Source organism: Rhodococcoides kyotonense, from assembly GCF_900188125.1.
GTDB lineage: Bacteria > Actinomycetota > Actinomycetes > Mycobacteriales > Mycobacteriaceae > Rhodococcoides > Rhodococcoides kyotonense.
Map to the genome: position 1 here is coordinate 260,053 of NZ_FZOW01000001.1, position 230,686 is coordinate 490,738.

Here is a 230,686-nt window from a genome sequence, read left to right on the forward strand (position 1 = left end):
GGGTAGATGACGCTCTGCAGGACCGGAATGTCGAAGTACCGACCGATCCCGGTCAGACCCGAGGCGACCAGCACGATCACGAGACGGTCCGGGCGTTCGATCCAGCCACCGTCGGCAGACAGTCCACTGGCCTCCGCACGGGCCTTCGCGTACGAGATGACCTGTGACGTCACCAGACACACCAGCGTGGCGATCAGCAGAACCTTGTCGTCCTCGCTGTACACCGCCCACCAGGCGAGACCGGCGAAGATGGCCCCGTCCGCGACGCGATCACACGTCGCATCGAGGACTGCACCGTACCTCGTGCCACCGCCCCGTGCGCGCGCCATGGCACCGTCGAGCATGTCGAACAGCACGAACAACGTGATGACCATCGTGCCCCAGAACAGATACCCGGCCGGGAACATCGTCACCGCCGCAGCGACGGTCACGACCGTGCCGATCAGGGTCACCGAGTTGGGAGTCAGACCGGTGGCGTTGAGCGCACGACCCAGCGGCGCCGTCACCTTGGACATCGGCGCTCGACCGAAGATACTCAGCACCACGCACCCCCCTGCAGGATCGTAATCATTCGGTCCAGGCCGACGCCAGCAACGCCCGTGTGTCTCGAAGCAGCTGGGGCATCACCTTCGCACCGCCGACGACGGTGATGAAGTTCGCGTCGCCGCCCCACCTGGGAACGATGTGCTGGTGCAGGTGCTCGGCGAGCGATCCACCCGCTGCAGCACCGAGGTTGAGGCCGACGTTGAATCCGTGTGGCCTCGACACCTTCTTGATGACGCGAATCGCGTGCTGCGTGAACGCCATCAGCTCGTCGCTCTCGGCTCGCGTCAGATCTTCGAGAGCTGCCACACGCCGGTACGGCACGATCATCGTGTGCCCCGGGTTGTACGGGTACAGATTGAGCACCGCGTAGACCTGCTCACCGCGCGCGACGACCAACCCGTCCTCGTCGGCCATCTTCGGGATGTCCGTGAACGGTTCGTTGGAATTGTTCTTCGACTCGGGAGCCTCGGTGATGTACGACATTCGGTGTGGCGTCCACAGTCGCTGCAGCCGATCGGGATCACCGAGTCCGGTGTCGACGATCGCGCCGTCCTGTTCGGGCATGGTCAGCTCACTCCTGAGGTGTCGGGAAGAAAGAGCGCGGCCGTCGGAGATGCGTTGTTACGGACGGAGATCCAGTCGGCGATCAGATCGACGGCACGAGCCGCCTCGACGCCGTTGACCTGGGTGCCGTCGCGGAACCGGAAGCTGACGGCTCCTGCCTCGACGTCGCGTTCGCCTGCGAGCAGCATGAACGGGACCTTCTGGGCCGTCTGGTTGAAGATCTTCTTCTGCATCCGGTCGTCGCTGGCGTCGACCTCGGCGCGAATGCCGCGCTTCTTCAACTCGGCGACGACGGCGAACAGGTGATCCTGATGCACCTCGGCCACCGGAATTCCGACGACCTGAACCGGCGACAGCCACGCCGGGAACGCGCCTGCGTAGTGCTCGGTCAGCACGCCGAAGAACCGTTCGATCGACCCGAACAGTGCACGGTGGATCATCACCGGGCGTTCCTTGACGCCTCCCGAGCCGGTGTATTCGAGCTCGAATCGCTCGGGCAGGTTGAAGTCCAATTGGATGGTCGACATCTGCCAGGTACGTCCGAGCGCGTCCTTGGCCTGCACCGAGATCTTCGGTCCGTAGAACGCGGCACCGCCCGGGTCGGGGACGAGGTCGAGACCGGAGGCCGCGGCGACCTCGGCGAGAGTGTTGGTCGCTTCCTCCCACACCTCGTCGCTGCCGACGGACTTCTCCGGGTTGCGGGTGGAGAGCTCCAGGTAGAAGTCGTCGAGCCCGTAGTCCTTGAGCAGGCCGAGCACGAACTCCAACGTGCTGGTGAGCTCGCCGCGCATCTGTTCACGAGTGCAGAAGATGTGCGCGTCGTCCTGGGTCATGCCGCGCACACGGGTCAGACCGTGGATGACGCCGGACTTCTCGTAGCGGTAGACCGAGCCGAACTCGAACAGCCGCAGCGGCAGTTCACGGTACGACCGTCCACGCGAACGGAAGATCAGGTTGTGCATCGGGCAGTTCATCGGCTTGAGGTAGTAGTCCTGGCCGGGCTTGCGCACCTCGCCGTCCTCGTCGAGTTCGGCGTCGAGGTGCATCGCCGGGAACATCCCGTCCCGGTACCAATCGAGGTGACCGGACACCTCGTACAGGTGCCCCTTGGTGATGTGCGGGGTGTTGACGAACTCGTAGCCCTCTTCGATGTGGCGCTGCCGCGAGTAGTTCTCCAGCTCGTTGCGGATCACGCCGCCCTTGGGGTGGAAGACGGGAAGACCCGAGCCGAGCTCGTCGGGGAAGCTGAACAGGTCCAGCTCGGATCCGAGCTTGCGATGATCGCGACGCTCTGCCTCGGCAAGCAGCTCCAGGTGCTTCTCCAGCGCCTCCGACGACTCCCATGCGGTGCCGTAGATGCGCTGCAGCCCCGCGTTCTCCTGATTGCCACGCCAGTACGCGGCCGAGCTGCGAGTCAGCTTGAACGCAGGTACGTACTTGGTCGTCGGGATGTGCGGGCCGCGGCACAAATCGCCCCAGATCCGCTCTCCGGTACGGGGATTGAGGTTGTCGTACGCCGTCAGCTCGCCGCCGCCGACCTCCATGATCTCTGGATCGTCGATGTCGGACTTGTCGTCGACCAACTCGAGCTTGTACGGCTCGTTCGCCAGCTCCTCGCGGGCCTGCTCGATCGACTCGTACACACGCCGCGAAAAGCGCTGGCCTGCCTTGACGATCTGCTTCATCTTCTTCTCGAGCTTGGCCAGATCCTCCGGCGTGAACGGTTCCTTCACGTCGAAGTCGTAGTAGAAGCCGTCCTTGATGAACGGGCCGATGCCGAGCTTCGCGTCGGGAAAGAGCTCTTGGACCGCCTGCGCGAGAACGTGCGCCGCGGAGTGCCGGATGACGTTGCGGCCGTCGTCGGTGTTCGCCGGGACCGGATCCACTTCGGCATCGGTTTCGGGCGCCCAGGAAAGATCGCGAAGCTTCCCGTCCGCGTCGCGCACCACCACGATCGCGTCGGGACCCTTGTTGGGAAGCCCGGTGTCACGGAGCGCCGTGCCGGCGGTCGTTCCTGCCGGCACCATGATGCGGGCGGGCAAGACGGCGGTTACGGGCATGCTCACAGCGATGTGCTCCTCGTTCGTTCTTCGCGGCCGGTAAGACCGATGACAGCCTATCGGCTACGGACCCCGGACTCCCCGTCACATCGCGCGGCGTGGCTACAGCGGACTGGACAGCCAGTTCCAGTCGAGTCCGAACCATCCACCGACGAGTGAGAACGTGCCGAGCAACCACAGGGTCGCCACTACGACGACCGTCGTCAACAGCACTCCCGCACCCTTGACGACGATGGACTGACGCGAGAACCAGTCCATGAATCGGTCGTAGTGCTTCCGCACGAACTTCAACAACCGTTTCGCCCACGCGAACTCGGACGCGAGAATCCCGAGGCCGGCGAACACGATCAACCAGCCAGGGCCTGGATACGGAATGGCGACGATTCCGAGAGCGAGCACCACGAGCCCGACAACCGCGATCGCGATGCGGTACGTGAGATCGACCGTCGGGTTCGATGCGATCTTCGCCCGGAACCGACGACGTCGATCGGCGACCTTGTCGAAGACACCCTCGTGTTCGTCGGAGCGTGCTTCATCGGTGCGGGCGTCGTCTGCTGTCACGACTACAGGCTACCGACGCCGAAAACGACGAAAGCCCCGCACAAGCTTGTGCGGGGCTTTCGCTTCTCCTGTGGTCCCGGCTGGGATCGAACCAGCGACCTTCCGCGTGTGAAGCGGACGCTCTTCCACTGAGCCACGGGACCGTGGACTCGTCGAACGAGGCAAAACATTAACACGCGCCCCACGGATTACCCGAATCGCCTCGCACCCCGTCCTCTCACGCACATGCATCTGCGTGGCAGGTGGTCCGTTCGGCGGCTTTGACAAGGCGATTTGTGAGTTCGTCAGAAGTTGGTCTAGTGTTTTCACCGCACCACGGAGAGGGCAACCGCCTCCGGGGAGCGAATGCGGATGTGGCGCAGTGGTAGCGCATCACCTTGCCAAGGTGAGGGTCGCGGGTTCGAATCCCGTCATCCGCTCGAGGCTGGATTGATCATGATTTCTTGTGATCGGGGCAATCGAAAGAACGCCTGGCCCATGGTGGAGTGGCCGAGTGGTGAGGCAACGGCCTGCAAAGCCGTGCACACGGGTTCGATTCCCGTCTCCACCTCGTAACACGACGAAGGCTGGATACTCCAGAAGGATTCCAGTCTTCTACGGCAGTACCTGCGCGATTAGCTCAGCGGGAGAGCGCTTCCCTGACACGGAAGAGGTCACTGGTTCAATCCCAGTATCGCGCACCACGCGAAGAACCCCGGTCACTTGTACCGGGGTTCTTTTCGTCAAGGAAGAACACAGCATCACGGGATGGGCAACCGTCTCCGTGATGCGAATGCGGATGTGGCGCAGTGGTAGCGCATCACCTTGCCAAGGTGAGGGTCGCGGGTTCGAATCCCGTCATCCGCTCAAAGACAGAGGCTCGTGTGAGCCTCGACTACAACTTCACAGCTCGCGCGATTAGCTCAGCGGGAGAGCGCTTCCCTGACACGGAAGAGGTCACTGGTTCAATCCCAGTATCGCGCACCACCTGAAAACCCCCCGGTACCTCGTGCCGGGGGGTTTCTGCATCGCTGTGCGATCGCAGGATTCGGTGGTGCTTCCGCGCGTTGCGGTGCACCCTGTAGGAGAAGCAGCCCCCGAACGGAAGGAGGCCCACCGTGGCCGACGAGAAGCAGACGGGAAGCGACAGCACCGAGACCCGGGCCCCCGATCCCCACGTCGACGACGAGACCCGTCGCCGCGCCGAAGATCAGGTCGCCGGACTCGACGACAGATACGCACCTGGAGCACGGCCCACGGTCGTCGTACCGGGGACTCGTGGAATGGTCTCCGGAACAGCGTTCGCCGACGTCGTTCCCGACGACGCGGAAGACACGAGCGCCTCCGCCGATGAGTGATGCGACGGACGTCGTCGAACTCGCGGACGACGACGTACACGGCTTTCTGCATACACCGACCGGTAGTCCGGTCGGAGCACTGGCACTGACTCACGGTGCAGGCGGCAACTGCACCTCGACGCTGCTGGTCGACGTCGCACACGGCTGGTCGACCGCCGGCTTCGTCGTTCTCCGTTTCGACATGGCCTTCCGCCGCGCCAAACCGAAAGGGCCACCCCATCCGTCGAAATCGGCCGACGACCGTGCGAGCATCGTCGCGGCGACCGAACGCATCCCTTACGTCGACGGGCCGCTGATCGTCGCAGGCCATTCCTACGGTGGTCGCCAGGTATCGATGATCGCGGCCGAGCGCCCGTGGCCGGTCCAGGGACTGATGCTGCTGTCCTATCCCCTGCACCCACCCGGTAAGCCGGAGAAAGCGCGCACGGCGCATCTGCCCGACGTGTCGACGCCGACGCTCTTCGTCTCGGGCACCAAGGATCCGTTCGGAACTCCCGAAGAACTACGGAATGCGATCGCATCGATACCCGCCCGCACCGAGTTCCTCGAAGTGACAGGTGCTGGCCATGACCTCTCTCCGGCGAAGTACCGCACGGCAGAGAACACACTCGACGCGGCGTCACGATTCTTCGAACTGAACACGCGGGACCGGACGGCGTCACCGAAATAGTCGAATGTTCTACTTGACGCTATGCCCACCTGGGGATGGTTCATCGTCGCTCTCGTTCTCGTCGACGCGGCGGTTCTCGCAGCCTGGCTGCTGGCCCGAAGGTCGTCGGGAAGGAATCTCGCGACGACGACGCAGATGATGCTGGCGGGCCTGGACGACCATGCGCGCGACGAGATCTACCGCCTCGTCGGACAGAAGAAGCAGATTCACGCGATCAAACTGTTCCGTGAGCGAACCGGTGCCGGGCTGAAGGAAGCGAAGGACATCGTCGAGTCCGTCGGGCGTGGCGAACCGCTCCCGACCCCCGGCGCGTATGCGCAGACGACCGGACTGGACACGGGCGCCTGGGAGGACATCATTCCCAAACTGCGTACGCTCAAGTCCGAAGGCAGGACCATCGCAGCCATCAAACTTCTCCGGGCCCGCACCGGGCTGTCGCTGCGCGAGGCCAAGGAAGCGGTGGATCGGTTGTGACAGTCACGGTAGGTACCGCAGGATTGTGGGAGGCGGAGCAACTCGCCGACGTCGCGGCAGTGACGTTCCCGTTGGCCTGCCCGCCCGGATCGACGCGTGAATCGATCGATGCGTTCGTCGCCGAGGTTCTCTCCCACGAGCGTTTCGGCGAGTACCTCAGCGATCCCGGACGCACCATTCTTGCTGCCCGAGAAGATGATTCGGTCGTCGGGTACGCGATGCTGATCCACGGCGACCCAGCCGACCAGGCGATCGCGGCGGCTGTCACGCACTCCCCCACGATGGAACTGTCGAAACTGTACGTACTTCCCGGGCACCACGGCGGTCACGTCGCCCGTGAGCTCATGGCTGCGGTCCTCGACCACGCGTCGACGACGGGATGCGCTGGTGTCTGGCTCGGAGTCAACCAGGAGAACGTCCGGGCGCAACGGTTCTACGCCAAGAACGGCTTCGAGGTCGTCGGGACCAAGACCTTCACCGTCGGCACCGAGGTGCACGACGACTTCGTGATGGAACGCGCGGTCTGACCGACTGCCGCGCTCAGCCGACCGCGGCGAAGCGCGACAGTGCCAGCAGGCGTGACGTCGCGCGCAGGTACTTCTTGCGGTATCCGCCCGCGAGCATCTCCTCGGTGAAGATCTCGTCGAGCTTCGCACCCGACGACGTGACGGGGATGCTGGCGTCGTAGAGACGGTCGGCGAGCACGACGAGCCGCAGCGCGACGGACTGGTCCGCGGCCGGGTGCACGTTCTTCAGGAAAACCGCAGTGACGCCGTCGAGCAACTTGCCGTACCGCGACGGATGCAGAGTGCTGAGGTGTGCAAGGAGCTCGTCGAAGTCGTCGAGGGTCGCGCCGTCGACGTGCGATGCGCGCTCGACCAACTCGGCCTCGGACGTCGGCTCGGGTGCAGGCGGAAGGTCGCGGTGACGGTAGTCCGGGCCGTCGACGCGGATCGTCTCGAAGATCGACCCGAGCTTCTTGATCTCACGAAGGAAGTCGGCGGCGGCGAATCGTCCCTCGCCCAGCTGGCCGGGCAGAGTGTTCGACGTAGCGACGATCGAGACTCCGCGTGCGGACAGTTCGGACAGCAGACGTGAGACGAGCATGGTGTCGCCCGGATCGTCGAGCTCGAACTCGTCGATGCACAGCACGCTGTGGCTGGACAGCTCTTCGAGTGCCTTGTTGAAGCCGAGCGCGCCGACGACGTGCGTCAGCTCGACGAACGTACCGAACGCCTTGGGCTCGGGGACGCTGTGGAAGATCGACGCGAGAAGGTGGGTTTTACCGACACCGAATCCGCCGTCGAGATACAGGCCCGCGCCGGTAGCAGGCGTCTTCTTGCCGAACAGTCCGCGCTTGCCGCCCTTACCGCGAATCTTGACGACCTTCTGCGCGAACGCCTCGGCCTTGGAGACGGCTTCGGCCTGGCTCGGCTCGTTCGGGTCAGGGATGTACGAGGAGAAACTGACGTCGTCGAACATGGCCGGTGGCACCATTTGAGCGATCAACTGATCCGACGGCACCACTGGGTTGCGGTCGACAAGACGTGCAGGCATTGGGTGAGCCTAACGACGTGGTCTCATCTACTTTGTGCGGCTATTGGATTTTGCGACCTACTTCACACCTGACGACACGCCGTCGGACCTCCTCGGTACCGAGTTGGACGACGAGGGCCTGCGGCGAGCGTATGCCTACCCGACGGCTCTGACCAGGCCGTGGGTCCGCGTCAACTTCGTGTCGAGCATCGACGGAGCGGTCACCGCCGACGGTGTCTCGGCGGGGCTGGGAACGCCGTCGGACACGCGTGTGTTCGGTGTACTACGCGCTCTCGCCGACGTCGTGGTGGTCGGAGCAGGCACGGTGCGCAGCGAGGACTACGGCGGAGTTCGACTCTCCGCCGACGACCAGGCACGCCGCAGTGCCGCCGGGCAACCGCCGGTCCCCCGCATCGTCGTCGTGACCGCGTCGGCGTCGCTCGATCCGACCTCGCGTCTGTTCACCGATACTGCCGTTCCGCCGACGGTCGTCACGTCCGCCTCCGCACCCCTCGATGCCCGACGACGCCTCGAGACGGCGGGCGCCCACGTGGTTGCCGTCGACGGCGACGTGAGCACCGCCGCCGTAGTGGCGGAACTGCATCGGGCGGGGGAACATCGTGTGCTGCTCGAAGGTGGGCCGGGATTGTTCGGAACGTTCCTGGGTGACGACGCGGTCGACGAGATCTGTCTGACGGTCTCGCCCGTCGCCGTCGCGGGATCCGCGGGAAGAATCTCGCACTCACCTGCGGCATCGATCCGTGCGATGTCGCGCGCGCACGTCCTCGCCGAGGACGACGGCACGCTGCTGACTCGGTGGGTCAGAACGCCGGAGAAGCACACCGGGCAGAATGAAATGTCGTGACGCAGAAACGAACGTTGCTCGCTGTCGGTGTCGCTGTTCTGATGTTCGGATCGGCCTGTGCCGGTGGTCCGTCCTCGCGGCCCGACGTCGCCGTCGAGCAGAACTCCCCCGGCACCCCCGACGAGACGACGACCGATTCGGCGCAGGACATCCCGGAGCTGCAGACGCCGGTCGACGACCTGGCATGGGCGGACTGCACGCAGAGCACCCTGGACGCGTACGGGCTGACGCCGGGTACTCCCGGTCTGGTGTTCGACTGCGCCGACTTCGAATCGCCCGTCGATGCGTCCGGTGAGATGTTCGGATCGTTCTCGGTCGGTGTGATGCGAGCCCGGCTCGGCAGTACACCGTCCGAAGCGCCGCCGCTCGTGCTGACGTCGGGAGCCGACCGGTCGTCGATCGCGACCTTGGCCGACATCGCCGCAGGACCGAGCGGAACACTGTTGGGCGCCAATCCCGTCGTCGCGATCGACCGGCGAGGCATCGGCCGCTCGACGGCCGTCGACTGCGTCAAACCGGACACCAGGGAAACGCTGAGGGGCCTCGGCCAGTTCGCCTCGTCCGGCAACGACGTCGTCGACCGCGCTGTCGACGTCGGCCGCGATGCCACCATCGAGTGCACCGACCTTCTGCAGCCGCAGGAACTGGCGTTCGCGACGAGCTATGCGGCCGACGACCTGAACCAGCTGCGGATGGCCTGGGGCGTCGACGCACTCGGTGTCATCGGTACCGGCAACGGGGCCTCGACGGCATTGGCATACGCCGCGCGGTACCCCGAGCACCTCGCTCGCCTCGTCCTGGACTCCCCGACCGGCATCGGCGTCGACCAGATGACACTGGCCGAGCAGAAAACTCAGGGACGCGAAGCAGCGTTCGCAGCGTTCGTGCTGCGATGCCGCGCGCTGCGCTGCTCACTCGGCGACGCGCCCCAGGATGCCGTCGCGGATCTGATGGGACGAGCTACTGCGGGCACCCTCGCACCGCTGTCCTCACACGAAGTCGTCGACGCCATCGCCTACGCCCTCTCCTCGTCGGCAGGCGATGCCTCGCGGCGCGCGCTGGATCTGTCCGACACGCTGTCCTCTGCTCGATCCGGCGACGTCTCGGAACTTCGGCAGTTGGCATCTCGTGCCGCGGCCGCATACGGGACGGACGGGCAGTTCGTCGCCAGATGCACCGACGGCCAGCAGTGGCCGTCACCCCAATCGGTGCGCGACGCGGGTGCCACCTGGGCGGAGCGGTACCCGATTTTCGGTACCGACGCGGCGATGACGGCACTGACATGCGCGTCGTGGCCCACCGCACCCGCTGCACCGCTGCCGTCGTCGTTGTCGATCCCTGTTCTGTCGCTCAGTGGATCCGGTGATCCGATGGTCGGGAACGGCGGCTTCGCCGCAGTGACCGGACTCGTCGCATCGACGGGTACCCGGTCTGCCGCGATGACGTGGCAGGGATCCGGTCACCCCGTCGTCGGGGGCTCTGTGTGTGCACAGACCGCCGTGGCCGCGTACGCCGTCGACGCGGCGTTACCGCCCGACGGGAGTGCCTGCCCGGCCTGACACGGATGCGGGGTGTCCACGGCAACCGAGGCGCCCGGTCAAGGTACCGTTCTGCGCGTGTCACTTAGCTTTCTCGAGCCTCGCAACGGCCGGACCACCGCAGATGTACTCAAGTTCGCACTGTGGCCGTTCGCCGTGATGATGGTGCTCAACCGCGTCCTCGTGCGCGCGGTGAACGGTGACATCACCGATGACTTCACTCCGGTGTACAAAGCTGCCCTTGCGTTCTTGAATCGGCAACCGGTGTACACCGCCAACTTCGATTCGGTGGATCCGCACTACCTGTACCCACCCGGTGCGACGATGCTGCTGTCGCCTCTCGCCGTCATCGACCCGGAACGTTCGCGCTGGCTGTTCATCCTCGCCAGCACGATCGCGATCATCGCAGCGCTGTACATCCTGCTTCGGATCTTCGGCTTCGGGCTGAGTTCGGTCGCAGCGCCTGCACTGCTACTGGCGGCCTTTTCGAGCGAGACCGTCACGAGCACACTGGTGTTCACGAACTTCAACGGATTCGTCCTCCTCGGCGAGGTCGCATTCGTCTACTTCCTGCTGAAACGCAAGGATCTGTGGGCAGGAGTCGCGATCGGACTGACGATCGTCGTCAAGCCGATACTGGCGCCGCTGCTGATCATCCCGTTGATGACCAAGCAGTGGAAGGTGTTCGTCACAGCGATCTCGATCCCGCTCGTGCTGACCGCGATCGCATGGCCGCTGTCCGTCGACGCGATGGACTTCGTCCGTCGGACCACCCCGTACCTGCTCGAATCACGCGACTACTTCAACAGCGCCATCGTCGGCAACGGACGGTACTACGGCCTCCCCGAGTGGATGATCTTCGGACTGCGCGCGGTCCTCGGCATCATGGTCCTCGTTTCGCTGTGGATCCTGTACCGGTACTGCCGCGAGGACCGCTTGTTCTTCATCGCCACCACGTCGGGCCTGGTTCTGACCGCACACTGGCTGCTCGGTTCGCTCGGCCAGATGTACTACTCGATGCTGCTGTTCCCACTGCTGATGACGGTGGTACTGAAGAACTCCGTGCTCAGAAACTGGCCCGCCTGGCTCGCCATCTACGGTTTCATGAGTTACGACCGCTGGCTGTCCGGTCGCTTCTACACGGCTGGTCGCGCATTCGACTACATGCGAACGACGTTCGGGTGGAGCCTGCTCATCATCGTGATCTTCGGTGTTCTCGTCGGCCGGTACTGCGCAGCACGACGCGACGGCCGGCTCGACAGCGGCATCGAACCGCTGTGGATCGAGGCGGGCGACACCGGCACCGAACAACCGGATGCCGCGTCGAACGGCGCGCGACCAGCGAAGACCACGAAGGCCGCAGAATCGTATTAGCGTGAAGGCATGAGTTCAGCGACCGACAACAATTCCGCGCCCGCCGTCCAGCACACCGATGCGGAATGGCGCGACAAACTCACGCCCGAGGAGTACGCGGTGCTGCGGCAGGCAGGCACCGAGCGCCCCTTCGTCGGTGAATACACCGACACCACGACCGAGGGCGTGTACAACTGCAGGGCCTGCGGAACCGAACTGTTCCGCAGCACCGAGAAATTCGAATCCCACTGCGGGTGGCCGTCGTTCTACGACCCGGCCGACAGCGACGCCGTCATCCTGAAGGAAGACGACTCGCTCGGCATGCGCCGCGTCGAGGTGATCTGCAAGAACTGCCACAGCCACCTCGGTCACGTCTTCGAGGGCGAGGGGTACCCGACGCCGACGGACCAGCGCTACTGCATCAACTCGATATCTCTCGTTCTACAGCCGTCCAGCAAGTAGGACCTGGAGTTACGCCGAGGCACGTCGATCCGATGTGCCTCGGCGCTTCTGTATTCAGGTCACACCCCGCCCCGGCAGACCATGCAGTATGTTTTCGCTATGACCGTAGCGATCAAGACCTTCTGGTGGCGCCAACTGAAGCTCACCGGAATTCGTCCCAACTTCGGCGACGAGTTGACGCCGGGACTGGTGAAATCGCTTTTCGGCCAGAAGTGTTCGTGGAGGCGCCCGAAGAACAGCGACATGACCGGCGCCGGGTCGACGCTGGAAATGGTCCAGCTCATGAACGCACCGGACACCCTGAAGATCTGGGGTTCTGGTTTCATGTTGAGGGACCCGCTCAACGGGAGAAACTTCGACTTCCCTCGCTTCGACGTCCACGCCGTGCGCGGGCATCTCTCACGTGAGCGCATCGAATCCGACCGCGAGGTGGCCGTCGGAGATCCCGGACTCCTGGCGAGCAGGGTGTATCCCCGCTCCGAGCGAGTGGACGGTCGCGTCGGCCTCGTCTACCACTGGATGCACAAGACAGATCCCGTCGTGCTCTCGCTCGCGCGCGAGGGAAAGATAACGTTGATCGATCCGTCGCGAAAGCCTGCCAAGGTCATCGCGGATATCACCGCCTGCGACTTCGTGTTGTCGACGAGCCTTCACGGACTCATCGTGGCGGACTCGTACGGCGTTCCGAATGCGTGGATCGAGTTGGACCAGGAAATCGGCGGCGCCGGATACAAATTCGAGGATTACTATTCCGTGTTCGACGGCAAAGCCGTTCAGCATTCGTCCGATCTCGCGAGGGACGAGGACACGATCGCATCGCTTCGGGACGAATACCGGCCGATTCCCAACCTGACGGAAATCCAGGACAACCTGATTGCGGCCTTTCCGTACGCATCGTGAGCCGAGCCGTCGGACGACCGACTCGCCCTCGTGCGGCCGATGCTGCAAATGCATAATGTGACGATGCGCACCTTCACGTCACCAGAGCAGTTGAAGTCGGCCGTCGGCGAGGATCTCGGATCCAGCGACTGGTTTCAGATCACCCAGGAACGTGTGAACACGTTCGCCGACGCGACCGGCGATCATCAGTGGATTCACGTCGATGTCGAACGGGCACAGAAGGAAAGCCCGTTCGGCGCACCGGTCGCACACGGCTACCTCAGCCTGTCCCTGCTTCCCCTGCTGAACACGGAGATCTACTCGATCGAGAACGTGAAGCTCGGAATCAACTACGGTTCCAACAAGGTTCGGTTCATCAACCCGGTGAAGGTCGGGTCGCACGTGCGGCTGCAGTCCACTCTCACGTCGGTCGACGACGTCTCGGGTGGCGCCGTGCAGATCGTGACGACGCAGACGCTCGAGATCGAGGGCGTCGACAAACCCGCTCTCGTCGCCGAGACCATCACTCGGATCGTGTTCCAGTAACCAACGTCGGCGGATCGAACGCTGTGATCGGTGGTAATTCGCCGTCGTAGCGTTCGATCTGCACCAGCACGTGCTGCCCGGTGCACCCCTGCGAAAGCGACGATGCGCCGACGTCGGCAGTCAGCACGTTGGGGTTGCCGTGTTTGCACATCGAGCCGACGTCCGACGGATCCTCGGGGTCGTACCAGGCACCCGTCGACAGCTGGACGACACGATCGAGCATCCCGTCGTCGAGGACGGCCCCCGCGAGACACGAGCCGCGATCGTTGAACACGCGTACGACGTCGCCGTCGGCGATTCCTCGTGCCGTCGCCGCCGTCGGATGCAGCCTGATCGGTTCGCGCCCTTGAATTTTCGACGCCTGGCTCGTGGCACCGTGGTCGAGTTGGCTGTGCAGTCTGGTGCGTGGCTGGTTGGCGATCAGATGTAGTGGAAAGGTCTCGGCTCGCGCCCCGCGCAGCCATTCTTCCGGTTCGTACCATGTCGGATGGCCTGCGCAATCGTCGTATCCGTAGCCGTCGACGACGTCGGAGAAGATCTCGATACGGCCGCTCGGGGTGCGCAGGGGCGCGGCGACCGGATCCCGACGGTAGTCCTCGAGGAGCGTCAAGCCGTCCTCGGTCGCCATCCGGAACGACCCGTCGTGCCAGAAGTCGTCGAACGCCGGTGTCGCGACGGAAGAGGATTCGAGGAAGCCCTGCCACTGCCGATACAGGTGACGAAGCCACTCGTCCGAGGTACGCCCTTCGGTGAATTCCTGTGCGATACCGAGCTTCTCGGCAACGGCAGCGAACGTGTCGTAGTCGTCGCGCGAGTTCGCGAACCGGGGCACAGCCGGGTGCATCGCCACGAGGAGCGGATCGTTGCGAGTGCAGCTGATGTCGCTGCGTTCGAGCGACGTGGTGGACGGCACGACGATGTCCGCGTGTTTGGCCATCGGGGTCCAGTAGGGGTCGTGCACGACGACGGTGTCGGGGCGCGCGAACGCCCGCCGCAGCCGTCCAAGATCTTGGTGATGGTGGAACGGATTGCCGCCTGCCCAGTGAACGAGCCGGATGTCCGGGTAGACCATCCGGTCACCGTTGTAGTCGAACTCCGCGCCCGGGTTCAGCAGCATGTCGGAGATGGCAGCCACGGGGATGAACGTTGTCACTGGATTGTGCCCCTGCGGCAACGTCGGCAGCGGATACGGCACCGGCGCGAGACCGGGTTCGTTCATCGACCCGTATCCGTGCCCGAATCCCCCTCCGGGGATGCCGATCTGGCCGAGCATCGAGGCGAGCGTCAGTCCCATCCACGGCGCTTGCTCGCCGCTCTTGACTCGCTGCAGCGACCACGTGACGGTCACCAACGTACGACGCGACGCCATCTCGCGGGCGAGCTCGGCGATCGTGTCTTCGGCGAGGCCTGACATCTGCGCGGCCCACGCGGCCGTCTTCGGCGTTCCGTCGGTGTGCCCCAACAGGTATCGCTCGAACGTGTCGTAGCCGGTGCAGTACTTGTCGAGAAACGCTGTGTCGTGCAGGTTCTCGGTGACGAGCACGTGCGCGAGGCCGAGCATGACGGCGACGTCGCTGCCTGGAATCGGTGCGATCCACGTTGCCTCTCCCGTCATGTCGTCCCGCAGTGGGCTGATCGTGACGATCCTGCCGCCGCGGGCGCGCAGCGCGGCCAACGCACCCTCGGTCGGATGGTTCGACGTCCCACCATGGTTGATCGAGGTGTTCTTCACCGGCACACCACCGAAAGCGACCAGCAGATCGGTGTTCTCGGCGATGACGTCCCAGGATGTGGAGCGCGAGAACAACTTCCAGTGCGCGCCGACGACGTGCGGCATGACGACGCTCGTCGCACCGGTCGAGTAGCTGTTCACCGACCGCGTGTATCCGCCGAGGCAGTTCAGGAAACGATGAACTTGACTCTGCGCGTGGTGAAATCGACCCGCGCTTGCCCAGCCGTACGAACCGCCGTAGATCGCCTCGTTTCCGTACCGGTCGACGACGCGTCGCAACTCGGTCGCCAGCAACGACGTGAGTTCGTCCCACGACACCGCGACGAACTCGTCGCTGCCGCGCCGATCGCTCGGTCCCGGCCCGTTCTCGAGCCAGCCCCGCCGCACTGCGGGTCCCGCGATCCGGGAGCGATGCCGCACCGAGCCCGGGACGTTGCCGAGAACCTGTGACGGGTTCTCGTCACCGGCGTCGGGGTGTACCTCGGTGACATCACCGCCGGACACCGAGGCACGGAACATGCCCCAGTGCGCCATGTGCTGTGCGGCCCGCACATCGGAACCCACCGTGCGCCCTCAGAGACCGTGTCGCGCCAGGGCGTCGCGCAGAGCTGTCGGCCGATCGGCCGTCGGCAACGGTTCGACGAGCGCGAACGAACACCCGATGGCGGTCGCTGCTCCGTCGGCCTCCTCGCTGTCTCCGACCATCAGAGTCCGAGACGGATCGATTCCCAACTTCTGCGTGGCATGCAGGAAGATCTCCGGATTCGGCTTGACGACCCCGATCTCGTAGCTGAGTACGAATTCCGTGACGAAGCGATCGATTCCCAATGCCTCGAACGCGGGCCTGATGTCGAACGCGATGTTGCTCAGCACCGCGACAGGAACCGATGCGCTGGCAAGAGATTTCAGCACGTCGGCGGTGTCGGGGTACGGCGTCCAGCACGACGGATCGACGACCCGGCCGTAGACCGACTCCGCTTGCCCGACGCCAATCACTCCGGACTGGTGCAGCACGTGCAAGTACGCCTGTCGATGCAGCGCCGGATCCAAGTCACGGTTCTGCCATGCGTGCCGCGTGACGTCGTCGAACTCGACGACCTCACCGACGGGCGCCGTCATGCGCCGCATCAACTCGGCGACGTGGTGGCCGTCCAACGGCGAGCCGTCGTCACGCGTCACGCCGTCGAACCACGAGTCGTCCTCGTCGAGCCGAAAAAGTGTGCCGGAGAAGTCGAAGATCACTGCGTCCGTCACGGCAGCGACGCCACGAGCGACTCGATGTCGACGCGCGGTCCGGTGAAGAACGGGGTCTCCTCGCGCACGTGACGACGGGCTTCGGTGGCGCGTAGATCACGCATCAGATCGACGATCCGGTCCAGTTCGGGCGCCTCGAACGCAAGGATCCACTCGTAGTCGCCGAGGGCGAACGACGGAACCGTGTTCGCGCGCACGTCCGCGTAGCCGCGTGCAGCCTTGCCGTGGTCGGCGAGCATGGTCCTGCGCTCCTCGTCGGGAAGCAGGTACCAGTCGATGGACCGGACGAACGGGTAGACGCAGATGTAGGCACCCGGCTCTTCGCCGGCGACGAACGCCGGCACGTGGCTCTTGTTGAACTCGGCAGGGCGGTGCAGCGACGAGTTGCTCCAGACGGGTGTGCTCGCGCGCCCGAGGGCGGTGGTACGACGGAAGTCGGAGTAGGTCGCCTGCAGGTCCTCGATGCGCTCGGCGTGTGTCCACACCATGAAGTCGGAATCGGCACGCATTCCCGCGATGTCGTAGACACCGCGTACGACGACGTCCTCTCCCCGATTCTCGAAGAACGCGCGAGCCTCTTTCGCGGCATCGTCGCGGTCGTCGCCCAGAACACCGGGTGTCACCTTGAACACCGAGAACATCGAGTAGCGGAGAGTCGAATTGAGCGCTGCATAGTCGAGGCGTGCCATGCCCCCTATCGTGCCACCTCGCAGACGGCAGCGGCCGCCCTGGTGGCCGACGAGACACACGCAGGCACTCCGACGCCTTGGCTCCATGCGCCCGCAACAGCAAGACCGTCGACGTCCGCCACAGCCGCGGAGATCGCCGCGACCCGATCGAGATGCCCGGGCGCGTACTGCGGCAGTCCCCCACGCCAGCGCTGCACGACGCTCGCCGACGGGTCGACGTCGATGCCGCTCACGCGTCGTAGATCCTGGCGCGCGACGTCGATCAACGTCTCGTCGGTCCAGTCGAGTGCTCGGGTGTCTCCGAACCGACCGAGCGATGCGCGCACGAGCGAGACCGAGCGTTCGGCGAGGTGAGTCCATTTCCGACTGGACAACGTGAACGCCTTGGTCTCGAGGCCCGCGTCGGTTGCGACGAGGACACCGGAGTTGTCGGGGAGTGCGACGTCGTGCGGCAGTGCCATCGCGACGACGACCGCCGACGCGAGCTCGATTTCGGCCGCTGCTGCAGCGGCGGCGGGTACTGCATCGGACAGGATTCTCGCGAGGGCCGGTGCCGGAACTGCGAGTACGACGGCGTCGACGCTCCCGATCGGGTCGACGTGCCAGCCGCTCGACTCGCGGCGGATCGAGGTCACGGACGTCCCGAGCATCGTGTGTGCTCTCGTGGCGGAGACCAATTTCTCGATCAGCACGCCGTATCCCCCGCGCAGCGCCCCGAACACCGGACCCGAACTCGGTGGCGGCAGCGCAGCAGAGATCGCCGCGGTCAGGCTCGTCGCCGAATCATCCAGTGCGGCAGCGAGAGTCGGCAATGCCGCACGCACACCGATCGATCCGGACAGCCCCGAGTAGACACCGCCGAGCAGCGGATCGACAGATCGGTGCAGAACCTGTTCGCCGAATCGACCGCCCACCAGATCCGCGACGCTCATGTCCTGGCCGGGCTCCCAACGCAACGGGCTGTCGGGCTCGGCTTCGATCGTGCGCCGGGTCGCGTCGTCGACGAGCCCGACGACCGACGACGCCGACGACGGAATTCCCATCAGCGTGCCGGCGGGCAGTGGGTGCAGTGCGTTGCCCGAGTAGATCAGTGGCCGTTTTCCGGCGGGATGCACGAGCTGGTCGGCGATCCCCAGTTCCGCCATCAGCGCGGGAATCTCGGGTCGACGCCCGATGAATGCCTCGGCGCCGACGTCGAGCGGGCCGTCGCCGAGGCGGACCGTCCGCAACGTGCCGCCGAGCCTGTCCGACGCTTCGACGACGACGACGTCCACATCCGGCCCGAGGGCCGTGCGCAGCCGATACGCTGCGGTGAGCCCGGTGATTCCGCCCCCGACGACTGCTACTCGACGCACCGACGTCACAGCGAGTGCACCAGCTCCACCACCCGGGTCAGGACATCCGGATCGGTGTCGGGCAGAACGCCGTGCCCGAGGTTGAACACGTGTCCCGTCGCACCGGCATCGACCGCACGGTCTGCTTCGCCGACGATGCGACGCACCTCGGACTCGACGGCATCCCATCCGGCGAAGAGCACTGCCGGATCCAGGTTGCCCTGCAACGCCTTTCCAGCGCCGACGCGTCGTGCGGCGTCATCGAGCGGGATCCGCCAGTCGACTCCGACGACGTCCGCTCCGGCCTCCCCCATCGCGCCCAGCAGTTCTCCGGTGCCGACGCCGAAGTGGATCTTGGGAATTCCGGCTGCGCTGACGGCGCTCAGCACCTTGGTCGAGTGCGGCAGCACGAACTCGCGATAGTCGGCGAGCGACAACGCACCTGCCCACGAATCGAACAGCTGCACGGCGTCGACACCTGCGTCGATCTGCGCCCGCAGGAACGTGATCGTGGTGTCGGCCAATGCGTCGAGCAGCGCGTGCCATGTCGCGGGGTCGGAGCGCATGAGCGCCTTCGTCTTCTCGTGGTTACGGCTCGGGCCGCCCTCGACGAGGTACGACGCCAGCGTGAACGGCGCGCCGGCGAATCCGATCAGCGCCGTCTGCCCCAGTTCCTTCGTGAGCAGCCCGACGGCCTTCGACACCGCGTCGACCTGTTCGACGTGCAGAACCGGCAAGGCAGCGACGTCGGCTGCCGAGCGCACGGGATTCGCGATCACCGGACCGGTTCCCGCGACGATGTCGAGGTCGATTCCCGCGGCCTTCAGCGGAACGACGATGTCGGAGAACAGAATCGCGGCGTCGACGTCGTGCCGACGGACCGGCTGCAGCGTGATCTCAGCGACGAGCTCGGGGTCGAAGCACGAGTCGAGCATGCCGATTCCCGCGCGGATCTTCCGGTACTCGGGCAGTGAACGACCCGCCTGTCTCATGAACCAGACCGGACGCCGCGACGTGGCCCGCCCGGCGATAGCGGCCAGGAGTGGCGCGTCGGGCAGCTGGCGTCGGGACGAGTGCGTGTCGGTGTTCATCGCCGTCCATGCTGCCACGGGACCGCGGCAGCGACTTCACGCAGGTACGCCACCGTTTCGGTGAGCGCGAACGAACGAGATTGCGCATTTGTTCCGATTCGGCGCGCCTCCGACGCCCGGATACGTGAGAAGTCTAACGTCCGGAGTCGTGACCAAACCCGGACCCTCTGCCGAGCCTGCGCCGTTTCGATCGGCGATCGAGGCAATGCACCGGGCCGTCGTGCACCCGGCGATCGAGATCGGGCCGATCCGGCCTCCGCAGCGTCTCGCTCCGTACAGCTACGCGATCGGCGCCGAGGTACAACAGCCGACACGCGAGGACACGGACGAACAGACCGAGGGTGACGCCTTCGGCCGTCTGATCCTGCTGTACGACCCCGACGGTGACGAGGCCTGGAACGGAACGATGCGTCTGGTCGCCTACATCCAGGCCGACGTCGACGAATCCCTCGCCTCCGACCCGCTTCTGCCCGAGGTCGGGTGGAGCTGGCTCGTCGACGCATTGGAAAGTCGATCGGAGCCCCTGAACGCCCTCGGTGGCACCGTGACGTCGACCAGTTCGGTGCGCTACGGCGACATCGCCGGACCGCCGAAAGCACACCAGCTCGAGTTGCGTGCGTCGTGGACGGCGACGTCGGTGGAGCTGGCGTCGCACGTCGAAGCGTTCTGCGAGGTGCTGGCCTATGCCGCCGGACTTCCACCCGCAGGCATCACCGAACTGAAAGGACGCGACGCGCACCGCACCTAGCGCTGTGTGCAGGTGACGCGGTAGGGCTTAGAGTCCTTTCTCATGTCATCGACCAGTTCCGAGGACCCCTCGGACACACCGAACGACGCGCCCGAAGCGACTCCTCTGCTCGCGCCCGCCGACGGCGTTCCCGCCGTCGTCACCACTGCGGACGGCGTCGTTGCCGCAGCGACACTGCTCGCGGGCGGTCACGGGCCGTTGGCCGTCGATGCCGAGCGTGCGTCGGGCTTCCGCTACTCGCAGCGCGCGTATCTGTTGCAGTTCCGACGCCGCGGCGCGGGCACGGTCCTGCTCGATCCCATTCCGGTAACCGACGCGCTCGGCCCGTTGGCCGATGTCATCAATCCACTCGAGTGGGTTCTGCATTCCGCGGATCAGGATCTACCCGGTCTCGCCGAACTCGGTCTCGTTCCTGCCACCTTGTACGACACCGAGCTCGCCGGCCGACTCGCGGGATTCGAACGCGTCGGACTCGGGGCCATCGTCGAGCGGACCTTGGGGCTGTCGTTGCAGAAGGGTCACGGCGCGGCCGACTGGTCGACGCGGCCTCTCCCCGACACGTGGCTCAACTACGCAGCTCTCGACGTCGAGGTGCTCGTCGAACTGCGCGACGCGATGGCCGCGGAACTGGAGAGTCAGGGCAAGACCGACTGGGCGCGGCAGGAATTCGAGCACATCCTGGCCCTCGGCCCGCCGAAGCCGAAGGGCGACCGGTGGCGCAAGACGTCGGGCATCCATTCGGTGAAGTCGCAGCGTGTACTCGCCGCGGTGCGCGAGCTGTGGCAGACGCGGGACCAGCTGGCGCAGCGGCGTGACATCGCGCCCGGCCGTGTACTGCCGGACTCGGCGATCATCGCTGCCGCGAGCGCCGATCCGAAGTCCGAGGGAGAACTCCGCGCACTGCCTGTGTTCGGGGGCCCGCGTCAGCGACGGTCGACGTCTCTGTGGCTGAGCGCCCTCGAGCGTGCCAGACGCCTCGACACACGCGACCTGCCTCCGAGGACGGTTCCGTTCGACGGTCCGCCGCCACCGAGCCGGTGGGCGCGCCGAGACCCCGACGCCGCCGAACGACTCGCGACGGTGCGCACTGCGATGACGGCGTTGAGCGAGAACGTGTCGGTTCCGGTCGAGAACCTGCTGATGCCGGACCTGCTGCGTCGCGTCGTGTGGGAGTGGCGACCCGGCATCGGAGCGGAGTCGATCGAGACGAGACTCGCCGAAGCAGGCGCCCGGCCGTGGCAGCGTGAGCTGGTCGTACCCGTCCTCGCCGAGGCGCTGACCCCTCCTCAAGTTACCGACCGGTAATACCGGCTACAGTGGAGGCCAGTCCGGCGTCGGCCGGGCAAGAACGTCCGCATAAGTCGGGAGGATCGAAGCGTGTCCACCACCTCACAGCGGAATGTCGTGTTCGTCGACGGCATCCGCACACCGTTCGGCAAAGCAGGCCCGAAGGGCATCTATGCCGACACCCGTGCCGACGACCTCGTCGTCAAGGCGATCCGCGAACTACTCCGCAAGAACCCCAATCTCCCTCCCGAGCGAATCGACGAGGTCGCCATCGCCGCGACCACGCAGACAGGCGATCAAGGTCTGACCATCGGCCGCACCTCGGCACTGCTTGCGGGCTTGCCCCGTAGCGTCCCTGGCTTCGCCATCGACCGCATGTGCGCCGGTGCGATGACCTCGGTCACCACCACCGGCTCCGGCATCGGATTCGGCCAGTACGACGTCGTCATCGCCGGCGGAGTCGAGCACATGGGACGGCACCCGATGGGTGAGGGCGTCGACCCGAACCCCCGCTTCCTCGCCGACAAACTCGTCGACCCGAGTGCGCTCGTCATGGGCAACACGGCCGAGAACCTGCACGACCGCTTCCCGACCATCACCAAGGACCGCACCGACGCATACGCGGTGGCGAGCCAGGACAAGTACGACGCCGCGAAGAAGGCCGGCTACATCGCCGACACGCTCGTGCCCGTCGCCACCAAGTCCGCCGCGGGCTGGGGTCTGGCCACCGAGGACGAGCCTCCTCGCCCGGGAACCACGATCGAGGATCTCGCGAAACTCAAGACGCCGTTCCGTCCCGCCGGTCGCGTGACCGCAGGCAACGCTGCCGGCCTCAACGACGGTGCGACCGCAGCAATCCTCGCCGGCGAGGACACCGCGCACGAACTCGGACTGAACATCGGCATGCGCCTCGTCGGCTTCTCGTTCGCAGGTGTCGACCCGGCTGTCATGGGCATCGGCCCGGTTCCGGCCACCGAAAAGCTGCTTGCCCGAACAGGATTGAGCATCGACGACATCGGTCTGTTCGAGATCAACGAAGCATTCGCGATCCAGGTGCTCGCGTTCCTCGAACACTACGGAATCGCCGACGACGACCCGCGCGTCAACCAGTGGGGCGGCGCCATCGCCTGTGGCCACCCGCTCGCCTCCTCGGGAGTGCGTCTGATGACCCAGCTGAGCCGTCAGTTCGCCCAGAACCCCGACGTGCGCTACGGCCTGACGACCATGTGCATCGGCCTCGGCATGGGCGGATCCGTCATCTGGGAGAACCCGAACCACGCCGATTACTCGGGAGCAGCCAAATGAGCGACATTACCACTGCGTTCACCGACGAGGTCGTCACCAACGCATTCACCAAGATCGTCTCCGTGCCCGGCCTCGACGGGCCGATCGCATTGGTGACGCTCGACAACGGCCACGACCACACCAAGCCGTCGACGTTCGGCCCCGGCGGACTCACGCAGCTCGACGCGGCCCTCGACGAGGCTTTCGCGGCCAACCCCGTCGCGATCGCCGTGACCGGCAAACCGTTCATCTTCGCGGTCGGTGCCGACCTCAACGGTGTGCCGAACATCGAGACCAAGGACGAGGCGCTCCAGATCGGGCAGCTCGGCCACAAGGTGTTCCGACGCCTGCGCGAGTCCGAGATCCCGACGTTCGCGTTCATCAACGGCGCGGCACTCGGCGGCGGACTCGAGGTCGGTCTGCATTCGCACTACCGCACGGTCGCGGAGAATGCTGCCGCACTGGGCCTTCCGGAGGCATTCCTCGGACTGGTTCCCGGATGGGGCGGAACGCAGTTGCTGCCCAACATCATCGGCGCGTCGAACGCCGTGACGGTGATCATCGAGAACTCGCTCAACCAGAACCGCACACTGAAACCGCAGCAGGCACTCGACCTCGGTATCGCCGACGCGATCTTCGGCGGCGCCGACTTCATCGAGCAGTCGCTCGCGTGGGCAGCTCAGGTCGTCAAGGGCGAGATCACCCCTGCCCGCCCGGAGATCGATCGCGGACAGGCATGGGACGACGCGGTCGCGCGCGCCAAGGGCATCGTCGCGGGCAAGACCGGGAACTTCGCACCGGGACCCGTCGCGGCCGTCGAGTTGCTCGAGCTCGCCAAGTCTACCGACATCACCGACTCCGCTTCCCTCGACAAGGCTTTCGCGGCCGAGGACGAGGCACTGTCGACGTTGCTCGTCAAGGACGAACTGCGTGCGGGTCTCTACGCGTTCGACCTGGTGCAGAAGCGCGCGAAGCGTCCCGCGGGTGCGCCGGACAAGTCGTTGGCGCGCAAGATCTCCGGTGTCGGCATCGTCGGTGCGGGACTCATGGCAAGCCAGCTCGCCTTGCTGTTCGTTCGTCAGTTGAAGGTTCCGGTGATCCTCACCGACATCGATCAGGAGCGCATCGACAAGGGCGTCGGCTACGTGCACGGCGAGATCGACAAGTTGCTCGGCAAGAAGCGCCTGTCCCCCGACGCCGCCAATCGCCTGAAGGCTCTCGTGTCGGGTTCCATCGACAAGGCCGCGTTCGCGAAGACGGATTTCGTCATCGAGGCAGTGTTCGAGAACCTCGACGTGAAGAAGAAGGTGTTCGCCGAGGTCGAGGAATTCGTCTCTCCCGAGACGATTCTCGCGACCAACACGTCCTCGCTGTCGATCACGAAGATGGCGGCCGACCTGAAGCATCCCGAGCGGGTCGTCGGCTTCCACTTCTTCAATCCTGTTGCCGTGCTTCCTCTTCTGGAGGTCGTCAAGGGTGAGAAGACGGACGACGCCACGCTCGCAACGGCGTTCGCCACGGCGAAGACGCTCAAGAAGTCGGCCGTGCTGTCCGCCGACCTCCCGGGCTTCGTGTTCAACCGCCTCGTCACTCGTGCGTCGGGTGAGATCATCGCCGCGATCGACGAAGGAACTCCCTTCGAGGTGGCAGACGGCGCAGTCGGTGAACTCGGCATGCCGATGAGCCCGCTGACGTTGCTCGCGCTCGTCGGGCCTGCCGTCGCCCTGCACACCGCGGAGACCCTCGCCGAGGCGTACCCGGATCGGTTCAAGGATTCCGCAGGCTTCCGCGCGCTCGTCGACGCGAAGAAGCCGGGCGTCTGGACGTACGGTCCCGAAGGACAGATCGTCGACCCCGAGGTCGCCGCGCTGTGGCCGCAGGGAGATTCACCGTCGACCGCCGAGCAGGTTCTCGATCGGACCCGTCGTGCATTCGCCGACGAGATCCGCATCATGCTCGACGAGGGTGTGGTCGCAGCACCCGAGGACATCGACCTGTGCCTGCTCCTCGGCGGCGGCTTCGGTTTCTGGAACGGCGGCATCACCCCGTACCTGGACCGGACCGGCACGTCGGAAGCCGTGACCGGCAAGCGATTCCTGGAACCGGGCGTCGCGAACGTCTGAGCCCGTCACGTCGAGATCGAGGTTGTGCACGTCTTTCGGCTGAAATTCGTGCACAACCTCGATCTCGGCGTCACAATCGCCTGGGCTGCCTCGTCCGAAGTGGTATGACACAGAACATGAGAATCGCAGTCGCAGGGGGCACCGGCGTCGTCGGAAAACACGTCGTCGAGGTGGCGCGAGAGCGCGGGCACGAGGTGGTGGTCCTGACGCGGTCGGCGGGTGTCGATCTGACCACCGGATCCGGGCTTCCCGACGCGTTGGCCGGGGTCGATGTGGTGATCGACGTCTCGTCGAAGCAGACCATGTCGGCGAAGGAGTCGACGACGTTCTTCACCACCGTCACTCGGAACCTGCTTTCGGCCGAGAAGACCGCCGGCGTGAAGCACCACATCGCGCTGTCGATCGTCGGCATCGACTCGGCGCCGCACATGTACTACGCGGGCAAGGTGGCACAGGAGAAGGCAGTGCAGGACGGCGATGTGCCGTGGACGATCCTGCGGGCGACGCAGTTCCACGAATTCGCGACACAGGTCTACGGCCAGATCAAGGTGGGCCCGCTCGTCGTCGTCCCGAAGATGCGGTCCCAACCGATCGCGGCGCGCGAGGTCGCTGAACGACTCGTCGAACTCGCTGAAGGCGTGCCAGCAGGGCGCGTGAAGGATCTCGGCGGTCCAGGGGAGGAACGGGTAGCCGAAATGGTCCGCCGGTACGCCGCAGCCGTGGACGGAACGCCCGCGCACCTCGGCGGGAAGATCGTCGAGGTGCCCATTCCCGGCGCCTACGGAAAAGCCATGCGCGACGGCACGCTTCTCACGGGCATCGACGCCGATCGCGGCACACAGACGTTCGCGGAGTGGCTCGACTGAATCGACGTTCCGCCGACATCGAAGTTGCGTACCGAATTCAGCGAATTCCGCGACACAACCTCGATCTCGGCGGTCGGGTCGGGTAAATCTTCGGCTCGAATCCGCCGATTTTTCCCACGGCATCCCTGGTGCGGGTCCATGATGACCTTCAGACCATCGTCGCCGCTGGTCCCGACCGCGAAAGCAGGATTCGCCATGACGCAATCTGCAGAACGCCACACTGCGAAAGTCATCGGAGTCACCGTCGCCGCCGCGGTCGGCGGCTTCCTGTTCGGTTTCGACAGCTCGGTGGTCAACGGTGCGGTCGACTCGATTCAGGAGAACTTCGGCCTGACGTCGTTCGTCACCGGGTTCGCCGTTGCCATCGCGCTTCTCGGCTGTGCGGTCGGCGCATGGTTCGCGGGGCGACTCGCCGACAGTTGGGGCCGTAAACGCGTCATGCTGCTCGGGTCGGCGCTGTTCACGATCTCTTCGCTCGGTTCGGGTTTCGCGTTCAGCGTCCCCGATCTGATGCTGTGGAGGGTCCTCTGCGGTCTCGGAATCGGCATCGCCTCGGTCATCGCGCCGGCGTACATCTCCGAGATCGCACCTGCTCGATTCCGCGGTGGTCTGGCGTCGCTGCAGCAGCTCGCCATCACGATAGGAATTTTCGCTGCGCTGCTGTCCGATGCGGTGCTGCAGAATGCGGCGGGCGGGCCGTCGAACGATCTGTGGTTCGGCCTCGAAGCATGGCGGTGGATGTTCCTCGTCGGCGTCGTGCCCGCGCTGGTCTATGGCTTCCTCGCGACGCTCATTCCCGAATCACCGCGGTACCTCGTCGGCAAGCATCTCGACGAGGAAGCCGCGCGCATTCTCGGTGAGGTCTCGGGTGAGCTGAATCCCGGCGAGCGTGTCAAGGAGATCCGTCTGACGCTTCGCAAGGAAGCCAAATCGTCGTTCAAGGACATTCGTGGTCCGAAGTTCGGACTGCAGCCGATCGTCTGGGTCGGCATCACGATGGCGATCCTGCAACAGTTCGTCGGTATCAACGCGATCTTCTACTACTCGACGACGCTGTGGAAGTCGGTAGGGTTCAGCGAGAATCAGTCGTTCGTGACGTCCGTGATCACGTCGATCATCAATGTCACCATGACGTTCGTCGCGATCCTGTTCGTCGATCGAATCGGTCGTAAGAAGCTGCTGTCGGTGGGCTCGGTCGGCATGTTCGTCGGACTGGTCCTCGCGGCGGTCGCGTTCTCGCAAGCCGTCGGATCGGGCGACGACCTGACCCTGCCCGACCCCTGGGGTCTGGTCGCGCTGATCGGTGCCAATCTGTTCGTCATCTTCTTCGCCGCCACCTGGGGTCCGATCATGTGGGTGATGCTCGGCGAGATGTTCCCCAACAACATCCGCGCCGTCGCGCTCGGCCTCAGCACGGCAGCGAACTGGGTCGCCAATTTCACCATCACGTTGGCGTTCCCACCGTTGTCCCAGTCCATCGGGCTCGCGTTCATCTATTCGTTCTTCGCTCTGTTCGCGCTCCTGTCGTTCTTCTTCGTCAGGTTCAAGATCCGCGAGACCAAGGGGATGGAACTCGAGGACATGGTCCTGTAGCAATCGTCGACACTCCCGAAAGAGTGAACCGAAATGGCAATGTTCGTCGTCGAGTACTCGTACACACCCGAATCGTCCGCCGGACGCGACGATCACCGCACCGACCATCGTGCGTGGCTCACCGAGCTGGTTCGACGCAAGGTGGTTCGATCCTCCGGACCGTTGGCCGATCACACCGGCGCGATGTTCATCGTGCAGGCATCCGACGAGGATGCCGTCAGGCGACTGTTCTCGCACGATCCGTTCGTGCTCGCCGACCTCGTCGCCGACATCAAGATCTCGGAGTGGACACCCGCGATGGGTGAATTCAGTGGGTGAGATTTCCGATAGACCGACGACGACTGTCCGCGCCACGCGCATTCTGTCGGCATGCCTCGCACACCTTCGTTCCTGACGCATCCACATCAGGCGTTCACGGCCGGGTTCTACCGTAACGACGACTTCGACTTCCAGGTGCGTCTCGCGCTCGGAGCGGCCGCGTTCGGAGCAACCGACGCCGGGGAAGTCCTGTCCACGATCGCGCCTGTCCGCGACAACGACCACGACGCGTGGTTCGAGGCGTGGATCGAGCTCGGCACTCGCGTGCGATCCCTCGCCGACGCGTCGGCCGAGAAAGGACACGATGTCAGCGCGGCGCAGGCCTACCTGCGTGCAGCAACCTATTTCGCGATCGCGGTCGACTCGGTCGCCGGACTGGACAGCGACGACCAGTTGCTGCCGACCTTCCGCCTGCACCGCTCGGCATGGGATCGCTTCGTGGACACGACGTCGCATTCGGTGGAACGGATCGAGATCCCGTACGAGGACGGGCCGATGCCGGGCTACGTCTTCCGCCCGTCGGGCGATGGAGCCCGCCGCCCGACGTTCGTCATGGTCAACGGAAGCGACGGTGCGCTGACGTCACTGTGGTCGTCTGGAGCGGCCGGGGCGTTGGCGCGCGGCTACAACGTCGTCATGTTCGACGGGCCCGGCCAGCAATCGATGTTGTTCGAGCGCAGTATCGGATTTCGACCCGACTGGGAAGCCGTCGTGACACCGGTCGTCGACGTCCTCGTGGCTCGTCCGGACGTCGACACGGACAAGCTCGCGCTGTACGGAATCAGTCAGGGCGGGTTCTGGGTCCCCCGCGCTCTCGCATTCGAGCATCGCTTCGCCGCGGCTGTGCTCGATCCCGGTGTCGTCGACGTCGCGACCAGTTGGACCGGCCACTTTCCGAAGAACATGATCCGAATGCTCGACGACGGCGACCGCAAGACCTTCGATCGCGATATGGCACTGGGCATGAAGGTCTCGAAAGAGACTGCGCGGGAATGGAACTTCCGGGCTCGCCCGTACTGCACGGACGGATATTTCGACACCGTGATGGAAGTACGCAAGTACAACCTGGACGGCCTACTCGGCAAGATAGACACTCCGCTGTTCGTGGCGAATCCCGAGGACGAGCAATTCTGGCCCGGCCAGTCCAAGCAACTAGCCGACGCGGTGTCCGCGGACGCCCACGTGTCCGACTTCACCGCCGCCGAGGGCGCCAACTACCACTGCCAGCCGATGGCGCGGACCCTGACGGATCAGCGGATGTTCGATTGGCTCGACGACACACTGGCCGAACGCTAGACCGCTTTGGACCACTCGACGATGCGCTGCGCGACGTCCTCGGACGTGAGCCCGATCTCGCGGTGAATCTGTTCGCGTGAGGCGTGGTCCAGAAAACGTTGCGGCACACCGACGTCGCGGCACACCGTGTCGATACCCGCGGCGCGGATCGAGGCGGACACACTGGATCCGACACCGCCGTTCACGCCGGAATCCTCCAGCGTCACGACGAGCCGATAGTCGTCGGCGAGCGTCACGAGCGCCTGTGGAACGGGCAGCACCCAGCGCGGATCGACGACGGCGACCGAAAGTCCTTGCGCGGTCAGCTTCTTCGCCGCGTCCAGTGCCAACCCCGCAAAGGCGCCGACGGACACGATCAACACGTCACGGTCACCCGACTCGGGCTCTGCGAGCACGTCGACGACACCGTCCAATCGCCGTATCGCCGGAACATCTTCCGTCACAGCACCTTTCGGGAACCGCAACGCGGTCGGACCGTCGTCGACCGCAAGTGCTTCACCGAGTTCCTCGCGGAGCGTCGCGCAGTCGCGGGGCGCCGCGACGCGCATGCCCGGCACGATGTTCAGCAGCGACATGTCCCACATGCCGTTGTGGCTCGCACCGTCGGATCCGGTCACGCCTGCCCGATCCAGGACCAGGGTCACCGGAAGTTTCAACAGCGCGACGTCCATCAACAGTTGGTCGAACGCGCGGTTCAGGAACGTCGAATACACCGCGACGACCGGATGCAGCCCCCCGAGCGCGAGTCCTGCGGCCGACGTCACTGCATGTTGTTCGGCGATACCGACGTCGAACATGCGGTCGGGGTAGGCCTCGCCGAACGCAGCGAGGCCGGTGGGACCTGCCATCGCCGCGGTGATGGCTACGATGTCCGGCCGATCGGCAGCCCGGTCGATGAGTTCCTGCGAGAAGACCGACGTCCAGTCCGGGTCGGACACCGATCGCGCGAGACCGGTGAGCGGATCGATCACACCCGTGGCGTGCATCTGATCGGCGACGTGGTTCTCCGCATGGGCATAACCCATGCCCTTACGCGTGACCGCATGGACTATGACGGGACCGCCGTACGCCTTGGCTCGACGCAGCGCGGACTCGAGCGCAGGTTCGTCGTGGCCGTCGACGGGACCGAGGTATTTGATCCCGAGATCGGTGAACATGACCTGAGGGCTGATCGCGTCCTTCACACCGGCTTTCATGCCGTGCAGCATCGCGTACGCCGTCTTGCCGACGAACGGAATCTTGCGCACGATCCGGCGACCGTTGTCGAGAGCACGTTCGTATCCGGGCTGCAACCGAAGGGCGGCGAGGTGCTCGGCGAGCCCGCCGATCGTCGGCGCATAGGAGCGTCCGTTGTCGTTGACGACGATGACGAGCGAGCGGTCCTTGCCTGCGGCGATGTTGTTGAGTGCCTCCCAACACATACCGCCGGTGAGCGCACCGTCACCGACGACAGCGACCACGTGGCGATCGGTCTGCCCGGTCAGCTGGAATGCCTTGGCGAGACCGTCTGCGTAGGACAACGAGGCCGACGCGTGCGACGACTCGACCCAGTCGTGTTCGCTCTCGCCGCGCGCCGGGTAGCCGGACAGACCGCCCTGCTTGCGGAGCGAATCGAACGCCCCTGCCCTGCCGGTGATGATCTTGTGCACGTAAGCCTGGTGCCCGGTGTCGAAGATGATCGGGTCGTCGGGCGAGGAGAAGATGCGATGCACTGCGAGCGTCAACTCGACGACACCCAGGTTGGGTCCGAGGTGCCCGCCGGTCGCGGACACCTTCTCGACGAGGAAATCACGGATTTCGCCGGCCAGATCGGCTACCTCGGACGGGGCCAGAAGGCGCAGGTCCTCGGGCGTCTGAACACGAGCTAGGACACCCAACGAGATCGCTCCCTTCGGCCGGTGAAATTTCGGTTTCGATCAGCACAGTCTACGTAGACCACCGAGGCCACGAGCCCCGACAACACGTTCCAATCGACAATACTGTGGTCTGCTCCGTCCGCCCAACCACACCCGCGCGTCCATGGTCACATCGAAACCGGAAGCCGCAGCATAGGGTTGCCTCATGACGACGGTGGTCGACGACATTCTCCAACGCGTCTTCGACGCGTGCCGCGGCGAGAGCTCGGGGGCGGTGGCCGACTACATCCCGGAACTCGCCGAGGTCTCCCCCGACGGTTTCGGGATCTCCCTGGCGACGAGCGACGGGTACCTGTACGAAATCGGCGATACACGCACCCCGTTCACCATCCAGTCGATCTCGAAGCCGTTCACGTACGGACTCGCGCTCGCCGACAACGGTGAAGACGCGGTCGCACGGAAGATCGACATCGAACCGTCCGGTGAGCCGTTCAACGAGATCAGCCTCGATCCCGTCACCGAGCGTCCTCGCAATCCGATGATCAACGCGGGAGCCATCACCTCGGCATCACTGATCCACGGGCAGACCGCCGAGGAGCGGTTCGAACGGATTCGGCAGTCGTACTCGCTCTACGCGGGCAGGCAGCTGGAGTTCAACGACGCGGTGTACCGCTCGGAAGCGAAGACGGGCAACCGAAATCGTGCGATCGGATACATGCTGCGGTCGTTCGACATCGTCGAGAACGATCCCGACGCCGCCGTCGACCTGTACTTCCGTCAATGCTCCATCGACGTCACTGCGGCCGACCTCGCCATGATGGCCGCGACCATGGCGAACAACGGCGTGAACCCACGAACGGGGCTGCGCGCGTTGTCGCCGGTTCTCGTCGAGCGAGTGCTCAGCGTCATGACGACGTGCGGTATGTACGACGGCGCAGGCGACTGGGTCGCGAAGGTCGGGCTGCCCGCGAAAAGCGGCGTCGGCGGCGGAGTGCTGGCCGTGTTGCCGGGTCAGATGGGCATCGCCGTCTACTCACCGAGGCTCGATTCACACGGAAACAGTGTGCGCGGTGTGGCGGCCTGCCGCCGGCTCTCGCGCAAGTTGGAACTGCACTTCCTGCACGTTCCGCGCGCATCGGCGTCTGCGGTACGCGGCCGATACACGGTCGCCGAGGCCCCGTCGCGCAAGCGCCGCAGCGAGATCGAACAGGATGCGTTGGCACGATTCGGTCATCGTGCCCGGGTCTACGAGCTGCACGGCGACCTGCTCTTCTCCGGCGCCGAGACGGCCGTGCGGGAGATCGGCACGCTGGACGAGGACCTCGATGCGCTCGTGCTGGACGTGCGCGGCGTCGACGACGTCAGCGACATCGCCCGCAGCATGTTCGACGACCTGAGCACACAACTCGGGAAAAAGGGCTGCCACGCCGCGTTCGTCGACCCTCGCGGTGTCCTCGGGCATGCCACGTCCAGTATCGACCCGAACGATCCCGGCGGACGTGTGTTCGCCGACCTGGGCTCGGGGGTCAGGTGGGCAGAAGAGCGAGTGCTGGACCGATATTGCGTCGGTCCACGCCAGCCCATGGCGATCTCCGCGGGTGAGCATCCGGTGTTCGCCGGCCTGACGCCCGAGCAGTACGCACGAGCGTCGGCAGTGACGGAAATCCGGCACTACGCCCGCGGCGAGACCATCGTTCACGCCGGCGACCACGCAGCAGGATTGTTCCTGGTCCTGATCGGCGAGGTCAGTTCGACCTACGAGGCACCAGGCGGATTTCGGCACCGAATCTCGACGCTGTCCCCGGGCATGAGCTTCGGCGAGATGCCGTTGCTGGCGGGCACGACGTTCCTGCTGGACTTCTGCGCGGACACCGACTTGACCGTCGCCGTCATCTCCGTGGCCGATTTCGAATCGCTCACGGTCGATGCACCGGAAGTGAAGCTCGGACTGCTGAGCAACCTGGCGTCGGGGGCCTACATGCAGATGAACATAGCGATCAAGTCGCTGGGGCAGTTCGGCATCGGGCGCTGACCTTCCTACGCGAACGCATATGCGTTCGCGTAGGAAGGGTGACCGCTACGCCGTCAACGTCACCATCGTCAGCACGTCGGTGGGTTGCGGCGAACCGCCTGCGGGCTCGAGCGAGAACGCGAAGTTGGTCGACGTTCCCATCCCGTCGATTACGGTCTCGTCGCCGTTCGCCAGCTGATCGGAGGTCACCAGACCGACCGATCGAGGCGTCCCGTCGACGAACCACATCTGGTAGTCCTTGCCTGCCTCGGGTGCCGGAACACCGTCGAGCGTGACGACGACCGAATCGGAGTCACGCGAGTACGACACAGTTGCCGTTCCGCCACCGGGGAATTCGGCAACGGCCTGACGCGCGTCGGGCGCTGCGACGATCTGCTCGGCTTGCGTCGGACTCGGATCGTTGCCCAGCACCTGCGTCGCCACGACCGCACCACCCACCGCTACGACGACGGCAGCAGCGGCCGCCATCAACGTGGTCCGCCACTTGGCGTTTCGCCGACCACGATGGCGTGCCATGCTGGTCACGTTCGAGCCCTCGCCTGGCGTCGGCGCGGACTGCACGTGATTCGGAATTTCTTCCAGCACACGCATTCTCAGTTCGGCTGGTGGTTCGACTGCATCGAGCACCGATACCAACGCCAGCGTCTCCTGGATCTCGCTGACGAGGATGTTGAACTGGACGCGCGCAGTGTCGTCCACCGACCGAAGGTCGCTCTCGATCTCGGCATGCTCTGCTTCGCTGACCGCGTGGAGTGCGTACACCTCCGCGGCGTCGAGCAGTCGTTGTCGTGATGCCTCACTCACGAGGGTGTCACCCCCAGACATGTCTTCAACTTGATCAATCCGTCCCGTATTCGCGATTTGATGGTCGGCACGGCTACATCGAGCCGCTCGGCCACCTCGCGGTAAGTCCAACCGCTGTAGTAAGCCATTCGTACCGATTCACGCTGTGTATCGGTGAGTGTGTCGAGGCACGCAATCACTGCGTCCGACTCGAGTCGCTGCGTGACCGCTTCGAGCACCTCGTCGTGCTCCGGCGAGTGGCTGATCGCGCCGTAAGCGGCCTCGCGATCGGTACCGGATTGCTCGGACCGAACGCGGTCGACAGCACGGCGGTGCGCCAACGTCATGATCCAGGCGAGCGGGCTCCCCTGGTTCGGGTCGTAGTTGGGTGCCGACCGCCAGACCTGCAGGAACACTTCCTGCGTCGTCTCCTCGCTGTACCCCGGGTCACGAAGAACCCGCAGCACCATGCCGTAGACGCGCGCCGACGTGGCGTCGTACAACTCGCCGAACGCACGTTGGTCACCTCCGGCGACCGCGAGCATCAAGCGCCGAAGGCGCTCGGCCTCGTCCGCGCGCAAGTTGCGCAACTGCGCACTCGGAACGGCACATGCCGGTCCATCGGCGTCGTCCTGCATCGACGGGGTGTCTTCTGGCCCGGACGTTCCCTGGTGGGACGAACCCGGACTCGGGCTACTGCTCACCGGAACGAGGTCCCAACTGCTTCGACTCTGATCGCGTTCATTGATCAAGAGAGTAGTGCTCATATCGCTTTCACACCGAAACCTCCGCGTTTTCCCGCCGCACAACACATTCGGTACATGTCACGAATTGGATGGCCGAGCAGGAAAAACATTTGCGGAACGGGGCCGAGTCGGACAATCTTGGACGAATGGGACAGCAACCGGCTATCGAGACCTCAGGCTTGATCAAACGGTTCGGCGACACGGCCGCCGTGGACGGAATCGACCTCTCGGTGCCGACGGGCGGCGTGTACGGGGTCCTCGGCCCCAACGGGGCAGGGAAGACGACGACCATACGCATGCTCGCGACGTTGTTACCGATCGACGGCGGGGCCGCTCGGGTGCTCGGTCACGACGTCGCCAACGAAGCCGACGCGGTGCGCAGCAAGGTCTCCCTCACCGGTCAGTTCGCGTCGCTCGACGAGGACCTCACCGGCACCGAGAACCTGGTCCTGCTGGCGCGGCTCTACGGCTATTCGAGGCCTGCGGCACGAACACGCGCCGAGGAGCTGCTGACCGCCTTCGGAATCGCCGACGCGGGAAGCCGTCAGGTGAAGACGTACTCCGGCGGCATGCGTCGACGCATCGACATCGCGGCCAGCATCATCGTCACACCGGAACTCATCTTCCTCGACGAACCGACCACCGGCCTCGACCCTCGCAGTCGAAATCAGGTGTGGGACATCGTCCGCGCGCTCGTCGCCGGAGGCACGACCGTCCTGCTCACGACCCAATATCTCGACGAGGCGGATCACCTTGCCGGCCGTATCGCCGTGATCGACCGCGGACGAGTCATCGCAGAAGGAACGACGAGCGAACTGAAGGCATCGGTCGGCGCAGGATCACTGGAAGTCCGAGTGCTCGACCCGGCGCAGCGCAATGCCGCAGCCCAGATTCTGCGGACGATTCTGCGCGAGCAGATCATCGAGGAAGCCGACCCCGCCGCTCTCGCCGCCCGCCTGGACTCCACGTCGTCCGTGGCGGCTGCGCTACCCGCCTTCGAGGAGGCGGGAATCGGGATCGCGTCGTTCGCCATCGGCCAACCGAGCCTCGACGAGGTCTTCCTCGCATTGACCGGACACACCACCGACGACGAGAGCGGCGACAACCACACGATCGGGGAACCTGCGTCATGACCGTTTCCACCACCAAGCCCACGGACTCCACCGACGCGGTGTCCGACGTCCTACGCGCAGCAGGCCCTCGGCCTGCCCGCCCGTCGGCGCTGTCGACGTCGCTGTCGTTCGGGTGGCGTGCGCTGCTGAAGATCAAGCACGTCCCGGAACAGTTGTTCGACGTGACGATGTTCCCGATCATGTTCACCCTGCTGTTCACCTACCTCTTCGGTGGGGCACTCGCGGGGTCGACCAACGCGTACATCCAGTTTCTTCTGCCCGGCATCCTGGTGCAGACGGTCGTCATGATCACGATGTACACGGGCGTGACGATCAACAAGGACATCGAGAAGGGCGTCTTCGACCGGTTCCGGTCGCTCCCGATCTGGCGGCCGTCTCCGCTCGTCGGCGCCTTGTTCGGTGACGTCGTTCGTTACTCGTTGGCGTCGGTGATCGTGTTGATCCTCGGCTTGATCATCGGATTCCGCCCCGAAGGCGGACTCGTCGGCGTCGTCGCGTCGGTACTGCTGCTGCTCGTGTTCTCGTTCTGTCTGTCGTGGGTCTGGACCATGATCGCGATGATCGTGCGCACCGAGGCCGCCGTGATGGGCGTCTCGATGTTCATCCTGTTCCCACTGACTTTCGCCAGCAACATCTTCGTGGATCCTCAGACCATGCCGGGGTGGCTACGTGCCTTCGTCGAGGTCAACCCGGTCAGCTTTCTCGTCACGTCGATTCGGTCACTGATGGCCGGTGACCCCGACACGACCAAGTTGATGGTCACCGCCGCGATGTGCGCCGGATTCCTGGTGATCTTCGGGCCGCTGACGATGCGTCTGTACAACCGCAAGACCTAGGGCTCGGTTCACGCTCGCGACGCGGCTCGGGCACGATGCCGCCGAACCGCGTCGCGATTGGAACATGCGGTGCCGCAATACCGTTGACGGCCCGTGCGGGAGACGTCTGCGAAGACGAGCGAACAGCCTTCTGCCGCACAGCGACCGAGACGCGTCATCCCCCTGGTGGTCAGGTGCAGCGCGGTTCCTACGCTGACCAGCGCCCTGATCACCGCTCCGAGTGGAATGTTCGGATCACGGTAGTGCATGTGCCATCCGTCACCGGCGTGGTTCGTCAAGCGCGGGTACGCCGACGCGCGAGCCAGCATCCCGTTCAGAAGCTGGGCACGCGACTCGTCGCAATCTGCGTCGACCACGGTTGCCCACTCCTCGAGAAACGCGAGCGCGTCGGCCAGGTCCGCGTCGGTGGGCGTTGTGTCGACGACGAGTCCGCCGTCGACACAACGCCTGCCGAGTTCGTCCGCCGACGTCGGAGGTGTGTTGTACAGATCGACACCCAGCTGCACCGCATATGTTCCGTAAGGGTTGATATGCATAAGACCATTACAGCACAGTGGACGACATGACCACACACGAACATGCATGGACCACCACGAGCCGGCACGACACGAGCGAAGGCCGCGTCACCTACCAGCACTGCACATGCGGCGCGCAGCAGATCCTCGCCAGCCACTTCCCCGAGCGCGGCCGACTCGCGGTGATCGCGCCCTGACCTCTAGCCTCGAAGCCGCTCGGCGAGTAGAGGAACCACCGCATCCAGTGCGTACTCGGTCGACAGAATCGAGTTGGTCGAGTAGGACTTGGCGACGACCGGATCCTCGAAGACGATCGAACGACCGTCCTGCACGGCGGGAATGTTCTGGAACAGCGGGTTGCCGGTGACGTCGGACGCCGACGTCTGGATCGGGAAGATCACGACAAGGTCGGCCTCGAGCAGACTCAGTTCCTCGTCCGAGATCGGGACCGAGAAGCCCTTCGGCGGGAGCGCGTCGATCGTCGGGTTCGAGACGAAGCCGAGTTTCTTCATGAACAGCAAGCGGCTGTTGTCGGCAATGTATGCACCGTAGCCGCTTCCGCTGAACGCGCCGACGGTGATCGTCTTGCCTTCGAACTCCGGATTCTCGGCCGCTGCGGCAGCGAAGTCGGCGTCGATACCGTCGAGCAGTTCGGCGCCCTTCGCGGACTCGCCGAGTGCAGCCGATACCATCGTCACCTGCTGCTCGAGCGAAGTCAGGTAGTTGTCGGCTCCCTCGGGCAGCGCGATCGTCGGTGCGATCTGCGACAACCGGTCGTATCGATCCTGATCTCCCGAGCTCTTCGTATCGAGGATGACATCGGGTTCCAGTGCGGCGACGGCCTCGTAGGACGGCTCCTGAGTCCCGATGATCTCGGGCGACGTCTGGTACAGCCCTTCCGCCCACGGCCCGACGCCGTCACCGCCGAAGGCAAGCCAATCGCTCGCGCCGACGGGTTGCACACCGAGCGCGAGAGCCGTTTCGGCGTCGGCCCATCCCAGCGCAACGACCCGCTGAGGCTTGGAGTCGACGGTGACATCGCCGAACTTGGTGTCGATCGTCACCGGGAATGCACCCTCCGACGATTCCGTGGTCGGGTCGGGTGTGTCACCCGCGTCCGACGAGCACGAGACCAGCGCGCCGACGGCGAGCACCGCGGCGGCGAGGGAGGACAAGGACGATGTTCGCATTCTGGACAGCACCCGGTCACGCTACTGCACGCCGTCGGCGCTCGGGGCGGTGCCGTTTCGTCAGCGCACGAACAGTCCGATGCATTCGACGTGGTGGCTGAGTGGGAAGGCATCGAACGCACGGACCTCCGCGAATTCGAAGCCCGCGGCACGATACAACGCCGTGTCACGGGCGAACGATGCTGGATCACAACCGATGTGGACGACACGACGAGCGTCGGTCGCCTCGATCGCGGATACGACCTCCTTGTCCGCGCCGGAACGCGGCGGATCGAGCACCACCACGGATGGAGACGGAAGAGTCGCGATCACACGCTCGACTCGGCCGGGAACGAATTCGACCTGCGCCGAGTCCTCGAGCGCCGCCGCACCGTCGGACGCGGCACGTCGCGAGAACTCGACGCTCACGACCCGGCCCGACGACCCGACACCGCCGGCCACGCTCGCCGCGAACACGCCCACTCCCCCGTAGAGATCCCACGCGACGGCCCCTGGCTCGACGTCGGACCACTCCGCGACCACGTCGCTGTACCGCTGCGCCGCATGCCGATGGGCCTGCCAGAAGCCGGTCGCGTCGAGTTCCCATTGCCGTTCCGACACGTATTCGTGCGGGCGCCCAGTGCCGTCGACGATCTTCTCCGGGCGGGGCCGTGATGCAGCTGCTCGACGCGCCGCAGCCCCGCGACGTCCGGGCGAGCGACGACCGGTCCGCGACACCGCTGCGGGTGCGATCTCGACGACGTGGCGCACGTCGTCGCCGTCGACGGCGACTGCGAGTTCGCTTCCCGGACGCCACCGTTCGGCGTCGAGGCCGGTGAAGGCACCTGGAATCACCTGCGGGCAGCTCAGGTCGGTGACGAGCGTCGAACTGCGGAATCGGTGGAATCCGGCCCGGCCTGCCCCGTCGACCCCCAGCCGTACGCGGGTGCGCCAGCCGGTTCCGTCGTCGTTACCGGGCAGCGCTTCGACGGTGATGTCGCGTTCGACACCGGCGATGCGTCGCAGTTGCTCGGCGACGACCGATGCCTTCATCGCGCGTCCGGCGGCGACGGTCGCGTGCGAGTAGTCGCAGCATCCCGATCCGCCCGGGCCGGAGATCGGGCAGACCTGCGGGATCCGGTCGGCCGATGCCGAGACGATCTCGACCGCGTCGGCGCGGCAGAACGATCCACCGCGATCCTCGGTGACCTTCGCGCGCACGACTTCTCCGGGAAGACCGTGCCGCACGAACATGACGCGGCCGTCGTGTCGGGCGACGCAGAAGCCACCGTGACCGGGCGGTCCCAGAGTGACCTCGACAGTGCGGCCGAACCAGTTCTCCGTCATCGAATCCTGTCCTGTCACGGCGTGTTCGGGGGTTCGTAACCGCGGCGGGACGCACCCGGCGCGTTCTCGACCGACTCCCGTTTCGCCTTCTCCGACGAATGCAGCTGCCACGGCACGCTCGTGACCATGACTCCCGGCTGGAACAGCAGCCGGCTCTTGAGCCTCAGCGCACTCTGGTTGTGCAGGATCTGCTCCCACCAGTGCCCGACGACGTACTCCGGAATGAACACGGTCACGACGTCGCGGGGCGAATCGCGTCGGACACGCTTGACGTAGTCGAGAACAGGCTTGGTGATCTCGCGATACGGGGACTCGACGACCTTCAGCGGAACGGTGACATCGCTGTCCTCCCATTCCCTGACCAGAGTGCGTGTGTCGGCTTCGTCGACGTTGACCGTGACGGCCTCCAGCGTGTCCGGCCGAGTAGCCCGCGCGTACGCCAACGCCCGCAGCGTCGGCATGTGCAGCTTGCTCACCAGCACGATCGAGTGCGTACGGCTTGGGAGCACCCCGTCCCACTCCTCGTTCTCGAGCTCACGGGCGACGGTGTCGTAGTGCCGGCGGATCATCCGCATCAGCACGAAGATCGCGATCATGGCGACGATGGCGATCCACGCGCCTGCTGCGAACTTCGTGATAAGGACGATCACCAACACTGCACCCGTCATCGCGAGACCGACGCTGTTGACGATCCGCGAGCGGTACATGTGCCGTCGGGAATCCGGGTCCTGCTCGGTACGGAGCAACCGTGTCCAATGTCGGATCATGCCGGTCTGGCTCAGTGTGAACGAGACGAACACTCCGACGATGTACAGCTGGATCAGCTTGGTCACCTCGGCGCCGAACACGACGACGAACGCGATCGCGGCACCGGACAGGAACAGGATTCCGTTGCTGAACGCGAGACGGTCGCCTCGGGTGTGAAGTTGGCGGGGCAGGTAGCGGTCCTGCGCGAGCACCGAACCGAGGACCGGAAAGCCGTTGAACGCGGTATTGGCGGCGAGCACGAGGATCAATGCCGTGACGATGGTGATGAAGAAGAATCCGATCGGGAAGCCTTGGAAGACCGTCTCGGCGAGCTGTGCGATGAGCGTCTTCTGGTGGTAATCCGCCGGCGCCCCGATCAGCTGCTCTCGCGGGTCGAGCGCGTACTTGATGCCGATCTTCTGGGCAAGCACGATGATGCCCATCAGCAGGGTGATGCCGATGACGCCGAGCAGGAGCAGCGTCGTCGCCGCGTTGCGCGACTTCGGCTTCCGGAATGCGGGGACACCGTTGCTGATCGCTTCGACTCCGGTGAGCGCAGCGCATCCCGACGAGAACGCGCGGGCGATCAGGAACGCGAACGCGATGCCGTACAGATGGGAGTCCTCGGCCTTCAGCTCGAACCCTGCCGACTCCGCGTGCAGGTCTTCACCGAACACGTAGACCCGGATCAGGCCCCACGCCAACATCAGGACCATCCCGATCATGAAGGCGTAGGTCGGAATCGCGAACGCGGCACCGGACTCACGAATGCCGCGCAAGTTGATCGCGGTGATGAGCACGATCGCGACGACGGCGAACAGAACCTTGTGCTGGGCGACGAACGGAACAGCGGAACCGATGTTCGACGCGGCCGCCGAGATCGAGACGGCCACGGTCAGGACGTAGTCGACGAGCAGCGCACTTCCCACCGTCAGGCCTGCGGTCGGACCGAGGTTCGTGGTGGCGACCTCGTAGTCGCCGCCGCCCGACGGGTAGGCGTGGACGTTCTGTCGATAGCTGGCGACCACGACGGCCATCACGACACAGACGGCGAGGCCGATCCACGGAGTGAACGCGTATGCCGAGATACCCGCGACGGACAGAACGAGGAATATCTCCTCGGGTGCATAGGCGACGGACGACATGGCGTCCGAGGCGAACACGGGTAGAGCGATGCGCTTCGGGAGCAGAGTGTGGCCGAGCTTGTCGCTGCGGAACGGCCTGCCGAGCACTAGCCGCTTGGCGGCTGTCGAAAGCTTGGGCACGGTGAGAGCCTAGGCGCACTCGTCGCCGATGCGGTCATCAGGAGCGTGGAAACGATCGACTCGGGACACCTCCGCTCGATTCAGCTCACGCGGACCGATACGTTGGTGCTGGCCGGTGGAGACTTCTCGATCCGGCGACGAACTGATCCGAGGGGAGCTACAGCGGTGTACGTAGTGGTGATGGGGTGTGGCCGCGTCGGCGCATCGCTGGCCGGCGCACTCCAGCGGATCGGCCACGACGTGGCGATCATCGACCGCGACGAGAACGCGTTCCTGCGATTGGATCCGACGTTCGACGGCCTGCGCATCGTGGGTATGGGGTTCGACCGTGACGTTCTCGTGAAAGCAGGCATCGAGAGGGCGGAGGCCTTCGCGGCCGTCTCGTCGGGCGATAACTCGAACATCATCGCCGCGCGCGTCGCGCGGGAGACGTTCGGCGTCGACAAGGTCGTCGCCCGGATCTACGACGCCAAGCGCGCCGCGGTCTACGAGCGGCTGGGAATCCCGACGGTCGCGACGGTCCCGTGGGCGACCGACCGGTTCCTGCACAACCTGTTGCGGGACGATCCGACCACGAAGTGGCGTGACCCGTCCGGCAGTGTCGCAGTGGTCCTGCTCGAGATCAACGACGGCTGGGTCGGGAAGAAGCTGACGCTGCTCGAGGAGTCGACGCGATCCCGAGTCGCGTTCATCATCAGATTCGGCACCGGGTTGCTCCCCGACAAGAAGACGGTCATCCAGGCCGACGACGAGATCTACGTCGCTGCGGTGTCCGGAACGGTGGCCGAGGCCATCGCACTGGCGAGCAACCCTCCCCCGTCCGACGACTAGTCACATCCGCCCCTGAAACGAACGGGAAACCATGAGAGTCGCAATCGCCGGCGCCGGCGCCGTCGGCAGATCCATTGCCCGCGAGCTGATTCGCAGCGACCACACGGTCATGCTCCTCGAACGCAAGCTCGACCATCTCGACCCGGACGCCATCCCCGACGCGGAGTGGGTCCTCGCCGACGCATGCGAGCTCCGACTGCTCGAGGAGTCGTCACTCGAGACGTACGACGTGGTGATCGCCGCGACGGGTGACGACAAGGCCAACCTCGTTCTGAGCCTGTTGGCCAAGACCGAGTTCGGTGTGAATCGCGTGGTGGCCCGCGTCAACGACCCACGGAACGAGTGGTTGTTCGATGCGTCCTGGGGCGTCGACGTCGCCGTGTCCACACCGCGAATGCTGGCTTCACTCGTCGAGGAAGCCGTCTCCGTCGGTGATCTGGTGCACCTGATGACATTCCGGAAGGGACAGGCGAACCTCGTCGAGGTGACGCTGCCCGAGAACACCCCACTCGCAGGCAAGCCGGTCAAGAAGCTGTCCCTTCCGCGAGACGCTGCGCTCGTGACGATCCTGCGTGGTGGACGAGTGATCGTTCCCCAGCAGGACGACCCGCTCGAAGGCGGCGACGAACTGCTGTTCGTCGCGTCGGTCGAAGTCGAAGGCGAACTGCGCGCCGCCGTCGGTCTGGTCTAGGCGTTCAAGGCTCGGTCTGCCCGTCGCACGGCCCAGAACGTGACGAGGAGCGCGACGCCGGTCAGAGGCCAGCCCATCGCGATACGTGCGATCGCAAGCCATCCGGTGTGATCGGAATCGTAGAGCTGCGACTGAACCACGTAACGAGCAGCGAAGACGAGTGCCCAGGCGAACGTCGCGATGTCGTACGCGTACACCGAGCGGCGGTTGGTCCGCCAGGTCGTACCGGTGCCGTTCAGATATCCCCAGGCGACGCCGACGAGCGGCCACCGCGCGACGATCGAGAGCACGAACACGGCCCCGTACAACAGGCTCGTGTAGATGCCGAACAGGAAGTATCCCTTGGCATCTCCGGTTCGGTAAGCGATGAAGGCGCAGATGCCGACGCCGAAGAATCCCGAGATCGCCGGTTGGATCGGGGTGCGCTTGACCAATCGCCAGATCATCACGCCGAGCGCGACGGCCAGTGCCGTCCAGATCGCAGCCGTCAGGCTGTCGAAAATACTGTTCACCGGCACGAAGACGATGACCGGCAGCGTCGACGACACGAGGCCCGACAGGCCGCCCATCTGTTCCAGAACGGTTTCTTTTCTGGGGGCGGGCACAGTCTTCTCGGTCTCCGGCGCGTTCTCCGCATCCGGTACCGTTCGTGCTTCCGGGGCTCTGCCGTCGCTGTCAGTCACGACATCGAGGGTGCCATACGCGAGAACTCAGGATTCGTCGCGGAGTTCGTAGTAGGGGTTGTAGACGATCTTACGGCCGTCGCGTACTCCGACGCGGCCCTTGATCATCACTGTCTTGCCGGGCTCGATACCGGCGATCTTGCGGCGGCCGATCCACACCAGCGTGACCGGGTCGGTGCCGTCGAAGAACTCGGCCTCGATGTTGGCGTTGGCTGCCTTCGAACACGTCTCCACGCTGCGAAGTCGCCCGAGCATGGTGACTTCCTCGCCGCGAGAACAGTCACATGCGCGGCGCGCTCCCGACGCTTCCGACGTCTCTGCCATTTCTTCGGCGTCGAGTTGATCGACGTCCTCGGTCAGCTTCCGCGTGAGTCGGCGGAAATATCCTGCGGCAGCGGGTGCCATGGTGCGCTCCTGGAGCATCTGCGACCGGTGCCCGGTCGCGTTGTAGGCCTGTACAACGGCCACTGTAGACCCGCGGGGCTCGCGGGGCCAACCTGCCGGTGCCGCACCGGCGACTTGCTCCGAGCGGGCACAATCGGCGGAATGAAATGGGCCACACATGCCGTCGTTCTTCCCGGTACCGGCTCGGACGCGCACTTCGCGCACGACGCCTTCGCGTCCGCTCTGACCAGTGTCGGAACGACCACGCTTGCAGTCGATCCCGACCCGCGTCGCGTCGTCGCGAGCTACGAGGACGCGCTCGACGACGCGGTCCGCTCACACGGTCCGATCCTCGTCGGCGGCATCTCGATCGGCGCTGCCGTCGCGGTGTCGTGGGCGCGTGAACACCCGGGCGCAGTCGTCGGAGTGCTCGCGGCTCTGCCGCCGTGGCTCGGCGAACCCGCCGACGCACCGGCTGCACTCAGCGCTCGATATACGTCCGCCAGATTGCACGAGCTCGGACTCGCCGAAGTGACCGCAGGCATGACAGCGTCCTCACCTACGTGGTTGTCCGACACGTTGACGCGTTCGTGGGCGTCGCAGTGGCCCGATCTCCCGAGTGCGCTCGACGAGGCAGCGAACTACGTCGCCCCCACGATCGACGAGCTTCGGCGAACTGCAGCACCGACCGCGATCGTCGCAGCGGTCGACGACCCGGTGCACCCGGTCGACGTCGGCCGTACGTGGCACGCGGAGTTGCAGAAGTCGGCGTTGACGACGGTCACTCTCGACGAGATCGGCAGTGACCCAGGTGTTCTCGGACGTCGAACGGTCCACGCTCTGGCATCGCTGCTCCAGAATCGAGCGGACCGTCCCGACTAGCGTCAGCCGAGTTGCTGCATCGCCGAACCCGATGTGCCGCGGCGCGGCCCTTCGGTCGGGGCAACCGGAGCTGCAGGCTGAGCTGCGGCGGGTTGCGCAGGCTGCCCTGCTTGCGGAGCGGCCGTCTGCTGTGCAGCCTGTTGCGCCTGCTGTTGCTGGGCCGCGGCGAGCTGCGCGGTCAGTGCCGCAGGCAGGACGACGGGAAGGGGTGTGCGCACCGGGTGCGGTTCGGTGCCGCGATCGACGATCGTCTGCGACAACACGTTTCGCGCGATCGAGACGAGCTGCGAATCGAGTCCGACTGCGCCCGACGGGCCCGCCAGCACACAGCGGACCATCCAGCGGTACCCGTCGATTCCGATGAATCTGAGGTCGGCATTCGCGGTGACGGCGCGCAGCTCGCGACCCCACGGGCCGGTCTCGACGCTGACCTCGGACTTGTCCGCCCGCAGCGACGCAGCCAGGTCCGCTGCGACCTCGCGCCACTGGCCCGGCGACTTCGGGGCGGCGTAGGCGGCGACGGTGATGCGCCCGTGCTGCGTCACGACGTGGACGGCCTGAGGCGCGCCTGCTCTGTTCATCTCGACCTGCAGTTGCCCGCCCTCGGGCAACGGAACGAGGACCGAACCCAGGTCGAGGCGAGTCTCCACGAGCGTCTCTCGGCTGTCGTCGACCTCGGTCAGGTCGAATGGACCGAGCGCCGGATCGAGGTTCGTCACCTCGTCCGCCTCGTCGCCGATCGACTCAGTGGCGGAGTCGTCGACAGCGTCGTTCACGGGCGCCGCGTCGGCAGCCGCATCCTTCTTGCGCCGTCCGAACATGATCAGTCTTCCTCTCGAGTCAGAGTGCGCGTCGATCCGGCGGCGGCCGAGTCGGTCAGGCTCGCGTGGCCTCCGCTCGATCCATAGCCACCGGAACCGCGCGTGGTGTCGTCGAGAGAATCCACCTCGACGAAGGAGCAGAGTTCGACGCGCTGCACCAGCAGCTGCGCAATTCGGTCACCGCGAACCAGGTGGATGGTCTCGCGCGGATCCAGATTGACGAGGCAGACCTTGATCTCACCGCGGTAGCCGGCATCGATCGTTCCTGGCGCGTTCACGATCGAGAGCCCGGACCGCGCCGCGAGTCCGGACCGCGGATGGACGAGCCCGACAGTGCCGAGCGGCAGTGCGACGGCGATTCCGGTGCCTACGACCAGCCGCTCACCGGGAGCGATACTCGCGTCGGCAGTGATGTGCAGGTCGACACCCGCGTCGCCCTCGTGGGCTCGCGTCGGCAACGGCAGACCGTCGTCGAGGCGCCTCAGTGGAATGGCCGGTGAATCGGACATCACCGGAACGTCGTCACGTCTTGCATCGTCGCTCACGTGGTCCGAGACTACGCGCCGCGGTCGGTGACTCCCAGCACGGCACGCAGCACCTTCGCGACTGGCACGTAGTCTGGAGTGCGTGCCACAGGACTCACGCCCCGATCTCGAACACTCCGCCGATTCTTCCGACGCGACGGACGCGCCGGCCGTCGTGTATTCGGAGAAGTTGTGGGTGCCGCTGTGGTGGTGGCCCGCAGGCCTGGCCGTTGCGGCGTTGCTGGCCGCCGAAGTGCACATGGGCGCCCCTGGTTTACGTGCCTGGCTCCCCTACGTCCTGCTGCTTCCGTTCCCGCTGTGGGCGCTGTACTGGCTGAGCCGCATGCGGGTCGAGGTGATCGAGGACTCTCAGGGCAATCGGGAACTGCGTGTCGGGCGTGCGCACCTACCGCTCGACGTGGTCGATCGCGTGGCCGCCGTGCCCGGAACAGCAAAAAGTGCGGCACTGGGAAGGCAGCTGGATCCCCTTGCCTTCGTTCAGCACCGCACTTGGGTCAAACCGATGGTCTTGATAGTTCTCGATGATCCCGACGACCCCACCCCCTACTGGCTGGTCAGTTCCAAGAGACCTGACGATCTGGTTGCTGCACTGGCCAAGCCCACCCCCGGAGATCGCCAGTAGGCGATCTCGGCTTTCCAGCACGTCGGCCGATCCGTGTGGATCGGTCGCGCAGCCGCTATCGCGAGCAGCTGCTGTATCGAGCAGCCGTTCGTCTAAGCGGCACAGTCACGGCAGACGAGCACGCCGTTCGCATCGCTTGCAAGCCTGCTCCTGTGATGAACCAGGAAGCAGCTCGAGCACGTGAACTCGTCGGCCTGCTTCGGGACGACACGGACGGACAGTTCTTCTCCGGACAGGTCTGCACCCGGAAGTTCGAACGATTCCGCTGTGTCCGACTCGTCCACGTCGACTACCGCGGACTGCGCCTCGTTGCGACGTGCCTTCAGTTCTTCGAGTGAGTCCTCGGAGACATCGTCGGATTCTGTTCTTCTCGGTGCGTCGTAGTCGGTTGCCATTGTTCCTCTAACCCCTCGTCTTCTTTCGTGATCTCCGGTGGTGCTGCTGTCGACGTCCAAGCTCGGTCGCCGGCTGTGAGGAGGCGTTTTGCGTTGCTCCCACCGTCCTTGTTCGTGTTGAACGCACGAGAACCTCGTAAGGTGCCCGAAACCACCGGGTAATGCCCGATAGATCTCGGCCCGAAACACACTTCGGCCCTCAGAGGCGATCCCGCTTTCCACCGATTCGTCTCTGTTCTGAAACCACCGGGGCCGCCAGACAATAGCCGAAGCTACGTCGTTTGACGAAACCGAACCGCCGAAAACGTCGAAATCGGTCGTGCAGGGGCAAGAACAACGACACGGCCCGTGCCATTCCCGCGTAGCCGAACCCCGACATTCGCGGCGCCACGCCGACAGACGCAGCCGGACTTTCACCAGGGAACTAGAGTGAGCGGGCGCGATGGGACACGTTCGCATCGCCGTAACCGAACCGCACGACGGAAAGGCGTATCCACACCGTGGTTTCTCTGATCACCGAAGGTAGTTCGGTCGACGATCGCGGACGCCCGTTCCGTCGTAGGCGCGGCCTCCCCATCCTCATCGTTCTCCTCGTTCTCGCATTGCTCGGCGTCTTCACGTGGATCCGAGTCTTCACCGGAGGCGAGACCGTGACGGCGACGGTCGAATGCAACGCGCCGTCCACGACACCGGCCGCGGACGGCACCGTGCCCGCGGAACTCGGTGAACGCGTGGACCGCTCGACGCTTCTCGACTCGGAGCCCGCGGCGCTGTCCGCGACCCGCGTACGCGTGTTCAACGCGAACGGCGAATCGGGGCAGGCCGCCACCGTCGCCGCGGAGTTGAGCGACTACGGCTTCGCGAGCGCGCCGGACGTACAGGTCGGCAACGATCCGGTCTACACCGACCAGAACATGCAGTGCCAGGGCCAGATTCGCTTCGGCGCCGGCGGAACGGCAGCTGCGAGCGCCGTGTGGCTCGTGGCACCGTGCGCCGAACTCATCCAGGACAGCCGCCAGGACGACACCGTGGATCTGGCTCTCGGAACGTATTTCAAGGATCTGCAGCCGAATTCGGACGCCGAGTCGGTTCTGCAGTCCTTGGCGGGAGTCACTCCCGGAACTCCCGCCGCACCACTCGACATCGATCTGCTCGACGCTGCCCGCCAGGCGAGCTGCTGACGACCGTGGTCGTCAGTCGGACGGAATCGGTGCGAGCGCGCCGATTTCGTCCAGCATCGCGGTGAAGTCCGCGTCGATTCCTCGCGCAGCCGCGACCGTGACGGCACCGTCTGCACTCGACGAACTCGGCGACGGCACACGAACAACCGCGCCCGCCTCCTCCGCGATCAACGAGCCTGCTGCCCAGTCCCACGGACTGAGCCCGTGTTCGAAGTGCGCGTCGACCGCACCCGACGCAACCATGCACAGATCCAATGCCGCCGAGCCGACGCGTCGGATATCCCTGACACGCGGTAGCAACTCACCGATCAGGCGTCCCTGCACGGTCCGGCGACCGGCCGAGTACCCGAACCCGGTGGCCACCAACGCAAGTGAGACGTCGGTGATCGGATTGCAGGTCAAGGTCGTGACCGTGCCGTCGGGTGCCGTCGCGTGTGCACCCGACCCTCGCGCTGCGCTGTAGACGATGTCTCGGGCGACGTCGACGACGACCCCGACGACGCTGACGCCGTCGATCTGCGCGGCGACCGAAATCGCGTATGCGGGAAGCCCGTACAGGAAATTGACGGTCCCGTCGATCGGGTCCAGTACCCATCGGATGCCCGCGACGGAGTCGGTGCGGCCGCCACCTTCCTCGCCGAGGATGGCGTCGTCGCCGCGCCGCTCGGCCAGCAATCCACGCAGAACCTGCTCGGTTTCGGTGTCGACGATCGTGACCGGGTCGGTCGGCGTGCTCTTGGTCTGCACGGACACCTCGTGCCCCGGCGTCGGATCGGCGTCGGGGCCGAAGACCTCGGGACGTCGTACGCGCACGTGAGCGGCTGCGGCCTGCGCCACTTCCACCGCCACGTCCATCAGCGACGACAACAGGGCCGCATCGTATTTCGTCGGGAGTCGGGGTGAGGTAGCTGGGTTGGACACACACCTATCGCATCACACGAGACGCCGCGGGCACCACCCGTGCACGAGACGCGGACGCAACCGAACTCCGAATCCGTCCTCGGCCCACTATTCTCGTCAATGGCATTACACGGCATCTCTCGATTCCCACGACACCAGGAGCATGCGCCACATGACACAGGCAGGTTCGGGATCGCATTCCGCAGGCGACACGCAGCGACACGGATTCGGTGTTGACGTCGGCGGCAGCGGCATCAAAGGGGGCGTCGTCGACCTCGTCACAGGTGAGCTCGTCGGCGACCGGTACAAAATCGAGACACCCCAACCCTCGACGCCGGAAGCCGTCGCCGAGGTGGTCGCCGAAATCGTGAAGTACTTCGATTGGACGGGCCCCGTCGGAGTGACGCTTCCCGCCGTCGTCACGGCCGGTGTGGCGCGTTCGGCAGCGAACATCGACAAGGGCTGGATCGACACCGACGCGAAGGCGCTCTTCGCACGAACGATCGGCAACGACCTGATCACCGTTCTCAACGACGCCGACGCCGCAGGTGTGGCCGAGGACCGCTACGGCGGCGGCAAGGACAAGAGCGGCGTGGTCGTACTGCTCACGTTCGGCACCGGAATAGGCTCCGCCGTGTTGCACGACGGCGTGCTTCTCCCCAACACCGAGCTGGGCCATCTCGAGGTCCACGGCAAGGAAGCCGAGCATCGCGCTGCGTCGTCGGTCAAGGAGAGAAAAGAACTCTCGTACAAGGAATGGGCCAAGGAGGTGTCGAAAGTCCTCGAGACGTTCGAGGCACTCCTGTGGCCGGATCTGTTCATCGCCGGCGGCGGAATCAGTCGCAAGAGCGAGAAGTGGATCCCGCATCTGACGAACAGAACACCCGTGGTGGCGGCCACTTTGTTGAACACTGCCGGCATCGTCGGCGCAGCTCTCGCGGCCGACACAGCCGCCGCAGGAGGCCACGCTCGGTAACAAACTCTTCACGGGTCGTTACAATGGTTGATGCCGGTCTGCACGCCGGCACAATCGACAAGACCTCTCCGCCGGAAACAACTCTGGCGTGACGCCGCACGACACCGTCACGAAAGGGCGTACGTGGCAGCCACCGATATCCGTCAGACCGTGGATTCAGCAACAGAGTCTGCGAGCCCTGCACCTGCTGCGGAGGCACCGAACGGAGCCGTCCCACCGGCGACCAAGGCCGCACCGGCGAAGAAGGCCGCAGCCAAGAAGGCTCCCGCCAAGCGCGCGGCAGCCAAGAAGGCTCCGGCGAAGAAGGCCACTGCCAAGAAGGCTGCGGATGCTTCCGGCACCGATGGCGACGAGGACTCCCCGGGTATCGACGACATCGATATCTCCGAGGGCGACATCGCAGCTGCCGCCAACGACGTCGTCGAGGTCGTGGCGACGGACGACGACAGCGAAGAGGACGGCACGTCCGAGCCCACCGCGGAGGACAAGGCGTCGGGCGACTTCGTCTGGGACGAGGAGGAGTCCGAGGCTCTTCGTCAGGCCCGTAAGGATGCAGAGCTCACCGCGTCGGCCGACTCGGTTCGTGCGTACCTGAAGCAGATCGGCAAGGTCGCTCTCCTCAACGCCGAGGAGGAGGTCGAACTCGCCAAGCGCATCGAAGCAGGCCTGTTCGCCACCGAGAAGATGCGCGAGTTCGCCGAGAAGGGCGAGAAGCTTCCCGTTGCCGCCCGACGCGACTACACGTGGATCTGCCGCGACGGCAACCGCGCGAAGAACCACCTTCTCGAAGCCAACCTTCGCTTGGTCGTCTCTCTCGCCAAGCGGTACACCGGGCGCGGCATGGCGTTCCTGGACCTCATCCAGGAAGGCAACCTCGGCCTGATTCGCGCGGTCGAGAAGTTCGACTACACCAAGGGTTACAAGTTCTCCACGTACGCCACGTGGTGGATCCGTCAGGCGATCACCCGCGCCATGGCCGACCAGGCACGCACCATCCGTATTCCGGTGCACATGGTCGAGGTCATCAACAAGCTCGGCCGTATCCAGCGTGAGCTGCTCCAGGATCTGGGCCGCGAGCCCACTCCGGAGGAGCTCGCCAAGGAAATGGACATCACGCCGGAGAAGGTGCTGGAGATCCAGCAGTACGCGCGTGAGCCGATTTCGTTGGACCAGACCATCGGCGACGAGGGCGACAGCCAGCTCGGCGACTTCATCGAGGATTCCGAGGCCGTCGTCGCTGTCGACGCGGTGTCGTTCACGCTGCTGCAGGATCAGCTGCAGTCGGTGTTGGAAACGCTCTCCGAGCGCGAGGCCGGCGTCGTTCGACTGCGTTTCGGTCTCACCGACGGCCAGCCGCGCACGCTCGACGAGATCGGCCAGGTCTACGGAGTCACGCGCGAGCGCATCCGTCAGATCGAGTCGAAGACCATGTCGAAGCTTCGCCACCCGTCGCGTTCGCAGGTTCTGCGCGACTACCTCGACTGACAGAAGTTCGTACACGAAAACTGCCGTCCCGGATTCACCGGACGGCGGTTTTCGTCTGTCACAGAGCAGGCGGGGCGAACGAACCGTCGCTGTCCGGCAGGTACCCCTGCACAGCGGTCACGGCTGCGGACGGAAGCGGACCGTACAGATGCGGGAACAGCATCGACTCCGGGTCGTCGGCGACACCGGGTTCCCACCGAACCGGCGATGCGAGTAGTTCCGGGTCGAGTACGAGCAGGACGATGTCCCGGCGTCCGGCGAACAGCCGACCGGCCGGTAGGTGAACCTGTTCCGGTGTCGACAGGTGGATGAACCCCGTCTCGTCGTAGTCGGCCGGGCGACGAAACCCGGACGCCTGCGCGGACACCCATTCCTCTGCGCTGCACATGTGCAGCAGAACACCTGATGAATTCGTCACTGACCGATCCTACGAGGACGGCACGACGTCGTGGCCACTCAGCTGTGAGCGAACACGAAAGCGACACCGCACGGCTCGCCAGCAGCAGCAAGACATGTTTCGTGTTAGTGACAACACAAAGAAACGCCCTCGGGAACAACGCATGACGCCCAAACGTCTGACAGAGTGAACAAACCGCGCCATACCGACGCGGCGGACCGGCCCCAGGCAATCGGGTCATACCGAAAGCCAGTACGGAGGAGTCATGCCCGGAACATTGACCAGCCCACAATTGACAGCAGCCGACCGGTGCGACCGGTGCGGTGCAGGGGCTCGTGCACGTGTTGTGCTCTCGACCGGTGGAGAACTCCTGTTCTGCAACCACCACGCCAAGGAGCACGAAGACCGGCTGCGTGAGATGAACGCAACGGTGATGACCGAATCGGACTCTGCGGTGTAACCGGCTCGCCTCGGTAGAAACACCAAGAACGGGTGGCTCCAACTGGAGCCACCCGTTCTTCGTATCCGTACCTCACTACATCTTGCGCAATTGCGCGATGCGTTCACCGAGCTGATCGGCCGTCGCCATGGCGGTGGGCGGCCCACCACAGATGCGTCGTAGATCGCCGTGAATGACTCCGTGCGGCTTTCCCGTGCGGTGGTGGTACACCGCGACCAAACTGTTGAGTTCACGCCGCAGACCGGCAAGCTGGCCCGCCGTGGACACTCGTTCCGTGACCGCCGCAGGCGCAGGCACCGTCGGCTCCACCGTGCTCGGCTTGTTCATCTGCTCCTGCTGACGCTGCCGCAGCAGGTCTCGCATCTGCTTCGCATCCAGTAGCCCTGGCAGCCCTAGATAGTCTGCTTCCTCGTCGCTACCGGAGAACGTCGCCGTTCCGAACGAGGATCCGTCGTAGATGACCTGATCGAGTTCGGCGTCGGCACCGAGAGAGGTGTACGCCTTCTCCTCGTCGCCCGGTTCGTCCTTCTGCTTGTTGGCGTCGGCGAGCAGTTCGTCGTCGAGGCCGTCCTTCTCGCGGTGCGGCTTTCCGAGGATGTGGTCCCGCTGAGCCTCCAGCTGGCTGGCGAGGTCGAGCAGCACCGGCACCGACGGGAGGAAGACGCTCGCCGTCTCTCCCGGCCGCCGCGACCGCACGAAACGACCGATCGCCTGGGCGAAGTACAGAGGGGTCGACGCACTGGTCGCGTAGACGCCGACCGCCAGGCGCGGGACGTCGACGCCCTCCGACACCATGCGCACCGCGACCATCCATTTCTGGGTGCCCTTCGCGAACTCCGCGATCCGTGCAGACGACGTCGGGTCGTCGGACAGCACGATGGTCGGAGTTTCGCCGGTGATCACTTCGATCAACTTCGCGTAGGCACGCGCGACCGTCTGGTCGGTCGCGATGACCAGGCCCCCGGCGTCGGGCATTCCGCCGCTGCGGAGCTGTCCCAGGCGAGTGTTGGCGGCCAACAGGACTGCGGGCATCCAGTCGCCCTGCGGGTCGAGCGCAGTGCGCCATGCCCGCGCGGTCTGTTCCGCGTTGAGTGGCTCACCGAGGCGTGCGGTGTACTCCTCCCCCGCACTGTCTCGCCACCGCGCTTCGCCGGAGTAGGCAAGGAACACGACGGGACGAACGACGCCGTCCGCCAGCGCATCCGAGTACCCGTAGGAATGGTCTGCGCGCGAGCGCATCAGCCCGTCGCTGTCCGGCTCGTACGTCACGAACGGGATCGCGCTGTCGTCGCTGCGGAACGGCGTACCGGTGAGCGCGAGACGGCGGGTCGCGTCGGAGAAGGCTTCCCGGATTCCCTCGCCCCAACTCTTCGCGTCACCGCCGTGGTGGATCTCGTCGAGGATGACCAGAGTCTTCCTCGCCTCGGTGCGGACGCGATGCCGGAACGGGTGCGACGCGATCTGCGCATACGTGACGACGACGCCGTGATAGTCGCTCGACGTCTGGCCTGTCGAATTGGAGAATTTGGAGTCGAGCGCGATCCCCGACCTGGCCGCGGATTCCGCCCACTGATGCTTGAGGTGTTCGGTCGGGGCCACGACGGTGATCTGGTCGACCGTGCGATGCGCCAGCAGTTCCGATGCGACGCGCAACGCGAACGTGGTCTTACCGGCGCCCGGCGTCGCCACGGCGAGAAAATCCTTGGGTGCCGCGACCAAGTACTTGGTCAGCGCACGCCTCTGCCACGCACGTAGCGGCGTGCCCCCTGGTGACGTCCCTGTGCCGGCGGTTGTCTGATCTGTTGTATCGGTCATGTCCGCGCTCACTGGCCCCCGGTTCCTGGCATCGATCGAAGTCCTCGTTTGCAATTGGAATGAGAAGCGGTAGCCCTGCAATGTCCGCGGTGGAGCCTATCGCTCCCCACCGACCGAATCCGAATCGCAGCGAGCAGGATTCGGCGACTCGCCGAGCGACACGGGCGGGGCGGGATGGGCATTCGGGCGCGTCGTCAGGAATGCTGGAGGGACCATGAGCGAATCTGCAGGCGAGAGAGTCCACGACGAGAGGCTGTCCAAGCGACGCCCGTTCCATCTCGTCTGGACTGTGGCTCTGCGCACAGCGAGCAAGGCGTGGGACGACTCGATCTTCAGCAAGGCAGCGACGGCCGCGTTCTGGCAGACGCTGTCGCTCCCCCCGTTGCTGCTGGGTGTTCTCGGCAGTCTCGGATTCGTGGCCGGATGGTTCGGACCGAACACGATCGACATCATCGAATCGAAGATCATCACGTTCAGCAGCAGTGTGTTCAGCGACTCCGTCGTCGACGGCATCATCGAGCCGACGGTCCAGGACATCCTGCAGCAAGGCCGCGGCGAGATCGTCTCGGCGGGATTCCTGCTCTCGTTGTGGGCTGGGTCGTCGGCGATCTCGACGTTCGTGGATTCCATCGTCGAGGCCCACGGCCAACAGGATGCTCGAAATCCGATCTGGCAGCGCATCTTCGCGCTGCTGCTCTACGTCGGCTTCCTCGTCGTCGCGGTGTTCGTGCTGCCCCTGGTCGCGCTCGGACCGACGTTCGTGCAGAGGATTCTGCCGGACTCGTGGTTCGAGATCGGCAGCGAACTGATCGACTTCTTCTACTATCCCGCGGTCGGGCTTCTGCTCATCGCAGGACTGACGACGCTGTACAAGGTTGCGCTGCACAAGTCGTTGCCGTGGCATCGCTTGCTCGGCGGTGCACTTCTCGCGGGCGTCTTCTTCATGATCGCCAGCGCGGTGCTGCGGATCTATCTGACGTACATCACCAGCACGGGCTACACGTACGGCGCCTTGGCCACCCCGATCGCGTTTCTGCTGTTCACGTTCTTCCTCGGATTCGCGGTGGTGCTCGGCGCCGAGTTCAACGCGACGATTCAGGAGTTCTGGCCTGCCCGTGCGACGCGCATCGACCAGATGAAGGAATGGCTCGCAGCGCAAGCTGCGTTCGAGGAGTCGCATCCCGTGACCGTCGTCGCCCGACGCCTCGCGACGGGTCCGATCCGGATAGTCGGCAAGAATCCGTCGGTGCCTCTGTCGGAAGGCCCCGAACAGGGCGCCCCCGAACAGCCCGACCCGCGCGCCGAGACGGACGGCTCACCGACCGACGTTCGCGAGGCACCCAAGGAGAACCAGGGTCGACGAGGTCAGTCGCCCTTCTTCAACCCCTCGTAGATCTTCTTGCAGTCCGGGCACACCGGCGAACCCGGCTTCGCGGACTTGGTGACCGGAAACACTTCTCCGCACAGGGCGACGACGTGCGTGCCCATCACAGCGCTTTCGGCGATCTTGTTCTTCTTGACGTAGTGGAAGAATTTCGGCCGGTCGTCGTCGGTGGTCTCGTCGGGCGCAATGTCGGGACGTTCCTTGGTCTGAGTGCTCATGATTCGATTATTCCGCACGGCGCCGTCCGAATCGAACGGATGCGACAAGTGCAATTCGGCGGCGCGAGTGCAACAGTGGAGACATGACGAGAACACCGGGGTTTTCCGGCTCGGCCGAGAGCGGCTCGGCCCGTAACCCCGTATTGATCACCGAGGCCGAGAGTTCGGTCGAGGAGCAACACCGGGCGCGAGTGCGCAAGTACATGTTCATCATGTCGTTCCGCATTCCCGCGCTGGTGCTCGCTGCCATCTCGTACGGCATCTGGGCGAACCCGTGGATCGCGATGGCGATCGTCGGAGTATCGATTCCCTTGCCGTGGATGGCAGTCCTCATCGCCAACGACCGCCCACCCCGCACCAAGGACGAAGTCAGCAGATTCGACGGCCGTCGCGGCGATCGACGCGAGGTCGAAGCCCGCGCACACCGTGTCATCGACCAGAGCGACGACTGAGTCCGGAGCACCTCGGCTGCCACACGGCCCAGCTGAAAGACTGGGCTCGTGACTACAACGCTGCTCTCGATCTGCCCGGCTCTGCGTACCGCGTTCGAACGCACCCGATACGACGCCGATTCCCTGCTCGAGGCGCTCGGTGACGCTGCGCATGCGGCACTCGGCCGCAGCGAGCCCGTACCGATTCGGCTGGCCAGCCACACCAAGGGTGATCTCGGCGTCCTCATCCGACTGTTCCTCCTCGTCGACGACATCGACGAGAACGACGCCGCGCGAGCGCTCGCGCCGCTGACCGTCGACGCCGCCGTCGAGGCAGGTCTGCTGGATCGCGTCGTCGAGGGAACGGTCCGAGCCCTGCTGGACGTCAGGCCGCTCGACGCAGGCGACGGCACGCGCTGGATCGTCTCCGATCTCGACGGCAGCATGCGACCCGCACCGACGGCGCCCGATCACGTGCTGGGCGTCGGACAGGCGTCGTTGTCGCTGCTGCGCGGAACACCGACGACACACGTACGCGACGTCCTCGACGTCGGCACCGGGTGCGGCGTTCAGGCGGTGCACGCCGCGGGGTACGCCGATTCGGTCACCGGCACCGACATCAGCGAGCGCTCGATGCAGCTGGCCGCCGTGACCGCAGCGTTGAACGACCTGTCGCTCGAGCTGATCTCCGGTTCCTGGTTCGAACCCGTCGCCGGACGCACGTTCGATCGCATCGTCGCCAATCCGCCGTTCGTCGTGGGACTCGGCACCGTCGAGCACAGCTACCGGGACTCGGGCATCGACCTCGACGGCGCGTCGCAGCTGATGATCGGCGAGGCACCGAAGTATCTGAAACCCGGAGGGACGGCAGCAATTCTCGCGTCGTGGCTGCACGTCGACGGCGAGGACTGGCGCGCGCGGGTGGCGTCGTGGCTGCCCGATCACGGCGTCGACGCATGGATCCTGCAACGAGACGTTGCGGATCCTGCCCTGTACGTCGGCACATGGATGCGCGACGGTGGTCTGGATCCGAAAGACCCGGCCAACGCTGCACTCGCGCAATCGTGGCTCGATCACTTCGCCGCCGCGGATGTCTCGGGCATCGGGTTCGGGTTCGTGTACCTGCGCGCGACCGACCTGCCGACCGACGTGCTCGCCGAGGATCTTCGACATGCGTTCGACGATCCGCTGGGCAACGAGGCGATCGCCTACTTCGACCGGTTGACGTGGTTGCGCGAGAACGACGTCGCCGAATCCGTCTTCGAACTCGATCCTGCGACGGCACTGGAGCATGTGTCGCTTCCGGGCGACGACGGGTGGCGGACCGAGGTGATTCGTGTGCACCGAGGCAACGGGCCGAACTGGCAGCACGAGATCGACGACGTCGGCGCCATGTTGCTCGCCGGAATGCGCGCGGGTGGTCTGCCGTTGAACGAACTCGTCACGCTCCTCGCCGCAGCTCATGGGTTGGACGAGGATGCGTTGTCGGAGGCAGCGCTCGAACTGACCGTGGCGCTCGTCAGGCACGGCCTCGTGGTGCCGTCCGGGGTGGTTCCCGCCTGAGTTCCCCTCCGGTGCCTTCTCAGCAACTTCTCAGGACGTGCGAGGGATAGGGCCTGGTCAAGCGGGTATCACGTGGTGGTGCGGTGGGAACTTTTCGAGCTCGCCCGGACGTTGATCCCTATGAGACACCACCGATCAGGAGGCAAGTCATGACAAGCCCCAGCACCACGACCCGCCCACGTCCCACCGATGCCGATCTCGACGCTCAGAGCCCGGCAGCCGACCTTGTTCGCGTCTACTTGAACGGCATCGGCCGCACTGCGCTGTTGACCGCGGACGAGGAAGTGGATCTGGCCAAGCGAATCGAAGCTGGGTTGTACGCCAAGAACGTTCTGGAGAATTCCAAGCGCCTCACGGCGGCGAAGAAGCGCAATCTCGCGATCATCGTCCGCGACGGAAGCGCCGCGCGCAGTCACCTCCTCGAGGCGAACCTCCGTCTCGTCGTGTCGTTGGCCAAGCGCTACACCGGTCGTGGAATGCCGTTGCTGGACCTGATCCAGGAGGGCAACCTCGGGCTGATCCGTGCGATGGAGAAGTTCGACTACGCCAAGGGCTTCAAGTTCTCGACGTATGCCACCTGGTGGATCCGTCAGGCCATCACACGCGGAATGGCAGATCAGAGCCGCACGATCCGTCTGCCCGTCCACCTCGTCGAGCAGGTGAACAAGCTCGCCCGCATCAAGCGTGAGCTGCACCAGCAGTTGGGCCGCGAGGCAACCGACGAGGAACTGTCGAACGAGTCGGGCATCGCGGTCGAGAAGATCGCCGATCTCCTCGACCACAGCCGCGATCCGGTCAGCTTGGACATGCCGGTCGGTAGCGACGAAGAGGCGCCTCTGGGCGACTTCATCGAGGACTCCGAGGCCACGTCGGCCGAGAACGCGGTCATCGCCGGGCTCCTGCACAGCGACGTGCGTACCGTGCTCGCGACGCTGGACGAGCGTGAGCAGCAGGTCATCCGCCTGCGCTACGGCCTGGACGACGGTCAACCCCGCACTCTCGACCAGATCGGCAAGCTGTTCGGCCTGTCGCGCGAGCGTGTGCGTCAGATCGAGCGTGAAGTGATGGTCAAGCTTCGTCAGGGTGATCGCGCCGAGAAGCTTCGGTCCTACGCCAGCTGATTGCCCTCACGGGCACACGAGCAGGTGGCGCCGCGGTGAGGATTCCCGCGCGCTCCACCGCGAGGCGGTGGCCGGTCCGGCTTTCTCTCCCCCTCTTGGGAAAGTCGGCCCGGCCTCCTCTCGGAAATCCGCTACCGCAGTCGTCGCGGACCTAGATCGTTTCGGGTCGGTTCGGGACCGAGACGTAGCCGCGCATCGGTGATCTGAGCACCGTTCGCCGACGCGAGAACGGGCTCGCACGCCAACTCCCTGATCTCCGGAATGTCGTCGGCCATGGCAGACACCCGCTGGACCAGGTCCACCAAGGCACTCTTGTTCACCGGAACCGCGTTGCGGTAGCCGGACAACAGAGGTGCTGCTTTCGGCGCGTCGATCAGTTGAACCGACTCGTCCTCGGTCAACGGCAGTACTCGGTAGGCACGATCGCCCAAGAGATCCGAGATCACGCCGGCCAAGCCGAACGAGATCAGCGACCCGAAGGACGGGTCGTCCTGAACACGAACGACGCAGCCGATCCCCTTGGCTGCCATCTTCTGTACGTGCAGCAGCGGTTCGCCGGAATCGGCGGCAAGAACGCGATACGCGGCTCGGACAGCGTCCCCACTGGTCAGATCGAGGCGAACTCCCCCGAGGTCAGGTCGGTGGCGCCACTGCTCCCCCGTCGCCTTCATCGCGACCGGATAACCCAGATCCTCGGCAGCCTCCACCGCTTCGTTCTCGTCCGTCACCGCTCGGAACTCGACGACGTCGATGCCGTAGCACGACAGCAGTTCGGCGGCTTCGAAATCGGACAGCCACCGATTCTGCCCGGCCAAGCCACGAACGAGGGCCGTCGCACGCTCGGTGTCGATGCCGTTGGGGCGGACGGGTGAGGATGCAGGCCTGCTTCTCCACGCGGCGTAGCGCCACGCCTTCCCCAGCGCCGTGACGGCACGTTCAGGGCTCGAATACGACGGTACGGACCCGCGAATTGGATGGCCCTCGTCACCGCGGACGGCAAGGACGTCCGGAATGCCTTCCGTCGCGAGGAACGTCGTCAGGACCGGCTTGTCGGCTCCGCGCACGGCCGCTCCGAGCGCCTCGGCGAACGGTTCCACCGTCACCGCCACAGGAGGAACGAACACGACGATGACCGAATCCACGTCGTCGGCGGCCAGCGCGTCGGCCACCGCACGTGCGAATTCCTCGGGACCGGCTTGTGGTCCGACGTCGATGGCAGCGCCTGCGTGCAGGCCCTCGGCGCGCGCTGCGTCGACCGCGAGCACACCGAGCGCAGTCGAGTTTCCGACGACCGCGACACGGGGGCCGGTCGGCAACGGCTGGTACCCGAACAACACTGCGCAGTCGAACAACTGCGCAATGGTGTCGACCTGGATGACACCCGCTTGTTCGAACAACGCCTTGACGATGGTGTCGTCGATGTCGGGACCGGTGGCAAGTGCAGGAGGAACCGCACCACGCCCACTCTTGACGGCGACGATCGGTTTGGTGCGCGCGACGCGTCGGGCGATACGCGTGAACTTGCGTGGGTTACCGAAACTTTCGAGGTACAGCAGAACGACGTCGGTGGCCGGATCGGAATCCCAGTACTGCAGGAGATCGTTGCCCGACACGTCGGCCCTGTTTCCCGCCGACACGAAGGTCGACAACCCCAGGCTCCGCTTGGCCGCCTGATCGAGAATCGCGATACCCAACGCTCCCGACTGACAGAAGAATCCGACGCGCCCCGGCATCGGAAGGTGCGGTGCCAATGTCCCGTTGAGCGCGAAGTCGAGGTCGGTATTGGCGACGCCGAGCGCATTGGGGCCGATCAGTCGCATCCCATGAGCTCGCGCAGCACGGACCAGACTTCGTTCCTTCTCCTGACCTGCGACACCGGTCTCACCGAACCCTGACGACACGACGACGAGCGCCTTGACGCCTTTGTCGAGACAGTCGTCGAGGACCTCGTCGATAGCCTCGGCTGGGACCGCAGCGATTGCCAGGTCCACCGAATCGGGGATGTCGTGAACCGTCGGATACGCCCGGACGCCCCGCACCGACCGGTGGTCGGCGTTGACGGGATACACCGGTCCCGTGAACCCGGCCGCGAGCAGATTCGCCAGTACCGCGTTGCCGACTTTGGAACTGTCGGTCGACGCGCCGATCACGGCAACGGAGCTGGGGCTCAACATGTTTCGCACACTGCGCGCCTCGGCAGCACGTTCGCGCGAATTGCGCACCGACAGAAGGGCTTCGCTGGGGTCGATCGCGAATTCCAGTCGTAGAACACCGCCTTCGAAGCTCCGGCTGACCTGATAGCCGGCCTCGCGGAACACGGTGACCATGTTTCGGTTCTCGGCGAGCACCTCGGCGACGAACTTCTCGACGCCGTTCTCGGCCGCCGCTCCGCCCAGATGTTCGAGCAGAATCGGCCCCAACCCTCGACCCTGGTGCGCGTCGGCGACGACGAACGCCACCTCCGCAGAGTTGCCGTCACCCTCCGGAAGTCGCTCGTATCGACCGACGGCGATGATGTCGTCGCCGAGGATGGCCACGAACGCCACCCTCGACCGATGATCGACCGTCGTGAAGTTGAGGACGTCGCGCTGCGGCATCGTGGGGTACGGCCCGAAATACCGCAGGTATCGGGTGCGTTCGGACAGCCGGCTGTGAAACGCGACCAGCGCGTCGGCGTCGGACGGCACGATCGGGCGAAGGTGCACGACGCCACCATCCGATGCCAGGACGTCGGCGACCCAATGTTTCGGGAACGACGTCTCGGCCTTCAGTCGTTCGCGGTCTTTCGCCGTGGGTTCAGTCACGTGGATCTTCCGGGTCGAGGCCGAGCAGCGGGAACGCCGCGCGGCGGGTTGCGAGAATGGCGGAGTCGACGCGCTCGAGAGCACGATCGGGTGCATCGGTCCCGCCCGCGGCCGCACCACCGGGGCCGTCCCATGCGGGATAGTCGACGTCGCCCCCGTCCCCCATCACCTGAGGCAGGTCGATGCTCGGAGCCAAGGACCTGACCTGTTCACGCCATGAGTCCGGCAGAGCGAGCATCGGGTCGACGGGGCGACCCAGTGCCGCGGCGATCAGATGGGTCCACGCGCGAGGCACGACGCGAACCAACCCGTACCCACCACCACCGACAGCGATCCAGCGTCCTTCGGAATGCTCGTCGGCGAGATCGCGCATCGCCAGGAACGCCGCGTTCTGTCCGTCCACCGTGAGCGCCAGGTCCGCCAGCGGATCCTCGCGATGGCTGTCGACGCCGCACTGGCTGACGATGATCTGCGGCTTGAACGCGGCGATGGCACCAGGCACGACGGCGTGGAATGCGCGCAGCCACAACCTGTCTCCCGTACCGGGCAGGAGCGGCACATTGATCGACATGCCTTCGGCAGCGCCCGATCCGACCTCCGTGGACCACCCCGTGTTGGGCCACAGTGTGGCCGGGTGCTGGTGCAGCGACACGGTCAACACTCGCGGGTCGCCGAGGAAAGCATGTTGCACACCATCGCCGTGATGGGCATCGACGTCGACATAGGCGATGCGATCGAAACCGTTGTCCAGCAGCCACGAAATCGCGATCGCCGCGTCGTTGTAGACGCAGAATCCCGACGCCCAATCCGGCATCGCGTGATGCATTCCTCCGCCGATGCTCACCGCTCGTCGTGCTCTGCCCGCCGCGACCTCACGCGCGGCTGCCAGAGTGCCGCCGGTCAGCATCGCGCTGGCTTCGTGCATCTGCCGGAACACGGGATTGTCGTCGGAACCAAGACCGTGCTCCACCGAATCGGGGTGCAGGATCGACAGCCCTTTGTCGGGTGCACGTTTGACTGCCTCGATGTACGCGGGCGTGTGGATGCGCAACAGTTCCGTGTCACTCGCGGCCGTCGGTTCGACGAGTTCGACGCCGTCGAGCACACCGATTCCACGTGCAAGCGCCATCGTCAGGTCGAGTCGCGTCGGGTTCATCGGGTGGTCGTCACTCCACCGATACGACAGGTAGTCGGAACTCCAGACGACGATGTCGTCGGCGACCGCCGCGTGGAAAGGGGGCGGTCCGGCCGCCGGGTCTGCCATGACGGCAACGCTACTTGTCGGCGTGACGCAGTGCGAGCAACGACCCGCATCGGCACGGGGTTACCGACCGGTACTCGGTCGAGGCACGCGGACCCGTCGACCTACGACGCCAATTCAGGCCAGGCGACGGTAGAATCGGCCAGGACGAAGGGGTTGAGTGTGAAGGATCTGGTCGACACCACGGAGATGTACCTCCGGACGATCTACGATTTGGAAGAAGAAGGCGTCGTGCCGCTGCGTGCACGCATCGCCGAGCGCCTCGAACAGAGCGGTCCTACCGTCAGCCAGACAGTTGCGCGTATGGAACGCGACGGGCTGCTCTCGGTTGCGGGCGATCGCCATCTCGAGCTGACGGAGAAGGGCCGCAGTCTCGCCGTGTCGGTGATGCGCAAGCATCGTCTGGCGGAGCGACTTCTGGTCGACGTCATCGGACTTCGGTGGGAAGACGTGCACGCCGAGGCGTGCCGTTGGGAACACGTGATGAGCGAGGAAGTCGAACGCCGTCTCGTCACCGTGCTGAACAATCCCACCACGTCGCCGTACGGCAATCCGATCCCCGGCCTGGAAGAGCTGGGGCTGGGCCAGCCCGTGGCACAGCACGAGGACCTGATCCGATTGACGGATCTACCGCACGGCCAGTCCACGGCCGTCGTGGTGCGCAGGCTTGCCGAGCACGTGCAGTCGGATCCCGAAGTCATCTCGCAGTTGCGTGATGCAGGCGTGGTTCCTGATGCACGGGTTACAGTCGAGGCGAAGGCTGGAACGGTCACGATCACCGTCCCCGGCCACGAAGGCATCGACATTTCCGAAGAAATGGCCCACGCGGTTCAGGTGAAGCAGGTTTAGGAAGACTCTCGTCGGACTCCGACGGCCTGTCCTCACCGACCGGCCGTCGGCCCGACGAGGAGCGGACAGTGAAACTTTTGGTGACCGGCGGCGCCGGCTACGTAGGCAGTGTGTGCGCCGCAGTGTTGGCCGAACGAGGACACGACGTCGTCGTCGTGGACAGTCTCATCACCGGCAATCGCGACGCCGTTCCGCCCCAGTGCACGTTCGTCGAGGCGGATATCAAGGACGTCGCGTCGTCGATCCTCACCGGCGCCGGTTTCGACGGTGTGTTGCACTTCGCGGCACAGTCTCTCGTCGGTGAATCGGTGGTCACGCCCGACAAGTACTGGTCCGGCAATGTCGTCACGACGTTGGCGCTGCTGGACGCCATGCGCGAATCGGGAACTCCCCGCCTCGTGTTCAGCTCGACCGCCGCAACCTACGGCGAACCCGAACAGACCCCGATCACCGAAGCCATGCCGACGGCGCCCACCAACCCGTACGGTGCCACGAAACTCGCGATCGACCATGCGATCACGTCCTACGCCAACGCCTACGGACTCGCCGCGACATCTCTGCGGTACTTCAACGTCGCCGGGGCGTACGCGGGATTCGGCGAGAATCGCGTCGTCGAGACACATCTCATTCCTCTCGTGTTGCAGACCGCGCTCGGCCAGCGCGCCAAGATCTCCGTGTTCGGCAACGACTGGCCGACTCCCGACGGCACTGCCGTGCGCGACTACATCCATGTCGCCGACCTGGCCGAGGCACACATCCTCGCCCTGGAATCGTCGGCGCCCGGATCGCACCGGATCTACAATCTGGGCAGCGGAACCGGATTCTCCGTGAACGAAGTCATCGAGGCATGCAAGAGGGTCACCGGGCTCGACATCCCCGTCGAGCAGGCTCCGCGACGCGCAGGCGATCCGGCCGTGTTGATCGCATCGAGCGAGCGTGCCATCGCGGACCTCGGGTGGACCCCTCGATTCACCGACCTCGACGTGATCGTCTCCGACGCGTGGACGTTCCTCCGCGACCTCGGCGACCGATCACATGCTGCCGCGAAAGCCACCATCTGAGCCGCTCAGGTAGTAGCCAGCGGTAGAGGTAACTCGACGCCACAGAGCTCGGCGGTCGCGTACCCACTGAACGCGACCTCACGAATGAGCTCGGGCCCTGCTCCCGCGGCGAGCGATCGCTCGAGCAACGTGGCGAGCGAATACTCGGCATCCGCCTCCAGCGCGATGTCGAGCGCCACCGTTGCGGTCGCACCGTCGCCCCTGGCGTAAGCGCTGAACGCGAGAAGTGTCGCGGCAGTAGCGCGTTCGGGTGCGGGTAGAACACGTGCGAGCTCCGACCACAGCATCTCGGCGACATAGGCGACGTCGGTCAGTACGAGCGCGAGCACGCTGTCGCGAACCATCACCCGGTTCAACGCGATTCCGATGCGTGCCGCCTCGTCCGGAGTCGGGTTCACTGCCAGTGGCGCATCGGGCGACACCGAGCCCGCCGACTGGATGAACTGCAGAATCTGCGTGAGCTGGGGCGCGTCGGACTCGGGTTGTTCGGCGCGTGCCTGTGGCATGAGCGCCGACACCCGACGGCTGACGTCGTCGTCGACCGGCCGGAGGACCTCGGCGAACGCCGCGCGGGACGGAAGTACCGAGCGCCCCTCCAACGCGTAGGCCAATGTGAGCGGCGAGGTCCGAGGGTCGGGGATCGTGCCCCAGTCGTCGTACCCGTCCAACGACGCCCATTCGGACCCCGCAGCGATCTCCGGTGTGAACAGCACTCGAAGTATGTCGGTGCCGCGCTCGGCGAACTCGTCCATCAAGCACTGTCCCAGAACCTGAAATCTCGTGTCGCACAAGAGACCTGTCTCGGGTACGGCTCGATCGTCGACGACGAAGGCGATCGCGTCGTGCACGTCTTCGTGGTGGCACTGAGCAGCGAAGCGGCCGATCACATCCATCATCCTGTCCGGGACGGCGTACAGAAACCCGCCGTCCACGGCGTGGCGCACGGGAATGTCGAGGTCGTGCCGCATGACGGTTCCGGCGGTGAACGTCCCTCGCGGATCGGTGTCGAGGCACATCACCACCAACGACCGTTGCGGGACGAAGCCGAGCATGGCGGGAAGTGCTGCGATCAACTCGCCGAGCGCGTCGAAGCTGACGGTGACGGGGGGTGTCGGTCGATCGTCGGAGTGTGTGGTCATGAGATCGAGACTGGCCCCGACCGGCAGACCGGAGTCTCCCGTCACCAGGGGCGGAACGGACCCCTGTGGAACGCCACGTCACCTGTGGACAACCCGCCACGGCGGCCCGAAAAACCACGTCGGTGTGTCGGCACCCTGTGGTACTGCGAGTCAGCCTGCTTTGACCTTCTGCACCGCAGCGGTGAACAGCTCGTCGAGCGTGGCCGCGTCGGGTGCGGAGTCGTCGAACGACATGTAGGTCGCAGCAACCCGCGTTCCGTCGATCTGGGCCATCAGCGTCAACATCGACTGGGTGACCGTTTCGGCACCCGAACCCGACGACACCGTCTGCTTGACCGCGAGGGTGTCGTCCGCATCGATGGGCGGCGCCGGAGTGATCGTGGACCGAATGGTGGAGGTGGCACCGGATTTGGTGGCCTCCACCTCGGCGCACGTGGTCAGCTGCTCTTCACGAGCGGACAACGGCTCGTCGACGGCGGTGAGTTCTATCGAGATGGTCGCGCGGTTGGCGTTGTCCGTACCCACGACGAGTGCGGCCGACGTCGGGTCGACCGGCTTACAGCCCGCGGGACTCACCTCGGCTCCGGCCGGAATTCCGGTGAGGTCGGGCAATGCCTGACTGATCGCCTGCGGCGGCAGCACGATCGCGTCGTACGGCGCCGGGAACTGCGACGGGTCGATCAGGAGAGCATTCAGATCGGCGTCACCGGTGTCGGTGTTTCCGGGCACCGCGGACGCGTCGGCGCTGCTCGGCGACGGTGTACCTGCCACGTTCGAGCCGCAGCCTGCGAGCGCCAGCGTTGCGATCGCACCGAAGGCGAGCAGTATCGGTCGAGAGGTCGATACGGAACGGCGCAACACGGAAAGGACCTCCAACGGTCTACGGCGGGTTTGTCCGTTCCACCTTCTCATTCGGGGAGGTTGCCGGGCGGGAGGCACGCGGAGAGGCGGCTGCTCCGCCCCTACGTGCGTAGTCGGCGCCGAGACCGACTACGCACGCAAGGACCGAAGCAGAGCCTGCAGACCGATCCCGTCTGCACAGTGCGCAGCTGTATCAGCTTCCGCGTTTGATCCATTCCTCCAGGTGCGGCGATTCCTCGCCGATGCTGGTGCCGTCGCCGTGGCCGGTGTTGACCTTCGTGTCGGCGGGCAACGCGAACAACCGATCTCGAATCGATCCGATGATCGTCGGGAAGTCGGAGAACGACCGACCTGTCGCACCCGGACCTCCGGAGAACAACGTGTCCCCCGAGAACAACTGGCCCGCTTCGGGTACGTACAGGCACGTCGACCCCGGCGAATGTCCTGGCGTGTGCAACGCGACGATGTCGGTTCCCGCCACCGAGATCCGCTGAGAGTCTTCCAAGATGCCGTGCGATACACCCGGATGGGTCTGCTCCCACAGCACGTCATCCGCGGGATTCAGCAGAATCGGCGCATCAAGCGCACGGGAGAGTTCCGGTGCCACGGTCACGTGATCGTTGTGTCCGTGTGTGCACACGATCGCCTTGACCGTCCTGCCTGCGACGGCGTCGATGATCGGGCGGGCATCATGAGCGGCATCGACGATCACCACCTCGTTGTCGTCACCGATCAACCAGATGTTGTTGTCGACATCCCACTCACCGCCGTCGAGAGCGAACGTCCCCGACGTGACGACCTTGTCGATACGCAGGCTCATAGTTCGACCACCGACCGCAGCACCTCACCCTTGTGCATCTTCTCGAACGCAGCCTCGATGTCCTCGATACCGATCCGCTCGGTCACGAACTTCTCCAGCGGCAACCGCCCCTGCTCGTACAGATCCACCAGCAGCGGGAAGTCACGCTCGGGCAAGCAATCTCCGTACCACGACGACTTCAGCGATCCACCGCGCGAGAAGAAATCGATCAACGGCATCTCCAGCGTCATCTCCGGCGTCGGCACACCCACCAGGACAACCGTGCCCGCCAGATCACGGCCGTAGAACGCCTGCTTCCACGTCTCCGGACGACCCACCGCGTCGATGACGACGTCCGCACCGAACCCGCCGGTCAACTCCTGAATCGCTTCCACCGCATCGAGCGTCGACGCGTCGACGGTGTGCGTCGCACCGAGATCCTTCGCCCACTCGAGCTTGCCGGGATCGCGATCCACAGCGATGATCGTCGTCGCACCTGCGAGACGGGCACCCGCGATCGCCGCATCCCCGACGCCGCCGCACCCGACCACCGCGACCGAGTCACCGCGCGAGACGTTGCCGGTGTTCATCGCCGCACCGAGACCGGCCATGACACCGCAGCCGAGCAGACCGACGACCGCGGGATCGGACTCCGGATTCACCTTCGTGCACTGACCCTCGTGCACCAACGTCTTGTCCGCGAACGCACCGATCCCCAACGCAGGCGAGAGCTCCGTACCGTCCTCGAGCGTCATCTTCTTCGACGCATTGTGCGTGTCGAAGCAGTACCACGGCTTGCCCTTCTTGCAGGCCCGGCACTCACCACACACCGCACGCCAATTCAGCACCACGAAGTCGCCGACCGCGACGTGGGTGACCGCGTCACCGACAGTCTCGACGATGCCCGCGGCCTCGTGACCGAGCAGGAACGGGAACTCGTCGTTGATCCCGCCCTCGCGGTAATGCAGATCGGTATGACAGACCCCGCACGCGGAAATCTTCACCACGACGTCGTTCGGACCTGGATCCGGAATGACGATCGTCTCCAGAGAGACCGGCTCACCCTTCGCCTTCGCGACGACGGCACGCACCTGCTGCGGCATTGCATCCTCCACTTTCGACAGAATTTGTCCTTACATCAAGCCTTCCACAACTCATGCATGCGTAGCGACATACGCACCCGTCAGAGAGCTGTTCACGAGGATGTGACCCGCCCGGCATGCGAACTTTGCGTGAGCGGAGTACCTATGAGCCATGTCTGCAGCGATGGAGTACGACCTCGTCGTCATTGGTTCCGGCCCGGGAGGCCAGAAGGCAGCGATCGCGGCTGCGAAGCTCGGCAAACGCGTCGCCATCGTCGAGAAGGGCAAGATGCTCGGCGGCGTCTGCGTCAACACGGGAACCATCCCGTCCAAGACGCTGCGCGAAGCCGTGCTCTACCTGACCGGAATGAATCAGCGGGAACTGTACGGCGCGAGCTACCGCGTCAAGGCGAACATCACCCCCGCCGATCTCCTGGCACGCACGACCCATGTGATCGGCAAGGAAATCGAGGTCGTCAGATCGCAGTTGCTGCGTAACAGGATCGAACTCATCACCGGGACAGGCAGTTTCCTCGATCCACGCACGGTCGTCGTCGACGATGCGCAGCGCGGCGAGCGCATCACCGTCACGGCAAAGAACGTCGTCATCGCCACCGGAACGTCGCCGGCCCGGCCTGCGGACGTCGAGTTCGACGACTATCGGGTTCTCGACTCCGACGGAATCCTGAACCTCGAATTCATCCCGGCGTCGATGGTCGTCGTCGGTGCAGGTGTCATCGGCATCGAGTACGCGTCGATGTTCGCAGCCTTGGGCACCAAGGTGACGGTCGTCGAGAAGCGCGACACGATGCTGGACTTCTGCGACCGCGAGATCGTCGAATCGCTTCAGTTCCATCTTCGCGATCTGGCGGTCACCTTCCGCTTCGGTGAGGCGGTGACCGCAGTCGACGTCGGGTCGTCGGGCACGATCACCACTCTCGCCAGCGGTAAGCGCATACCGGCCGAGGCGGTCATGTATTCGGCGGGACGCCAGGGCCTGACCGATTCTCTCGACCTCGCGAACGCCGGACTGGAAGCAGACACGAGGGGAAGAATCTTCGTCGACGAGAACTTCCAGACCAAGGTCGATCACATCTACGCCGTCGGGGACGTCATCGGTTTCCCTGCGCTCGCCGCGACGTCGATGGACCAGGGCAGACTGGCCGCGTATCACGCGTTCGGCGAATCGAGCCAGGGGCTGATGGATCTGCAGCCGATCGGCATCTACTCCATTCCCGAGGTCTCGTACGTGGGTGCGACCGAAGTCGAACTGACGAAGAACTCGGTCCCCTACGAGGTCGGCGTGTCGCGATATCGCGAACTCGCGCGCGGACAGATCGCAGGTGACTCGTACGGAATGCTGAAACTCCTCGTGTCGACCGAGGACAGAACGCTGCTCGGCGTTCACATCTTCGGTTCCGGAGCGACGGACCTCATTCATATCGGGCAGGCCGTCATGGGGTGTGGCGGTACGGTCGACTACCTGGTCGACGCCGTGTTCAACTACCCCACTCTGTCGGAGGCGTACAAGGTCGCCGCGCTGGACGTCACGAACAAGATTCGAGCGCTACAGAACTTCGCCCAGCCGGCGCACCGCCAGGAATGACCCTCGTGGGAATGAACGAGGTGTTCCCCGCGTTCCCTTGATCGAATCGAGTCGCGCCCGCGGGTGCGCTTGGCAGGATCCCGCGTGGGTATTCTGACTCGAAGTCGGTTTCGCTTTCGACGCCGCTACGGCGACCGAAGGCGAGTCAGCGAAAGGGGTCCGCGATGGACGAGAAGTCGAGCATGTACGAACTGGAGTTTCCAGCTCCCCAGACCTCCTCCGGCGACGGCGTCGGCCCTGTCCTCGTGCACGGCCTCGAAGGCTTCTCCGACGCGGGCCACGCGGTCCGGCTTGCCACGCAGCACCTGCGCGACACGCTGGAGACGGAACTGGTCGCGTCGTTCGACGTCGACGAGTTGATCGACTACCGCTCGCGTCGCCCGACGATGACGTTCAAGGCCGACCACTTCTCCGACTACGACGCACCCGAGCTGAACCTGTACGCCGTCAAGGACAACGCAGGAGTGCCGTTCCTGCTGCTCGCTGGGATGGAACCCGACCTGCGGTGGGAGAAGTTCACGACAGCCGTGCGCTTGCTCGCGGAGCAACTGGGTGTGCGACGCACTATCTCTCTCGGGTCGATTCCCATGGCCATTCCGCACACTCGTCCACTCGGTGTGACCGCCCACTCGTCGGACAAGTCGCTGGTCTCGTCGGACCAGAGCTGGTCCGGCGAACTCCAGGTCCCCGGTAGCGTCTCGTCGCTGCTCGAGTTCCGACTTGCTCAGCACGGTCACGAGTCGATGGGATTCTCGGTACACGTGCCGCATTACCTGGCGCAGACCGACTACCCCGCCGCTGCCGAGACGTTGCTGGAAAATGTCAGTGAGGCAGGCGATCTGGACCTTCCGCTGGCAGCACTGGGGCAGGCAGCCGCGCGAGTGCGCGAGCAGGTCGACGAGCACATCACCGGCAACGAGGAAGTGCAGTCGGTCGTCCACGCGCTGGAGCGCCAATACGACACCTACGTCGCTGCTCAGGAACAGCAGTCGACGCTGCTCGCGAGCGACGAGCCGCTGCCGAGCGGGGACGAGTTGGGCGCGGAGTTCGAACGATTCCTGGCAGAACAGGGCGGATTCGATCCGGGAACGCACGAGAAGAACACCGACGACTGACATCACGAACCGACGCGTGCGCTCGTGTGTGAACGTTCACACGGGCGCACGCTTTCGTGTATGACCTGCACTGTCGTGGTCGAACCGAAACATACCTGTAACCCCGAATAGCGCTGATATGTCGCCGATTGCGCGTACTCGTGCGAGAGTCGTACTTGTAGTTGTCATTCGAATCGGTACGACCGAGGAACGCGCAAAGGGATCGGCGAGGCCACATGAGCAATCCACGCACGCGCAAGCTACGGCCCGTACCCGACGCCGAACCGCGCTTGGTCTTCAAGACCATCCACGGATACCGCAGGGCGTTTCGCATGGCCGGCGAAGGTCCGGCACTGCTGTTGATTCATGGCATCGGCGACAACTCCGAGACATGGCACGACATCGTCCCGCACCTCGCGCAGAACTACACCGTCATCGCTCCGGATCTTCTGGGGCACGGACAGTCCGACAAGCCGCGTGCCGACTACTCGGTCGCCGCGTACGCGAACGGCATGCGCGATCTGCTGTCGGTCCTGGGCATCGATCGTGTGACCGTCGTCGGACATTCGCTCGGCGGTGGCGTCGCGATGCAGTTCTCGTACCAGTTCCCGCACATGGTCGACCGACTCGTCCTCGTCTCGTCCGGTGGCGTGACCAGAGACGTCCATCCTCTGTTGCGTCTCGCGTCCATTCCCCTTGCCAGCGACGTCGTCAAGCTGCTGAGACTTCCGGGCGCGATGTCGGTGATGAGGCTGGCGGGAGATCTGGTCGGGAAGCTGAACAAGTCACCGCTACGGCCGGGCGCCTTGCTCCACGACACTCCGGATCTGGTTCGGGTACTCAGTGGGCTGCCGGACCCGACGGCCCACGAGGCGTACCTGAGGACGCTACGAGCCGTCGTCGACTGGCGTGGCCAGGTGGTGACGATGCTCGATCGGTGTTATCTGACCGAAAACCTGCCGGTACTGCTGATCTGGGGCGACCGCGACTCGGTGATTCCCATCGAGCACGCGCGTCTCGCTCATTCCGCGATGCCAGGATCGACCCTCGAGGTCTTCCGGCATTCGGGGCACTTCCCGTTCCGTGACGACCCGATTCACTTCCTGCACGTACTCGAACGCTTTCTCGCCTCGACTCCCCCGCTCGACTTCGACGAATCCCGCTGGCGAAATCTTTTGCTCAACGGTGTCGGTGAGGACATGATCACCGGCAGCGCCAGTACTCGCCTCGCCGTGCTCGGTGCCATGGGGTCCGACGAGCGCAGCGCCACCTGACACGGGGCGCCGACGCCTCCACCGGGCGCGACCCATAACCTGTAACAGTGCTTCTCACCGACCTCGTCCCTGAACCCACGACCGGTGAAGCGCAGGACCCGGACACTTTGTTCGACGTGTTCACCACATGGACATCCGATCGCGGCCTGACGCTGTACCCGGCGCAGGAAGAGGCGCTGATCGAATTGGTGTCGGGATCGAACGTCATCCTGGCTACACCCACCGGTTCGGGTAAGTCGATGGTCGCCGTCGGCGCGCACTTCGCGGCCATGGCGTCGGGAATTCGCAGTTTCTACACTGCGCCGATCAAGGCGCTCGTCAGCGAGAAGTTCTTCGCACTGTGTGACATCTTCGGCGCTCAGAACGTCGGAATGATGACAGGCGATGCGTCGGTCAACTCGGGCGCACCGATCATCTGTGCCACCGCCGAGATCGTCGCGAACCTCGCGCTGCGCCAGGGAGCCGACTCCGACATCGGCCAGGTGATCATGGACGAGTTCCACTACTACTCCGAGCCCGACCGCGGGTGGGCGTGGCAGGTCCCGTTGATCGAACTGCCGAACGCGCAGTTCCTCCTGATGTCCGCCACCCTCGGCGACGTCTCGTTCTTCCGCGACGACCTCACGCGCCGCACGGGCCGCGCGACGACGGTGGTCTCCGGCTCGGAACGCCCAGTGCCGCTGATGTTCTCCTACGTGACGACGCCGATCGGCGAGACCATCGAAGAACTCGTCGACACGCATCTGGCTCCCGTCTACGTCGTGCACTTCACGCAGGCCGCAGCCCTCGAACGTGCACAAGCGCTGACGAGCGTCAACGTCGCATCGAAGGAGGAGAAGGCTCGGATAGCCGAGGCGATCGGCCAGTTCAGGTTCACGACGGGCTTCGGCAAGACGCTGTCGAGACTGGTCCGCCACGGCATCGGTGTGCACCACGCGGGCATGCTGCCGAAGTACCGACGGCTGGTGGAGAAGCTGGCGCAGGACGGTCTGCTCAAGGTGATCTGCGGAACCGACACCCTCGGCGTCGGCATCAACGTTCCGATCCGCACCGTACTGTTCGCCGGACTGACCAAGTACGACGGTGTACGTACCCGCCAGTTGCGCGCACGTGAGTTCCATCAGATCGCGGGCCGAGCAGGCCGCGCCGGATACGACACGCTGGGTACCGTCGTCGTCGAGGCGCCCGAGCACGACATCGAGAACGCGCGACTCGTCGCCAAGGCCGGTGACGACCCGAAGAAGCTGAAGCGTGTGCAGCGCAAGAAGGCTCCCGACGGGTTCGTGTCCTGGGGCGAGCCGACGTTCGACAGAATCATCGCGGCCAGCCCGGAACCGTTGCAGTCGAGGTTCACGGTGAGCAACTCGACTTTGCTCAATGTCATTGCGCGCCCGGGCAATTGTTTCGACGCGATGCGTCACCTCCTGGAGGACAATCACGAGAGCAGGCCCGCGCAACGCAGACACATTCTGCGTGCCATCTCGCTGTACCGAGGCCTGGTCGCCGCCGGCATCGTCGAGCAACTCGACGAACCCGATGCCGACGGTCGTCGCGCACGGCTGACGGTCGATCTTCAGCCCGACTTCGCTCTGAACCAGCCGTTGTCGCCCTTCGCCTTGGCGTCGTTCGACTTGCTCGACGCCGAATCTCACACTCACGCACTCGATGTCGTGTCTGTCATCGAGGCGACGCTCGACGACCCTCGGCAGATCCTCATGGCCCAGCAGCATGCCGCGCGCGGCGAGGCGGTCTCGCAGATGAAGGCCGACGGGATCGAGTACGAGGAACGAATGGAACTGCTCGAGGAGGTCACGTGGCCGAAACCACTTGCCGACCTTCTCGTTCCGGCGTTCGAGATCTACCGAGGCGGACACCCGTGGCTGTCGGAGGTCGCTCTGTCACCGAAGACCGTCGTTCGCGACATGATCGAACGGTCGATGACGTTCGCCGAATTGATCAGTCACTACGGCCTCAGTCGATCCGAGGGACTGGTACTGCGCTACCTCGCCGACGCCTACCGCGCTCTGCGCCAGACGGTTCCGCCCGAGGCTCGTACGGAAGAGGTGCAGGACATCACCGAATGGCTCGGTGAGCTCGTTCGGCAGGTCGATTCGAGCCTGCTCGACGAGTGGGAGAACCTCACCGACCCGGGCGAGGAACCGGAGGCGAAACCCGAGGCATACGGCGGTGATTCGCCGAAACCGATCTCGGCCAACCCGCGCGCGTTCCGCGTCATGGTGCGTAACGCGATGTTCAAGCGTGTCGAACTCGCTGCGGCGCGTCGGTGGTCCGCGCTCGACGAACTCGACGACGGCCCGGACTGGGAAACCGAGCTGGCACCGTTCTTCGACGAGTACGGCGAACTCGGGACAGGGCCCTCGGCGCGCGGACCGGCACTGTTCGAGCTGTCCGTCGGCTCGCAGCAGACGACGGTGCGGCAGATCCTCGAGGATCCCGACGGCGACCACGGCTGGTCGCTGAATGCCGTCGTCGACGTCGACGAATCGAATGCGTCCGCCGAGATCGTGTTCGACGAGATCACGATCACCGCAGGCTGACCCCTACGTCCCGAGCCCGGTTCCGACGGCCGAGATCAGCGTCGCGACAGCCGCGTATTCGTCGGCCCGCGCGCTGGATCCTCGGTGTACGAGCCCCATCGTTCGACCAGGCTTGGGATCGGCGAACTCGGCGATCCCCAAGGCGCCCTTGCTCGTTTCGACCGCGACGGCCGACCTCGGCACGAGCGTCACACCCAAACCGCCTGCAACGCACTGCACGACCGTGGCCAACGACGTGGCACGGGTGTCGCCGGCGGCGGGCGCAGCGTCCACGGACCGGCACAGGTCGAGCGTCTGATCACGCAGACAGTGCCCGTCGTCGAGCAGCAGGATCGGTTGGTCGACGAGCGCCGACAACGGCAAATCCTTCCGCCCGTCGAGCTCGTGTCCAGCGGGCACGATCAGGACGAAATCCTCTGTGTAGAGCGGTAATTCGACGACACCGGGCTCCTCGGTGGGCACCGCGACGACAGCGGCCTCGATCGCACCGGCACGCAGGGACGCCAGGAGCCGCTCGGTCTGATCCTCGACGATGAACGGTGCCAGGGATGGATACTCGGCACGCAACGCGGGCAGTAGTGCGGGAAGTACGTACGGGGCGACCGTGGGAATCAGCCCGAGACGAAGCGGTCCGGACAGACCGCCGCCCAATCCCGATGCCTCGGCGACGAATCCGTCCGCCGCCTCCAACGTGGCGCGCGCACGGTCGAGCAACTGCGTCCCGGCCGTCGTCATGAGCACTTTGCGTGTACTGCGCTCGACCAACTGAACACCGAGGCCCTGCTCCAACGATGCAAGGGCCTGAGACAGCGTCGGCTGACTCACCTTCAACCGCGTCGCCGCGGTGCCGAAATGTCGATGCTCGGCGACAGCGACGAACGCGCGCAACTGCGACAGCGTCGGTTGATAGTTCTGATCGACCATGTCCATCAGTGTATTGACACGATTCGGTAGATTCTCTGTCCATGAGCATCGAGGTTGCGGTCGTCCGTGTGTTCACCGACGAGAACGGCCGGCACGGAAACCCGCTGGGCATCGTGCAGAGCCAGGCGGTCGCACCGTCCGATCGACAATCGCTCGCCGCCGAACTCGGCTTCAGCGAAACGATTTTCGTCGATCACGACGGCGGCGCCACCGCCTCGGCAACCATCTACACGCCCGCCGTCGAACTGCCCTTCGCCGGGCACCCCACCGTCGGGCTGTCCTGGTGGCTTCGTGAACAAGGCCACCCCGTGGACACGCTCGTCGTGCCTGCCGGAGACCTGAAGGTCACGTACGTCGACGACGTCACCTCGGTGCGCGCCCGCGCCGACTGGGCTCCGCAGTTCACGCTGCACCGAGTTGCCACGGCCGACGACGTCGACGCAACCGATCCATCGACGTTCACCGAAGGACATCACTACGTGTGGTCCTGGACCGACTCCGATCGCGGCGTCATCCGCTCGCGAATGTTCGCACCCTCCATGGGCGTCGGCGAGGACGAGGCGACGGGCGCTGCAGCCGTCCGCATCACCGAAGCCGTGGGCCGCGGTCTCGTCATCCACCAGGGCCGCGGGTCTCGGCTGACCACCACCTACCCCGGCGACGGATGGATCGAACTCGGTGGACGAACGGTCGCGGATCCCACGATCACCGTGCGCTGACGGTTCCTCCGACGGGAACGTCGACCGCAATCTCGGCGCCGAGGGTCACGCCGTCCGCCAGCGGCAGACGATCTCCGCTCCAGAACTTGCCTGGATCGAACCAGTTGGCTTTCTTGTTCCCCGTGAGCAGGCCCATCGAATCATAGGTCGACGCAACGACTTCCGCGCAATACGCGGTCTCGACTGCCGCGGCGGGAGCCTCCCGCCGGACGAGCGACGGCACCCGCCCTTTGAACCATCGACCCGCAAGCTTCGCCGTCGTCGGAAACGCAGTACCGTCCATGCGCGCGATCGTGCGCATCAGTGCGTCCTCCTGCTCACGCGTGACAGCAGACCCCAATTGACGCAGCCAGCACCGCTGCTCGTACTTGGTGACCCACTGCACCACAGCCGCACGGAGATCGTGCAACTGAACGCCGCGCTGAAAGTTGCCGGTCCACATGTCCTGCAAGGACTTTCCCAATTCGGCGTGCCACATCAGAGGCGGCAGGTCGTCGACGACGACGGCCATACCGACGTGGTTGACCGGACTGTTGGTCAGCGTCTGGATCGCACGATCGGCAGCCGAGTGCCCACGAAAGATCCAGATGTCCCCGGTCCTGGTCGCATTCACCGCGGTGTCCAGGTCGATTCGCGACGCAGTCATGCGCTCCAGACTAAATGGCTCGTTCCTGCAGGCTCCACTCCTAGCCTGATTGGGTCGTTCCTGCAGGCTCCACTCCCGGCCTGATTGGGTCGTTCCTGCAGGCTCCACTCCCGGCCCGAATGCCTGCGCAGTACGGTGAAGCAGTGAAGCTCTGGAAGATCCTGGGACTCGCCGGAGTGGCGGGCGTCGCGGCCACCGGCGCACTCGTCGTGAAGTCGGAACGCGCGCGGCGCGCCTACGCACCCGACGAGGTACGGCAGCAGTTGCACAAACGATTCGAGGAAGCCTCGCCGGTCGCCGACGAGGCCCCGACCCCACCGACGCGGTTGCGCCGGTTGCGCGCCCGGTTCAGCCGAGAGCGCTGAGAATACGTCCGGCGAGCTCCTCGACCTCGGCATCGGTCATCACGAACGACGGCGAGATCTGCATGGCACCTTGGCCCGCGGCCCGCCCGGACACTCCGTGCTCACGCAGCGTCTTGACGAACGGCAATGCCTCGGCCGGGTCGACGAGTTGCACCGCTGCGACGGCACCGAGCCCGCTGCGGATCTCCTGCACGCGCGGGTGGGCCGCGAGCGGTGCGAGATGAGTGTGCAGCGACGCCTCGAGCCTCGCGGATTCCTGCAGCAGATTCTCGCGTTCCATGATGTCGAGGGTCGCCATCGCGGCAGCCGCTGCTCCCGCATGACCGCCGTAGGTGTAGCCGTGCCGCCACCACACTCCCCCGGCGAAGAACGGCTCGGCGATGTGCGGGGCGATGAAGACCGCACCCATCGGCACGTACCCCGACGTCAGCCCCTTGGCCGTCGTCATCAGATCCGGTTGCAGGTCGAACCGCGTGGACGCGAACCACGAGCCACCGATGCGGCCGAAACCCGTGACGACCTCGTCGGCGACGAACAGGACGTCGTTGTCGCGGCAGATCTGTCTCACTTCCTGCAGGTACCCCTCCGGCGGCAGATAGATCCCGCCTGCGCCGATGATGGGCTCGCAGAAGAATGCGGCGATCTTGTCGGCGCCCACTTCCTCGATGAGGGCGAGCAGGCTTTTCGCGTCGTCCCACGCCACCGTACGGGCGTCGGGCATCAGCTCGCCGTAGTTCTCCCGGTTGACGGGAATTCCGGCCAGCGCGGTGCCGGCTACATGCATGCCGTGGTAGGCCTTCTGCCTGCCGACGATCAGCTTCTTGTCCGGCTTGCCTGCTTCGTGCCAGTAGCGTCGTGCGAGCTTCGCAGCAGTGTCGATCGAGTCCGATCCACCCGACGTGAAGAAGATCTTGCTGCCGGCGACCGGGGCGATTTCACCGAGACGCTCTGCGAGCGCGAGTGTCGTCTCCGGAACGAAGTCACCGAAGTTCGAGTAGTGCGCCAGCGACCCGAGCTGCGTGGCCACGGCGTCGGCGATCTCGCGGCGGCCGTGACCGACGTTCGTGAACCACAGCCCCGCCGTCGCATCGAGGTATTTGTTGCCCTCGCGGTCCCAGATGTAGGCGCCGTCGCCTCGCGAGACGACGAACGGGCCGCCCGAGGTCACCGCGCCCATGTCGGCAAACCCGTGCCACAGCGCGGAATGAGTGGATTCGTAGGTCGGCTCGGCCGCAGTAGACATGAGTCAGAGCTTAGTCAGACAGGCTGGGGCTGCTGTGAGCCGTATCTCCACCTGGCACCGAGCCGACCGACGGCGTTCACTGCCAGAGCCATCAACACGAAAGCCACTGTCAAGACGATCAGGCCGATCACCAAGGCGACGTAACCCTGCGTGCGTGGGTCGAGAAACGGATACGGATACCAGTCGACGATCGGGCCGCGCACGAGACTGTAGATGCCGTACACGAGCGGAAAGATCAACCAGGTCAACGCCCGGGCGTCACCGATGCGCCGACGGCTCGGCGAGACGACCCAGTCGATCAGCATCACCACGGGCATGATGCGATGCACGACGTTGTTGGTCCACGCGTCCGCCACGCCCACATCGATGTTCGACAGCAGTACCGCGTAGATGATGCCGGTGATGACCATGTACAGCGTGACGGCGCCGCGAATCAACTGCCACCCGAGCTGCTGCGGGTCGACGATGCCACCGACGAGCAGCACGACGACAGTGAGGACGTTGGACAGCACGGTGAAGTAGCTGAAGTAATTGACGACCGAGAAAGTCGGCACGGCAACGCCGTCGACCAGAATCGATGCAAGCGCGGCGACGGTCAGCGCCGCGAACACAACTCGCAGAACACGAACGAGTGCGCCGGTGTGCTCGGCCGAATCGTTGTCCGTGACGACAGTCATAGCCGATTTTTGCACAGGTTGGATCGGTAACGCGGTCCACCGCGCCGGTGCCGTCACCGCCCACGGCTTATCCTGGACGGAGCATGTCTACTGAAACCGTCTCGCACCGTCGTCGCACACTCGTCGCTCGCCTCGAAGGTGTCACCCTGCGCGACGAACATCGCCTCCGCCGCAGGCTCGATCGTGCCCGGACCCCCGACGCCTTGAACGCGATCGAGAGCGACGTCGCTCGCGCCGAGATGGTCGTGACGAACCGTCGCGCCGCCGTTCCTGCCGTCGAATATCCCGAGGCCCTTCCGGTCAGCCAACGCAAGGACGACATCGCCGCCGCGATCGAGCAACATCAGGTCGTCGTCGTGGCCGGTGAGACCGGATCGGGAAAGACGACGCAGATCCCGAAGATCTGCCTCGAACTCGGCCGCGGTGTTCGAGGATCCATCGGCCACACGCAGCCGAGGCGGCTCGCCGCGCGGACCGTCGCCGAACGCATCGCCGAAGAGGTGGGCCAGAGCATCGGCGAGACCGTCGGGTACAAGGTGAGGTTCACCGACCAGTCCTCCGATTCGACGCTGGTCAAATTGATGACCGACGGCATCCTGCTCGCCGAGATTCAGCGTGACAGACTTCTCCGCCAATACGACACGCTCATCATCGACGAAGCGCACGAGCGCAGCTTGAACATCGACTTCATCCTCGGCTACCTCGCGCAGCTGCTCCCCCGACGGCCCGATCTCAAAGTGATCATCACGTCGGCCACGATCGATCCCGAACGCTTCGCGCAGCACTTCGCGCGCGACGGTGTGCCCGCCCCGATCATCGAGGTGTCCGGGCGAACGTTCCCGGTCGAGATGCGGTACCGGCCGTTGACGGTGGACGCGGGCGACACGACGATCGATCTCGATCCCGTCGACGCGACGTGCGATGCCGTCGAGGAGCTGATCGGCGAGGGCGACGGTGACATTCTCGTCTTCCTCTCCGGCGAACGTGAGATCCGCGATACGGCGGATGCGTTGCGCGACAGAAAGCTTCGCAGCACCGAGATCGTCCCGCTGTACGCGCGCCTGTCGGCGGCCGAGCAGCATCGCGTCTTCACCGCGCACACGGGGCGTCGAGTAGTGTTGTCCACCAACGTCGCCGAGACGTCGTTGACGGTGCCGGGCATCCGTTACGTCGTCGATCCAGGGACAGCACGCATCTCGCGGTACTCGGTCCGCACCAAGGTGCAGAGGCTTCCCATCGAGGAGATCTCGCAGGCCTCCGCGCGGCAACGTGCCGGGCGCTGTGGTCGTGTCGCCGACGGCATCTGCATTCGGCTGTACTCGGAAGAGGATTTCGAGTCGCGACCTCAGTTCACCGAACCCGAAATTCTCCGTACCAACCTCGCCTCGGTCATTCTGCAGATGACGTCACTCGGGCTCGGCAAGATCGAGCAGTTCCCCTTCGTCGAGCCACCGGATCCACGCAGCATCCGCGACGGCATCGGGTTGCTCGAAGAACTCGGAGCTCTGACGTCGTCGACGCAGACCGGTGAGGCCGAGTTGACGCCTATCGGACGGGAACTCGCGCAGCTTCCCGTCGACCCCCGCATGGCTCGCATGCTCGTCGAGGCCAACGCGACGGGCGCTCTAGCGGACGCACTCGTCGTCGTTTCTGCACTGTCCATTCAGGACGTGCGTGAGCGGCCTGCCGAACATCAGCAGGCCGCCGACGAGAAGCACGCCCGTTTCGCGGTCGAGAATTCGGACTTCCTGTCGTACGTCGAGCTGTGGAAGTACCTGCGCGAGCAGCGAGACGAACTGTCGTCCAATCAGTTTCGACGCATGTGCCGTAACGAGTTCCTGCACTACCTGAGAATTCGCGAATGGCAGGACTTGCACGGCCAGCTTCGCCAGATCACTCGGGGCCTCGGCTGGACCGTGCCCGAGAACGAGAGCACGCAGACCGCCCTGCACCAAGCTCTGCTGTCGGGTCTGCTGTCCCACATCGGTGTACGCGAAGGCGACAAACGTGAGTTCCTCGGCGCACGGGGTGCCCACTTCGCGATCTTCCCGGGATCGGGACTGTTCAAGAAGCCTCCCCGCTGGGTGATGGCCGCCGAACTGGTCGAGACCGGCCGATTGTGGGGCCGCATGGCCGCCCGCATCGAGCCGGAATGGGCAGAGAAACTCGCCCCACATCTCGTCAAGCGCACGTACTCGGAACCGCACTGGTCGATCAAACGTCAGTCCGCGATGGCCTATGAACGCGTCACCCTGTACGGCATTCCGCTGGCGGCGGGCCGGCCGGTCAACTATCACCGGATCGACCCCGAGGTCTCACGAGAGTTGTTCATCAGACATGCTCTCGTACAAGGGGAATGGAAGACGCAGCACCCGTTCTTCCACAAGAACCGAGCCTTGCTCGAGGACGTGGGCGAGCTCGAACACCGTGCACGACGACGTGACATCGTCGTCGACGACGACGCGCTCTTCGAGTTCTACGACGCAAGGGTCGGACCCGACGCCGTGTCCGCGCGTCACTTCGACACGTGGTGGAAGAAGGCACGTAAGGCGGCGCCCGAACTGCTGGACTTCACCGCTGCGACCGTCGTCAACCCCGATGCTGCGTCGGTGCTCGGCGGCGACTATCCGGACGCGTGGCGACAGGGCGAGATCCAGTTTCCCCTGACGTATCAATTCGAGCCAGGGTCGGCGGCCGACGGCGTCACTGCACGTATTCCGATCGCACTTCTCGCACAGGTCCAGCCGGTGGGCTTCGACTGGCTCGTTCCCGGCATGCGCGCCGAACTCGTGGCCACGTTGATCAAGCTTCTACCGAAAGCAGTGCGACGCAATGTCGTTCCCGCGCCGGACTTCGCTGCGGCGGCCTTGCGGTCGATGAAGCCACGATCCGAACCGGTCGTCACAGCGTTGGCTCGGGAGCTCTCGAGGCTCGGCAATTGCCGAATCGACCCGACCGACTTCGACGCCTCGTCGCTTCCGGCCCACCTGCGTATGACATTCGTCGCGGTCGATGCCGCAGGCACAGTCCTCGGCTCGGACAAGGATCTCGTCCGGCTTCGAAAGACCTTGTCCCCTCGCGTCGATCGCGAGGTCGCCACTGCCGTCGGTCAAGCCGAGCGCGCGCCGACGTTGGCGTGGACCTCCACATCGCTCGGCACACTCGAGGACACCGTCACGCGGTCCGTGGGTGGACAGACCGTCACGGGCTATCCGGCGCTCGTTCCCGAGAACGGCGGAGTGGCGGTGCGGGTGTTGAGCACACCTGCGCAGCAACGCGCGTCGATGCGCGACGGGACCCGCGCACTCCTGCTCGAATCCGCGCCCCGCGGCACCAAGGCGCTCCTCGCAGGCATTCCGACGAAGGAGCGCATCGCGCTCGGTCAGAACCCGTACGGAACCATCGATGCGCTTCTCGAGGATTGTCGACGAACGGCTGTCGACGAGGCGATGACAGCGCACGGAGGTCCGGTGCGCAGCCCCGAGAAGTTCGTCGCGCTGTCGAAGGCGGTGAACGCCGAGACCAGTGACCGCACGTCGCGGATCGTTGCACTCGTGCGGCCGATACTCACCGCAGCACTGGAACTTCGATCCGTCCTCGAATCCAACAACGGCGACGCGGCCGACGACGTCCGCGAGCAACTCGACGGGCTGGTGTTCGACGGGTTCGTGTTCGAGTTCGGTTCCACACGGCTTGCCGAGATCCCGCGCTACCTGCTCGCGGCAACCACGCGACTGAAGTCTCTGCCGAGCAGCGCGACTCGGGACGACGCCGGCATGAACGTGCTCGACCGTGTCTACGACGCCTACGACCGACTCCTGAAGTCCCTTCCGGAGGCACGTCGTCGGAGCGCGGCGGTGCAGGAGGTCTATTGGTCGATCGAGGAACTACGTGTCGGGCTGTTCGCCCAGGGAATTCGGACCGCATACCCGGTGTCGGAGAAGCGCGTACTCAAAGCAATCGACGCAGCCGGACGCGGCTGACTCAGTCGGAGGTGGCGGACTCGCGGTGCACGCGCAGTTCGAGGATCTCCTTCTCGAAGTCCTCGGCGGAGCTGAAAGACCGGTACACCGAAGCGAAGCGCAGATACGCCACTTCGTCGAGATCACGAAGCGGACCGAGAATCGCGAGTCCGACCTCGTGACTGGGGATCTCGGCGGAGCCGGACGCACGGACCGCGTCCTCGACCTGCTGAGCGAGAAGATTCAACGCGTCGTTGTCGACGTCACGACCTTGGCAGGCGCGTCGAACACCTTTGACGACCTTCTCGCGGCTGAACGGCTCCGTGACACCACTGCGCTTGACGACTGCGAGCACTGCCGTCTCGACCGTCGTGAAGCGACGACCGCATTCCGGGCACGACCGACGGCGGCGAATCGCCTGGCCCTCGTCGGCCTCGCGCGAGTCCACCACGCGCGAATCAGGGTGCCTGCAGAACGGGCAATGCATGTCGGAGCCTCCGTCGTAGCCGATGCACTCTCCGCAGAAACCTGTGGAACGCGTAGGACGCGCGAGAGGTGCAGGCTCCGAGAATACTCGGAGTGCTACAAACGCTGATCGATCACCCACGAGGTGGAGAGATGCCGCAGGCCCCATGGTGCGGTCATTCTCCAGCCGCAGACGGAACTGCATGTTCCACGGACGAGGATGCAGGCGCCGACACGGGCTCGAGCTGTGCTGCACGCATGTTCGCGAGCCCGACCAACGCCAGGATGACAACGGCCGTACCGACGACGCCTGCAACGGCCGCGGGCCACGAGATGTTCTGATCGGCCCCGCGCTCCTCGACGCAGGAATCCGTGGCTGCGGGCCGGGTCGAGTGCACATGCGTCGAGTACACATAGTGGCGACGCGCAGGCGTGACGCGCCGACGAGAGGGACGGGCGGACGGGCGGACCACGCGTGGGCCGGCCTGCCTCGGGGTCTCGGTCGTGATGCTCATCGGAATCTCCACTGCTGTCGACGTGACCGGATGCCGCGATGCCGCTTCATTCGATCAGGCGTTCGATGAACGCTTGTTCGAAGTTCTATCACGCACGTCCGACAAAGTCAGTAGAAATCGCGACACGGATCGAACAGATGTTTGATCGAACAGCGTCGACGAGCTAGATTCGTGTCAGAAACCACACGTCACATGAACACCACACAGGCGACGGCAGCTCACGCAGGAGGACGTACGAATGAAGGACGAGACCTCGTCAGGGTCGACGGCGGTACCCGAATCTGCCGAAACGAAGTCCACGGGATCCAAGTCCGCCGGATCCAAGACGGCCGGAAAGGGCGCTGCCAAGCCTGCTGCGGTCCCTACGGCAAAAGCGTTCGAAGGTGAGGGCACCGACATCAATGCGGGTCTCACCGAGCGTCAACGCAAAGTACTCGAGGTGATCAGGGCGTCCGTCACCGAGCGCGGGTACCCACCGAGCATCCGCGAAATCGGCGACGCAGTGGGGCTGACCTCCACGTCGTCGGTCGCACATCAACTCCGGACGCTCGAGCGCAAGGGTTTCCTTCGTCGCGACGCGAATCGCCCCCGTGCAGTCGATGTTCGTGGACTCGACGAGGTACAGGCCGATCATGCCGCCGCGGTAGCCGACGGTTCGGCGCCCGCCGAGGATCAATTGCCGACACCGACGTTCGTCCCGGTTCTCGGACGTATCGCCGCCGGTGGTCCGATCCTGGCCGAGGAGGCCGTCGAGGATGTCTTCCCGCTACCGCGTGAGCTCGTCGGCCAGGGTTCGCTGTTCCTGCTCAAGGTCGTCGGCGAGTCCATGATCGACGCCGCCATCTGCGACGGTGACTGGGTCGTCGTGCGTCAGCAGAGCGTCGCCGACAACGGAGACATCGTGGCTGCCATGATCGAGGGTGAGGCCACCGTGAAGACGTTCAAGCGGTCGAAGGGCGACATCTGGCTCATGCCGCACAACCCGCTGTTCGAGCCGATCCCGGGCAACGACGCCGCAATCCTGGGCAAAGTCGTCACCGTGATGCGCAAGCTCTGACTGTCCGGATGAACACGAAAGGCTCACAGCCGCTATGCGGCCGTGAGCCTTTCGTGTTTCTGCCGCCCCCAGGACTGAGCGAATGTGACATTCGGTCACTCCAAGTGACCGAATGCCGCCCTCACTCACCCAAGTAACCGAATGTCACCCTCGCTCACCCCATGTGACCGAATGCCACCCTCGCTCACCGCGAAAAACCGGTGCTACAGGTCCAACCCTCGGCCGATGATCTCCTTCATGATCTCGGTGGTGCCGCCGTAGATGGTTTGCACGCGAGAGTCCATGTACGCCTTGGCGATCGGGTATTCCTTCATGTAGCCGTACCCGCCGTGTAGCTGAAGGCACCGGTCGATGAGCTTGACCTGGTTCTCGGTCGTCCACCACTTGGCCATCGCGGCTTCCTGCACGGTGAGGGTGCCGTCGTTCAGCAGTTCGATGTACTTGTCGACCATGATGCGGGTGGCAGTGGTCTCGGTCGCCAGTTCGGCGAGGACGAATCGTGTGTTCTGGAACTTGCCGATGGATTTGCCGAATGCCTTGCGGTCGCGGCAGTACTGGATGGTCATGTCGAGGGCGGACTCCATGGCCGCTGCGGCGACGACGGCGATCGACAGTCGCTCCTGTGGCAGGTTCTGCATCAGGTAGATGAAGCCCATGCCCTCCTCACCGAGGAGGTTCGCGGCCGGAACACGCACGTCGGTGAAGCTCAGTTCCGCGGTGTCCTGTGCCTTCATGCCGATCTTGTCGAGGTTGCGCCCCCGCTCGAAGCCCGCCATGCCGCGTTCGACCACCAGCAGGCTGAACCCTTGCGCACCCTTGTCCGGGTCGGTACAGGCCACGACGATGACGATGTCGGCGTTGATGCCGTTGGTGATGAACGTCTTGGAACCGTTCAGTACCCATTCGTCGCCGTCGCGAACTGCCCTGGTCTTGATGCCCTGGAGGTCGCTGCCGGTGCCGGGCTCGGTCATCGCGATGGCCGAGATCAGTTCACCGGAGCAGAATCCGGGGAGCCAGCGGGCCTTCTGCTCGTCGTTGGACAGCTTGATCAGGTACGGCGCGACGACGTCGTTGTGCAGCGTGAAGCCGATGCCGCTGTACCCGCCGCGGGTCGTTTCTTCGGTGACGATCGCGTTGTAGCGGAAGTCTTCGACTCCCCCGCCGCCGTATTCCTCGGGGACTGCTGTTCCGAGGAAGCCCTGTTTCCCGGCCTCGACCCACACGTCACGGTCGACGATGTTCTGCTCTTCCCACTTCGCGTGATTGGGAGCGACGTGTTGATCGAGGAACTTGCGGTACGACTCGCGAAACAGATCGTGTTCGGACTCGAACAGGGTGCGTGCCACTTCAACTCTCCTTTACGGTGCGACCGAACGGCACAGGACCTCGCCGCCGGCGACTGGCGTAGTTCGAACCCTACGACCGTGCGGAGTGGTCAGTCGATGACCGAGTCGCGCATCATCGGTGACCGAACGAGCGGTAAGTCAGGCGGCGCGTGCGCGAGCCAGCGCGCGCACGATCGGGTAGCCGACGAGAATTCCCACCGACCCCCACGCGATGCCGCCCAGTTCCACGGATCCGACGGTCAGCGTCAGGTCGCCGATTCCCGCAACGAGCGCCGCGGCCACGACCATCAGGTTGACGGGATCGGTGAAGTCGACCTTGTTGTCGAACCAGATACGAACACCCAGCAGGCCGATCAGGCCGTACAGGACCAGCGTCGCGCCGCCGATGACCCCGGACGGGACGGTGAAGACGAGCGCTCCGAACTTCGGCGAGAAGGCCAGGATCACCGCGGTGGCCGCAGCGACCCAGTACGCCGCGGTCGAATAGACCCTGGTGGCTGCCATGACGCCGATATTCTCGGCGTACGTCGTCGTTCCGGATCCACCTGCCGCGCCGGCGAGAGTGGTGGCCAGGCCGTCGGCGATCAGTGCGTCACCGGCGAGGTCGTCGAGCGATTTGCCGGTCATGGCCGACACGGCCTTGACGTGTCCGACGTTCTCCGCGATCAGCACGATGACGACGGGCAGGGCGATGAGTACGACCGAGAGTTCGAATGTCGGTCCGCGGAATTCGGGGACGCCGATCCACGATGCGCCACGCAGGGCATCGAGGCGGGTCTGGTCGATCTCGCCGAGCACAGCTGCGAACACCCACCCGATCACGACGCCGACGAGGATGCCGAGTCTGCCGAGCAACCCAGGCCCGGCGACCGTGACGAGAAGGATCGCAACGAGCGTGACCGCGGCGACGAGAGGTTGCGCCTCGAACGACGACGTCGCCGCCGGGGCGAGGTTGAGTCCGATGAGCACGACGACGGCACCTGTGACGACGGGAGGCATGACTGCCTCGATCACCCGTCCACCGGCGAACTTGACGATGAATCCGACTGCAGCCAGCACGATTCCGACGCTCATGACGGCGCCGAGCTGCGCCGCCGGACCGTCGGCTTGTGCCGCGCTGAGCGGTGCGATGAACGCGAACGACGACCCGAGGTAGCTAGGAATCCGACCGCGGGTGATCACCAGGAACAGTGCGGTACCGATGCCCGAGAACAGCAGTGTCGTGGTCACCGGAAACCCGGTGACCGTCGGAACGAGCAGCGTCGCACCGAACATGGCGATGACGTGCTGCATGCCGATGCCGATCGTGCGCGGCCACGACAGCCTCTCGTCCGGTGCGACGACCGCTCCTGCGCCGACCGTCTTTCCGTTGCCGTGCAGGGTCCATCCGAAGTTTCGACTCACAAGGACAGAATCCTAGAGGGCGATCAGTTCAAGATCGCAGCAACCGCCGCACGAGCGGCAGTCGCGCTGTCTGCACGCACTGCCGCGGCCGCCGCTTCCGTGCACTTGTCGAACGTGACGGTCGAGAGCTTCGCCCCGACGTGCGCGACGGCTGCGGACGCCGCCGACAGCGACGTGATCCCGAGTCCGACGAGCACGCATGCGAGAAGCGGATCAGCCGCTGCCTCACCACACACTCCGACGGGCTTGCCCACGGCGGCACCGGCTTTCGCCGTGTGCGCGACCAATGCGAGCACGGCAGGCTGCCACGGATCGGTCAACGCGGCGAGCTGTGGAGACATCCGGTCGGCGGCCATCGTGTACTGCGCGAGGTCGTTGGTTCCGATCGACAGGAAGTCGACGTGTTCGAGGATGTGCTCGGCCAGCAGGGCTGCGGCGGGAACTTCGATCATGACGCCCGGCTTCAGGCCACGCTCCCGCACGTCGGCTGCGAATTCGGCGGCCTCGGCGGCAGTGGCGATCATCGGTGCCATGACCCACGGGCTCGAGTTCGTCGCTTTCGCGGCGGCTGCGATGCCGTCGAGCTGGCGGTGCAGAATGCCACGATCCTGCTCGGCGATGCGGATTCCTCGGATACCGAGCGCGGGGTTCGCCTCGTCGGCGTGATTCGCGAAGCGCAGCGGCTTGTCCGATCCTGCATCGAGGGTTCGTACGACGACCTTGTGCCCGGCGAACGCGTCGAGCACCTGCCCGTAGATCTCGGCCTGCTCGTCGACGGTCGGTTCGGAATCACGGTCCAGGAAGCACAGTTCGGTCCGGAAGAGTCCGACGCCATCGGCCGCTGACGTGCGGGCCGCTCGGGCGCCTGCGCCGTCCTGGACGTTCGCGAGTATGTCGACGGCATGACCGTCCGCCGTCGTTCCGGGGCCGCTCCACTTCGAGACGAGCTCGAGTTCCGCCTTGGCCGCAGCGACCAGTTTCACGGCCTCGTCCGCATTCGGCTCGAGCACGATGTCACCGGTCTTGCCGTCGACGAGCGCACTGACTCCGGCCGGAACCTCGTCGAGTCCGTGCGCGGCCACGATGCACGGAATCCCCAGCTGCCGAGCGATGATCGCGGTGTGACTGGTAGGCCCGCCGAGTGACGTCGCGAGGCCGACCACCAGGGTGGCGTCGAGACCTGCGGTGTCGGCGGGCGCGAGGTCGTCGGCGAACAGAATCGACGGCACCGTCGGGACGGGTACGCCGGGCTCGTCCAGTCCGAGAATCTCGGCGATCACGCGGTCACGGATGTCGCGAAGGTCGGTGACGCGCTCGGCCATGAGCCCGCCGAGCTTGAGAAACATCGACGCGATCTGTTCGGTTGCGGCCGTGGTCGCAGCCGTCGCTGCACTGCCGTTGGCGATGAGCTTCTCCGCGGCTTTGAGCCATCCACGATCCTGCGCCATCGCCGCGTTGGCCGCCAGGACCTCGGAGGCCGCGCCCGACGCGAGTTCGGCACGCCCCCGAAGTCGGGCCGCCACCGTCGCGGCTGCCTCGCGGAAACGTTCGAGCTCGGTTCCGCGCGCGGCCTCGTCGACGACGGAGGTGTCGGCGGGCCGTTCGGGGCGCTGTCCGGGCCTGATCACCGGGCCGTAGCCCACTCCGGGGACGACGGGAGTACCCCGCAGCACCGTCTCCCGCGAATCGGATCGAAGCGATCCCGTCATGTGTCCTCCTCGTTCCCTGTGTGTGGCTCGGCCCGCGTTTCCGCCGGCGTTGTGATCGAGATTACTCGTTGGTCTTGACATGTCAACAGATACGGGCGTAAAACAACATAAACCAACAGCGATTTGGAAGGAGGCGCAGGTGTACGCAGAAGAACGGCAACAGTCGATTGCAGAGCTCGTCAGCACCCGAGGCCGCATCTCCGTCGCTGATCTGTCTATTGCCTATGGCGTCACGACCGAAACCGTGCGACGCGATCTCGCCGTGCTCGATCGACTCGGCATCGTGCGTCGTGTCCATGGCGGAGCGGTTCCCGCATCGGCGCTGACGGCCACCGAGCCCGGCGTCGGCGAGCGTGAATACACGCGCGCCGAACAGAAGGATGCGATCGCGAGTGCGGCGCTCGACTACCTGCCGCCGACCGGTGGCAGCGCGGTCCTGGACGCCGGGACCACCACCGGGCGGTTGGCAGCGCTCCTCGGGACCGACCGCGAACTGACGCTCGTCACCAACTCCGTGCCGATCGCCGCCCGAGTCGCTCCGCTTACCGGAGTGAATCTGCGGGTACTCGGTGGTCGTGTTCGTGGAACGACGCAGGCGGCCGTCGGACCGGAGGCGCTGCAGGCACTCGAATGGCTGCGCGTCGACGTCGCGTTCATCGGCACCAACGCACTCAGCATCGGCCACGGCCTGTCCACGCCCGACAGCGACGAGGCCGCCGTGAAGCGAGCCATGGTGACGTGCGCCAATCACGTCGTGGTTCTCGCGGATTCGTCCAAGATCGGCCGCGAGCACCTCGTCAGTTTCGCGAGGCTGGACCACATCGACGTTCTCGTCACCGACGGCGACATCGAGGACACCGATCGTAAGAGTTTGACCGACAACGGAATCGAGGTGGTGATCGCATGATCGTCACACTGACAGCGAACCCGAGCATCGACAGAACCGTCGTACTCGACTCGGAACTGGTTCGCGGCGGCGTACATCGCGCGAGCACTACGTCTCAGGACCCGGGAGGCAAGGGCGTCAACGTCGCGCGGGTGCTCACGAGCGCAGGTGTTCAGGCGATGGCCGTGCTGCCCGCATCCACGGGTGACCCTCTGCTCGAGGCGCTCAACTCGGCCGGAGTTCGCTACTGCGCGGTCCCGTCCGACGGTCTCGCTCGCACCAACATCACGGTCAGCGAGCCGGGCGGAACGACGACGAAGATCAACGAGCCCGGATCGCCGCTGAGCGTCACGACACGAGACGCACTGTTCGACACGATCCTCGATCTCGGACGCGATGCAGCGTGGGTAGCTCTGTCCGGATCGTTGCCGCCGGGAATTGCGGGTGGCTGGTACGCGGATCTCGTTCGGGCACTGCGCACTACCTCGTGCAAGGTCGCCGTCGACACGTCCGACGAGCCTCTGTCGTCGCTCGCGACGTCGTTTCCCGAGTCGGCACCTGACCTGATCAAGCCGAATTCCGAGGAGCTCGCGCAACTGACCGGCGTCGACGCCGACGAGTTGGAGCGTGCCGCATCGGCGGGGGACCCGACCGCAGCCGTCGAGGCCGGCCGCATCCTCCTGACACGGGGTGTCGGCAGTGTGCTCGCGACACTCGGCAGCGCAGGCGCAGTCCTCGTCACGTCCGACGGCGCATGGTTCGCCAGTCCCCCACGAATCGATGCCATCAGCACCGTCGGAGCGGGCGATTCCTCTCTCGCGGGCTACATACTCGCCGACATCGAACGCTGCTCGCCCGCGGACCGACTGCGCCGCGCAGTTGCCTTCGGAACCGCAGCCACTGCACTTCCGGGTACGACACTGCCGACCCCGGATCAAGCACGCCCAGAAGCAGTCACCGTGCACGCACTCGACTCGCCCTCCATCAGTAACTCGTCCAGCACCATCCCCTCCAGTTCCTCGACACTCTCCTAGGAGCCGTCATGTCCACACCCACCAACGATCCCGCGATCATCGCGGAGGAGCTCATCCTCCTCGATGCGGACCTCGGCGAGTCCAAAGATGGTGTCATCTCACGACTTTCCGAGACGCTTGCCGCCGCAGGCCGGGCGACCGAGGCCGAGTGGCTGCGCGATGCGGCACTCGCCCGCGAGGCGCAGTCCGCAACAGGACTGCCCGGCGGCATCGCGATCCCGCACTGCCGCGCAGACGTCGTCACCTCCGCGTCGCTCGGTTTCGCGCGCTTGAATCCGAAGGTCGACTTCGGTGCACCCGATGGTCCCGCCGACCTCGTGTTCCTCATCGCCGCTCCCACCGGAGCAGGATCGGCGCACATGAAGTTGCTGTCGAGCTTGGCACGTGCACTCGTCAAGCCCGAGTTCGTCGCGTCGCTGCGCGCTGCCGCGACTCCGGCCGACATCGTCGCGCTCGTCGACGGCGTCATCAACCCGGCACCGAAGGCCGCACCGGCCGCTGCACCTGCCGCGTCTACTGTGCCCGCTTCGGAGACCGCTCCTGCCACACCGGAACCCGCAGCTACGACGGCCGACGCGCCCAAGCACATCGTCGCCGTCACCGCGTGCCCCACCGGAATCGCACACACGTACATGGCCGCCGATTCACTCGTCGCCGCAGGTGAGCGTGCCGGCGTCACGGTGCACGTCGAGACGCAGGGTTCGAGCGGTAGCACTCCGCTCGACCCCTCGGTCATCGCGAGCGCCGAGGCCGTCATCTTCGCCACCGATGTCGGTGTCAAGGGCAAGGAACGTTTCGCGGGTAAGCCCGTCGTCTCGTCCGGCGTCAAGCGCGCCATCAACGAGCCCGACGTCATGGTCACCGAGGCACTGCGCGCGTCGTACGACCCGAACGCGGCTCGCGTCTCCGGTACCGCCGCCTCCACGGACGGAAGCAGCAGCGGCGCAGGTGAACTCGGCTGGGGAACCCGGATCCGGCAGATCCTGCTGACCGGTGTGAGTTACATGATCCCGTTCGTCGCGGCCGGTGGTCTGCTGATCGCGCTCGGATTCCTCCTCGGCGGCTACGAGATCTCCGGCGTAGCCGAGGACATCGTCGTCAACAACTCCATCACGTCGCTGCCCGACGGCGGACTGACCGCCTACCTCGGCGCCGTTCTGTTCCAGATCGGTGCGTTGTCGTTCAGCTTCCTCGTACCGGCGCTGGCCGGCTACATTTCGTACGCCATCGCCGACAGACCGGGTCTTGCACCAGGTTTCACGGCAGGTGCCGTCGCGGTGCTCGTCGGAGCAGGCTTCATCGGCGGCCTCGTCGGTGGTCTGATCGCCGGCTTCGTCGCTCTGTGGATCAGCAAGTGGCGCATCCCGACCGTCCTGCGCGGCCTGATGCCCGTCGTCATCATCCCGCTGTTCGCGACGCTCATCGTCGGCGGAATCATGTTCCTCGTACTCGGCAAGCCGCTCGCCGCGATCACCAGCGGTCTCACCGACTGGCTCAACGGTCTGAGCGGAAGCTCCGTCGTCATCCTGGGCATCATTCTCGGCCTGATGATGTGCTTCGATCTCGGTGGCCCGGTCAACAAGGCTGCCTACGCATTCGCGACCGCAGGACTGTCGGTCACGGACACGGCGTCGCTGCGCATCATGGCCGCCGTCATGGCTGCAGGCATGGTGCCCCCGCTCGCTCTCGCACTGGCGTCGGCACTTCGCCCGAAGATCTTCACCGAAGCCGAGCGCGAGAACGGCAAGGCTGCATGGTTCCTCGGAGCAGCCTTCATCTCCGAAGGCGCCATTCCGTTCGCGGCAGCCGACCCGCTGCGCGTCATCCCCTCGATGATGGCCGGTGGTGCCGTCACCGGTGCACTGATCATGGCGACCGACGTCACACTCAGTGCCCCGCACGGTGGAATCTTCGTCTTCTTCGCCATCGGCAAGCTCGTCTGGTTCCTCGTCGCACTGGCAGCAGGAACCATCGTCTCGGCACTGCTCGTCGTGTTTGCCAAGCAGTTCGTCAAGGGTAAGAACGCTCCGACCGAAGAAGCGCTCGACCCCGACGTCGTCGCTGCCTGACCCGTACATTTCCCAGAACATCAGGAGAATCACATGCCCAGCACCACCGTCACCGTCGGATCCGCCATCGGCCTGCACGCACGTCCCGCAGCGTTGATCGCCGAGGCAGTCGCAGAAGCAGGTGTCGACGTCACTCTCGCGGTCGAGGATCAGGAACCGGTCGACGCCGGATCTGCGCTGATGATCATGACCCTCGGCGCAACGAAAGGCACCGAGGTGATCGTCGAGAGCGACGATCAGGCGACGCTCGACAAGATCGCGGGCCTCGTGGCCTCCGACCTCGACGCCTGAGCTGATCCGTCAGCTACGCCGCCGGGCAAGCCCGAACGCGTAGACCGTCGACACCAAAGCAAGCACACCGGCGGCGGCTATCGCACCGAAGGACCATCGGCCACCCGATGACGTCTCGGTCGATGCCGTCGCCGGTGGCGGCTCCACCGCCGTCGTTGCACCACGCAGTATCTCGATGGGAGGCAGCATTCCGCCCGCTGCCTCCGACGCCACGAGCAGAGCGCCGTCGTCGTCGAACGCGACCGCCTCACCCTGTGGCTGCGACGGAAGTGCGACGACGACGGGATCGGTATCGAGCGCAGCGACGACATCACCGTCAGGCACCGCGAACAGATATACGTCGGTGTAGGTCCGGACCGCCGCGACGTTCCCGTCGGCGCTGACCGCTCCACCCGTCGCGAGAATCGAACCCGTGATGAACGGTGGACCGCCGGGTGTCTCGGTGCGCTCGAATGTGCGCTCCCCCAGCCGTTTCAAAGGCGTCGGACCGGGCGATGCGAGCTGGTCGACGCTCTCGTCGCCTGCCGGAACGTAGATTCCGCTGACCCCCGACACTTCCTTCGTGACGATCACCGGGCGACCGCCTGGTTCGATCAGCAGGGTTTCCGCGTCTTGCGGGCCGTCCGGGTACGTCAGTCGATGGAGTTCGCCCTGCCCGGTCTCCGGGTTCATTCGCGTCAGCGCGACCGTGTCCCGCCTGCGCAGATTGTCGCCGGTGTCGGACAGCCAGAGATTCCCGCCGTACGACGCGAGGTCCTCGACGTCGTACGGATCCACCGGAACGTCGAGCCATCGAGTCACTGCACAGGTGGAATCCAGCACAGCCACACGATGATCGGTTCCACTGTCCCCGATCGCATAGAGCTCGCCGTCGACGGAGGTCAGGCCCGACAGCTCCTCGAGGCCCGGATCCGACGGGACGCACAGTGTGTCGAATTGCCGAGCCTCCGGTTCCGCCTCCGCAGTCGCCGGAACGAGCATCAAAGCCCCGACCATGCCGGCGACGGCGACCGCCCTCATCGAAGTCAGGCGGTGACGGTGTCGTACGCGAACTCGGACAACACGGACGCCAGGGCGTTGGGAACCCGCGCCTCGACGTGAGTGCCGTCGGCCTCGTGCGAGGACGCCTTGATCCGGCCTTCGCTGTGGATACGCGCGACCAGGTCACCGCGCGTATACGGGATCAGCACCTCGATCTCTGCTTCGGGCCACGCCAGAATCTCACCGAGATGCTCACGAAGTTCGGCGATGCCTTCACCAGTGCGCGCCGAGACGAACCGCGCGCCGGGCAGAAGACCACGCAACTGAGTCAGCTGAACCGGGTCCGCCGCGTCGACCTTGTTGACCACGATCAGTTCCGGCGGCATCGGCGCGTCGTTTTCCTTGACGACGTCCATGATGACCTCACGCACGGCCTTGATCTGGTCGACGGGCAACGGATCGGAACCATCGACGACGTGCAGAAGCAGATCGGCGTCGGTCACTTCCTCCAGCGTCGAGCGGAACGCTTCGACGAGCTGAGTCGGGAGGTGCCGCACGAAGCCGACCGTGTCGGTGAGCACGATCGCGCGGCCGTCCTCGAGAGTGGACTTTCTCGACGTCGGGTCCAACGTGGCGAACAGTGCGTTCTGCACCAGAACACCGGATCCGGTGAGCGCGTTGAGAAGGCTGGACTTGCCCGCGTTGGTGTATCCGACGATTGCGATGTTCGGGGTGGTGCTTTCCAGACGACGCTCGCGTTTGGTGTCGCGGGCTTGCTTCATGCCCTTGATCTCGCGGCGGAGCTTCGCCATACGCTCACGAATGCGCCGACGGTCGGTCTCGATCTTCGTCTCACCGGGACCACGCAGACCCACACCGCCGTTGCTGCCCGCCCGACCACCTGCCTGCCGGGACATGGACTCACCCCAACCACGGAGCCGGGGAAGCATGTATTCCATCTGCGCGAACGCGACCTGCGCCTTGCCCTCACGCGACGTCGCATGCTGCGCGAAGATGTCCAGGATCAGCGCGGTCCGGTCGATGACCTTGACCTTGACGACCTTCTCCAGCGCGTTGAGCTGCGCGGGTGTCAGTTCGCCATCGCAGACGACGGTGTCGGCGCCGGTGGCCAGCACCACGTCACGGAGCTCGTTGGCCTTGCCGGAGCCGATGTAGGTGGCGGTGTCCGGCTTGTCCCGTCGCTGTACGAGTGCGTCGAGAACCTCGGAACCGGCGGTTTCGGCGAGCGCGGCCAACTCGGCCATGCTGTTCTCGGCTTGCGTCGCGGTACCGGAGGTCCACACACCGACCAGCACGACGCGCTCGAGGCGCAGCTGGCGGTATTCGACCTCCGTGACGTCGGCGAGCTCGGTCGACAGACCGGCGACGCGTCGTAGCGCGGTGCGTTCTTCGAGTTGCATGTCGCCGGACGACGGAGCGTCCTCGTCGACGGGAAGTGGGGATCGGGCGATGCGCCTGGACCAAGCTTCCGACTCCTCGGCCGTCCACGTGGTGTGGTCGGCGGAGTCCGTGTGCGGGCCCAGGTCGGTTTCTGGACGATGTGTGTCAGTCATGTGAGACCCATGATCCACGAAAAGTGCAGCGCATGCACGTGAGTATTCAGCTGAGTGCCCTCCACCACTGATCGTCGATGTCTCCTTCGGCCAACAACACCGACGGCCCGCGCAGCACCGCACCCGAATCGTCGATCGTCACGGTGACCTCGCCGCCGGGAACACCGACGACGACAGACCCCGAATCGAGACCTTCGTAGGACAGTGCCGCCGCGGCTGCCGCGACCGTTCCGGTTCCGCAGGATCGTGTCTCACCGACTCCTCGTTCGAAGACGCGCATGTCGACGCGCCCGAACTGCAACCTCGTCACGATCTCGACGTTCGCGCCGTTCCGGAAGAAATCGGTGTCCAACGTCGGGGGCGACGACAGGTCCAGTGCTCGCAGCGACGTGATGTCCGCCGAGGCGTCGACGCACGCGAGGTGCGGATTACCGACGTCGATACCGATTCCGTCGAACGTGCGGCCGCCGAGTGTCGTGCTGCTCGCTCCGAGTAGTCGTACATCTCCCATGTCGACGGAGACATCCGCGTCGGTCTCGTCCACCTTGTGGACCGTGACTGGCTTGCCACCTGCCCGTGACCCGACGACGAACCGGTCGTCGTCCACGAGACCGTGGGCCCGTACGTAATGTGCGAACACTCGAACTCCGTTGCCACACATCTCCGCGATGCTTCCGTCGCCGTTGCGGTAGTCCATGAACCAGTCGTCGGCGCCGACTCCGGGAGGCAGTCGATCGAGCACACCCTGCTCACGCAGGACCCCTGCCCGTGCGACGCGCAACACGCCGTCGGCACCGATGCCACGACGCCGGTCGCACAGTGCAGCGACGCGTGAGCGCAGCAGCTCGATTCTCGCGTCGGGATCGAAGAGCACGACGAAGTCGTTCTGCGTTCCGTGGCCCTTGGCAAAATGCATGGTCCGAATTCTACGGCCGGGAGTGGAGCCTGCAGGAACGACCCGGACAAGCCGGGAGTGGAGCCTGCAGGAACGACCCGGATCGGGAGCGTTTCGTCAGCCGGCGAGGGCCGCGAGGGCGTGCTCGGTCAGGTGAGGATCGGCACCGTCCAACCAGTGGACTCGTGGATCCCGGCGGAACCACGACCGCTGCCTGCGTACGTAGCGACGGGTGCCGATGAAGGTCCGCTCGCGTGCGTGATCGAGGTCGCTGCCTCCGGCCAGGTAGTCGAGGACCTGGGCGTAGCCGATAGCGCGGGATGCGGTGACGCCGTCGCGGAGACCTATCTCGACGAGTGAGGCGACCTCGTCGACGAGACCGGAGTCGAACATCAGATCAGTCCGCATGGCGATCCGCTCGTCGAGCTGGGCCGTGTCCCGATCCACCCCGAGGATGAGTGTGCCCCATCGCGGTTCGCCGATCTTCGGTGCCGATGCCGCGAACGGAAGTCCGGTGATCTCGACGACCTCGAGCGCGCGGACCATGCGTCGACCGTCGGTGGCCAGGATCGATGCCGCAGCCTCCGGGTCGGCCTCGATCAACGCGCGGTGGACCGCTTCGGTACCGCCTTCGGCGAGTACCTGCTCCCAGCGCGCTCTGACCTCGGGATCGGTGGCGGGGAATGCCCATTCGTCGAGCAGGGACTGGACGTACATCATCGAACCGCCGACGATGATCGGCACCTTGCCACGTCCTGTGATCTCCTCGACGTCCCGAACTGCCGCTGCCTGGTAGTGGGCGACGGTCGCGACCTCGGTCACGTCCAGTACGTCGAGCTGGTGATGAACGATCCCGCGGCGCTCGTCTTTCGCCAGTTTCGCCGTGCCGATGTCCATGCCGCGGTACTGCTGCATCGCGTCGATGTTGACGATCTCGCCGTCCAGAGCCTCGGCGAGATCCAGGCCGAGGTCGGACTTGCCTGTGGCAGTCGGCCCGATGACAGCGATCGGAGCACGGGTGCTCATGCGGACGGCTCCCAGATCCCGACGAAGTAGCCGACCCCGAGCGGTGCGCCTCGATAGAGCTCCGTCGGTTTCAGGCGCTCGCCCTCGACGACTCCTGCGAGGACCTGCCACGCTGCGGCGCCCCCGACACCCAGCGCGCTGCAGAGACCCCGGTCGATCTCGCCGAGGAATCCGACGTCGGCTGCGGCGAGGGCGTCGTCGATCGTGTCCTGCACGTCGGGGGAACGGTCGTCGAACGAGCCGGGAGCCTTGGGGGTCAACGTGATGGCTCCGTCGGCGACGACGAGCAAGCCCCACTCCTCATCGCTTGCATCCAAGTGGTGCCGCAGTTCTCGGCCGAGGCTCAGGCACGACGACGTATCGGTGTCGGCAGCGATGATTCGGGCCTCGACGACCGCGTCCGGAGCAGTCCGATCACGCAGCCATGCAGCGATCAACGCGGCGAGTGGCATCCGAGGGTCGAACTGCGCGGCATCTCGGGACAAGCGTGCCTCGACGTCGACACCGTATCCCTGGAAGGTTCCGCGCGTGTTCGGCATAACGGTCGACGACGCGTCGCCCACCCCGATAGCCATCCACTTGCTCGCGGCCCGGCCGAGACGTCTCGCCGCATCGAGCGCGGCGTCGCGCACGGCGTCCGTCTCGGGGGCTCCGCCGCCGGTCAACTCCGGAACCAGCAGGGGCGGGGACGGCACCAGGGCCACTGCGCGAAACACGTCGACCACGCTAGTCGGTGTGCGGTCGATCCTCCGACACGGACACCGCAGAGGGCGTACGACATCATGTGTTGCCGTCTCACCTGTTTCAATGGTCGGAACGGGCGACACCGAGTTGAATGGTGTTCATCGGTGACCAACAGCGCGATAGAGGCAGCCGTGACGCGCGGCAGAGACGAGGAACAATGACCGATCCCAGTGGCACGACCAGCAGCAGCTCCCCTACTCCTGCAGGTCCGAAGCCTGGAACCCCCAAGCCCGGCGCTCCGAAACCGGGTGCGCCGAAACCAGGTGGACCGACACCGGGAGCATCGAAGCCGTCCGGCTCTTCGGTGGCCAAACCTCATCCGGTCTCGTCTCACGTCGCGTCCGTGACGCCGACCGTCGCACCGCCGAGCGATCCCAGCAAGTTCGGACGAGTCGACGACGACGGCACGGCCTGGGTCACGACGTCCGACGGGGAACGCCAGATCGGCTCGTGGCAAGCGGGCGACGCCGCCGAGGGACTGGCTCACTTCGGGCGCCGGTACGACGACATGTCCACCGAGGTGGCCCTGCTCGAAGCCCGTCTGACGGCAGGATCCGGTGATGCGAAGAAGACGAAGCACGCCGCCGAGGCACTGCTCGAGTCCGTCCCGACCGCTGCCATCATCGGCGACATCGATGCACTGACGCGTCGGCTCGAGGTCGTCGTCGAGCACTCGGAGGCCGCAGCTGCCGTCGCGAAGCACGAGAAGGAAGTGGAACGCGCTGCACACACCTCCCGCAAGGAGGAGTTGGCCGCGGAAGCCGAGCAGATCGGCAGCGAGTCGACGCAGTGGAAGCACGCGGGTGACCGGCTGCGCGAGATCCTCGACGAGTGGAAGACCATCCGCGGCGTCGATCGCAAAGTCGACGACGCATTGTGGAAGCGCTACTCCAAGGCACGCGAGAACTTCAATCGCCGTCGTGGTGCGCATTTCGCCGACCTCGATCGGGAACGCGGCGCGGCCAAGGCACGCAAGGAGGAGCTCGTCGAGCAGGCGAAGGCATTGTCGTCGTCGACCGAGTGGGGTCCGACGGCCGGGGCTTTCCGCGATCTGCTCGTCGAATGGAAGGCCGCGGGGCGCGCACCACGCGACGCCGACGACGCATTGTGGAAGAACTTCAAGGCCGCACAGGATGTGTTCTTCGAAGCGCGCAACGCCGCAGCATCCGAGCGTGACGCGGAGTTCGAGGCCAATGCCGCCGTGAAGGAAGAGTTGCTCGCCAAGTACACCGCCATCGATCCGAACAAGGATCTGGACGCCGCGCGTGCCTCCCTACGCGACCTACAGGAGAAGTGGGACGCTGCGGGCAAGGTGCCGCGCGATCGGATGCAGGAGCTCGAGGGCAAGCTACGCGCCATCGAGAAGTCGGTACGCGACGCCGCCGACGACCAGTGGCGACGCACGGACCCCGAAGCCCTCGCGCGAGCGGCGCAGTTCCGCGAGCGCGTCGCACAGTTCGAGGAGCAGGCCGCAAAGGCGCAGGCTGCAGGCAAGGACAAGGACGCCAAGCGTGCGCTGGAACAGGCGCAGCAGTGGCGCGAATGGGCCGACGCCGCGGAAGGCGCCGTCGGCGAGCTCTAGGACGTCAGCGCTTGCGGTCGGTCGGTCGCCCGAGAACGGGACCGGCCCACTGCGAGCTCTGATCGGCTTCCGCCGCAGCAACTCGGCGACGCTCCTGAGCCGCGAGCTGCGCATTGGTCTTGTTCCACACAGCCTTGAGCCAGTGGAATGTCAGCACCAGCACGGTGATCCACGCGATGATCAGCCCCAGGCCTGGACCAGCTCCGGGCGAGTCGGCGGGGAGAGTTTGACGCGACCAGATCGACAACATCCCGAACACGCAGGACACCGCACTTCCGCACAGTGCAGCCCACGCGAGTACCCACACCCGTGTCACCAGCGCGAGCACCGAGAACACGATGCCGAACACCAGCACGAACCACACGAATATCCGCGACGGCAGTGCGATCGACTCGTCCACGGCCGACGAGCTACCCGACAGCACGTCGAAGCCGGTCGCACCACCCGCATGCGGCAGCGCGAGTGTGCCCAGAAGCACCAACACCAGAACGGCGACGACCATCGCTCGCGCGCCCGGGTCGATCTCGGCGTCGATCCGGCGCTCGGCCGTGTCGTAATCGGGTCGATCGTTCGAACTCATGCGTTGCATCCTGTCTGGACGGGCAGCGGAGCCGGGGCTCCGATGGTCGGCAGCCCCAGACCGACGCCGATGGGAGCTGTCTTCGGAAGTTCGCCGCGTTCGTAGGCGTCGCCTGCAGCGGTGCGTCGATGTGTCCTGACGCCGGCGTCGGCGATCAGGTGATAGGGCGCGGCGGCCGTGATCGACGTCGTCACCACGTCGCCCGGCCGGATCTGCTCGCCGCGATGATCCTCGGTACTGAAATGGACGAGCCGACCGTCGCGTGCCCGGCCACTCATACGATGCGTCGCCGCGTTCTTTCGACCCTCGTTGGACGCGACGAGCAGTTCGACGTCGGAGCCCACGAGTTCACGGTTGGCATCCAGGACGATCTCCTCTTGCAACGCGATCAACCGCAGGTACCTCTCTTGCACGACCTCCTTGGGCACCTGATCCGCCATGTCGGCTGCGGGCGTCCCCGGCCGCTTGGAGTACTGGAAGGTGTAGGCGTTGGAGAACCGTGCGCGACGCAATACTTCGAGTGTCTGCTCGAAGTCCTCCTCGGTCTCACCGGGGAAGCCGACGATGATGTCGGTGGTGATCGCTGCGTGCGGCATCGCGGCGCGAACCTTGTCGATGATGCCCAGGAACTTGCTCTGCCGGTACGAGCGACGCATCGATTTCAAGATTCGGTCCGACCCGGACTGCAACGGCATGTGCAGGGTCGGGCAGATGTTCGGGGTGCTCGCCATCGCCTCGATGACGTCGTCGGTGAACTCGGCCGGGTGCGGGGACGTGAACCGAACGCGTTCGAGACCGTCGATCTGCCCGCACGCCTTCAGTAGCGACGCGAATGCACCCCGGTCACGCGGCAATTCGGGATCGGCGAACGACGCCCCGTATGCGTTGACGTTCTGACCGAGCAACGTCACCTCGAGTACGCCCTGATCGACGAGGGCCTGCACCTCGGCGAGGATGTCGCCGGGCCGACGGTCGATCTCCTTGCCGCGCAACGCCGGAACGATGCAGAACGTGCATGTGTTGTTGCACCCGACCGAGATGGACACCCAGCCCGCGTAGGGCGATTCGCGCTTGGCAGGCAACGTCGACGGGAACGCATCGAGCGATTCGAGGATCTCGACCTGCGCCTCGTCGTTGTGCCGTGCGCGCTCGAGCAACACCGGCAAGGATCCGATGTTGTGTGTCCCGAAGACGACGTCGACCCACGGGGCCTTGTCGACGACGGTGTCGCGGTCCTTCTGCGCCAGGCAACCGCCGACGGCGATCTGCATGCGCGGGTTCCGGGACTTGGCCGGGCGCAGCATGCCGAGATTTCCATAGAGTTTGTTGTCGGCGTTCTCACGCACCGCACACGTGTTGAAGACCACCAGGTCGGCATCGGAACCTGCATCGGCGGGAACGTAGCCCGCTTCTTCGAGCAAACCGGCGAGTCGCTCCGAGTCGTGCACGTTCATCTGGCATCCGTGCGTGCGTACTTCGTAGCTCCGCACGGCGTCGTCGATGCCTCGCGGGGTCTTCAGGTGACTCGTTTCCACCCCTCCAGGGTACGGCCCGACACGTCGCGTTCACGCCGGGGACTCGAGCCCCTGCGGCGTCGATACCGACCGACAGTAAAGTTTCCATTACATAATTCCCGATGTCGGGTGAAAACCGCTGCCGACAAGCAAACTACGAATAGGGTTCTGCCGTATGACGCATGCTACCGACGCGCCGGCTTCCGGTGCTCTTGCCGAGCGACCTCCGATGATCTCCTTGAAGACGGTGGACAAGCATTTCGGCGATCTGCACGTTCTCAAGGACATCAACCTGGACGTACCGACCGGTCAGGTCGTCATCGTTCTCGGACCGTCGGGCTCGGGTAAGTCGACACTGTGCCGCACCATCAACCGTCTCGAACCCATCGACTCCGGCTCCATCGAGGTCGACGGTGACGTTCTCCCCGCCGAGGGCAAGGCGCTCGCTGCATTGCGCGCAGACGTGGGCATGGTGTTCCAGTCCTTCAATCTGTTCGCGCACAAGACAATTCTCGAGAACGTCATGCTCGCGCCCCTCAAGGTGCGCAAGCTCAAGAAGGACGAGGCGCGGAAGAACGCACTCGCGCTTCTCGAACGCGTCGGCATCGCCAACCAGGCCGACAAGTATCCGGCACAGCTCTCCGGCGGCCAGCAGCAGCGTGTCGCCATCGCGCGATCGCTTGCCATGAACCCCAAAGTGATGCTGTTCGACGAGCCGACGTCCGCCCTCGACCCCGAAATGGTCAACGAGGTTCTCGACGTCATGACCTCGCTTGCCAAGGAAGGCATGACGATGCTCGTCGTCACGCACGAGATGGGCTTCGCCCGCAAGGCCGGAGACCGCGTCATCTTCATGGCCGACGGGGCTGTCGTCGAGGACACCGACCCCGAAACGTTCTTCACCTCCCCGAAGTCCGAACGCGCCAAGGACTTCCTGGGCAAAATCCTCGGACACTGATCCGCACACACAGTCTCACCAGCATTTTCAGCACTGATCGTCAGACCGACATGGAGGAACACCAGTGAGAATCAATCGATCGATCCGTATTGGCGTGGGAATCGCAGCGCTCGCCATCGTCGCTACCGCCTGTGGCGGCGGCGAGGAGGCACGCAGCGTTTCCTCGAGCGCAGAGAACGGCAACCTGATCGTCGGCATCAAATACGATCAGCCAGGCCTAGGACTGCGCAACCCGGACGGAACGTTCAGCGGATTCGACGTCGAGGTCGCCAAGTACGTCGCCGGCCAACTCGGTGTCTCCGAGGAGAACATCGAGTTCAAGGAAGCACCGTCGGCTCAGCGCGAGACGCTGATCCAGAACGGCGAGGTCGACTACGTCGTCGCCACCTACTCGATCACCGATGCGCGCAAGGAGAAGGTCGGCTTCGCCGGACCGTACTTCGTTGCAGGACAGTCGCTTCTGGTCGGCGAGAACAACACCGATATCACCGGCCCGGAATCGCTCACCGGCGGCAAGAAGCTGTGCTCGGTCACCGGCTCCACGCCTGCACAGAAAGTCAAGGACACCTACGCCCAGGACGTTCAGCTGCAGGAGTACGACACGTATTCGGCATGTGTCGAGGCGCTGCGTAACGGTGCCGTCGACGCCGTCACGACCGACGACATCATCCTGGCCGGCTACGCCGCGCAGTACCCGGGTGAGCTCAAGGTCGTCGGTGAACCCTTCACGACCGAGAACTACGGCATCGGCCTCGCCAAGGACGACACCGAAGGTCGCAACCAGATCAACGACGCCATCGAGGAAATGATCTCGAGCGGCGCTTGGGAGACGGCGTTCAACGAGACCGTGGGCGCCTCGGGTTACGAACTGCCTGCCAAGCCGACTGTCGACCGCTACTGACGCTCTGCCATCTGCCCGAGTGCGCGCAGCCGGATCTGCGCGTACTCGGGTCGGGCACGGCCCTTTCGAGCCGATAGGACATTCCCACATTGAATCTATTGAGCAAGTACGGCGACCAGCTCGTCGACGCGTTCATCATGACCATCAAGCTGACGGTTCTGTCCGCGATCGGCGCCCTGATCCTCGGTACCATCATCGCCGCGATGCGTGTGTCACCGATCCCGATCGCGCGCGGCATCGCCGCCACCTACGTCACGATCTTTCGTAACACTCCCCTGACCCTGATCATCCTGTTCACATCGTTCGGGCTGTACCAGACGATGGGTGTCGCACTCGCACCGCAGGATTCGCCGACCTTTCTGGTCGACAACAACTTTCGACTCGCGGTCCTCGGTTTGAGCGTGTACACCGCTTCGTTCGTAGCCGAGTCACTGCGGTCCGGCATCAATACCGTGCCCGTCGGTCAGGCCGAAGCCGGACGATCTCTCGGTATGACGTTCACGCAGAACATCACGATCGTCGTTCTCCCGCAAGCATTTCGGGCCGTCATCGGACCGTTGGGCAGCGTGCTGATCGCCTTGACCAAGAACACGACCATCGCGTCCGTGATCGGCGTCGCCGAGGCGTCGTTGCTGATGAAGACGATGATCGAGAACGAGGCTGCCATCTTCGTCGTCGGTGGCATCTTCGCCCTCGGCTTCGTGATCCTGACGCTCCCGACCGGGCTTCTGTTCGGCTACCTCAGCAAGCGATTGGCGGTGAAGTGATGAGTGACGCCGTAGCCGTTCTCTACGACGTTCCAGGGCCGAAGGCCAGGGCGCGGTACCGCATCCTGTCCGGAGTCGTGCTCCTCGCATCCCTCGGAATCGCGTACCTGATCTATCTGGCGCTCGATTCCAAGGGCCAGTTGACGTCGGACAAGTGGGATCCGTTCCTCGAGTCGACAACGTGGACGACGTACCTGCTTCCCGGCATCCAGGGCACGCTGGTCGCCGCCGCACTGTCGATCGTGTTCGCGTTGATCCTCGGTGCCGTACTCGGCATCGGTCGATTGTCCGATCATCGTTCGGTTCGGATCGTCAGCGGCGTGATCGTCGAATTGTTCCGTGCCGTACCGGTTCTGATCCTGATGATCTTCCTCTACGCGGTCTACGCCGAGTACGAGGTGTTCAAGGTCCGCTACCTGGCACTGGCTGCCGTCGTCACCGGTCTGACACTGTACAACGGGTCGGTCATCGCGGAAATCGTTCGCGCAGGCGTCAATTCGCTGCCCAAGGGACAGACGGAAGCCGCCTCTGCGCTCGGTATGCGCAAGGGCCAGGTCATGCGCATCGTGTTGCTGCCGCAGGCAGTCACTGCGATGCTGCCGGCCATCATCTCGCAGATGGTCGTCGCGTTGAAGGACTCCGCGCTCGGTTATCTCATCGGTTACGTCGAAGTCGTGCGTGCCGGTCAGCAAGTCGGCGCGTTCTACGGCAATTACCTGCCTGCACTGATCATCGTCGCGATCCTCATGATCGTGATCAACTCGCTCCTGACCAAACTCGCCACAGTCGTCGAACGGCGGATGCGGCAGAAGAAGCGGAAGACCGGCGGCGGAGTTGTTCCAGCCGCTGACTTCGGCGGAGGTCCGGCCGGAGCGGCCTGATCGAACACGGTCTATCGAAAACCGGTCTGTCGAACACCAACGAGGCCCGCAACACGGATCGATCGTGTTGCGGGCCTCGTGTTTTCGACGGTGGATGTCTCGGGTGGACGATCACCCGAAACGATCACCGTCGAAGTCTTCGGTGTCGGCGCCGAGCTTGTCGAGCTCCGACTTCACCACGCCGAACGCCATCCCCTGCGAGTAGCCGCGGCGTGCCAACATGCCCACGAGCCTGCGGACTATTTTGTCCCGCTCGGCGCGAGCGTCGGGATCCGACGCACTCGGTAGGGTCAGAGTCCGACACTTCTTGCGCACCAGCTCGGTTGCGCGTTCACGTTCGTCGTCGCTGTCGATCTGGTCCAGAGCGTTCTGCGCATGGACGCCGCTGACACCCTTGTTGCGCAGTTCCAGACCGATCGCGCGCTTTCCCTTGCCCGAGTACGTGTGCCGCGAATGCACCCACTGTTCGGCGAACGCCGCGTCGTCGACGAGCTTGGCGGCCGTGAGCCTGTCGAGAACCGCGGTGGCGACAGCTGGGGTGAAGCCCTTCGCGGCCAACTTGGTCTCGAGTTCGTGCCGGCTCCGAGCCCTGTCGGTCAGTAACCGAAGGCAGACATCCTTTGCCTGCGCTTCGGTACCTCCCTCGTCGCTGTTCGGTTGCACGACCAGCTACCGCCGATCAGAAGTCGACGGGTGCTGCTGCATCGTCGGTTGCCGTGACATCGGCACCGATCTGCAGCTTCTCCATGATCTTCTTCTCGATCTCGTCACGGATGTCCGGGTTCTCCAGCATGAACTTGCGGGCGTTTTCCTTGCCCTGTCCGAGCTGATCACCGTCGTAGGTGAACCACGATCCCGACTTACGAATGAACCCGTGCTCGACACCCATGTCGATCAACGAGCCCTCACGGCTGATGCCCTTGCCGTACAGGATGTCGAACTCGGCCTGCTTGAACGGCGGCGCGACCTTGTTCTTGACGATCTTGACGCGGGTGCGGTTACCGACGGCGTCGGTACCGTCCTTCAGCGTTTCGATACGGCGAACATCGAGGCGAACCGAGGAGTAGAACTTGAGCGCCTTACCACCGGTGGTGGTCTCCGGCGATCCGAACATGACGCCGATCTTCTCGCGCAGCTGGTTGATGAAGATCGCGGTGGTGCCCGAGTTGCTGAGAGCACCGGTCATCTTGCGCAGCGCCTGGCTCATGAGGCGCGCCTGAAGACCGACGTGGCTGTCACCCATCTCGCCCTCGATCTCGGCGCGCGGCACGAGCGCTGCCACCGAGTCGATGACCAGGATGTCGAGTGCGCCGGAACGAATCAGCATGTCGGCGATCTCGAGTGCCTGCTCACCGGTGTCCGGCTGGGACACCAGCAGCGCATCGGTGTCGACACCGAGCTTCTTCGCGTAGTCGGGATCGAGTGCGTGCTCCGCGTCGATGAACGCAGCGATTCCACCGTTGCGTTGAGCATTCGCCACCGCGTGCAATGCAACCGTCGTCTTACCCGAGGATTCCGGGCCGTAGATCTCGACGACACGACCGCGAGGCAGTCCTCCGATGCCGAGTGCGACATCCAGTGCGATCGAGCCGGTGGGGATGACAGCGATCGGCTGGCGGACCTCGTCACCGAGGCGCATCACCGATCCCTTGCCGAAGTTCTTGTCGATCTGCGCAAGTGCAAGATCGAGCGCTTTGTCGCGATCGTAAGCAGGCATCGTGATCTCCTATGGTCTCGTTCAGCGTCATGGTTCGTTCAGCGTCGCTTCGACGTGTTGCCGATTACGGTAGAGCCAGGCACCGACAAGAAACGTTTTCGAACCCCGCTGCGCACCGAATGACACCAGCATAGGGGAACACTTGTTCGATTGCGTGCACCGGCCTACCGACACGCCGACGAATTTCTCACCAACGATTGCGCGGGACGTCGAACTCGCTGCACAGAGCACGCCACACGTCGCGCGGGTCGACCCCGGCCTCGATCGCTTCGGCCCCGGTCTGCCCGTCCAGGCTCTGAATGACATGGTCGACGAGCATGGAATCTCCTCGAACCTGGCCGAACTCTTCTGTCAACAACTCACGAAACTCGGTCAGACGCACGCATCAACCGTAACCGAAAGACGCTCACCCCAGCACGGTGCGGCACACCGTCACAGGGTTCTCGACGTGTCGCGCACCCGCTGCGGCGGACTCGGCCGCGTGCGCGAAGCTGCGGTCCTCCACCACACGCATCACGGCCTCGCCGACGGCCTCCGGACTCGGTGGCCGAACCACGACGGCACTGCCCTGACGCGCGGCCCGATTGGCCAGTTCCCACTGGTCCCCGCCTCCCGGAATCGCGACGACCGGTACACCGTGGATCAGCGACTTCGCGAGCATGCCGTGCCCGCCGCCGCACACGACGACGTCCGCGTGCGTCAACAGTTCGTCCTGACGACCGAGGCCCGCGCGTGCCCAGCTCGGGAGATCCGCCGGGGGCTCGTCGAGCATCGATGCAACGACACGCACACCACGCCCGTCCAAACCCTCGAGCGTCGATTCGAGCATTCCCTGCGCGCCCGTGAACGCCGTCGACGGCGCCACCATGACGACGGGACCCGAGCCGCCGGGCAGCGGTAGCGTCTCGCGCGTCGGCTCCCACAGCAGCGGCCCCACGACGTGCGCTTCCGTCGGCCAGTCCGGCCTCGGCACCTCGAGCGCAGGGATGGTGGCGATCAGGCGAGCTGCGGGACCTGGATCGTGTGCGGGCAGACCCACGCTCTGTCGGGCTACCCCGCGCTGGGCCTTGCCGCGCGCGATCGATCTACCGGTCGCGGCTCGCATCAGCGTGTCGCGCATTCTGCCGCGAACGCCGGTTCCGGGTGCGAGGCCACTTCCGATGGGAGGCAGACCTTTCGACGGCGCGTACAGCGGATGAGGGCAGAGCTCGACCCAGGGGATTCGCAGCCGCTCAGCGGCAATCCCACCACCGGCAGTGAGGACATCGGACACGACGAGGTCGGGCGACACATCTTCCAGATCCGGCAGCAATTCCGTCGAGATGAACGCAGCTCGTGAGTGAATGCGCTGCCCTGCGTCCAGGTCGTCGTCCTCCGGGCGTGGAGCCAAGCCCTTCAGCACCCGAGTGTCGATGCCGGCCCCGCCGCCTGCCTCGACCCATCGGGAACCTGTGAACAGCACGGGACTGTCACCGGCGGCCGCCAGTTCCAGGCACAACGCGATCGCGGGAAACGCATGACCGGGATCGGGGCCGGCGACGACCGCAACTCTCACGCGTGACGCTCCGTCAGGACACGAGTCGCGGCGTCGACAGCGCGTTCGCGATCGGCGTCGACCAGGCCGATTCGGGTCCGTCGGTCGAGCAGATCGGCGACGGTTCGAGCCCCTTCGTACCGCACCGCGAACTCGGTTTCGGCGACCAGCACGTCGATTCCATCGGCAACGGGCAAAGCGCCGCCCGGGACGGACTCCGCAAGTGCGACGACGAGCGAGGCCTCCGAACCGTAACGGCGCACCAACACGTCCGGGGCGGGCGGACCCAGGACTGCCCCTGCGCCGACCAGCGGGATCGACGCAGTTCGACACGGACCTGCACTCGCCCCTGCCGCCGAGACGGCTGCGTCGACCGCGTGCTCGGCCATCCGTCGATACGTCGTCAACTTTCCACCCACTGCGCTGATCGGACCGTCCCCGTCGTCGAGGATGGCGTGCCGCCGCGACACGTCGGCCGTCTCCTTGCCACCGGAGTCGAGCAGTGGTCGTAGCCCAGCGAACGTACCGACGACGTCGAACAGCGTCGGCGCGGGGTCGACGGCCGTACCGAGAACGTCCAGCAGGAACTCGATCTCGGAATCCGTTGCCCGTGGCTCGTCCGGAATCGGTCCGTCGGCGGCGACATCGGTCAAGCCGACATAGACGCGATCGAGCGGGGCGGGCAGCGCGAACACGAAGCGATTGCGCTCCCCCGGAATCGGAATGGTCAGCGAACTCGTCAGGCCACCGAACGTCGATCTCTCGAACACGAGATGCGTTCCTCTGCTCGGCCGCAACGAGATTCGTGGATCGATCTGGCCCGCCCACACACCCGTCGCGTTGACGACGATGCGCGCACGGACCTCGGTCGACGCCCCCGTGTCCTCGTCCGTCAGTGTGGCCGAGGTTCTGTCGACGTTCGACGCGGACACCCCGGTGAGAATGGATGCACCGTGCAGGGCCGCGGTCCGTGCGACCGCGACGACGAGACGGGCGTCGTCGACGAGTTGTCCGTCCCACGCCATCAACCCGCCGCGCAAACCGTGCCGGAGTACGGTGGGCGCCTCGGCCGTGACGACATCTGCGTCCACGGATCGCGAATTGGGCAGAACCGCAGCAGAAGTGCCGGCAGCGCGGCGCAACACGTCGCCTGCCAGGAACCCGGCACGCACGACGGCGGCCTCGGAGCGAGACACTCCGGGCAGGAGCGGAACCACTTGCGCCAGAGGCCTGATCAGGTGGGGCGCCGTGCGGGTCATCAGGATTCCGCGTTCGACGGCGCTTTCGTGGGCGATCGCGACGTTTCCGGAGGCCAGGTAGCGGAGCCCACCATGGACGAGTTTGGAACTCCACCGGCTCGTACCGAAAGCGAGATCATGCTTGTCCACCAACACGACGCGCAGGCCACGCGTCGCGGCATCCAGTGCGATGCCTGCACCGGTGATGCCGCCTCCGACGACGAGTACATCGATCTCGGCTCCATCGAACAACGTCGAGCCGAACAGGGCATCGAGTTCTCGTCGACGGCGTTCGCCGTCGAGACGCGCGCTGGCTGCTGGAATCACTCTGCTCGGGGACGAAGGTAGGCGTCGACTGCATAGGCGAACTCGGCGACCAGAATTTCGCCCGGAATCCTGCCGGACACCATCTCCGCGGACTGGACCGCCGATTGAACCATCAGCAGCAGAACCGTCGCGAGATGCACCGGGACACCGTCGCGGATCGAGCCTTCGCGTTGCCCACCGTCGATGATCGGCACGAGCGCGTCGATGATGAGCGACTGACTCGTTCCGAGCCTGTGCAGGATGTACGTCGCAAGTATGTCGGGGTCGGACCGCAGGATCTTGACGAACAGCGGGTGCAGCCGCACCTTGTCCGCGACGTCGGATACCGCCGAGGCGAGCTGCTCGCGAGCGTTGGATCCGGGGTCGAACGACGGCATCACCGAACCGATTTCGCGCGTCAGGAGGCTCGAGACCACGGCCCGGGTGTCGGACCATCGCCGATAGACCGTCGGTCGGCTGACTTTCGCGCGCCGCGCGATCTCCGCCAAAGTGGTTCGCCGAACCCCGAATTCGAGAATGCACGATCGTGCGGCGTCGAGCACCTGATCGTCGACAGTCGGTGGCTCCACGGATGCGGTGACAGTGTCCTGGACGACGGCAGGCTCGACCACCACTACACCCCGTTCGCAGACGACATTCGAGCGACTCGTTCATGCCCGAGTTACAAAAACCTATGCTGTGTAACACTATAGATCATGCGCGAACAACCCCCAGTGGAGCTGCCCGCCACGCGTGCGCCGATCATGGCATGGGACGCATGGGGTGCGCACGATCAACACGCGCCGTTGTCGGAGAGAACACGCGCCATTCTCCGCACCGCCCTCCACGTCGACGTGCACGAACCGTCGCACCCGAATGCCGACGACGTCCGTCTGACGGCAAGTACCCTCACCGACGAGTCGAGGCGCGGGCTGGCAGATATCGTCGGCGCCGACCACGTCGTCACGAACGACGATGTGCGACTTCGACATCTGGGCGGCAAGAGCACCATCGACCTGTTGAACCGTCGTAGCGCCGACGTCCAGAAAGCACCGGATGCCGTCGTGTTTCCCGCCGATCGGGCCGAGGTCGAGGCACTTCTGAAATTCTGCACCGACACATCCATCGCGGTCGTACCGTTCGGCGGCGGGACGAGCGTCGTCGGTGGACTCGAACCGGTCCGTGACTGGTTCGATGCCGTCGTCGCGGTGAGTACCCGACGCATGTGCGCGCTGACGGCGGTCGACACGGAATCCAGAACCGCGGTGCTCCAAGCAGGCGTCACGGGACCGGAAGCCGAGGACATGCTCGGCCGACATGGGTTGACGCTCGGGCACTTTCCTCAGTCGTTCCGATACGCGTCCATCGGTGGCTTCGCTGCGACGCGATCGTCGGGTCAGGCATCGGCCGGCTATGGACGGTTCGACGACATGGTCGAGGCGCTCACCGTGGTCACGCCCATCGGGGTGGTTCAACCGGGCCGTGCACCCGCGTCTGCCGCGGGACCGGACATGCGTCAGGTGTTCCTCGGCTCCGAAGGCACCCTCGGGATCATCACCGACGTCACCGTCCGAGTCCACGAGATTCCGGAGACGACGGTCTATCGCGCGTGGCGGTTCACGGATTTCGCCGCAGGCGCCGAGGCGTTCCGAATCGTCGCGGGGACGCCCAGCAGGCCGACCGTCATGAGATTGTCGGACGAGGCCGAGACCGGCATCAACGCGGCTCTCTCGGATCACGACGCACCACACGGCGGCTGTCTCGCGATCATGACATTCGACGGAACCGCGACCGACGTCGCCCGACGTGTCGAGGACGTCGACGCGCTGCTTGCGCGGGCCGGTGCGACAGTCGTCGACGAATCCGCCGCGCGCGCCTGGGAACACGGCCGTTTCGACGGGCCCTATCTGCGCGATGCGCTACTGGACGTCGGCGCTCTGGCCGAGACGCTGGAGACGGCTGCCCACTGGTCGTCGCTCGCCGCTGTTCGGACGGCCGTGACGGGTGCGCTGGTCGAGTCGCTCGGCGCCGCAGGGACTCCCCCGGTCGTCATGTGCCACATCTCGCACGTCTATCCGACGGGTGCGTCGTTGTACTTCACTGTGGTCTGCGCCGCCGCGGACGATCCGATCACACAGTGGAGGAACGCGAAAACAGCTGCAACCGATGCGATGACGGCCACGGGCGCCACTGTGACACATCACCACGCCGTCGGCAGCGACCACAGGAATTGGATGCCACACGAAATCGGCGACGTCGGAATCGCTGTGCTGCGTTCCATCAAATCGGCGGTCGATCCCGCAGGAATACTGAATCCTGGCAAGCTGATCCCATGACTCGAACGGTCACGGTCCTGACCAATCCCGCTGCGGGAAACGGCCGTGCGCCTGCCATCACTGCCACTGTCACAGCGCGACTCCGTGAACGAGGACTCGACGTCACCACCATCGAGGGCCGGACCCAGGGAGATGCCCTCGACTCGGTCAAGCGAGTGGTCCGCACCGGAACCGACACGGTTGTCGTCGTGGGCGGCGACGGCATCGTGAATCTCGCGCTGCAGGCCGTCGCGACCACGTCGACCGCACTTGCGGTGGTCCCCGCAGGCACTGGAAACGATCTCGCGCGTTTGCTCGGTGTGCCGCAGGGTGATCCCGTCGCTGCCGCGGACATCGTCGCCCGCGACGACAAACGCACCATGGACCTGGGCCGTGCCGGTGACCGCTGGTTCGGCACTGTCATGTCCAGCGGATTCGACAGTCTGGTCACCGAACGTGCCAACAGAATGCGATGGCCTCGCGGACCACTGCGGTACAACCTGGCGATGGTGTTGGAATTGACGCGGCTGCATCCCATTCCGTATTCGATCGAACTCGACGACGCGACGATCGACCTGGAGGCGACGCTCGTGACCGTCGGAAACGGCCCGACGTACGGCGGAGGTATGGCGATCTGCCCCGACGCCCGCGTCGACGACGGCCTGCTGGATGTCACCGTCGTCAGGGCAAGTTCACGGACCCGGCTCGTCCGACTGTCCCCGACCCTCTACAAGGGAACGCACGTGGACTTGCCGGAGGTCGACACCTATCGGTCGAAGCGAGTGTCGTTGTCGGCTCCGTCGATGGTTGCCTACGCGGACGGCGAGCGGTTCCGACCGCTCCCGATCCGCATCGAGGCCGTACCGCGCGCGCTGACGGTGATCGTCGGCGAGACTTCGCCGTTGCACCGCTGCACTACAGCTTCGTGAGATCGCGATTCTCACCCGACGAGATCGCCTTGACGAGCCAGTAGATCCCGAACACGATCGCGGCGGCCACGGCTACCCAGAACAGACCCTTGACGACCGCACCGAGCACGGCGAACGCGATCCAGACCAGGACGATGATTCCGAGGATTTTCCAGAACATGGTGTTCCCTTCTTCGTGGGTGTCGATATCGACCCTCACACGGCGAAGAGCCGAAAACACCAGGTCGGCAACGAGTTCAGGGAAAGATGGGGGAACACCCTGAGGGGCATCCTAGGAGTGGCGCCGCCGGATCTCGGCCAGTTCGGTCAACGCCGTCGCCCACCCGTCGAGCCGGTCGGTCGCCGACGTCAGCTCTGCTCTACGCAGGTCGACCGCGCTCGACGGCAGCTGAGCTGGGGCCGTCAACCGCGCGGCCGCAGCCACGAGTTCCTCGAACTGGTCGACGCCGGAGTGCAGTTGGTCGGCCGCGTTTCGGATCGTCGGCCCGAGGTGCTCGGCCGCCATCGTGTTCGACGCGGCCGCACGTTCCATCGACACGACGTCGGTGGCCATCGATGCGAGCGCCGTCGCCGCAGCAGCAGCGACCTCTGTGGTCTCCGCGAGTTCTGCGGAGTCGACCGACTCGGATCGAGCAAGTATCCCGGTGAGCTCGTAGAGGCTTCGCTGAGCGCCTGCGAGTCGGTACATCGGCGCGTATGCAGCCGAACCGCTGTCCGGCAACGTCGCTCTGCCCGGCCTCGCGGGCGGGAGCGGCTGAGCCCGCAGTCGGCGGTACCGGCCGAGTGCGAGGACCGCAGGTACAGCGAACAGCATCGCTCCGCCACCGGTGGCGAACATCGTCCACTCGGGAGCCGACGCCGCCGCGAGACCGGCAGTCGAGGCCACCGAGACGCCCGACGCACCGCCGAACCACGACCCGCGCCGACGCGCACGTCGAGTGCGACGAATGTGCTTCTGCCGTGGGTCGTTCCACCGGTTCGCCTTGTCGACCAGCGATTCGCCCATGCGGCGCGCCGAGTCCGCTACGGCGCGAACGCCGTTCACCGACTCCGATACAGGCATGGCCGACCACTTACGTGGCCGACCATGATCGTCATTGTTCATGTTCCGGGGAAACTGTTCACGTCAGTTCTGTGCAGGAGGCTCTGGAGTGGCATTCGGCGACTTGGCGATCGACGGCTTCTGCGCTGCCGAGTTACCCGACGGAAGCGAATCTCCCGCCATCGACGCACGAATCTGTTCGAGCCTGCTGTGCCCTGCCATCTGCACGGACGCCTGCTGCACTTCCATCATCCGACCGGACACCGAATTCTGCGCCAGCTCGGCCGATCCCAGTGCGTCGGCGTAACGACGTTCGATCTTGTCGCGCACCGCGTCGAGGCTCGGCGTGTTGCCGGGTGCGGACAGCGTGCTGTCCATCGAGCGGAGCGACTCGCTGACCTTTTCCTGCATCTTGGCCTGCTCGAGCTGGCTGAGGAGCTTGGTGCGCTCTGCGACCTTGGCCTGCAGCGCCATCGCGTTCTGCTCGACGGCCTTCTTCGCTTGCGACGCAGCCTGCAACGACTGGTCGTGCAGCACCTTCAGATCCTCGACACCCTGTTCCGCGGTGACCAACTGTGCCGCGAACGCCTCGGCTGCGTTGGTGTACTGCGTCGCCTTCTCGGTGTCACCCGCAGATGCCGCCTGGTCGGCCAGTGTGACGGCCTGACGAGCATTGGCGTTGAGCTTCTCGACCTCGTCGAGTTGGCGGCTCAGCTTCATCTCCAGCTGACGCTGGTTGCCGATCACCGAGGCAGCTTGCTGGGACAGCGCCTGGTGTTGACGCTGTGCATCCTCGATGGCCTGCTGAATCTGAACCTTGGGGTCGGCCTTCTCGTCGATCTTGGAGTTGAAGAGGGCCATCATGTATTTCCAGGCCTTGACGAAAGGATTAGCCATGGGTTGATCCTGCCTCCGAATCGAGCGCCGCGTCAGACGCGTGGTGGGTCAATGCTGGTGTCGTGCGAACTGCAGGTTTCACACTAGCGTCCCGGCGAATCAGGCGGCGGCGAGTGCGCGTGCCGGTGCGGGAATGACGACGCGAGTGTCGCCCGCGATGCGCGGCGACTGCTCGACAGCAGGCGTCGCGTGCTGATCGTTCGTCGCCCGGACCGACAGCGATTCGCTGACGTCGCTCAGTACATCGGACAGCGGTACCGCAAGTGCATCGCAGATTGCAGCAAGGAGCTCACTGGAAGCCTCTTTACGTCCACGTTCGACCTCGGACAGGTAGCCGAGGCTCACGCGGGCAGTATTCGAGACCTCACGCAGTGTGCGACTCTGTGCGACGCGAGTGCGCCGCAGACTGTCGCCGAGTGCTTCACGCAATAGCAGCGCCATCTCGCTCCTCCTCGTTGAAACTGTTCGTCATCGGAGTCTTTCGACCGTCTTCAGCTACAACGCCCGACACGGTTCGATTGGTTCCCGACCCTATACGTCCGTACGGCTGAGCACGCGTCGGAGAAGTTCCGACACGGCTTCACGGACTGTATCCCGTCGAACGGTCCAGCGGTCGCCCGACAGTCGGAGTTCGTTCACTCGGGTGTCGTCCGGCCCGGCGATCCCGACGAACACGGTGCCGACCGGATGCCCGTCCTGACTGTCCGGTCCCGCGACGCCCGTGAGTCCCACACCCCAATCCGCGCCGCACACACGCCTGGCCCCGTCGGCAAGCGCTGCTGCCGTGCTCGCCGCAACGGGTCCGTCGGAGTCGAGCACGTCCTGGCCGACACCCGCAAGGGTGGCCTTGAGGTCCGTGGCGTAGACGACGACGCCGCCCCGAAGCACCGCGCTGGCACCCGGTACGCCGGCGACCGTCGCGGACAGCAGTCCCGCGGTCAACGACTCGGCGGTCGCAACGGTCTGCCCGAGCCGTGTCAGCGCGGCGACGAGTCGATCCACCTCCAGACCATCGACGAGCGGATCCGTCACGACGACGTGACCCCACGCCGCAGACGAATCGCCTGCACGACGTAGTCGAGGCCGGTGTAGACGGTCAGAAAGACCGCGAGGCCCATCAGCGTGACCGACGCGAAGCGCACCTCGTCGGGCAACGGGGCCAGATACATTCCGATCGCGAAACTCTGGACGAGGGTCTTGACCTTGCCCCCACGACCGGCCGGAATCACGCCGTGCCGGATCACGGCGAAGCGCACGAGGGTGATGCCCACTTCGCGTATCGCAATCACGACGGTGATCCACCACGGCAGGTCGCCGAGAATCGACAGGCCGATCAACGCGGCGCCGATCAACGCCTTGTCGGCGATGGGGTCTGCCATCTTTCCGAAGTCGGTGACCAGGCCGTATTTACGCGCGAGCTGGCCGTCGATTCGGTCCGTGATCGCCGCGACCGCGAACACGAGCGTCGCACCGATGCGCCAGCGCGTGTCGTGGCCGTCGTCCGCGAACAGGACGACGAGAAATACCGGAACGAGCGCTATTCGGAGAACCGTCAGCACGTTGGCGATGTTGACGACCGGTACGGCGTCGGAACTTCCTGTCGTGGAATTGCCGTGCGGCAATCGTGAGCCTGGAGTGACGGGTTCGGTCATACGTACCCGTCCCCGCGCATACTCGGTCGACAACGATGTCCTCGCCGCATGGGAAGCACTTCGGTAACGGACACACGGAGAGAATATCCGTTGCCGCGTTGACTACTGTTCACCACATGACTTCTGCGCCGAACCGGGCGAGTCGACTCGACGTCGATTCGCCGGAAGAACCAGCATCCGACGACGTCGTCAGGCCACACGGCGGCGACGAACTGGTCGTTCGGCGCGCACGTACGTCCGACATTCCCGAGATCAAGCGGCTGATCGACATCTACGCCGGAAAGATCCTGCTCGAGAAGAATCTCGTGACGCTGTACGAAGCCGTTCAGGAGTTCTGGGTCGCCGAACGGGCGGACACTGTCATCGGGTGTGGTGCACTCCACGTTCTGTGGGCGGACCTGGGTGAGGTCCGCACGGTCGCGGTGGACCCGTCGGCCAAAGGCCACGGCGCCGGGCATCTCATCGTCGACAAGTTGATCAGCGTCGCACGCGAACTGTCGCTCGGCCGCCTGTTCGTGCTGACGTTCGAGGTCGACTTCTTCGCCCGGCACGGCTTCGCCGAGATCGACGGCACTCCCGTCACGGCCGAGGTGTACGCCGAGATGTGCCGGTCGTACGACACCGGCGTCGCCGAGTTCCTCGATCTGAGCTACGTGAAACCCAACACACTCGGCAATACCCGGATGCTGCTGTCGCTCTGACAGGATTCCTGGTGTCCCACGATCAGTCGGCTCGAATCTAAGGAAGTACGTTCCATGGCGTTGTTCTCCGTTGTCTACACGTATTCACCCAGCACCACGGACGGGCGTGACACGCACCGCGCGACGCACCGCGCATGGCTGAAGGATCAGCTGGACCAGAAGGTTCTCGTGTCTTCCGGCCCCTTCGCCGACGGCAGCGGTGCGCTCATCATCGTCGAGGGCACCGACCTCGCGTCCGTCGAGGCACTGTTCGCGCAGGATCCGTTCCAGGTGGAGAACCTCGTCGAGGCATCCGTCATCAGCGAATGGACTCCCGTGATGGGCGCGTTCGCCTAGTGCCGCTGCGCGGCCCGTGAGTGCGTAGTTGGTCCTGATGCCAACTACGCACTCACGGGCGCCGCAGGCGCACTACTCCTCCCCCGGGTCCCCACCCTTGATCGACCACAGCAGACCGTCGAGCTCGTCCGGCTTGACCAGCACCTCGCGGGCCTTCGAGCCCTCGCTCGGCCCTACAACTCCCCGGTTCTCCATGAGATCCATCAGCCGACCTGCCTTGGCGAATCCGACGCGCAACTTGCGTTGCAGCATGGACGTCGAACCGAACTGACTCGTCACGACCAGTTCGACGGCCTGAAGCAGAACATCGAGATCGTCGCCGATGTCCGGGTCGACGTCCTTCTTGTCCGACGCCTTGGCCGCGGTGACGGTCTCGTTGTACTCCGGCTCCGCCTGGTTCTTCGCGAAGTCGACGACGGCGGCGATCTCTTCGTCGGTGATGAATGCACCCTGCAGACGCGTCGGCTTCCCAGCGCCCATGGGCAAGAACAGCGCGTCGCCCATACCGATGAGCTTCTCCGCACCCGGCTGATCGAGAATGACCCGCGAGTCCGTCAGCGACGACGTCGCGAACGCGAGCCGAGACGGCACGTTGGTCTTGATCAGACCGGTGACGACGTCGACCGACGGTCGCTGCGTCGCGAGCACCAGGTGGATTCCGGCCGCACGGGCCTTCTGCGTGATACGGACGATGGCGTCCTCTACGTCGCGAGGCGCCGTCATCATCAGGTCGGCGAGCTCGTCGACGATCGCCAGGATGTACGGGTAGGGCCGGTACACACGTTCGCTGCCGAGAGGCGCGGTGATCTCCCCCGACTTGACCTTCTTGTTGAAGTCGTCGATGTGGCGGACCTTGTTGACCTGCATGTCCTGGTAGCGCTGTTCCATCTCCTCGACCAGCCAGGCGAGCGCTGCCGCTGCCTTCTTCGGCTGCGTGATGATCGGGGTGATGAGGTGGGGAATGCCCTCGTACGGCGTCAGCTCGACCATCTTGGGGTCGATCAGGATCATCCGGACCTCGTCGGGCGTCGCTCGCGCCAGCAGCGAGACGAGCATCGAGTTCACGAAGCTCGACTTACCGGAACCCGTCGAACCGGCCACCAGAAGGTGGGGCATCTTCGCGAGGTTGGCGCTGACGAAGTCGCCTTCGATGTCCTTGCCGAGACCGATCACCAGCGGGTGATGATCCTTGCGCGTCGACGGCGCGGTCAGCACGTCGGCGAGACGCACCATCTCGCGATCGGAGTTGGGCACCTCGATGCCGACCGCGGACTTGCCCGGGATCGGTGCGAGCAGACGAACGTTGTCGGTGGCGACCGCGTACGCGATGTTGCGTGCGAGCGCGGTGATCTTCTCTACCTTGACGCCGGGCCCGAGTTCGACCTCGTAGCGAGTGACGGTCGGGCCGCGGGTGAACCCGGTGACGGCAGCGTCGATCTTGAACTGCTCGAGCACCTCCGAGATGGCCTCGATCATCGCGTCGTTCGCTTGACTGCGCGTCTTGGGCGGGTCTCCGTCGATCAGCAGCGACAGTGACGGCAGCGTGTAGTCCCCGTCGACGACGCGGTCCACGACGATCTTCTCGTCGTCGGCCTGCGGCTTGGGTGCCGTCTCCTTGACGATGGGCTTCGGCTTCGGCTTCGGCGGTGCCACCGCGGCTGCCGGTGCGGGAACGGGCTCGGGCTCCGGCGCGATGACCTCGGTCGGCGCCTCCGGCGGTGGGGTACGACGCGATCGCGTCTTCTTGACCGGGACGTACTCCTCGGTCGGGTAGTTGGAGTACGGATCGCCTCCGTCGACGGGGTAGCCGTCGAGGGCTGCGTCGTCGTAACCGCCGTATCCGTCGTCGAATTCGGAGCCGTAGTCGGCGGGGTCGTAGTCGCCGTACTCGTCGCCCCGACTGTCGGTGCCGAACAGCGATCGCAGCCGGTCGGGTACGTCACGAACAGTCGTGCCGGTCAGGAGCAGAACGCCGAACAGTCCGGCGAGCAGCAGGAGCGGGACAGCCAACCAGACCGTCAGACCGTCGGAGATGGGACCGCCGGCGATGTAGCCGAAGAAGCCGCCACCGGTCGAGCGGCCTGCGGCGTCCGTGGGCGAGCCCGCAGCCAGGTGCCACAGGGCCAGAATCGGGAGGATCACGAGTATCGAACCGAGAACCAGCCGTGGACGGATGTCCGGGTTCGGTTGGGACCGCATCAGCAGCACCGCGCAGGCGACTCCCAGCGCGGGTACGACGTAGCCTGCGTCGCCGACGAGTGCCCGAACCGCGACCTCGATCCATTCACCGACAGGTCCGCCTGCGCTGAACCAGACGGCAGCGGCGACGACGACGCTGACGGCGATGAGTCCGAGAGCGATGCCGTCGCGACGATGGCCGTGCTCGATGTCCTTGGCCTTGCTGACGGTGCGCGTCGTCGCGCCCACGCCTTTCGCTGCCATGGACCACGTGGACGAGATACCGCGGCCGACAGCGGACAGAGCTCCACCGCCGGACTTCTTCTTCGTCGCGGGCCTGCGCGTCGCGGCTGACCGCGTGGTCGCGCCTGCCTTCGACGGGCTGGACTTGCGTGGTGCCGTCGGTTTGCGTGGCGTCGACACGGTCCGTGTCGTTCGTCCTCCGGAAGACTTCCGCGATGCCCCCGAAGCACGCGACGCCGCACCATCTCCGGCACCGCCGGCTCGCGAACTTCGAGTGCTGGTCTTTCCTGCCATGGCCCCTAGGCTAGTCGCAAGGGCACCTTCGAAACCATCCGCAACACGAGTAACAATTCTAGAAGCTGCGATCGAGGTTCTGTACTGCCTGCACGTCGGCGTCGTCACCGTCGGCATCCAGAACCACCTCGGACCGTCCGAACGCGTGCAGCAGCAGTTCCGACGGCGTCCCCGTCAACACCACCGAGCGACCGCGCCCCGTGGTGACGGCGGCGGACCGACCGTCGGTGGTGCGGAGTGTCACGCCGACACCTGCTCCGCGGTACGCCAGCCGTCCGATCATCGACGCCGTCGACCACAACTTGCTCTCCATGGCCGCCGACAGCACGCGCTGATCCCAGCCGGGCACGGCGCGTCGTAGATCCTCGTGATGCACGAACATCTCACCGACGTTGATCACCGGGTCCAGGATCTTGAACGGCGACCAGATCGGCGGACCCGAGGCGATGGCGTCGACCAGCTCGGTGAACGGCCTCTGGGCGACACGATTCTGGACCTGTTCGGTGTAGCCGGCCAAAAACGGCAACAGAATCCCTGGTGCGGCATCGAGACGTCGTTCCCTGACGACGAGGTGCGACGCCAGATCCCGGGCCGTCCAGTCACCGCACAACGTAGGCGCGGACTCCCCCACCGCAGAGAGAGTCGAGACGAGGTCGGCGCGTTCACGCTGTGCGAGGCTCACATCGAACCACCGTACGTGCCCCGTCGACGACGCGCCCCCGCGCGAGCCGTAATCTCGGGTCGGTGCCGATCTCCGAAATTCTGATCATTCTCGTTGCTGGATTCGGTGCCGGAGCGATCAACGCGGTCGTCGGTTCCGGAACGCTGATCACCTTCCCCACCCTCGTAGCCTTCGGATATCCGCCTGTCGTGGCGACGATGTCGAACGCCGTCGGACTCGTGGCGGGAGGCGTATCCGGCACGTGGGGTTACCGTCGAGAACTTCGCGGACAGTGGGATCGGCTGCGGTGGCAGATTCCAGCGTCCTTCTTCGGCGCTCTACTGGGCGCGTGGTTGCTGTTGCACCTCCCCGAGACCGTGTTCGCGGCAGTCGTTCCCGTGCTGCTGATCGGGGCGCTGATCTTGGTCGTCACGCAGCCGCGCATTCAGAAGTGGGCGCGGGGACGGTCGGAAGCCGCGGGCAAGGCCGCCGACCACGTCGGACGAGGGCATCTGGTGATGCTCACCATCGGCACGTTTCTCGTGGGCATCTACGGCGGGTATTTCACTGCGGCACAAGGCATTCTGCTCATCGGCGTGATGGGCGCTCTGCTGCCGGAGTCGATTCAGCGGATGAACGCCGCCAAGAATCTGTTGTCTCTCATCGTGAACATCGTCGCGGCCGTCGCCTATACGATCGTGGCGTTCGATCGAATCAGTTGGGCCGCAGCCGGATTGATCGCTGTCGGCTCGCTCGTCGGTGGATCGATCGGCGCACGATACGGACGACGCCTGTCCCCCACCGCACTTCGCGCGACCATCGTCGCTCTCGGCATCATCGGCCTCTGGCGACTGTTGGCCTGACGGCCGAGCGCGTGCGTAGTCGGCACGGACACCGACTACGCACGCGGCGTGCTACTTCTTTCCGACTTCCATGACCGTGGGAACGATCATCGGCTTGCGGCGGTACTTCTCGGCCACCCACCGGCCGACGACGCGTCGTACCGCTTGCGCGATGCGGTGCGTGTCGGTGACGCCGTCCGATGCCAGGCGTTGCAATTCGGCCTCGACGAGCTGGCCGGCTTCCTTCAATGCCGCCGGGTCGTCGGAGAAACCGCGTCCGGAGACCTCAGGAGCCGTGACGGCGCGCCCGGTGGTCGAGTCGACGGCGACGGTGATCGCGATGAATCCGCCTTCACCGAGGACGAGGCGGTCCGACAGCGTCGAGTCGCCGACGTCACCGACGGACAGGCCGTCGACGTAGACGTGACCGACGGGCACCTGACCGACGATGCGTGCGAGGCCGTCGACCATGTCGACGACGACGCCGTCCTCGGCGAGCACGACACGGTCCTCGGCGACGCCGGTCGCTTTCGCGAGTGCAGCGTTGGCGCGCAGGTGACGCCACTCGCCATGCACGGGCATGGCGTTGGTCGGACGAACCGCGTTGTACAGGTAGAGCAATTCGCCTGCCGACGCGTGACCCGACACGTGCACCTTGGCATTCTGCTGCGTCACGACGGTCGCGCCGCGTTTGGCGAGCCCGTTGACGACGGCGAACACCGAGTTCTCGTTGCCCGGAATGAGCGACGACGCGAGCACGACGAGATCGTTGGCCTTGACGTTGATCTGGCGGTGCTCGCCGCGTGCCATGCGGGACAGTGCCGAGAGGGGCTCGCCCTGGGATCCGGTGGATATGAGTACGAGCCGGTCGTCCGGGAGCGTCGCCGCGGTGTCGACGTTGACCTCGAGACCGTCGGGAACGCGGAGGTATCCGAGATCCTGAGCGATCTGCATGTTGCGCACCATCGACCGACCGACGAACGCAATGCGACGGTTGTACCGCTCGGCAACGTCGATGACCTGCTGGATACGGTGAACGTGGCTGGCGAACGACGCGACGATGACGCGCTGCTTGGCCTTGCCGATGACGGTGTCGAGCACACCGCCGATTTCACGCTCGGGGGTGACGAATCCCGGGACCTCGGCGTTGGTGGAGTCCACCAGGAACAGGTCGACGCCCTCGTCGCCGAGGCGAGAGAAGCCCGCGAGGTCGGTCAGCCTGCCGTCGAGCGGGAGCTGATCGAGCTTGATGTCTCCGGTGTGCAGCGCCAGACCGGCATCGGTGCGAATCGCGATCGCGAGCGCATCCGGGATCGAGTGGTTGACGGCGAAGTATTCACACTCGAACGGCCCGTGGGTCGTCTTCTGCCCTTCGGTGACCTCGATGAGATTCGGCCGCAGCCGGTGCTCACGGCACTTGGCCGCGACGAGCGCCAACGTGAACTTCGAGCCGACGACGGGAACGTCGGGACGGAGACGGAGAAGAAACGGCACAGCGCCGATGTGGTCCTCGTGTCCGTGCGTCAGGACGACGGCTTCGACGTCGGCCATGCGATTTTCGATGTGCCGGAAGTCCGGAAGAATCAGGTCGACGCCGGGCTGCTGGTCCTCGGGAAACAGCACGCCGCAGTCGACGATCAGGAGCTTGCCCTGATGCTCGAACACGGTCATGTTGCGGCCGATTTCGCCGATGCCGCCGAGCGCGACGATACGAAGCCCCTTGAACGGCGCCTTCGGTGGCGTGCCCAGTCGATCGGTCGGGTCTACTTCGCGTCGGGTGTCGGGGCGCTGTGTCCGAGCCGAATTCTGCACGACGGGTCGTGACTGCTGGGCCGGCCGCGACTGCTGTGCGGGACGTTCGGAGGGCGGTCCTGCGCTTCGGGTAGCGCGGCCGCGTGATCGGGGTGGTCTGCTCATACAAGTACTCCTGCTGCTCGCAGATCTGCTGCGAGCAATTCGATGTGTTCGATGCTCGGTGGCACCTGGGGAAGTCGTGGTTCGCCGACGTCGAGTCCGATGAGGCGCAGTCCGGCTTTGGCTGCGCTGACGCCGCCGAGGCGTGCGACGGACCTGATGACGGGAAGAAGGCTGACGTTGATCGCCTGCGCGCGAGCGATGTCGCCCATCATGAATGCCGTGTGCAGTTCACGTAGGCGCGCGGGAACGAGGTGTCCGATGACGCTGACGAATCCGGTGGCACCTACCGACAGCCACGGGAGGTTCAGTGGATCGTCGCCGGAGAAGAACTGCAATCCGGTCGACGCGATCAGTTCCGCACCTGCGTTGAGATCGCCCTTGGCATCCTTCACCGCGAGGATGCGTGGGTGGTCTGCGAGACGACGCAGAGTCTCCGTCTCGATGGGAACGACGGAGCGCGGAGGAATGTCGTACAGCATCACCGGCAGATCGGTAGCGTCGGCTACCGCGGTGAAGTGAGCATAGATGCCGGATTGCGGTGGGCGTGAGTAGTACGGAGTGACGACGAGCAGGCCGTGGGCTCCCGCGCGCGCGGCGTCCCGTGCCAACTCGACACTGTGTGCGGTGTCGTTGCTGCCTGCACCGGCGATGATCCGAGCGCGATGTCCGACGGCGGCGATGACCGCGCGCATGAGGTCGAGCTTCTCGTTCTCGGTGGTTGTCGGCGATTCGCCGGTGGTTCCGGCGAGCACCAGGCCGTCGTGGCCCTGCTCTACGAGGTGGTGAGCAAGACGCACGCCCGCGTCGATGTCCAGCTTTCCGTCGGCGGAGAACGGCGTCACCATTGCGGTGAGCACCGTGCCGAACGGAGGCTGGATGGGCGGGGCGGCATCACCGTATGTCATGGTCGGAAAGGTTACCCGGTGGTCTCGGCTGTTCCGCCTTCAGACCTCGGTGACGAACGGCGAGTGTGCCACTTCCGAACCGTCCGAAAGGGCGGAGATTTCGAAGTCGCCGAACACGTCGGGCGCAACCGCCACCAACTGGCGCAGGCACTCCACTGCGACGCGGCGGATTTCGACGTCGGCGTGCTCGGATGCGCGCATCGAGACGAAGTGACGCCACGCCCGATAGTTGCCTGTGACGACGACGCGGGTCTCGGTCGCGTTCGGCAGAACCGACCTCGCCGCCTGACGCGCCTGCTTGTTCCGTAGCGCGGCGCCGGTGACGCCTTCCAGCTTGCCCTCGAGCGCAGCGAGCAGCTCCGCGTACGCCGCCCGCGACGCGTCGGTCGCCGTGGTGAACAGCGCCTCGAGTTCCGGATCCCCCTCGATCGCCGGGGGCACGATGACGTTGGCGTCACGCTCGTTGACGAACCGCTGCGACAACTGCGAATACGAGAAGTGACGATGGCGGATCAGCTCGTGCGTGCACGAGCGTGAGATTCCGGTGATGTAGAAGCTGACGGACGCATGCTCGAGAACCGACAGATGCCCGACGTCGAGGAGATGCTGCAGGTACGACGCGTTGGTCGCGGTCCGTGGATTCGGCTTCGACCAGCTCTGATAGCAGGCGCGGCCGGCGAACTCGACGAGCGCTTGTCCCCCGTCGGCGTCGGTCTCCCACGGAATGTTCTCGGGTTGGACGAAATCGGTCTTCGCCACCAGTTGCACGTTCAGCGAAACCGTCTTCGACACCGCTTTCCTCCCGCTCGAGCTGCTCATGTTCGAGTCGAACACTAGCGGGACGTCCGAGTGACGCCTTGCGTGACGTCATAAATGACGTCACACTGGCGTCATGGAACTCGACTCGTACACCGCATCACTCCGCGCCGATCTACTCGCTGCCGCAGCACTGGGTGACGATCACACCAGGCGAACCGCCGATGCTCTCGGTGCCGCAGCACAGGCGTCGGCCAGGCTCATGCTGCTCCAGGCCCTCTCCGATTTCGCCGATGAGATCTCCTCCAAGGTCGACGGGCATTCGGTCCACCTGAGACTGTCCGGCAACGAGGCGATCGCCGACGTCACTCGTGACATCGAACCGGCCGACGCCGAAGCTCCGACAGTGGAACCCGAGGACTACCCGACGATGGAAGTCGTCACCGGGGAAATGCGCCGGGTCACTCTCCGCATGGTCGAGCACGTCAAGGAACGCGCCGAAGAGGCCGCGTCGATGAACGGGGTGTCGCTCAATTCGTGGCTGTCACAGGCAGTACAAGGCGCGCTGCGCGATCAGATGCGGAAGGAACGGCCGTACTGATCCGAGTTCAGCGTTTCTCACGCCACGCACGCTCGAACGGCAGCCGCCAGGCGTGCGGTGCGATCAGCTGGTGAATGGCATTGGGCCCCCACGATCCCGGAACGTACTGGCGAACGGGAGGCGGGTCAGCGAGTAGCGGTGCCGACACCTCCCACAGCCTCTCGATGCCTTCGGCCGTCGTGAACAGCGTGTGGTCGCCGTGCATGGCGTCGAGGATCAGGCGCTCGTACGCCTCGAGAACGTCTGCCGCGCGCTCGGTCTCACCGATCGCGAACTGCATGCTCAACTTGTCCAGTCTCATGCCTGGTCCGGGCCGCTTGCCGTAGAACGACAACGACACTTTTGACGCATCGGCAAGATCGAACGTCAGGTGATCGGGCCCCTGGGCGCCCACACCCGAACCCGTCGGAAACATGCTCTTCGGCGGTTCCCTGAACGCGATCGAGATGATGCGTTGCCCCTCGGCCAGCTTCTTGCCGGTCCGCAGATAGAACGGCACTCCGGCCCATCGCCAGTTGTCGATCTCGCACTGCAATGCCACGAACGTGTCGGTCTCCGAATCGGGTGCCACTCCAGGTTCGGAACGGTAGCCGTTGTACTGCCCTCGGACGACCTTGCGCGGATCGAGGGGAACCATCGAGCGGAAGACCTTGTTCTTCTCTTCGCCGATGGCCCCGGGTTCCAGCGCGGTCGGCGGCTCCATCGCCATGAATGCGAGTATCTGGAAGAGGTGCGTCACCACCATGTCCTTGAACGCGCCGGTCGACTCGTAGAAATTGGCGCGCCCGTCCAGCGACAGCGACTCGGGAACGTCGATCTGAACGTGGTCGATGAAGTTCCGATTCCAGATCGGTTCGAACAGACCGTTCGCGAACCGGAACGCAAGGATGTTCTGCGCCGGCTCCTTGCCGAGGAAGTGGTCGATGCGAAAGATCTGCTCTTCGTCGAACGTCTCGTGCACCGTGGCGTTGAGTGCGATGGCACTCTCGAGGTCGGTCCCGAACGGCTTCTCCATGATGATGCGGGAGCGCTTGACCAGGTCGGCGGCACCGAGCATCTCGACGACGGCCAGTGCAGCCTTGGGCGGGACGCTCAGATAGTGCAGTCGACGGGCATCCGGTCCGAGTTCGATCTCGGCACGCGCCACGGCCTCCGCGAGCGCGGCGGGGCCCGCTTTCTGCGAGACGTAGCTGAGCTTGCCCGCGAACTGACGCCACTGTTCTTCGGTCACCTTGCGGGTGGAGAATTCGTCGATGGCTTCGAGTGCCATCTGCCGGAACTCGTCGCTCGTCATCTCCTCCAGCGACGTCCCGACGACGCGTATGCGTGGCGCGAGATCCGACAGTGCGAGATGCATCATGCCGGACAACAGCTTTCGCTTCGCCAGATCTCCTGTGGCTCCGAACAGTACGACGACCTGAGGTGGCAGCTCGCTCGACGGGGCAGTCATGGCAGAAATGGTGTCACAGGATCGCTGTCAGTGCCGGGATGAGATCGCCCCGTTCGCCGACGACGACCGTCTCCAGTTCGAGCCAGTCGGCCATCTCCCGCAGAACAGGCTTCAGGCGGTCCGCGATGACAGACGCGGTGCGGTCTCCTTCGACGAATGCGCCGAGAACCTGAAGCTCGGACCGGGCTCGGTCCCCCTTCAGGTCGATACGCGCGACGAGCTCCCCGTCCACCAGGAACGGGAAGACGTAATAGCCGTGAATGCGCTTGTGCTGAGGGGTGTAGATCTCGATGCGGTAATGGAAGTCGAAGATTCGTTCCACACGGGGACGAAAGAAGATCATCGGATCGAAGGGGCACAACAGAGCAGAGCCCTTGGCGGAGCGAGGAATTCGCGCATCGACGTGAAGGTAGGCAGGCGCGCCCCACCCTTTCACCGCGACAGGTTCCAGCACACCGTCCTCGACCAGATCCGCGATCGCAGCTTTGCTCTGCTTCTGCGAAAGCCGGTAGTAGTCACGGAGATCCGGCTCTGTCCCGATACCCAGAGCAACAGCAGAATTCGTCACCAGTTCCCGCACGGCATCGGCCTCGTCGACTGTGCGCGCGAGAATGTCGGCCGGAACGACACGCTCGGTCAGATCGTAATGCCGAACGAAACCGGCGCGCGTTGCCACGGACACGACGCCTGCGGCGAACAACTGCTCGCACACGACCTTGACGTCACTGCGATCCCACCACGGCCCCTTGCGTCCCGGCCGCTCGACCTCGAGTTCACGTTCGACCTCGCCTGCACTCGACGGCCCGTTGGCGGTGATGACGTCGAGAACGTCCTGTGCCAGGGACGGATTTCGCTCGAGAACGGTCTTGGCGCCACCCCAGCGGCCGTGCTGGTACAGCTCGGTGCGCCAGCGCATCAGCGGCCAATCCTCGACGGGTATCAGCGCGGCCTCGTGCGCCCAGTACTCGACGAGCTTGCGCGGACTGCGGGTGGTATCCGACCACGCAGCCCTGTCGACCACAGTTCGGTCGTACTTCCCGACGCGGCTGAACAGCGGTGCGTAGTGTGCGCGCACGAGTACGGACACCGAGTCGATCTGAAGGAGCCGGTTCCTCTCGATGACCTTGTGCACCGCACGCGCCGATGCACCACGCTCTGTCACCGGATGGGGCGACGCCAACCCTTGGGCGGCCAGAGCCGTCCGCCTCGCCATCGCTGCACTCATCTCGCGCATGGAGTCCACCTTGCCACGGGGGTCCGACATATCTCTAAGGCGTCCACCCGTGCTTCCGCGCGACCCCCTCCATCGTCGCAACCAGTCGAGACACACCAGGCTCCTCGATCGGAAAATGCCCGCAGCCCTCGAGCATCACGAGAGACGTCGGACCGGCAATTCGGTTCAGGAACCGAACACTGACCTCCGGCGGCGTCCACCGGTCCTCCGCTGGATGCACGAGTGTCACCTCGGGCCCGTCATACCCCTCGGGTCGAACGTGCTCGTACGACATGAAGCTCGACAGGAACCCGAGTGGTACCGATACGCCTCCGCCGAGCGGATCCGTCGCGCACAGACGCGACAGTTCCGGGTTCGCGCTCATGTTGTCGATGTCCATCAACCATCGAACCGGTACGCGAACACGACCACCTATCGCGGCACCGACTTTCAGAAGCTGTGGCGCAGGTCTACCCAAGAATCCGAATCGGGCTGCCGCCGAACGCGCTTCGGGGTCGGATGGATCGAGGAGACACGTCACGACTACGTCGGCGACCTCACCTGTTCGAGCAGCGACCTCGTAGGCGAGCATCCCACCCATGCTTGCGCCGAACATCACCAGCGGACGCGAGTCCTGTTGCCGCTCAGCAACAACGAGATCGCACAACATCTCGATCCAGTGCTCGTATCGAACGTCACCAGGCTCCGAGACGACCGTCGTGCCGTACAGCGGCATGTCGGGGAACAACACATCGGCGCCACGCGACGCGGCCAGCGCCGCATACGGCCACAGCGCCCCGGAATGCCCGCCGGCTCCGTGAATCGCAATCACTCGAAGTGGAGCGTCGTCGTTTCGAGCCCGCGCGATACGGATATCGTTCCCTCGCCAGTGCCACATCGTCGACGTCGGCGCGAAGTCGACCCGATACTCCGCTGGCAGAAACTTCGCATAACGGTCGGCCGTCATGCGAGGTGACACTAGCCCATCAGCGTTGCCGCGAGGGTCCCTCCGAGCTCGTAGCAGGCCTCGCGTGCAGCCTTGTCGACCTTCGTGACTTCGAGTACCTCGGCCGCTTGTTCGAGCCCCCAGCCGCTCGCGATCTTCCCGACAGCGGACACCGCCCCGGCGGTGTCGTTGTTGCCGTGCACCCACAGTCCGAACGGGCGCCCGGCGACCGCGTCGAGGCAGGGATAGTAGGTGGTGTCGAAGAAGTGCTTGAGCGCGCCCGACATGTACCCGAAGTTCGCCGATGTCCCGAACAGATACCCGTCGGCCTCCAGAACGTCCGGAACTGTCGCGCCCAACGCAGGGACACTCCGTACCGTCACACCCTCGATGTCGGGATCCGCTGCGCCCGCCAACACTGCCTCCAGCAGTTCACGTGTCGACGGAGACGGTGTGTGATGGACGACGAGCAGCGTGGTCATCGCGACGCAGAGTCCTCGCGTTCGAGCGCGACGGCCCGCTTCATCGTCTCGCGCGCACGGCCACGGTCACCTGCGTAGTCGTACGCCCTCGCGAGGCGGTAGGAGTTGCGCCAGTTGTCGGGGTCCTTCTCCCACTCCCCCTTGATCTGCTGGAACAGCTCGTCGGCGGCCTCGCGCGAAATGCGTCCCGACGGCATCCGCGGCATCTCGGACACGTCGAGCTCGAGATTCTCCTCCCGAATCCTGGAGGCCAGGTGCTGGTGTTCGAACCCGGCTTTCAGTGTCGCCCAGACGATCCACAGTCCGATGATCGGCAGGAGAATCACGCCGACGCCGAGACCGATGTTGACCGCTCCACCGGTCTGGATCAGTGAAAAGCCGCGGCGCCCGAGCAGGTAGAAGTAGAAGCCCAGAATGGCCACCATCACGGCGATGGTGAGAAGGACCTTGGTCGCCTTGTTCATCGCGGTTACAGATCCAGGAACGGATCGAGCCCGACGGTCAGTCCGGGGCGACCGGCTATCTCGCGCACACCGAGCAGAACACCGGGTGCAAACGAGGTGCGGTCGAGCGAGTCGTGACGGATGGTGAGCGTCTCGCCGAGAGTTCCCAGCAGAACCTCTTGGTGCGCGACGAGCCCGGCAAGGCGAATCGAGTGGACACGCACTCCGTCGACCTCGGCTCCGCGGGCGCCGTCGAACTCGGCCGTCGTCGCATCGGGGCTCTTCGCGACCCCGGCCTTCTCCCGTGCCTTGGCAATCAGCTCGGCGGTTCGGTACGCGGTTCCCGACGGCGCGTCGGCCTTGTTCGGGTGATGCAGTTCGATGACCTCGACCGAGTCGAAGAACCGTGCGGCCTGCTCGGCGAAGCGCATGGTCAGCACGGCGCCGATGGCGAAGTTCGGGGCGATCAGCACTCCTGTCTCGGGAGAGGTCTCGAGCCAGGACCGGACGGTGGCCAATCGGTCGTCGTCGAATCCGGTGGTTCCGACTACCGCGTGAATGTTGTTCTCGATCAGGAACTTCAGGTTGTCCATGACGACGTCGGGGTGAGTGAAGTCGACGACGACATCGGTCGATGCATCGGTGAACGTCGACAGCGGGTCGCCTTGGTCGACGGTGGCAACGAGCTCGAGGCCTGCAGCCTCGTCGACGGCAGCGCAGATCGCCTGCCCCACCTTGCCGCGGGCTCCGAGAACGCCGACCCGGATAGGTGTTTGTGCACTCACGACTGCTCCACTCTCTTTCTGCCGCTGACGGCGGTACCCACCGAGCCTACTGACTCCAGTGAATTCCCAGTACGCCGGTAACGGATCGGTGACGAACGGTTTCTCGGTATGGCTTTTGCCGGCTGCGCCCCGATACTGACATCAGTTGCCGGGCAACGACGTTGGGAGGCATGGCATGAGTATCGAATCCTCGACCGCGACGTGGGGTATCGACGGACCCACCTTTCTGCGCTGGTACATCGCGCTGGCGATCGCCGCCGTCGCGGTTCCCGCGCTCGCAACGTGGGCAACCCGCGCGAACAGCACGGTCGCACGCGCTCTGCCACGTCCGTTGACGCCCCCGGAAGCAGGCGCGCTCATCAGTGACCGGGCCGCACTGCACGCGTCGTTGGCCATCCTGCGCACTGCGGGGGTTCTGAAGCCGGGCGGCAGCAGAGCCCGCGCACTCACCGCGGAGGAACGAACCCGAATCGATTGGTTCACCCGAGCCGTCCTGGAGCGAATCGGGTCGGGCATGCGCCCGCCGAACGGACGACGCCTGATGGCGTCGCTGACGGTCGTGTTCGCCCAGCTGCGGAGTCCACTCGTCGACATGGGCTACCTGACGGGGCCACGTGCACGGGCCGCGGCTTCGCTGCGGACCATGTGTGTCACCGTCGTCGTCGCGGTTGGTGTGGTCAGAATCTTCGCAGGGCTGTCGGGCGGTAAACCAGTCCTGTTTCTGGTTTTCGCAGTCCTCGTGCTGGCGGCAACGATTCCTCTTGTTCGACGCGCGCCTCGGCTGACCGCTACAGGGCGCGCCGAAGTGCGGCGATTGACCGCCGACAACGCATATCTGGCGCCTCGAATGCGTCCCTCGTTCACGACGTACGGGCCCTCCAAAGCCGGAATGTCGGCAGCTCTGTTCGGAGGTGCAGCGCTGCTGTGGGTCGATCCCGCACTGGCGGGCGCCATGATCAGCGGGTCCGGGTCGTTCGGATCCTCGGACAGCGGCGGCTTCGACGGCAGTGGATCGTCGAGCAGCTGCGGCAGTAGCGGTAGCAGCAGCAGTTGTGGCGGCGGCGGAGGGTGCGGCGGATGAACGGGCTGCACGGAATCGGTATCGGGTGGCGCCCCGAGATCGCCGGCGTCATCGCAGACCTGCACGGTCTCGCATTCTGCGAAGTGATCGCCGAGTCGATAGGCAGCAGTGTGCCGGACCCACTGTCCGCTCTCGGAGTTCCTGTGGTGCCGCACGGAGTTTCGCTCTCGCTCGGCAGCGACGAACGCGTCGACAGCGCACGGGTGCAACATCTGTCCACCACCGCAACGCTTCTCGACGCGCCACTCGTCAGCGAGCACATCGCGTTCGTGCGATCCGGAGGCATCGAAGCCGGACACTTGTTGCCGATGCCTCGGACGTTCGAGGCTGTCGATGCGCTCGCCCGAAACATCTCGATCACTCAGGCAGAATTGCCGGTGCCGCTGGCCGTGGAAAACATTGCGTCCCTGTTCGATTGGCCGGAGGACGAACTCACCGAGGGCGAATTCCTCGCCGAGTTGATCGACCGGACCGGGGTCACGCTCGTGCTGGATATCGCGAACGTCTACGCCAACGCGTTGAATCGACGAACGGATCCGCTGACCGAACTACGACGACTCCCCCTGGGACACATCGCGTACTGCCACGTTGCAGGCGGCAGCGTTCGGGACGGCATGTACCACGACACGCACACCGACCCTGTGCCCGACCACATCCTGGCACTCCTCGAGTACCTCGCCGATTCCGGACTGTGCCCGCCCGTCATGCTCGAACGCGATGGTAATTTTCCGCCCGCCGCAGAGATCCTCGCCGAGCTCGACGCCATCGCGCACGCCATGACACTGCCGTCGATCGTCTCGAACACATGGAGGTCTCGGTCGTGACGAGCCTCGCCCGACGGCAGGAGGAATTGGTGCGCGCGCTGGTCGCCGGTGGGCCCGTGCCCGCAGGGTTCGACGAACACGCCGTCGAGGTCGCGACGTCGGCTCTGCTCCGAAAGCGCACTGCTGCCGTAGCCCGACGCCTACCTGTCGAGTCGACGCTTCTGGGTGACCGTTTCGGCGCCCTGTTCGCAGAATGGGCATCGTCGCACCCCAGAGACGGTGAGTCGGACGATGCGAGGCGATTCGTCGAACACCTCTACGACACCGCCGAACTCACCCGTCCGCGTCGATGGCGTCTCAGCCTCCGAAAAGGTTCTTGGCCTTGAGCATCAGTTCGTACAACCCGTAGGCGAACGGAACCGCAACCCAGATCCAGGCTCCGATCATGATCGTTCGTTGTCGTGTCTCGTTCATCGAGCGGTCTCCGTTTCGTGGAACTTCGCGTTCACGGGCTTGATCAACTCGTTGGCGACGAAGCCAGCGGCGAGCAGACCGATCATGATGTAGAAGGCCGGAAGGTATCTGCCCGTCGAGCCCGGATCGCCCGCGTCGGCGATCGCATTGACGATCAGTGGACCGAGGACACCTGCCACCGACCAGGCCGTCAACAGACGACCGTGAATCGCACCGACCTGATAGGTACCGAACATGTCTTTCAGGTACGCGGGCATCGTCGCGAACCCTGCGCCGTAGAACGACAGAATGAGCAGCGCCGAGATCAAGAACAGCACTTTGTTCGAATTCGTGAACAGGGCGATGTACAGATACAGCAACGCGCCGACGCCCAGATACAGGCGATAGATGTTCTTGCGCCCCACCAGGTCCGAGACGGACGACCACACGAATCTGCCGATCATGTTCGTCAGCGACAGAAATGCCACGAACCCCGCAGCCGCGGCTGCCAACGATTCGGGTGATGTGGCGTCGGGAAAGAAGTCCTGGTAGATCCCCGACGCCCGTTCGAGAATTCCGATACCTGCAGTCACGTTGAAGCACAACACGATCCACAACAGCCAGAACTGCGGCGTCTTGACGGCATTGGCGGCGGAGACGTTGTGCGTCGACACGAGCGGCGACGACGCGTCGGGATTCCATCCCTTGGGCTTCCAGTCGTCGGAGGGGACGCGGATGAGTACGACGCCGAGCGCCATGAAGATCGCGTACCCGATGGCGAGCACGAAGAAGGTCTTCGCGATGGATGTCTCGGTGAAACCGCCGAAGCCCGAGAGTAATTGCGTCGTGAGCGGCGAGGCGATCAACGCGCCGCCGCCGAAGCCCATGATCGCGATGCCGGTGGCCATGCCGGGTCGATCCGGGAACCATTTGATGAGCGTCGAGACCGGCGAGATGTAGCCGATACCGAGACCGATTCCGCCGACGAACCCGTAACCGAAGATGACGAGCCAGAACTGGCCGAGGCTCATTCCCAACGCGGACAACAACAGTCCGCTGACGAAGAACACGAGCGAGACCGCCATGGCCCACCGTGGGCCGTTCTTTTCGACGCGGGTGCCGAAGATCGCCGCCGACAGACCGAGCATCACGATCGCGAGCTGGAACGGGATTGCCGTGACGGTTCCGCTGAGGTCCGACGCGGTCGGAGCAGAGATCGCGCTCTTGAACACACTCCACGCGTACGCCGAGCCGATGGCCAGATGAATCGCCAGCGCAGCCGGGGGGATCAACCACCGGTTCCACTCCGGCGTCGCGACAACTCGCGCGCGTTCGAGAATCGGCAACGTCATGCATACCCCTAGCTCGTGGTTTCTCGATACTGTGTCCGGTTCTTTGCTGAGTCAAACATCACACCGGCGGGGCTCGTGCACGGGGGTCACCGCCGCGGCGATACCGTCGTCCGGTGACGCGCGAATCAACACCGGTCCTGCAGGCAGACCACGTCGATCTGGTGCGCGGTGGGCGCTACCTGCTGCGCGATGCGTCGGTGCGCGTCGAGCACGGAGAACACTGGGTCCTGCTCGGAGCGAACGGCGCAGGCAAAAGCACACTGCTCAGTCTGCTCGGCGCATTCGTGCACCCCACGCACGGAAGCGTGCATGTTCTCGGCCACCGACTCGGACGAGTGGACATGCGCGAACTTCGCACGCACATCGGCCATGTCGACCCCCGCCTACGCGTCGAACCGTCGTTGACGCTGTTCCAGACGGTGTTGACGGGCATGACCAACACACCGGATCTGATTCCACGCTGGTCACCCACCGACGAACAGGTCACGCGGGCGCACTCGTTGATCGACGCACTCGGCGCCACGCACCGCAGCGACTCGCCGTGGTACACGCTGTCCCAGGGTGAGCGCGGCCGCGCGCTCATTGCCCGCGCATTGCTTCCGGACCCGGCGCTGCTCTTGCTCGACGAACCGGCCACCGGTCTGGATCTGGCTGCGCGAGAACAACTTCTGACGGCGTTGGACGGCTTGCGCGCCGAGCACCCGACGTTGTCCAGCATACTCGTCACACACCACCTCGAGGAGATCCCGTCGTCGACGTCGCACGCGGTCCTGCTGCGCGACGGCCGAATCATGGCCGACGGCCACGTCGACGACGTTCTCACCACCGACAACATCAGCGAGTGCTTCGATCACCCCATCGAGATCGCGCGCCGCAACGGACGATGGGTCGCCACCTCCCGCTAGAAGGTGATGACCTGGCGGATGGCGTTGCCGTCGGCCAATTCGTCCATCCCGCGGTTGATGTCGTCGAGCGAGATGCGTGAACTGATGAGCTTCTCGACGGGAAGTCTTCCCTCACGCCACATCTGCGCGTACTTAGGAATGTCCCGAGCAGGTACGGCCGATCCGAGGTAGCTACCGACGATCGTGCGCGCTTCGGCGACGAGGCCGAGAGGTGAGATCGACGAGCGGGCGTCGGGAGCCGGGAGGCCGACGGTGACCGTCGTGCCGCCGGGTGCGGTCGCCGCGACTGCCGCCTCGAAAGCACGCGCATTGCCTGCCGCCTCGATGACGACGTCGGCCTTGATGTTCTGCTCTTCGCGTTCGGCAGGCGAATATGTCTGTGTCGCACCGAGTTCGCGTGCAGTGGCCAGCTTGTCCGGAACTCCGTCGACGCCGATGACCTGACCCGCGCCGACGGACACGGCCGTCAGAATCGACGCCATCCCGACGCCTCCGAGCCCGATCACCATCACCGACTGCCCTGGCTTCGGACGTCCCGCGTTGAGCACCGCACCGCCGCCCGTGAGGACCGCGCAGCCGAGAACGGCGGCGATGTCCGCCGGGATGTCGTCGTCGACGGCGACGACGGACTTGCGGCTCACGACCGCGTACGACGCGAAACCCGAGACCCCGAGGTGGTGCTTCACCTCGCTGCCGTCGCGGCTCAGTCGATTACTGCCGTCGAGCAGTGTCCCTGCGTTGTTGGCGGCGCTGCCTGGGATGCACGGCATCTGACCGTCGGTGAGGCAGCCCGAGCACTCGCCGCATCGCGGAAGGAACGTCATCACGACGCGCGTGCCGACGGGCAGGTCGTCGACGCCGTCGCCGACCGCCTCCACTCGCCCGGCTGCTTCGTGGCCGAGGAGCATCGGCACGGGACGCACGCGGTTGCCGTCGACCACCGACAGATCCGAATGGCACAGTCCCGCAGCCTCGATCCGCACGAGCAGCTCGCCCTCGCCGGGTGGCGCGAGTTCGAGCTCGGAGATCGAGATCGGCCGGGACTCGGCGAAGGGTCGAGAGCGTCCGATTTCTTCGAGTACTGCGCCGCGGATCTTCATGCCCTCCACTCTATGTGCATTGAAGTACATAGCCCTCTATGTATTTTCGTGCACGTGGGGCGAAGCCCCCTACAAGGGGAGGCGGGGGCGCAACAGATGCGCGACGAGCCCGGTCCACCCGGTCTGATGGGACGCGCCGAGCCCCTCACCGGTGTCGCCGTCGAAGTACTCGTTGAACGTCGGGTGCACGTTCCACAGCGGATCGTCGCTCGATTCGATGCGCTTGCCGTCCGCGGGCCGTTTGCCGTTCACCGGCCGGAACAGCGATGCGAGTCCGTTGTCGATCAGGTCCGCCGCCTCCGTCAGTGTGCGGTGATTCCCCGAGCCTGTCGGGATCTCGATCGTGAACGAGTCGCCGTAATGCCGTCCGTACGCCCGCAGCTTGTCCGCCAACAGCACGTTGACGGGAAACCAGATCGGTCCGCGCCAGTTCGAGTTGCCGCCGAACATTCCGGTGCGCGACTCCCCCGGCTCGTACTCGATCGAGAGGTGTCGACCATCGATATCGTACGACACCCCGTCACGGTACGACGCGGACAACGATCGAATCCCGTACTGCGACAAGAACTCCTCGGAGTCGAACATGCGCGCCAGCACACGCTTCAGTCGTTCCGGTTCGACGAGCGAGAGCAACACTCGCACCTCGTCGCCGTCCTTGCGGGCGAGCAGCGGACTCACCATTTCCGGTCGACGCCGTTGCACCCACCGCAACCGAGCGGTCAGATCCGGCAACTCCTTCTCGACCCACGACGGAATTTCCGTTGCGCCCAGGATCGGAAGCAGCCCGACCATCGACCGCACACGCATCGGCGTCGCATCGCCCTCGGGTGGCACCAGGACGTCGTAGAAGAACCCGTCCTCTTCGTGCCACAGCGAAATGTGCTGTGAACCGAAGGATTTCACTGCTCGGGCGATCGACAGAAAGTGCGCGAAGAACTTGGTCGCGACGTCGTCCCATGCGCTGTCGTGACGTGCGAGTTCCAGCGCGATCTTGAACATCTGCTGGCAGTAGAAGGCCATCCAACTCGTCGCGTCGGACTGTTCGAGCCGGAAGCCGGGAGGCAACGGAGCCGATCGATTGAACAGACCGATGTTGTCCATTCCGAGGAATCCGCCCTCGAAGATGTTGGAGCCCTCGGAGTCCTTGCGATTCACCCACCATGCGAAGTTGAGCAGCAACTTCGTGAACACTCGGATCAGGAATTCCCGATCCCGGTAGCCGTCGATCCGGTACACGTGCCACGCCGCCCAAGCATGGACCGGCGGATTGACGTCGCCGAACTCCCACTCGTACGCCGGCAGTTGGCCATTGGGGTGCATCGACCATTCCCGGCACATGAGCACGAGCTGCTCCTTGGCGAAGTCGGGATCGACGTGCGCCAGCGGGATGGTGTGAAATGCCAGGTCCCACGCGGCGAACCACGGGTACTCCCACTCGTCGGGCATCGAGATGACGTCGGCCAGAGCCAAATGCTGCCAGTGCGTGTTCCTGGCCGTGGATCCGCGCCGCGCGTCCGGGGACGGCTCACCCACCTTGTCGCCCTCGATCCACTGTTCGACGTCGTAGCGGTACAGCTGCTTGGTCCACAGCAGACCCGCATATGCCCGACGCGCAACATGCCGGTCGGCATCGTCCAGTTCGGGCCCGATGACAGCCCGGTAGAACTCGTCGGCGTCGGCGCGACGGTCTGCGACGACGGCATCGAATCCGCGTCCGAACGTCTGCTCGTCGGGCACAGCCGTCGACAGTCGCAGTTTCACCTCGCGAGTCTCACCCGGCTCGACGTCGTCGAGGCTGAACCAGAACGCGGACTTGGTTCCGGTCTGTGCAGGATTGACCGCGCTCTCGTCCCCGTCGACGACGCGTCGGCCGATGCCGTCCTTGCTGTACGCGCTCGTGTTCTCCTGGCCCCACAGCGCTGCAGCATTGGTTTCGTTGTCGCAGAAGAGAACCCGAGGTCGACCCTCGGCTGCGAGGTAGTACTTTCCGAGGAATCCGTGATGCGCTTCGATCACGCGCAGCGCGCCCGACTGCAGCTCCGACGGGTCGACTTCGGCGAGTGTTCCGCCCCTGTCGTCGCGCCCCCACGCCCACGTGTTGCGCAGCCACAAGTGCGGCAACAGGTCGACGGACGCCGATTCTGGTCCGTGGTTGGTGACCGAGAGGACGACGCAGATGTCGTCGGGCGACGCCTTGGCGTAGGTCACCTGAACGTCGAAGAAGCGGTTGTCGTCGAGAATCCCGGTGTCGGCCAGTTCGTATTCACGATCGTCCCGACCGAGCCGTGCGTTCTCCTCACGCAGGTGCGTGTACGGGTACTCGTCGTGCGGGTAGCGGTACAGCCACTGCATCCAACTGTGCGTCGGGGTACCGTCGACGACCCACCAGTACTCCTTGGCGTCCTCTCCATGGTTGCCTTCACCATTGGTGAGTCCGAACAACCGTTCCTTAAGGATCGGGTCCTTGCGATTCCACAACGCGAACGAGAAGTTCAGGAAACCGAATCGGTCGCTGATTCCGCCGAGCCCGTCCTCACCCCACCGATAGGCGCGGGCATGTGATTGATCGAACGGGAACGATTGCCACGCATCGCCATCGGCCGAATAGTCCTCACGAACGGTGCCCCACTGTCGCCCGGACAGATACGGGCCCCATTGACGCCAGGGCCCACTCACCCCCGGAGATTCCGCGAGACGCGCATGCTCGACGGAGGACGGTGCGGAGGGAGTGTCAGCGGCGTCGTTCACCACCCCAGTCTGCTATTGCTCGATCACGAACGCACGCCGACATTCCCGGCGAGGTAGGCAACGCGGCGCTGAACAGCTGCGACTTCACGAACGCCGTCGCTGAGCAGACTGCGTTCGAGCGCGGACAGGTCGGCCATCACGACGACGTCTCCTGGCCGTGCCCCCGAGGCGATCTGTTCGACCTGATGGCCGAGTCGCAGCTTCTGCACCAGCTCGAACACCTCGGTGAGAGCATGCACGTCTCGGTCCGTCAGTATCCCGTTTCCCGACGCGGCCGCGAGCCTCGCCGGAGTGGATGCCGACGCGACTCCGACCGACAGTCCGCCCCACCTCGCAAGATTGACGATCGGAGTGATGGCATGAGCCTTGAGATCGAACGTCCGTCCCCGTCGGGCCAGCACGTCCCGCAGCGATCGCACACGCGCACGTCGGGCGATGGCGTCGCGCAACTGCAGGCGAAGGGCATCGGGATGCTCCTCGGCCAACCTCCGATACGCCTCGGGCACCGTGTGCAGATCGCGATTGCCCCACACCACCCGACCGTCGACGAGCAGAGACGACATGATCAGCCCGGAGTCGCCGACGGGACCGCGGTCTCCGAACGGATCGTCCAGCCAGTGCTCGGCGGCCGATCGCCACTGCGACGCCGACCGAGCGAAACGAGGCGAGCTCGCGACGGCACCGTTGGAGTCCGCCGGCAGTCCACACTCGGCGAGCGTCGCATGCACCTTCCGCGCCATGTCCATCAGGACCGAATCCCGTGTCCGGTCCGACGCCGGATCCGGAAGTGCGTCGGACCATGACAAGGCACTGTCGACGTCGGACGACGGCATCGCCTCACGCCGCGCCACGCTGCCGAGACTCAGCCAGGCGATGTCAGCCCGCGGCACGTCCGGGTCACTCGACCAGGCAAGTTCGAGCGCGCGACGCACGACGGCGTCGACGACGACGGACAAGATGGCGCTGACTGCGATGGCGTCGTTACCGCCTCGGAACAGATCCACCACCAGGTCGGGGATCCGCCGCGATGCGTCCGCCAGTTCGATCGTCGTCGATGCGTCGGCGATGGAACGTCGCACGACGACGCTACGACGTGTCGAGGCCGTCGGGCCGCCGAGACGCGCGGTGGCCGACGACACGGCGTCGGCGAGAAAAGCCAACCCTGCAGGCTTCGAGAACACCGAACGCATCAGCTTGCCCGGAAGTTGTACGACGACGCTCGGTTCGGTGGTGCGTGCGACGAATCCGAACGAAGCCCCGGACAGCATCGCGGAGAAACCGAACACTCCCCCGACGTCGATCGTATCGATGGGAACCGATGTCCCTGTTGCGTCGTCGGGATGCAGAATCACCACACGACCGGAACGGACGACCCAGACGGAGTCGACGTCGCGCATGTCGACATCCAGAATGGTTGCACCGGAGCGATACTCGACGACCTCGGCCATGTCGGCCAGCTGCTCGAGCTCACCCTGTGTCGCAGTGTGGAACGGCGGGAACCTACGGAGGAACTCAGCTGTGTCGTCCACGAATCAGGTCCGCGCACTTCTCCGCCATCGTCATGACGGTGATGTTGGGATTGACAGTCGGCAACTTCGGCATCGCCGACGCATCGACGACCCGCAAGTTCTGCACGCCCTTCACCCGCAGCTCCGGATCGAGCACGGCCATGGCGTCGTCGATACTGCCCATGCGCGCCGTGCCCGCAGGGTGATACACGGTGTTGTGTGTTCGGTGTACATAGTCGAGCAGATCGTCGTCGGTCACCGCATCCGGGCCCGGTGCAAGTTCGCGTTCGATCCACGCCGCCAACGGTTCTCGTGCCGCGATCTCGCGTGCCAGTTTCAACCCGGCGAGCATCACGGCGTCGTCGTGACCACCCGGATCGGTGAAATACCGCGGGTCGACTTTCGGTCGGTCACGGTAATCCCGGCTCCGCAGCCGGACGGTGCCTCGCGAGAGTCCCTGAGTTACGTTGGGCGTCAAACAGAACCCGTTGTCGGTCGTCGGATAGCCCCATCGGAGCGTATTCATGTCGAACGGAACGCTGCCGTAATGCATCATCAGATCCGGATAGTTCAGGTCGGGTGTCGTCGTGGCGAACAGTCCGATCTCCCACCATTGCGACGACGTCGTCACCATCGGCCGGGACGCCTCCCAGAACACCAGGCCCTCGACATGGTCGTCGAGGTTCTCCCCTACTCCCGGCGAGTCGACGCGCACCGGAATTCCCATGTCCCGCAAATGTTCCGCTGGCCCGATTCCGGACAGCATCAGCAGTTTCGGGGTGTCGATGGCGCCGGCGGTGACGACGACCTCACGCCGTGCAGTCACGGTGTCGTATCCCGTCAGATCCGGACGTTGGTACCGGACAGCGGTGGCGGTGAGTCCGTCGTCGATCAGGATTTCACTGATCCAACATCCGGTTCGCACATCGAGATTCGAGCGCGACCCGAGAATCGGATGAAGGTACGCATGCGAGGTGGACATTCGCTGTCCGTCCTCGCCCGCGTTGATCTGGAACCACCCTGCCCCGTTCAGTACCGATGGACCTCGATTGAACTGGACGGTCGGGAGCCCGACCTGCGCGGCGGACTCCAGAACTGCTGTGCCGCATGGGTCGTTCGGCGGGACGTCCCTGATTCGTACCGGCCCGTCGTGCCCACGGCCGGTGTCGTTGTTCTCGACGCGCGCGACGAGCGGCAGCACCTGTGAGGCGCCCCACCCGGTCGCACCCGCAGCGTCCCAGGCGTCGAGAGTCTCCGCGGGCGGATGAAATGCGATGCAGGAGTTGTGCGACGAGCATCCACCGAGCACTTTCGCGCGTGCATGCCGCATGAAACTGTTGCCTCGCTGCTGCGGCTCGACCGGGTAGTCCCAGTCGTACCCGGAATCGAGAAGGTGCATCCACTCGGACAGTTCGAGAATGTTGCGGTCGCCGACGTCCGACGGACCGGCTTCGACGAGACACACCGTCACGTCCGGGTCCTCGCTCAATCTCGCCGCCAGTACGCACCCTGCGGTGCCGCCGCCTGCGATGACGTAGTCGAACACGGTGTCCGTCACGCCGGACTCCTTTCCTCACCCGTCGATGCATGCGACTTCAACGTACCGATGTGGCGGCGACCTTTCAGGCCGTACCACGCAAGACCGAGCAGCAGAATGGCGCCGATGTAGACGAAAGCGCCCCACGTGTTGTACCAGGGACTTCCGTAGACCTCGGTTCTCGGCCACGCGAGATTCAATGCCATTCCGGCGCCCCACAACACGGCCACGATGTTGATCGGCAATCCCCATCGGCCCATCGTGAAATAGCCACCGGGCTTCAGATCCTTCGGTGGCCATTGTCCGGCAAGCCTTTTCGCGAGGAGCGGACCTGTCACCATCGAGTAGGCCAGATAGATCATGATGATCGCGATGGACGTGAGTACCGTGAATATCTGGGGCTGGCCGATGTTGATCACCAGAATCAGAATCGCAAGGATGCCGATCGTCACGGCAGGAACCACCGGGGTCTGAGTGCGGGGATGCACTTTCGCGAGCGATTCACCGAACGGCAGTGCATTGTCGCGTGCCATCGCGAACGTCAATCGAATTGCCGCAGTATGCACGGCGAGCGAGCACACGAACACCGCGATCACGATGCAGATCAGGAAGATCGTCCCGAGCGGCCCCCACATCACCGACTCGACGATGGACTGCAAACTGCCGTCGGGACTTCCCAGTGCCGGGTCGTCCAGATTCGGGGCAGCCAAGACCGCGAACACCAGGATCGCGCCGCCGATGACGAACGACGCGAGGATCGCTCTGAAGATCGCCTTCGGCGCGGTACGACGCGGCTCGACGGTCTCCTCCCCCAGCGACGACGCGGTGTCGAAGCCGTACATCACATACCCGGACGCCAGCGAGGCGACGAGGAAAGCAGCGAGAAAGCCTCCGCTCTCACCGGCGCCGTATCCGTTGGTCGAGAAGAACACTTGCGGACCGCGAGTGATGTTGGCCGCCAGAATGACTGCAATCAAGACCGCAGCAATGAGCTCGATGAACACTCCGGAACTGTTGATCATCGCCATCAGCCTGACTCCGAGTGCGTTGATCGTCGTCGTGATCGCGATCAATATCGCCCCGAGGAGCACGGCGTTGGTGGCGAAATCGTTCTCGCCGCTGCCGTCGCCGATGATCTGGAAACCACTCCATATCCGGGGCAGATTCAATTGCAGCGCCAGGACCACAGCGGACAGAGTGACGATCGACGCCGTGAGCATCAACCAGCCGGCCGACCACCCGACGATGCGACGACCCAGCAGTTTCGCCCAGTTGTAGACCGAGCCGGCCACGGGATACTTCGCCGCCAACTCCATGAAACACAGTGCGACGCACAACTGACCGAGAAATACCATCGGCCAGGACCACAGATATGCCGGTCCGGCTGTTCCGAAACCGAAATAGAACAGTTGGAACGTACCGGTCAGAATAGAGATGTAGCTGACGCCTGCCGCGAAGCTGGCGAATTTTCCCAAACTTCGATCCAGCGACTCCTTGTAGCCGAAGTCGTCCATTCCACTGTCGGAATTGTTCGTCATGGCTCGCACTGCCTTTCTGGCAGAACCGAATGTGACTACCGGGTATCGAACCACCCTGCCGCGGTCGGCGAGGTGTTGTGCCAGATATGTTTCGCCTCTTGATATTCGGACAAACCGGACGGCCCCAGCTCTCGACCGTTACCCGATCGCTTGAAACCACCCCATTCGGCAGCTGCCGTGTAGACACCGAAGTCGTTGAGCCACACCGTCCCATGCCGAAGTCCGCGCACCATACGTTCGCCCCGCGCAGCGTCCGATGTGCGAACGCCTGCCGCGAGACCGTAATTCGTGTCGTTTCCGAGCTTCAGAGCTTCCTCCTCCGTCGAGAATCGCTCCACAGTGAGTATGGGGCCGAACGTCTCCTCTTGGACGATTTTCATGGTTCGATCGCACTTGTCGAAGATCGTCGGCAAGAAGTAGCTGCCGTCTGCGAGCGACGAATCGCTCGGTTTCGACCCGCCGACGACAAGGTCGGCACCTTCCTCGACGCCGAGAGCGACGTACTTCTCGATCTTGTCTCGTTGCGCCTCGGAGACCAGCGGTCCGGTCTCGCTCGTCGGATCGAGCCCGGGTCCCATCTTGATCTTCGTCGCCCGCTCGGCCAACGCGGCAACGAATCGATCGGCGATACTCTCTTCGACGATCAGCCTGGTCCCGGCCGAGCACACCTGCCCCGAGTGCAGAAAGACACCGGTGAGAACGTTGTCCACGGAATCCGCGAACGACGTCGGATCGGATGCGGCGTCGGCGAAGACGATGTGCGGGTTCTTACCACCCAACTCCACCGCTACCTTGGTGACGTTCTCGGCGGCCGCCGCGAGGATGACACGTCCGGTGGCGAGACCACCGGTGAACGAGATGAAGTCGACGTCGGGGTTCGACGTCAATGCCTCGCCGAGCACCGCACCGCTTCCCTGGACGAGATTCACGACGCCGTCCGGAACACCCGCTTCCTGAATCAGCTTGACCATCGCGATAGTGCTCAGTGGCGTCACCTCGCTCGGCTTGAGGACCATCGTGCACCCCGCGGCAAGTGCGGGAGCGACCTTCCACGAGATCTGCAGCAGCGGGTAGTTCCACGGCGCGATCATGACGCAGACACCAATGGGCTCGTGTACCACGCGAGAGATGATCTCGGGCCGTCCCACGTCGACGAGCCTGTCTCCGTGCACTGCTGCGAGTTCCGCGTAGTACCGGAAGACGGACGTGACGTCGTCGATGTCGATTCGACTCTCTTCCAGCGTCTTTCCGGTGTCCACTGTCTCGATTCGAGCCAGCTGTTCCCTGTCGCGCTGCAGCAGGTCGGCTATCGCCGTCAGAAATGCCGTTCTGTCCGAGACCGGTGTGCCCGACCACGTGCCGTCGTCGAAGGTGTGCCGCGCGCTGTTCACAGCGCGGCGCGCATCGTCCGGCGTTGCTTCGTCGACGACGAGAACGACGCTCCCGTTCGCCGGATCCACGATCTCCCGCGTACCCCCGTCCGACGCTCCCGACCACAGGCCACCGATGTACAGCGAGGGGCGCAGGTTCCCGAGTTCGATCGCCGGATTGCCGGATGCAGACATCTCGATACCCCTCACGTCGTCGATCGTCGATTTGTCTCGACGGATTCAACGGTAAGCCCGCGATGACTTCTGCGTGGAGGGTAGGTCGCTACCGCATTCGCCGAACTAGGAACAGGCCTCGAGCAGAAGCTCGACGTCGGCGTCGGCGAGCCCCGTCGGCGGATACTGCATGAGGATCTCGCGGAATCGCGTGACGAAGCCTTCGCGACTGACGCCGAACTCGGTGAGCATGTCTTCGTTCGGCCAGTCGCCGTGCGGGAACTGTTCGGTCATGCGTCTTCCTTCGACTTTCGTCGGACAGGTGCTCCGGGGCGGCATCGAGTCGGGGGTTTCCGATGCCGCACTCCGGAGTCGAGATGTATATCGGCCCCTCTGCCCTAGACGTTACAGATCGCCTTGGAATGGAACGATCACGAGAACGACACGAATCGGACGCGAACCGATTTTCCGCTGATCCGAATCCGCAACGGCCCGAGAGATTCGGACGTAGCATCCGACTCGTGACCGCCTCGTTGCGCATCCTCGTATACAGCAGCAACATCAACACGCGCACGGATGTGACGTCGGCAATCGGACCCCATCCCACTCCTTTGTTGCCGACGTTCGAGTACATCGAAGTGGCGAGCCGACCGATGGTGGTGCATCACCTGGACGCCGGGGGTATCGATCTCGCGATTCTCGACGGCGAGGCTGCCCCCGCGGGGGGAATGGGCGTCGCGAAGGAGTTGAAGGACGAGATCTCGAACTGCCCTCCCCTCGTCGTTCTCATGGGTCGGCCCGACGACGCATGGTTGGCGGACTGGTCCGGCGCGGAGGCCGCGGTACCTCATCCGATCGACCCGTTCGTGCTCACCCGAGCAGTTGTCGACTTACTTCGCAACTGATCGAAACGCCTTATCTGCAAACGGTTCCCACGTTCCGAGCCTGCTACCGGACGCAAGATCAACTTTCTCGCCCGACACACCGACTTTGCACACCGAAAATCGAGACAAGTCGGGGTGCGACACCGGTAGGCTGTGGTTCAGTTCACATTTTTCAACGGCTGAGGAACTCTCGGCCGACAACGTCAGCAATGCCCACAAGGCAGACGACAGAGGTGACACAGGTTGAACGAATACATTCCCATTCTCGTCCTGGGTGCTGTTGCAGTCGCCTTCGCCCTCGTGTCCGTGGTCATTGCGGCGGTGGTCGGACCGAAGCGCTACAACCGAGCCAAGCTCGACGCGTACGAGTGCGGTATCGAACCGACCGCACAACCGATGGGCGCCGGTCGCTACCCGGTGAAGTTCTACCTGACGGCGATGTTGTTCATCATCTTCGACATCGAGATCGTCTTTCTGTACCCGTGGGCGGTGCACTTCGACGCACTGGGCTTGTTCGGACTACTGGCCATGGGGATGTTCATCGTCAGCGCCTCCGTCGCGTACGCCTACGAGTGGCGACGGGGCGGCCTCAGCTGGGATTGACAGCAGTTCCGGTACGTATCGAGCAGAAGGGTCGGACATGGGTCTCGAGGAGAAGCTGCCGAGCGGCTTTCTGCTGAGCACTGTCGAGGGACTCGCCGGCTATGTGCGGAAGGGTTCGCTGTGGCCTGCGACGTTCGGACTTGCCTGCTGCGCAATCGAGATGATGGCCACCAGCTCCGGCCGTTTCGACATCGCACGATTCGGCATGGAGGCGTTTCGCGCGTCACCGCGGCAAGCGGATCTGATGATCGTCGCAGGCCGTGTGAGCCAGAAGATGGCACCGGTACTGCGGCAGATCTACGACCAGATGGCAGAGCCCAAATGGGTTCTCGCGATGGGTGTCTGCGCGTCCTCCGGAGGAATGTTCAACAACTACGCCATCGTTCAGGGCGTCGACCATGTGGTCCCCGTCGACATCTACCTTCCTGGCTGCCCGCCGAGACCGGAAATGTTGCTGAACGCAATCCTGAAGTTGCACGAGAAGATTCAGGAAATGCCACTGGGTGTCGACCGCGACACCGTCGCGCGAGAGGCTGAGGCAGCAGCTCTGGCGTCGCGGCCCACGATCGAGTCGAAGGGGCTGCTGCGGTGACATCCGATCGACGAGGAATGTTCGGTGTTCGCGGTACCGGTGACACATCCGGATACGGCCGACTGGTACCGCCGACGCATGTCGTGGGCACGTCCACTCGCCCGTACGGTGGCTATTTCGATTCCATTGCAGACGACATGGAACGAAAGCTGCCCGAACGCGGCCTGTCGTTCGACGACGCGGTCGAGACCGTCGTCGTCTTCAGGGGACAGCTGACCCTGCACATACGACGCGAGCACCTCGTACCCGTCGCGACGATGCTCCGCAACGACGCCGAACTGCGTTTCGAGATGTGTCTCGGCGTGAGCGGCGTGCACTACCCGCAGAACACGGGTCGCGAGCTGCACGCCGTGTATCCACTGTTGTCGATCACACACAACCGCCGCATTCGGCTCGAAGTGTCGGTGCCCGAATCCGATCCGCACATTCCCACGCTTGTCGGCGTGTATCCGACCAACGATTGGCACGAGCGCGAGACGTACGACTTCTTCGGGATCCAGTTCGACGGTCATCCGTCGCTGACCAGGATCGAGATGCCGGACGACTGGGTCGGCCACCCGCAGCGCAAGGACTATCCGCTCGGGGGAATTCCGGTGGAGTACAAGGGCGCGACCATTCCACCTCCCGACAGACGACGGGAGTACAACTGATGACCGACATCGCAGGCCACGACAAGTCCTTCACGGTATCCGGGCAGGACTGGGACGACATCGTCGCGGCTGCAGCCGATTCCGCTGCCAACTCGTCCGAGGAACGCATCGTCGTCAACATGGGGCCGCAGCACCCGTCGACGCACGGCGTTCTTCGGTTGATACTCGAAATCGAAGCGGAAACCGTCACGGAGGCACGCTGCGGCATCGGGTATCTGCACACCGGAATCGAGAAGAACCTCGAATTCCGGAATTGGACGCAGGGCGTCACCTTCGTCACCCGCATGGACTACCTTTCACCGTTCTTCAACGAGACCGCATATTGCCTCGGCGTCGAACAACTGCTCGATATCACCGACGACATCCCGGAGCGCGCCAACGTCGTTCGAGTCATGTTGATGGAATTGAATCGGATTTCGTCCCATCTCGTCGCGCTCGCCACCGGCGGTATGGAGCTCGGCGCCGTCACGGCGATGTTGTTCGGTTTCCGCGAAAGAGAACTCATTCTCGATGTCTTCGAGATGATCACCGGACTTCGTATGAACCACGCCTACATTCGGCCCGGCGGACTCGCCCAGGACCTTCCGGACGGCGCGGTCGACAAAGTGCGGGAACTGACGAAGGCCCTGCCCATTCGGTTGAAGGACATGTCGAACCTGTTGGACGACAACAAGATCTGGAAGGCCAGGACCAAAGGTATCGGCTACCTGGATCTGACGGGCTGCATGGCGTTGGGGATCACAGGTCCGATGCTGCGGTCGACCGGACTTCCCCACGATCTGCGGGTGTCACAACCGTATTGCGGTTACGAAACCTACGAATTCGATGTCTGCACCGACACCGGGTGCGACGCGTACGGTCGCTACGTCATCCGGATCGACGAGATGAAGCAGTCGCTCCGGATCGTCGAGCAGTGTCTCGATCGGCTTCGTCCCGGCCCGATCATGGTGGAGGACAAGAAGATCGCATGGCCGGCCGATCTCTCCGTCGGCACCGATGGAATGGGCAACTCGTCCGCGCACGTCCGCGACATCATGGACACGTCGATGGAATCTCTGATCCACCATTTCAAGCTGGTGACCGAGGGTTTTCGGGTGCCCGAAGGACAGGTCTACGTCGCTGTCGAGTCGCCTCGCGGCGAACTGGGAGTGCACATGGTCAGCGACGGCGGCACAAGGCCTTTCCGTGTGCACTATCGCGACCCGTCGTTCACCAATCTGCAAGCGGTGGCTGCGACGTGCGAGGGTGGGATGGTCGCCGACGTCATCGCCGCGGTGGCAAGCATCGACCCCGTCATGGGAGGCGTCGACCGATGAGCGATCCCGTGTTCGTCCGCCTCGGCACCAAGCCTGCACCGTATCCCGACGACGTCCGCGAACGCCTCGATCGCGACGCCGATCTGATCGTCGCCAGGTATTCGCCTCCCGAGCAACCGGATTCGAAGATGTCCCGATCCGCGCTGCTTCCCCTGCTGCATCTCGTGCAGTCGGAGGAAGGCTACGTGAGCCCGACCGGCATCGAGTTCTGCGCGCAGCGCCTCGGGCTCACCGGCGCCGAAGTGGCTGCGGTGTCCACTTTCTACTCGATGTACCGGCGGGAACCGACCGGCGACTACCTCGTTGGGGTGTGCACCAACACGCTGTGCGCGGTCATGGGTGGCGACGCCGTCCATAACGCGTTGCGCGATCACGTCGCCGACGACGACTCACTGGTGACGGTCACGCACATCGAGTGCAACGCCGCGTGCGACTACGCGCCGGTGGTGATGGTCAACTGGGAGTTCTTCGACAATCAGACGCCCGAGACGGCGCGTACCATCGTCGACGACCTTCGATCCGGACGCGAGGTCGTTCCGACTAGGGGCGCATCGCTGATGACGTTCCGTGAGACGGAACGGGTGCTGGCCGGCTTCCCCGACGAGCGGCTCGGCGCCGTGCATGCGGGCGGACAGCCAGGTGACCCCACCCTCGCCGGCTTACGCGTCGCGCACGACAAAGGCATGACGGCACCCGCAGTCTCGGAGGCGACCGACAGCGGATCGGCGCCGCTGGGCTCCGAATCGGCAGCTGCGGCCGCGACGACCAAGGACAAGCCCGCACCTGCGCCGTCGGCATCCGTTCCTCCGGAGAAAGGACGTTGACGTGCCACTGACTCCGGTGCTCAGCCGATATTGGGACGACCCCGAGTCCTGGACGCTCGACACGTACGAGCGACACGACGGGTACAGAGGACTTGCTCGCGCGCTCGCGATGCCCGAGGACGACGTCATCGCGCTGGTCAAGGACGCAGGTCTACGCGGTCGAGGTGGAGCCGGGTTCCCGACGGGGATGAAGTGGAGCTTCATCCCACAGGGCGACGGCAAGCCGCATTACCTCGTCGTCAACGCCGACGAATCCGAACCGGGAACCTGCAAGGACATGCCTCTGCTCCTTGCGACGCCACAGGTGCTGCTGGAGGGAATCGCCATCGCCGCGTACGCGATTCGAGCTCATCGGGCGTACATCTACGTGCGCGGCGAAGTCCTCCCGGTGATACGCCGCCTTCATGCCGCGGTCGACGAGGCCTACGCTGCCGGCTATCTCGGCAAGAACATCATGGGCAGCGGATTCGACCTCGACGTGATCGTGCACGCCGGTGCCGGTGCGTACATCTGCGGTGAGGAGACCGCGCAACTCGATTCGTTGGAGGGTCGACGCGGTCAGCCTCGCTTGCGACCGCCGTTCCCTGCGGTAGCCGGGTTGTATGCGTGCCCGACGGTCGTCAACAACGTCGAATCGATTGCGAGCGTTCCGTCGATTCTGTTGAACGGCGTCGACTGGTTCCGTTCGATGGGCAGCGAGAAGTCACCCGGATTCACTCTGTATTCGCTGTCGGGCCACGTGTCCAGGCCCGGGCAGTACGAGGCACCGCTCGGAGTGACGCTACGGGAACTCCTCGGGTACGCGGGCGGAGTCAGAGCCGGTCACAGCCTCAAATTCTGGACACCTGGCGGCTCGTCGACACCGATTCTGACCGAGGAGCACCTCGACGTTCCATTGGACTACGAAGGTGTGGGTGCGGCCGGGTCGATGCTCGGCACCAAAGCGCTGCAGATCTTCGACGACACCACGTGTGTGGTGCGAGCGGTCCGACGGTGGACCGAGTTCTACGCTCACGAGTCGTGTGGCAAGTGCACACCGTGCCGCGAGGGGACGTACTGGCTCGTGCAAATCTACGCGCGTCTGGAGACGGGCCTCGGCACGGCCGAGGATCTCGACACTTTGCTCGACATCTCCGACAGCATCCTCGGTCGGTCGTTCTGCGCACTCGGGGACGGTGCGGTCAGTCCGATCACGTCGTCGCTGAAGCACTTTCGTGACGAGTACGTCGAACACCTCGGTGCGCCATGCCCGTTCGATCCTCACCGCAGCACCGTCATGGCAGGAGCGCTGACCTCATGACCGCCGTGACCGAAACCGTTACCGTGACCATCGACGGTATCGAGATGCACGTGCCTGGTGGAACTCTCGTCATTCGCGCCGCCGAGATGACCGGGGTTCAGATACCCCGGTTCTGCGATCACCCCCTTCTGGATCCCGTCGGCGCCTGCAGGCAGTGCCTCGTCGAGGTGGAGGGACAACGAAAGCCGTTGGCGTCGTGCACCACCACGGTCACCGACGGAATGGTGATCCACACCCAGAACAGCTCCCCTGTCGCAGAGAAGGCGCAGAAGGGGGTCATGGAGTTACTGCTGATCAACCACCCGCTGGACTGTCCGATCTGCGACAAGGGTGGCGAATGTCCGCTGCAGAACCAGGCGATGTCGTCGGGAAGGTCCGAGTCACGTTTCGTCGACGTCAAACGCACCTACCCCAAACCGATTCCGTTGTCGTCGGAGGTTCTGCTCGACAGGGAACGGTGTGTGTTGTGCGCCCGATGCACTCGTTTCTCCGAACAGATCGCCGGGGACCCGTTCATCGACCTGCTCGAACGTGGTGCGCTCCAACAGGTCGGCATCAACGGGAACGAGGAGTTCGAGTCGTATTTCTCCGGCAACACGGTGCAGATCTGCCCGGTCGGAGCATTGACGGGTGCGGCGTATCGGTTCCGTGCTCGGCCGTACGACCTCGTGTCCTCCCCCAGCACGTGCGAGCACTGCGCCAGCGGATGCGCGCAACGAACCGACCATCGACGCGGCAAGGTTCTTCGTCGGCTTGCCGGCGACGATCCCGAGGTCAACGAGGAGTGGAACTGCGACAAGGGCCGTTGGGCGTTCGCCTATTCCACCGAATCCGACCGCCTCACCACTCCGCTGGTGCGTGGCGACGACGGAGCCCTCGCCCCGGCGTCGTGGTCCGAGGCGCTCGCAGCCGCCGCGCGGGGCCTTGCCGGCGCGGGCCGCGACGTCGGAGTGCTCGTCGGAGGCAGATCGACTCTCGAGGACGCGTACGCCCACTCGAAGTTCGCCCGAATAACACTGAACACCAACAACATCGACTTTCGATCGCGCGCTCACAGTACCGAAGAGGCGGAGTTCCTCGCGTCGCACGTCGCGGCCCGGTCGATGGACGTCACCTACAGGCGGCTCGAGCAGGCACCGGAAGTACTCCTCGTCGGATTCGAACCCGAGGAGGAATCGCCGATGGTGTTCCTTCGCCTGCGCAAGGCCGTCCGAACCCGAGGCCAGAACGTCTGCGCGATCGCACCGTTCGCGTCGGCGGGCGTAGCCAAACTGGGTGCCCGCTTGATCCGATGTGTCCCGTCGGGCGAGGCCGAGGTGCTCGACGGGCTGGCCAGCTCTCCGGAATCGGAACTGACCGCTGCTGCGGGCACGGTCGTGTTGGTGGGCGAACGGCTCGCCGAATCTCCTGGCGCCCTGTCCGCCGTTGCACGATTCGCCGCGGCAACGGGTGCCGCGATCGCGTGGATCCCGCGTCGCGCAGGTGACCGAGGCGCACTCGACGTCGGTGCCCTACCCACCGTGCTCCCCGGCGGACGCCCTGTCGGGGACGAACGCGCCGCCGCCGACCTGGCGGCACTCTGGGGCGTTCCGCATGTTCCCGTCGCTGCCGGTCTCGATACATCGGGAATTCTCGACGCGGCCTCGTCGGGTTCGCTCGGCGCTCTCGTGATCGGTGGCGTCGAACTCGCGGATCTACCCGACCCTGCAGCGGCGGCCGCCGCGATCGACGCAGCGCCGTTCGTCGTGAGCCTCGAGGTCCGACGGAGCCGAGTCACCGAGCGGGCCGACGTCGTCTTCCCCGTCGCGCCCGTCGACGAGAAATCCGGCACGTTCGTCGATTGGGAAGGCCGGGCGCGGCCGTTCGAGATCGCGGTCGCCGGAACACGCGCCGTCCCCGACGTCCGTGTGCTGCATGCTCTCGCCGCCGAGATGGGTGCGCCCATCGACCTGCCCGACGTCGCATCCGCCCGCGCCGAGATCGCAGAGATGTCAGCATGGACGGGAGTCCGACACCCGTCGCCGACGACACCTTCGCATTCGGCTCAGACGCCCGGACCTGGCGAAGCCGTGCTGTCGACATGGCGAATGCTGCTCGATTCGGGGCGGATGCAGGACGGGGAGCCGCACCTGGCCGGTACTGCTCGAACGCCGGTGGTGCGGCTCTGCGCAGCCACGGCCGACGAGATCGGAGCGACCGACGACGACTGGGTGACCGTGACGTCCGAGCGCGGCGCGATCACCCTGCCGCTCGTGATCACGGACCTCCCGCATCGTGTGGTCTGGCTGCCACGCCGCTCCCCCGGCAGCGAGGTCAACGCGGCGCTGGCCGTCGGCAACGGGGCCGTGGTGCGCATACGCCCCGCGAGCGAGGTGACGTCGTGATTCCCGGTTTCGGTGTCGATCCGTGGTGGCTCGTCGTCGCCAAGGCCGTCGCCATTTTCGTCTTCTTGATCCTGACTCCACTGATCGCGATCCTCGCCGAACGAAAAGTGATGGCGCGCATGCAGAGTCGCGTCGGCCCCAATCGAGTCGGGCCCGGCGGAATGCTGCAGAGCCTCGCCGACGGTGTGAAACTCGCACTCAAGGAAGGGATCGTTCCGAAGGGCATCGACAAACCCGTCTACCTGTTGGCCCCGGTCGTCGCGATCGTCCCTGCGTTCATGGCGTTCGCCGTCATCCCGTTCGGACCGGAGGTGTCGGTGTTCGGGCACCGAACTCCGTTGCAGCTGACCGATCTTCCTGTCGGCGTTCTGTACATTCTCGCCGTCACGTCCGTCGGTGTGTACGGAATCGTGTTGGCAGGCTGGGCTTCCGGCTCCACCTATCCACTGCTCGGCGGCCTGCGGTCCACCGCGCAGGTGATCTCGTACGAAATTGCCATGGGGTTGTCCTTCACCGCCGTGTTCCTCCACGCCGGCACCATGTCCACCTCGGGAATCGTTGCTGCGCAGTGGAACACCTGGTACATCTTTCTGCTTTTCCCGTCGTTCGTGATCTACCTGACGTCCATGGTCGGCGAGACCAACCGCGCTCCGTTCGATCTCCCGGAAGCCGAGGGCGAGCTCGTAGGCGGGTTCCACACCGAGTACTCGTCGCTCAACTTCGCACTGTTCATGCTGGCCGAATACGTCAACATGGTGACGGTGTCGGCCCTCGCCACCACGCTGTTCCTCGGCGGCTGGCACGCTCCGTTCCCCATCAGCCTGTGGAACGGCGCGAATTCCGGTTGGTGGCCGGTGCTGTGGTTCACGCTCAAGGTGTGGGGCTTCCTGTTCCTCTTCGTCTGGCTCAGGGCCACGCTTCCTCGACTTCGGTACGACCAGTTCATGAATCTGGGCTGGAAGGTCCTGATTCCGGTGTCGCTGATCTGGATCGTGATCGTCGCGACGGTCCGAGCATTCCGCATCGAGGGATACGGATCGTTCGCCGTCGCTCTCGTGGTGGCCAGCACTGTCGTCGCGCTGCTCGCAGCGGTGTTCGTATGGCGAAGACTGCACCGCGAACCGACTCCGACGACTCCCCCGACCGAACTACCCCCGTTCGACCCGATGGCCGGCGGATTCCCGGTACCGCCTCTGCCCGGCCAGACGATGCCGACCCCGAAGAAGGAGCGCAGCGATGCCTGATTTTCTCGGCCCCGTAGCAGGATTCGGCGTCACGTTGTCGACGATGTTCAAGAAACCTCTGACCGAGTTCTATCCGGAACAGAAGACTCCGACTGCCGAGCGCTACCACGGGCGGCACCAGCTCAACCGCTACGCCGACGGCATCGAGAAGTGCATCGGATGCGAGCTGTGCGCGTGGGCGTGCCCGGCCGACGCGATCTACGTCGAAGGCGCCGACAACACCGACGAGGAGCGCTACTCGCCCGGTGAACGGTACGGGCAGGTGTACCAGATCAACTACCTGCGGTGCATCGGATGCGGCCTGTGCATCGAGGCATGCCCGACACGGGCGCTCACGATGACCAACGACTACGAACTCGCCGACGACAACCGCGCCGATCTGATCTACGAGAAGGACCGGCTGCTCGCGCCGGTGGAACCCGGAGTGGAACCGGCGCCGCACCCGATGGCCGAGGGCGCCACCGAAGCGGACTACTACCGAGGAACGGTCCGATGACCACGTCGACCGCCGAAGCCGTCCAGTTCTGGCTGCTCGGTGGTCTCGCGGTACTCGGCGCGATCGCGATGGTGTGCGCGACCAAGGCGGTGTACTCCGCGCTGTTCCTGGCGGTCACGATGATCATCCTTGCGGTGTTCTACATCGCGCAGGGCGCGATGTTCCTCGGAGTCGTTCAGATAGTCGTCTACACCGGCGCAGTGATGATGCTGTTCCTGTTCGTGCTGATGCTCGTCGGCGTCGATTCGGCGGATTCGCTGACCGAGACGATGAAGGGGCAACGCCCTGCCGCGGTCGCGGCGGGCATCGGATTCGGCCTCGTCGTGATCGGTGCGATCGGCAATGCGTCGGTGCAATCGGGGCGCCCGGACTTCGTCGGCCTCGACGCAGCCAACGCCGGCGGGAACGTCGAGGGCCTCGCCGAACTGATCTTCATTCGGTACCTGTGGGCGTTCGAGCTGACCGGAGCGCTGCTCATCGTCGCGACGGTCGGGGCGATGATCCTCGCTCACCGTGAACATTTCGAGGAACGCAAAGACCAGCGGGCGCTGTCGGAGCAACGCTTCAAGGACGGCTCCCACGTCACACCGATGCCGAGCCCGGGCGTGTACGCGCGGCACAACGCCGTCGATTGGCCTGCCCGCCTGCCCGACGGGTCGCCGTCGGAACTGTCGGTGAATCCCATGCACCGTGGACACAGGGGCACGCCGTGAACCCGGAGAACTATCTGTACCTGTCGGTTCTGTTGTTCACGATCGGCGCTGCCGGAGTCCTGTTGCGCCGCAACGCGATCGTCGTGTTCATGTGCATCGAATTGATGCTGAACGCCGCCAATCTGGCCTTCGTGACGTTCGCCCGCATGCACGGAAATCTGGAGGGGCAGGTGTTCGCTTTCTTCACTATGGTCGTCGCCGCAGCCGAAGTGGTGGTCGGGCTTGCCATCATCATGACGATCTTCCGCACTCGACGCTCGGCCTCGGTCGACGACGCCAGACTGTTGAAGAACTGACATGACGGCGCTCTGGGTACTCCCCGCGTTGCCGCTGCTCGGAGCCGTGATCCTGTTGCTCCTGGGTCGCCGGTCCGACAGCTGGGGACATCTCCTCGGCACCGCGATGTCGACGCTGTCGTTCGTGTTCGCGGTCGTTCTGTTCGTGGACATGCTCGGCAAACCTGCCGCCGAACGCGCCGTGACCGACACACTGTTCAGTTGGATTCCCGTCGCAGATCTGCAGGTGGACTTCGGCTTTCGGCTCGATCAGTTGTCGATGTGCTTCGTCCTGTTGATCACCGGAGTCGGTTCGCTGATCCACGTCTACGCCGTCGGCTACATGGCCGAGGATCCCGATCGGCGACGCTTCTTCGCGTACCTCAATCTGTTCCTCGCAGCGATGCTGCTGCTGGTGACCGCGGACAACTTCCTCGGGCTGTACGTCGGATGGGAAGGCGTCGGACTCGCGTCGTACCTGCTCATCGGGTTCTGGCAGTACAAGCCCTCGGCAGCCACGGCGGCCAAGAAGGCATTCGTCGTCAACCGCGTCGGTGACATCGGGTTGATGGTCGCGCTGATGATCATGTTCACGACATTCGGAAGTGTGTCTTTCTCGGACGTCTTCGGGGCAGTCGAAGAGACCAGCTCGGGAACGCTCACGGCACTGGGGCTCGTTCTGTTGCTGGCTGCGTGCGGCAAATCCGCTCAGGTGCCGCTGCAATCCTGGCTCGGCGACGCCATGGAAGGTCCGACTCCGGTCTCTGCGCTGATTCACGCGGCAACGATGGTCACGGCAGGCGTGTATCTGATCATCCGATCGGGCCCGATCTTCGAATCCACACCCACCGCGCAGGCCGCCGTCGTGACGGTGGGTGCAGTGACACTGCTGTTCGGCGCGATCATCGGTTGCGCGAAGGACGACATCAAGAAAGCGCTGGCCGCGTCGACGATGAGCCAGATCGGCTACATGGTGCTCGCCGCGGGCCTCGGCCCCGCCGGATATGCATTCGCGATCATGCTGTTGCTGACGCACGGCTTCTTCAAAGCAGGCCTCTTCCTCGGCGCAGGTTCGGTCATGCACGGCATGAACGACGAGGTCGACATGCGCAAGTTCGGAGGGCTGCGGGCGGCCATGCCGATCACGTTCGTCACGTTCGGTCTCGGCTACCTCGCGATCATCGGCGTGCCACCGTTCTCCGGATTCTTCGCCAAGGACAAGATCATCGAAACCGCCTTCGGCGCAGGTGGTGTCGCCGGCGTCGTGCTCGGTGTCGCAACACTCGTCGGAGCCGGGCTGACCGCCTTCTACATGACTCGCGTGATGCTCATGACGTTCTTCGGCGAACCTCGCTGGGAGGGTGGGAGTGGAGCCGGCAGGAATGACCCTGATGGAAGGGCCGCGCATCCACACGAATCCCCGTCCGTCATGACCGCACCGATGATCGTTCTCGCAATCGGATCCGTAGCGGCCGGCGCACTTCTCACGCTGGGCGGTTCGCTGTCCCGTTGGCTCGAACCGGTCGTCGGAGAAGCGGAAGAAGCGCACGTCGTTCCCGCATGGGTGGTCACAGTTCTCGCCCTCGGCGTCGTCGCGGTCGGAGTCGCGGTGGCCTACAGTCGGTACGCTCGCTCGCCGATTCCGTCGGTCGCGCCCGAACCGGTGTCGGCGCTCACCACGGCTGCACGAGCGGACCTCTACGGTGACGCCGTGAACGAGGCAGTGCTGATGCGGCCGGGTCAGGAATTGACCAGCGCAGCAGCACGATTCGACGAGGCTGCCGTTGCAGGGGTGACACGCGCCGTATCGGCAGGCGTGGCCGGGCTCTCGTCACGCATTCGGCAGGTCCAGTCCGGTTACGTTCGGTCGTACGCGCTGACGATGTTGGCGGGCACTGCGATCGTCCTCGCGATGATGGTGGCGGTGATGGTGTGGTGACCTCGTTTCCGTGGCTGACGACGCTGTGGGTACTGCCCCTGGTGGGTGCTGTCGCCGCCGTGGCCGTGCCGAGAACCCGCCCCGACGCGGCCAAGATCGTCGCAGTGGCAGCCTCACTACTGACGCTGGCCGTCGCGGTCGTGCTGGTAGTGCAATTCGAGCCGGGCGGTGCCGACTTCCAGTTCGTCGAATCCCAGTGGTGGATCGAGTCTTTCGGTGCCCGCTACGAACTGGGTGTCGACGGCATCGCACTCGTGCTGATTCTGCTCACTACCGTCCTACTGCCCCTGCTGCTGGTCGCAGGCTGGCACGATCCGCGACGAGGCAGGTCGGCGCACACGTATGTCGCGTCGATGCTGCTCGTCGAGTCGATGGTGTTGATGTCGTTCTGCGCGCTCGACATCTTGCTGTTCTACGTGTTCTTCGAGGCGATGTTGATCCCGATGTATTTCCTCATCGGGGGCTTCGGTGGGCCGGGTCGTGCAGCGGCAGCCGTCAAATTCCTGCTGTACAACCTTGCCGGCGGCCTGGTCATGTTGGCGGCCGTCGTCGGGTTGTACGTCGTCACAGCACAATCCGACGCTTTCGACGCCGGCACCTTCAGTGTGCGTGAGATCGCTGCCGCAGCATCGGCCGGCGAGCTCGGCGTCAGTTCGACCGTTCTCAATGCATTGTTCCTCGGGTTCATGTTCGCGTTCGCGGTCAAGGCTCCGCTGTGGCCGTTCCACACGTGGCTGCCCGACGCCGCAGTCGAATCCACCCCGGCGAGTGCAGTGCTGATGATGGCCGTCGTCGACAAGGTCGGCACCTTCGGCATGCTCCGCTACTGCCTGCAACTGTTTCCCGACGCGTCCTCCTACTTCGCGCCTCTGATCGTGACGCTCGCCGTCATCGGAATCGTCTACGGCGCTGTGCTTGCGATCGCACAAACCGACGTCATGAGGCTGATCGCGTACACCTCGATCTCCCATTTCGGCTTCATCATCCTCGGTATCTTCGCTATGACAGCACAGGGCCAGACCGGGTCGACGCTGTACATGGTCAACCATGGAATATCCACCGCTGCACTGTTTCTCATCGCGGGATTTCTCGTGTCGCGTCGGGGCACTCGGGTCATTTCACACTACGGAGGTGTACAGAAAGTGGCCCCGGTTCTCGCGGGCACGTTTCTCATCGCAGGCCTTGCCACACTGTCACTTCCGGGACTTGCTCCGTTCATCAGCGAATTCCTCGTCCTGATCGGAACATTCGCGCGCTACCACGTTGCGGGCGTCGTAGCGACGGCCGCACTGGTGCTGTCGGCAATTTATATTCTGTGGCTGTATCAGCGCGTCATGACCGGTCCGCGTAAAGCGGAGAACGACGGCATGAAGGACCTCGTTCCTCGTGAATTGATCGTCGTCACTCCGTTGATCGCGCTCTTGATCGTGCTCGGGGTGTACCCGAAGCCGTTGTTGGACATCGTGTCTCCGTCGGTCCAGACAACCCTTACCGTGGTCGACGCAGGCGAGACGCAGGCTGGAGATCGGTGATGAATCACACCCTGCTCACTGCACCGAGCATCGAATACGGCCAGTTGACACCGATGCTGATCGTCTTCGGAGTCGCTGTTCTCGGCGTTCTCGTCGAAGCGTTCCTGCCCCGTGCGGCTCGATACCGAGCCCAATCGACACTGGCGCTCGGCGGTACCGTCGCGGCACTGGTAGCTGTCGTCGTCCTCGCCGTGTCCCACGATTTCGGCGCAACGGGCACGCTGGCAGTGATGGGGTCGGTCGCCGTCGACAAGCCCGCGTTGTTCCTGCAGGGAACGCTGCTGCTCGTGGCCATACCCTCGGTCCTCCTCGTCGCCGAACGCTCGCTCGAGCGCAAGCCGGCCGATGCCTTCGCCCCACAGGCTTCGGCTGTACCCGGCAGCCTGGCCGAACGACAGGCGACTCACGCAGGCGCGGCCCAGACCGAGGTGTTCCCACTGACGATGTTCGCACTGGGCGGCATGCTTCTGTTCCCCGCGTCGAACGATCTCCTGACGATGTTCGTTGCGCTGGAGGTCTTCTCGCTGCCGTTGTATCTGTTGTGCAGCCTGGCGCGTCGTCGTCGATTGTTGTCCCAGGAAGCCGCGATGAAGTACTTCCTGCTCGGGGCGTTCTCGTCGGCGTTCTTCCTGTTCGGAGCCGCACTTCTGTACGGCTACGCCGGAACGATCGATCTCGGTGCAATCGGCGACGCGGTGGCCGTCGACTCGAGCAGCACCGTCCTGGCAGTACTCGGCACTGCCCTCGTCGGAGTCGGACTGCTCTTCAAGGTCGGCGCGGTGCCGTTCCACTCGTGGATACCGGACGTCTATCAGGGGGCACCGACCCCGATCACCGCATTCATGGCGGCCGCAACGAAGATCGCGGCGTTCGGAGCTATGCTCCGGATCTTCTACGTCGCGGTACCGGGGTTGGAGAACGACTGGCGTCCCGCGCTGTGGGCCGTCGCCATTGCGACGATGATCGTCGGGGCGCTGTTCGCGGTGACCCAGAAGGACATCAAACGCATGCTCGCCTACTCGTCGATCACGCACACCGGGTTCATACTGACCGGCGTCGTGGCACTCGACGGCGAGGGCCTGTCGGCCACGCTGTTCTACCTGTTCGTCTACGGATTCGGCACCGTTGCCGCGTTCGCAGCGGTCACGGTGGTCAGAGACGAGTCGGGCGAGATCGGTGATATTTCCCGCTGGGCAGGGATCGGACGGCAGTCACCGATACTGGCCGCCGCATTTGCCCTGATTCTGCTGTCCCTGGCCGGAATTCCTCTCACGAGCGGCTTCGTCGCCAAGTTCGCGGTATTCCAATCCGCGGCAGGGTCGGGAGCCACCCCGCTCGTCATCGTCGGGGTTCTGTCGAGTGCGATTGCGGCAGTCTTCTACGTCCGCGTCATCGTGTTGATGTTCTTCGCAGATACGAAGAAGGGTGACGACGGTGGCAGTGCCACCGTCGTCACCCCTGGCTTCTCGACGACTGTCGCGATCGGACTGGGCGTCGCGACGACAGTCGTTTTCGGCATCTTCCCGCAACCGTTGCTGACTCTCGCCGACAACGCTGCGGTCTTCGTTCGCTGAGTTACGGCGCCTTGACCGCAAGTACAGGAACCGGCGACGTCAGCAGCAGTCGCTGACTCACGCTACCCAGGAGCGCCTTGCCGACTCGACTTCTCTTGCGGATACCGATGACGATGCGGCTGACTTCGGGGAACTCATCCAGTTCGTCGAGCACGGCGGCAACGGGATCACGGTCTTCGCGGCCGGCCCGTTCGACGACGGTGACCTTGCAGTCTTCGGGCAACACCGTGAGGTCGAGCTTTCCCAGCGTGAGATTCACTGCGATCAGATCTGTGCTCAGCAGAGCCGCCTCGTCGGCAGCGGCGGAGAGGGAGTAGATACCCTCGGGGCTGTCGGTCACTGCAACCAGAACTGACATTTCTTACCTTTCTCGGTGTTCGAACTCCTACGAGTATTCCTTGCGGAACCGCTCTTCGAGCTCCTCCAGTGAATGGCCGCGTGTCTCGGGAACCTGCGTGACGATGAAGACCAGCGCGAGGAGTCCGAGGACCACGAAGATGAAGAATGTCGGTGCGATACCGAGCGCACCGACGACCGGCGGGAACAGCAGTGCCACGGCCGCGTTGGCGATCCACAGTGCGAAGACGCAGATACCGATGGCGAAGCTTCGAATCTTGAGCGGGAAGATCTCGGCCAACATGAGCCACACGAGTGGTCCGATCGTGCCCTGCATGCAGAAGACGAACAAGACGACGAACACCAGGATGAAGTAGGCCTTGACGGTGCCGTCGGGCAGGAGCAGAGCCGAGAGTCCGACGAGCAGGTGGAAGGTCGTCGTGAGGGCGAAGCCACCGATCAGCATCTTGCGGCGGTCGACTTTGTTCATCAGGTACAGACCGACCGTGATACCGAGGACACTGAACAGTCCGTTGAGCGTGTTGGCGATGATCGCAGCACTGGACGAGAACCCCGCGTCACCGAGCAGCTGCGTGCCGTAGTACATGACCGAGTTGATGCCGGTGAACTGCTGGAACACACCGAGTCCGACGCCGATGAAGATGAGGCGGCGAATCCATCGAACCGAGAGGTCCGTCGCGCCGCCGGTCTTGGACAGCTTCTCTTCCTCGGCGAGTCGATGCACCTCGGCCATCTCGGCCTCGGCCCGCTCGTCGGAACGAACCTGCTTGAGCACTTCGAGAGCCTCGGCGTCACGCCCCTGCAGAACCAGCCAGCGCGGACTTTCCGGCATCCGGAGCATGCCGATGAACAGAACGATCGCAGGAGCGACAGCGACGAGCAGCATGAAGCGCCAGACCGACTCGTGCTCCCCCCAGATGTTGAAGATGATGGCATTGATGACGAAGGCTGCGAACTGTCCGCTGACGATCATCACCTCGTTGCGAGTGACGACGCTGCCGCGCTTCTCGACAGGCGAGATCTCGGACAGGTATACGGGCACAGTCGCAGACGCGCCACCGACTGCGAGGCCGAGGATGAATCGGAAGGCCGCGAGAGTCTCCCAGTTCGGGGCCAATACGCAACCGATCGTTCCGATCATGAACACGATCGCGAGAAGCAGGATGTTGTGTCGACGTCCGTGCTTGTCGGACAGTCGGCCACCGACGAGCGCACCGATCGCGGCACCGAAGATCAAGATGCTGACCACGAAGCCTTCGGTGAACGAGGTGAGGTTCAGGTCTTCCTTGAGTGGCTCGAGCGCGCCGTTGATCACGCCCGTGTCGTAGCCGAAGAGCAATCCACCGAACGTCGCGATGACAGCGATGATGCCTAGCCGATGACTGTGCGCTCCTGCTGTGTCCGGTGGCAGAACTGCACCGGCCGATCCGTCACTACGGGTCATCAAAGATCCAATCTGATTCGCACGCGCCCGCTCGTAGCGGACCGCTCCCGACAGTGTGCGTCGGAGAAGCCGTCCGGGTTCAACCGTCCGCCTGCACGTTCCCTTGTACGTATGTCTTGACATATTCATAGTCGGCTGAGAACTGGATCACAAGTGCGCTCCCGTTCGAGACATGCCACTGAATCGATCTCACCTGCAGAAATAGCCCGCACATTTCCGGAGAATTATTCCACCTCACAACTACCCTTCGAGGCCGTGAACCGAAACGGGTGGCGGCCAGTGCACGAGGACTCACGGAACGGACGAGATTCGGTCGTAGCCGATGAAGTCGGACCCGTCGGGTCGGTGGCTCGCACGACCCACCGATAGCCCATGATGGTGCGATGAGCTCGAACGATCTTTTCGGAGGACCGAGACGACTGCTTATCGTCGTCGCCGTGGTCGTCGTCGTGGCCATTCTCGCCGCTGTGGCCACCCTCGTCGTGCGTGAGATCCTCGGCCCACCCGAGGGGCCGTCGCCTTACGAGACCACGAGTTCCGTCCAGGCACCGTGAATCGCGCGCACCGCCAGGAGCAGTACGACCTCAGGTTCGACTGGGGTCCTGTCGGCGCCGATGCTCTCGCGCCGCAGTCCGAGGTCGCAGTGGTGGTCGATGTGCTGTCGTTCACCACCACCCTGTCGGTCGCGCTGGACCGAGGCACATCCGTGATCCCGTGGCCGACTCGCGACGACTCGGCACGTCGACTCGCACACGAACACGGCGCAGCCTTGGCCGTCGGGCGGTCGGTCGCGCAGCCGGGTGAGATCAGCTTGTCACCCGCGACGTTACGCAACGGCACTCCCCCGCCGAGACTGGTCCTTCCGTCGCCGAACGGCTCGACGATTGCGTCCCGGCTGTCCGACGTGGCAGGTACGTGTATCGGAGGAAGCCTCCGAAATGCCGCAGCAGTCGGGTCGTGGATCGCCTCGACGGTTCCCTCGGGCGGGGCGGTCTCCGTCATCGCGGCAGGCGAACGGTGGCCCAACGGCGAACTCCGGCCGAGCATCGAGGACCTGTGGGGCGCCGGGCTCATCCTCGCCGAACTGACGCGACTCGCTCCCGAGCGATCGCTGTCCCCCGAGGCGCGCATGGCAGTCGTCTGCTGGGAGGCGATCTCGTCCACCGTTGCCGACGGCCTACGAACCTGCGCGTCCGGCCGGGAGCTGATCGAGGCCGGCTTCGGGATCGACGTCGACATCGCCGCCGAGGCGAACTCGAGCCGGACCGTTCCCGTCCTGCGCGACGGGGTGTTCGTCGATGTGACAGGTATCTCACAGAGATGAGTTCACCCTCGGGCGCGAGCAGGGAAAACCCCGACCGACGCTGCGTTCGGGCTGTCCGTTATTTGGTTCTCGGTTCGCGATCACGGATCATACGAGCGTGACTTTTCCGAACGGCGCCCCGAAGACGACCGTCGTCGTACCCACGTACGACGAACGCGAGAACCTGCCCAAGCTCGTCGGGCTACTCGCCGGTCTGGGCCTCGAGAACCTGCACGTTCTCGTCGTCGACGACAACTCGCCCGACGGAACCGGCAAGGTCGCCGACGAGCTCGCGGAGACGGGCCCGATCCCGGTCACCGTGCTGCATCGCACGGAGAAGAACGGCCTCGGCCGCGCGTACGTCGCAGGCATGACCAAAGCGCTCGACGACGGCGCCGACATCGTCGTTCAAATGGACGCCGACCTGTCCCATCCGGCCGACGTCGTTCCGACGATGGTCGAGACACTCACCACCACCGACGCTGCCGTCGTACTGGGGTCGCGATACGTGCCGGGCGGCGCAGTGGCGAGCGATTGGCCCTGGCACCGTAAGGCACTCTCCGCGTGGGCCAACTTCTACGTCAACGCGATCCTGCGCCTGAAGGTCAAGGACGCCACCGCAGGATTCAAGGCGTGGCACGCCAAGACGCTCCGTACCATCGACGTCGCGTCGGTCGAGAGCAACGGTTACGCCTTCCAGGTCGAGATGAACTACCGCACCGTCAAGCACGGACTACGCATCGCGGAGGTGCCCATCCGCTTCGAGGAGCGCAACGACGGCGAATCGAAGATGAGCCTGTCCGTGCAGCTCGAATCGGCTCTCGTGCCGTGGAAACTGCTTCTCGGACGCAAGAGCTGACGTAACCTCGATCGACGCGACCGCCCTCGTGGAGGAAGCGATCGCGTCGATCGTAGGGAAGGACTCAGCCGACGAGTGATTTCACCGACGCAGGCAGCTGACGCGCACTCTTGAACGGCCCGACGACGGCGGCACCGAACGGCCGGGTCAGCAACACCTGCGCCACGTCCCTGACCTCGTCGACGGTCACCGAGTCGATACGGGCCAGAGTGTGCGAGACGTCCTGATGGTTGCCGTAATTGAGCTCGCTACGGCCGATACGGTTCATCCGAGAACCCGAATCTTCCAGTCCCAGAACAAGTCCGCCGCGCAACGAACCCTTGGCGCGCGCGCATTCGTCCGCGGTGATCCCCTCGGCTGCAACATTGGCCAGAACTTCACGGATCACGGTCGTGACCTCGGCCAAGTTCTCGGGCTGACACCCGGCGTATACCGAGAACGCCCCGGAATCAGCGAACGTGTCCACCGATGAGTACACCGAGTACGCCAGTCCTCGCTCCTCACGGATCTCCTGGAACAGACGAGACGAGAGTCCGCCGCCCACAGCAGCATTCAGAACCGACAGCGCCCATCGATGGCCCTCGTGACGGCCGAAGGCGCGCACGCCCAACGACAGGTGGGCTTGCTCGCTGTCACGCTTGTCGAACCGCAATTCGGGACGGGAGCGGAATCGCACTGCTCCCTCACGACGCGGCACCGGCTTGACGCCTTTGGCCAGCACACCCGCGAAAGCGCGTTTGACCAACGCCACGACCTGCTTGTGGTCGACGTTGCCTGCCACCGCAACGACCATCCGCTCGGGCGTGTAGCGACGGAGATGGAACGAGCGCAGCTGCGCTCGCGTCATGTCCTCGATGGATTCGACGGTACCGATCACGGGCCGACCGATCGGATGGTCGCCGAACATCGCTTCGAGGAACAAGTCCCCCAGCAGGTCCTCGGGGTCGTCGTCGCGCATCGAGATTTCCTCGAGTACGACTTGACGCTCGATGTCGACATCGGCTGTGCGGCAACGGCCTCGAAGAACGACGTCACTGACCAAGTCGATGGCGAGCGACAGGTCGTCGTCGAGAACGTGCGCGTAGAAGCACGTACTTTCCTTGGATGTGAACGCGTTCAGCTCGCCGCCGACGCCGTCCATGACCTGCGCGATGTCGAGAGCGCTGCGCGTCGGCGTCGACTTGAAGAGCAGATGCTCCAGAAAGTGGGCCGCACCGGCGACACTCGGTTGCTCGTCACGCGAGCCGACACCGACCCACACTCCGACGGACGCCGAACGTACGCCCGGGACGAACTCGGTCACGACGCGAAGACCACCGGGCAGGGTCGTGCGCTGCACGCCCTGCTCGGTGTGATCCGAAACGGCCGAACGGTACGTCCCGAGGGAACGTACCGTTCGGCTCTGGTGCTTCTTACTCAGCGCTGGCCTCGGCAGGTGCATCGGCCGGAGCCTCGGCTGCGGGAGCCGCGCTCTCGTCTTCGACGGGGACGAGGCTGATCTTGCCGCGGTTGTCGATGTCGGCGATCTCCACACGGAGCTTCGATCCGACGCTGACGACGTCCTCGACCTTGTTGATGCGCTTGCCGCCGCCGAGCTTGGAGATGTGCACCAAGCCGTCGCGTCCGGGGAGGAGCGAGACGAATGCACCGAACGCCGTCGTCTTGACGACGGTTCCGAGGAATCGCTCGCCGACCTTCGGCAGCTGCGGGTTGGCGATGGCGTTGATCTTGTCGATCGCGGCCTGTGCGGACGGGCCGTCCGCTGCACCGACGTAGACGGTGCCGTCATCTTCGATCGAGATGTTGGCGCCGGTCTCCTCGGTGATGGAGTTGATCATCTTGCCCTTGGGTCCGATGACCTCACCGATCTTGTCGACCGGAACCTTGATCGCGGTGACGCGAGGAGCGTACGGGCTCATCTCGTCCGGTGCGTCGATGGCTTCGGCCATGACCTCGAGGATCGTGGTGCGTGCGTCCTTCGCCTGCGACAGTGCGCCGGCGAGAACCTGCGACGGGATTCCGTCGAGCTTCGTGTCGAGCTGCAGTGCCGTGACGAAGTCCTTGGTGCCCGCGACCTTGAAGTCCATGTCTCCGAACGCATCCTCGGCACCGAGAATGTCGGTCAGTGCGACATAACGAGTTTCGCCGTCGACCTCGTCGGACACGAGACCCATGGCGATACCGGCGACCGGAGCACGCAGCGGCACACCGGCATTGAGCAGCGACAGGGTCGATGCACAGACCGAGCCCATCGACGTCGATCCGTTGGAGCTGAGCGCCTCGGAGACCTGACGGATCGCGTAGGGGAACTCCGCCTGGCTCGGGAGCACGGGCAGGAGTGCGCGCTCGGCGAGTGCACCGTGGCCGATTTCACGACGCTTCGGCGAACCGACGCGTCCCGTCTCACCGGTGGAGTACGGCGGGAAGTTGTAATGGTGCATGTACCGCTTGGACGTCTCGGGTCCGAGCGAGTCGACCTGCTGGGCCATCTTCACCATGTCGAGGGTGGTGACGCCGAGGATCTGCGTCTCGCCGCGCTCGAACAGTGCACTTCCGTGGGTACGCGGGATGATCGCGACCTCGGCAGACAGCGAACGGATGTCGGTGACGCCACGGCCGTCGATGCGGAAGTGGTCGGTCAGGATGCGCTGACGAACCGACTTCTTCGTCAGCGCACGGAATGCTGCACCGATCTCCTTCTCGCGTCCTGCGAACTGGTCCGAGACCTGCTCGAGAACCTGAGCTTTGACCTCGTCGAGCTTGCTCTCGCGCTCGGCCTTGCCCGCGATCGTCAGTGCCTCGTTGAGCGGGATCTGCGCTGCAGAAGCCACTGCATCGAACACGTCGGACTGGTAAGGCGGGAACAACGGGAAGTCGCCGGTGGGCTTGGACGCCTTGGCTGCGAGTTCCTGCTGTGCGGTGCAGAGTGCGGCGATGAACGGCTTGGAAGCCTCGAGGCCCTCGGCGACGACCGACTCGCTCGGTGCCTGTGCGCCTGCCTCGATGAGATCGATGACGTTCTCGGTTGCCTCTGCTTCGACCATCATGATCGCGACGTCGGCGTCAGCGCCGGATCCCGATACGATGCGGCCTGCGACGACCATGTTGAACACGGCCTTCTCGAGCTGTTCGACGGTCGGGAACGCGACCCACTGGCCGTCGATGAGTGCAACGCGCACGCCACCGATGGGGCCCGAGAACGGCAGTCCGGCGATCTGGGTCGATGCCGATGCCGCGTTGATCGCGACGACGTCGTACAGATCTGCGGGGTTGAGGCTCAGGACGGTGATGACGACCTGGATCTCGTTGCGGAGTCCGTCGACGAAAGTCGGACGCAGCGGCCGGTCGATGAGACGGCACGTCAGGATCGCGTCGGTGGACGGACGTCCTTCGCGGCGGAAGAACGATCCGGGGATGCGTCCTGCTGCGTACATACGCTCTTCGACGTCGACCGTCAGCGGAAAGAAGTCGAATCCTTCACGAGGGCTCTTGCCTGCCGAGGTGGCCGACAGCAGCATCGTGTCTTCGTCGAGGTAGGCCGCGACGGCTCCGGAAGCCTGCTGCGCGAGGCGGCCGGTCTCGAAACGGATGCTGCGCTTGCCGTAGGTGCCGTTGTCGATGACGGCGGTTGCTTCGTAGACGCCCTCTTCGGCGTCGACTGTTGTGGTTTCTGTCATGTCTTTTCTTCTCGTCCTCTCGTCTTTGCCGTGCTCGGCCTCGTTCTACCCGACGAAGAACCCATGTTCTTCCCGGGCTGCTCGAACCTTCTGCGAGCGGAGGCGGCCGTCGATCGAAGCCCGTCGGAAGGCGAACCCTCCGAAAGGCCACTACCGAAGACCGACACCACGTCGTCCGGCGGCGTGCACGGCCGTATGCGAGCACCCATGTGCCCGCGGGTCTTGCTGGCCTTACCAACACAGATAGCCAACGAGGAACAGTCTAAGCACTGCCTCGTTGGCTACTGCGATATTTCGATGACCGCCCATCGTACGGGCGCGTCGGCGCCGAAACTATCGACGCAGACCCAGACGCTCGATGAGCGAACGGTAGCGGGTGACGTCCACCTTCGCGATGTACTTCAGAAGACGGCGACGACGACCGACCAGCAGCAGCAAGCCGCGGCGGGAGTGGTGGTCGTGCTTGTGCTTCTTCAGGTGCTCGGTGAGGTCGGTGATGCGCTTGGTGAGCATCGCGACCTGCGCCTCGGGCGAACCGGTGTCGGTCGGGTGCAAGCCGTACTCGCCGAGTACGGCCTTCTTCTCTTCGGTGGTCAATGCCACTGGTACTACTCCATCTCACTGACGTCCGCGGGAAAGGAAAGCGGTGCAGCCACCGCGGACCGCAGCATGCACCGAGGAGCGATCCTATCAGGACGACGATTCGGACAGCACCGCGCGTGCTCGATCCGAGTCACGGCCCATCTCTTCGATGAGATCGTCGATCGAGTCGAACTTCTCCATTCCACGCAGACGCTCGACGAAGTCGACCGCGACGTGTTGCCCGTAGAGGTCACCGTCGCTGTCGAGCACGAAGGCTTCGACGGTGCGGGTTCGGCCGGAGAACGTGGGATTGGTACCGACCGACACCGCTGCACGGTGACGCTCACCGGGGGTCACCGTGCCCATGATCGGCCCGGGCCCGAGCACGGTGAACCATGCCGCGTAGACGCCGTCGGCCGGGATGGCCGAGTACATCGGAGGTGCGACGTTCGCGGTCGGATAACCGAGCTGCCTCCCCCTGCCGTCACCGTGTACGACGACGCCTTCCACGCGATGCGGTCGACCGAGCGCTGCGGCCGCGGCCGCGACATCGCCCGCGTCGACACATGATCGGATGTAGGTGGACGAGAACGTCACCGCGTGCTCGGCCAACAAGTTGACACCGTCTACAGCGAATCCTGCCCGCTCGCCGATCCTGCGGAGAAGTTCGACATTGCCGAGCGCCTTCTTGCCGTACGTGAAGTTCTCCCCCACGACCACCTCGGCGACATGCAGCCGCTCCACGAGGATTTCGTGGACGTAGCGCTCGGGAGTCAGCTTCATCAGCTCGGGAGTGAAGGGCATGACGCAGAACACGTCGATGCCCAGTTCCTCGGCGAGTTCGGCCCGCCTCGTGAGCGTCGTCAGTTGAGCCGGGTGCGACCCTGGCCGCACCACTTCCATGGGGTGCGGGTCGAAAGTCATGAGAACACTGGGTATTCCACGTTCCTTCGCCGACGTCACCGCCCGGGTGATCAGTTGGGCGTGACCACGGTGCACGCCATCGAATACGCCGATCGTGAGAACACAACGACCCCAGTCGGCAGGTACATCGTCGAGACCTCGCCATCTCTGCACGAGTCAGAGCCTACGGCCTTCGGTGTCGCCGGGTCACTTCCGGATCGGTGTGTCACAGGAGACACAGGTGGACAAACCTCGAACACCTCTGCCAAAATTTCGGTGTGCCGAACTTATTTCTTCGCATGGTCGCAGCACCGCTTCTGTGCGTCGGACTGCTCGCAGGATGCGCGCGGTCGGTCGGCGAGACCGACGCCGCATACGTCAGTGACCCCAGGCCGCTCGTCCTGACCACGTTCACGGTTCTTGCGGACATGGCACGCAACGTCGCAGGCGACCATCTGGACGTCCAATCGATCACCAAGGCGGGCGCCGAGATCCACGGCTACGAGCCGACACCGGGTGACCTGCGCACAGCCGAACAAGCAGCGCTGATCCTCGACAACGGCCTCGGTCTCGAAGCATGGTTCGAGAAGTTCGTCGAACGTGTTCCCGCCCCGCATGCCGTCGTCAGCGAGGGCATCGAACCGGTCTACATCCGATCCGACGCCTATGCAGGCAAAGTGAATCCGCACGCATGGATGTCACCGATCGCGGCCGAGACGTACGTCGCCAACATCGCCGCAGCGTTCGTTCGACTGGACCCGAACAACGCCGACGACTACCTCCGGAACGCGCAGGACTACACCGACAGGCTCCGAGTCGTCGGCGAGGAACTGCGCGCAGATCTGGAGACTCTGCCCGACAACCAACGAGCGTTGGTGTCGTGCGAGGGTGCGTTCGGCTACCTGGCTCGGGACTTCGATCTCCGCGAGGCCTACCTGTGGCCGGTGAACGCAGAGCAGGAAGGCACCCCCAAGCAGGTGGTCGCCGCCATCGATTTCGTGAAGGAGAACGACGTGCCTGCCGTGTTCTGCGAGTCGACGGTCTCGGACAAGGCGCAACTGCAGGTCGCCGAGGACACCGGCGCTCGGTTCGGCGGCAAGCTGTTCGTCGACTCGCTCAGCGAAGAGGGCGGACCCGTCCCCACATACCTCGATCTCCTCACCTACGACGCCCGAACCATCACCGACGCACTATTGGGGAAGCAGCGATGAACACATCACCACCCGCATTGGAGATCAGCGGAGTCGGAGTGCGATACCGCGACGTCACCGCACTGGTCGACGCGTCCCTGACGCTGCAGCCGGGCCGGATCTGCGGCCTCGTCGGCATGAACGGGTCCGGCAAGTCGACGCTGTTCAAGGCGATCATGGGCGTCGTCCGACCCGACTCGGGATCGATCGGCATCTTCGGCGGGCCGCCGGCCGATGCACGCAAGTCCGGGACCGTCAGCTACGTCCCGCAGAGCGAGTCCGTCGACTGGAGTTTCCCGATCAGTGTTCGGGACGTGGTGATGATGGGCCGTTACGGCAAACAGAACTGGATGCGGTCACCCCGAGCGCGGGACCGCCGGGCCGTCGCCGACGCGCTCGAACGCGTCGAACTGACCGATCTCGCCGATCGTCAGATCGGTCAGTTGTCCGGCGGTCAACGCAAACGCGCGTTCGTCGCGCGAGCGATCGCACAGGAAGCGGAGCTGCTGCTGCTCGACGAGCCGTTCGCAGGCGTCGACAAGCGGACCGAATCGACCATCACGCGCCTACTTCGCGAACTGACCGCAGCGGGGGCCTCGGTACTCGTGTCGACTCACGATCTGCACGGTCTTCCCGATCTGTGCGACGAGGCGGTCCTGCTTCAACAACGAGTCCTGATGCACGGAACTCCGCAGGAGATCCTGCGCCCGGAAAATCTGGCGCGCGCCTTCGGCATGGACCCACTCACCTCTCGAACGCCTGAAGCGAGCTGACATGTACCTCGTCGACTTTCTCGTCGAACCCCTGCAGTACACGTTCATTCGACGCGCACTGCTCGTCACGATCGTGGCATCCGTCGTGTGCGCGGTCCTCAGTTGCTGGCTCGTGCTCATCGGCTGGTCGTTGATGGGTGACGCCGTCTCCCACGCGGTACTGCCCGGCGTCGCGCTGTCGTATCTGCTCGGTGCACCGTTCGCGATCGGAGCCCTGCTGTTCGCGCTGATCGCTGTCGGCACCATAGGACTCGTGCGCAACACCACCCTCGTCAAGGAGGATGCCGCGATCGGTGTCGTGTTCACGACGCTGTTCGCACTGGGCGTCGTACTGGTGTCGAAGTTTCCGAGCCAGATCGACCTCAACCACATCCTGTTCGGCAATCTGCTCGGCGTGTCTCAGGGCGACATGTGGCAGGTCCTCGTCCTGGGTGGGATCGCGCTCGTCGTCATGGTCACCAAGCGACGGGACTTCACACTGTTCGCGTTCGACCGCACCCAGGCTCGCGCGGTGGGCATCTCACCGACCGTCGTCTCGGGCCTGATGCTGACCCTGCTCGCACTGACGACCGTCGTCGCTCTGCAAGCGGTCGGAGTCATTCTCGTCGTTGCCATGCTCATCACACCCGGTGCGACGGCCTACCTCCTCACACATCGATTCGGGCGCATGCTGATTCTCGCTCCGAGCATCGGCGTGGCGTGCGCCGTGATCGGCATCTACGTGAGCTTCTACCTCGACGTCTCGTCCGGTGGCACGGTCGTCCTCGCGCAGGGAATCGCGTTCACGCTGGCGTACCTGTTCGGTCCGACGCAGGGAATCGTGACGCGGCGGCTCCGGAGGCGACGTGTCATTTCGGGTGCGATTGCCTAAGCTCGAAGCCGTGGTGGAACGAATCGACGAGCCCGATGCGGCCGATGACGTGCAGTTGTCCGCCGTCGCACAGGACTACTTGAAGGTGATCTGGACCGCCAGCGAATGGAGCGAGGACGCCGTCAGCACGAAGATGCTGTCCGAGCGCATCGGCGTCTCTGCGTCGACCGTGTCGGAGGCGATCCGCAAACTAGCCGATCAAGGAATGGTCGATCACGCTCGCTACGGCGCGATCTCGCTGACCGACCGCGGACGCACCGCCGCGATCGCAATGGTGCGCCGGCATCGACTCATCGAGACGTTCCTCGTCCGCGAGCTCGGCTACGGATGGGACGAGGTGCACGACGAAGCCGAGATCCTCGAACACGCCGTGTCGGACCTCATGATGGCACGCATCGACGCGAAACTCGGTTTCCCGCAACGAGATCCACACGGCGACCCCATTCCGTCGGTGGACGGTGACATCACGTCGCCCGAGGCAACGCGCCTCAGCGACTACATCGACGGCCAGTGCGGTCGCGTCGCGCGGATCTCCGACTCCGATCCCGCCATGCTGCGTTACTTCGACTCGGTCGGGATCAAGCTCGATCTGTCCATCACCGTTCTCGAACGGCGCGACTACGCAGGCACCGTCGCGATCGAATTCGGTCAGCCGAGCAAGAACGCGATCGACCTCGGACAACGTGCGGCCGAGGCGATCTGGATGGTGCCGGCCTAGCTACAGTCCGCGCAGCGTGGCCGGTCTGACCACCATGACGGAACTGGCACGCTTGCCCTTCTCCTGCAGCAGGGCGATCGTGTGCCCCGTCGGATCGATGGCTGCATACACGCCCGGTAGTCCGATCGGATCGAGCCAGCGCCCCTGACTGATCGCTTCGGCTTCTGCGGCGTCGATCTGCCTGTGCGGGAACGCAGTTCGTGCCGCCTCGTCGATGTCGAGGCTCACAGCAGGCGCGTCGGCGAGCTGTTCGAGTGTGCGCGCATGCTCGAGCGTGAACGGACCGACCCGCGTACGACGCAACACCGTGAGATGGCCACCAACGCCGAGCGCCGATCCAAGGTCGCGGGCCAGGGCACGAACATAGGTGCCCGACGAGCACTCCACCTCGACATCGAGATCGACGAAACCATCTGTAACGTCCCGACGAGCGACCACGTCGAAGCGAGAGACAGTCACGCGTCGGGCCGGGATCGTGAACTCCTCCCCCGCCCGGACGAGCTTGTGCGCGCGTTGCCCGTCGACCTTGATCGCACTGACGCTCGACGGGACCTGCTCGATGTCGCCGCTCAACCGACCGATCTCGTTGGCGATGTCGTCGTCACGCACTGCTGACGCGTCGACGTCGGCGATCGTGTCTCCCTCGGCGTCGTCGGTCGTCGTGGTACGCCCGAGACGAATCGTCGCCGTGTACGCCTTGGTCGTCAACGCCAGGAGACCGAGCATCTTCGTCGCTCGTTCGACACCGAGGACCAACACACCGGTCGCCATCGGATCGAGCGTGCCTGCATGGCCCACTTTGCGCGTGTTCAGCAACTTACGGCAGGACGCGACGACGTCGTGACTCGTCACTCCCTGGTCCTTGTCGACGACCAACAACCCGGCTCCGACGAGACCGGACGACAACTTTCCACGTGCAGACACGAGAGAACATTCTGCCAGGTGACGTGACGGATCGACTAAATCCTCTAGGTGACCGCTATCGCCGTGACGATCAAACCGTCCGACACGAGCCATCTGCCGTCGAACGAGTCCAAGGGTGCCCCCGATGTCGTGTCCCCCGGAACCAGGAGGCGCGAGTGGAACGTGCCGGAGACGTCGTCGCCCAGCCCGGTTCGCTCGAACGTGATGTGCGCGTCCTCGAACCCCAGCCACCGACCCGTCAACGGCTCCCACGCCTTGTACGTTGCTTCCTTGGCGCAGAACAACAATCGATCCCAGTGCGTACCGTCGTCGCTCAGTGACGCGAGCCAGTCACGCTCGGCGGCGATGCTGACCGCGTCGAGCACGCCGTCCGGCAATGCGCCGTGCGGTTCCGCGTCGATCCCGACCGATCGCACCTGCATGGAGTAGCCGAGCACCGCGGCGCGGTACCCGTCGCAGTGGGTGAGGCTCCCGACGACGCCTTTCGGCCACTGAGGCGCCCCCGACGCCCCACGCAGGATCGGAGCCGGGTCGACGCCCAGCTTCTCCATCGCGACGCGCGCGCAGTGCCGCGCCGACGTGAACTCGCGCTTGCGCTTGTCGACCGCCTTGGCCACCAGCGGTGCCTCGAGCGGGTGCGGTGCGAGTCCCGGTGGATCCTCGTACAGTTCCGCTGCGACGACGCCGCTCGGCAGGATGGACTCGATCAACGCTGCGACCTCATCTTCTCGACTTCTGCTTCCATCTCGGGAGTCACCTGGAAATGGCCTCCCCACTTGTTCAGCGAGCCCGCGGGGTACTCGGGCACAGGAAGTATCTGACGAAGAACGTTGTCCGGCAATCCGCGTCGCTGCCACTCCCGTGGGTAGCCGACCGACACCTCTTCGAATCGGACACCGTCGTAGTACGTGGTGCGCGGAATGTGCAGATGGCCGTACACCGAGCACACCGCGTTGTATCGGGTGTGCCAGTCGGCGGTCAGCGTCGAGCCGCACCACAGAGCGAACTCCGGATAGAACAGCACGTCCGTGGGCTGGCGTACGAGCGGGAAATGATTGATGAGCACGGTCGGGATCGTGAGATCGAGTGCGTCCAACCGCACGCGGGTTTCGTCGATTCGAGCGTGACACCACGCGTCGCGCGAGGCGTACGGCTGCGGTGACAGCAGGAACTCGTCGGTGGCGACGACGTTCTTGTCCCGGGCGATGGTCAACCCGTGGTCCTTGTCGAGTGCACCGCGAGGAAGGAACGAATAGTCGTAGAGCAGGAACATCGGCACGAGCGTCGCCGGTCCCCCTTCGCCGTCCCACACCGGATAGGGATCCTCCGGTGTGACGACGTCGATCTCGCGACAGAGGTTGACGAGGTACTCGTATCGAGCGACTCCGTGGATCTGTACCGGGTCCTTGGCGGTGGTCCACAGTTCGTGATTGCCGGGCACCCAGATCACCTTCGCGAACTTGCTCCGCAGGTGTTCGAGCGCCCACTTGATGTCGTCGGTCTTCTCCGAGACGTCACCGGCGACGATCAACCAATCCTCCGGCGACCGGGGCTCGATCCCCTCCGTCACGGGACGGTTACCTCGATGTCCGACGTGAATGTCACTCACGGCCCACAGCTTGGCTGCCAATTAAGCGGTCCTTCCGATGGAGCGAGACTCGATTCGAAGAACTTCCAACGCCCCATCTTGCTCTGGAATTCCCGACCGCGTACCACCGGGGTCGGGAAGGACCAATGGGACAATCGAGGCATGGAACCCCTCTCCGCATCCGAGAAGAGCGGCCTGCGCGCTGCCATGGTCATCACGGTGATGGCCGCATTTCTCGCCGGCCTCGCATCGGACAACTTCGTCACCGGATTTCTGCTCACAGCGGTGGTGTGCGGCGTCGCCTTGATCGCTGCGACCTTCCTCGCGCGACTGGTGGTATCCCGCAGAAACCGCTGACCCCCGCAGGAATATCCGCACCTGCTGGTCTAGGGTTCCCTTCATGCCGCAATCACGGATCCGCGTCAAGGACGCGGCCGCGCTCCTCGGAGTGAGCGACGACACGGTTCGTCGATGGATCGACAGTGGCACGCTCGCCTCCAGTAAGGACGACGCAGGCCGGATAGTCGTCGAGGGAACGGACCTCGCCACGTTCGCCCGTGAGCACGCGTCGCCGCCGCCCGACCCGACGGGCACCGAGAGCTCTGCGCGGAACCGACTCGTCGGCCTGGTCACCAAGGTCACGTCGGACACCGTCATGAGCGAGGTCGAGATGCAATGCGGCCCGTTCACGGTCGTGTCGCTGATGAGTACCGAGTCGGTCCGAAATCTCGATCTCGCGCCCGGCAAGGTCGCCGTCGCCGTGGTCAAGGCGACGACCGTCATCGTCGAAGCACCCTGAGTCGCCGACTCCACGGGTTCGATCCCTGAAAGGAACCATTTTCGTGAACCGCACCCTCACGACTCTCGTCACGCTGGGAGCGTCCGCCGCACTGATGGCCGGATGTTCGAGCTCCGACACGGCAAGCTCGGACGACTCGGCAGACGCATCGTCGACGACGTCCACAGACTCCGCCGTCACCGGCGACATCACCGTCTTCGCAGCAGCGTCGCTGAAGGCCACGTTCACCGCACTGGGCGAGACGTTCGAGGCCGAGAACCCAGGCACCGACGTCGAATTCAACTTCGCGGGCTCGTCCGATCTCGTCACGCAGCTCACCCAGGGTGCACCCGCCGACGTGTTCGCGTCCGCCGACACGAACAACATGACCAAGGCGGTCGACGGCGACCTGGTCGACGGTGATCCGGCGAACTTCGCCACCAACACGCTGACCATCGTCACTGCGCCCGGCAACCCGAAGAACGTCACGTCGTTCGCCGATCTGGCGAATCCCGATGTGCTGACGGTGATCTGCGCACCGCAGGTCCCGTGCGGCAACGCCACCAAGAAGGTCGAGGACGCCACCGGCACGACGATTCCCGCGGTCAGCGAAGAATCCGCTGTGACCGACGTCCTGGGCAAGGTCACGTCCGGCCAGGCGGACGCCGGGCTGGTCTATGTGACCGACGCTGCCGGAGTCGGCGACCAGGTCACGACGGTCGACTTCCCCGAATCGGCGGAGGCCGTGAACACCTACCCGATCGCGGTACTCAAGAGCAGCGAAAATGCTGCTACCGCAGCTGCTTTCGAGGCACTGGTGACATCGGATGAAGGCCGCCGGGTATTGGCGGAGGCAGGATTCGCGGCACCGTGACGTCCACTCGCCGCGGGAACGACATCCGCGTCGGAGTTCCGACGTGGGTCTTCGTTCCCGCCGCGATCGGTGCGCTGTTCGTCGTCGCGCCGCTGGTAGCGATTCTGCTGAAGATCGACTGGCCGAACTTCGTTCCACTGGTCACGTCCGAAGCGTCGAAGACCGCACTTCTGCTCAGCCTGAAGACAGCAGCGATGAGCACATGCCTGTGCGTCGTCTTCGGCGTGCCCATGGCCCTCGTCCTTGCTCGGACGGATTTTCCGGGCCTCAGCGTTCTCCGCGCACTCGTTCTGCTTCCACTCGTTCTCCCGCCTGTCGTCGGGGGTATCGCGCTGCTCTACACGTTCGGTCGACTCGGACTGCTCGGCGAGTACCTGGAAGCGTGGGGAATCAGCATCGCGTTCTCCACCACCGCTGTCGTGCTTGCGCAGACCTTCGTCTCGCTGCCGTTCCTCGTCGTCAGTCTCGAAGGCGCACTGCGTACTTCGGGTCGCGACTTCGAGACCGTGGCGGCGACGCTGGGTGCTCGTCCGACGACGGTCCTACGACGTGTCACTCTTCCTCTCGTGCTTCCGGGCCTGGTCTCGGGAGCGGTGCTGGCCTTCGCTCGCGCCCTCGGTGAATTCGGAGCCACTCTCACGTTCGCGGGTTCGCTGCAGGGCGTCACGCGGACGTTGCCGCTCGAGATCTACCTGCAACGCGAGACCGACGCCGATGCGGCGGTCGCGTTGTCGTTGCTGCTCATCGTCGTCGCCGCGATCATCGTCGTCGCAGCGCGTGGCCGTCGTGTGGCAGGTGCGTTGTGACGTCCATAGCCTTGGCAGCGGAGATCACGAGCCGAGACGCGACGTTCGAACTCGACGTCGACGACGGTGAAGTGGTGGCGATCCTGGGGCCCAACGGTGCAGGCAAGTCGACATTGCTCTCGCTCGTCGCAGGGTTGCTGCGACCCGACTCGGGACGAGTCAAGTTGGGCACCGACGTCGTCACCGACACGGAGTCGGGGAAGTTCGTGCCCGCTCATGCGCGAGGCGTCGCCACCCTGACTCAGAAAGCACTGCTGTTCCCCCATCTGTCGGCGGAGGCGAACGTCGCATTCGCTCCGCGTAGCCGAGGAGTCGGGCGTCGGGATGCACGCCGGATCGCCCGCGAATGGTTGACCGCTGTCGATGCACTCGAACTCGCCGACAGGAGGCCGTCCCAGTTGTCCGGGGGCCAGGCCCAACGGATCGCCGTCGCCCGGGCACTCGCGGCCGACCCGCGGGTGCTGCTGCTGGACGAACCGATGTCGGCGCTCGACGTCGGGACCGCTCCCGCGATCCGACGCCTCCTCCGCACGGTGCTCCGTGAACAACGCCGCACTGCCCTGATCGTTACCCACGACCTGCTCGACGCCCTCGCGCTCGCCGATACGGTCGTCGTCGTGGACTCGGGCCGGATCGTGGAGCGCGGGACGACCACCGACGTGCTGACAGCACCTCGCAGCACGTTCGCCGCGCGGATCGCGGGCATCAACCTTCTGCCCGGGCACGCCGACGGTTCCGAATCACTCCACACGACGTGGGGCCGAACGGTTTTCGGTCACGGTGACATCGCCGACGGTCCGGCCGTGGCGGTCTTCTCCCCCGCCGCCGTCGCCGTGCACCTGGAGCCGCCGCACGCCAGTCCACGCAACGTACTACCGGTGACGATCGCGGAGATGGACGTGCACGGCGCGACCGTTCGGCTGCGCGGAGCAGACAATCCCGACGGGTCGCCGGGGATCGCAGCGGATGTCACCCCGATGGCGGTCGCCGAGTTGGACCTCGAACCAGGCAAGCAGGTCTACTTCGTCGTCAAGAGCCACGAGGTTGCATTGCATCCCGCGTCGAGGTGAGTGTCAGGCCCGCGCACGTTGAATGTCGGCGCCGGTCAGTGCCCACTTGCCGGACAGGGTTCGAGCGACGACCGCGATCATCCGCAACGTGACGAAGATGCCGAGTCCGACCCAGATGCCGCGCAGTCCCCAATCGAAAGCAAGTGCGGCCCAGATCGACGGTAGGAAGCCCACAAGCGCACAGGTCAACGTTGCGGTCCGCAAATAGGCGGCGTCACCGGCCCCGAGCAGGACGCCGTCCAGTGCGAACACCACCCCGGCGATCGGGATGACGACGACGAAAATCCACCAGATCGACTGCATCCGGTCAACGACGTCGGCGTCGGACGTGAACAGGTCCGGAATTACCGGTAGGCCTGCTGCGAACACCGCGGCGAGTGCGAGCGCGAACACCGTCGACCAGATCGTCAACCGCCATCCGAGTCGCGTCGCGCCGCGACCGTCGCCGCGGCCGAGTGCCGCACCGACCAGAGTCTGAGCTGCGATCGCGAGCGAATCCAACGTCAGCGACACGAGATTCCACATGTGCAGAACGACCTGGTTCGCCGCGACCGACGCCGCACCGAATCGTGACGCGACCGCCGCTGCCGACAGGAAGCAGGCCTGAAACGCCAGGCTGCGCAGAACTAGATCGCGCCCCAGTACGAGTTGCGCACGCATGATCGACCAATTCGGTCGAAGTGGGGCATCGGCACGAACGACCGCAGCGACGAAGAACACTCCGGCGACGACCTGTCCGATGACGTTCGCGACCGCCGAGCCCACCAGACCGAGCCGAGGAAAGCTCAGCAACCCGTGTACGAGAAGTGGGCACAGAACAGCCGAGAGACCGAGACCGGTCAGAACGTACGCCAGTGGCCGCGTCGTGTTCTGCACCCCGCGCATCCAGCCGTTGCCTGCCAACGACACCAGGATGAACGGAACGCCCAGGACCGCGACGCGGAACCACAGGGTCGCCTCGGCCGCGATCTCGCCACCGCCGCCGATCAGAGACAGAACCGGCGCACAACACAGCTGCATGACCGCGACGATCAGCACGCCGAGAATCAGCGCCAGCCACGTGGCCTGTGCTCCCTCTCCGACCGCGTCGCGTTCCCGACCTGCGCCGTGCATGCGAGCAGCCCGCGCGGTCGTCCCGTAGGACAGGAATGTCAGCTGGGTACTCACCTGAGCGAGAACGAGACCGCCCACCGCAAGTCCTGCGAGTGGGAGGGCTCCCAGCCGACCGACGACGGCCGCGTCGAACAGGAGGTAGAGCGGCTCGGCCGCCAGCACGCCGAGAGCGGGCAGAGCGAGGCTCAGGATCTTTCGGGCGCTCGCGTCGGTCATCCGAGAGCGTCGATCAAGGCTGCGATCACCGCATCCTTCGTTCCGTAGGCCGTGAATCCCGCCGCGTTCCGATGCCCTCCACCGCCGAGAGCCGCCGCAACGACGGAGACGTCCACCGACGACTTCGCTCGAAGGGACACGGTCCATTCGTCGGCATCCTGCTGTTTGAGCACCGCCGCGACCTCGGCCTCTGCTGTGGTGCGCACGATGTCGATGACACTCTCGATCTCCTCCGAGCGCAGACCCGCCGAGTCCGTCCGAAGGATCGCCGCGTAGACGAGCCCGAGCCCGCCGACGGCGTCGGGCACGAGAGTGGCCGATCCGAGCACGGAGCCGAGCATCGGAAGCCACCCGAACGGATGGCTGTCGAGGAGACGCCGCGCGATGGACGCGCCGTCGATTCCCGTCGCGAGCAGACGTTCCGCAAGTAGGTGAGATCCAGGTCGGACCCAGCGGAACGATCCCGTGTCGGTCACCAACCCGGCGAACAGACAGTGCGCGATATCGACGTCGATCTCGACGTTCCACGCGTCGAGCAGCCGCGCGATGACGGCCGTCGTCGACTCCGCTGCGGGATCGACGACGTTCAGCGTGCCGAAGCGCGTATTCGAACGATGATGATCGATGACGAGCGTGGCATCGGCCGAATCCAGGCATTCGGCGAGAGCACCGAGCCGTCCACGACTGCCAGCGTCGACGGACACCACCAGGTCGACGTCACGATGAACGGAATCCGCAGCCACGAGCAGCTCGCGACCGGGGAGCTCGTTCATCGACTCCGGCAGTTCGCTCGGCGTGGCGAACGACACCTCGACGTCGACACCTCGACGCTTCAACACGATCGCCAGTGCCAAACCGCTCCCGATGGTGTCGGCGTCGGGCTGCACGTGGCACAACACCGTCACCGTTCTCGCCGCCACCAGGAGCGAGATCGCCTGCGCGAACTTGTCGTCGACCGCAGTCTCCGGCGAAGCGCCGGGTGTCATCGTCACGTCGATCAGTCCAGGTCGGTGGACTCGGAACTCTCGGCGGCCTCGCGCGGCGCCTTGTACGGATCGGCTTCACCGGCAGGCTTGGCCGACGCCGCCACGCGAGCGACTTCGCTGTCCGCCTGGCGGGCGCGTTCCAGGAGCTCCTCCATGTGACGTGCGGTGTCCGGAACGGTATCGGTGGCAAACGTCAATGTCGGTGTGAACCGCACGCCCGTTCCCGCGCCGACCTTGGACCGCAACACGCCCTTGGCCTTCTCGAGGCCTGCGGCAGCAGCGGCGAGATCCGGCTCGGCATCGAGACTCTCGCCGCGCACCGTGTAGAACACCGTCGCGTCGTGCAGATCTGCGGTGACCTTGCAGTCGGTGATCGTCACGAAGGCGAGTCGTGGATCCTTGATCTCATGATCGATCGCCGTGGCGACGATGGACGCAATCCGCTTTGCGAGCCTACGAGCTCTCGCTTGATCCACCATGATCTTTCACGCTCCTGAAATCTATGCCCCGACTCAATCCTCGGGGCCGAAAATTCTTCTTCTGACCGCCAACAATTCCAGATCCTGCCGCTCTGCGACGTGACGCTCGCACTCGTCCAGCATGTCGTGCAGATCGTCGACGTCCGATCCCGCCGCAGCGACGCCGAACAGCGAACGGCGTATGCGTTCCCGCTCGCCCGCTTCGGTGGCAGACACACCGAATTTCTTCAGCGCCGCCAGAACCGGCTCGATCATCGAACGCTTTTCGTCGAGTGAACGAACGTCTCCCAGCAGTACGTCCAACTCGAGAGCACCCAGATACAAGCGGCCATCCTTCGATCGATCGTGTTCGACCGAACAACCCGGCGGCGGTACCCGAAAGTACCGCCGCCGGATGCCCGATCGAGTGCAGTGTTACTCCCCGTGCTCCACTACCACTCAGCTACGCGAACCTAGTCGCGCGGCTTCTCGCGAAGCTCGTACGCCTCGATGACATCGCCGACCTTGATGTCCGAGTACGTGACCGTCAGACCACATTCGTACCCTTCGCGTACCTCGACGACGTCGTCCTTCTCGCGGCGAAGCGAGGAGATCGTGACCGTCTCGGCGACGACTGTGTTGTCACGCAGCAGTCGCGCCTTGGCATTGCGACGGAGAGTACCCGACGTGACGAGGCAACCGGCGATGTTTCCGACCTTGGACGAACGGAACATTGCGCGGATCTCGGCCTGGCCGAGAGCAACCTCTTCGTAGATCGGCTTGAGCATGCCCTTGAGGGCCTTCTCGATCTCGTCGATGGCCTGGTAGATCACCGAGTAGTACCGGATGTCGACGCCCTCGCGGTTGGCCAGCTCGGTGGCCTTGCCCTCCGCGCGAACGTTGAAGCCGATGATGATCGCGTTGGATGCCGACGCCAGGTTGACGTTGGTCTCCGTGACGCCACCGACACCGCGGTCGATTACACGCAGTTCGACCTCGTCGTCGATCTGGATGCCGAGCAGCGCCTCTTCGAGAGCCTCGACGGTTCCCGAGTTGTCGCCCTTCAGGATCAGGTTCAGCTGCGAAGTCTCCTTCAGAGCTGCATCGAGATCGTCGAGGCTGATGCGCTTACGACTCTTCGCTGCGAGCGCGTTGCGCTTGCGAGCGTTGCGGCGATCGGCGATCTGGCGAGCGATGCGGTCCTCGTCGACGACCAGGAGGTTGTCGCCTGCACCGGGCACCGACGTGAAGCCGATGACCTGCACGGGCCGAGACGGCAGAGCCTCGGTGACGTCCTCGCCGTGCTCGTCGACCATGCGACGAACACGTCCGTATGCGTCGCCGGCCACGATGGAGTCGCCGACCCGAAGCGTTCCGCGCTGGATGAGCACGGTCGCCACCGGTCCGCGGCCACGGTCGAGGTGCGCCTCGATGGCAACACCCTGAGCGTCCATGTCCGGGTTGGCACGCAGGTCGAGAGCAGCGTCCGCCGTCAGCAACACTGCTTCGAGCAGCGCGTCGATGTTGGTGCCCTGCTTCGCCGAGATGTCGACGAACATCGTGTCGCCGCCGTACTCCTCGGCCACGAGACCGTACTCGGTGAGCTGCTGCCGGATCTTGTCCGGGTTCGCGCCTTCCTTGTCGATCTTGTTGACCGCGACCACGATCGGCACATCTGCGGCCTGCGCGTGGTTGATCGCTTCCACCGTCTGCGGCATGACACCGTCGTCGGCAGCGACGACCAGGATCGCGAGGTCGGTGGCCTTGGCACCACGGGCACGCATGGCCGTGAAGGCCTCGTGACCCGGGGTGTCGATGAACGTCACGAGACGCTCGTTGCCTTCGAGCTCGGTCAACACCTGGTAGGCACCGATGTGCTGCGTGATGCCGCCTGCCTCGCCTTCGCGCACCGCAGTGTTACGAATCGAGTCGAGCAGTCGCGTCTTACCGTGGTCGACGTGGCCCATGACCGTGACCACGGGAGGACGCTGCTCGAGGTCTTCCTCGCCACCCTCGTCCTCGCCGTAGGTGAGGTCGAAGCTGTCGAGCAGCTCGCGATCCTCGTCCTCGGGGCTGACGACCTGGACGACGTAGTTCATCTCGCCGCCGAGCAGTTCCAGCGTCTCGTCGTTGACCGACTGAGTTGCCGTCACCATCTCGCCGAGGTTGAACAGCGCCTGCACGAGTGCAGCCGGGTTCGCATCGATCTTGTCCGCGAAGTCGGACAGCGATGCGCCGCGAGCGAGACGGATGGTCTCACCGTTGCCACGGGGCAACCTGACGCCGCCGACTGCGGGAGCCTGCATGCTCTCGTACTCGGCGCGTTTCGCCCGCTTCGACTTACGTCCACGCCGAGGCGCGCCTCCGGGACGACCGAATGCACCTGCTGCTGCGCCACGCTGACCGGGGCGACCTCCGCCGCCGGGACGTCCGCGGAAACCACCTGCGGGAGCTCCACCTGCGGGAGCGCCGCCGGGCGCTCCGGGTGCGCCGCCACCGCGGTATCCACCGCCGCCGCCACCGGGACGACCGCCCGGTGCGCCGCCGGGACGGCCGGGCCGTCCGCCGGGGCCGGGCGCCGGGCGTGCCGAACGCGACGGCATGGCACCCGGGTTCGGGCGAGGAGGCATGGAGCCGGGGCTGGGGCGAGGTCCGCCCTGGCCGGGAGCCGGACGGGGTCCACCCTGACCTGCAGCCGGACGAGGTCCACCCTGGCCCGGAGCCGGGCGAGGTCCGCCCTGACCTGCAGCTGGACGAGGTCCACCCTGGCCGGGAGCCGGACGGTTACCGCCACCCGGGCGCGGAGCACCGGGAGCCGGACGGGGTGCCGGTCGTTCCGCCGGAGCGGACGAGTACGGGTTGTTTCCGACACGAGGCGCCTTCGGTCCCGGCTTGGGACCGGGAGCCCCTGGCTTCGGGCCTGCCGGTGCTGTGGGACGTGCTGCATCCTGAGTCCCTGCCGATGCGGCGGGAGCTGCCGGAGCAGCGGGCGCAGCCGGAGCTGGAGCCGCCGGACGTGCGGGCGCAGGACGTGCCGGTGTCGGCGTCGGGCGCGATGCTTCGGGCGTCGGCGCCTGTGTGGATGCCGCCGGTGCTGCTGGAGCAGCCGGGACCTCTGCTGCGGGTGCTGCCGGAGTCGGACGCGGAGCCGGCTTGGGGCCGGGCCGCGGTCCACCGGGCTTGGCGCCCGTGCTCGGCTTCGGTGCATCCGAGGTGCGGCCGTTGCCTGCGGGGGCGTCCGACTTCGCGGACGGGAACGACTCACGGATACGACGCGCTACGGGCGCTTCGACTGTGGACGATGCTGATTTGACGAACTCGCCTTGCTCCTTGAGCCGTGCGAGTAGTTCCTTACTGGTGACACCGAGTTCTTTGGCCAACTCGTGCACGCGGGCCTTGCCTGCCACTGCTCTCCTCACTGAGAGGCCGAGCGAGGCGTTGGGGCTCGCACGACCTCGGGTTATCTCCGATGGACGTTCATCGTTGGTGCTTCACGGTGTGCTCATCAGTGCTGTTGCCTGTTCTTCTCGACGGGTAAAGCTCTGTTGGATAAAGCCCTGTCGCCCTGTTTCGTAAGCGAGGTTCTGTCCTCGACGAGGGCAACAACCTCCGACGTGTCGACTGTTCCCGACACGCGCAACGCTCTACCGAATGCTCGGCGCCGCTCTGCGTTCTCCAGACAGACCTGGACTGGATGCAACCACGCACCACGCCCGGGAAGCCGGCGATCAGGATCGGGAACGACGACCGCTTCCGAAGAATCTCGATCTCGAACCACGACCCTCAGCAGATCGGAGGCCGGAGCTCGCTCCTTGCACCCGACACAAGTGCGCACCGGCCGATTTTCGTGCATCGCACCGGTGCTCTCGTGACCTCGGGCAGAGAGGTCGTTCCGAACCATCGACCAGTCTAGCGCTGTATTGCCCCGATCTCCGCATTCCACCCTTATGCGCTGGTCGACTCGGGTGCCGCGGCCGCGTCACTGCGGATGTCGATGCGCCACCCGGTCAACCGGGCGGCCAGCCGGGCGTTCTGTCCTTCCTTGCCGATGGCGAGCGACAGCTGATATTCGGGAACCACGACGCGTGCCGCGCGGGCGGCTGCATCGACGACGGTGACCGATACCACCTTGGACGGCGACAGTGCGTTACCGACGAACGTCGCGGGGTCCTCGTCGAAATCGATGATGTCGATCTTCTCGCCTGCCAGTTCGCTCATCACGTTGCGCACGCGCTGGCCCATGGGCCCGATGCACGCGCCCTTGGCGTTGAGTCCGGAGACGGTGGAATGAACTGCGATCTTCGATCGGTGGCCGGACTCACGAGCTACGGCGACGATCTCGACCGAGCCGTCGGCGATCTCGGGGACCTCGAGTGCGAACAACTTGCGCACGAGATTCGGATGCGTTCGCGACAGCGTGATCTGGGGGCCACGGTTACCTCGCGTCACACCGACGACGTAGCACTTGATGCGTTCCCCGTGCTCGTAGTTCTCGCCGGGAACCTGCTCGGCCGGAGGCAGCAGCCCGTCGGCGCCGTTGGCGTCGCTGCCGATGCGAACGATCACCGTGCCCTTCGCGTTGGCACGGGTATCGCGCTGGATCACGCCACCGACGATCTCCCCCTCGTGTGTCGCGTACTCGCCGAACGACTTCTCGTGCTCGGCGTCGCGCAGACGCTGAAGGATGACCTGACGCGCGGTGGTCGCGGCGATCCGACCGAACCCTTCGGGAGTGTCGTCCCACTCGGAAATGGTGTTGCCGTCGGCGTCGATCTCCTTGGCCATGACACGAACCGAACCCGACTTGCGGTCGACGTCGATCCACGCATGCGGCTGATGGCCCTCGGTGTGACGGTATGCCGTCAGCAACGCAGTCTGAATGGTCGAGATGACCGTCTCGATCGAGACGCCCTTGTCCGCCTCGATGGCACGCAATGCTGCAATGTCGATATTCACTTGTCCAGTCCTTCTTCCGGTGTATCCACGTTCACGATCTCGTCGTTGTCGGCGGGAGCCGGCCGACCGCCGAACACTCCACCCGCCAATTCCATCTCGTCCGCTTTCGGTCGCGAGAACTCTACCTGCACAACGGCTTTCGATATCTCAGCGAACTCGACTGTGCGGGTGGCCAGGACGCCTTTCGTCCGCGTCACCAGAGTGACCGAACCTCCCTCCGACGCACCCACGCGCGCGTCGAACTTCTCGTCCCCCAGTTCGACTCGCACCTTGCGGCCGCGAGCCCGTCGCCAATGGCGCTCCTCCGTCAACGGACGGTCGATCCCCGGCGTCGTGACCTCGAGGGTGTACGGCGCCTCCCCGAAGTCCGAAACACCATCGAACACTTGGGAGATCTCGTGGCTCAGCGCAGGAAGCGCATCGAGATCGGTTGCTTCGTCACGGTCCACCATGATGCGAACGGCACTGTGCTTACCCGCCGAGACGACGGTCACGTCCTCCAGCTCGAAGCCTCGGTCGTGCACCAGATCGGAGAGGAGTGCGATGACCCTCTCCTTGGACGGAACAGGCATGAAAACGCAAACTCCTCGTTCAGTTGTGGACGCGTTGTGGCTCGGGGATCGAACGTACAGCCTAGCGCCATTTCGACACGTTCGTGACCAGCTGCGGGTTCGCCGGATCCGGACGGCACCTGGCACGATGTGCTGCGTGCCGACGTTCACCGTTCCTCCCACGCTCACTCGTCGAACCGCATTCCGGTTGACCGGTGGCGTCGTTCTGTCCACGGTCGGTCTTGCCGCGGCTGCCGGATGTTCGTCCGGCACCGACACCGCTGCCACCGTCGACACGCTGACCGCACACCTGCGCCTCGCACGACGCGATGCAGCAGCGGCAGCCACGGCGATCGCCACACTTCCCGACCTGGCCGGTCAGCTCGGCGTCGTGCAGTCCGAGCGTGAGGCTCACGCGTCGTCGCTCACCGCCGAGATCGACAGGGTCGCGGGTACCGATCCGAGCGAGACCACCAGCGCCGCCGCCACGACGACGCCTGCCGCCGCCCCTCCCCCGACGCTCGACGAGCTGAAGGGCTTCCTCGGCGAGTCCCAGCGAGCAGCGGCGGACTCGGCACGTGAAGAGTCCGGATACCGCGCAGGCTTGCTCGGGTCGATCAGCGCAGCGTGCGCGGTGCAGATCTCGGTGGTGCTCGCATGAATCAGCTCGGCGAAGAACAACAGTCGCTCGTGGACGCATTGAACGCCGAATACGCTGCCGTGTTCGCCTACGGCGTCGTCGGCGCGTTCTCGAATCCGACGAGAGCCGATCTGGTCGCGGCGAACGCGGCAGCGCACCGTGCACGACGCGACGCGACCATCGACGCATTGAAGGCTGCGAGTGTCACCGCACCGCTCCCGAGTCCGGCGTACTCGATCCCGTTCGCGGTGACCGATCCGGTCACCGCAGCGCAACTCGCAGCTCAGGCGGAGGTGGACACGTCGATCGCGTGGCGTTCGGTGATCGAACGCAGCAATTCCGGTCCCACCAGGGAGACCGGAATCACCGCGCTCACGGAAGCTGCACTGCGACTGGCGAATTGGCGGGAGATTCTGGGCGTGTCTCCGTCGTCCGTTCCGTTTCCAGGCCAGCCCTGACCTGCCCGGCTCGGGACCGACCGGGCATGAACAACGAGGCCACGATTCCGAGCGCGACGGCACCTGCGCCGACCAGCAACGCAGGAGCGAGAGCGTCGGTGTAGCCGGTCGGTGTCAACGCACCGCCTGCGCCGAGGAACACGGCTGTCAGGACGGCGATACCGAGAGCGACACCGATCTCACGAATAGTCGAGTTGGTACTGCTTGCGGTGGCGTGATCGACCTCGGCCATATCCGTGAGAACCGCCGTAGCCGACGGCGCGAACGTCAGGCCCATCCCGATTCCTGCCATGGCCAACGCCGGGACCAGGCTGACGTAGGACGTCCCGGGCTCGAGAATCGCGGCCATCCACACGAGCGATCCGGCCTGCAGCGTCAAGCCGGCGACCAGGAGAGCCCTCAAACCGACTCTCGGAGCGAGCAATCCGGCCAGCGGTGCCACGATCATGGGCGCCGCAGTCCAAGGCAAAGTTCGCAGGCCGGCCTGAAACGGGCTGTACGCCATGACGATCTGCAGGTACTGCGACAGCAGGAACACCGCACCGAACATGCCGAGGGTGAACGTCAGACCGATGACGTTGGCGAGCGAGAAACTACGTGAGCGGAACAGTCGCAACGGAACGACCGGGAACGGCGCACGGCGCTGCCGCCACACGAACAAGACCATCGCGAGCGCGGATCCGACGAACGACAGCAGAACCGACGTCGACGCCCATCCGTCGTCGTTGCCGTGCACGACGGCCCAGACGAGCAGGAAGACACTTGCGCCTGCCGACAGGACGCCGACGTAGTCGAGTGGCTGCCTGCGCCCGAAGGATTCCTTCAGCGCGACCAGCGCGAGCGGGACGGCGATCAGCGCAACCGGGACGTTGATCCAGAAGATCCCCTCCCATGCGAAGCCGTCGACGACAGCGCCTCCGACGACCGGACCCAACGCAACTCCGAGCCCGGAGACACCGCCCCAGATTCCGATCGCGAGCGGACGTTTGGCCGCGGGCACGACCGATGCGAGGAGCGTGAGGGACAGCGGCATGATCGCTGCGGCACCCGCGCCCTGTATCGCGCGGGCCGCGATCAGCATCGCAGGTGTCGTCGCGAGCGCCGATGCGATCGACGCGAGAGTGAACACGGCGATCCCGCCGAGGAAGACGCGCCTTCTCCCCCATCGGTCACCGAGAGTCGCGGCAGCCAGCATCAGCGTCGCGAAACTGAGCGTGTATGCGTTCATGAACCATTGCAGTTCACCGACGGATGCGGAGAGATCCGCCTGGATCACCGGCAGTGCGCTGGTCATCACGAGGTTGTCGAGAGTTGCCATGAACATCGGGAGCGACGCGGCGACGATCCCGACCCAGATCGGGATGGTGCGCTCGGTCGCCGGATTCGGCGGAGACGTCGTCGTAGCCATGGGGTTCCTGTCCTTGATGCGGCTTCGCCGCCCGTGAGTGCACAGTTACGTTCGGCCGTAACTCCCCACTCACGGTGTGATGTTGTAAGCATCGAATGATTACTTACATCTCGACGTTAAGTTATCAACTGATAACCTGTCAACATGGCGACACCGACGAAGACCACCCGCATGGACGCATCCGACCGACGCGAATTGGTGCTCGACGCCGCCACCCGAGCATTCGCCAAGGGCGGGTTCGCCGGCACGAGCACCGACGCCGTCGCGAAGGAAGCCGGGGTGTCGCAGCCCTACGTCGTGCGCATGTTCGGCACGAAGATCGAGCTGTTCCGGCTCGTGTTCGAGCGATCCATCGACGGCATCATGGCCGCGTTCGACGCCGTCTTGAACAGCGACGAGCCGTACCCGGACGACGACGTGTGGGCAGCGCTGGGCGGCGCGTACACCGCTCTGGTCACGGACAGGAACCTCCTGCTCGTGATGATGCACGGCTTCACCGCCGGAAGTACCCCCGAGATCGGGGCGCAGGGTCGGGCGGGCATGGGTGCCATCTACACCCAGTTGCGCGACGGCACCGGGTGCACGCCCGACGAGGCACGAGATTTCATCGCCCACGGCATGTTGCTCAACTGCCTACTTGCGATGCAAGCACCGGAGCATGCCGACGACAGAGCCCTCGGCGAACTCGCGTCCTGCTCCTTCGGGCCGAGCCTCGACGCGCTCCGCGCCGAGAGGCCCTAAGCCTTCATCTCGTAGGCACCGTCGTACGCGACGACCTCGTTCCACACGGCGTCGAACCGAGAGTCGTCGACGACGGGTTTGCGAATCGCACCGAGAGCCCACTGCTGTTGTGCTTCGGTAGACGACGGTTTGCCGTGCAGCGCAACGGCATACGCGGAGAAGTCGCGAATCTGAAAGTCGAAGATCTGGTCCAGCAGAGAGGTCGAGATCTGCTCTGCGACCTCGAGAATCAGATGGCCGTAGACGATCAGCGAGAACAGATGCCCGACGTTCAGCAGGAAGTCGAGATCCTTCGCCTGCTCTTCGTCGGGCGCGGCGCCGGCGAGGAACTGCTTGAACGCCGACGCCTGCTCGAAGAACCGCGCGACATTCGGCACGTGCGAATACTTCTCGTAGACCGGCGCCCAGTCGTGGAATCTGACCTTGCTCGCGCCGCGGGCGGGCCCCTGGGCGAAGAAGAACGCGTCGTCGGTGGCGTCGTCACGTGTCTCGACGGCGGGATACTCCGTCGGCGTGAACATGTACGCCGGCATGAACTTGAGCATCAGCGCGACGTTGACGTGCACTGTCCCTTCGAGTTTCGGCAACGTCCCGATCAACTGGGCGGCTTCGCGGAAGTAGGTGTCCTTCTCGTAGCCTTTCGCGGCGATGACGTCGTGCAGCAATCGGACGACTGTTTCACCCTCGGACGTGACCTTGGCCTTCGTCATCGGATTGAACAGAAGGTAGCGACGGTCGTCGAGACTCGATGTCCTGAAGTAGTCGACCGCACGCCCACTGAACAGCTTCATCGCCGCCAGCCTCGCGTATGCATCCACGAAACTTGCTCGTACGTGCGGGAATTCGGTGACACGGTTGCCGTAGAGAATCCTGTTGTGCGCGTGCGTGATCGCCTCGTGGAACGCATGTTCGGTGATGCCGATCGATCCGGTGCACAGGTTGAACTTGCCGACGTTGACGGTGTTCAGTGCGGCGGAGAACGCGTCGGCCCCGGTGTGCAGGATATCTTCGCTGCGGACGGGATAGTTCTCCAGCGCGAAGGTACTGACGAACATCTGTCCGTGAACGACGTTGTCGCGCAACGCATAGTTGGGATGCGAGGAATCCGCGACGAAGAACACGTACGCTTCGGGCCCCTCCAGGTCGGTTCGACGGCCGAACACCGAGACCATGCCTGCGACGTTGCCGTTGCCGATGTAGTACTTCTCCCCCGACGCGGTGAACCCATCGCCCGTAGGCGTGAGCAGCATGTCGGTGGAGTAGACGTCGGCACCGTGCTCGCGCTCGGACAACCCGAACGCCATGACGCCGCCATCATCGAGTTGACCCGCGGCTCGCCGTTTCGCGGCATCGTTGTCGCTCATCCAGATCGGACCTAGCCCCAGAACGGTGACCTGCCACGCGTACCAGTACGACAATCCGTAGAACCCGAGGATCTCGCTCAGCTGTGCGTTCCGAAATGCGTCCCAACGCTTGTTCGGATCCCCGTCCGCGTAGGCCGCAGGCGTGCAGAACGTCGCGAAGATCTTCTCCTTCGCCACGAACTCGAGAAAATCGGCCGTCCAGACCGCATCGAGGTCGTCGGCGAGCAACCGGGCCTTGCCACGGTCCTCGAACCAGTCGATCAGCGCACGCAGCACACGTGCGGTATCAGGGTCGAACTGCGCACCATCGAACGTCTTCGGATCGAACAACGAAAAATCGGCCACCGCACTACACCTCTCGCACTCGGTTACCCCCGAAGCTACCAGCGGGTAACCGAGTACGAGTAGGAAATCACGCGGTGGGACGAACCGTCTTCACGATCTCCTCGACAGCGGTGTCCTTGTCCAACTCGCGACTCTCACCGGTGAAGCGGTCACGGATCTCGACCTTGCCGTCGGCCCACCCGCGGCCGACGACCACGACGAGCGGCATACCGAGCAGCTCGGAGTCCTTGAACTTCACACCCGGGGACGCCTTACGGTCGTCGAACAGAATCTCGAGGCCGTGGGCGTTCAGTCCCGACGCGATCGACTCCGCTCCTTCCCGAGCCGCGTCGTCCTTGTTCGCGATGACGAGGTGCACGTCGTACGGCGCGATCTCCGCCGGCCACCGCAGGCCCTTGTCGTCGTGCATCTGTTCCGCGACGACGGCGACGAGCCGCGAGACGCCGACGCCGTACGAACCCTGGACGAGGCGAACGGGCTTGCCGTTCTCACCGAGCACGTCGACGGAGAACGCGTCGGTGTACTTGTTGCCGAGCTGGAAGATGTGACCGATCTCGATGCCGCGGGCGGTGACGAGCGTGCCGCGTCCGTCGGGAGACAGATCACCGTCGCGCACGACTGCCGCTTCGATGGTGCCGTCGGGAGTGAAGTCACGGCCTGCGACGAGGTTCACGACGTGCTTGCCCTTGATGTCGGCGCCGGTGATCCACGACGTGCCGTCGACGATGCGCGGATCGACCAGGTAGCGAACGCCGTTCGCCTGCAGACCGCGTGGTCCGATGTACCCCTTGACGAGGAACGGGTTGGCCGCGAAGTCCGCGTCGGTGAGCAGTTCGTACTCGGCGGGTTCGAGAGCGGCTTCGAGGCGCTTCTCGTCGACCTCACGGTCACCGGGCAGGCCGACTGCGAGCAGTTCCCACTCGCCCTCGGCATTTCGAACCTTCAGCAGAATGTTCTTCAGCGTGTCGGCGCCGGTGATCGTTCGACCGAGGTCCGCGGTGTTGGCCCACTCGACGAGCGTTGCAATGGTGGGCGTCTCGCCGGTCTCGTAGTCGACGGCGGCAGGCTGGCCCTCGATCGGCAGGGCATCCGGCGCGGGCGTCGTGACTGCTTCGACGTTGGCCGCGTAGCCCGACTCGAGGCAGCGGACATACGTGTCCTCGCCGATGTCGCTCTCGGCCAAGAACTCCTCGGACGCACTGCCGCCCATGGCACCCGACGTCGCGGCGACGATGACGTACTTGACGCCGAGCCGCTCGAAGATGCGCTGGTACGCCTCGCGATGCGCGTCGTACGACGCTTTCAGGCCGTCCTCGTCGAGATCGAACGAGTAGGAGTCCTTCATGACGAACTCGCGACCACGCAGAATGCCTGCGCGCGGACGCTCCTCGTCGCGGTACTTGGTCTGGATCTGGTACAGCGTGACCGGCAGGTCCTTGTACGAGTTGTACTCACCCTTGACCGTGAGCGCGAACAATTCCTCGTGCGTCGGGCCGAGGAGCATGTCGTTGCCCTTGCGGTCCTGAAGACGGAACAAGGCGTCGCCGTATTCGGTCCACCGGTTGGTCGCCTCGTAGGGCTCACGCGGCAGCAGTGCAGGCAGCGAGATCTCCTGAGCGCCGATCGCGTTCATCTCCTCGCGCACGACCTTCTCGATCTGCCGCAGCACCTTCAGACCCAGCGGCAACCAGGAGTAGACACCGGGCGCGATACGACGAACGTATCCGGCGCGAACCAACAGCTTGTGGCTGTCGACTTCGGCGTCTGCGGGGTCGTCGCGGAGAGTGCGGAGGAACAGCTGCGAAAGACGGGTGATCACGGGGTACGAGAGTAGTCGGTGCTCCCGCGGTGGGTAACGTTGCTCCCCGTGCTGATTCTGCTCCCCCCGTCCGAAACGAAGTCCGACGGCGGCGACGGATCCCCTCTCGATCTCGATGGCCTGTCGCTGCCCGCACTGAATCCACTGCGTCAGAAACTCGCGGAGCGTCTCGTCGAACTTGCCGACGACGTGCCCGCGTCGCGCATCGCTCTGGGTCTCGGACCTACGCAGGACGACGAGATCGAGCGCAACACTGCACTGTTCACGTCGCCGACCGCGCCGGCGTTGAGCCGCTACACCGGCGTGCTCTACGACGCCCTCGATGCGCGCTCGTTCACCAAGGCGGGTCGCGCCCGGGCGGCGGCACGTCTGTGGATCGGCTCGGCGCTGTTCGGTGCCGTGCGTGCCTACGACTGCGTGCCGTCGTACCGCCTGTCCGGAGGGTCGAAGATCCCCGGCTTCGGCACCCTTCGCTCGCACTGGAAGCCGGAATTGACCGATGCCTTGGTCGCCCAAGCCGATGGAATCGTCGTCGACCTCCGGTCCGGCACCTATCAGCAACTCGGTCCGGTTCCTGGTGCGATCACGGCGACCGTGCTGACCGAGAAGCCCGACGGATCGCGTTCGGTGGTGAGTCACTTCAACAAGCATCACAAGGGACTGCTGGCCCGCGCGCTGACGCTGACCACTGCCGAGCCGAAGGACGTGAAGGGTCTGGCACGTGTCGCGGCGAAGTCCGGTCTTCGGGTCGAGGTCGCCTCGCCCACCGAGCTGATCGTGCTGACCGAATGAACCCGGTACCGAAACTGCTGCGCCAGGGAGCCGACGCGTCGTTCGGGCGTGACAGAGACCTACGGATCGTCGACGACGTCACCGACCGCCTGATCGGCCTCGAGGAATCCGACGCTCTCGCCCTGGGGTCGCTCGCACTGACCAACATGATCGCGACAATGTACGAGGCGGGGTGGCAGCCGTTCGATCTACTGCACATCGTGCGACGCCAGCAGACCGTGGCTGTATCGTCGCTCGCTGCCGCGGTGATCCTGCACCAGTCCGATCTGACGAATGCCGACGACCGTGCACCCGAGAGCTGGGTCGAACAGCTGTCGGAGATCTGCGCGCTGTACCCGAAGGTCGCATCGCGAATCGATGCGTCGCCCAGTTTCCTTGCCGCACTGCTGAAGTCGACCGGACAGTCCGACTACATCGCTGCCAGCGACCAGTGGATCGCCGTGCTCGCTCTCCTCGGCCAGTGGCAGCAGTTGCCGCGGTGGCCGCAGATCGGACCGCTTCCCTCGCAGTGGCCCAAGAAACGGACGGCTCGGGTCGTCGGGACGCCCACGAGTGCGGATACCCCCAATTCCAAAGCGCTGGGCCGTATTCGAGGACTACTGGCGAAGGCCGACGCCACCGACTTCGAGGAAGAGGCCGAGACGCTCACTGCGAAGGCGCAGGAGCTGATGACGCGGTACTCCATCGACTCGTTGCTGTTGACCGATGGCCATGTCGACGTGATCAGCCGCCGGATACACATCGACAATCCGCATGCGCCCCCTAAAGCTCAACTGCTGCACGTGGTCGGCGAGGTCAACCGGGTGAAGGCAATCTGGGATCCCGAGTTCGCCATTGCGACGCTCGTCGGGTCACCCGTCGACGTCGAGCAGGCCGAGTTGCTGTTCACCTCACTGTTGATCCAGGCTACCCGTGCGCTGTCCCACTCCCCGAAGGCGAAGCGGCGCAAAGGTTCTGCGTCGGCAGCGTTCGGCAAGGCCTTCCTCTACGCCTACGCGGTCCGGATCGGTGAGCGGCTCGCCGACGCCGACGCTCACGCGCTGGAGGAGGCATCCGAGGACTCGGGTGATCTGCTGCCGATCCTCGCGGCCAAGACCGTCGCAGTGGAAGAAGAGTTCGACCGCCTCTTCCCTCGCGTGCGGACCATGCGTGGGCCCAGGCTCGACGCGGAGGGATGGGAATCGGGGCAGGCAGCGGCGAACGAGGCTGACCTGCGGTAGGTTCTCGGCAAACGTCCCCTTTTCGGCTCGAGGCACAATGGGCGCAGTGCAGAACACCTTCGACGACACCATCGCCCGCGCAACCGAATTGCTGCAACGCAAGGATCTGGCTGCGATGTCGGAGCTCGTGGCAGACTTGTCACCCGCCGACGCGGCGCGGGTTCTCGAACGTGCGGATTCGTCCGAAAGAGCTGTGCTCTACCGCCTTCTCCCGAAGGACAAGGCCCTCGACGTCTTCGAGCAGTTCGACGCATCGGTGCGCGGCGAGTTGCTGGGCGGCCTGCGCGACGACGACGTCATCACGCTCTTCGAGGAACTCGACCCCGACGACCGAGTCGAACTCGTCGACGAATTGCCGTCGAACGTCGCGCATCGCCTGATGCAGGGGCTCTCTGCGACCGAACGCGACCTGACGGCGCCGATGCTCGGCTACGCGAAGGGCTCCGTCGGCCGACGCATGAGCCCGGAGTACATCCGGGTTCACCCGTCGACCACTGCGGGCGAAGCGATGCACCAGGTTCGGACGACCGGCGCCGACGCCGAGTCGGTCTACATGCTGCCCGTCACCGACGACAGTCGACGCCTCGTCGGAGTCGCCACGCTCGCCGACGTCGCCACTGCAGAACCGGAGACCCCGGTCGGTGAAGTCGCCGCACCGGGGCCCGTCGTCACGGCCGAGATCTCTGCCGAGGATGCCGCCCGGATGTGCCTCGGCAATCGGAGTCCAGCAGTGGTCGTCGTCGATTCCGAGCACCGCCTGATCGGAATTCTGACGATCGAACAGTGCTCGCGCATCCTCGAGGAAGCCGAGGACGAGGACGCCGCGAGGGCCGGTGGAACAGAGCCGCTCCGACGGCCCTATCTGGCGACGCCTGTCCTGTCGATCGTGCGCTCGCGTGTCGTGTGGCTGCTCGTGCTGGCGTTGTCGGCGATCCTGACGGTTCAGGTTCTCGAGATCTTCGAGCACGCGCTCGCAGCCGTCGTCACATTGGCTCTGTTCATCCCGCTGCTCACCGGTACAGGCGGTAACACCGGGTCACAAGCGGCAACGACGGTGACGCGTGCACTCGCCGTCGGCGACGTACGGCCACGCGACATCGCGGCGGTGTTGTTCCGCGAAGTGCGTGTGGGCGCAATGATGGGTGCGATGCTCGGCTCACTGGGATTCGTGATCGCCGGGCTCGTCTACGACTTCCACCTCGGCCTCGTCATCGGTTCGACGCTCCTGGCGATCTGCACGCTCGCCGCGACGGTCGGCGGCGCAATGCCGTTGCTTGCGAAGAAGATCGGCGTCGACCCGGCGGTGTTCTCGACTCCGTTCATCTCGACGTTCTGCGACGCCTCGGGCCTCATCGTCTACTTCATGATCGCCAAGCTCGTGCTGGGGGTCTGAGATCAGGCTTTCTGCGCGTCTTCCTGCGCGGCCTGACCCTGGGCGACTTCCTGCGGCGTGAACTTGATGAAGTACGCCACGATTCCTGCAACCACAGCGCAGATCGCGCAGCAGAACAACGCGAACATGTAGCCCGAACTGAGCGCATCGAGCTGCACCGAGTCCATCGACGTCGCCGGTCCGCTCGTACCGCCGAGGGACAGTGTGCGGGAGGTGACCAACGCGCCGATCACCGCGAGCGCCAACGGTCCACCGAGAGTCTGAGCGACCAAAGCGATCGCAGTCAGCGGGCCGATCTCGGACGGCCCGACCCCGGCGACCGCACACAGCGGCAGCGGGACGAGCGCGAGCCCGACGCCGAATCCGATTCCGATGACGGGTAGGAAGATGTCCGGGAAGTACGAGGAGGCTGCGTCCATCGTCGCAACCGCGAACATGAGCCAGCCGATCATGATGACCGCGCCCGTCATGATCAGCCAGCGCGGTTGGATCTTCACCGCCAGCTGCGACGCGAGGAACGCGGCCGCGCCGAGTCCGAACGCGAACGGAACGAACGCGAGGCCTGCGTTGAGCGGGCTGTAACCGAGAATGTCCTGGACGAACAACGCGACGTAAGCCGCGAGACAGAACATGACGCCGCCGGCGAAGAAGATGGCGATGAACGTCGCGACCCGGTTCTTGTTCTTGAAGAGCGAGAACGGCAGCAACGGATTCTCGGCCCGACGCTCGACGACGAGGAACAGAGCCAGCAGCACCAAACCCGCAATGAGCGAGCCGACGACGATCGGGCTGGTCCAGCCGAGCTCGGTCCCCTCGCTGAGAGCGAGTACGACGCCGGTGCACCCCAGAGTTCCGAGGATCGCGCCGGGAAAGTCGAGCGGAAGGCGAACTGCCGCGGTCTCCTTCAACGACACGATCGCGAGAAGGACGATGACGACGCCGATCGGCACGTTGATCAGGAAGATCCACCGCCACGACACCTGAGTCAGCGCACCGCCGATGATCAAGCCTGCGATCGATCCGATCCCGGTCATAGCGGCGTAGATCGCGATCGCCTGGTTACGCACCGGGCCGGGCGCGAACGTCGTCGCCACCAGCGCAAAAGCCGTCGGCGACGCGACCGCGGCACCGACGCCCTGCAGTGCCCGTGCGGCGACGAGCGTCGCCTCGTTGAAGGCGAGCCCGCACAGCAGCGACGCGATCGTGAACAACACGACGCCCGCCAGGAACATCTTCTTGCGGCCGTACGCGTCGCCGAGCCGACCGCCGAGCAGCATGAGTCCGCCGAACGCCAGCGCGTACGACGTCAGGACCCAGTTGCGGCCTGCATCACTCAAGCCGAGGTCGGCCTGCAACGGCGCCAAGGCCAGGTTCGCGACCGTGCCGTCGAGCACCACCATCAGCTGAAGACCACTCAGCACGATGATCGCCAAGCCGAAGGCCCTGGTGGTGACCGGGTAGACGATTTGCGTGGAGGCCGCTGCGGGCTGCGAGTGGTCAGGCACGAGAGTTCACGTTACCGAGAGTCCGCGGAAAAACCAGCAACGGTCCCGACGACCACGATCGCCGGCGGCCTGATGCCCTCGGCCTTGACCTTCTCGGCGACCGTCGACAAATCGGCACGCACCTCGCGCTGCGTCCGCATGGTTCCCTCCTGCACGACGAGAACCGGCGTCGACGCCTGCCTGCCGCCGTCGATCAGCACCTTGGCGAACTTGTCGATGCGCTCGACGGCCATGAGCAGAACGAGGGTGCCCTTCAGCTTCGCGAGTGCGTCCCAGTCGACCAGCGAATCCGGGTGGTCGGGCGCGACGTGCCCGCTGACGACGACGAACTCGTGCGTCACTCCGCGATGTGTGACCGGAACGCCTGCAGCGGACGGCACCGAGATGGCGCTCGTGATGCCCGGAACGACCGTGACGGGGATGCCCTCGGCGGTGAGAGCCTCCAGCTCCTCGTAGCCACGGCCGAACACGTACGGGTCGCCGCCCTTGAGCCGCACGACGAACTTGCCTGCCTTGGCGCGATCGATCAATGCCTCGTTGATGGCCTCCTGCGCCATCGCGCGGCCGTACGGGATCTTCGACGCATCGATGACCTCGACGTGCGGTCCGAGTTCGGCGATCAACTCCGGAGGCGCGAGCCGGTCGGTGACGACGACGTCGGCGTACGCGAGCAGCTTGCGTCCACGAACCGTGATGAGGTCGGGATCACCGGGGCCGCCGCCGACGAGTGCGACGCCGGTGTGCGGTGCGTGCGTCGTATCGGTGATGAGGCCCGACTGCAGTGCCTCGACGACGGCATTGCGCACCGACGCCGAGCGACGGTGGTCACCGCCCGCGAGAAGACCCAGGGTCAGCCCGTCGTATTCACCGGATGCGGGTGTGACCGCGGTGCCGTCCCGCGCGATGTCGGCGCGGACACAGAAGATCCTCGACCGTTCCGCGTCGGCCACGATCGCAGCGTTGGTATCGGCCTCGTCGGTGCACGCGATCGCGTACCACGCGCCGTCCAGGTCCCCGTCGGCATAGTCACGCAGTTCGAGCGTGATCTGCCCGAACGACGCCATCGCCTCGACCGCGGGCGTCGCCTCGCGGGTGACCACGTGCACGTGCGCGCCCGAGCTGATCAACAGCGGCAAGCGTCGCTGCGCCACGGTGCCGCCACCGACGACGACGACGCGTCGCCCCGACAGATTCAGGCCGACGAGATAGGGAGAATCAGTCGCATCCACAGGAGCAAACGCTACCGCGCCCGAGTCACACGCTTCTCGTCCCATACGGGCTCACCGGATTCGTAGACGCGCCCGTCCGATCCGAACACCAGGAATCGGTCGAAGCTCCTGGCGAACCAGCGGTCGTGAGTGACCGTGATTACCGTTCCTTCGAACGCGGCGATCGCATCCTGCAGTGAATCCGCGGACAGCAGGTCCAGGTTGTCGGTCGGTTCGTCGAGAAGGAGCATGCTGGCACCGGACAGTTCGAGAAGAAGAATCTGGATGCGTGCCTGCTGCCCGCCCGACAGGTTGTCGTAGAGCTGTTCCGCGGCGAGCGCGAGGCCGTATCGGTCGAGTGCGCGACTTGCCGCTTCGCGTCCCATGCCGTCGCGGTGCTCGTTACCCATGTGCAGAATGTCGAGCAGCGTTTTACCTGCCAGGTCCGGGCGCGTATGCGTCTGCGCGAACAGCCCCGGCCGCACTCGGGCACCCAGCACTGCCGTGCCGGTGTGCAGCACAGGTGCGATCTCGAGTTCCTGGACGGGAAGGTGCTCACGTTCGGGATCGGTGCCGCCCGCGGCGAGCAACCTCAGAAAGTGCGATTTTCCCGACCCGTTGGAACCGAGTACCGCGACACGATCGCCGAACCAGATCTCGGTATCGAACGGCTGCATCAGACCGGTCAGCTCGAGTTCGGTGCACACGAGCGCGCGCTTCGCGGTACGGCCGCCGTGCAGACGAACGGTCACCTTCTGCTTCAGCGGTACCGCCTCGGGGGGCCCGACCTCCTCGAAGCGGGCCAGGCGCGTCTGTGCGGCGTGATAGCGGGCCGCAATTCCGTCGTTGAACTTGGCCTTCTCGCGCAGCCGCAGAACGAGTGCACGGAGCTTGACGCGCTCCTCGTCCCATCGTCGACGCAGCTCGTCGAGGCGAGCGTTCCGGTCCTCACGCGCTTGGTAGTAGGTGTCGAACCCACCGCCGTGCACCCACGACGACGCCCCCGCCACACCCGGTTCCAGCGTCACGATGCGTGTTGCGGCGTTGGCGATCAGTTCGCGGTCGTGGCTGATGAACAGGACGGATTTCGGCGATTCGCGAATCGTCTTCTCCAGCCATCGTTTTCCCGGAACGTCGAGATAGTTGTCCGGCTCGTCGAGGAGCAGCAACTGGTCCGGTCCCCCGAACAATGCCTCGAACACGAGCCGTTTCTGTTCACCGCCGCTGAGGGTCGCGGCGGCTCGCCATTTGGCCCGATCGAACGGCATCCCGAGAGCGGACATCGTCACCTCGTCCCAGAAGGGTTCGAGTTCGTAGCCGCCGACGTCGCCCCAATCCGACAGCGCCGACGCGTATTTCAGCTGAGTCTTCTCGTCGTCGGCCTCGATCATCGCGTTCTCGGCAGCGTCGAGCGCTGCTGCGGCAGCCTGCACGGACGGAGCTGCGACGGACAACAGCAGATCCCGAACAGTCGAATCGTCACGTAATTGGCCGACGAATTGGCGCATCACCCCGAGCGAACCCGAGCGCGTCACCGAACCGTCGTCGGGCTCGATGTCGCCTGCGACGATGCGCGTCAGTGTCGTCTTCCCGGTCCCGTTCGGCCCGATCAAGGCAGTCTTCGCGCCGTCGCCGACTCGAAATCCGACGCCGCCGAGCAGTTGTCTCCCGTCGGGAAGGAAGTAGTCGATGTCGGTCAGTTCGAGATGAGCCACACCGGTCAATCTATGTCAGAGCGTCAATGTCTTTTCGGCCGTCGTCGTGAGCGTCTGTCGGCCGACCGCGTCGACGTGCGCGTGCTCGACACGGACCCGGGCCGAATCGCCGTCGGCAGTGAGCAGCATGACACCGTTGTCGAACCAGGGTCCTGCCTCTGCCTCCCATCGCGCGTCGACGGGCGGGACCTTCGCCGTCCGTGCCAGGCGAGCGAGCAGTCGCGCGACGGGCTTGCGAATCGCCAACCGGTTGACCGCCCGGATCGGAAGATCGAGCGGATTCCGGAACGGTGACATCGTGAGTTGATACGTCGCAGGCACGTGCCTGCCGCCCAGACCGAAATCGGCGCGCGCGACATACGAGCAGTGCACATCGCCGGAGAGCCACAGGATGCTGGCCGGAGGATTCGCGGACCGAGACAATTCCCGAGTCAGAGATGCCATGTCTTCGAACGACTTTCCGAACGCCGCCCAGTGCTCGAGGTCGAGATCGATGCGCAGCTTCTCACCGAGCTTGGCCATCGTCTTACCCCAACTACCCTGCGCCACAGCCTCGTTCCACTGCTCCAGATGATGCAGAGCCGGAAGCATCAGAAACGGCAACGAAGAACCGAACAGGATGTGCCGCGGTGACCCTTCGAGCGCACGCTCGCGTACCCATGCCCACTCCACGTCGTCGACCATGCGCCTGTTGTCCGGATCGAGATTTCGCGAACACCGCGAGTCGATCATGATCAAGCGGGTGTCGCCGAAGTCTCGGAAGAAACTCCACCGCCCCGTGTCCGGATGGTCGTCGACCCGCAGCGAGAAGTCGGCGAGCAGCTTCTCACGTTCGGCGTCGGAGCCTGCGGCGCGCACCTTCTCGTACAGGTCGTCGCGTGCGAGCTCGTCGGGCGAGAGATTCCCCAGGTGCTGATACACCCAGTACGACGAGAACGCGCCGACGACGCGGTCCTTCCACCACGGCCGCGTCTCGATGTCGGCGCGCCACGACGCCGAGGAGTTCCAGTCGTCGCGCAGGTCGTGATCGTCGAGAATCATGCACGACGGGACACTGGCGAGCAGCGTTCTGACCGGCTCGACGCCCCACGACTCGTGGTAGAGCCACGAGTACTCCTCGAAGTCGCAGATCTCGTTCTCGGCGTCGGTGCCGCGCGCGCCTGCGGGCCCGTCGCCGGCCCGACGTCGCGCATGCAGTCGATCGAGAATCTCGGGCGACGGGTCGTCGGCATACACCTGGTCACCCAGAAGAAGGAGAGCTTGCGGCCATTCGCTCGGATCCTGGCCCGTCATGCGGGTACCGAGGCCGGCGAGCGCGTCGGCGCCGATGCGTTGGAGCGAATCGTCACCGTAGTCGTCACCTCGGCGACAGGATCCGAACGCGAACGTCACGGGACCGTCGGGGTCGCCCGTGTGAATCGACGCCCTGCCGTCCACCGGCCAGACCCTCGCGCCCTCGAACGAAACCTCGTAGTCGATGGTGGTATTCGCAGGAAGCGACGTCAGCGCCACCAGCGCGTAGTGGTGGCCGTGCACTCCCCACGTCCGCGCACTGCCGGTCTCCCCCACCGACGTCCGAACTTCGACGGTTCCCGGGGCGTCGAACTCGAACCAGAACGTCGCGTCGTCGACGCCGACATAGCGAACGAGTGGGCCGAGGACGAGAGGGGATGCAGTCACCTCCCACACACTGCACCGAGGACGGCCGACTCGCCAGCCCTGCCGGTCACGGATGTACGAAAAGCTTGCCCGCGAGGCGCTCGAGGTAGGCCAGCACGTCCTCCTCCGACTTGTCCGGCATGCCGTAGACGACTTCGGTCACACCTATTTCTTCCCATCGAGCGAGCTTGTCGGGGTCCGGCTTGAAGTCGAGTACGACGACCTTCGGATCCCCTGCGCGTCCGCCCTCCCGCCACATCTGCTGCAGCCGACCGACACGAGTCTCGATGTCCTGCTCACCCGGAGTGGTGATCCACCCGTCCGCCGACTTCACGATCCATGCGAAGTTCTTGTCGGTTCCCGCCGCGCCGACGTAGGTCGGGATCGCCGCGCCCTGCACCGGTTTCGGCCACACCCAGCTCGGGCCGAATTCGACGAACTCGCCCGCGTACTGCGCTTGCTCGTCGGACCACAGCGCCCGCATCGCGTCGAGATACTCGCGCAACATCGTGCGACGCCGTTTCGGTGGTACTCCGTGGTCGGTCAATTCGTCGACGTTCCACCCGAATCCGACACCGAGCACGACGCGGCCGCCGCTCAGATGATCCAGCGAAGCAATCGATTTCGCGAGCGTGATGGGATCGTGTTCGACGGGTATCGCCACGGCGGTGCCGAGCTCGATGCGCGACGTCACAGCAGCGGCGGTGGACAGGGACACCCACGGATCCAGGGTGCGCGCGTAGCGGTCGTCGGGCAGCGACGAGTCACCGGTCAGCGGGTGCGCGGCCTCGCGCTTGACCGGGATGTGGGTGTGTTCGGGGACGTAGAACGAATCGAACCCGAGCCTCTCCCCCGCCGACGCAGCGGCGGCAGGGGTGATCCCACGGTCGGAGGTGAAGAGCACGAGGCCGAAGCGCATCCTCGCATTAGAACGTGTTCTAGTCGTCGACGCAAGCGATCGCGACGCTGATGGTGCCGATGTTCGTCTTGGGGACCAGCGGCCGACCGCCACCGCTACCCAGAGATGCGGCAGCCTCCGCGACACTCGCGGACCCGGTGCGCTGATGTACGCGCCTCGACGGGTTCGACACGGTCACCTGCGCGAGCTCCTCGGCCGTCCACAGCGTCAACGGCACTCCGAGAGCGAGGGCGACGGGCCCGAGGGCATCGGCCTTGGATTCGAGCGTTGCGATCGACACCAGCACCCATCCCTGCTCGACGACCGAACGGATCGCATCGACACATCGTTCGGTCGTCGCACTGCTCGACGCTCCGACTCCCGCGACGACGCGTTCAGGCATCGGCGGTGAGACGCACAGCGAAGCGTGAACATTCCCGAACGAATCGAGCGACCGAGTCGGGATTGCCCGCCGGATGCGTGTGCAGATACGACGCATGCACGTTTCCGTGGACGAATCCCTCACGGACGACGGACTTCTGCGCGGTGCGGCTGGGATTGCGCCACCCCCACGCAGGCGTCGGATGCTCCGAGACGACGTCGACGAGCATCGTGCGGTGGAATTCGTGACCGGTCACCCGAGCACCCGCGGGGAACAGCACCGAATCGTGCAGTGCCACGGCGTCGCGATACCCGAGCGTCAGCGCCGACGAGAATCGCGCCTCGACGTCGAGGACGCCCGCCATCGCATGCCCGTCGAGCCGTCGCGACAGGTACAGCAGCCCTGCGCATTCGGCATGAATCGGCATTCCTGCCGCGGCGACTCGCTCGACGTCCGCCAGCAACCGACCGTTCGACGCCAACGCCTCGGCATGCTCCTCGGGGAACCCGCCCGGCACGATGACGCCCGCCGTTCCCGCCGGGAGACCGTCACTCAGCGGGTCGAACACCGCCACGTCGGCGCCCGATGCGCGGAGCAACTCCACGTGCTCGGCGTAACCGAACGTGAACGCAGCGCCACCCGCGATCGCGACGACCGGTCGAGTCGAATTCACCTCGCCCACTTCGGTATTCGCGTCCCATTCGGACACGGACACCGACGACGACGCCAATGACCGAATGGCCGCAAGATCGACGTGTTCGGCGACGAGAGCAGTCATCGCATCGACGGCCGCCGCAGCGGACTCACCGTGCTCGAGAGCAGTGATCAACCCGAGATGCCGTGACGGAACTGCCAATTCGGCCATCCGCGGCAGCGAGCCGAGCACCGGTATCCCGACGCGATCGCACGCCTGCCGCAACACCTCTTCGTGCCGCGGACTGCCCACACGATTCAGGATGACACCACCGATTCGCACCGAGGAGTCGAAGGTCGAAAACCCGTGCAGCACAGCGGCAAGACTCTGACTGTGTCCTCGCGCGTCCACGACGAGCACGACGGGCGCACCCAGCATCGCGGCGACCGATGCCGTCGACCCCTCAGCTGAGGCGCCCCCGGCACCACTCATGTCGATCTTGCCGTCGAACAGTCCCATGACGCCCTCGACGACCGCGATGTCGCATCCTGCACTGCCATGACGGAACAGCGGCCCGATGCGCTCGGCACCGACCATCACCGCGTCGAGGTTGCGGCCCGGCAGTCCCGTCGCGAGCGCGTGATAGCCAGGGTCGATGTAGTCGGGTCCGACCTTGAACGGTGCGACGCGGTGCCCCGCGGCGCGTAGTGCCCCCATCAGGCCGGTCGCCACCGTCGTCTTCCCGCTTCCCGACGCGGGTGCGGCGACGACGACAGCCGGAGCCGAGGTCACCATTCGATTCCGCGCTGGCCCTTGCGGCCGGCGTCCATCGGGTGTTTCACCTTGGTCATCTCGGTGACCAGGTCGGCAGCATCGATCAGTGCCTGCGGTGCGTCACGGCCGGTGATGACGACGTGTTGATTGCCGGGGCGGTTCCTCAGGACCTCCACGACTTCGTCCACGTCGACCCAGCCCCACTTCAGTGGATACGTGAACTCGTCCAGAACGTAGAAGCGATGCGCCTCGTCGGTCAATCTGCGGGCGATCTCGGTCCAGCCTTCGGCGGCCGCGGCGGCATGATCGACCTCCGACCCCTTCTTGCGGGTCCACGACCAGCCCTCGCCCATCTTGTGCCATTCGACGGCGCCGCCGACGCCCGACTGTTCATGCAGCTCACCGAGCGTTCGGAACGCCGCCTCCTCGCCGACCTTCCACTTCGCGCTCTTGACGAACTGGAAGACACCGACGTCGAACCCCTGATTCCACGCACGCAACGCCATGCCGAAAGCAGCGGTGGACTTGCCCTTGCCTGGCCCGGTGTGGACCGCGAGGACTGGCTGATTGCGACGTTGCCGGGTCGTCAGACCGTCGGCGGGGACGGATCCGGGAAGAGGCACTCCCTGTGGCATGTCCCGCTCCCTACGCCGCGGCGCGGACGACGGCCGCGACCTGTTCCGCCGACAGATCCGCCAGGCGCACGTATCCACCGGCGAGGTGCTGCGCGAACTCCTTCGCCAAATCGAGACGAACCATCCCCGTCTCGCAGTCGACGACGACCGAAGCAGTTCCGTCGGCTGCCAATCGGGATGCAGCGATGCGAGCACGTCCGACCGGATCGACTCCGCCCGTCGCACGGCCGTCCGTCAACGCCACGACGAGCGCACGCCGTAGCGGATCGCGCACCTTCTCCCGCTGGACTACGTCACGCGCAGTCAGGAAACCCTGTGCCAGTGGCGATTTGCCACCCGTCTTCATGCGGCGCAGCCTGGTGACGGCCACGTCGACGCTCGACGTCGGCGGCAGCACGACCTCGGCGTCTCGTCCACGAACCGTGACGACCGCGACCTTGTCCCGCCGTTGGTACGCGTCGCGCAGCAGGGACAGCACCGCTCCGGTCACCGCCGACAAGCGGTCCCGGGCCGCCATCGATCCCGACGCGTCCACGACGAACACGATCAGATTGCCTTCACGCCCCTCGCGCAACGCACCGCGGAGGTCCGCCGATTCGAGCCGGAACCGGCCGTCGGTTCGACCACGAGCGACCTGCTGCTCGGCGGCGGCGAACAGTGTGCCGAGAAGATGAATCCCCTTGTCTCGCTCCGTCGTTGTCCGCACGACGCGGCCCCGCGGTGAACGCGACCGCGATCGACGACCGGGAGCACCCTCGCCGACGCCCGGAATCTGCACGAGCCTCGCACGGAACTGCGCGCCCGGCGCCGCGGACTGCTTGTCTCGGGATTCCTCATCCCGAGAGTTTCCGTCGCGAGACTTGTTGTCCGGCAACGGTTCCGGCGACTGCGATTCCTGTGCTTCGGGCTGCTCTGGTGCAGGCGCGCCACCGCCGTCGGGATCGGGATCCGGCTCCGGCTCTGGCTCCGGCTGATCCTTGTCGGCCTGTTCGGCCGCGTCGCGCATCGCGTCGTCGAGCGCGCTCTCGTCGATGCCCGGCTCGTCGAACGGATCCCGCCGACGACGGTGTGGCAGAGCGAGTTCCGCGGCAATCCGGACGTCGGACTCCTCGACGGCCGACGCTCCACGCCACGCCGCATGGGCCGTCGCTGTCCGCGCGACGACGAGATCCGCGCGCATGCCGTCGACGTCGAACGACGCACACAGTGCCGCGATACGGCGAAGTTCGGTGTCGCTCAACACCACATCGTCCAGCACGCCGCGCGCATCGACGATGCGCGCGGCGATGTCGGCGTCGTCGTCGGCATACTGCGCCGCGAATCCGTACGGGTCACGTTCGTAGTTCAGCCGACGGCGGATGACGTCCATGCGCACGTCGACGTCGCGAGATGCCGTCACGTCGACGGCCAGACCGAAGCGATCGAGGAGCTGCGGCCGAAGCTCGCCTTCCTCGGGGTTCATCGTTCCGACCAGAACGAAGCGTGCCTCGTGCGAGTGGGACACGCCGTCGCGCTCGATGTGGACGCGCCCCATCGCGGACGCGTCGAGAAGTACGTCGACGAGGTGATCGTGCAGCAGGTTCACCTCGTCGACGTACAGAACACCACGGTGTGCCGCGGCGAGCAGACCGGGCTGAAACGCGCGTTCGCCGTCGCGCAGCACCTTCTCGAGATCGAGCGAGCCGACGACGCGGTCCTCGGTGGCACCCACCGGGAGTTCGACGAGTCGGGCCGGACGGACACCACCCTCGTCGTCGACCGGTGGAAGCAGCGCCGCGAGGGCACGCACCACCGTCGACTTCGCGGTGCCCTTCTCGCCGCGCACGAGCACACCGCCGATACCGGGATGAATTGCACAGAGAATCAGGGACAGCCTGAGCTGATCCTGGCCGACCACTGCACTGAACGGGTATCCGGGCTGCACGGGAAACGATGCTCCTTCATCCCTCGGACTCCCCGCCGAGGGCTCGGACGAGCCCACCGGACAGGTGGGCGAGAACAGCACTCACGCCGTGCGGTGATCTGGCTTCCGAGAGCTCGTGGAGAGCTACCGGTACACAGTGGCGGGACCGCGCCTGATTCACACAGGACTTCCCCGCATCGGCGTGCTGGTTGGACAGCCTACTGCGGCGAGATCAGACCTCGCTCCACGGTGTACCTCCACCACGGCGCATCGGGGTGTGCGGAATGCCGTCCTCGAGCACTTCCTCGCCGTCGGGCAGGAAGCCGTGCTTGGCGTACATGTCGACGAGGTAGCTCTGCGCGTTGATGCGGCACGGCGCCGACCCGACCTCGGCGAGTGCCGCACGAAGAATACGGGTCGTGTGCCCTTGGCCCCGGGCCGAGCGCTGTGTACACAGCCGCCCGATCCGGAAGGCCTTCTCACCGTCGTCGTGCTCTTCGAGCAGGCGCAGCGTGCAGACGACCTCGCCGTCCCGCTCGAGCCAGAAGTGCCGTGTCTCGGAGAGCAGATCCCGGCCGTCGAGCTCGGGGTACGCGCAGGCCTGCTCCACGACGAACACCTCGACACGCAGCTTCAGCAAGTCGTACAGGGTCTTGTTGGACAGGTCCAAGGCCCAGGATCGCTTGAGGGCAGCCGCTTGCGTAGTCATCCGCTTTTGCTATCACACACCGGAGGGCTGTGCGACCCGGGCCGAGTCGTCCAGCTGCAACGTCTTGGATGTCCAGTCGAAGATCTCACGGAACAAAGCAGGCTCCTCGGCGAGCTTCTTGCCGAGCGACGGCACCATCTGGGTCAGCTTCGGCTGCCATTCGGTGTAGCGGTCGCCGAAGCAGCGCTTCAGCACGTCGAGCATCGCGGGAACGGCCGTCGAGGCACCGGGCGACGCACCGAGCAGACCAGCGATCGACCCGTCGGCGGCGTTGATGACGGCAGTACCGAATTCGAGAACACCGCCGCGGCCCTTCTTGCGGATGACCTGCACGCGCTGGCCTGCCGTGACGAGCTCCCAGTCCTTGCCGACCACACCTGGCGCGAATTCGCGCAGCGTCTCGACCCGATCCGCCTGCGACTGAGCGAGCTCGCTGACGAGGTACTTGACCAGACCGAGTTCGGTGACACCGACACCGAGCATGGACATGAGGTTGCCGGGCTTGACCGAGCTGGGGAGGTCGGTGAGCTTGCCCTGCTTGAGGAACTTCGGCGACCACCCGGCGTACGGGCCGAACAGCAGTCCTGGCTTTCCACCGATGACGCGGGTGTCGAGGTGCGGCACCGACATCGGCGGTGCACCGACCGACGCCTTGCCGTACACCTTCGCCGAATGCTGAGCGATGAGATCCGGGTCGGTGCAGCGCAGCCACTCGCCGCTGACCGGGAATCCGCCGAATCCCTTGATCTCGGCGATGCCGGACTTCTGCAGAAGGTGCAGCGCGCCGCCGCCCGCGCCGACGAACACGAATTTCGCGTTGACGGTCTTCTTCGCGCCGGTACGCAGATTCGCGACCTTGACGTCCCATGTGCCGTCGGACTGCTTGGTGATGTTCTTGACGTCGGTGCCGAAGTGGACCGTGCCACCCGACGCGGCGACGTAGTTCAGCAGCTGACGCGTCAGGGCGCCGAAGTCGACGTCGGTGCCGTCGTCGCTCCAGTTGAGTGCAACCGGATCGGAGAAGTCGCGGCCCTGGCCCATCAGCGGGAGGCGACGGGTGAACTCGTCGGGGCTGTCGATGTACTCCATGCCCTCGAACAGCGGGTTCGACGCCAGTGCGTCGTACCGAGCGCGAAGGTACTTCACGTTGGATTCACCGTGCACGAAGCTGACGTGCGGGATCGGGTTGACGAAGTTCTTCGGGTCGCTCAGCACACCGGTTTCGATGCTGTGCGCCCAGAACTGCCGAGAGACCTGGAACTGCTCGTTGACGTTGAGCGCTTTCGTGATGTCGACCGAACCGTCTTTGTTCTGCGGGGTGTAATTGAGCTCACAGAGGGCGGAGTGGCCGGTACCTGCGTTGTTCCATGCGTCACTGCTCTCGGCAGCGGCTGCATCGAGTCGCTCGTACACGTCGATCGACCATTCCGGCTCCAGCTGCCGCAGCAGCGCACCGAGGGTGGCGCTCATGATTCCGGCGCCGACGAGAACCACGTCGGTCTTCACCCGCTTGACCTGCTGTTCTTTCGACCGCTGTTCATTTGACACTGGAGATTCTTTCTTCCTTTGTCGGTGAGTCTCGGGTATCGAGATATGTACGAGTGGCGGTTACGTTACCCGGCCGTACGACGCCACTCCGACGCCCTTTCGTGCAATACCTCGATTGTGCTCCTCGTGACGCCCCCACAGTGCCCACTACAGTTGTGATCTGTGACTACCTGGGTGCCCGATGTCCTCGGCGACGGCTACGAACAGACGACCATTCCACTCGGCGACGACCCGGACGGGGAAGGGCAGGTCGAAGCCACCCTCGTCCGCTATCAACCGGCGGACTCCCCCTCGTTCGACCGGGCGGTCGTCTACGTCCACGGCTTCACGGACTACTTCTTCCAGCAGCACGTGGCCGAGCATTTCGCCGCGCAGGGCTACGCGTTCTACGCGCTGGACCTACGTAAGTGCGGGCGGTCGCTGCGGGACGGGCAGACCCCGCATTTCGTCACCGATCTGTCCGTGTACGACGCCGAACTCGACGCGGCGTTGTCGCTCGTGCGGGACGAGCCGAGCGGTGAGTCGGTCGTGCTTCTCGCCCATTCGACGGGCGGGCTGATTCTTCCTCTGTGGCTCGATCGCCTCAATCGCCGCGACGGCGGGACAGCAGGCCTCGGGATCGACGGCGTGATTCTGAACAGCCCGTGGTTCGACCTCCAGGGACCTGCAGCCGTCCGCTCCGTCGGCACCACTGCGATCGACGTCATCGGACGCATCAAGGCCAAGACTCCGGTTCCTGGACAGGGACTCGACACGTACGGTCGCTCGCTGGCCAGCTCCGAGGACGGCGAATGGACGTACAACCTGGACTGGAAGCCGCTGACCGGCTTCCCCATCACGTTCGGATGGATCCGCGCGATCAGGCGTGGGCACGCCGCGCTTCATCGCGGCCTCGACATCGGCGTACCGTCGTTGATCCTGCGTTCGAAGGTGACGCACTTCTCACGGAAGTACAGCTCCAAGACCGATGTCGCCGACGCCGTCCTCGACGTCAGGCAGATCGCGCGGTGGGCAGGCTGCCTCGGTGATCGCACGACGGTCGTGCCCGTCGAAGGCGCGCGACACGACGTCTTCCTGTCGCAGAAAGAACCTCGCACGCGGGCGTTCGCGGAGGTCGACGAATGGTTGGGGTGGCTGCATCGGAGCTCCCGAATCGACCATGCATCGGGCAAGAACCACAGCGAGATCGGAACCGTTTCATGAGCACTCCCCAGCACTTCGATCTCGTCGTCATCGGATCCGGATCCGGCAACTCGATCGCCGACGAGCGATTCGCGGACCTGAACATCGCTCTGTTCGAAGAGCATTCACCGTTCGGCGGCACGTGCCTCAACGTCGGGTGCATTCCGACGAAGATGTTCGTCTACGCCGCCGAGGTCGCTCAGACCATTCGCGACTCGGCGCGCTACGGCATCGACGCGTCGATCGACAAGGTTCGCTGGGAAGACATCGTCGACCGCGTCTTCGGTCGAATCGACCCGATCTCCGAGGGCGGCAAGCACTACCGCGAGAACGGCAGCCCGAACGTCACGCTGTACTCGAGCCACGCGACGTTCGTCGGCCCGCGCACCATCGACACCGGAACCGGTGAGATCATCACGGCCGACCAGGTCGTCGTCGCCGCAGGTTCCCGGCCGATCATTCCGCCACAGGTATCGAACAGTGGCGTGCCGTTCCACACCAACGACGACATCATGCGATTGCCTGCACTTCCGAAGCACCTCGTCATCCTCGGATCCGGGTACATCGCAGCCGAATTCGCGCACGTGTTCGGCGCACTCGGATCCGAGGTGTCGATCATCGCCCGCAAGGACAACCTGCTGCGCGGGCTCGACACCGACATCTCCGACCGCTTCACCGAACTGGCACAGAAGTACTGGAACGTGCACCTGAACGTCGGTGAGTCCACGGCGATCAGGTGCGGCGACGAGGTCGGCGTCGAACTACGCGACGGCACTCGGGTACTCGGCGACGCACTGCTCGTCGCGGTCGGCCGCGAATCCAACGGCGACCGACTCGGCGCAGAGGCGGGTGGCATCGAACTCGACGACGGCCGCATCGTCGTCGACGAGTTCGGCCGCACGAGCGCGGAGGGCGTCTTCGCGATCGGCGACGTCTCCTCCCAGTACCAGCTCAAGCACGTCGCCAACCACGAGGCACGCGTCGTGCAGCACAATCTCTTGCAGAAGACGTGGGACGACACCGGGAAATTCAAGGCATTCGATCACCGATTCGTGCCTGCCGCCGTGTTCACGCATCCCCAGATCGCCGAGGTCGGCCTGACCGAACAGCAGGCGCACGAGGCCGGCCACGAGATCACGGTGAAGATCCAGAACTACGGGGACGTCGCCTACGGCTGGGCGATGGAGGACCGCGAGGGGTTCGTCAAGATCATCGCCGAGAAGAAGACGGGCCTGATTCTCGGTGCCCACGTCATCGGCGATCATGCGCCGACCGTCATCCAGCCGCTCATCCAGGCGATGAGTTTCGGTCTCACGGCGCCCGAGATGGCACGTGGCCAGTACTGGATCCACCCCGGTCTGCCCGAGGTCGTCGAGAACGCGCTGCTGGGCTTGGACGTGTGATGCGGCTGCGCCGCCCGTGCGTGAAGAGTGTGCCTCCAGACCAACTACCCACGCACGGGCGGCGCAGCCGCATTACCACGGACTTGTTCGCAGCGTGATCTCCGTCGCGAGCTCGGCAATCGCCCCCACCGGAATCGACTCGACTCCGTCCAACTGAACGACTCGAAAATCGGAGTAGACGACGCGACCGCTGGCGTCGGCACTTGCGCGCCGCAGCGAGTTGGAGATCATCAGCGTCGTCGGTAGCTCGACGGGCGGACAGTCGGCCGCGAGCACCACACCCTGGTCGTCGGCGACGGCTGGATGGCCGCGGTCGCACACGACGAGGCTCGCGAACCGGCCGAACGTGCGCGCGGCCAGGCCCCACGCCAACTCGGCACCTTCACCGCTGCCGACGAGGTGCACCCACGGCAGCGAGAGCTCGTCGAGCACGGCGAGAACGGCGTCGTGGTCGAGAGCCGTGACATCTTCCACCGCAACGGTTTTCAGATCCGAGTTGTGCAGCCGCTCGGCGACGTCGTCGTAGACGTCGGGGGCGTCGCCCACACCGGGAAGCAGCAACACGGTGTGCCTCGATTCGGGCCCGGAGATGCGCACCGAGCAGCGGCCGCCGAGGGCAGTCACGTGGTTGTAATCCATGGGACACGACGCTACTGCACCGCCCGCACGCCGATTCGCATCCGTCGAACTATTGCCAACGTGCATTCGACGTTCTATGGTTCGTTACATGAGTAATGAACCACTCAAGCAGCGAAGCAATCGGAGGCGGGATTGATGGACGAGGGCCGTCCGCTCTTCGTGCAGATCGCGGAGATGATCGAGAACTCGATCATCGATGGATCCCTCGCCGAAGAGAGCCAGGTCCCGTCGACGAACGAACTCGCGGCGTTCCACCGAATCAACCCGGCCACCGCGGGCAAGGGACTGGCGAAGCTCGTCGCCGACGGAATCCTCTACAAGAAGCGAGGCATCGGCATGTTCGTGACGTCCGGCGCACGAGATGCGCTGCGATTCAGGCGTCGTGACGACTTCTCGCGCCAATACATCGAACCGCTGATAGCCGAGGCGAACAAGCTCGGCGTCAGCGTCGACGAGCTGAAATCCATGCTCGACGAATGGGAGGAAACATCGTGAACGACCGCAGCGACCTCGCCCTGGTCGACGACGCACCGATCGTCGCGTCGGCACGCAACCTGACGAAACGGTTCGGCGACTTCACCGCCGTCGACGACGTCAGCTTCGACATTCGTGCCGGGAAGATCTACGGCCTTCTCGGCCGGAACGGCGCAGGCAAGACCACGATCATGCAGATGCTGACAGCGCAGGCGCACCGAACCGACGGACGGATCGAGGTCTTCGGCGAGGAACCGTTCGAGAATGCCACAGCGCTGTCCCACGTCTGTTTCGTCAAGGAGAGTCAGAAGTATCCCGAGGACTTCAAGGTTCGTCACGTGCTGGCCTGCGCGGCACGTCTTCTGCCGCACTGGGATCAGAGCTTCGCCGACGAGTTGTTACGCGATTTCGACCTGCCGATGGGACGCAAGGTCAAGAAATTGTCCCGCGGAATGACGTCGACGCTCGGCATCGTCATCGGGCTGGCCGCACGTGCACCGCTGACGTTCTTCGACGAGCCGTACCTCGGTCTCGACGCCGTCGCGCGTCACCAGTTCTACGATCGCCTCCTCGCCGACTACGCCGAACATCCGCGCACGGTCGTTCTGTCCACGCACCTGATCGACGAAGTCAGTGACCTCATCGAGCACGTCCTGTTGATCGACAAGGGTCGTGTGGTGATCGACGCCGACGCCGACATGCTGAGGCAGAGCGCCCACATCGTCTCGGGCGCAGGCGATGCCGTGGACCGATTCGTCGGCGGAAGGAAGATACTGCACCGGGACGCGCTCGGATCCTTCTCTCGGGTCAGCGTGGACGGGCACCTGTCGTCCGAGGATCGCGCCCGGGCAACATCCATGGGACTCGACGTCGAACCGTTGTCCCTGCAGCAGTTGGTCATTCGCAACACCCACACCGCTTCCGACATCGCAGGCAAGGAGTCGGCTTCATGAAACGCACACTCGACGTAGCCCGAATGCACACCGTCGCTTGGCCGTTGATCATCGGCTGGCCCGTCGGAATTCTGGCCATCTCGTTCGTCATCTGTTACGTGATATTCGCTCTGATTCCGACGACCGACGCGGAGTTCAACTTCACCGGAGCAGTGTTCTCGGTATACGGGTTCGCCGTCGCGTTCTACATTCAGGCGATCACACAGACATTCCCATTCGCGCTGGGCCTCAGCGTCACGCGTCGCGAATTCTATTCTGCCAGTGCTCTTGTCGGGTTGATCCAGTCCGCAGCCCTGGCGACTCTGCTGTTCGCACTTTCGGCACTGGAGGCCGCGACCGGAGGGTTCGGGGTGAAACTACGCATGTTCGGCATATTTCGATATGTCACCGACAACGCTGCTCTCGAATGGGCCGCACTCTTCGCGACGCTTCTCCTCGTCACCATGGTCGGCATGTTCATCGGAGTCGTCTACCAGCGCTACCGCATGAACGGGCTGTTCGGACTGCTACTCGCCGACATCGTCGTGTTCGGCGGAGGCGCAATCCTGATCACCTGGCAACAGTGGTGGCCCGACGTGATCGACTTCGTCGTCGACACCCCACGGTTCCTGCTGCTGACAGCACTTCCACTCGCGCTGGGAGTTCTGTTCACCGGGGCCGGATGGGCGGGAATTCGCCGAGCGACAGCGTAGGCGATTGTCACAGGCGTACGACGCCGCGCTCGACGACCTCGAGTACGGCGTCGACGTCGAGGTTCTCCTCCACGAGGTCGGCAAGCAGGTTCAACTGCTGCTCACGCATCGCCGTGACGACGGTGTCCGGTGCTACGTCGAAGCCGCGCCTCCCGGCCTCGTCCGCTGCCCACCGAAGAAACTTCCTTCGGAATTCGTCGGATTCGAGCAGACCGTGCCAGTGAGTTCCGAGAACGGATTCACGAACGCTTCCCTCGGGCCGACCGTCGCCGTAGGACAACAAGTTCGCGTCACCTGTCCGGACGACGCGACCGTGGTGAATCTCGTATCCGGCTGCCTCGCCGACATCGAAATACGCAGATACTCCCTCGACTCTGTCGAGAATCTTGTCGGTATGGAATTCGATGTCGAGATCCAGCATCCCGAGCCCGGCCACATGGTTCACCGACGATTCGATTCCGTCGACGATGGACCGGCCGAGCATCTGATAACCGCCGCAGATTCCCAAAACCGGCTTGCCCGCAGCGGCGTGGGCGACGACCGCGTCGGCCAATCCTGTTCTGCGCAGCCACTCCAGATCGGAGACGGTCGACTTGCTGCCCGGCACGACCACGAGATCCGCGTCGACGATCCTGGACGGCTCGCTGACCCAGTGCACGGAGACGCCGGGTTCGCACGCGAGCGCCTCGACGTCCGTGGTGTTCGAGATACGGGGCAACCTGACAGCGGCGACACGCAACCAGGTTGTCCCGACGGGCGGACGCGGTCTCCCGACCGGTGCGTCCGGAACGGTACCCAGCGAGTCCTCGGCGTCCATCCAGAGGTCGTCGGCGAATGGGATCACGCCGAAGGTGGGCTTGCCGGTGAGCTGTTCGAGTTGCTCGAGGCCCGGTGCGAGCAGCGTAGGGTCACCGCGAAACTTGTTGATCACGAAGCCTTGTATGTGCTCCTGGTCCTCCGGCGACAGCACCGCCACCGTGCCGTACAGATGGGCGAGCACTCCCCCTCGATCGATGTCACCGACCACGATCACCGGTAACGACGCGGCCGTTGCCAGCCCCATGTTCGCGAGATCCGTTGCCCTCAAATTGATCTCGGCGGGCGAGCCGGCACCCTCACAGACGACGAAGTCGAATTCCTCACGTAGCGAGGAGAGTTCGTCGGCGACGACAGCTCGCAGCGACTGGCGGTGCTCGATGTAGTTCGATGCCGACACCTGCGCCGTCGCCCGGCCCCGGACCACCAACTGCGACGTGCGGTCGCTCCCTGGCTTCAGGAGAACGGGATTGAACCGCACGCTCGGCTCGAGTCCACACGCCCGCGCCTGTAGCGCCTGCGCCCGACCTATCTCCCCACCGTCGAGTGTGACGACGGAGTTGTTGGACATGTTCTGCGCCTTGAACGGCGCCACCGACACACCGCGGCGATGAAGCATCCGGCACAGTCCGGCGACGAGAACACTTTTGCCTGCATCCGACGTCGTGCCCGCGACGAGCAGAGCTCCACTCACGGCAGACTGTCTCGATTCGTTCCGCAGGCTCCACTCACGGCAGTGTGAGGATCTCGCTGCCGGTGTCGGTGACGACGAGCGTGTGCTCGAACTGCGCGGTCCACTTCCGGTCCCGGGTGACGACGGTCCAACCGTCGTCCCACATTTCGGCGTCGATGCCACCGAGGTTGATCATCGGCTCGATCGTGAACGTCATGCCCGGCTCGATGATCGTCTCGACCGACGGCTGGTCGTAGTGCAGCACGACGAGCCCGTTGTGGAACGTCGTGCCGATGCCGTGGCCCGTGAAGTCCTCGACGACGCCGTAACCGAAGCGGTGAGCATAGGACTCGATGACACGCCCGACGACGTTGAGCGCACGTCCGGGCTTGACGGCCTTGATGGCCCGCATCGTCGCCTCGTGGGTGCGCTCGACCAGCAGACGCGCCTCCTCGGAGACATCACCGGCGAGGAATGTCGCGTTGGTGTCGCCGTGTACGCCGTCGATGTAGGCCGTGACGTCGATGTTGACGATGTCGCCGTCCTGAATGACCGTCGAATCCGGGATGCCGTGGCAGATGACCTCGTTGAGCGACGTGCAGCAGGACTTGGAGAATCCCTTGTAGCCGAGCGTCGACGGGTAGGCACCGTGATCGGTCATGTACTCGTGCGCGATGCGGTCCAGCTCGTCGGTCGTCACACCAGGTGCGACGGCCTTGCCTGCCTCCTGCAGTGCCCGCGCTGCGATCTTCGACGCGACGCGCATCTTCTCGATGACCTCGGGCGTCTGGACCCACGGCTCGTTGCCTTCGACGGCGGTCGGCTTCCAGGCGTACTCGGGCCGCTCGATCGACTTGGGCACCGAACGGACGGGCGATACGACTCCGGGCACGAGTGGCTGACGGGGCTTGCTCTCGGCGGTCACAGACATGTTTCCAGGGTAGTCGGTGCAGCTGCCCCGCCCGTGTTCGCGTCGTCGCAACGGGCACCGACCATGCACGCGCGGGCCAGTAAGCCGCATATATGATGCAGGTCACACGATATGAAGGAGTGGCGATGCCGACACCCGACCTGCTTCGCCCCCGCGACGGAGACGCGTTACGTGCGGAGCTACGCCACGTGGTGAAGTCGTCGGGCGTGCCGGTCGTGTTCGGAGGCGAGGTGTCGATCTCGACGCTGCACCTGACCGAGTTCCACGGCACCCGTACACGCGGCCTCGACGGGTTGGCGATTCCGAGCATGTTCGGCCTCGGCGGCCGCGTCATGGACCAACGTCATCCAGCCGCGGTCAGCGACTACGGCAGCTCGGACTTCATCACCCACGACTACGATCGGCCGGTCCTCGGTGAAGGACTGCGCTCGATTCTGGCTGTGCCCGTCGTCGTCGAGGGAGCGTCGCGCGCCGTCATGTACGCGGCGGTTCGAGAACGCGGACCCATCGGCGACCGCGTCGCGAACACGATGGTCCAGGCGTCGAGGCGGCTCTCGCAGGAGATCGCGGTGCGCGACGAGGTGGACCGCCGCCTACGCATGCTCGACACCCGAACCGCCGGGCCGGATTCCACGGCCGCAACCGAGACGCTCCGCGACGTGCACGCCGAGCTGCGGGCACTGTCCACGCGAGCCGCCGACACGACGCTGCGGTCGTCGCTCACCCAGCTGTCGGAGCGGATCGCACGGGCGCTGCATCACGTCGATCCCGACGACGCGGTCACGCTCTCCGCACGCGAAACCGACGTGCTGGCACAGGTCGCACTCGGGTGCACCAACGCGCAGGCGGCGCAGCGGCTGTCACTCGGACCCGAAACCGTGAAGTCGTACCTCAGGAGCGCGATGGGCAAGCTCGGCGCGCGGTCGCGGCACGAGGCCGTGGTCGCGGCACGCCGTCACGGCCTCCTCCCCTAGCTGTAATAGTCGGGCGGCAGCTGCTCGAACATCTCTCGGGTGACGGCGACCGCATTGTCCGAACTTCCGCCGCGCACCACCAGAGTCGCGAATGCCAGATCCCCTCGGTAGCCGACGAACCACGCATGCGAGCCACCCTCGACCTCGGCCTCACCGGTCTTTCCGTACACCTCACCTTGGTCGGCGATTCGTTCCGCGGTACCGCTGGTGACGACGGATCTCATCATGCCGCGCAAGCCGTCGACCATCTCGGGCGTGATCGGTGGATGGTCACCCTCGATCGTCGTCTCGCGGCCGACGATCAAGTTCGGAACGGGCGTCGATCCGTGGGCGACCGTGGCCGCGGCGAGCGCCATACCGAACGTCGAGACCACGACCTTGCCCTGCCCGAACCCGTCTTCCGTGCGCTGGACCAATTCCTCTGCCGGAGGCACGGATCCACTGTCGGTCGGCAGGCCCACGACGTCGTAGTCCGTTCCGATGCCGAACTGCGACGCGGCGACGGTCAACGCGTCGGGCTGCATCTCGCTGGCGAGTTTGGCGAAGGACGTGTTGCACGAGCGCGTGAACGCCGTTCCCATCGACACGTTGCCGAGCGAGAACTCGTTGTAGTTGGGGACGCTTCGCTCGCCGATCGTGATGCGCCCCGGGCACGGCACGGTGGTGTCCGGCCCGGCCAGGCCGTTCGAGATCGCCGCCCCCGCCGTCACGATCTTGAACGTCGATCCCGGCGGATACAGACCAGCGGACGCAACAGGTCCGTCGCGGTCGGCCTCCTCGTTCTGGGCCACCGCCAGCACTGCACCGGTCGACGGCTGGATCACCACCGTCATCGCCTGTTCGACGCGTGCATTCACGGCATTCTGGGCAGCGACCTGGATGTTGCGATCGAGACTGATCGAGAACGACGGAGCAGGCTCGGGCGGGGTGTCGGTGAGCACGTCGATCTCGACGCCGTTGCGGTTGACGGTCACGACGCTCCAGCCGGCCTTGCCGTCGACCTCGTCGATGACCGTCTTCTTCACCTGCGACACCAGATCGGGTGCGAACGTGCGATCGGTCGCGAGCAGATCGGACTCGTCCGACGCGGTCACACCGGGCAGTGCGGTCAACGCCGCGGCAACCGATTGATAATCGTCGTCCCGCAGCAACGCAACGGGGTAGTCGCCCTTGGTCGACGTCGCCGATTCGACGATGCTCTGCGCGGAGATCGTGTTGTCGAACGGCGCGAGCAGTCTCGCCAATCCGGTGGCCGCGGAGACGATGTCGGTCGCGTCGGACGCATTGATCTTGATGCGATGTACGACGCCGGGCACGAGCACGTCCGACCCGGACCGTTCGTTGACCCGCGCGCGCGGCGGAGCCGTCGACCGGAGCGCCATGGTCTGTGTCTCTCCGAGACCCGGATGGACGTTGGTCGACGTCCATCGGACTCCCCACCGACCGTCGGTGCGGCCCATCTGGAGTTGGCCGTCGTACGTCCAGACACGATCCTTCGGCAGATGCCACTCGTAGGTGTATCCCACGGTCGCGGTGTCTCCGTCCACACGGACGGAAGTGGTTCGCGCATCGAGAGATTCGGCCTGAAGATCCTCCCACGCGTCGGTCAGCGCAGCGGCGGCCGCGTCGGGACGGTCGGTGTCGGTCGAGGCAGTCTCGATGTCGCGCGTCGAGAACGATGCGAGGAAAGCCTGAGCTGCGGGTTCGGGACCGTCGGGCCCCGGAGTGCACGCGACGACTGATCCGACGAGGACCACGCCGACGACGGCAGTCGTGACAGAGCGGCGAACGCGCCGGACATCGGAGAATCTCATCGCGCTCATCGTAGATCGCAAGTGCCCGTGCGACGCTCGCGAATCGCGGGTCAGTCGAGCAGAACCGTAGTGAACGTGGCCACCTGGGCGAGGCCGATCCGTTCGTAGGCTCGTCGTGCCGCGTAGTTGTAGCTGTTGACGTACAAGCTCGCGACCCGCCCGCTTCGCACGACGGCGTCGACGACGGCAGCAGTACCGGCCGATCCGAGCCCGTGGCCGCGGTGCAGTGGGTTGACCCAGACCCCCTGGATCTGGCCGACGGACGCCGACTGCGAACCGATTTCGGCTTTGTAGATCACTTCGCCGTCCTCGAATCGAGCCCATGCGCGACCTGCGGCGATCAAGCTGGCGATGCGACGACGGTATCCGCGGCCGCCGTCGTGTCCACGAGGGTCGACGCCGACCTCTTCGATGAACATGGCGACTGCTGCGGTGAGATAGACGTCGAGTTCGTCGGCTCGAACAAGCCGGACGTGAGGATCGGCCGGATAGGACGAGTACTGCGATGTCGCCAGCAGCGGCTGATCACTGCGCAGCTCCCGGGCTGTACCCCAATCCGCTTCCAACATCTCCCACAGTGGGAGTGTCAATTCTGCACGGCCCACGAGCGACGAACACATCCGCGGGCCTCGGCACGCGCGGTCCGCGAACGATCGCAGATCGTCAACGGACCCGAGTAGCGGTACCAGGTTCGCTCCGTAGAAGCACAGCGACTCGTCGGGGCCACCGCGACTCCAGAGCTCACCGTGGAACGATCGAGGGTCGAGACCTGACTCCTGCACGCGGGCTGCGATCATGCACGATGCGATCGGATCCGAATCCAGCACACGCAGAACATGGGCAGTGTCCTTGCTGCCCAATGGCTTCGCGCCGAGGAGTTTGAGCACCGGTGGTCACCTCCAGATCAACGCGTGCATCGTCTTTCGATGACAGATTGCCAGACGCACACCGCAAAGTGGGCGATTCAGCTCACAGTCACGACCGGCGCGCCTGCCTCGGCACTTCCATCATCGTCGAACTCTTCGGCGATGCGCATTGCTTCCTCGATCAAGGTCTCGACGATCTGCGCCTCGGGGACGGTCTTGACGACCTTGCCCTTGACGAAGATCTGGCCCTTGCCGTTGCCCGACGCGACGCCGAGATCCGCGTCACGTGCCTCACCCGGACCGTTGACGACGCATCCCATGACGGCGACTCGGAGCGGGATCTCCATACCGTCGAGACCGGCGGTCACCTCGTCGGCGAGCGTGTAGACGTCCACCTGGGCGCGACCGCACGACGGGCACGAGACGATTTCCAGCTTGCGCGGACGCAGGTTCAACGACTGCAGGATCTGCGTGCCGACCTTGATCTCCTCTGCCGGCGGCGCCGACAGCGACACCCGGATGGTGTCGCCGATGCCCTGCGACAGCAACGCCCCGAACGCGACGGCAGATTTGATGGTCCCCTGGAACGCCGGTCCTGCCTCGGTGACACCGAGATGCAGCGGATAGTCGCACTGCGCGGCGAGCTGCTCGTACGCCGCGACCATGACGACCGGATCGTTGTGCTTGACCGAGATCTTGATGTCGCCGAAGCCGTGCTCCTCGAACAGGCCTGCCTCCCACAGCGCCGACTCGACGAGCGCCTCGGGCGTTGCCTTGCCGTACTTCTCCATCATTCGCTTGTCGAGGGAGCCTGCGTTGACGCCGATTCGAATCGGGATGCCCGCGTCGCCTGCCGCCTTCGCGACTTCCTTGACGCGGCCGTCGAATTCCTTGATGTTGCCCGGGTTGACGCGAACGGCTGCGCACCCGGCATCGATCGCCGCGAAGATGTACTTCGGCTGGAAATGGATGTCGGCGATGACCGGAATCTGGCTCTTCTTGGCGATGATCGACAACGCGTCGGCATCGTCCTGTGTGGGGCACGCCACACGCACGATGTCGCAACCGGACGCCGTCAACTCGGCGATCTGCTGCAATGTGGCGTTGATGTCGTGAGTCTTGGTGGTGCACATCGACTGGACCGAAATGGGGTGTTCGCTTCCCACCCCGACCGAACCGACCTGCAGCTGACGCGTCTTACGACGGGGTGCGAGTACCGGAACCGGCGGTGCCGGCATTCCCAGTCCGATGGGAACAGTCACTTCGTTGCCTACTTTCCTAGCTCTGCCGACGAGTCTAGTCAGAACAATTGGATGGGGTTCACGATGTCTGCTGTGAGCGTGAGCAACATGTACGCGCCGCCGATCACGATCACCACGTAGGTGACGGGCATGAGTTTCATGTAGTCGACGGGTCCGCCGTTCGGCAGACCACGACGGTTGCGGAAGAAGTTCCTGATCCGCTCGTAGATCGTCACTGCCATGTGTCCGCCGTCGAGCGGAAGCAACGGCAGCAGGTTGAAGATTCCGAGGAAGAAGTTCAGGCTCGCGAGCAACAGCACGAACACGGGCCACAGCGACCGTTCGACGAGTTGCCCACCGATGACACTGGCGCCGACGACGCTGATCGGTGTCTCCGGGTCGCGTTCGCCTCCGGTGATCGACGTCCACAGATCCGCGACCTTGCTCGGCATCTGGACCAGACGATGCGCCGTCTCGACGAACATGTCGCCGGTGAACGCGAACGACGCCGGGATTGCTGCGAGCGGGTTGTACTTCGTCGCGCCGAACGTCTCCATCTGCACACCGACCGCGCCGACCGTCTCGTACGTCCTGCCGGTCTCGGTACCGTCGGAGACCCACCGCTGGACCTGCTGCACCTGGACCGGGAACGTCAACTCCTGGCCGTCACGCTCGACGACGAAATCGACTGTGCCCGACAACGGCTGGGTCGCGGCGACGACGTCCGCGAACGTCGGAGTCTCGGTGCCACCGACTTCGGTGATGACGTCGCCCTGGCGGATGCCCGCGTCGTACGCAGGACTGGTACCGGAGCATGTGGGGTAGGTCAGGTCGTCGTTCTGGGTGGCCGTGACGCACGGCATCTGCCCGACCATCGCGCCGGTGGGCGGATTCAGGTTCGGCAGTCCCCAGCCGATCGCGAGAGCGAAGATCAGCAGGAATCCGAGGACGAAGTTCATCCAGATTCCGCCCATCATCACGACGAGACGCTTCCACGTCTTCTGGCGGTACATCGCGCGGTCGATCTCGTCGGGTGCGAGCTCGTCGATCGCCGTCATGCCCGCGATGTCGCAGAACCCGCCTGCCGGAATCGCTTTCAATCCGTACTCGGTCTCACCTCGCCGGAACGAGAAGACCTTCGGACCGAATCCGATGAAGTACCGTCGCACCTTCATGCCGGTAGCGCGAGCCGTCCACATGTGCCCTGCCTCGTGCAGGGCGATCGACACGGTGATCCCCAGCGCGAAGAGGATGACGCCGAACACGAACACCATCGTCTTGTCTAGCCCTTCCGATTCAGGAGTGTGCGGGCCTGCCCACGGGCCCAGGAGTCTGCCGCAAGTACGTCGTCGACGCTGGTCGGAGACTGGGACCAGTCGTCGCTTCCAGCATGGACGACCTGGGCGACGGTCTCGACGATCTGTGGGAAATCGATGTGTCCCGCCAGGAACGCCTCGGCCGCCACCTCGTTCGACGCGTTGTACACGGCCGTCATGCAGCCACCGAGGACACCGGCCTCACGCGCGAGCTGGACCGCCGGGAACACCCGGTCGTCGAGCGGTTCGAAATCCCACGTGAACGCCGTCGTGAAATCGAGCGAGCGGGCCGCGTCGCGCACCCGGTCGGGCCAGCCGAGCGCCAAGGCGATGGGCAACCTCATGTCGGGCGGGCTCGCCTGCGCGATGGTGGAGCCGTCGAAGAACGTGACCATCGAGTGCACGATCGACTGGCGGTGCACGGTGACGTCGATGCGGTCGTACGGAATGTCGAACAGTAGATGCGTCTCGATCAGCTCGAGGCCCTTGTTCACCAACGTCGCGGAATTGAGCGTGTTCATCGGGCCCATCGACCACGTGGGATGCGCAGCCGCCTGATCCGGAGTCACCGACTTCAGTTCGACCTCGGACCATCCACGAAACGGCCCACCCGACGCCGTCAGAATCAGCCGCTCGACCTCGGACGCGCGCCCACCGCGCAAGCACTGCGCCAGCGCCGAGTGTTCCGAGTCGACCGGGACGATCTGCCCGGGCGCTGCGGCAGCCTGGACGAGCTCACCACCCGCGACGAGCGATTCCTTGTTCGCCAGGGCCAGAGTCGCGCCGGTCTTCAACGCGGCGAGCGTCGGCTCGAGACCGAGCGAGCCGACGAGCGCATTGAGCACGATGTCGGCCGACGTGGATTCGACGAGCTCGGTCACCGCACGGTCACCGGTCAGAACGGTGCGGCAGTCCAACTCCCCCGCCGACCGCGCGACGGCAACCGAATCGACGCCCGTGCGAAGGATCTGTTGCCGCAGAAGATCGATGTTGCCGCCACCTGCCGCGAGTCCGACCACCTCGAACAGATCGGGATTCGCGGCGATGACGTCGAGAGCCTGGGTACCGATCGACCCGGTACTGCCCAGGAGGAGTACTCGCTTCGGGGTGTCCGACGGTGGATCGAAAGGCGCTCTAGGCTCTGGCACCCGTCCATTGTTCCTGATGGCCCCTGAGAGTCTGCTGTGCGGCTCGAGTGCGCGTGGCACGCTTGCCCCATGAACCTGTCCTACTCCGAGATCGGCGCCACGCGCGGGCCGCTGCCATCGGGATACCACCACGTCGAACGGCGGGTTCGCATCGGCGAGGGCCGAGAAGCATTCGCGTCGGCTTCGACTGCCCTGCTCACGTGGGATGTCCATCGACGTGCAGGACTGCGAGTCGAAGCGTCGTCGCCGACGGCG

The 230,686-nt window shown here is 65.0% G+C and carries 222 protein-coding genes, 6 tRNA genes and 1 riboswitch (2 of these 229 running past the window's edge); of the genes, 108 read left to right on the plus strand and 120 right to left on the minus strand.

Annotated elements, in window-relative coordinates; genetic code table 11:
* The 5 genes from pgsA (CHB96_RS01115) to CHB96_RS01135 all read right to left on the minus strand — a co-directional run.
* A protein-coding gene (gene pgsA, locus CHB96_RS01115; RefSeq protein ID WP_089243035.1) for a phosphatidylinositol phosphate synthase crosses the window boundary here: on the minus strand, positions 1-542 show its 5' portion. The gene continues 139 nt to the left of window position 1, outside the view; 542 of the gene's 681 nt are visible here — the first part of the coding sequence; its start codon is at positions 540-542; its stop codon lies beyond the left edge, outside the window.
* Positions 543-567: 25 nt separating this feature from the next.
* Positions 568-1,110, minus strand: a complete 543-nt coding sequence (locus CHB96_RS01120) for an ATP adenylyltransferase (RefSeq protein WP_089242729.1) — start codon at positions 1,108-1,110, stop codon at positions 568-570.
* 2 nt (positions 1,111-1,112) lie between these two features.
* A complete protein-coding gene (thrS, locus tag CHB96_RS01125; protein ID WP_089242730.1) occupies positions 1,113-3,170 on the minus strand; it encodes a threonine--tRNA ligase in 2,058 nt (685 codons plus the stop codon).
* A gap of 102 nt (positions 3,171-3,272) precedes the next feature.
* A complete protein-coding gene (locus CHB96_RS01130; RefSeq protein ID WP_089242731.1) occupies positions 3,273-3,731 on the minus strand; it encodes a TIGR02611 family protein in 459 nt (152 codons plus the stop codon).
* Between the two features lie 71 nt (positions 3,732-3,802).
* Positions 3,803-3,874, minus strand: a tRNA-Val gene (locus CHB96_RS01135).
* Between the two features lie 204 nt (positions 3,875-4,078).
* On the opposite strand from CHB96_RS01135, the gene CHB96_RS01140 reads away from it, so the two are divergent.
* The 9 genes from CHB96_RS01140 to CHB96_RS01180 all read left to right on the plus strand — a co-directional run bounded on the left by CHB96_RS01140 (position 4,079) and on the right by CHB96_RS01180 (position 6,739).
* A tRNA-Gly gene (locus CHB96_RS01140) sits at positions 4,079-4,150 on the plus strand.
* 60 nt (positions 4,151-4,210) lie between these two features.
* Positions 4,211-4,281, plus strand: a tRNA-Cys gene (locus CHB96_RS01145).
* Between the two features lie 58 nt (positions 4,282-4,339).
* Positions 4,340-4,414 (plus strand) — tRNA-Val (locus CHB96_RS01150).
* A gap of 91 nt (positions 4,415-4,505) precedes the next feature.
* Positions 4,506-4,577: transfer RNA gene (locus tag CHB96_RS01155), tRNA-Gly, on the plus strand.
* Between the two features lie 45 nt (positions 4,578-4,622).
* A tRNA-Val gene (locus CHB96_RS01160) sits at positions 4,623-4,697 on the plus strand.
* Positions 4,698-4,828: 131 nt separating this feature from the next.
* The gene (locus tag CHB96_RS01165) at positions 4,829-5,068 is read left to right on the plus strand and encodes a hypothetical protein (protein WP_089242732.1); all 240 of its coding nucleotides are present in this window, start codon (positions 4,829-4,831) and stop codon (positions 5,066-5,068) included.
* Positions 5,061-5,738 (plus strand): alpha/beta hydrolase family protein, encoded by a 678-nt coding sequence (locus CHB96_RS01170; protein ID WP_089242733.1) that lies wholly within the window; start codon positions 5,061-5,063, stop codon positions 5,736-5,738. Before CHB96_RS01165 ends, CHB96_RS01170 begins: the two co-directional genes overlap by 8 nt.
* A gap of 21 nt (positions 5,739-5,759) precedes the next feature.
* On the plus strand, positions 5,760-6,212 hold the full coding sequence (locus tag CHB96_RS30020) for a ribosomal protein L7/L12 (protein ID WP_245865124.1): 453 nt from the start codon (positions 5,760-5,762) through the stop codon (positions 6,210-6,212).
* Positions 6,209-6,739, plus strand: coding sequence for a GNAT family N-acetyltransferase (locus CHB96_RS01180; RefSeq protein ID WP_089242734.1), 531 nt, complete (start codon positions 6,209-6,211; stop codon positions 6,737-6,739). Before CHB96_RS30020 ends, CHB96_RS01180 begins: the two co-directional genes overlap by 4 nt.
* A gap of 13 nt (positions 6,740-6,752) precedes the next feature.
* On the opposite strand, the gene zapE is transcribed toward CHB96_RS01180, so the two are convergent.
* Entirely contained in the window at positions 6,753-7,769 is a 1,017-nt protein-coding gene (gene zapE, locus CHB96_RS01185; RefSeq protein ID WP_089242735.1) for a cell division protein ZapE, read from the minus strand.
* A gap of 34 nt (positions 7,770-7,803) precedes the next feature.
* Between zapE and CHB96_RS01190 the strand changes: the two genes are divergently transcribed.
* The 6 genes from CHB96_RS01190 to CHB96_RS01215 all read left to right on the plus strand — a co-directional run bounded on the left by CHB96_RS01190 (position 7,804) and on the right by CHB96_RS01215 (position 13,391).
* Positions 7,804-8,613: a pyrimidine reductase family protein gene (locus CHB96_RS01190; protein WP_089242736.1), complete on the plus strand. Its 810-nt coding sequence runs from the start codon at positions 7,804-7,806 to the stop codon at positions 8,611-8,613.
* Positions 8,610-10,172 carry an alpha/beta hydrolase gene (locus tag CHB96_RS01195; RefSeq protein ID WP_089242737.1) on the plus strand — a complete coding sequence of 521 codons (1,563 nt, stop codon included), beginning with the start codon at positions 8,610-8,612 and terminating at the stop codon, positions 10,170-10,172. Before CHB96_RS01190 ends, CHB96_RS01195 begins: the two co-directional genes overlap by 4 nt.
* A 57-nt stretch (positions 10,173-10,229) precedes the next feature.
* Entirely contained in the window at positions 10,230-11,525 is a 1,296-nt protein-coding gene (locus tag CHB96_RS01200; protein WP_089243036.1) for a glycosyltransferase family 87 protein, read from the plus strand.
* Positions 11,526-11,534: 9 nt separating this feature from the next.
* Positions 11,535-11,966 carry a peptide-methionine (R)-S-oxide reductase MsrB gene (gene msrB, locus CHB96_RS01205; protein WP_089242738.1) on the plus strand — a complete coding sequence of 144 codons (432 nt, stop codon included), beginning with the start codon at positions 11,535-11,537 and terminating at the stop codon, positions 11,964-11,966.
* A gap of 99 nt (positions 11,967-12,065) precedes the next feature.
* Entirely contained in the window at positions 12,066-12,866 is an 801-nt protein-coding gene (locus CHB96_RS01210; RefSeq protein ID WP_176444057.1) for a polysaccharide pyruvyl transferase family protein, read from the plus strand.
* A gap of 63 nt (positions 12,867-12,929) precedes the next feature.
* Complete coding sequence (locus CHB96_RS01215) at positions 12,930-13,391, plus strand: MaoC family dehydratase (RefSeq protein WP_176444058.1); 462 nt, start codon at positions 12,930-12,932, stop codon at positions 13,389-13,391.
* On the opposite strand, the gene CHB96_RS01220 is transcribed toward CHB96_RS01215, so the two are convergent.
* The 5 genes from CHB96_RS01220 to hemE are packed head-to-tail and all read right to left on the minus strand — an operon-like array spanning position 13,369 to position 19,491.
* Complete coding sequence (locus CHB96_RS01220) at positions 13,369-15,657, minus strand: molybdopterin guanine dinucleotide-containing S/N-oxide reductase (protein WP_176444101.1); 2,289 nt, start codon at positions 15,655-15,657, stop codon at positions 13,369-13,371. The genes CHB96_RS01215 and CHB96_RS01220 overlap by 23 nt on opposite strands.
* A 39-nt stretch (positions 15,658-15,696) precedes the next feature.
* Positions 15,697-16,377, minus strand: a complete 681-nt coding sequence (locus CHB96_RS01225; RefSeq protein WP_089242740.1) for an HAD family hydrolase — start codon at positions 16,375-16,377, stop codon at positions 15,697-15,699.
* Positions 16,374-17,066 carry a hydrogen peroxide-dependent heme synthase gene (hemQ, locus tag CHB96_RS01230; RefSeq protein ID WP_089242741.1) on the minus strand — a complete coding sequence of 231 codons (693 nt, stop codon included), beginning with the start codon at positions 17,064-17,066 and terminating at the stop codon, positions 16,374-16,376. The genes CHB96_RS01225 and hemQ overlap by 4 nt, the downstream gene beginning before the upstream one ends.
* A 5-nt stretch (positions 17,067-17,071) precedes the next feature.
* A complete protein-coding gene (locus CHB96_RS01235) occupies positions 17,072-18,430 on the minus strand; it encodes a protoporphyrinogen oxidase (protein WP_371828967.1) in 1,359 nt (452 codons plus the stop codon).
* Entirely contained in the window at positions 18,427-19,491 is a 1,065-nt protein-coding gene (gene hemE, locus CHB96_RS01240) for a uroporphyrinogen decarboxylase (protein WP_089243040.1), read from the minus strand. Before hemE ends, CHB96_RS01235 begins: the two co-directional genes overlap by 4 nt.
* A gap of 148 nt (positions 19,492-19,639) precedes the next feature.
* Here hemE and CHB96_RS01245 point away from each other — a divergent pair, with 148 nt between their 5' ends.
* The 8 genes from CHB96_RS01245 to CHB96_RS01280 all read left to right on the plus strand — a co-directional run bounded on the left by CHB96_RS01245 (position 19,640) and on the right by CHB96_RS01280 (position 29,006).
* The gene (locus CHB96_RS01245; RefSeq protein ID WP_089242742.1) at positions 19,640-20,239 is read left to right on the plus strand and encodes a DUF3000 domain-containing protein; all 600 of its coding nucleotides are present in this window, start codon (positions 19,640-19,642) and stop codon (positions 20,237-20,239) included.
* A 42-nt stretch (positions 20,240-20,281) separates the two neighbouring features.
* Complete coding sequence (locus CHB96_RS01250; RefSeq protein ID WP_089242743.1) at positions 20,282-21,544, plus strand: HRDC domain-containing protein; 1,263 nt, start codon at positions 20,282-20,284, stop codon at positions 21,542-21,544.
* A gap of 72 nt (positions 21,545-21,616) precedes the next feature.
* On the plus strand, positions 21,617-22,831 hold the full coding sequence (locus tag CHB96_RS01255; RefSeq protein ID WP_089242744.1) for a thiolase family protein: 1,215 nt from the start codon (positions 21,617-21,619) through the stop codon (positions 22,829-22,831).
* Entirely contained in the window at positions 22,828-24,933 is a 2,106-nt protein-coding gene (locus CHB96_RS01260; protein ID WP_089242745.1) for a 3-hydroxyacyl-CoA dehydrogenase NAD-binding domain-containing protein, read from the plus strand. Before CHB96_RS01255 ends, CHB96_RS01260 begins: the two co-directional genes overlap by 4 nt.
* 116 nt (positions 24,934-25,049) lie before the next feature.
* A complete protein-coding gene (locus CHB96_RS01265; protein ID WP_089243041.1) occupies positions 25,050-25,799 on the plus strand; it encodes an SDR family oxidoreductase in 750 nt (249 codons plus the stop codon).
* Between the two features lie 195 nt (positions 25,800-25,994).
* A complete protein-coding gene (locus CHB96_RS01270) occupies positions 25,995-27,392 on the plus strand; it encodes a sugar porter family MFS transporter (protein ID WP_089243042.1) in 1,398 nt (465 codons plus the stop codon).
* 33 nt (positions 27,393-27,425) lie between these two features.
* A complete protein-coding gene (locus CHB96_RS01275; RefSeq protein ID WP_089242746.1) occupies positions 27,426-27,710 on the plus strand; it encodes a YciI family protein in 285 nt (94 codons plus the stop codon).
* 51 nt (positions 27,711-27,761) lie between these two features.
* A complete protein-coding gene (locus CHB96_RS01280; protein ID WP_089242747.1) occupies positions 27,762-29,006 on the plus strand; it encodes an alpha/beta hydrolase family protein in 1,245 nt (414 codons plus the stop codon).
* Here the strand turns inward: CHB96_RS01280 and dxs are convergent.
* The gene (gene dxs, locus CHB96_RS01285) at positions 29,003-30,883 is read right to left on the minus strand and encodes a 1-deoxy-D-xylulose-5-phosphate synthase (protein ID WP_089242748.1); all 1,881 of its coding nucleotides are present in this window, start codon (positions 30,881-30,883) and stop codon (positions 29,003-29,005) included. The genes CHB96_RS01280 and dxs overlap by 4 nt on opposite strands.
* A gap of 184 nt (positions 30,884-31,067) precedes the next feature.
* Between dxs and glsA the strand changes: the two genes are divergently transcribed.
* Entirely contained in the window at positions 31,068-32,894 is a 1,827-nt protein-coding gene (glsA, locus tag CHB96_RS01290; RefSeq protein ID WP_089242749.1) for a glutaminase A, read from the plus strand.
* Positions 32,895-32,939: 45 nt separating this feature from the next.
* Here the strand turns inward: glsA and CHB96_RS01295 are convergent, their stop codons facing one another.
* Complete coding sequence (locus tag CHB96_RS01295; protein WP_089242750.1) at positions 32,940-33,698, minus strand: anti-sigma factor; 759 nt, start codon at positions 33,696-33,698, stop codon at positions 32,940-32,942.
* On the minus strand, positions 33,695-34,444 hold the full coding sequence (locus CHB96_RS01300; protein WP_089242751.1) for a sigma-70 family RNA polymerase sigma factor: 750 nt from the start codon (positions 34,442-34,444) through the stop codon (positions 33,695-33,697). The genes CHB96_RS01295 and CHB96_RS01300 overlap by 4 nt, the downstream gene beginning before the upstream one ends.
* Positions 34,445-34,569: 125 nt before the next feature.
* Between CHB96_RS01300 and CHB96_RS01305 the strand changes: the two genes are divergently transcribed.
* Together CHB96_RS01305 and CHB96_RS01310 are read left to right on the plus strand one after the other, a co-directional pair.
* Positions 34,570-35,556: an ATP-binding cassette domain-containing protein gene (locus CHB96_RS01305; protein WP_176444059.1), complete on the plus strand. Its 987-nt coding sequence runs from the start codon at positions 34,570-34,572 to the stop codon at positions 35,554-35,556.
* Positions 35,553-36,392: an ABC transporter permease gene (locus CHB96_RS01310; RefSeq protein WP_089242753.1), complete on the plus strand. Its 840-nt coding sequence runs from the start codon at positions 35,553-35,555 to the stop codon at positions 36,390-36,392. Before CHB96_RS01305 ends, CHB96_RS01310 begins: the two co-directional genes overlap by 4 nt.
* An 8-nt stretch (positions 36,393-36,400) precedes the next feature.
* Here CHB96_RS01310 and CHB96_RS01315 read toward each other — a convergent pair whose 3' ends face one another.
* Positions 36,401-36,928, minus strand: coding sequence for a CGNR zinc finger domain-containing protein (locus CHB96_RS01315; RefSeq protein ID WP_176444060.1), 528 nt, complete (start codon positions 36,926-36,928; stop codon positions 36,401-36,403).
* Between the two features lie 26 nt (positions 36,929-36,954).
* Between CHB96_RS01315 and CHB96_RS29530 the strand changes: the two genes are divergently transcribed.
* Complete coding sequence (locus CHB96_RS29530) at positions 36,955-37,104, plus strand: hypothetical protein (RefSeq protein WP_176444061.1); 150 nt, start codon at positions 36,955-36,957, stop codon at positions 37,102-37,104.
* Between the two features lie 3 nt (positions 37,105-37,107).
* On the opposite strand, the gene CHB96_RS01320 is transcribed toward CHB96_RS29530, so the two are convergent.
* From CHB96_RS01320 to CHB96_RS01330, 3 genes are read right to left on the minus strand one after another with little or no spacing between them, the layout of a single operon-like run.
* Complete coding sequence (locus tag CHB96_RS01320; RefSeq protein WP_089242755.1) at positions 37,108-38,097, minus strand: iron-siderophore ABC transporter substrate-binding protein; 990 nt, start codon at positions 38,095-38,097, stop codon at positions 37,108-37,110.
* A gap of 60 nt (positions 38,098-38,157) precedes the next feature.
* Positions 38,158-39,423 (minus strand): class I SAM-dependent RNA methyltransferase, encoded by a 1,266-nt coding sequence (locus CHB96_RS01325; RefSeq protein ID WP_089243043.1) that lies wholly within the window; start codon positions 39,421-39,423, stop codon positions 38,158-38,160.
* A gap of 14 nt (positions 39,424-39,437) precedes the next feature.
* A complete protein-coding gene (locus CHB96_RS01330) occupies positions 39,438-41,435 on the minus strand; it encodes an APC family permease (RefSeq protein ID WP_089242756.1) in 1,998 nt (665 codons plus the stop codon).
* Between the two features lie 165 nt (positions 41,436-41,600).
* Between CHB96_RS01330 and CHB96_RS01335 the strand changes: the two genes are divergently transcribed.
* Both CHB96_RS01335 and CHB96_RS01340 read left to right on the plus strand, forming a co-directional pair.
* Positions 41,601-42,266, plus strand: coding sequence for a potassium channel family protein (locus CHB96_RS01335; RefSeq protein ID WP_176444103.1), 666 nt, complete (start codon positions 41,601-41,603; stop codon positions 42,264-42,266).
* Positions 42,267-42,297: 31 nt separating this feature from the next.
* A complete protein-coding gene (locus CHB96_RS01340; RefSeq protein WP_089242757.1) occupies positions 42,298-42,957 on the plus strand; it encodes a potassium channel family protein in 660 nt (219 codons plus the stop codon).
* Here the strand turns inward: CHB96_RS01340 and CHB96_RS01345 are convergent.
* Positions 42,954-43,526: a DUF3159 domain-containing protein gene (locus CHB96_RS01345; RefSeq protein WP_089243045.1), complete on the minus strand. Its 573-nt coding sequence runs from the start codon at positions 43,524-43,526 to the stop codon at positions 42,954-42,956. The genes CHB96_RS01340 and CHB96_RS01345 overlap by 4 nt on opposite strands.
* A 141-nt stretch (positions 43,527-43,667) precedes the next feature.
* Positions 43,668-44,045 carry an OB-fold nucleic acid binding domain-containing protein gene (locus CHB96_RS01350; protein WP_089243046.1) on the minus strand — a complete coding sequence of 126 codons (378 nt, stop codon included), beginning with the start codon at positions 44,043-44,045 and terminating at the stop codon, positions 43,668-43,670.
* Positions 44,046-44,186: 141 nt separating this feature from the next.
* Between CHB96_RS01350 and CHB96_RS01355 the strand changes: the two genes are divergently transcribed.
* A complete protein-coding gene (locus CHB96_RS01355; RefSeq protein ID WP_089242758.1) occupies positions 44,187-44,906 on the plus strand; it encodes an alpha/beta hydrolase in 720 nt (239 codons plus the stop codon).
* Positions 44,907-44,908: 2 nt separating this feature from the next.
* On the opposite strand, the gene CHB96_RS01360 is transcribed toward CHB96_RS01355, so the two are convergent.
* Positions 44,909-45,727 carry a DUF3710 domain-containing protein gene (locus tag CHB96_RS01360; RefSeq protein WP_089242759.1) on the minus strand — a complete coding sequence of 273 codons (819 nt, stop codon included), beginning with the start codon at positions 45,725-45,727 and terminating at the stop codon, positions 44,909-44,911.
* A gap of 2 nt (positions 45,728-45,729) precedes the next feature.
* Entirely contained in the window at positions 45,730-46,236 is a 507-nt protein-coding gene (gene dut / locus CHB96_RS01365; RefSeq protein ID WP_089243047.1) for a dUTP diphosphatase, read from the minus strand.
* 118 nt (positions 46,237-46,354) lie between these two features.
* Between dut and CHB96_RS01370 the strand changes: the two genes are divergently transcribed.
* A complete protein-coding gene (locus tag CHB96_RS01370; protein ID WP_089242760.1) occupies positions 46,355-46,894 on the plus strand; it encodes a DUF3093 domain-containing protein in 540 nt (179 codons plus the stop codon).
* 92 nt (positions 46,895-46,986) lie between these two features.
* Here CHB96_RS01370 and CHB96_RS01375 read toward each other — a convergent pair whose 3' ends face one another.
* The gene (locus CHB96_RS01375) at positions 46,987-47,289 is read right to left on the minus strand and encodes a DUF4193 domain-containing protein (protein ID WP_019664051.1); all 303 of its coding nucleotides are present in this window, start codon (positions 47,287-47,289) and stop codon (positions 46,987-46,989) included.
* A 500-nt stretch (positions 47,290-47,789) separates the two neighbouring features.
* Here CHB96_RS01375 and cei point away from each other — a divergent pair, with 500 nt between their 5' ends.
* Positions 47,790-48,470 carry an envelope integrity protein Cei gene (gene cei, locus CHB96_RS01380; RefSeq protein ID WP_089242761.1) on the plus strand — a complete coding sequence of 227 codons (681 nt, stop codon included), beginning with the start codon at positions 47,790-47,792 and terminating at the stop codon, positions 48,468-48,470.
* A 12-nt stretch (positions 48,471-48,482) separates the two neighbouring features.
* Here cei and CHB96_RS01385 read toward each other — a convergent pair whose 3' ends face one another.
* The gene (locus CHB96_RS01385; RefSeq protein ID WP_089242762.1) at positions 48,483-49,325 is read right to left on the minus strand and encodes an inositol monophosphatase family protein; all 843 of its coding nucleotides are present in this window, start codon (positions 49,323-49,325) and stop codon (positions 48,483-48,485) included.
* 217 nt (positions 49,326-49,542) lie between these two features.
* On the opposite strand from CHB96_RS01385, the gene ppgK reads away from it, so the two are divergent.
* Together ppgK and CHB96_RS01395 are read left to right on the plus strand one after the other, a co-directional pair.
* The gene (ppgK, locus tag CHB96_RS01390) at positions 49,543-50,346 is read left to right on the plus strand and encodes a polyphosphate--glucose phosphotransferase (protein ID WP_176444062.1); all 804 of its coding nucleotides are present in this window, start codon (positions 49,543-49,545) and stop codon (positions 50,344-50,346) included.
* Between the two features lie 123 nt (positions 50,347-50,469).
* Positions 50,470-51,831, plus strand: a complete 1,362-nt coding sequence (locus tag CHB96_RS01395; RefSeq protein WP_245865126.1) for an RNA polymerase sigma factor — start codon at positions 50,470-50,472, stop codon at positions 51,829-51,831.
* 58 nt (positions 51,832-51,889) lie between these two features.
* On the opposite strand, the gene CHB96_RS01400 is transcribed toward CHB96_RS01395, so the two are convergent.
* Positions 51,890-52,219: a DUF952 domain-containing protein gene (locus CHB96_RS01400; protein ID WP_089243048.1), complete on the minus strand. Its 330-nt coding sequence runs from the start codon at positions 52,217-52,219 to the stop codon at positions 51,890-51,892.
* A gap of 274 nt (positions 52,220-52,493) precedes the next feature.
* Here CHB96_RS01400 and CHB96_RS01405 point away from each other — a divergent pair, with 274 nt between their 5' ends.
* Positions 52,494-52,688, plus strand: a complete 195-nt coding sequence (locus tag CHB96_RS01405) for a DUF7455 domain-containing protein (protein WP_089242765.1) — start codon at positions 52,494-52,496, stop codon at positions 52,686-52,688.
* Between the two features lie 75 nt (positions 52,689-52,763).
* On the opposite strand, the gene CHB96_RS01410 is transcribed toward CHB96_RS01405, so the two are convergent.
* Positions 52,764-54,503: a DEAD/DEAH box helicase gene (locus CHB96_RS01410; protein ID WP_089243049.1), complete on the minus strand. Its 1,740-nt coding sequence runs from the start codon at positions 54,501-54,503 to the stop codon at positions 52,764-52,766.
* 214 nt (positions 54,504-54,717) lie between these two features.
* Here CHB96_RS01410 and CHB96_RS01415 point away from each other — a divergent pair, with 214 nt between their 5' ends.
* Entirely contained in the window at positions 54,718-55,896 is a 1,179-nt protein-coding gene (locus CHB96_RS01415; protein ID WP_089242766.1) for a YihY/virulence factor BrkB family protein, read from the plus strand.
* Here the strand turns inward: CHB96_RS01415 and CHB96_RS01420 are convergent.
* Positions 55,869-56,105 (minus strand): DUF3039 domain-containing protein, encoded by a 237-nt coding sequence (locus tag CHB96_RS01420; protein WP_089242767.1) that lies wholly within the window; start codon positions 56,103-56,105, stop codon positions 55,869-55,871. The two genes, CHB96_RS01415 and CHB96_RS01420, sit on opposite strands and share 28 nt — an antisense overlap.
* 83 nt (positions 56,106-56,188) lie before the next feature.
* On the opposite strand from CHB96_RS01420, the gene CHB96_RS01425 reads away from it, so the two are divergent.
* From CHB96_RS01425 to CHB96_RS01435, 3 genes are all read left to right on the plus strand, one after another.
* Entirely contained in the window at positions 56,189-56,557 is a 369-nt protein-coding gene (locus CHB96_RS01425; protein WP_089242768.1) for a DUF3099 domain-containing protein, read from the plus strand.
* A gap of 48 nt (positions 56,558-56,605) precedes the next feature.
* On the plus strand, positions 56,606-58,099 hold the full coding sequence (locus tag CHB96_RS01430) for a N5-glutamine methyltransferase family protein (protein ID WP_089242769.1): 1,494 nt from the start codon (positions 56,606-56,608) through the stop codon (positions 58,097-58,099).
* A 149-nt stretch (positions 58,100-58,248) separates the two neighbouring features.
* Positions 58,249-59,220 carry a sigma-70 family RNA polymerase sigma factor gene (locus CHB96_RS01435; protein ID WP_089242770.1) on the plus strand — a complete coding sequence of 324 codons (972 nt, stop codon included), beginning with the start codon at positions 58,249-58,251 and terminating at the stop codon, positions 59,218-59,220.
* 131 nt (positions 59,221-59,351) lie between these two features.
* Here CHB96_RS01435 and CHB96_RS01440 read toward each other — a convergent pair whose 3' ends face one another.
* Both CHB96_RS01440 and CHB96_RS01445 read right to left on the minus strand, forming a co-directional pair.
* Complete coding sequence (locus CHB96_RS01440) at positions 59,352-62,024, minus strand: bifunctional acetate--CoA ligase family protein/GNAT family N-acetyltransferase (protein WP_089242771.1); 2,673 nt, start codon at positions 62,022-62,024, stop codon at positions 59,352-59,354.
* A complete protein-coding gene (locus CHB96_RS01445) occupies positions 62,017-63,288 on the minus strand; it encodes an acetoin utilization protein AcuC (protein WP_089242772.1) in 1,272 nt (423 codons plus the stop codon). The genes CHB96_RS01440 and CHB96_RS01445 overlap by 8 nt, the downstream gene beginning before the upstream one ends.
* A 159-nt stretch (positions 63,289-63,447) precedes the next feature.
* Between CHB96_RS01445 and CHB96_RS01450 the strand changes: the two genes are divergently transcribed.
* Positions 63,448-64,134, plus strand: a complete 687-nt coding sequence (locus tag CHB96_RS01450; RefSeq protein ID WP_089242773.1) for an iron-dependent transcriptional repressor DtxR — start codon at positions 63,448-63,450, stop codon at positions 64,132-64,134.
* A 68-nt stretch (positions 64,135-64,202) separates the two neighbouring features.
* Entirely contained in the window at positions 64,203-65,195 is a 993-nt protein-coding gene (gene galE / locus CHB96_RS01455; RefSeq protein WP_089242774.1) for a UDP-glucose 4-epimerase GalE, read from the plus strand.
* 5 nt (positions 65,196-65,200) lie between these two features.
* On the opposite strand, the gene CHB96_RS01460 is transcribed toward galE, so the two are convergent.
* The 4 genes from CHB96_RS01460 to CHB96_RS01475 form a co-directional block, all read right to left on the minus strand.
* On the minus strand, positions 65,201-66,334 hold the full coding sequence (locus CHB96_RS01460; protein ID WP_089243050.1) for a DUF4192 domain-containing protein: 1,134 nt from the start codon (positions 66,332-66,334) through the stop codon (positions 65,201-65,203).
* Between the two features lie 150 nt (positions 66,335-66,484).
* Entirely contained in the window at positions 66,485-67,132 is a 648-nt protein-coding gene (locus tag CHB96_RS01465) for a hypothetical protein (RefSeq protein WP_089243051.1), read from the minus strand.
* A 256-nt stretch (positions 67,133-67,388) separates the two neighbouring features.
* Positions 67,389-68,015 carry an MBL fold metallo-hydrolase gene (locus CHB96_RS01470; protein ID WP_089242775.1) on the minus strand — a complete coding sequence of 209 codons (627 nt, stop codon included), beginning with the start codon at positions 68,013-68,015 and terminating at the stop codon, positions 67,389-67,391.
* Positions 68,012-69,097, minus strand: a complete 1,086-nt coding sequence (locus tag CHB96_RS01475; RefSeq protein ID WP_089242776.1) for an S-(hydroxymethyl)mycothiol dehydrogenase — start codon at positions 69,095-69,097, stop codon at positions 68,012-68,014. The genes CHB96_RS01470 and CHB96_RS01475 overlap by 4 nt, the downstream gene beginning before the upstream one ends.
* 151 nt (positions 69,098-69,248) lie before the next feature.
* Between CHB96_RS01475 and sthA the strand changes: the two genes are divergently transcribed.
* From sthA to CHB96_RS01495, 4 genes are all read left to right on the plus strand, one after another.
* Positions 69,249-70,682: a Si-specific NAD(P)(+) transhydrogenase gene (sthA, locus tag CHB96_RS01480; protein ID WP_089242777.1), complete on the plus strand. Its 1,434-nt coding sequence runs from the start codon at positions 69,249-69,251 to the stop codon at positions 70,680-70,682.
* 164 nt (positions 70,683-70,846) lie between these two features.
* Positions 70,847-71,797: a proteasome assembly chaperone family protein gene (locus CHB96_RS01485; RefSeq protein WP_089242778.1), complete on the plus strand. Its 951-nt coding sequence runs from the start codon at positions 70,847-70,849 to the stop codon at positions 71,795-71,797.
* A gap of 215 nt (positions 71,798-72,012) precedes the next feature.
* The gene (locus CHB96_RS01490) at positions 72,013-73,050 is read left to right on the plus strand and encodes an alpha/beta fold hydrolase (RefSeq protein ID WP_089242779.1); all 1,038 of its coding nucleotides are present in this window, start codon (positions 72,013-72,015) and stop codon (positions 73,048-73,050) included.
* Between the two features lie 47 nt (positions 73,051-73,097).
* Positions 73,098-75,608, plus strand: a complete 2,511-nt coding sequence (locus CHB96_RS01495) for a DEAD/DEAH box helicase (RefSeq protein ID WP_089242780.1) — start codon at positions 73,098-73,100, stop codon at positions 75,606-75,608.
* Positions 75,609-75,611: 3 nt separating this feature from the next.
* Here CHB96_RS01495 and CHB96_RS01500 read toward each other — a convergent pair whose 3' ends face one another.
* Positions 75,612-76,532 (minus strand): hydrogen peroxide-inducible genes activator, encoded by a 921-nt coding sequence (locus CHB96_RS01500; RefSeq protein WP_089243052.1) that lies wholly within the window; start codon positions 76,530-76,532, stop codon positions 75,612-75,614.
* A gap of 41 nt (positions 76,533-76,573) precedes the next feature.
* Between CHB96_RS01500 and CHB96_RS01505 the strand changes: the two genes are divergently transcribed.
* On the plus strand, positions 76,574-77,251 hold the full coding sequence (locus CHB96_RS01505; protein WP_089242781.1) for a PhzF family phenazine biosynthesis protein: 678 nt from the start codon (positions 76,574-76,576) through the stop codon (positions 77,249-77,251).
* On the opposite strand, the gene CHB96_RS01510 is transcribed toward CHB96_RS01505, so the two are convergent.
* Positions 77,238-77,897 (minus strand): hypothetical protein, encoded by a 660-nt coding sequence (locus CHB96_RS01510; RefSeq protein WP_089242782.1) that lies wholly within the window; start codon positions 77,895-77,897, stop codon positions 77,238-77,240. The two genes, CHB96_RS01505 and CHB96_RS01510, sit on opposite strands and share 14 nt — an antisense overlap.
* A 143-nt stretch (positions 77,898-78,040) precedes the next feature.
* Between CHB96_RS01510 and CHB96_RS01515 the strand changes: the two genes are divergently transcribed.
* On the plus strand, positions 78,041-78,262 hold the full coding sequence (locus CHB96_RS01515) for a hypothetical protein (protein WP_089243053.1): 222 nt from the start codon (positions 78,041-78,043) through the stop codon (positions 78,260-78,262).
* On the opposite strand, the gene CHB96_RS01520 is transcribed toward CHB96_RS01515, so the two are convergent.
* Both CHB96_RS01520 and CHB96_RS01525 read right to left on the minus strand, forming a co-directional pair.
* Positions 78,246-79,505: an aminotransferase family protein gene (locus CHB96_RS01520; protein WP_089242783.1), complete on the minus strand. Its 1,260-nt coding sequence runs from the start codon at positions 79,503-79,505 to the stop codon at positions 78,246-78,248. The two genes, CHB96_RS01515 and CHB96_RS01520, sit on opposite strands and share 17 nt — an antisense overlap.
* Before the next feature lie 14 nt (positions 79,506-79,519).
* Positions 79,520-80,182 carry a Pr6Pr family membrane protein gene (locus tag CHB96_RS01525; protein ID WP_089242784.1) on the minus strand — a complete coding sequence of 221 codons (663 nt, stop codon included), beginning with the start codon at positions 80,180-80,182 and terminating at the stop codon, positions 79,520-79,522.
* Between the two features lie 83 nt (positions 80,183-80,265).
* Here CHB96_RS01525 and hrpA point away from each other — a divergent pair, with 83 nt between their 5' ends.
* A complete protein-coding gene (hrpA, locus tag CHB96_RS01530) occupies positions 80,266-84,165 on the plus strand; it encodes an ATP-dependent RNA helicase HrpA (RefSeq protein ID WP_089242785.1) in 3,900 nt (1,299 codons plus the stop codon).
* A gap of 1 nt (position 84,166) precedes the next feature.
* Here hrpA and nrdR read toward each other — a convergent pair whose 3' ends face one another.
* Both nrdR and CHB96_RS01540 read right to left on the minus strand, forming a co-directional pair.
* On the minus strand, positions 84,167-84,631 hold the full coding sequence (gene nrdR / locus CHB96_RS01535) for a transcriptional regulator NrdR (RefSeq protein ID WP_089242786.1): 465 nt from the start codon (positions 84,629-84,631) through the stop codon (positions 84,167-84,169).
* A 154-nt stretch (positions 84,632-84,785) separates the two neighbouring features.
* A complete protein-coding gene (locus CHB96_RS01540; RefSeq protein WP_141136429.1) occupies positions 84,786-85,124 on the minus strand; it encodes a hypothetical protein in 339 nt (112 codons plus the stop codon).
* A 238-nt stretch (positions 85,125-85,362) separates the two neighbouring features.
* Here CHB96_RS01540 and lexA point away from each other — a divergent pair, with 238 nt between their 5' ends.
* Positions 85,363-86,181: a transcriptional repressor LexA gene (gene lexA, locus CHB96_RS01545; protein WP_245865128.1), complete on the plus strand. Its 819-nt coding sequence runs from the start codon at positions 85,363-85,365 to the stop codon at positions 86,179-86,181.
* A 203-nt stretch (positions 86,182-86,384) separates the two neighbouring features.
* Here lexA and CHB96_RS01550 read toward each other — a convergent pair whose 3' ends face one another.
* The 3 genes from CHB96_RS01550 to ptsP form a co-directional block, all read right to left on the minus strand.
* Entirely contained in the window at positions 86,385-87,527 is a 1,143-nt protein-coding gene (locus CHB96_RS01550; protein ID WP_089242788.1) for an acyl-CoA dehydrogenase family protein, read from the minus strand.
* A 138-nt stretch (positions 87,528-87,665) separates the two neighbouring features.
* On the minus strand, positions 87,666-88,931 hold the full coding sequence (locus CHB96_RS01555; RefSeq protein ID WP_089242789.1) for a uracil-xanthine permease family protein: 1,266 nt from the start codon (positions 88,929-88,931) through the stop codon (positions 87,666-87,668).
* Between the two features lie 23 nt (positions 88,932-88,954).
* Positions 88,955-90,640: a phosphoenolpyruvate--protein phosphotransferase gene (ptsP, locus tag CHB96_RS01560; RefSeq protein ID WP_089242790.1), complete on the minus strand. Its 1,686-nt coding sequence runs from the start codon at positions 90,638-90,640 to the stop codon at positions 88,955-88,957.
* Between the two features lie 139 nt (positions 90,641-90,779).
* Here ptsP and CHB96_RS01565 point away from each other — a divergent pair, with 139 nt between their 5' ends.
* Genes CHB96_RS01565 through CHB96_RS01580 form a run of 4 tightly spaced genes read left to right on the plus strand, consistent with a single transcriptional unit; the run spans position 90,780 to position 94,920 of the window.
* Positions 90,780-91,547, plus strand: a complete 768-nt coding sequence (locus CHB96_RS01565; protein ID WP_089242791.1) for a DeoR/GlpR family DNA-binding transcription regulator — start codon at positions 90,780-90,782, stop codon at positions 91,545-91,547.
* Positions 91,544-92,560, plus strand: coding sequence for a 1-phosphofructokinase family hexose kinase (locus CHB96_RS01570; RefSeq protein ID WP_089242792.1), 1,017 nt, complete (start codon positions 91,544-91,546; stop codon positions 92,558-92,560). Before CHB96_RS01565 ends, CHB96_RS01570 begins: the two co-directional genes overlap by 4 nt.
* A gap of 8 nt (positions 92,561-92,568) precedes the next feature.
* A complete protein-coding gene (locus CHB96_RS01575) occupies positions 92,569-94,629 on the plus strand; it encodes a PTS fructose transporter subunit IIABC (RefSeq protein ID WP_089242793.1) in 2,061 nt (686 codons plus the stop codon).
* A gap of 33 nt (positions 94,630-94,662) precedes the next feature.
* Entirely contained in the window at positions 94,663-94,920 is a 258-nt protein-coding gene (locus CHB96_RS01580) for an HPr family phosphocarrier protein (protein ID WP_089242794.1), read from the plus strand.
* 9 nt (positions 94,921-94,929) lie between these two features.
* Here CHB96_RS01580 and CHB96_RS01585 read toward each other — a convergent pair whose 3' ends face one another.
* The 5 genes from CHB96_RS01585 to CHB96_RS01605 form a co-directional block, all read right to left on the minus strand.
* The gene (locus CHB96_RS01585) at positions 94,930-95,940 is read right to left on the minus strand and encodes a hypothetical protein (protein ID WP_089242795.1); all 1,011 of its coding nucleotides are present in this window, start codon (positions 95,938-95,940) and stop codon (positions 94,930-94,932) included.
* A 5-nt stretch (positions 95,941-95,945) separates the two neighbouring features.
* Positions 95,946-97,475 carry a GTPase HflX gene (gene hflX, locus CHB96_RS01590; RefSeq protein ID WP_089242796.1) on the minus strand — a complete coding sequence of 510 codons (1,530 nt, stop codon included), beginning with the start codon at positions 97,473-97,475 and terminating at the stop codon, positions 95,946-95,948.
* A gap of 46 nt (positions 97,476-97,521) precedes the next feature.
* Positions 97,522-98,391, minus strand: a complete 870-nt coding sequence (gene dapF / locus CHB96_RS01595) for a diaminopimelate epimerase (RefSeq protein WP_089242797.1) — start codon at positions 98,389-98,391, stop codon at positions 97,522-97,524.
* A gap of 96 nt (positions 98,392-98,487) precedes the next feature.
* Positions 98,488-99,396, minus strand: a complete 909-nt coding sequence (gene miaA / locus CHB96_RS01600) for a tRNA (adenosine(37)-N6)-dimethylallyltransferase MiaA (RefSeq protein WP_089242798.1) — start codon at positions 99,394-99,396, stop codon at positions 98,488-98,490.
* A complete protein-coding gene (locus tag CHB96_RS01605; RefSeq protein WP_176444064.1) occupies positions 99,393-100,112 on the minus strand; it encodes a class III extradiol dioxygenase subunit B-like domain-containing protein in 720 nt (239 codons plus the stop codon). The genes miaA and CHB96_RS01605 overlap by 4 nt, the downstream gene beginning before the upstream one ends.
* Before the next feature lie 185 nt (positions 100,113-100,297).
* On the opposite strand from CHB96_RS01605, the gene CHB96_RS01610 reads away from it, so the two are divergent.
* Entirely contained in the window at positions 100,298-101,722 is a 1,425-nt protein-coding gene (locus CHB96_RS01610) for a DUF349 domain-containing protein (protein ID WP_089242799.1), read from the plus strand.
* 4 nt (positions 101,723-101,726) lie between these two features.
* Here the strand turns inward: CHB96_RS01610 and CHB96_RS01615 are convergent, their stop codons facing one another.
* Both CHB96_RS01615 and miaB read right to left on the minus strand, forming a co-directional pair.
* On the minus strand, positions 101,727-102,302 hold the full coding sequence (locus CHB96_RS01615; RefSeq protein ID WP_245865129.1) for an Rv2732c family membrane protein: 576 nt from the start codon (positions 102,300-102,302) through the stop codon (positions 101,727-101,729).
* Positions 102,299-103,804, minus strand: a complete 1,506-nt coding sequence (miaB, locus tag CHB96_RS01620; RefSeq protein WP_281254386.1) for a tRNA (N6-isopentenyl adenosine(37)-C2)-methylthiotransferase MiaB — start codon at positions 103,802-103,804, stop codon at positions 102,299-102,301. Before miaB ends, CHB96_RS01615 begins: the two co-directional genes overlap by 4 nt.
* 241 nt (positions 103,805-104,045) lie before the next feature.
* Here miaB and CHB96_RS01625 point away from each other — a divergent pair, with 241 nt between their 5' ends.
* The 4 genes from CHB96_RS01625 to CHB96_RS01640 all read left to right on the plus strand — a co-directional run bounded on the left by CHB96_RS01625 (position 104,046) and on the right by CHB96_RS01640 (position 107,323).
* Positions 104,046-104,774: an amino acid ABC transporter ATP-binding protein gene (locus CHB96_RS01625; protein ID WP_176444104.1), complete on the plus strand. Its 729-nt coding sequence runs from the start codon at positions 104,046-104,048 to the stop codon at positions 104,772-104,774.
* 64 nt (positions 104,775-104,838) lie between these two features.
* Positions 104,839-105,675 carry a glutamate ABC transporter substrate-binding protein gene (locus CHB96_RS01630; RefSeq protein WP_089242802.1) on the plus strand — a complete coding sequence of 279 codons (837 nt, stop codon included), beginning with the start codon at positions 104,839-104,841 and terminating at the stop codon, positions 105,673-105,675.
* 89 nt (positions 105,676-105,764) lie between these two features.
* Positions 105,765-106,442: an amino acid ABC transporter permease gene (locus CHB96_RS01635; protein WP_089242803.1), complete on the plus strand. Its 678-nt coding sequence runs from the start codon at positions 105,765-105,767 to the stop codon at positions 106,440-106,442.
* The gene (locus tag CHB96_RS01640) at positions 106,442-107,323 is read left to right on the plus strand and encodes an amino acid ABC transporter permease (RefSeq protein WP_089242804.1); all 882 of its coding nucleotides are present in this window, start codon (positions 106,442-106,444) and stop codon (positions 107,321-107,323) included. Before CHB96_RS01635 ends, CHB96_RS01640 begins: the two co-directional genes overlap by 1 nt.
* 111 nt (positions 107,324-107,434) lie before the next feature.
* Here CHB96_RS01640 and recX read toward each other — a convergent pair whose 3' ends face one another.
* The 6 genes from recX to CHB96_RS29925 all read right to left on the minus strand — a co-directional run bounded on the left by recX (position 107,435) and on the right by CHB96_RS29925 (position 112,753).
* On the minus strand, positions 107,435-107,986 hold the full coding sequence (gene recX, locus CHB96_RS01645) for a recombination regulator RecX (protein ID WP_089242805.1): 552 nt from the start codon (positions 107,984-107,986) through the stop codon (positions 107,435-107,437).
* A gap of 16 nt (positions 107,987-108,002) precedes the next feature.
* Positions 108,003-109,040 (minus strand): recombinase RecA, encoded by a 1,038-nt coding sequence (gene recA, locus CHB96_RS01650; RefSeq protein ID WP_089242806.1) that lies wholly within the window; start codon positions 109,038-109,040, stop codon positions 108,003-108,005.
* Between the two features lie 187 nt (positions 109,041-109,227).
* Entirely contained in the window at positions 109,228-109,422 is a 195-nt protein-coding gene (locus CHB96_RS01655; RefSeq protein WP_089242807.1) for a DUF3046 domain-containing protein, read from the minus strand.
* Between the two features lie 24 nt (positions 109,423-109,446).
* On the minus strand, positions 109,447-110,595 hold the full coding sequence (locus CHB96_RS01660) for a glycosyltransferase (RefSeq protein ID WP_176444065.1): 1,149 nt from the start codon (positions 110,593-110,595) through the stop codon (positions 109,447-109,449).
* The gene (locus CHB96_RS01665; protein WP_217899907.1) at positions 110,592-112,139 is read right to left on the minus strand and encodes a glycerol-3-phosphate dehydrogenase/oxidase; all 1,548 of its coding nucleotides are present in this window, start codon (positions 112,137-112,139) and stop codon (positions 110,592-110,594) included. Before CHB96_RS01665 ends, CHB96_RS01660 begins: the two co-directional genes overlap by 4 nt.
* Positions 112,136-112,753 (minus strand): TetR/AcrR family transcriptional regulator, encoded by a 618-nt coding sequence (locus CHB96_RS29925; protein WP_371828968.1) that lies wholly within the window; start codon positions 112,751-112,753, stop codon positions 112,136-112,138. The genes CHB96_RS01665 and CHB96_RS29925 overlap by 4 nt, the downstream gene beginning before the upstream one ends.
* 129 nt (positions 112,754-112,882) lie before the next feature.
* Between CHB96_RS29925 and CHB96_RS01675 the strand changes: the two genes are divergently transcribed.
* The gene (locus tag CHB96_RS01675; protein WP_089243060.1) at positions 112,883-114,454 is read left to right on the plus strand and encodes an FAD-binding oxidoreductase; all 1,572 of its coding nucleotides are present in this window, start codon (positions 112,883-112,885) and stop codon (positions 114,452-114,454) included.
* Complete coding sequence (locus CHB96_RS01680) at positions 114,451-115,362, plus strand: diacylglycerol kinase (protein WP_089242808.1); 912 nt, start codon at positions 114,451-114,453, stop codon at positions 115,360-115,362. The genes CHB96_RS01675 and CHB96_RS01680 overlap by 4 nt, the downstream gene beginning before the upstream one ends.
* On the opposite strand, the gene CHB96_RS29535 is transcribed toward CHB96_RS01680, so the two are convergent.
* The 6 genes from CHB96_RS29535 to pgsA (CHB96_RS01710) form a co-directional block, all read right to left on the minus strand.
* Complete coding sequence (locus CHB96_RS29535) at positions 115,349-115,522, minus strand: hypothetical protein (protein ID WP_176444067.1); 174 nt, start codon at positions 115,520-115,522, stop codon at positions 115,349-115,351. The genes CHB96_RS01680 and CHB96_RS29535 overlap by 14 nt on opposite strands.
* 111 nt (positions 115,523-115,633) lie before the next feature.
* The gene (gene pspM, locus CHB96_RS01690) at positions 115,634-116,425 is read right to left on the minus strand and encodes a phage shock envelope stress response protein PspM (protein WP_089242810.1); all 792 of its coding nucleotides are present in this window, start codon (positions 116,423-116,425) and stop codon (positions 115,634-115,636) included.
* Between the two features lie 63 nt (positions 116,426-116,488).
* Complete coding sequence (locus CHB96_RS01695; protein ID WP_089242811.1) at positions 116,489-117,301, minus strand: PspA/IM30 family protein; 813 nt, start codon at positions 117,299-117,301, stop codon at positions 116,489-116,491.
* 99 nt (positions 117,302-117,400) lie between these two features.
* Positions 117,401-117,742: a helix-turn-helix domain-containing protein gene (locus tag CHB96_RS01700; protein ID WP_089242812.1), complete on the minus strand. Its 342-nt coding sequence runs from the start codon at positions 117,740-117,742 to the stop codon at positions 117,401-117,403.
* Between the two features lie 90 nt (positions 117,743-117,832).
* On the minus strand, positions 117,833-118,333 hold the full coding sequence (locus CHB96_RS01705; protein WP_089242813.1) for a CinA family protein: 501 nt from the start codon (positions 118,331-118,333) through the stop codon (positions 117,833-117,835).
* The gene (pgsA, locus tag CHB96_RS01710; protein WP_089242814.1) at positions 118,330-118,953 is read right to left on the minus strand and encodes a CDP-diacylglycerol--glycerol-3-phosphate 3-phosphatidyltransferase; all 624 of its coding nucleotides are present in this window, start codon (positions 118,951-118,953) and stop codon (positions 118,330-118,332) included. Before pgsA (CHB96_RS01710) ends, CHB96_RS01705 begins: the two co-directional genes overlap by 4 nt.
* Positions 118,954-119,069: 116 nt before the next feature.
* Between pgsA (CHB96_RS01710) and CHB96_RS01715 the strand changes: the two genes are divergently transcribed.
* Positions 119,070-119,654 (plus strand): amino-acid N-acetyltransferase, encoded by a 585-nt coding sequence (locus CHB96_RS01715; protein WP_245865130.1) that lies wholly within the window; start codon positions 119,070-119,072, stop codon positions 119,652-119,654.
* 54 nt (positions 119,655-119,708) lie between these two features.
* Positions 119,709-119,990, plus strand: a complete 282-nt coding sequence (locus CHB96_RS01720; protein WP_089242815.1) for a YciI family protein — start codon at positions 119,709-119,711, stop codon at positions 119,988-119,990.
* A gap of 72 nt (positions 119,991-120,062) precedes the next feature.
* Here CHB96_RS01720 and CHB96_RS01725 read toward each other — a convergent pair whose 3' ends face one another.
* Together CHB96_RS01725 and CHB96_RS01735 are read right to left on the minus strand one after the other, a co-directional pair.
* On the minus strand, positions 120,063-122,705 hold the full coding sequence (locus CHB96_RS01725; RefSeq protein WP_176444068.1) for an FtsK/SpoIIIE family DNA translocase: 2,643 nt from the start codon (positions 122,703-122,705) through the stop codon (positions 120,063-120,065).
* A gap of 58 nt (positions 122,706-122,763) precedes the next feature.
* Entirely contained in the window at positions 122,764-123,387 is a 624-nt protein-coding gene (locus CHB96_RS01735; protein ID WP_089242816.1) for a TIGR03085 family metal-binding protein, read from the minus strand.
* Positions 123,388-123,449: 62 nt separating this feature from the next.
* On the opposite strand from CHB96_RS01735, the gene CHB96_RS01740 reads away from it, so the two are divergent.
* Positions 123,450-124,229 (plus strand): sulfite exporter TauE/SafE family protein, encoded by a 780-nt coding sequence (locus tag CHB96_RS01740; RefSeq protein ID WP_089242817.1) that lies wholly within the window; start codon positions 123,450-123,452, stop codon positions 124,227-124,229.
* Between the two features lie 51 nt (positions 124,230-124,280).
* Here CHB96_RS01740 and CHB96_RS01745 read toward each other — a convergent pair whose 3' ends face one another.
* The 3 genes from CHB96_RS01745 to thyX are packed head-to-tail and all read right to left on the minus strand — an operon-like array spanning position 124,281 to position 127,822.
* Positions 124,281-126,125 (minus strand): ribonuclease J, encoded by a 1,845-nt coding sequence (locus CHB96_RS01745; RefSeq protein WP_089242818.1) that lies wholly within the window; start codon positions 126,123-126,125, stop codon positions 124,281-124,283.
* A complete protein-coding gene (gene dapA, locus CHB96_RS01750) occupies positions 126,122-127,030 on the minus strand; it encodes a 4-hydroxy-tetrahydrodipicolinate synthase (RefSeq protein WP_089242819.1) in 909 nt (302 codons plus the stop codon). Before dapA ends, CHB96_RS01745 begins: the two co-directional genes overlap by 4 nt.
* Before the next feature lie 39 nt (positions 127,031-127,069).
* Positions 127,070-127,822: an FAD-dependent thymidylate synthase gene (gene thyX, locus CHB96_RS01755; protein WP_176444069.1), complete on the minus strand. Its 753-nt coding sequence runs from the start codon at positions 127,820-127,822 to the stop codon at positions 127,070-127,072.
* A gap of 100 nt (positions 127,823-127,922) precedes the next feature.
* Between thyX and CHB96_RS01760 the strand changes: the two genes are divergently transcribed.
* Positions 127,923-128,387: a hypothetical protein gene (locus tag CHB96_RS01760; RefSeq protein WP_089242820.1), complete on the plus strand. Its 465-nt coding sequence runs from the start codon at positions 127,923-127,925 to the stop codon at positions 128,385-128,387.
* A 7-nt stretch (positions 128,388-128,394) separates the two neighbouring features.
* Here the strand turns inward: CHB96_RS01760 and zwf are convergent, their stop codons facing one another.
* From zwf to dapB, 6 genes are read right to left on the minus strand one after another with little or no spacing between them, the layout of a single operon-like run.
* Positions 128,395-129,837, minus strand: coding sequence for a glucose-6-phosphate dehydrogenase (gene zwf / locus CHB96_RS01765; RefSeq protein ID WP_089242821.1), 1,443 nt, complete (start codon positions 129,835-129,837; stop codon positions 128,395-128,397).
* Between the two features lie 13 nt (positions 129,838-129,850).
* On the minus strand, positions 129,851-131,071 hold the full coding sequence (locus CHB96_RS01770) for a winged helix-turn-helix domain-containing protein (RefSeq protein ID WP_089242822.1): 1,221 nt from the start codon (positions 131,069-131,071) through the stop codon (positions 129,851-129,853).
* A gap of 34 nt (positions 131,072-131,105) precedes the next feature.
* The gene (locus tag CHB96_RS01775; protein WP_089243064.1) at positions 131,106-132,017 is read right to left on the minus strand and encodes an alpha/beta hydrolase; all 912 of its coding nucleotides are present in this window, start codon (positions 132,015-132,017) and stop codon (positions 131,106-131,108) included.
* Positions 132,018-132,028: 11 nt separating this feature from the next.
* Positions 132,029-132,478: a flavodoxin family protein gene (locus CHB96_RS01780; protein WP_089242823.1), complete on the minus strand. Its 450-nt coding sequence runs from the start codon at positions 132,476-132,478 to the stop codon at positions 132,029-132,031.
* The gene (locus CHB96_RS01785) at positions 132,475-132,942 is read right to left on the minus strand and encodes a tetratricopeptide repeat protein (RefSeq protein ID WP_089242824.1); all 468 of its coding nucleotides are present in this window, start codon (positions 132,940-132,942) and stop codon (positions 132,475-132,477) included. Before CHB96_RS01785 ends, CHB96_RS01780 begins: the two co-directional genes overlap by 4 nt.
* A gap of 5 nt (positions 132,943-132,947) precedes the next feature.
* The gene (dapB, locus tag CHB96_RS01790; RefSeq protein ID WP_089242825.1) at positions 132,948-133,706 is read right to left on the minus strand and encodes a 4-hydroxy-tetrahydrodipicolinate reductase; all 759 of its coding nucleotides are present in this window, start codon (positions 133,704-133,706) and stop codon (positions 132,948-132,950) included.
* Between the two features lie 175 nt (positions 133,707-133,881).
* Here dapB and CHB96_RS01795 point away from each other — a divergent pair, with 175 nt between their 5' ends.
* From CHB96_RS01795 to CHB96_RS01805, 3 genes are read left to right on the plus strand one after another with little or no spacing between them, the layout of a single operon-like run.
* Positions 133,882-134,787 (plus strand): TIGR04222 domain-containing membrane protein, encoded by a 906-nt coding sequence (locus CHB96_RS01795; RefSeq protein ID WP_089242826.1) that lies wholly within the window; start codon positions 133,882-133,884, stop codon positions 134,785-134,787.
* Positions 134,784-135,611, plus strand: a complete 828-nt coding sequence (locus CHB96_RS01800) for an MbnB/TglH/ChrH family RiPP precursor modification enzyme (protein WP_089242827.1) — start codon at positions 134,784-134,786, stop codon at positions 135,609-135,611. The genes CHB96_RS01795 and CHB96_RS01800 overlap by 4 nt, the downstream gene beginning before the upstream one ends.
* Positions 135,608-135,937, plus strand: a complete 330-nt coding sequence (locus CHB96_RS01805; RefSeq protein ID WP_089243065.1) for an SCO6045 C-terminal-like domain-containing protein — start codon at positions 135,608-135,610, stop codon at positions 135,935-135,937. Before CHB96_RS01800 ends, CHB96_RS01805 begins: the two co-directional genes overlap by 4 nt.
* On the opposite strand, the gene CHB96_RS30490 is transcribed toward CHB96_RS01805, so the two are convergent.
* Together CHB96_RS30490 and CHB96_RS01810 are read right to left on the minus strand one after the other, a co-directional pair.
* A complete protein-coding gene (locus tag CHB96_RS30490) occupies positions 135,909-136,025 on the minus strand; it encodes an MFS transporter small subunit (protein ID WP_442978049.1) in 117 nt (38 codons plus the stop codon). The two genes, CHB96_RS01805 and CHB96_RS30490, sit on opposite strands and share 29 nt — an antisense overlap.
* Positions 136,022-137,356 (minus strand): OFA family MFS transporter, encoded by a 1,335-nt coding sequence (locus CHB96_RS01810; protein ID WP_089242828.1) that lies wholly within the window; start codon positions 137,354-137,356, stop codon positions 136,022-136,024. The genes CHB96_RS30490 and CHB96_RS01810 overlap by 4 nt, the downstream gene beginning before the upstream one ends.
* Before the next feature lie 113 nt (positions 137,357-137,469).
* On the opposite strand from CHB96_RS01810, the gene CHB96_RS01815 reads away from it, so the two are divergent.
* On the plus strand, positions 137,470-138,261 hold the full coding sequence (locus CHB96_RS01815) for an ABC transporter ATP-binding protein (RefSeq protein WP_089242829.1): 792 nt from the start codon (positions 137,470-137,472) through the stop codon (positions 138,259-138,261).
* Here CHB96_RS01815 and CHB96_RS01820 read toward each other — a convergent pair.
* The 7 genes from CHB96_RS01820 to CHB96_RS29540 all read right to left on the minus strand — a co-directional run bounded on the left by CHB96_RS01820 (position 138,258) and on the right by CHB96_RS29540 (position 148,530).
* Entirely contained in the window at positions 138,258-139,361 is a 1,104-nt protein-coding gene (locus CHB96_RS01820; RefSeq protein WP_089243066.1) for an alcohol dehydrogenase catalytic domain-containing protein, read from the minus strand. The two genes, CHB96_RS01815 and CHB96_RS01820, sit on opposite strands and share 4 nt — an antisense overlap.
* A 69-nt stretch (positions 139,362-139,430) precedes the next feature.
* On the minus strand, positions 139,431-142,109 hold the full coding sequence (locus CHB96_RS01825; protein ID WP_089243067.1) for an MGH1-like glycoside hydrolase domain-containing protein: 2,679 nt from the start codon (positions 142,107-142,109) through the stop codon (positions 139,431-139,433).
* Between the two features lie 23 nt (positions 142,110-142,132).
* Positions 142,133-143,638 carry a putative nucleotidyltransferase substrate binding domain-containing protein gene (locus CHB96_RS01830; protein WP_089242830.1) on the minus strand — a complete coding sequence of 502 codons (1,506 nt, stop codon included), beginning with the start codon at positions 143,636-143,638 and terminating at the stop codon, positions 142,133-142,135.
* The gene (locus CHB96_RS01835; RefSeq protein WP_089242831.1) at positions 143,622-145,175 is read right to left on the minus strand and encodes a GMC family oxidoreductase; all 1,554 of its coding nucleotides are present in this window, start codon (positions 145,173-145,175) and stop codon (positions 143,622-143,624) included. The genes CHB96_RS01830 and CHB96_RS01835 overlap by 17 nt, the downstream gene beginning before the upstream one ends.
* Complete coding sequence (locus CHB96_RS01840; RefSeq protein ID WP_089242832.1) at positions 145,172-146,692, minus strand: APC family permease; 1,521 nt, start codon at positions 146,690-146,692, stop codon at positions 145,172-145,174. The genes CHB96_RS01835 and CHB96_RS01840 overlap by 4 nt, the downstream gene beginning before the upstream one ends.
* A gap of 35 nt (positions 146,693-146,727) precedes the next feature.
* The gene (locus CHB96_RS01845; protein WP_089242833.1) at positions 146,728-148,257 is read right to left on the minus strand and encodes an aldehyde dehydrogenase family protein; all 1,530 of its coding nucleotides are present in this window, start codon (positions 148,255-148,257) and stop codon (positions 146,728-146,730) included.
* A 105-nt stretch (positions 148,258-148,362) separates the two neighbouring features.
* Positions 148,363-148,530 (minus strand): hypothetical protein, encoded by a 168-nt coding sequence (locus tag CHB96_RS29540; RefSeq protein ID WP_176444070.1) that lies wholly within the window; start codon positions 148,528-148,530, stop codon positions 148,363-148,365.
* Positions 148,531-148,757: 227 nt separating this feature from the next.
* Here CHB96_RS29540 and CHB96_RS01850 point away from each other — a divergent pair, with 227 nt between their 5' ends.
* The 15 genes from CHB96_RS01850 (at position 148,758) to nuoN (ending at position 164,562) form a co-directional block, all read left to right on the plus strand.
* A complete protein-coding gene (locus CHB96_RS01850) occupies positions 148,758-149,141 on the plus strand; it encodes a hypothetical protein (protein ID WP_089243068.1) in 384 nt (127 codons plus the stop codon).
* A 222-nt stretch (positions 149,142-149,363) separates the two neighbouring features.
* Positions 149,364-149,723 (plus strand): NADH-quinone oxidoreductase subunit A, encoded by a 360-nt coding sequence (locus CHB96_RS01855; RefSeq protein ID WP_089242834.1) that lies wholly within the window; start codon positions 149,364-149,366, stop codon positions 149,721-149,723.
* A gap of 37 nt (positions 149,724-149,760) precedes the next feature.
* Positions 149,761-150,315: a NuoB/complex I 20 kDa subunit family protein gene (locus CHB96_RS01860; RefSeq protein ID WP_089242835.1), complete on the plus strand. Its 555-nt coding sequence runs from the start codon at positions 149,761-149,763 to the stop codon at positions 150,313-150,315.
* 17 nt (positions 150,316-150,332) lie between these two features.
* Positions 150,333-150,965, plus strand: a complete 633-nt coding sequence (locus CHB96_RS01865; protein WP_245865162.1) for an NADH-quinone oxidoreductase subunit C — start codon at positions 150,333-150,335, stop codon at positions 150,963-150,965.
* Positions 150,965-152,281, plus strand: a complete 1,317-nt coding sequence (gene nuoD, locus CHB96_RS01870; protein WP_089242837.1) for an NADH dehydrogenase (quinone) subunit D — start codon at positions 150,965-150,967, stop codon at positions 152,279-152,281. Before CHB96_RS01865 ends, nuoD begins: the two co-directional genes overlap by 1 nt.
* On the plus strand, positions 152,278-153,105 hold the full coding sequence (gene nuoE, locus CHB96_RS01875) for an NADH-quinone oxidoreductase subunit NuoE (RefSeq protein WP_089242838.1): 828 nt from the start codon (positions 152,278-152,280) through the stop codon (positions 153,103-153,105). Before nuoD ends, nuoE begins: the two co-directional genes overlap by 4 nt.
* A 1-nt stretch (position 153,106) precedes the next feature.
* The gene (gene nuoF, locus CHB96_RS01880; protein ID WP_089242839.1) at positions 153,107-154,405 is read left to right on the plus strand and encodes an NADH-quinone oxidoreductase subunit NuoF; all 1,299 of its coding nucleotides are present in this window, start codon (positions 153,107-153,109) and stop codon (positions 154,403-154,405) included.
* Complete coding sequence (locus CHB96_RS01885; protein WP_089242840.1) at positions 154,402-156,789, plus strand: NADH-quinone oxidoreductase subunit G; 2,388 nt, start codon at positions 154,402-154,404, stop codon at positions 156,787-156,789. Before nuoF ends, CHB96_RS01885 begins: the two co-directional genes overlap by 4 nt.
* The gene (gene nuoH / locus CHB96_RS01890) at positions 156,786-158,033 is read left to right on the plus strand and encodes an NADH-quinone oxidoreductase subunit NuoH (RefSeq protein ID WP_089242841.1); all 1,248 of its coding nucleotides are present in this window, start codon (positions 156,786-156,788) and stop codon (positions 158,031-158,033) included. Before CHB96_RS01885 ends, nuoH begins: the two co-directional genes overlap by 4 nt.
* Positions 158,026-158,529, plus strand: a complete 504-nt coding sequence (gene nuoI / locus CHB96_RS01895; protein ID WP_089242842.1) for an NADH-quinone oxidoreductase subunit NuoI — start codon at positions 158,026-158,028, stop codon at positions 158,527-158,529. Before nuoH ends, nuoI begins: the two co-directional genes overlap by 8 nt.
* Positions 158,526-159,242, plus strand: coding sequence for an NADH-quinone oxidoreductase subunit J (locus tag CHB96_RS01900; RefSeq protein WP_089242843.1), 717 nt, complete (start codon positions 158,526-158,528; stop codon positions 159,240-159,242). The genes nuoI and CHB96_RS01900 overlap by 4 nt, the downstream gene beginning before the upstream one ends.
* The gene (nuoK, locus tag CHB96_RS01905) at positions 159,239-159,538 is read left to right on the plus strand and encodes an NADH-quinone oxidoreductase subunit NuoK (RefSeq protein ID WP_089242844.1); all 300 of its coding nucleotides are present in this window, start codon (positions 159,239-159,241) and stop codon (positions 159,536-159,538) included. Before CHB96_RS01900 ends, nuoK begins: the two co-directional genes overlap by 4 nt.
* Position 159,539: 1 nt before the next feature.
* Positions 159,540-161,456, plus strand: coding sequence for an NADH-quinone oxidoreductase subunit L (gene nuoL, locus CHB96_RS01910; protein ID WP_089242845.1), 1,917 nt, complete (start codon positions 159,540-159,542; stop codon positions 161,454-161,456).
* A complete protein-coding gene (locus CHB96_RS01915; protein ID WP_089242846.1) occupies positions 161,450-162,988 on the plus strand; it encodes an NADH-quinone oxidoreductase subunit M in 1,539 nt (512 codons plus the stop codon). Before nuoL ends, CHB96_RS01915 begins: the two co-directional genes overlap by 7 nt.
* Positions 162,988-164,562, plus strand: a complete 1,575-nt coding sequence (gene nuoN, locus CHB96_RS01920) for an NADH-quinone oxidoreductase subunit NuoN (RefSeq protein ID WP_089242847.1) — start codon at positions 162,988-162,990, stop codon at positions 164,560-164,562. Before CHB96_RS01915 ends, nuoN begins: the two co-directional genes overlap by 1 nt.
* Position 164,563: 1 nt before the next feature.
* Here the strand turns inward: nuoN and CHB96_RS01925 are convergent, their stop codons facing one another.
* Positions 164,564-164,920 (minus strand): universal stress protein, encoded by a 357-nt coding sequence (locus tag CHB96_RS01925; RefSeq protein WP_089242848.1) that lies wholly within the window; start codon positions 164,918-164,920, stop codon positions 164,564-164,566.
* 27 nt (positions 164,921-164,947) lie between these two features.
* Positions 164,948-166,363, minus strand: a complete 1,416-nt coding sequence (locus tag CHB96_RS01930) for a sugar porter family MFS transporter (RefSeq protein ID WP_089242849.1) — start codon at positions 166,361-166,363, stop codon at positions 164,948-164,950.
* 383 nt (positions 166,364-166,746) lie between these two features.
* Here CHB96_RS01930 and CHB96_RS29545 point away from each other — a divergent pair, with 383 nt between their 5' ends.
* The 3 genes from CHB96_RS29545 to CHB96_RS01940 all read left to right on the plus strand — a co-directional run bounded on the left by CHB96_RS29545 (position 166,747) and on the right by CHB96_RS01940 (position 168,525).
* Positions 166,747-166,917 carry a hypothetical protein gene (locus CHB96_RS29545; protein WP_176444071.1) on the plus strand — a complete coding sequence of 57 codons (171 nt, stop codon included), beginning with the start codon at positions 166,747-166,749 and terminating at the stop codon, positions 166,915-166,917.
* Positions 166,914-167,687 carry a 2-phosphosulfolactate phosphatase gene (locus tag CHB96_RS01935; protein WP_089242850.1) on the plus strand — a complete coding sequence of 258 codons (774 nt, stop codon included), beginning with the start codon at positions 166,914-166,916 and terminating at the stop codon, positions 167,685-167,687. Before CHB96_RS29545 ends, CHB96_RS01935 begins: the two co-directional genes overlap by 4 nt.
* A gap of 97 nt (positions 167,688-167,784) precedes the next feature.
* The gene (locus CHB96_RS01940; protein ID WP_089242851.1) at positions 167,785-168,525 is read left to right on the plus strand and encodes a polyprenol monophosphomannose synthase; all 741 of its coding nucleotides are present in this window, start codon (positions 167,785-167,787) and stop codon (positions 168,523-168,525) included.
* Between the two features lie 64 nt (positions 168,526-168,589).
* On the opposite strand, the gene CHB96_RS01945 is transcribed toward CHB96_RS01940, so the two are convergent.
* From CHB96_RS01945 to CHB96_RS01960, 4 genes are all read right to left on the minus strand, one after another.
* Positions 168,590-169,966 (minus strand): M16 family metallopeptidase, encoded by a 1,377-nt coding sequence (locus CHB96_RS01945; protein ID WP_217899910.1) that lies wholly within the window; start codon positions 169,964-169,966, stop codon positions 168,590-168,592.
* Complete coding sequence (locus CHB96_RS01950) at positions 169,938-172,202, minus strand: polyribonucleotide nucleotidyltransferase (RefSeq protein ID WP_089242852.1); 2,265 nt, start codon at positions 172,200-172,202, stop codon at positions 169,938-169,940. Before CHB96_RS01950 ends, CHB96_RS01945 begins: the two co-directional genes overlap by 29 nt.
* Before the next feature lie 333 nt (positions 172,203-172,535).
* Complete coding sequence (rpsO, locus tag CHB96_RS01955) at positions 172,536-172,805, minus strand: 30S ribosomal protein S15 (protein WP_089242853.1); 270 nt, start codon at positions 172,803-172,805, stop codon at positions 172,536-172,538.
* An 87-nt stretch (positions 172,806-172,892) separates the two neighbouring features.
* Positions 172,893-173,861 carry a bifunctional riboflavin kinase/FAD synthetase gene (locus tag CHB96_RS01960; RefSeq protein ID WP_089242854.1) on the minus strand — a complete coding sequence of 323 codons (969 nt, stop codon included), beginning with the start codon at positions 173,859-173,861 and terminating at the stop codon, positions 172,893-172,895.
* A gap of 125 nt (positions 173,862-173,986) precedes the next feature.
* On the opposite strand from CHB96_RS01960, the gene CHB96_RS01965 reads away from it, so the two are divergent.
* From CHB96_RS01965 to CHB96_RS01980, 4 genes are read left to right on the plus strand one after another with little or no spacing between them, the layout of a single operon-like run.
* Positions 173,987-174,898 (plus strand): metal ABC transporter substrate-binding protein, encoded by a 912-nt coding sequence (locus tag CHB96_RS01965; RefSeq protein WP_176444072.1) that lies wholly within the window; start codon positions 173,987-173,989, stop codon positions 174,896-174,898.
* Entirely contained in the window at positions 174,895-175,650 is a 756-nt protein-coding gene (locus CHB96_RS01970; protein ID WP_089242856.1) for a metal ABC transporter ATP-binding protein, read from the plus strand. Before CHB96_RS01965 ends, CHB96_RS01970 begins: the two co-directional genes overlap by 4 nt.
* A gap of 1 nt (position 175,651) precedes the next feature.
* Positions 175,652-176,521 carry a metal ABC transporter permease gene (locus CHB96_RS01975; protein WP_089242857.1) on the plus strand — a complete coding sequence of 290 codons (870 nt, stop codon included), beginning with the start codon at positions 175,652-175,654 and terminating at the stop codon, positions 176,519-176,521.
* Between the two features lie 10 nt (positions 176,522-176,531).
* The gene (locus tag CHB96_RS01980) at positions 176,532-177,239 is read left to right on the plus strand and encodes a metal-dependent transcriptional regulator (protein WP_089242858.1); all 708 of its coding nucleotides are present in this window, start codon (positions 176,532-176,534) and stop codon (positions 177,237-177,239) included.
* Here the strand turns inward: CHB96_RS01980 and truB are convergent, their stop codons facing one another.
* Genes truB through CHB96_RS01995 form a run of 3 tightly spaced genes read right to left on the minus strand, consistent with a single transcriptional unit; the run spans position 177,240 to position 179,793 of the window.
* Positions 177,240-178,163: a tRNA pseudouridine(55) synthase TruB gene (gene truB, locus CHB96_RS01985; protein ID WP_089242859.1), complete on the minus strand. Its 924-nt coding sequence runs from the start codon at positions 178,161-178,163 to the stop codon at positions 177,240-177,242.
* A 44-nt stretch (positions 178,164-178,207) separates the two neighbouring features.
* Entirely contained in the window at positions 178,208-178,873 is a 666-nt protein-coding gene (npt, locus tag CHB96_RS01990) for a 4'-phosphopantetheinyl transferase Npt (protein WP_089242860.1), read from the minus strand.
* On the minus strand, positions 178,870-179,793 hold the full coding sequence (locus tag CHB96_RS01995; protein ID WP_089242861.1) for a metallophosphoesterase family protein: 924 nt from the start codon (positions 179,791-179,793) through the stop codon (positions 178,870-178,872). The genes npt and CHB96_RS01995 overlap by 4 nt, the downstream gene beginning before the upstream one ends.
* A gap of 120 nt (positions 179,794-179,913) precedes the next feature.
* On the opposite strand from CHB96_RS01995, the gene CHB96_RS02000 reads away from it, so the two are divergent.
* The 5 genes from CHB96_RS02000 to CHB96_RS02020 all read left to right on the plus strand — a co-directional run bounded on the left by CHB96_RS02000 (position 179,914) and on the right by CHB96_RS02020 (position 183,279).
* Positions 179,914-180,108: a hypothetical protein gene (locus CHB96_RS02000; RefSeq protein WP_089242862.1), complete on the plus strand. Its 195-nt coding sequence runs from the start codon at positions 179,914-179,916 to the stop codon at positions 180,106-180,108.
* A 43-nt stretch (positions 180,109-180,151) separates the two neighbouring features.
* A complete protein-coding gene (locus CHB96_RS02005) occupies positions 180,152-180,550 on the plus strand; it encodes a TOBE domain-containing protein (protein WP_089242863.1) in 399 nt (132 codons plus the stop codon).
* A 94-nt stretch (positions 180,551-180,644) separates the two neighbouring features.
* Positions 180,645-181,403: a molybdate ABC transporter substrate-binding protein gene (gene modA / locus CHB96_RS02010; RefSeq protein WP_176444107.1), complete on the plus strand. Its 759-nt coding sequence runs from the start codon at positions 180,645-180,647 to the stop codon at positions 181,401-181,403.
* Positions 181,400-182,209 carry an ABC transporter permease gene (locus tag CHB96_RS02015; protein WP_089242865.1) on the plus strand — a complete coding sequence of 270 codons (810 nt, stop codon included), beginning with the start codon at positions 181,400-181,402 and terminating at the stop codon, positions 182,207-182,209. The genes modA and CHB96_RS02015 overlap by 4 nt, the downstream gene beginning before the upstream one ends.
* Positions 182,206-183,279: a sulfate/molybdate ABC transporter ATP-binding protein gene (locus CHB96_RS02020; protein ID WP_089242866.1), complete on the plus strand. Its 1,074-nt coding sequence runs from the start codon at positions 182,206-182,208 to the stop codon at positions 183,277-183,279. The genes CHB96_RS02015 and CHB96_RS02020 overlap by 4 nt, the downstream gene beginning before the upstream one ends.
* Positions 183,280-183,282: 3 nt before the next feature.
* On the opposite strand, the gene CHB96_RS02025 is transcribed toward CHB96_RS02020, so the two are convergent.
* The 8 genes from CHB96_RS02025 to rimP form a co-directional block, all read right to left on the minus strand.
* Complete coding sequence (locus CHB96_RS02025) at positions 183,283-184,608, minus strand: MATE family efflux transporter (protein ID WP_089242867.1); 1,326 nt, start codon at positions 184,606-184,608, stop codon at positions 183,283-183,285.
* Complete coding sequence (locus CHB96_RS02030; protein ID WP_089243070.1) at positions 184,605-185,594, minus strand: DHH family phosphoesterase; 990 nt, start codon at positions 185,592-185,594, stop codon at positions 184,605-184,607. Before CHB96_RS02030 ends, CHB96_RS02025 begins: the two co-directional genes overlap by 4 nt.
* A gap of 11 nt (positions 185,595-185,605) precedes the next feature.
* Positions 185,606-186,073, minus strand: coding sequence for a 30S ribosome-binding factor RbfA (rbfA, locus tag CHB96_RS02035; RefSeq protein WP_089242868.1), 468 nt, complete (start codon positions 186,071-186,073; stop codon positions 185,606-185,608).
* Between the two features lie 33 nt (positions 186,074-186,106).
* A complete protein-coding gene (locus tag CHB96_RS02040; RefSeq protein WP_089242869.1) occupies positions 186,107-186,397 on the minus strand; it encodes a DUF503 domain-containing protein in 291 nt (96 codons plus the stop codon).
* Positions 186,398-186,525: 128 nt separating this feature from the next.
* A complete protein-coding gene (infB, locus tag CHB96_RS02045; RefSeq protein WP_089242870.1) occupies positions 186,526-189,459 on the minus strand; it encodes a translation initiation factor IF-2 in 2,934 nt (977 codons plus the stop codon).
* Positions 189,460-189,557: 98 nt separating this feature from the next.
* On the minus strand, positions 189,558-189,953 hold the full coding sequence (locus tag CHB96_RS02050; RefSeq protein WP_176444073.1) for a DUF448 domain-containing protein: 396 nt from the start codon (positions 189,951-189,953) through the stop codon (positions 189,558-189,560).
* Between the two features lie 44 nt (positions 189,954-189,997).
* Positions 189,998-191,008 carry a transcription termination factor NusA gene (nusA, locus tag CHB96_RS02055; RefSeq protein ID WP_089242871.1) on the minus strand — a complete coding sequence of 337 codons (1,011 nt, stop codon included), beginning with the start codon at positions 191,006-191,008 and terminating at the stop codon, positions 189,998-190,000.
* Entirely contained in the window at positions 191,005-191,580 is a 576-nt protein-coding gene (rimP, locus tag CHB96_RS02060; RefSeq protein WP_089242872.1) for a ribosome maturation factor RimP, read from the minus strand. The genes nusA and rimP overlap by 4 nt, the downstream gene beginning before the upstream one ends.
* A 127-nt stretch (positions 191,581-191,707) precedes the next feature.
* Here rimP and CHB96_RS02065 point away from each other — a divergent pair, with 127 nt between their 5' ends.
* Entirely contained in the window at positions 191,708-192,220 is a 513-nt protein-coding gene (locus CHB96_RS02065; protein ID WP_089243072.1) for a hypothetical protein, read from the plus strand.
* Complete coding sequence (locus CHB96_RS02070) at positions 192,217-192,657, plus strand: ferritin-like domain-containing protein (RefSeq protein ID WP_089243073.1); 441 nt, start codon at positions 192,217-192,219, stop codon at positions 192,655-192,657. The genes CHB96_RS02065 and CHB96_RS02070 overlap by 4 nt, the downstream gene beginning before the upstream one ends.
* On the opposite strand, the gene CHB96_RS02075 is transcribed toward CHB96_RS02070, so the two are convergent.
* Positions 192,572-194,065, minus strand: a complete 1,494-nt coding sequence (locus CHB96_RS02075) for a DHA2 family efflux MFS transporter permease subunit (RefSeq protein ID WP_089242873.1) — start codon at positions 194,063-194,065, stop codon at positions 192,572-192,574. The two genes, CHB96_RS02070 and CHB96_RS02075, sit on opposite strands and share 86 nt — an antisense overlap.
* A gap of 144 nt (positions 194,066-194,209) precedes the next feature.
* Here CHB96_RS02075 and CHB96_RS02080 point away from each other — a divergent pair, with 144 nt between their 5' ends.
* Positions 194,210-194,806, plus strand: coding sequence for a TetR/AcrR family transcriptional regulator (locus tag CHB96_RS02080; RefSeq protein WP_089242874.1), 597 nt, complete (start codon positions 194,210-194,212; stop codon positions 194,804-194,806).
* Here the strand turns inward: CHB96_RS02080 and CHB96_RS02085 are convergent.
* Together CHB96_RS02085 and CHB96_RS02090 are read right to left on the minus strand one after the other, a co-directional pair.
* The gene (locus CHB96_RS02085) at positions 194,803-196,515 is read right to left on the minus strand and encodes an acyl-CoA dehydrogenase family protein (RefSeq protein WP_089242875.1); all 1,713 of its coding nucleotides are present in this window, start codon (positions 196,513-196,515) and stop codon (positions 194,803-194,805) included. The genes CHB96_RS02080 and CHB96_RS02085 overlap by 4 nt on opposite strands.
* A 67-nt stretch (positions 196,516-196,582) precedes the next feature.
* Positions 196,583-198,334, minus strand: coding sequence for a proline--tRNA ligase (locus CHB96_RS02090; RefSeq protein WP_089242876.1), 1,752 nt, complete (start codon positions 198,332-198,334; stop codon positions 196,583-196,585).
* Positions 198,335-198,382: 48 nt separating this feature from the next.
* On the opposite strand from CHB96_RS02090, the gene yaaA reads away from it, so the two are divergent.
* The 3 genes from yaaA to mgtE are packed head-to-tail and all read left to right on the plus strand — an operon-like array spanning position 198,383 to position 201,739.
* Complete coding sequence (gene yaaA, locus CHB96_RS02095) at positions 198,383-199,126, plus strand: peroxide stress protein YaaA (RefSeq protein WP_089242877.1); 744 nt, start codon at positions 198,383-198,385, stop codon at positions 199,124-199,126.
* Entirely contained in the window at positions 199,123-200,346 is a 1,224-nt protein-coding gene (locus tag CHB96_RS02100) for a DUF2786 domain-containing protein (protein ID WP_089242878.1), read from the plus strand. The genes yaaA and CHB96_RS02100 overlap by 4 nt, the downstream gene beginning before the upstream one ends.
* Positions 200,347-200,392: 46 nt before the next feature.
* Positions 200,393-201,739 (plus strand): magnesium transporter, encoded by a 1,347-nt coding sequence (gene mgtE / locus CHB96_RS02105; RefSeq protein ID WP_089243074.1) that lies wholly within the window; start codon positions 200,393-200,395, stop codon positions 201,737-201,739.
* A gap of 2 nt (positions 201,740-201,741) precedes the next feature.
* On the opposite strand, the gene CHB96_RS02110 is transcribed toward mgtE, so the two are convergent.
* The 11 genes from CHB96_RS02110 to mqo form a co-directional block, all read right to left on the minus strand.
* Complete coding sequence (locus CHB96_RS02110; RefSeq protein WP_089242879.1) at positions 201,742-203,244, minus strand: MFS transporter; 1,503 nt, start codon at positions 203,242-203,244, stop codon at positions 201,742-201,744.
* Positions 203,245-203,255: 11 nt separating this feature from the next.
* A complete protein-coding gene (cobA, locus tag CHB96_RS02115) occupies positions 203,256-204,473 on the minus strand; it encodes a uroporphyrinogen-III C-methyltransferase (RefSeq protein ID WP_371828969.1) in 1,218 nt (405 codons plus the stop codon).
* A gap of 11 nt (positions 204,474-204,484) precedes the next feature.
* Positions 204,485-206,167 (minus strand): ATP-binding cassette domain-containing protein, encoded by a 1,683-nt coding sequence (locus tag CHB96_RS02120; RefSeq protein ID WP_089242881.1) that lies wholly within the window; start codon positions 206,165-206,167, stop codon positions 204,485-204,487.
* Positions 206,168-206,182: 15 nt separating this feature from the next.
* Positions 206,183-207,847, minus strand: a complete 1,665-nt coding sequence (locus CHB96_RS02125; RefSeq protein WP_245865135.1) for an alkaline phosphatase D family protein — start codon at positions 207,845-207,847, stop codon at positions 206,183-206,185.
* A gap of 46 nt (positions 207,848-207,893) precedes the next feature.
* Positions 207,894-208,745, minus strand: coding sequence for an LLM class F420-dependent oxidoreductase (locus tag CHB96_RS02130; RefSeq protein WP_089242883.1), 852 nt, complete (start codon positions 208,743-208,745; stop codon positions 207,894-207,896).
* A 19-nt stretch (positions 208,746-208,764) separates the two neighbouring features.
* Positions 208,765-209,127 (minus strand): cobalamin biosynthesis protein, encoded by a 363-nt coding sequence (locus tag CHB96_RS02135; protein ID WP_089242884.1) that lies wholly within the window; start codon positions 209,125-209,127, stop codon positions 208,765-208,767.
* Complete coding sequence (locus tag CHB96_RS02140) at positions 209,120-210,535, minus strand: cobyrinic acid a,c-diamide synthase CobB (protein WP_089242885.1); 1,416 nt, start codon at positions 210,533-210,535, stop codon at positions 209,120-209,122. The genes CHB96_RS02135 and CHB96_RS02140 overlap by 8 nt, the downstream gene beginning before the upstream one ends.
* Positions 210,529-211,149: a cob(I)yrinic acid a,c-diamide adenosyltransferase gene (gene cobO / locus CHB96_RS02145; protein WP_089242886.1), complete on the minus strand. Its 621-nt coding sequence runs from the start codon at positions 211,147-211,149 to the stop codon at positions 210,529-210,531. Before cobO ends, CHB96_RS02140 begins: the two co-directional genes overlap by 7 nt.
* A gap of 10 nt (positions 211,150-211,159) precedes the next feature.
* A complete protein-coding gene (locus CHB96_RS02150) occupies positions 211,160-213,073 on the minus strand; it encodes a magnesium chelatase subunit D family protein (protein WP_089242887.1) in 1,914 nt (637 codons plus the stop codon).
* An 83-nt stretch (positions 213,074-213,156) separates the two neighbouring features.
* Positions 213,157-213,256: riboswitch (adenosylcobalamin-variant (AdoCbl-variant) riboswitch) on the minus strand.
* A gap of 28 nt (positions 213,257-213,284) precedes the next feature.
* The gene (locus CHB96_RS02155; protein ID WP_089242888.1) at positions 213,285-213,761 is read right to left on the minus strand and encodes a GNAT family N-acetyltransferase; all 477 of its coding nucleotides are present in this window, start codon (positions 213,759-213,761) and stop codon (positions 213,285-213,287) included.
* A gap of 12 nt (positions 213,762-213,773) precedes the next feature.
* Positions 213,774-215,309, minus strand: a complete 1,536-nt coding sequence (gene mqo, locus CHB96_RS02160; RefSeq protein WP_089242889.1) for a malate dehydrogenase (quinone) — start codon at positions 215,307-215,309, stop codon at positions 213,774-213,776.
* A gap of 162 nt (positions 215,310-215,471) precedes the next feature.
* Here mqo and CHB96_RS02165 point away from each other — a divergent pair, with 162 nt between their 5' ends.
* On the plus strand, positions 215,472-216,512 hold the full coding sequence (locus tag CHB96_RS02165; protein WP_176444075.1) for an alpha/beta hydrolase: 1,041 nt from the start codon (positions 215,472-215,474) through the stop codon (positions 216,510-216,512).
* A complete protein-coding gene (gene mtr / locus CHB96_RS02170) occupies positions 216,509-217,894 on the plus strand; it encodes a mycothione reductase (RefSeq protein ID WP_089242890.1) in 1,386 nt (461 codons plus the stop codon). The genes CHB96_RS02165 and mtr overlap by 4 nt, the downstream gene beginning before the upstream one ends.
* A gap of 72 nt (positions 217,895-217,966) precedes the next feature.
* On the opposite strand, the gene CHB96_RS02175 is transcribed toward mtr, so the two are convergent.
* Positions 217,967-218,533: an alpha/beta fold hydrolase gene (locus tag CHB96_RS02175; protein WP_089242891.1), complete on the minus strand. Its 567-nt coding sequence runs from the start codon at positions 218,531-218,533 to the stop codon at positions 217,967-217,969.
* Between the two features lie 132 nt (positions 218,534-218,665).
* On the opposite strand from CHB96_RS02175, the gene CHB96_RS02180 reads away from it, so the two are divergent.
* From CHB96_RS02180 to CHB96_RS02190, 3 genes are read left to right on the plus strand one after another with little or no spacing between them, the layout of a single operon-like run.
* Complete coding sequence (locus CHB96_RS02180; protein WP_176444076.1) at positions 218,666-219,028, plus strand: GntR family transcriptional regulator; 363 nt, start codon at positions 218,666-218,668, stop codon at positions 219,026-219,028.
* Complete coding sequence (locus CHB96_RS02185; RefSeq protein ID WP_176444077.1) at positions 219,010-219,960, plus strand: ABC transporter ATP-binding protein; 951 nt, start codon at positions 219,010-219,012, stop codon at positions 219,958-219,960. The genes CHB96_RS02180 and CHB96_RS02185 overlap by 19 nt, the downstream gene beginning before the upstream one ends.
* On the plus strand, positions 219,957-220,652 hold the full coding sequence (locus CHB96_RS02190) for an ABC transporter permease (protein WP_089242893.1): 696 nt from the start codon (positions 219,957-219,959) through the stop codon (positions 220,650-220,652). The genes CHB96_RS02185 and CHB96_RS02190 overlap by 4 nt, the downstream gene beginning before the upstream one ends.
* Positions 220,653-220,659: 7 nt before the next feature.
* Here CHB96_RS02190 and CHB96_RS02195 read toward each other — a convergent pair whose 3' ends face one another.
* Positions 220,660-222,162 (minus strand): cobyric acid synthase, encoded by a 1,503-nt coding sequence (locus CHB96_RS02195; RefSeq protein WP_089242894.1) that lies wholly within the window; start codon positions 222,160-222,162, stop codon positions 220,660-220,662.
* A 34-nt stretch (positions 222,163-222,196) separates the two neighbouring features.
* Positions 222,197-223,072: a type I methionyl aminopeptidase gene (gene map / locus CHB96_RS02200; RefSeq protein WP_089242895.1), complete on the minus strand. Its 876-nt coding sequence runs from the start codon at positions 223,070-223,072 to the stop codon at positions 222,197-222,199.
* A gap of 125 nt (positions 223,073-223,197) precedes the next feature.
* On the opposite strand from map, the gene CHB96_RS02205 reads away from it, so the two are divergent.
* A complete protein-coding gene (locus tag CHB96_RS02205; RefSeq protein WP_089243077.1) occupies positions 223,198-224,046 on the plus strand; it encodes a helix-turn-helix transcriptional regulator in 849 nt (282 codons plus the stop codon).
* On the opposite strand, the gene CHB96_RS02210 is transcribed toward CHB96_RS02205, so the two are convergent.
* From CHB96_RS02210 to dxr, 5 genes are all read right to left on the minus strand, one after another.
* The gene (locus tag CHB96_RS02210; RefSeq protein WP_089242896.1) at positions 224,043-225,860 is read right to left on the minus strand and encodes a penicillin-binding transpeptidase domain-containing protein; all 1,818 of its coding nucleotides are present in this window, start codon (positions 225,858-225,860) and stop codon (positions 224,043-224,045) included. The two genes, CHB96_RS02205 and CHB96_RS02210, sit on opposite strands and share 4 nt — an antisense overlap.
* 50 nt (positions 225,861-225,910) lie before the next feature.
* Positions 225,911-226,747 (minus strand): GNAT family N-acetyltransferase, encoded by an 837-nt coding sequence (locus CHB96_RS02215; protein WP_089242897.1) that lies wholly within the window; start codon positions 226,745-226,747, stop codon positions 225,911-225,913.
* Positions 226,748-226,824: 77 nt separating this feature from the next.
* Positions 226,825-227,988, minus strand: coding sequence for a flavodoxin-dependent (E)-4-hydroxy-3-methylbut-2-enyl-diphosphate synthase (gene ispG, locus CHB96_RS02220; protein WP_176444079.1), 1,164 nt, complete (start codon positions 227,986-227,988; stop codon positions 226,825-226,827).
* A 38-nt stretch (positions 227,989-228,026) separates the two neighbouring features.
* Positions 228,027-229,241 (minus strand): M50 family metallopeptidase, encoded by a 1,215-nt coding sequence (locus CHB96_RS02225; protein ID WP_089242898.1) that lies wholly within the window; start codon positions 229,239-229,241, stop codon positions 228,027-228,029.
* An 8-nt stretch (positions 229,242-229,249) separates the two neighbouring features.
* Positions 229,250-230,431, minus strand: coding sequence for a 1-deoxy-D-xylulose-5-phosphate reductoisomerase (gene dxr / locus CHB96_RS02230; protein WP_089242899.1), 1,182 nt, complete (start codon positions 230,429-230,431; stop codon positions 229,250-229,252).
* 69 nt (positions 230,432-230,500) lie between these two features.
* Here dxr and CHB96_RS02235 point away from each other — a divergent pair, with 69 nt between their 5' ends.
* A protein-coding gene (locus CHB96_RS02235; RefSeq protein ID WP_089242900.1) for a DUF1990 domain-containing protein crosses the window boundary here: on the plus strand, positions 230,501-230,686 show its 5' portion. 297 nt of this gene lie beyond the right edge of the window; only the first 186 of its 483 coding nucleotides appear in the window; the start codon lies at positions 230,501-230,503; its stop codon lies off the right edge, out of view.

Coding starts and splice junctions, on each gene's coding strand:
- CHB96_RS01120 (WP_089242729.1), bottom strand. CDS start 1,110: ATGCCCGAACAGGACGGCGCGATCGTCGACACCGGACTCGGTGATCCC.
- thrS (WP_089242730.1), bottom strand. CDS start 3,170: ATGCCCGTAACCGCCGTCTTGCCCGCCCGCATCATGGTGCCGGCAGGA.
- CHB96_RS01170 (WP_089242733.1), top strand. CDS start 5,061: ATGAGTGATGCGACGGACGTCGTCGAACTCGCGGACGACGACGTACAC.
- CHB96_RS30020 (WP_245865124.1), top strand. CDS start 5,760: ATGCCCACCTGGGGATGGTTCATCGTCGCTCTCGTTCTCGTCGACGCG.
- zapE (WP_089242735.1), bottom strand. CDS start 7,769: ATGCCTGCACGTCTTGTCGACCGCAACCCAGTGGTGCCGTCGGATCAG.
- msrB (WP_089242738.1), top strand. CDS start 11,535: ATGAGTTCAGCGACCGACAACAATTCCGCGCCCGCCGTCCAGCACACC.
- CHB96_RS01210 (WP_176444057.1), top strand. CDS start 12,066: ATGACCGTAGCGATCAAGACCTTCTGGTGGCGCCAACTGAAGCTCACC.
- CHB96_RS01215 (WP_176444058.1), top strand. CDS start 12,930: ATGCGCACCTTCACGTCACCAGAGCAGTTGAAGTCGGCCGTCGGCGAG.
- CHB96_RS01220 (WP_176444101.1), bottom strand. CDS start 15,657: ATGGCGCACTGGGGCATGTTCCGTGCCTCGGTGTCCGGCGGTGATGTC.
- hemQ (WP_089242741.1), bottom strand. CDS start 17,066: ATGGCACGCCTCGACTATGCAGCGCTCAATTCGACTCTCCGCTACTCG.
- hemE (WP_089243040.1), bottom strand. CDS start 19,491: ATGAACACCGACACGCACTCGTCCCGACGCCAGCTGCCCGACGCGCCA.
- CHB96_RS01250 (WP_089242743.1), top strand. CDS start 20,282: ATGTCATCGACCAGTTCCGAGGACCCCTCGGACACACCGAACGACGCG.
- CHB96_RS01260 (WP_089242745.1), top strand. CDS start 22,828: ATGAGCGACATTACCACTGCGTTCACCGACGAGGTCGTCACCAACGCA.
- CHB96_RS01265 (WP_089243041.1), top strand. CDS start 25,050: ATGAGAATCGCAGTCGCAGGGGGCACCGGCGTCGTCGGAAAACACGTC.
- CHB96_RS01270 (WP_089243042.1), top strand. CDS start 25,995: ATGACGCAATCTGCAGAACGCCACACTGCGAAAGTCATCGGAGTCACC.
- CHB96_RS01275 (WP_089242746.1), top strand. CDS start 27,426: ATGGCAATGTTCGTCGTCGAGTACTCGTACACACCCGAATCGTCCGCC.
- CHB96_RS01280 (WP_089242747.1), top strand. CDS start 27,762: ATGCCTCGCACACCTTCGTTCCTGACGCATCCACATCAGGCGTTCACG.
- glsA (WP_089242749.1), top strand. CDS start 31,068: ATGACGACGGTGGTCGACGACATTCTCCAACGCGTCTTCGACGCGTGC.
- CHB96_RS01300 (WP_089242751.1), bottom strand. CDS start 34,444: ATGAGCACTACTCTCTTGATCAATGAACGCGATCAGAGTCGAAGCAGT.
- CHB96_RS01305 (WP_176444059.1), top strand. CDS start 34,570: ATGGGACAGCAACCGGCTATCGAGACCTCAGGCTTGATCAAACGGTTC.
- CHB96_RS01310 (WP_089242753.1), top strand. CDS start 35,553: ATGACCGTTTCCACCACCAAGCCCACGGACTCCACCGACGCGGTGTCC.
- CHB96_RS01315 (WP_176444060.1), bottom strand. CDS start 36,928: ATGCATATCAACCCTTACGGAACATATGCGGTGCAGCTGGGTGTCGAT.
- CHB96_RS29530 (WP_176444061.1), top strand. CDS start 36,955: ATGACCACACACGAACATGCATGGACCACCACGAGCCGGCACGACACG.
- CHB96_RS01320 (WP_089242755.1), bottom strand. CDS start 38,097: ATGCGAACATCGTCCTTGTCCTCCCTCGCCGCCGCGGTGCTCGCCGTC.
- CHB96_RS01325 (WP_089243043.1), bottom strand. CDS start 39,423: ATGACGGAGAACTGGTTCGGCCGCACTGTCGAGGTCACTCTGGGACCG.
- CHB96_RS01340 (WP_089242757.1), top strand. CDS start 42,298: ATGAGAGTCGCAATCGCCGGCGCCGGCGCCGTCGGCAGATCCATTGCC.
- CHB96_RS01345 (WP_089243045.1), bottom strand. CDS start 43,526: ATGGGCGGCCTGTCGGGCCTCGTGTCGTCGACGCTGCCGGTCATCGTC.
- CHB96_RS01350 (WP_089243046.1), bottom strand. CDS start 44,045: ATGGCACCCGCTGCCGCAGGATATTTCCGCCGACTCACGCGGAAGCTG.
- CHB96_RS01355 (WP_089242758.1), top strand. CDS start 44,187: ATGAAATGGGCCACACATGCCGTCGTTCTTCCCGGTACCGGCTCGGAC.
- CHB96_RS01360 (WP_089242759.1), bottom strand. CDS start 45,727: ATGTTCGGACGGCGCAAGAAGGATGCGGCTGCCGACGCGGCGCCCGTG.
- dut (WP_089243047.1), bottom strand. CDS start 46,236: ATGTCCGATTCACCGGCCATTCCACTGAGGCGCCTCGACGACGGTCTG.
- CHB96_RS01375 (WP_019664051.1), bottom strand. CDS start 47,289: ATGGCAACCGACTACGACGCACCGAGAAGAACAGAATCCGACGATGTC.
- CHB96_RS01385 (WP_089242762.1), bottom strand. CDS start 49,325: ATGGACGTGGCGGTGGAAGTGGCGCAGGCCGCAGCCGCTCACGTGCGC.
- ppgK (WP_176444062.1), top strand. CDS start 49,543: ATGACACAGGCAGGTTCGGGATCGCATTCCGCAGGCGACACGCAGCGA.
- CHB96_RS01400 (WP_089243048.1), bottom strand. CDS start 52,219: ATGTGCAGCGCAGAGGAATGGGTGTCCGCGCAGGCGTCCGGGTTTCGT.
- CHB96_RS01405 (WP_089242765.1), top strand. CDS start 52,494: ATGCCCGGAACATTGACCAGCCCACAATTGACAGCAGCCGACCGGTGC.
- CHB96_RS01410 (WP_089243049.1), bottom strand. CDS start 54,503: ATGACCGATACAACAGATCAGACAACCGCCGGCACAGGGACGTCACCA.
- CHB96_RS01415 (WP_089242766.1), top strand. CDS start 54,718: ATGAGCGAATCTGCAGGCGAGAGAGTCCACGACGAGAGGCTGTCCAAG.
- CHB96_RS01420 (WP_089242767.1), bottom strand. CDS start 56,105: ATGAGCACTCAGACCAAGGAACGTCCCGACATTGCGCCCGACGAGACC.
- CHB96_RS01425 (WP_089242768.1), top strand. CDS start 56,189: ATGACGAGAACACCGGGGTTTTCCGGCTCGGCCGAGAGCGGCTCGGCC.
- CHB96_RS01435 (WP_089242770.1), top strand. CDS start 58,249: ATGACAAGCCCCAGCACCACGACCCGCCCACGTCCCACCGATGCCGAT.
- CHB96_RS01445 (WP_089242772.1), bottom strand. CDS start 63,288: ATGGCAGACCCGGCGGCCGGACCGCCCCCTTTCCACGCGGCGGTCGCC.
- CHB96_RS01460 (WP_089243050.1), bottom strand. CDS start 66,334: ATGACCACACACTCCGACGATCGACCGACACCCCCCGTCACCGTCAGC.
- CHB96_RS01470 (WP_089242775.1), bottom strand. CDS start 68,015: ATGAGCCTGCGTATCGACAAGGTCGTCACGTCGGGGACGTTCGCTCTC.
- CHB96_RS01475 (WP_089242776.1), bottom strand. CDS start 69,097: ATGCCGCAGCAGGTGCGTGCCGTCGTCGCGAAGGCGAAGGGTGAGCCG.
- sthA (WP_089242777.1), top strand. CDS start 69,249: ATGTCTGCAGCGATGGAGTACGACCTCGTCGTCATTGGTTCCGGCCCG.
- CHB96_RS01485 (WP_089242778.1), top strand. CDS start 70,847: ATGGACGAGAAGTCGAGCATGTACGAACTGGAGTTTCCAGCTCCCCAG.
- CHB96_RS01490 (WP_089242779.1), top strand. CDS start 72,013: ATGAGCAATCCACGCACGCGCAAGCTACGGCCCGTACCCGACGCCGAA.
- CHB96_RS01500 (WP_089243052.1), bottom strand. CDS start 76,532: ATGGTCGATCAGAACTATCAACCGACGCTGTCGCAGTTGCGCGCGTTC.
- CHB96_RS01505 (WP_089242781.1), top strand. CDS start 76,574: ATGAGCATCGAGGTTGCGGTCGTCCGTGTGTTCACCGACGAGAACGGC.
- CHB96_RS01510 (WP_089242782.1), bottom strand. CDS start 77,897: ATGACTGCGTCGCGAATCGACCTGGACACCGCGGTGAATGCGACCAGG.
- CHB96_RS01520 (WP_089242783.1), bottom strand. CDS start 79,505: ATGTCTACTGCGGCCGAGCCGACCTACGAATCCACTCATTCCGCGCTG.
- CHB96_RS01525 (WP_089242784.1), bottom strand. CDS start 80,182: ATGACTGTCGTCACGGACAACGATTCGGCCGAGCACACCGGCGCACTC.
- hrpA (WP_089242785.1), top strand. CDS start 80,266: ATGTCTACTGAAACCGTCTCGCACCGTCGTCGCACACTCGTCGCTCGC.
- nrdR (WP_089242786.1), bottom strand. CDS start 84,631: ATGCATTGCCCGTTCTGCAGGCACCCTGATTCGCGCGTGGTGGACTCG.
- CHB96_RS01540 (WP_141136429.1), bottom strand. CDS start 85,124: ATGAGCATCACGACCGAGACCCCGAGGCAGGCCGGCCCACGCGTGGTC.
- lexA (WP_245865128.1), top strand. CDS start 85,363: ATGAAGGACGAGACCTCGTCAGGGTCGACGGCGGTACCCGAATCTGCC.
- ptsP (WP_089242790.1), bottom strand. CDS start 90,640: ATGACGGGATCGCTTCGATCCGATTCGCGGGAGACGGTGCTGCGGGGT.
- CHB96_RS01570 (WP_089242792.1), top strand. CDS start 91,544: ATGATCGTCACACTGACAGCGAACCCGAGCATCGACAGAACCGTCGTA.
- CHB96_RS01575 (WP_089242793.1), top strand. CDS start 92,569: ATGTCCACACCCACCAACGATCCCGCGATCATCGCGGAGGAGCTCATC.
- CHB96_RS01580 (WP_089242794.1), top strand. CDS start 94,663: ATGCCCAGCACCACCGTCACCGTCGGATCCGCCATCGGCCTGCACGCA.
- CHB96_RS01585 (WP_089242795.1), bottom strand. CDS start 95,940: ATGAGGGCGGTCGCCGTCGCCGGCATGGTCGGGGCTTTGATGCTCGTT.
- hflX (WP_089242796.1), bottom strand. CDS start 97,475: ATGACTGACACACATCGTCCAGAAACCGACCTGGGCCCGCACACGGAC.
- dapF (WP_089242797.1), bottom strand. CDS start 98,391: ATGCATTTTGCCAAGGGCCACGGAACGCAGAACGACTTCGTCGTGCTC.
- miaA (WP_089242798.1), bottom strand. CDS start 99,396: ATGAGCACCCGTGCTCCGATCGCTGTCATCGGGCCGACTGCCACAGGC.
- CHB96_RS01610 (WP_089242799.1), top strand. CDS start 100,298: ATGACCGATCCCAGTGGCACGACCAGCAGCAGCTCCCCTACTCCTGCA.
- CHB96_RS01615 (WP_245865129.1), bottom strand. CDS start 102,302: ATGAGTTCGAACGATCGACCCGATTACGACACGGCCGAGCGCCGGATC.
- CHB96_RS01625 (WP_176444104.1), top strand. CDS start 104,046: ATGATCTCCTTGAAGACGGTGGACAAGCATTTCGGCGATCTGCACGTT.
- CHB96_RS01640 (WP_089242804.1), top strand. CDS start 106,442: ATGAGTGACGCCGTAGCCGTTCTCTACGACGTTCCAGGGCCGAAGGCC.
- recA (WP_089242806.1), bottom strand. CDS start 109,040: ATGCCTGCTTACGATCGCGACAAAGCGCTCGATCTTGCACTTGCGCAG.
- CHB96_RS01675 (WP_089243060.1), top strand. CDS start 112,883: ATGGCATGGGACGCATGGGGTGCGCACGATCAACACGCGCCGTTGTCG.
- CHB96_RS01680 (WP_089242808.1), top strand. CDS start 114,451: ATGACTCGAACGGTCACGGTCCTGACCAATCCCGCTGCGGGAAACGGC.
- CHB96_RS29535 (WP_176444067.1), bottom strand. CDS start 115,522: ATGTTCTGGAAAATCCTCGGAATCATCGTCCTGGTCTGGATCGCGTTC.
- pspM (WP_089242810.1), bottom strand. CDS start 116,425: ATGCCTGTATCGGAGTCGGTGAACGGCGTTCGCGCCGTAGCGGACTCG.
- CHB96_RS01695 (WP_089242811.1), bottom strand. CDS start 117,301: ATGGCTAATCCTTTCGTCAAGGCCTGGAAATACATGATGGCCCTCTTC.
- CHB96_RS01700 (WP_089242812.1), bottom strand. CDS start 117,742: ATGGCGCTGCTATTGCGTGAAGCACTCGGCGACAGTCTGCGGCGCACT.
- pgsA (WP_089242814.1), bottom strand. CDS start 118,953: ATGACCGAACCCGTCACTCCAGGCTCACGATTGCCGCACGGCAATTCC.
- CHB96_RS01715 (WP_245865130.1), top strand. CDS start 119,070: ATGACTTCTGCGCCGAACCGGGCGAGTCGACTCGACGTCGATTCGCCG.
- CHB96_RS01720 (WP_089242815.1), top strand. CDS start 119,709: ATGGCGTTGTTCTCCGTTGTCTACACGTATTCACCCAGCACCACGGAC.
- CHB96_RS01725 (WP_176444068.1), bottom strand. CDS start 122,705: ATGGCAGGAAAGACCAGCACTCGAAGTTCGCGAGCCGGCGGTGCCGGA.
- CHB96_RS01745 (WP_089242818.1), bottom strand. CDS start 126,125: ATGAGCAGACCACCCCGATCACGCGGCCGCGCTACCCGAAGCGCAGGA.
- dapA (WP_089242819.1), bottom strand. CDS start 127,030: ATGACATACGGTGATGCCGCCCCGCCCATCCAGCCTCCGTTCGGCACG.
- CHB96_RS01760 (WP_089242820.1), top strand. CDS start 127,923: ATGGAACTCGACTCGTACACCGCATCACTCCGCGCCGATCTACTCGCT.
- zwf (WP_089242821.1), bottom strand. CDS start 129,837: ATGACTGCCCCGTCGAGCGAGCTGCCACCTCAGGTCGTCGTACTGTTC.
- CHB96_RS01770 (WP_089242822.1), bottom strand. CDS start 131,071: ATGCGCGAGATGAGTGCAGCGATGGCGAGGCGGACGGCTCTGGCCGCC.
- CHB96_RS01775 (WP_089243064.1), bottom strand. CDS start 132,017: ATGACGGCCGACCGTTATGCGAAGTTTCTGCCAGCGGAGTATCGGGTC.
- CHB96_RS01780 (WP_089242823.1), bottom strand. CDS start 132,478: ATGACCACGCTGCTCGTCGTCCATCACACACCGTCTCCGTCGACACGT.
- CHB96_RS01785 (WP_089242824.1), bottom strand. CDS start 132,942: ATGAACAAGGCGACCAAGGTCCTTCTCACCATCGCCGTGATGGTGGCC.
- CHB96_RS01795 (WP_089242826.1), top strand. CDS start 133,882: ATGAGTATCGAATCCTCGACCGCGACGTGGGGTATCGACGGACCCACC.
- CHB96_RS01800 (WP_089242827.1), top strand. CDS start 134,784: ATGAACGGGCTGCACGGAATCGGTATCGGGTGGCGCCCCGAGATCGCC.
- CHB96_RS30490 (WP_442978049.1), bottom strand. CDS start 136,025: ATGAACGAGACACGACAACGAACGATCATGATCGGAGCCTGGATCTGG.
- CHB96_RS01810 (WP_089242828.1), bottom strand. CDS start 137,356: ATGACGTTGCCGATTCTCGAACGCGCGCGAGTTGTCGCGACGCCGGAG.
- CHB96_RS01820 (WP_089243066.1), bottom strand. CDS start 139,361: ATGAAGATCCGCGGCGCAGTACTCGAAGAAATCGGACGCTCTCGACCC.
- CHB96_RS01840 (WP_089242832.1), bottom strand. CDS start 146,692: ATGACGAACAATTCCGACAGTGGAATGGACGACTTCGGCTACAAGGAG.
- CHB96_RS01845 (WP_089242833.1), bottom strand. CDS start 148,257: ATGTCTGCATCCGGCAATCCGGCGATCGAACTCGGGAACCTGCGCCCC.
- CHB96_RS29540 (WP_176444070.1), bottom strand. CDS start 148,530: ATGACCGAACAGTTCCCGCACGGCGACTGGCCGAACGAAGACATGCTC.
- CHB96_RS01860 (WP_089242835.1), top strand. CDS start 149,761: ATGGGTCTCGAGGAGAAGCTGCCGAGCGGCTTTCTGCTGAGCACTGTC.
- CHB96_RS01865 (WP_245865162.1), top strand. CDS start 150,333: ATGTTCGGTGTTCGCGGTACCGGTGACACATCCGGATACGGCCGACTG.
- nuoD (WP_089242837.1), top strand. CDS start 150,965: ATGACCGACATCGCAGGCCACGACAAGTCCTTCACGGTATCCGGGCAG.
- nuoE (WP_089242838.1), top strand. CDS start 152,278: ATGAGCGATCCCGTGTTCGTCCGCCTCGGCACCAAGCCTGCACCGTAT.
- CHB96_RS01885 (WP_089242840.1), top strand. CDS start 154,402: ATGACCGCCGTGACCGAAACCGTTACCGTGACCATCGACGGTATCGAG.
- nuoI (WP_089242842.1), top strand. CDS start 158,026: ATGCCTGATTTTCTCGGCCCCGTAGCAGGATTCGGCGTCACGTTGTCG.
- CHB96_RS01900 (WP_089242843.1), top strand. CDS start 158,526: ATGACCACGTCGACCGCCGAAGCCGTCCAGTTCTGGCTGCTCGGTGGT.
- nuoL (WP_089242845.1), top strand. CDS start 159,540: ATGACGGCGCTCTGGGTACTCCCCGCGTTGCCGCTGCTCGGAGCCGTG.
- nuoN (WP_089242847.1), top strand. CDS start 162,988: ATGAATCACACCCTGCTCACTGCACCGAGCATCGAATACGGCCAGTTG.
- CHB96_RS01925 (WP_089242848.1), bottom strand. CDS start 164,920: ATGTCAGTTCTGGTTGCAGTGACCGACAGCCCCGAGGGTATCTACTCC.
- CHB96_RS01930 (WP_089242849.1), bottom strand. CDS start 166,363: ATGACCCGTAGTGACGGATCGGCCGGTGCAGTTCTGCCACCGGACACA.
- CHB96_RS29545 (WP_176444071.1), top strand. CDS start 166,747: ATGAGCTCGAACGATCTTTTCGGAGGACCGAGACGACTGCTTATCGTC.
- CHB96_RS01945 (WP_217899910.1), bottom strand. CDS start 169,966: ATGCACCTGCCGAGGCCAGCGCTGAGTAAGAAGCACCAGAGCCGAACG.
- CHB96_RS01950 (WP_089242852.1), bottom strand. CDS start 172,202: ATGACAGAAACCACAACAGTCGACGCCGAAGAGGGCGTCTACGAAGCA.
- CHB96_RS01965 (WP_176444072.1), top strand. CDS start 173,987: ATGGTCGCAGCACCGCTTCTGTGCGTCGGACTGCTCGCAGGATGCGCG.
- CHB96_RS01970 (WP_089242856.1), top strand. CDS start 174,895: ATGAACACATCACCACCCGCATTGGAGATCAGCGGAGTCGGAGTGCGA.
- CHB96_RS01975 (WP_089242857.1), top strand. CDS start 175,652: ATGTACCTCGTCGACTTTCTCGTCGAACCCCTGCAGTACACGTTCATT.
- CHB96_RS02000 (WP_089242862.1), top strand. CDS start 179,914: ATGGAACCCCTCTCCGCATCCGAGAAGAGCGGCCTGCGCGCTGCCATG.
- CHB96_RS02005 (WP_089242863.1), top strand. CDS start 180,152: ATGCCGCAATCACGGATCCGCGTCAAGGACGCGGCCGCGCTCCTCGGA.
- modA (WP_176444107.1), top strand. CDS start 180,645: ATGGCCGGATGTTCGAGCTCCGACACGGCAAGCTCGGACGACTCGGCA.
- CHB96_RS02025 (WP_089242867.1), bottom strand. CDS start 184,608: ATGACCGACGCGAGCGCCCGAAAGATCCTGAGCCTCGCTCTGCCCGCT.
- CHB96_RS02030 (WP_089243070.1), bottom strand. CDS start 185,594: ATGACACCCGGCGCTTCGCCGGAGACTGCGGTCGACGACAAGTTCGCG.
- rbfA (WP_089242868.1), bottom strand. CDS start 186,073: ATGGTGGATCAAGCGAGAGCTCGTAGGCTCGCAAAGCGGATTGCGTCC.
- CHB96_RS02050 (WP_176444073.1), bottom strand. CDS start 189,953: ATGGTTCGGAACGACCTCTCTGCCCGAGGTCACGAGAGCACCGGTGCG.
- rimP (WP_089242872.1), bottom strand. CDS start 191,580: ATGCCTGTTCCGTCCAAGGAGAGGGTCATCGCACTCCTCTCCGATCTG.
- CHB96_RS02065 (WP_089243072.1), top strand. CDS start 191,708: ATGTGCTGCGTGCCGACGTTCACCGTTCCTCCCACGCTCACTCGTCGA.
- CHB96_RS02070 (WP_089243073.1), top strand. CDS start 192,217: ATGAATCAGCTCGGCGAAGAACAACAGTCGCTCGTGGACGCATTGAAC.
- CHB96_RS02075 (WP_089242873.1), bottom strand. CDS start 194,065: ATGGCTACGACGACGTCTCCGCCGAATCCGGCGACCGAGCGCACCATC.
- CHB96_RS02080 (WP_089242874.1), top strand. CDS start 194,210: ATGGCGACACCGACGAAGACCACCCGCATGGACGCATCCGACCGACGC.
- CHB96_RS02100 (WP_089242878.1), top strand. CDS start 199,123: ATGAACCCGGTACCGAAACTGCTGCGCCAGGGAGCCGACGCGTCGTTC.
- CHB96_RS02130 (WP_089242883.1), bottom strand. CDS start 208,745: ATGCGCTTCGGCCTCGTGCTCTTCACCTCCGACCGTGGGATCACCCCT.
- CHB96_RS02135 (WP_089242884.1), bottom strand. CDS start 209,127: ATGCCTGAACGCGTCGTCGCGGGAGTCGGAGCGTCGAGCAGTGCGACG.
- CHB96_RS02140 (WP_089242885.1), bottom strand. CDS start 210,535: ATGGTGACCTCGGCTCCGGCTGTCGTCGTCGCCGCACCCGCGTCGGGA.
- cobO (WP_089242886.1), bottom strand. CDS start 211,149: ATGCCACAGGGAGTGCCTCTTCCCGGATCCGTCCCCGCCGACGGTCTG.
- CHB96_RS02155 (WP_089242888.1), bottom strand. CDS start 213,761: ATGACTACGCAAGCGGCTGCCCTCAAGCGATCCTGGGCCTTGGACCTG.
- mtr (WP_089242890.1), top strand. CDS start 216,509: ATGAGCACTCCCCAGCACTTCGATCTCGTCGTCATCGGATCCGGATCC.
- CHB96_RS02175 (WP_089242891.1), bottom strand. CDS start 218,533: ATGGATTACAACCACGTGACTGCCCTCGGCGGCCGCTGCTCGGTGCGC.
- CHB96_RS02185 (WP_176444077.1), top strand. CDS start 219,010: ATGGGAGGAAACATCGTGAACGACCGCAGCGACCTCGCCCTGGTCGAC.
- CHB96_RS02190 (WP_089242893.1), top strand. CDS start 219,957: ATGAAACGCACACTCGACGTAGCCCGAATGCACACCGTCGCTTGGCCG.
- map (WP_089242895.1), bottom strand. CDS start 223,072: ATGTCTGTGACCGCCGAGAGCAAGCCCCGTCAGCCACTCGTGCCCGGA.
- CHB96_RS02205 (WP_089243077.1), top strand. CDS start 223,198: ATGCCGACACCCGACCTGCTTCGCCCCCGCGACGGAGACGCGTTACGT.
- CHB96_RS02210 (WP_089242896.1), bottom strand. CDS start 225,860: ATGAGATTCTCCGATGTCCGGCGCGTTCGCCGCTCTGTCACGACTGCC.
- CHB96_RS02225 (WP_089242898.1), bottom strand. CDS start 229,241: ATGGTGTTCGTGTTCGGCGTCATCCTCTTCGCGCTGGGGATCACCGTG.